General features: G+C 61.4%; 174 protein-coding genes, 2 tRNA genes, 1 rRNA gene, 1 pseudogene and 1 riboswitch. Of the genes and pseudogenes, 111 read left to right on the top strand and 67 right to left on the bottom strand.

Annotation, left to right across the window (positions count from 1 at the left end):
- Positions 1-38: 38 nt before the first annotated feature.
- From rrf to H620_RS0105625, 6 genes are all read left to right on the top strand, one after another.
- Positions 39-154 (top strand): 5S ribosomal RNA (gene rrf, locus H620_RS0105650).
- Positions 155-454: 300 nt separating this feature from the next.
- The gene (locus H620_RS0105645) at positions 455-2,098 is read left to right on the top strand and encodes an acetolactate synthase large subunit (protein ID WP_023379102.1); all 1,644 of its coding nucleotides are present in this window, start codon (positions 455-457) and stop codon (positions 2,096-2,098) included.
- Between the two features lie 143 nt (positions 2,099-2,241).
- Positions 2,242-2,796 carry a UPF0149 family protein gene (locus H620_RS0105640; RefSeq protein ID WP_023379103.1) on the top strand — a complete coding sequence of 185 codons (555 nt, stop codon included), beginning with the start codon at positions 2,242-2,244 and terminating at the stop codon, positions 2,794-2,796.
- Between the two features lie 167 nt (positions 2,797-2,963).
- Entirely contained in the window at positions 2,964-3,593 is a 630-nt protein-coding gene (locus H620_RS0105635; protein ID WP_027906914.1) for a glutathione S-transferase family protein, read from the top strand.
- 19 nt (positions 3,594-3,612) lie between these two features.
- On the top strand, positions 3,613-5,628 hold the full coding sequence (locus H620_RS0105630) for a pyridoxamine 5'-phosphate oxidase family protein (protein ID WP_023379105.1): 2,016 nt from the start codon (positions 3,613-3,615) through the stop codon (positions 5,626-5,628).
- 89 nt (positions 5,629-5,717) lie between these two features.
- Entirely contained in the window at positions 5,718-6,614 is an 897-nt protein-coding gene (locus tag H620_RS0105625; RefSeq protein ID WP_027906913.1) for a LysR family transcriptional regulator, read from the top strand.
- A gap of 25 nt (positions 6,615-6,639) precedes the next feature.
- Here H620_RS0105625 and H620_RS0105620 read toward each other — a convergent pair whose 3' ends face one another.
- From H620_RS0105620 to H620_RS0105570, 11 genes are all read right to left on the bottom strand, one after another.
- Positions 6,640-7,509, bottom strand: a complete 870-nt coding sequence (locus H620_RS0105620; RefSeq protein WP_027906912.1) for an aldose 1-epimerase — start codon at positions 7,507-7,509, stop codon at positions 6,640-6,642.
- A gap of 24 nt (positions 7,510-7,533) precedes the next feature.
- Positions 7,534-8,457 carry an EamA family transporter gene (locus H620_RS0105615; protein ID WP_027906911.1) on the bottom strand — a complete coding sequence of 308 codons (924 nt, stop codon included), beginning with the start codon at positions 8,455-8,457 and terminating at the stop codon, positions 7,534-7,536.
- 134 nt (positions 8,458-8,591) lie between these two features.
- The gene (locus tag H620_RS0105610; RefSeq protein WP_023379109.1) at positions 8,592-9,872 is read right to left on the bottom strand and encodes a TRAP transporter large permease; all 1,281 of its coding nucleotides are present in this window, start codon (positions 9,870-9,872) and stop codon (positions 8,592-8,594) included.
- Positions 9,873-10,400, bottom strand: a complete 528-nt coding sequence (locus tag H620_RS0105605) for a TRAP transporter small permease (protein WP_023379110.1) — start codon at positions 10,398-10,400, stop codon at positions 9,873-9,875.
- Between the two features lie 67 nt (positions 10,401-10,467).
- Positions 10,468-11,439 (bottom strand): TRAP transporter substrate-binding protein, encoded by a 972-nt coding sequence (locus H620_RS0105600; RefSeq protein WP_023379111.1) that lies wholly within the window; start codon positions 11,437-11,439, stop codon positions 10,468-10,470.
- Between the two features lie 66 nt (positions 11,440-11,505).
- On the bottom strand, positions 11,506-12,384 hold the full coding sequence (locus H620_RS0105595; RefSeq protein WP_023379112.1) for a glucurono-1,5-lactonase: 879 nt from the start codon (positions 12,382-12,384) through the stop codon (positions 11,506-11,508).
- Between the two features lie 26 nt (positions 12,385-12,410).
- Positions 12,411-13,217 carry an NAD-dependent epimerase/dehydratase family protein gene (locus H620_RS0105590; protein ID WP_023379113.1) on the bottom strand — a complete coding sequence of 269 codons (807 nt, stop codon included), beginning with the start codon at positions 13,215-13,217 and terminating at the stop codon, positions 12,411-12,413.
- Positions 13,218-13,325: 108 nt separating this feature from the next.
- Positions 13,326-14,567: an OprD family porin gene (locus tag H620_RS0105585; protein ID WP_023379114.1), complete on the bottom strand. Its 1,242-nt coding sequence runs from the start codon at positions 14,565-14,567 to the stop codon at positions 13,326-13,328.
- Between the two features lie 739 nt (positions 14,568-15,306).
- Entirely contained in the window at positions 15,307-16,554 is a 1,248-nt protein-coding gene (locus H620_RS0105580; RefSeq protein ID WP_023379115.1) for a ribonucleotide-diphosphate reductase subunit beta, read from the bottom strand.
- 522 nt (positions 16,555-17,076) lie between these two features.
- Complete coding sequence (locus tag H620_RS27570; RefSeq protein WP_256583383.1) at positions 17,077-17,208, bottom strand: hypothetical protein; 132 nt, start codon at positions 17,206-17,208, stop codon at positions 17,077-17,079.
- 137 nt (positions 17,209-17,345) lie between these two features.
- Positions 17,346-20,225 (bottom strand): ribonucleoside-diphosphate reductase subunit alpha, encoded by a 2,880-nt coding sequence (locus H620_RS0105570; protein WP_023379116.1) that lies wholly within the window; start codon positions 20,223-20,225, stop codon positions 17,346-17,348.
- A 754-nt stretch (positions 20,226-20,979) separates the two neighbouring features.
- On the opposite strand from H620_RS0105570, the gene H620_RS0105560 reads away from it, so the two are divergent.
- Both H620_RS0105560 and H620_RS0105555 read left to right on the top strand, forming a co-directional pair.
- Positions 20,980-21,678 carry a response regulator gene (locus H620_RS0105560; protein ID WP_023379117.1) on the top strand — a complete coding sequence of 233 codons (699 nt, stop codon included), beginning with the start codon at positions 20,980-20,982 and terminating at the stop codon, positions 21,676-21,678.
- Positions 21,675-23,282, top strand: a complete 1,608-nt coding sequence (locus tag H620_RS0105555; protein WP_027906909.1) for an ATP-binding protein — start codon at positions 21,675-21,677, stop codon at positions 23,280-23,282. The genes H620_RS0105560 and H620_RS0105555 overlap by 4 nt, the downstream gene beginning before the upstream one ends.
- A gap of 3 nt (positions 23,283-23,285) precedes the next feature.
- On the opposite strand, the gene H620_RS0105550 is transcribed toward H620_RS0105555, so the two are convergent.
- Positions 23,286-23,987, bottom strand: a complete 702-nt coding sequence (locus H620_RS0105550) for a 4'-phosphopantetheinyl transferase family protein (protein WP_023379119.1) — start codon at positions 23,985-23,987, stop codon at positions 23,286-23,288.
- Between the two features lie 232 nt (positions 23,988-24,219).
- Here H620_RS0105550 and H620_RS0105545 point away from each other — a divergent pair, with 232 nt between their 5' ends.
- Both H620_RS0105545 and H620_RS0105540 read left to right on the top strand, forming a co-directional pair.
- On the top strand, positions 24,220-24,705 hold the full coding sequence (locus H620_RS0105545) for an Hcp family type VI secretion system effector (protein ID WP_027906908.1): 486 nt from the start codon (positions 24,220-24,222) through the stop codon (positions 24,703-24,705).
- Complete coding sequence (locus H620_RS0105540; RefSeq protein WP_023379121.1) at positions 24,702-25,415, top strand: DUF4225 domain-containing protein; 714 nt, start codon at positions 24,702-24,704, stop codon at positions 25,413-25,415. Before H620_RS0105545 ends, H620_RS0105540 begins: the two co-directional genes overlap by 4 nt.
- 320 nt (positions 25,416-25,735) lie before the next feature.
- On the opposite strand, the gene H620_RS0105530 is transcribed toward H620_RS0105540, so the two are convergent.
- Positions 25,736-26,527 carry a dienelactone hydrolase family protein gene (locus H620_RS0105530; protein ID WP_023379123.1) on the bottom strand — a complete coding sequence of 264 codons (792 nt, stop codon included), beginning with the start codon at positions 26,525-26,527 and terminating at the stop codon, positions 25,736-25,738.
- Between the two features lie 129 nt (positions 26,528-26,656).
- Between H620_RS0105530 and H620_RS0105525 the strand changes: the two genes are divergently transcribed.
- From H620_RS0105525 to H620_RS26860, 5 genes are all read left to right on the top strand, one after another.
- Positions 26,657-27,262 carry an outer membrane protein gene (locus H620_RS0105525; RefSeq protein ID WP_023379125.1) on the top strand — a complete coding sequence of 202 codons (606 nt, stop codon included), beginning with the start codon at positions 26,657-26,659 and terminating at the stop codon, positions 27,260-27,262.
- A 144-nt stretch (positions 27,263-27,406) separates the two neighbouring features.
- On the top strand, positions 27,407-28,084 hold the full coding sequence (locus tag H620_RS0105520; RefSeq protein ID WP_027906906.1) for a response regulator: 678 nt from the start codon (positions 27,407-27,409) through the stop codon (positions 28,082-28,084).
- A complete protein-coding gene (locus H620_RS0105515; protein ID WP_023379129.1) occupies positions 28,081-29,427 on the top strand; it encodes an ATP-binding protein in 1,347 nt (448 codons plus the stop codon). The genes H620_RS0105520 and H620_RS0105515 overlap by 4 nt, the downstream gene beginning before the upstream one ends.
- Positions 29,428-29,743: 316 nt before the next feature.
- Positions 29,744-31,066, top strand: coding sequence for a dicarboxylate/amino acid:cation symporter (locus tag H620_RS0105510; RefSeq protein ID WP_023379130.1), 1,323 nt, complete (start codon positions 29,744-29,746; stop codon positions 31,064-31,066).
- Positions 31,067-31,295: 229 nt separating this feature from the next.
- Positions 31,296-31,913: a calcium-binding protein gene (locus tag H620_RS26860; protein WP_023379131.1), complete on the top strand. Its 618-nt coding sequence runs from the start codon at positions 31,296-31,298 to the stop codon at positions 31,911-31,913.
- A 47-nt stretch (positions 31,914-31,960) separates the two neighbouring features.
- Here H620_RS26860 and H620_RS0105500 read toward each other — a convergent pair whose 3' ends face one another.
- Together H620_RS0105500 and H620_RS0105495 are read right to left on the bottom strand one after the other, a co-directional pair.
- Complete coding sequence (locus H620_RS0105500; RefSeq protein WP_023379132.1) at positions 31,961-32,455, bottom strand: SprT family zinc-dependent metalloprotease; 495 nt, start codon at positions 32,453-32,455, stop codon at positions 31,961-31,963.
- Positions 32,456-32,582: 127 nt separating this feature from the next.
- The gene (locus H620_RS0105495; RefSeq protein ID WP_023379133.1) at positions 32,583-33,182 is read right to left on the bottom strand and encodes a Yip1 family protein; all 600 of its coding nucleotides are present in this window, start codon (positions 33,180-33,182) and stop codon (positions 32,583-32,585) included.
- A gap of 284 nt (positions 33,183-33,466) precedes the next feature.
- Here H620_RS0105495 and ttcA point away from each other — a divergent pair, with 284 nt between their 5' ends.
- Together ttcA and H620_RS0105485 are read left to right on the top strand one after the other, a co-directional pair.
- Positions 33,467-34,291 carry a tRNA 2-thiocytidine(32) synthetase TtcA gene (gene ttcA, locus H620_RS0105490; RefSeq protein ID WP_023379134.1) on the top strand — a complete coding sequence of 275 codons (825 nt, stop codon included), beginning with the start codon at positions 33,467-33,469 and terminating at the stop codon, positions 34,289-34,291.
- A 4-nt stretch (positions 34,292-34,295) separates the two neighbouring features.
- The gene (locus H620_RS0105485) at positions 34,296-34,967 is read left to right on the top strand and encodes a DNA-3-methyladenine glycosylase I (protein WP_023379136.1); all 672 of its coding nucleotides are present in this window, start codon (positions 34,296-34,298) and stop codon (positions 34,965-34,967) included.
- 32 nt (positions 34,968-34,999) lie between these two features.
- Here H620_RS0105485 and H620_RS0105480 read toward each other — a convergent pair whose 3' ends face one another.
- Genes H620_RS0105480 through arsC form a run of 3 tightly spaced genes read right to left on the bottom strand, consistent with a single transcriptional unit; the run spans position 35,000 to position 36,361 of the window.
- On the bottom strand, positions 35,000-35,413 hold the full coding sequence (locus H620_RS0105480) for a DUF2069 domain-containing protein (protein ID WP_023379138.1): 414 nt from the start codon (positions 35,411-35,413) through the stop codon (positions 35,000-35,002).
- Positions 35,406-36,011: an NAD(P)H:quinone oxidoreductase gene (wrbA, locus tag H620_RS0105475; RefSeq protein WP_023379139.1), complete on the bottom strand. Its 606-nt coding sequence runs from the start codon at positions 36,009-36,011 to the stop codon at positions 35,406-35,408. The genes H620_RS0105480 and wrbA overlap by 8 nt, the downstream gene beginning before the upstream one ends.
- The gene (gene arsC, locus H620_RS0105470; RefSeq protein WP_023379141.1) at positions 36,008-36,361 is read right to left on the bottom strand and encodes an arsenate reductase (glutaredoxin); all 354 of its coding nucleotides are present in this window, start codon (positions 36,359-36,361) and stop codon (positions 36,008-36,010) included. Before arsC ends, wrbA begins: the two co-directional genes overlap by 4 nt.
- Positions 36,362-36,446: 85 nt before the next feature.
- Between arsC and H620_RS0105465 the strand changes: the two genes are divergently transcribed.
- On the top strand, positions 36,447-36,911 hold the full coding sequence (locus tag H620_RS0105465) for a TlpA disulfide reductase family protein (RefSeq protein ID WP_023379143.1): 465 nt from the start codon (positions 36,447-36,449) through the stop codon (positions 36,909-36,911).
- Positions 36,912-36,967: 56 nt separating this feature from the next.
- Here H620_RS0105465 and H620_RS0105460 read toward each other — a convergent pair whose 3' ends face one another.
- From H620_RS0105460 to H620_RS0105445, 4 genes are all read right to left on the bottom strand, one after another.
- A complete protein-coding gene (locus H620_RS0105460) occupies positions 36,968-37,372 on the bottom strand; it encodes an META domain-containing protein (protein WP_023379145.1) in 405 nt (134 codons plus the stop codon).
- Positions 37,369-37,806: a hypothetical protein gene (locus H620_RS0105455; protein ID WP_023379147.1), complete on the bottom strand. Its 438-nt coding sequence runs from the start codon at positions 37,804-37,806 to the stop codon at positions 37,369-37,371. The genes H620_RS0105460 and H620_RS0105455 overlap by 4 nt, the downstream gene beginning before the upstream one ends.
- Positions 37,807-37,837: 31 nt before the next feature.
- Positions 37,838-38,827, bottom strand: coding sequence for a 2-hydroxyacid dehydrogenase (locus H620_RS0105450; protein WP_027906905.1), 990 nt, complete (start codon positions 38,825-38,827; stop codon positions 37,838-37,840).
- A gap of 299 nt (positions 38,828-39,126) precedes the next feature.
- Positions 39,127-41,883: a response regulator gene (locus H620_RS0105445; RefSeq protein ID WP_027906904.1), complete on the bottom strand. Its 2,757-nt coding sequence runs from the start codon at positions 41,881-41,883 to the stop codon at positions 39,127-39,129.
- 196 nt (positions 41,884-42,079) lie between these two features.
- On the opposite strand from H620_RS0105445, the gene H620_RS0105440 reads away from it, so the two are divergent.
- The 7 genes from H620_RS0105440 (at position 42,080) to H620_RS0105410 (ending at position 50,532) form a co-directional block, all read left to right on the top strand.
- Entirely contained in the window at positions 42,080-42,796 is a 717-nt protein-coding gene (locus tag H620_RS0105440) for a response regulator transcription factor (RefSeq protein ID WP_023379152.1), read from the top strand.
- Between the two features lie 3 nt (positions 42,797-42,799).
- Entirely contained in the window at positions 42,800-44,176 is a 1,377-nt protein-coding gene (locus H620_RS0105435; RefSeq protein ID WP_027906903.1) for a sensor histidine kinase, read from the top strand.
- 239 nt (positions 44,177-44,415) lie between these two features.
- Positions 44,416-45,315, top strand: a complete 900-nt coding sequence (gene cysM, locus H620_RS0105430; protein WP_027906902.1) for a cysteine synthase CysM — start codon at positions 44,416-44,418, stop codon at positions 45,313-45,315.
- A complete protein-coding gene (gene rlmD / locus H620_RS0105425; RefSeq protein WP_027906901.1) occupies positions 45,315-46,673 on the top strand; it encodes a 23S rRNA (uracil(1939)-C(5))-methyltransferase RlmD in 1,359 nt (452 codons plus the stop codon). The genes cysM and rlmD overlap by 1 nt, the downstream gene beginning before the upstream one ends.
- A 97-nt stretch (positions 46,674-46,770) precedes the next feature.
- The gene (gene relA / locus H620_RS0105420; RefSeq protein WP_023379156.1) at positions 46,771-49,008 is read left to right on the top strand and encodes a GTP diphosphokinase; all 2,238 of its coding nucleotides are present in this window, start codon (positions 46,771-46,773) and stop codon (positions 49,006-49,008) included.
- A 124-nt stretch (positions 49,009-49,132) separates the two neighbouring features.
- Positions 49,133-49,966, top strand: a complete 834-nt coding sequence (gene mazG, locus H620_RS0105415) for a nucleoside triphosphate pyrophosphohydrolase (protein ID WP_023379157.1) — start codon at positions 49,133-49,135, stop codon at positions 49,964-49,966.
- A gap of 26 nt (positions 49,967-49,992) precedes the next feature.
- Positions 49,993-50,532 (top strand): DUF2058 domain-containing protein, encoded by a 540-nt coding sequence (locus H620_RS0105410; RefSeq protein ID WP_023379158.1) that lies wholly within the window; start codon positions 49,993-49,995, stop codon positions 50,530-50,532.
- A gap of 43 nt (positions 50,533-50,575) precedes the next feature.
- Here the strand turns inward: H620_RS0105410 and H620_RS0105405 are convergent, their stop codons facing one another.
- From H620_RS0105405 to purM, 4 genes are all read right to left on the bottom strand, one after another.
- Positions 50,576-50,758, bottom strand: coding sequence for a hypothetical protein (locus H620_RS0105405; RefSeq protein WP_023379159.1), 183 nt, complete (start codon positions 50,756-50,758; stop codon positions 50,576-50,578).
- A 182-nt stretch (positions 50,759-50,940) separates the two neighbouring features.
- The gene (locus H620_RS0105400; RefSeq protein WP_023379160.1) at positions 50,941-51,651 is read right to left on the bottom strand and encodes a DUF3108 domain-containing protein; all 711 of its coding nucleotides are present in this window, start codon (positions 51,649-51,651) and stop codon (positions 50,941-50,943) included.
- An 8-nt stretch (positions 51,652-51,659) separates the two neighbouring features.
- Complete coding sequence (gene purN / locus H620_RS0105395; protein ID WP_027906900.1) at positions 51,660-52,313, bottom strand: phosphoribosylglycinamide formyltransferase; 654 nt, start codon at positions 52,311-52,313, stop codon at positions 51,660-51,662.
- The gene (purM, locus tag H620_RS0105390; RefSeq protein WP_023379162.1) at positions 52,313-53,371 is read right to left on the bottom strand and encodes a phosphoribosylformylglycinamidine cyclo-ligase; all 1,059 of its coding nucleotides are present in this window, start codon (positions 53,369-53,371) and stop codon (positions 52,313-52,315) included. Before purM ends, purN begins: the two co-directional genes overlap by 1 nt.
- A 349-nt stretch (positions 53,372-53,720) precedes the next feature.
- On the opposite strand from purM, the gene H620_RS0105385 reads away from it, so the two are divergent.
- The 19 genes from H620_RS0105385 to H620_RS0105295 all read left to right on the top strand — a co-directional run bounded on the left by H620_RS0105385 (position 53,721) and on the right by H620_RS0105295 (position 69,920).
- A complete protein-coding gene (locus H620_RS0105385) occupies positions 53,721-54,776 on the top strand; it encodes a DUF2066 domain-containing protein (protein ID WP_023379163.1) in 1,056 nt (351 codons plus the stop codon).
- A gap of 12 nt (positions 54,777-54,788) precedes the next feature.
- A complete protein-coding gene (locus H620_RS0105380; protein WP_023379164.1) occupies positions 54,789-55,862 on the top strand; it encodes an AI-2E family transporter in 1,074 nt (357 codons plus the stop codon).
- Between the two features lie 196 nt (positions 55,863-56,058).
- Positions 56,059-56,763: a DnaA regulatory inactivator Hda gene (gene hda / locus H620_RS0105375; RefSeq protein WP_023379165.1), complete on the top strand. Its 705-nt coding sequence runs from the start codon at positions 56,059-56,061 to the stop codon at positions 56,761-56,763.
- A 126-nt stretch (positions 56,764-56,889) separates the two neighbouring features.
- Complete coding sequence (locus H620_RS0105370) at positions 56,890-57,525, top strand: C40 family peptidase (protein ID WP_023379166.1); 636 nt, start codon at positions 56,890-56,892, stop codon at positions 57,523-57,525.
- A gap of 135 nt (positions 57,526-57,660) precedes the next feature.
- Complete coding sequence (locus H620_RS0105365; protein WP_023379167.1) at positions 57,661-58,194, top strand: C40 family peptidase; 534 nt, start codon at positions 57,661-57,663, stop codon at positions 58,192-58,194.
- 143 nt (positions 58,195-58,337) lie between these two features.
- Positions 58,338-58,555, top strand: a riboswitch (cobalamin riboswitch).
- A 123-nt stretch (positions 58,556-58,678) separates the two neighbouring features.
- Complete coding sequence (gene cobO, locus H620_RS0105360) at positions 58,679-59,290, top strand: cob(I)yrinic acid a,c-diamide adenosyltransferase (RefSeq protein WP_023379168.1); 612 nt, start codon at positions 58,679-58,681, stop codon at positions 59,288-59,290.
- The gene (locus H620_RS0105355; RefSeq protein WP_027906899.1) at positions 59,287-60,582 is read left to right on the top strand and encodes a cobyrinic acid a,c-diamide synthase CobB; all 1,296 of its coding nucleotides are present in this window, start codon (positions 59,287-59,289) and stop codon (positions 60,580-60,582) included. The genes cobO and H620_RS0105355 overlap by 4 nt, the downstream gene beginning before the upstream one ends.
- Entirely contained in the window at positions 60,579-61,226 is a 648-nt protein-coding gene (gene bluB / locus H620_RS0105350; RefSeq protein WP_023379170.1) for a 5,6-dimethylbenzimidazole synthase, read from the top strand. The genes H620_RS0105355 and bluB overlap by 4 nt, the downstream gene beginning before the upstream one ends.
- Positions 61,226-62,134, top strand: a complete 909-nt coding sequence (gene cbiB, locus H620_RS0105345) for an adenosylcobinamide-phosphate synthase CbiB (protein ID WP_027906898.1) — start codon at positions 61,226-61,228, stop codon at positions 62,132-62,134. Before bluB ends, cbiB begins: the two co-directional genes overlap by 1 nt.
- Positions 62,127-63,119, top strand: a complete 993-nt coding sequence (gene cobD / locus H620_RS0105340; protein WP_023379172.1) for a threonine-phosphate decarboxylase CobD — start codon at positions 62,127-62,129, stop codon at positions 63,117-63,119. Before cbiB ends, cobD begins: the two co-directional genes overlap by 8 nt.
- Positions 63,116-64,570 carry a cobyric acid synthase gene (locus tag H620_RS0105335; protein WP_023379173.1) on the top strand — a complete coding sequence of 485 codons (1,455 nt, stop codon included), beginning with the start codon at positions 63,116-63,118 and terminating at the stop codon, positions 64,568-64,570. Before cobD ends, H620_RS0105335 begins: the two co-directional genes overlap by 4 nt.
- A 1-nt stretch (position 64,571) precedes the next feature.
- Complete coding sequence (gene cobU / locus H620_RS0105330; protein ID WP_023379174.1) at positions 64,572-65,093, top strand: bifunctional adenosylcobinamide kinase/adenosylcobinamide-phosphate guanylyltransferase; 522 nt, start codon at positions 64,572-64,574, stop codon at positions 65,091-65,093.
- The gene (gene cobT, locus H620_RS0105325; RefSeq protein WP_023379175.1) at positions 65,090-66,145 is read left to right on the top strand and encodes a nicotinate-nucleotide--dimethylbenzimidazole phosphoribosyltransferase; all 1,056 of its coding nucleotides are present in this window, start codon (positions 65,090-65,092) and stop codon (positions 66,143-66,145) included. Before cobU ends, cobT begins: the two co-directional genes overlap by 4 nt.
- Complete coding sequence (locus H620_RS0105320) at positions 66,142-66,708, top strand: histidine phosphatase family protein (RefSeq protein WP_023379176.1); 567 nt, start codon at positions 66,142-66,144, stop codon at positions 66,706-66,708. The genes cobT and H620_RS0105320 overlap by 4 nt, the downstream gene beginning before the upstream one ends.
- A 1-nt stretch (position 66,709) precedes the next feature.
- Positions 66,710-67,444, top strand: a complete 735-nt coding sequence (locus tag H620_RS0105315) for an adenosylcobinamide-GDP ribazoletransferase (RefSeq protein WP_027906897.1) — start codon at positions 66,710-66,712, stop codon at positions 67,442-67,444.
- A gap of 88 nt (positions 67,445-67,532) precedes the next feature.
- On the top strand, positions 67,533-67,937 hold the full coding sequence (locus H620_RS0105310) for a MarR family winged helix-turn-helix transcriptional regulator (protein WP_023379178.1): 405 nt from the start codon (positions 67,533-67,535) through the stop codon (positions 67,935-67,937).
- 63 nt (positions 67,938-68,000) lie between these two features.
- Entirely contained in the window at positions 68,001-69,203 is a 1,203-nt protein-coding gene (locus H620_RS0105305; protein ID WP_023379180.1) for an MFS transporter, read from the top strand.
- Positions 69,200-69,322 carry a hypothetical protein gene (locus H620_RS27565; protein WP_023379182.1) on the top strand — a complete coding sequence of 41 codons (123 nt, stop codon included), beginning with the start codon at positions 69,200-69,202 and terminating at the stop codon, positions 69,320-69,322. Before H620_RS0105305 ends, H620_RS27565 begins: the two co-directional genes overlap by 4 nt.
- A 46-nt stretch (positions 69,323-69,368) precedes the next feature.
- Complete coding sequence (locus H620_RS0105295) at positions 69,369-69,920, top strand: glutathione peroxidase (RefSeq protein ID WP_027906896.1); 552 nt, start codon at positions 69,369-69,371, stop codon at positions 69,918-69,920.
- 152 nt (positions 69,921-70,072) lie between these two features.
- On the opposite strand, the gene H620_RS0105290 is transcribed toward H620_RS0105295, so the two are convergent.
- Positions 70,073-70,333: a DUF2798 domain-containing protein gene (locus H620_RS0105290; RefSeq protein ID WP_027906895.1), complete on the bottom strand. Its 261-nt coding sequence runs from the start codon at positions 70,331-70,333 to the stop codon at positions 70,073-70,075.
- Positions 70,334-70,450: 117 nt separating this feature from the next.
- Between H620_RS0105290 and H620_RS0105285 the strand changes: the two genes are divergently transcribed.
- The gene (locus H620_RS0105285) at positions 70,451-71,380 is read left to right on the top strand and encodes a LysR family transcriptional regulator (RefSeq protein ID WP_027906894.1); all 930 of its coding nucleotides are present in this window, start codon (positions 70,451-70,453) and stop codon (positions 71,378-71,380) included.
- Between the two features lie 45 nt (positions 71,381-71,425).
- Here H620_RS0105285 and H620_RS0105280 read toward each other — a convergent pair whose 3' ends face one another.
- The 3 genes from H620_RS0105280 to H620_RS0105270 form a co-directional block, all read right to left on the bottom strand.
- Positions 71,426-72,706 carry an OmpP1/FadL family transporter gene (locus tag H620_RS0105280; RefSeq protein ID WP_023379188.1) on the bottom strand — a complete coding sequence of 427 codons (1,281 nt, stop codon included), beginning with the start codon at positions 72,704-72,706 and terminating at the stop codon, positions 71,426-71,428.
- 146 nt (positions 72,707-72,852) lie between these two features.
- Complete coding sequence (locus tag H620_RS0105275; protein ID WP_023379189.1) at positions 72,853-73,335, bottom strand: hypothetical protein; 483 nt, start codon at positions 73,333-73,335, stop codon at positions 72,853-72,855.
- Positions 73,336-73,583: 248 nt separating this feature from the next.
- On the bottom strand, positions 73,584-73,808 hold the full coding sequence (locus H620_RS0105270; RefSeq protein WP_023379190.1) for a hypothetical protein: 225 nt from the start codon (positions 73,806-73,808) through the stop codon (positions 73,584-73,586).
- 949 nt (positions 73,809-74,757) lie between these two features.
- On the opposite strand from H620_RS0105270, the gene H620_RS0105265 reads away from it, so the two are divergent.
- Together H620_RS0105265 and H620_RS0105260 are read left to right on the top strand one after the other, a co-directional pair.
- Positions 74,758-75,177 carry a tetratricopeptide repeat protein gene (locus tag H620_RS0105265; protein ID WP_023379191.1) on the top strand — a complete coding sequence of 140 codons (420 nt, stop codon included), beginning with the start codon at positions 74,758-74,760 and terminating at the stop codon, positions 75,175-75,177.
- A 184-nt stretch (positions 75,178-75,361) separates the two neighbouring features.
- Complete coding sequence (locus H620_RS0105260; RefSeq protein WP_162144437.1) at positions 75,362-76,747, top strand: DNA recombination protein RmuC; 1,386 nt, start codon at positions 75,362-75,364, stop codon at positions 76,745-76,747.
- Here H620_RS0105260 and H620_RS0105255 read toward each other — a convergent pair.
- On the bottom strand, positions 76,719-80,195 hold the full coding sequence (locus tag H620_RS0105255) for a hybrid sensor histidine kinase/response regulator (protein WP_023379193.1): 3,477 nt from the start codon (positions 80,193-80,195) through the stop codon (positions 76,719-76,721). The genes H620_RS0105260 and H620_RS0105255 overlap by 29 nt on opposite strands.
- A 148-nt stretch (positions 80,196-80,343) precedes the next feature.
- Positions 80,344-81,522, bottom strand: coding sequence for an MFS transporter (locus H620_RS0105250; protein WP_023379194.1), 1,179 nt, complete (start codon positions 81,520-81,522; stop codon positions 80,344-80,346).
- Between the two features lie 222 nt (positions 81,523-81,744).
- On the opposite strand from H620_RS0105250, the gene H620_RS0105245 reads away from it, so the two are divergent.
- The 3 genes from H620_RS0105245 to H620_RS0105235 all read left to right on the top strand — a co-directional run bounded on the left by H620_RS0105245 (position 81,745) and on the right by H620_RS0105235 (position 84,741).
- A complete protein-coding gene (locus H620_RS0105245; protein ID WP_023379195.1) occupies positions 81,745-82,476 on the top strand; it encodes a GntR family transcriptional regulator in 732 nt (243 codons plus the stop codon).
- A gap of 128 nt (positions 82,477-82,604) precedes the next feature.
- Positions 82,605-83,879, top strand: coding sequence for an MFS transporter (locus H620_RS0105240; RefSeq protein ID WP_023379196.1), 1,275 nt, complete (start codon positions 82,605-82,607; stop codon positions 83,877-83,879).
- Between the two features lie 28 nt (positions 83,880-83,907).
- The gene (locus H620_RS0105235; protein ID WP_027906893.1) at positions 83,908-84,741 is read left to right on the top strand and encodes an amidohydrolase family protein; all 834 of its coding nucleotides are present in this window, start codon (positions 83,908-83,910) and stop codon (positions 84,739-84,741) included.
- Positions 84,742-84,804: 63 nt separating this feature from the next.
- On the opposite strand, the gene H620_RS27735 is transcribed toward H620_RS0105235, so the two are convergent.
- Together H620_RS27735 and H620_RS27730 are read right to left on the bottom strand one after the other, a co-directional pair.
- Positions 84,805-85,518 carry a methyl-accepting chemotaxis protein gene (locus H620_RS27735; RefSeq protein ID WP_371919413.1) on the bottom strand — a complete coding sequence of 238 codons (714 nt, stop codon included), beginning with the start codon at positions 85,516-85,518 and terminating at the stop codon, positions 84,805-84,807.
- 141 nt (positions 85,519-85,659) lie between these two features.
- A pseudogene (locus H620_RS27730) lies at positions 85,660-86,724 on the bottom strand (methyl-accepting chemotaxis protein); the annotation flags it as partial.
- Positions 86,725-86,990: 266 nt separating this feature from the next.
- On the opposite strand from H620_RS27730, the gene H620_RS0105225 reads away from it, so the two are divergent.
- Positions 86,991-88,868, top strand: a complete 1,878-nt coding sequence (locus H620_RS0105225; RefSeq protein WP_027906892.1) for a 1-acyl-sn-glycerol-3-phosphate acyltransferase — start codon at positions 86,991-86,993, stop codon at positions 88,866-88,868.
- 15 nt (positions 88,869-88,883) lie between these two features.
- Here H620_RS0105225 and sugE read toward each other — a convergent pair whose 3' ends face one another.
- The 3 genes from sugE to rdgC form a co-directional block, all read right to left on the bottom strand.
- The gene (gene sugE / locus H620_RS0105220) at positions 88,884-89,201 is read right to left on the bottom strand and encodes a quaternary ammonium compound efflux SMR transporter SugE (RefSeq protein WP_023379200.1); all 318 of its coding nucleotides are present in this window, start codon (positions 89,199-89,201) and stop codon (positions 88,884-88,886) included.
- Between the two features lie 205 nt (positions 89,202-89,406).
- Positions 89,407-90,372, bottom strand: coding sequence for a bile acid:sodium symporter family protein (locus tag H620_RS0105215; RefSeq protein ID WP_023379201.1), 966 nt, complete (start codon positions 90,370-90,372; stop codon positions 89,407-89,409).
- A 161-nt stretch (positions 90,373-90,533) separates the two neighbouring features.
- On the bottom strand, positions 90,534-91,454 hold the full coding sequence (gene rdgC / locus H620_RS0105210; protein WP_027906891.1) for a recombination-associated protein RdgC: 921 nt from the start codon (positions 91,452-91,454) through the stop codon (positions 90,534-90,536).
- A 217-nt stretch (positions 91,455-91,671) separates the two neighbouring features.
- Between rdgC and H620_RS0105205 the strand changes: the two genes are divergently transcribed.
- Both H620_RS0105205 and H620_RS0105200 read left to right on the top strand, forming a co-directional pair.
- A tRNA-Val gene (locus H620_RS0105205) sits at positions 91,672-91,747 on the top strand.
- 13 nt (positions 91,748-91,760) lie between these two features.
- Positions 91,761-91,837: transfer RNA gene (locus tag H620_RS0105200), tRNA-Asp, on the top strand.
- 153 nt (positions 91,838-91,990) lie between these two features.
- On the opposite strand, the gene map is transcribed toward H620_RS0105200, so the two are convergent.
- Positions 91,991-92,767 (bottom strand): type I methionyl aminopeptidase, encoded by a 777-nt coding sequence (gene map / locus H620_RS0105195; protein WP_023379203.1) that lies wholly within the window; start codon positions 92,765-92,767, stop codon positions 91,991-91,993.
- 281 nt (positions 92,768-93,048) lie between these two features.
- Here map and H620_RS0105190 point away from each other — a divergent pair, with 281 nt between their 5' ends.
- From H620_RS0105190 to H620_RS0105155, 8 genes are all read left to right on the top strand, one after another.
- On the top strand, positions 93,049-97,071 hold the full coding sequence (locus H620_RS0105190; protein ID WP_023379204.1) for a bifunctional nitrate reductase/sulfite reductase flavoprotein subunit alpha: 4,023 nt from the start codon (positions 93,049-93,051) through the stop codon (positions 97,069-97,071).
- 299 nt (positions 97,072-97,370) lie between these two features.
- A complete protein-coding gene (gene nirB, locus H620_RS0105185) occupies positions 97,371-99,923 on the top strand; it encodes a nitrite reductase large subunit NirB (protein WP_027906890.1) in 2,553 nt (850 codons plus the stop codon).
- Positions 99,923-100,285 (top strand): nitrite reductase small subunit NirD, encoded by a 363-nt coding sequence (gene nirD / locus H620_RS0105180; protein WP_023379206.1) that lies wholly within the window; start codon positions 99,923-99,925, stop codon positions 100,283-100,285. Before nirB ends, nirD begins: the two co-directional genes overlap by 1 nt.
- A gap of 69 nt (positions 100,286-100,354) precedes the next feature.
- On the top strand, positions 100,355-101,287 hold the full coding sequence (gene pcaQ, locus H620_RS0105175; protein WP_027906889.1) for a pca operon transcription factor PcaQ: 933 nt from the start codon (positions 100,355-100,357) through the stop codon (positions 101,285-101,287).
- Positions 101,288-101,631: 344 nt separating this feature from the next.
- Positions 101,632-102,378 carry a BamJ family beta-barrel-assembly machinery protein gene (gene bamJ / locus H620_RS0105170; RefSeq protein ID WP_023379209.1) on the top strand — a complete coding sequence of 249 codons (747 nt, stop codon included), beginning with the start codon at positions 101,632-101,634 and terminating at the stop codon, positions 102,376-102,378.
- Positions 102,379-102,651: 273 nt separating this feature from the next.
- Positions 102,652-103,092, top strand: coding sequence for a YkvA family protein (locus H620_RS0105165; protein ID WP_023379210.1), 441 nt, complete (start codon positions 102,652-102,654; stop codon positions 103,090-103,092).
- A gap of 100 nt (positions 103,093-103,192) precedes the next feature.
- On the top strand, positions 103,193-103,531 hold the full coding sequence (locus tag H620_RS0105160) for a helix-turn-helix domain-containing protein (RefSeq protein WP_023379211.1): 339 nt from the start codon (positions 103,193-103,195) through the stop codon (positions 103,529-103,531).
- Positions 103,528-103,896 carry a hypothetical protein gene (locus H620_RS0105155; protein ID WP_023379212.1) on the top strand — a complete coding sequence of 123 codons (369 nt, stop codon included), beginning with the start codon at positions 103,528-103,530 and terminating at the stop codon, positions 103,894-103,896. The genes H620_RS0105160 and H620_RS0105155 overlap by 4 nt, the downstream gene beginning before the upstream one ends.
- Here the strand turns inward: H620_RS0105155 and H620_RS0105150 are convergent.
- Positions 103,878-104,834 (bottom strand): EAL domain-containing protein, encoded by a 957-nt coding sequence (locus H620_RS0105150; protein WP_027906888.1) that lies wholly within the window; start codon positions 104,832-104,834, stop codon positions 103,878-103,880. The two genes, H620_RS0105155 and H620_RS0105150, sit on opposite strands and share 19 nt — an antisense overlap.
- A gap of 269 nt (positions 104,835-105,103) precedes the next feature.
- Between H620_RS0105150 and H620_RS0105145 the strand changes: the two genes are divergently transcribed.
- Genes H620_RS0105145 through H620_RS0105135 form a run of 3 tightly spaced genes read left to right on the top strand, consistent with a single transcriptional unit; the run spans position 105,104 to position 108,975 of the window.
- Entirely contained in the window at positions 105,104-106,606 is a 1,503-nt protein-coding gene (locus H620_RS0105145; RefSeq protein WP_238546533.1) for an OmpA family protein, read from the top strand.
- 14 nt (positions 106,607-106,620) lie between these two features.
- A complete protein-coding gene (locus H620_RS0105140; RefSeq protein WP_027906886.1) occupies positions 106,621-108,144 on the top strand; it encodes a hypothetical protein in 1,524 nt (507 codons plus the stop codon).
- Between the two features lie 15 nt (positions 108,145-108,159).
- A complete protein-coding gene (locus tag H620_RS0105135; protein ID WP_238546534.1) occupies positions 108,160-108,975 on the top strand; it encodes a hypothetical protein in 816 nt (271 codons plus the stop codon).
- Positions 108,976-109,059: 84 nt separating this feature from the next.
- On the opposite strand, the gene H620_RS0105130 is transcribed toward H620_RS0105135, so the two are convergent.
- A complete protein-coding gene (locus H620_RS0105130) occupies positions 109,060-111,141 on the bottom strand; it encodes a carboxy terminal-processing peptidase (RefSeq protein ID WP_023379217.1) in 2,082 nt (693 codons plus the stop codon).
- A gap of 143 nt (positions 111,142-111,284) precedes the next feature.
- On the opposite strand from H620_RS0105130, the gene H620_RS0105125 reads away from it, so the two are divergent.
- Entirely contained in the window at positions 111,285-112,247 is a 963-nt protein-coding gene (locus tag H620_RS0105125; protein WP_023379218.1) for an NAD(P)H-quinone oxidoreductase, read from the top strand.
- A 105-nt stretch (positions 112,248-112,352) separates the two neighbouring features.
- Here the strand turns inward: H620_RS0105125 and H620_RS0105120 are convergent, their stop codons facing one another.
- From H620_RS0105120 to H620_RS0105095, 6 genes are all read right to left on the bottom strand, one after another.
- Positions 112,353-113,006 (bottom strand): HAD family hydrolase, encoded by a 654-nt coding sequence (locus H620_RS0105120; RefSeq protein ID WP_023379219.1) that lies wholly within the window; start codon positions 113,004-113,006, stop codon positions 112,353-112,355.
- A 12-nt stretch (positions 113,007-113,018) separates the two neighbouring features.
- Entirely contained in the window at positions 113,019-114,008 is a 990-nt protein-coding gene (locus tag H620_RS0105115; protein WP_023379220.1) for an ABC transporter ATP-binding protein, read from the bottom strand.
- A 1-nt stretch (position 114,009) separates the two neighbouring features.
- Positions 114,010-114,804 (bottom strand): ABC transporter permease, encoded by a 795-nt coding sequence (locus H620_RS0105110; protein ID WP_023379222.1) that lies wholly within the window; start codon positions 114,802-114,804, stop codon positions 114,010-114,012.
- On the bottom strand, positions 114,794-115,633 hold the full coding sequence (locus H620_RS0105105) for an ABC transporter permease (RefSeq protein ID WP_023379223.1): 840 nt from the start codon (positions 115,631-115,633) through the stop codon (positions 114,794-114,796). The genes H620_RS0105110 and H620_RS0105105 overlap by 11 nt, the downstream gene beginning before the upstream one ends.
- A complete protein-coding gene (locus H620_RS0105100) occupies positions 115,630-116,436 on the bottom strand; it encodes an alkaline phosphatase family protein (protein WP_023379224.1) in 807 nt (268 codons plus the stop codon). Before H620_RS0105100 ends, H620_RS0105105 begins: the two co-directional genes overlap by 4 nt.
- 149 nt (positions 116,437-116,585) lie before the next feature.
- On the bottom strand, positions 116,586-117,644 hold the full coding sequence (locus H620_RS0105095; RefSeq protein WP_027906884.1) for an ABC transporter substrate-binding protein: 1,059 nt from the start codon (positions 117,642-117,644) through the stop codon (positions 116,586-116,588).
- A 328-nt stretch (positions 117,645-117,972) separates the two neighbouring features.
- Here H620_RS0105095 and phnR point away from each other — a divergent pair, with 328 nt between their 5' ends.
- Positions 117,973-118,686, top strand: coding sequence for a phosphonate utilization transcriptional regulator PhnR (gene phnR / locus H620_RS0105090; RefSeq protein WP_023379226.1), 714 nt, complete (start codon positions 117,973-117,975; stop codon positions 118,684-118,686).
- Between the two features lie 37 nt (positions 118,687-118,723).
- On the opposite strand, the gene H620_RS0105085 is transcribed toward phnR, so the two are convergent.
- The 7 genes from H620_RS0105085 to minC form a co-directional block, all read right to left on the bottom strand.
- Entirely contained in the window at positions 118,724-120,877 is a 2,154-nt protein-coding gene (locus H620_RS0105085) for a mechanosensitive ion channel family protein (protein ID WP_023379227.1), read from the bottom strand.
- A gap of 44 nt (positions 120,878-120,921) precedes the next feature.
- Complete coding sequence (locus tag H620_RS27150; protein ID WP_023379228.1) at positions 120,922-121,089, bottom strand: hypothetical protein; 168 nt, start codon at positions 121,087-121,089, stop codon at positions 120,922-120,924.
- 138 nt (positions 121,090-121,227) lie between these two features.
- A complete protein-coding gene (locus H620_RS0105075) occupies positions 121,228-122,517 on the bottom strand; it encodes a M18 family aminopeptidase (RefSeq protein WP_023379229.1) in 1,290 nt (429 codons plus the stop codon).
- A gap of 159 nt (positions 122,518-122,676) precedes the next feature.
- Complete coding sequence (locus H620_RS0105070; protein WP_019472567.1) at positions 122,677-123,312, bottom strand: RluA family pseudouridine synthase; 636 nt, start codon at positions 123,310-123,312, stop codon at positions 122,677-122,679.
- Positions 123,313-123,459: 147 nt separating this feature from the next.
- Positions 123,460-123,714 carry a cell division topological specificity factor MinE gene (gene minE, locus H620_RS0105065; RefSeq protein WP_003252572.1) on the bottom strand — a complete coding sequence of 85 codons (255 nt, stop codon included), beginning with the start codon at positions 123,712-123,714 and terminating at the stop codon, positions 123,460-123,462.
- 3 nt (positions 123,715-123,717) lie between these two features.
- Positions 123,718-124,530, bottom strand: a complete 813-nt coding sequence (gene minD / locus H620_RS0105060) for a septum site-determining protein MinD (protein ID WP_023379230.1) — start codon at positions 124,528-124,530, stop codon at positions 123,718-123,720.
- A gap of 97 nt (positions 124,531-124,627) precedes the next feature.
- Positions 124,628-125,386 carry a septum site-determining protein MinC gene (minC, locus tag H620_RS0105055; protein ID WP_027906883.1) on the bottom strand — a complete coding sequence of 253 codons (759 nt, stop codon included), beginning with the start codon at positions 125,384-125,386 and terminating at the stop codon, positions 124,628-124,630.
- A 111-nt stretch (positions 125,387-125,497) separates the two neighbouring features.
- On the opposite strand from minC, the gene H620_RS0105050 reads away from it, so the two are divergent.
- Both H620_RS0105050 and H620_RS0105045 read left to right on the top strand, forming a co-directional pair.
- On the top strand, positions 125,498-126,433 hold the full coding sequence (locus tag H620_RS0105050) for a lipid A biosynthesis lauroyl acyltransferase (RefSeq protein WP_023379232.1): 936 nt from the start codon (positions 125,498-125,500) through the stop codon (positions 126,431-126,433).
- A 53-nt stretch (positions 126,434-126,486) separates the two neighbouring features.
- Positions 126,487-127,629: a patatin-like phospholipase family protein gene (locus H620_RS0105045; RefSeq protein ID WP_023379233.1), complete on the top strand. Its 1,143-nt coding sequence runs from the start codon at positions 126,487-126,489 to the stop codon at positions 127,627-127,629.
- Between the two features lie 51 nt (positions 127,630-127,680).
- On the opposite strand, the gene H620_RS0105040 is transcribed toward H620_RS0105045, so the two are convergent.
- The gene (locus H620_RS0105040; RefSeq protein ID WP_023379234.1) at positions 127,681-128,490 is read right to left on the bottom strand and encodes an MlaA family lipoprotein; all 810 of its coding nucleotides are present in this window, start codon (positions 128,488-128,490) and stop codon (positions 127,681-127,683) included.
- Positions 128,483-129,781: an alpha/beta fold hydrolase family protein gene (locus tag H620_RS0105035; RefSeq protein WP_023379235.1), complete on the bottom strand. Its 1,299-nt coding sequence runs from the start codon at positions 129,779-129,781 to the stop codon at positions 128,483-128,485. The genes H620_RS0105040 and H620_RS0105035 overlap by 8 nt, the downstream gene beginning before the upstream one ends.
- 208 nt (positions 129,782-129,989) lie before the next feature.
- On the opposite strand from H620_RS0105035, the gene H620_RS0105030 reads away from it, so the two are divergent.
- Entirely contained in the window at positions 129,990-130,355 is a 366-nt protein-coding gene (locus H620_RS0105030) for a hypothetical protein (protein ID WP_023379236.1), read from the top strand.
- Positions 130,356-130,392: 37 nt separating this feature from the next.
- On the opposite strand, the gene H620_RS0105025 is transcribed toward H620_RS0105030, so the two are convergent.
- On the bottom strand, positions 130,393-131,958 hold the full coding sequence (locus H620_RS0105025) for a glycoside hydrolase family 17 protein (RefSeq protein WP_023379237.1): 1,566 nt from the start codon (positions 131,956-131,958) through the stop codon (positions 130,393-130,395).
- 197 nt (positions 131,959-132,155) lie between these two features.
- Between H620_RS0105025 and H620_RS0105020 the strand changes: the two genes are divergently transcribed.
- From H620_RS0105020 to H620_RS0105010, 3 genes are all read left to right on the top strand, one after another.
- Complete coding sequence (locus H620_RS0105020) at positions 132,156-133,016, top strand: glycine betaine ABC transporter substrate-binding protein (protein WP_027906882.1); 861 nt, start codon at positions 132,156-132,158, stop codon at positions 133,014-133,016.
- Positions 133,017-133,384: 368 nt separating this feature from the next.
- Positions 133,385-133,696 carry a DUF485 domain-containing protein gene (locus H620_RS0105015; RefSeq protein ID WP_023379239.1) on the top strand — a complete coding sequence of 104 codons (312 nt, stop codon included), beginning with the start codon at positions 133,385-133,387 and terminating at the stop codon, positions 133,694-133,696.
- Positions 133,693-135,357, top strand: a complete 1,665-nt coding sequence (locus H620_RS0105010; RefSeq protein WP_023379240.1) for a cation acetate symporter — start codon at positions 133,693-133,695, stop codon at positions 135,355-135,357. Before H620_RS0105015 ends, H620_RS0105010 begins: the two co-directional genes overlap by 4 nt.
- 67 nt (positions 135,358-135,424) lie before the next feature.
- Here H620_RS0105010 and H620_RS26275 read toward each other — a convergent pair whose 3' ends face one another.
- Positions 135,425-135,577, bottom strand: coding sequence for a DUF3309 family protein (locus H620_RS26275; RefSeq protein WP_003252624.1), 153 nt, complete (start codon positions 135,575-135,577; stop codon positions 135,425-135,427).
- A 236-nt stretch (positions 135,578-135,813) separates the two neighbouring features.
- On the opposite strand from H620_RS26275, the gene H620_RS0105000 reads away from it, so the two are divergent.
- Together H620_RS0105000 and csrA are read left to right on the top strand one after the other, a co-directional pair.
- Positions 135,814-136,623 carry an SDR family oxidoreductase gene (locus H620_RS0105000; protein ID WP_023379241.1) on the top strand — a complete coding sequence of 270 codons (810 nt, stop codon included), beginning with the start codon at positions 135,814-135,816 and terminating at the stop codon, positions 136,621-136,623.
- 128 nt (positions 136,624-136,751) lie between these two features.
- Entirely contained in the window at positions 136,752-136,940 is a 189-nt protein-coding gene (gene csrA / locus H620_RS0104995) for a carbon storage regulator CsrA (protein ID WP_023379242.1), read from the top strand.
- A 3-nt stretch (positions 136,941-136,943) separates the two neighbouring features.
- Here the strand turns inward: csrA and H620_RS0104990 are convergent, their stop codons facing one another.
- The 5 genes from H620_RS0104990 to mnmC all read right to left on the bottom strand — a co-directional run bounded on the left by H620_RS0104990 (position 136,944) and on the right by mnmC (position 144,418).
- On the bottom strand, positions 136,944-137,171 hold the full coding sequence (locus H620_RS0104990) for a YheU family protein (protein ID WP_023379243.1): 228 nt from the start codon (positions 137,169-137,171) through the stop codon (positions 136,944-136,946).
- A 100-nt stretch (positions 137,172-137,271) separates the two neighbouring features.
- A complete protein-coding gene (locus tag H620_RS0104985) occupies positions 137,272-138,444 on the bottom strand; it encodes an osmoprotectant NAGGN system M42 family peptidase (protein WP_023379244.1) in 1,173 nt (390 codons plus the stop codon).
- A 250-nt stretch (positions 138,445-138,694) separates the two neighbouring features.
- Positions 138,695-140,446, bottom strand: a complete 1,752-nt coding sequence (ngg, locus tag H620_RS0104980; protein ID WP_027906880.1) for an N-acetylglutaminylglutamine synthetase — start codon at positions 140,444-140,446, stop codon at positions 138,695-138,697.
- Between the two features lie 3 nt (positions 140,447-140,449).
- Positions 140,450-142,237, bottom strand: a complete 1,788-nt coding sequence (locus H620_RS0104975; protein WP_023379246.1) for an N-acetylglutaminylglutamine amidotransferase — start codon at positions 142,235-142,237, stop codon at positions 140,450-140,452.
- A gap of 213 nt (positions 142,238-142,450) precedes the next feature.
- Entirely contained in the window at positions 142,451-144,418 is a 1,968-nt protein-coding gene (gene mnmC / locus H620_RS0104970; RefSeq protein WP_027906879.1) for a bifunctional tRNA (5-methylaminomethyl-2-thiouridine)(34)-methyltransferase MnmC2/FAD-dependent 5-carboxymethylaminomethyl-2-thiouridine(34) oxidoreductase MnmC1, read from the bottom strand.
- A gap of 146 nt (positions 144,419-144,564) precedes the next feature.
- Between mnmC and pap the strand changes: the two genes are divergently transcribed.
- Together pap and H620_RS0104960 are read left to right on the top strand one after the other, a co-directional pair.
- A complete protein-coding gene (gene pap / locus H620_RS0104965; RefSeq protein ID WP_023379249.1) occupies positions 144,565-146,058 on the top strand; it encodes a polyphosphate:AMP phosphotransferase in 1,494 nt (497 codons plus the stop codon).
- 199 nt (positions 146,059-146,257) lie between these two features.
- Positions 146,258-147,220, top strand: a complete 963-nt coding sequence (locus H620_RS0104960; protein ID WP_023379250.1) for a DMT family transporter — start codon at positions 146,258-146,260, stop codon at positions 147,218-147,220.
- Between the two features lie 123 nt (positions 147,221-147,343).
- On the opposite strand, the gene H620_RS0104955 is transcribed toward H620_RS0104960, so the two are convergent.
- Entirely contained in the window at positions 147,344-148,738 is a 1,395-nt protein-coding gene (locus tag H620_RS0104955) for a class II fumarate hydratase (protein WP_023379251.1), read from the bottom strand.
- A gap of 153 nt (positions 148,739-148,891) precedes the next feature.
- Here H620_RS0104955 and H620_RS0104950 point away from each other — a divergent pair, with 153 nt between their 5' ends.
- From H620_RS0104950 to H620_RS0104920, 7 genes are all read left to right on the top strand, one after another.
- Positions 148,892-149,416, top strand: a complete 525-nt coding sequence (locus H620_RS0104950) for a DUF2059 domain-containing protein (protein WP_023379252.1) — start codon at positions 148,892-148,894, stop codon at positions 149,414-149,416.
- Between the two features lie 10 nt (positions 149,417-149,426).
- A complete protein-coding gene (locus tag H620_RS0104945) occupies positions 149,427-149,726 on the top strand; it encodes a BolA family protein (RefSeq protein ID WP_023379253.1) in 300 nt (99 codons plus the stop codon).
- A 187-nt stretch (positions 149,727-149,913) separates the two neighbouring features.
- A complete protein-coding gene (trhO, locus tag H620_RS0104940; protein ID WP_023379254.1) occupies positions 149,914-150,846 on the top strand; it encodes an oxygen-dependent tRNA uridine(34) hydroxylase TrhO in 933 nt (310 codons plus the stop codon).
- 3 nt (positions 150,847-150,849) lie between these two features.
- Positions 150,850-151,482, top strand: a complete 633-nt coding sequence (locus H620_RS0104935) for a DsbA family protein (protein WP_023379255.1) — start codon at positions 150,850-150,852, stop codon at positions 151,480-151,482.
- Entirely contained in the window at positions 151,475-153,307 is a 1,833-nt protein-coding gene (locus H620_RS0104930) for an ABC transporter ATP-binding protein (RefSeq protein WP_027906878.1), read from the top strand. Before H620_RS0104935 ends, H620_RS0104930 begins: the two co-directional genes overlap by 8 nt.
- A gap of 149 nt (positions 153,308-153,456) precedes the next feature.
- A complete protein-coding gene (locus H620_RS0104925) occupies positions 153,457-155,913 on the top strand; it encodes an EAL domain-containing protein (protein WP_027906877.1) in 2,457 nt (818 codons plus the stop codon).
- Positions 155,914-155,949: 36 nt separating this feature from the next.
- A complete protein-coding gene (locus H620_RS0104920) occupies positions 155,950-156,735 on the top strand; it encodes an iron-containing redox enzyme family protein (RefSeq protein WP_023379258.1) in 786 nt (261 codons plus the stop codon).
- A gap of 47 nt (positions 156,736-156,782) precedes the next feature.
- Here the strand turns inward: H620_RS0104920 and H620_RS0104915 are convergent, their stop codons facing one another.
- The 3 genes from H620_RS0104915 to ubiG all read right to left on the bottom strand — a co-directional run bounded on the left by H620_RS0104915 (position 156,783) and on the right by ubiG (position 159,052).
- The gene (locus H620_RS0104915; protein ID WP_023379259.1) at positions 156,783-157,523 is read right to left on the bottom strand and encodes a YciK family oxidoreductase; all 741 of its coding nucleotides are present in this window, start codon (positions 157,521-157,523) and stop codon (positions 156,783-156,785) included.
- A 156-nt stretch (positions 157,524-157,679) separates the two neighbouring features.
- Positions 157,680-158,351, bottom strand: coding sequence for an N-acetylmuramic acid 6-phosphate phosphatase MupP (gene mupP, locus H620_RS0104910; RefSeq protein ID WP_023379260.1), 672 nt, complete (start codon positions 158,349-158,351; stop codon positions 157,680-157,682).
- A 2-nt stretch (positions 158,352-158,353) separates the two neighbouring features.
- Complete coding sequence (ubiG, locus tag H620_RS0104905) at positions 158,354-159,052, bottom strand: bifunctional 2-polyprenyl-6-hydroxyphenol methylase/3-demethylubiquinol 3-O-methyltransferase UbiG (RefSeq protein WP_027906876.1); 699 nt, start codon at positions 159,050-159,052, stop codon at positions 158,354-158,356.
- 111 nt (positions 159,053-159,163) lie between these two features.
- Between ubiG and mtnA the strand changes: the two genes are divergently transcribed.
- The 7 genes from mtnA to rpsA all read left to right on the top strand — a co-directional run bounded on the left by mtnA (position 159,164) and on the right by rpsA (position 170,556).
- On the top strand, positions 159,164-160,240 hold the full coding sequence (gene mtnA, locus H620_RS0104900) for an S-methyl-5-thioribose-1-phosphate isomerase (RefSeq protein ID WP_027906875.1): 1,077 nt from the start codon (positions 159,164-159,166) through the stop codon (positions 160,238-160,240).
- A 404-nt stretch (positions 160,241-160,644) separates the two neighbouring features.
- Positions 160,645-163,416 carry a DNA gyrase subunit A gene (gene gyrA / locus H620_RS0104895; protein WP_023379263.1) on the top strand — a complete coding sequence of 924 codons (2,772 nt, stop codon included), beginning with the start codon at positions 160,645-160,647 and terminating at the stop codon, positions 163,414-163,416.
- A gap of 156 nt (positions 163,417-163,572) precedes the next feature.
- Entirely contained in the window at positions 163,573-164,658 is a 1,086-nt protein-coding gene (gene serC / locus H620_RS0104890) for a 3-phosphoserine/phosphohydroxythreonine transaminase (protein ID WP_023379264.1), read from the top strand.
- A complete protein-coding gene (gene pheA, locus H620_RS0104885) occupies positions 164,658-165,752 on the top strand; it encodes a prephenate dehydratase (protein WP_023379266.1) in 1,095 nt (364 codons plus the stop codon). The genes serC and pheA overlap by 1 nt, the downstream gene beginning before the upstream one ends.
- A 76-nt stretch (positions 165,753-165,828) precedes the next feature.
- Positions 165,829-168,069, top strand: coding sequence for a bifunctional prephenate dehydrogenase/3-phosphoshikimate 1-carboxyvinyltransferase (locus H620_RS0104880; protein WP_027906874.1), 2,241 nt, complete (start codon positions 165,829-165,831; stop codon positions 168,067-168,069).
- A complete protein-coding gene (gene cmk / locus H620_RS0104875; protein ID WP_027906873.1) occupies positions 168,066-168,752 on the top strand; it encodes a (d)CMP kinase in 687 nt (228 codons plus the stop codon). The genes H620_RS0104880 and cmk overlap by 4 nt, the downstream gene beginning before the upstream one ends.
- A 124-nt stretch (positions 168,753-168,876) precedes the next feature.
- A complete protein-coding gene (rpsA, locus tag H620_RS0104870; RefSeq protein WP_023379271.1) occupies positions 168,877-170,556 on the top strand; it encodes a 30S ribosomal protein S1 in 1,680 nt (559 codons plus the stop codon).
- A gap of 330 nt (positions 170,557-170,886) precedes the next feature.
- On the opposite strand, the gene H620_RS0104865 is transcribed toward rpsA, so the two are convergent.
- The gene (locus H620_RS0104865) at positions 170,887-171,342 is read right to left on the bottom strand and encodes an REP-associated tyrosine transposase (RefSeq protein ID WP_023379272.1); all 456 of its coding nucleotides are present in this window, start codon (positions 171,340-171,342) and stop codon (positions 170,887-170,889) included.
- A 562-nt stretch (positions 171,343-171,904) separates the two neighbouring features.
- On the opposite strand from H620_RS0104865, the gene ihfB reads away from it, so the two are divergent.
- From ihfB to H620_RS0104760, 21 genes are all read left to right on the top strand, one after another.
- On the top strand, positions 171,905-172,201 hold the full coding sequence (gene ihfB, locus H620_RS0104860; RefSeq protein ID WP_023379273.1) for an integration host factor subunit beta: 297 nt from the start codon (positions 171,905-171,907) through the stop codon (positions 172,199-172,201).
- Between the two features lie 19 nt (positions 172,202-172,220).
- Positions 172,221-172,484: a lipopolysaccharide assembly protein LapA domain-containing protein gene (locus H620_RS0104855; RefSeq protein WP_027906872.1), complete on the top strand. Its 264-nt coding sequence runs from the start codon at positions 172,221-172,223 to the stop codon at positions 172,482-172,484.
- Between the two features lie 102 nt (positions 172,485-172,586).
- Entirely contained in the window at positions 172,587-174,014 is a 1,428-nt protein-coding gene (locus H620_RS0104850; protein ID WP_027906871.1) for an MBL fold metallo-hydrolase RNA specificity domain-containing protein, read from the top strand.
- Positions 174,015-174,230: 216 nt separating this feature from the next.
- Positions 174,231-175,280, top strand: a complete 1,050-nt coding sequence (locus tag H620_RS0104845) for an LPS O-antigen chain length determinant protein WzzB (protein ID WP_027906870.1) — start codon at positions 174,231-174,233, stop codon at positions 175,278-175,280.
- 168 nt (positions 175,281-175,448) lie between these two features.
- The gene (locus tag H620_RS25550) at positions 175,449-176,801 is read left to right on the top strand and encodes a Wzz/FepE/Etk N-terminal domain-containing protein (RefSeq protein ID WP_049818713.1); all 1,353 of its coding nucleotides are present in this window, start codon (positions 175,449-175,451) and stop codon (positions 176,799-176,801) included.
- A 299-nt stretch (positions 176,802-177,100) separates the two neighbouring features.
- Positions 177,101-178,411 (top strand): UDP-N-acetyl-D-glucosamine 6-dehydrogenase, encoded by a 1,311-nt coding sequence (gene wbpA, locus H620_RS0104835; RefSeq protein ID WP_027906869.1) that lies wholly within the window; start codon positions 177,101-177,103, stop codon positions 178,409-178,411.
- 75 nt (positions 178,412-178,486) lie between these two features.
- Complete coding sequence (gene wbpB, locus H620_RS0104830; RefSeq protein ID WP_027906868.1) at positions 178,487-179,437, top strand: UDP-N-acetyl-2-amino-2-deoxy-D-glucuronate oxidase; 951 nt, start codon at positions 178,487-178,489, stop codon at positions 179,435-179,437.
- 72 nt (positions 179,438-179,509) lie between these two features.
- Positions 179,510-181,402, top strand: coding sequence for an acyltransferase family protein (locus tag H620_RS0104825; protein ID WP_027906867.1), 1,893 nt, complete (start codon positions 179,510-179,512; stop codon positions 181,400-181,402).
- A complete protein-coding gene (gene wbpD, locus H620_RS0104820) occupies positions 181,399-181,974 on the top strand; it encodes a UDP-2-acetamido-3-amino-2,3-dideoxy-D-glucuronate N-acetyltransferase (RefSeq protein ID WP_027906866.1) in 576 nt (191 codons plus the stop codon). The genes H620_RS0104825 and wbpD overlap by 4 nt, the downstream gene beginning before the upstream one ends.
- A 2-nt stretch (positions 181,975-181,976) precedes the next feature.
- Positions 181,977-183,059, top strand: coding sequence for a DegT/DnrJ/EryC1/StrS family aminotransferase (locus tag H620_RS0104815; protein WP_027906865.1), 1,083 nt, complete (start codon positions 181,977-181,979; stop codon positions 183,057-183,059).
- A 3-nt stretch (positions 183,060-183,062) separates the two neighbouring features.
- Positions 183,063-184,379: a polymerase gene (locus H620_RS0104810; protein ID WP_155950766.1), complete on the top strand. Its 1,317-nt coding sequence runs from the start codon at positions 183,063-183,065 to the stop codon at positions 184,377-184,379.
- On the top strand, positions 184,376-185,611 hold the full coding sequence (locus H620_RS0104805; RefSeq protein WP_027906863.1) for a lipopolysaccharide biosynthesis protein: 1,236 nt from the start codon (positions 184,376-184,378) through the stop codon (positions 185,609-185,611). Before H620_RS0104810 ends, H620_RS0104805 begins: the two co-directional genes overlap by 4 nt.
- On the top strand, positions 185,608-186,216 hold the full coding sequence (gene hisH / locus H620_RS0104800; protein ID WP_027906862.1) for an imidazole glycerol phosphate synthase subunit HisH: 609 nt from the start codon (positions 185,608-185,610) through the stop codon (positions 186,214-186,216). Before H620_RS0104805 ends, hisH begins: the two co-directional genes overlap by 4 nt.
- Entirely contained in the window at positions 186,216-186,971 is a 756-nt protein-coding gene (locus tag H620_RS0104795) for an AglZ/HisF2 family acetamidino modification protein (protein ID WP_027906861.1), read from the top strand. Before hisH ends, H620_RS0104795 begins: the two co-directional genes overlap by 1 nt.
- A 148-nt stretch (positions 186,972-187,119) precedes the next feature.
- Positions 187,120-188,253, top strand: a complete 1,134-nt coding sequence (locus H620_RS0104790; protein ID WP_027906860.1) for an N-acetyl sugar amidotransferase — start codon at positions 187,120-187,122, stop codon at positions 188,251-188,253.
- A gap of 14 nt (positions 188,254-188,267) precedes the next feature.
- Positions 188,268-189,377 (top strand): glycosyltransferase family 4 protein, encoded by a 1,110-nt coding sequence (locus H620_RS0104785; protein ID WP_027906859.1) that lies wholly within the window; start codon positions 188,268-188,270, stop codon positions 189,375-189,377.
- Positions 189,378-189,385: 8 nt separating this feature from the next.
- On the top strand, positions 189,386-190,450 hold the full coding sequence (gene wecB / locus H620_RS0104780) for a non-hydrolyzing UDP-N-acetylglucosamine 2-epimerase (RefSeq protein WP_027906858.1): 1,065 nt from the start codon (positions 189,386-189,388) through the stop codon (positions 190,448-190,450).
- 40 nt (positions 190,451-190,490) lie between these two features.
- Positions 190,491-191,732, top strand: coding sequence for a glycosyltransferase family 4 protein (locus H620_RS0104775; protein ID WP_081669638.1), 1,242 nt, complete (start codon positions 190,491-190,493; stop codon positions 191,730-191,732).
- Positions 191,729-192,685: an NAD-dependent epimerase/dehydratase family protein gene (locus tag H620_RS26270; RefSeq protein ID WP_244880944.1), complete on the top strand. Its 957-nt coding sequence runs from the start codon at positions 191,729-191,731 to the stop codon at positions 192,683-192,685. The genes H620_RS0104775 and H620_RS26270 overlap by 4 nt, the downstream gene beginning before the upstream one ends.
- A 55-nt stretch (positions 192,686-192,740) precedes the next feature.
- Positions 192,741-193,760 carry an MraY family glycosyltransferase gene (locus H620_RS0104765; protein WP_027906856.1) on the top strand — a complete coding sequence of 340 codons (1,020 nt, stop codon included), beginning with the start codon at positions 192,741-192,743 and terminating at the stop codon, positions 193,758-193,760.
- A gap of 98 nt (positions 193,761-193,858) precedes the next feature.
- On the top strand, positions 193,859-195,850 hold the full coding sequence (locus H620_RS0104760; RefSeq protein WP_027906855.1) for a polysaccharide biosynthesis protein: 1,992 nt from the start codon (positions 193,859-193,861) through the stop codon (positions 195,848-195,850).
- Positions 195,851-196,608 lie beyond the last annotated feature (758 nt).

Here is a 196,608-nt window from a genome sequence, read left to right as displayed (position 1 = left end):
GCCAAGAGTGTTTACACGACATTCTGGCAACAGAATTTCTTGACGACCATAGAGCATTGGAACCACCTGATCCCATCCCGAACTCAGCAGTGAAACGATGCATCGCCGATGGTAGTGTGGGGTTTCCCCATGTGAGAGTAGGTCATCGTCAAGATTCATTTCGCAAAACCCCTATCTGCGTGAGCAGGTAGGGGTTTTGTCTTTCTGGCGCATCATCACCCCCCGGGCCCGTTCGGCGCATAGACCTCCGTCTAATTGCTGTTAGTCCATTATTGCTGTTCATAAATCTCAAGGTGCGACATTATTAACCATCCAGTGACGTGACTTTCCCGCGCCTTGCCTACGTCAAGGCTTAGGTTCGGGGCACTCCTGGCCCCCGGATAGAGCGATGCCAGCGTACCGTGCTGCGCATTTCTGGACTTTCACCGTCCTATCACTTGAGGTTACAAGCAAGATGGCCAAGGCCGCCGATGTCGTTGTGCAATGCCTGGAAAACGAAGGTGTCGAGTATGTGTTCGGCATTCCCGGTGAGGAAAACCTCGACCTGCTGGAATCCCTGCGCAAGTCGAAGATCAAGCTGGTACTGACCCGCCACGAGCAGTCCGCGGGTTTCATGGCCGCCACCTATGGCCGCCTGACCGGCAAGACCGGCGTCAGCCTGTCGACCCTGGGCCCTGGTGCGACCAACCTGGTAACCGCCAGTGCGTACGCCTACCTGGGCGGCATGCCGATGATGATGATTACCGGCCAGAAGCCGATCAAGAAGTCCAAGCAGGGCCGCTTCCAGATCATCGACGTGTGCGGGATGATGGACCCCATCACTAAGTACACCCACCAGTTCGCCTCGGCCGACAACATCCCGGCGCGCATGCGAGAAGCTTTCCGTCTGGCCGAGGAAGAGAAGCCGGGCGCGGTGCACCTGGAACTGCCGGAAGACATCGCCGCCGAGCAGACCGATGCCCTGCCGATCCCGCGCAGCCTGCACCGTCGCCCGCTGGCCGAGCACGTGGCCATTGAAGCTGCCGTGGAGAAACTGCAGAAGGCCCGTAGCCCGATCCTGGTGATCGGCGCCGGCGCCAACCGCAAGATGACCGCCAAGGTCCTCAAGCAATTGATCGACAAGACCGGCATCCCATTCATCACCACCCAGATGGGTAAAGGTGTGGTCGACGAGCGCCACCCACGCTTCCTCGGCAACGCCGCGCTGTCGTCTGGTGACTTCGTTCACCGCGCCATCGAAGCCGCTGACCTGATCATCAACATCGGTCATGACGTCATCGAGAAGCCACCATTCTTCATGGTTCGTGGGGGTACCGAAGTCATCCACATCAGCTTCCGCTCCGCCGAAGTCGATGCCGTGTACTTCCCGCAAGTAGAAGTGATCGGCGACATCGCCAACGCGGTATGGCAGATCAGCGAAGCACTGAATGACACGTCGCACTGGGACTTCACCCGCCTGATGACCATCCGCGAAGCGAACGAATCGCAGATCGCCGAAGGCGCCGACGATAACCGCTTCCCGGTTTACCCGCAGCGCCTGGTCGCCGACATCCGTCGCGTGCTGCCGTCCGAAGGCATCGTTGCCCTGGACAACGGCATCTACAAGATCTGGTTCGCCCGCAACTACAAGGCGCACAAGCCCAACACCGTGCTGCTGGACAACGCCCTGGCGACCATGGGCGCTGGCCTGCCATCGGCCATGGCTTCGCACCTTGTGTACCCAGACCGTCCGGTGATTTCCGTGTGCGGCGACGGCGGCTTCATGATGAACAGCCAGGAGCTGGAAACCGCAGTACGTCTGGGCATGCACATCACCGTGGTGATCCTGCGTGACGACGGCTACGGCATGATCCGCTGGAAGCAGGCCAACATGGGCTTCACCGATTTCGGCCTGGATTATGGCAACCCGGACTTCGTCAAGTACGCCGAAGCCTACGGCGCCACCGGCCACCGCGTGGAAAGCGCCGAAGGCTTGCTGCCGCTGCTCGAGCACTGCATCAAGACCCCGGGTGTACACGTGATCGACTGCCCGGTCGATTACAGCGAGAACGACCGCATCCTCAACAGCGAGCTGCGTGAGCGCGCGCTGGCGGTCTAAGCTGTAACGCCCTCCATCGTCGGCAAGCCGGCTCCTGCCGGTACCCTGTGGTACCGACGGGGGTCGACTTGCCGGCGATTGCTTTTGAAGGGATACCCCATGTGCTAGGGTGCACGCAATTCGACTCCCCAGGACGTCCGCACATGCTTGCCCCGCTCAGCGACAAAGAACTCGCCCGCCTCGAAGACTTTTTGTACACCTACGGCAACGATTACTCGGTGCTGAACCTCGCCGAACTCAACGGCGTCCTCACTGCATTGGCCAGTTCTCCAGTCACGGTCACCCCCGAACAATGGTTGCCTGCCGTCGCCGGCGGCAAGGTGCCGAAATTCAAGAGCTCAGCCCTTGAAGAGGCGTACACCGCGCTGATGCTGCGTTATGCCCATCAGATAGCACAAGCCTTGGCTGACGACCTCGATCACTTCGAGCCATTGTTCGAAGAGCGCGAAGGCGAGCAGGGGCCCGGGGTCGACATGGAAGAGTGGTGCTTTGGCTATATGCGAGGTACCCAGGTCGCCGAATGGAGCGCACTGCCCCCCGAACAGGACCAGTTGCTCAAGGCCATCTCTCTGCATGGTTTGGAAGACGACTTCGAATTGCTCGACTCGATGAGCTTCGATGAGCGGCAGGCCTGCGTTCCAGGTGTCGTCCAGGCCGTGCGCGGACTGTATCGGTATCAGAAGCAGCAACGGCATTGAGGTCACCCATCCTGTCGTCAGCTTGCTGGCGACAGAATCGTGGATGCCGCGCGATTGTTTCGCAGCGCGAAATTATGGTTTCCCCACCACGCTGATTCTGCTGTCAGCCGAATCAGCGCAGCATGTGCTCCACCAGCCCATCCCGGTGCTGACCTGGAGCCATGCCAATGTCTACCCCGATCAAGCTCTACAACTTTCCCAAGTCCGGCCATGCCCACCGCATCGAACTGATGCTGTCCCTGCTCCAGCTCCCCACGGAGCTGGTGTTCGTCGATCTGGCCAAGGGGGCGCATAAGCAACCGGACTTCCTGGCCCTCAACCCCTTCGGCCAGGTGCCTGTGATCGAGGACAACGGCACGGTCATTGCCGATTCCAATGCCATCCTGGTGTACTTGGCCAAGGCCTATGGCGGCGAGCGCTGGCTGCCGGACGATCCGATCGGCGCAGCCCGTGTGCAGCGCTGGCTGTCGGTCGCTGCCGGGCCAGTGGCCTTTGGTCCAGCCGCGGCGCGCCTGGTGACGGTATTCGGCGCTTCGTTCAACACCGACGAAGTCATAGGCCGTGCCCACACCCTGCTCAAGGTGGTCGACGCCGAACTGGCCAAGTCGCCATTCCTGGTGGGTGATCACCCGACCATCGCAGACATCGCCAACTACTCTTACATCGCTCATGCCCCCGAGGGCAACGTCTCGCTTGAACCCTACCCGAACGTACGCGCCTGGATTGCTCGCGTCGAGGCACTGCCGGGCTTCGTGCCGATGCCACGTACGGCCATAGGCCTTCAAACCACCGTCTGAACCTTTGAGGAATGCCGCCATGCAAGAACGCACCGGATCGCCCTGGCACGCAGGTGAAAAGCGACTGCAGGAGCACGTTGGCGTTGCAGAACGCATGGAGGTATTCGGACAGAAGGTCATTCGAGACTACATGCCCGATCAACACCGCGCCTTTTACCAGCAACTGCCGTTCATGGTAATTGGAGCGGTGGACCCACAGGGCAACCCCTGGGCGACACTGCTCGAAGGCGCGGAAGGCTTCGTCAGTTCGCCCGACCCTCGGACATTGCTGATCAGCACGCCACCGGCCAGCGACGATCCAGCAGCGCCAGGCCTGGCCACAGGCGACGCCGTCGGCCTGCTTGGCATAGAACTGCATACCCGTCGACGCAACCGCATGAACGGGCTGATCCGCCAGGCTTCGGCCGAGCAACTGGAGGTGAGCGTCGAGCAGTCGTTCGGCAACTGCCCGCAGTACATCCAGCTGCGCAATTACGTACGCGTCGATGAGCCCGCCCAGCAACGCCGAGACTCGGCCGGGCTGGATGAGACGACCCGTGCCATGATCGAGAACGCCGACACCTTCTTTGTCGCCAGCTTCATCGATCATGAGGATGGGCGTCGCTCAGTGGATGTGTCCCATCGCGGTGGTCGCCCCGGCTTCGTTCGGGTCGAAGGCAATCGCCTGACCGTTCCCGACTACGCCGGCAACCTGCATTTCAACACCCTTGGCAATCTGGTCGAGAACCCGGTGGCGGGCCTGTTGTTCGTCGATTTCACCACGGGCAATGTGTTGCAGGTGTCCGGGCGCGCCGAAGTGATCCTGCAAAGCCCTTTGATCACGGCATTCGAAGGCGCCGAGCGCATCTGGACCCTGGAGGTGACGCATGTGGTGCTGCGGCCAGCGGCGTTGTCGCTACGTTGGGCATTTCAGGAATATGCGCCCACGAGCCTTGCGACTGGCACCTGGACCGAGGCCGAGCAGCGCATGCAACAGGTACAGCGCCAACGGCAATGGTTGAGCTGGCGAGTGGTCCGGATGGAGCAGGAAAGCCGCGACATTCGCTCGTTCTACCTTGCTCCAGGTGAGCCGGTGCCATTCGCGCCAGGGCAACACCTGCCCGTGCGTATCCCGCAGGGGGACGCTGCGCCATTGGTTCGTACCTACAGCTTGTCCTGCGCGCCCTCTGACGGTTTCGTGCGTATCAGTGTCAAAGCCCAGGGCCCGGCTTCCCGCCACCTGCATGAGCGAATCGCCGTCGGCGACCTGCTTGAGGTGCGTCTGCCGATGGGCAACTTTATCTTGAACAGCGAAAGTCAGCGGCCGATCGTGCTGGTTGCGGCAGGTGTGGGGATCACCCCGTTGATCGCCATGTTGCGTGCGCAGCTGGCCAGTCCCATGCCCCGGCGCATTCATCTGTTCCACGGCGCGCGCAGCCTTGCTGACCTGCCTTTCCAGCAGGAACTGGCCGGCTTGCGCCAGCAGGCAGGAGAGCTGCTGAGCGTGCATCGATCCCTGAGCCAGCCGGAGGCAGACGCCGTAGCAGGGCGCGACTACGAACATACCGGCCGCCTTGGCATCGAGCAGATCAAGGCAACGCTGGCGCTGGACGACTATGACTTCTACCTGTGTGGCCCAGCCAGTTTCACCCAGGACATCTACGACGGACTGCGCACGGTGAATGTGCCCGATGGCCGCATCCACGCAGAGGCCTTCGGTCCCTCGACGTTGCGTCGTCACACCGATGGCGATCGACCGGTGCTGCAACAACCGCCGGCAGCCAGTGAGCCGGTGCCGGTGTATTTCGCTGCGTCGGCCAAGGAGGCACGATGGACGCCGGGCGCTGGCAGCTTGCTGGAACTTGCCGAAGCACGAGGCTTGTCGCCTGATTTCAGTTGCCGAGGAGGCTCATGCGGGACCTGCAAGACCCGGCTGGTGAGTGGCCAGGTGCATTACCCGAACCCGCCAGCCGAAATGCCGGAAAGCGGTACGGTGCTGATCTGCTGTGCAGTACCGGCCCAGGCGCAGGAGCGCGGATTGGTTCTGGACCTTTGATACGAAGATGGGCGAACGTTGCAGGCGTTGGCTTGTCGGCGACCGGGCCGGTGCGGACAATACACAACCCACGATACTCAGGAGCCGGCATGGATCAGATTCACCTGATGAAGGTGTTCGTAGCCGTTGGCGAGCTGGAAAGCTTTGCCGCCGCGGCCCGTCATCTGGACATCTCGCCAGCGGCAGTCACCCGGGCTGTCAGTGCCCTGGAAGAACAGCTTGGGGTCAAGCTGTTGCTGCGCACTACCCGCAGCGTACGCCTTACCGAGGCCGGTAGCCGTTACCTGGAGGACACCCGGCACATCCTGGCCAGCATTCACGAAGCCAACGAAGCGGCAGCCGGCATCAACGCCACGCCCAGGGGCGAACTGGCGGTGACGGCGCCGATCCTGTTCGGCAAGAGGTTCGTCATGCCGTGCATCGTCCGCTACTTGCAGCAGTATCCCGAGGTGGATGTATCTGCGTACTTCCTGGACCGAATCGTGAACATGGTGGAGGAGGGCATGGATGTGGCGGTGCGCATCGGGCCACTGCCCGACTCCGGACTCAAGGCCCTGCGCGTCGGCAGGGTGCGCCGGATGCTGTGTGCATCGCCCGACTACCTGGCCCGGCATGGTGTGCCCCTGCACCCGTCGGATCTGCTGGAGCATTCCGTGATCGCCACCACCACCCTGTCGCCGAAGGCCGGCTGGCGTTTCGGCCTGACCGACGAGCCGACCATGGTGCGGATGAAGCCCCGACTGACGGTGACCAGCAACGATGGCGCGATTGCCGCGGCTGTCGGCGGTTTGGGTATCGCGCGGCTGTTGTCGTACCAGGTGGTCGAAGAAGTCGCCAGCGGAAAGTTGCAGGTGATTCTGGCCGAGTACGAAGAGGCGCCCTGGCCCATCCATGTGCTGCACCGCGAGAGCAAGTACGGCTCCTCGAAGGTCAGGACCTTCATCGACATGCTGGCGCAAACATTACGGGCGCAACACCTGGACTGAGACCACATGGCAAGGGAGGCGTCGTCTAAGACCCTCGGTAGCGCAAGCTGAAACCCAGACTCATCGCTTGCCCTTGCTGCAACAACCGCAACCCCGGCCGCCCCGGCAAGTGATGGGCATTGATCGGATGGCTGACCGGCTCGAAGCAGAAGAACGCCTGTCCCGGCGGGCAGTACAACAGAAAATGCTCGGTGCCACGGGCCCTGCATTCCAAACGATACCCCGCACCCGGCTGCTCGATGATGCAGTCTCCCGTCCATCCACTGAACGCATGATCGACCAGCGTCTCCGGCAGCAGTCCGGGGGCTTCAAAGTTCCAGTCCGGAGGTATTTCAGCCTGATACGACGGCAGCCGATCTGGCTCGGCCAGCCACACATGGCGCGCGGCAGCCTGTATCTGGGTGTCGGGATAGCGCGGGAAGTAGGGGTGCAGCCCCAACCCATACCAGGTAGCGACCTGGTCCAGGTGCGTCACGCGCAAGTCGAGTTTCAGGCACCCTTCGAGCAGATGTACATCCAGTGTCGCCCGGTACGCGAATGGCTGTTCACTGACGAGCGTCAGCCTTGCGTGGTGCTCGCGGTGAAGGTCCACATGCCAGGCCTGTTGCCAGGCACTGCCATGAATTGGGTAGGGGTCATGGGCGGTGTTGGGGGCCAGCGCCTGCCACCCGTCGGGCCGTGCGAAACCGCCTTCGGCAATTCGGTTGGACCAGGGCGCCAGCGGATAGCACGCCAGTTGCCGTGGTGTTCCGCTGGCCAGCGCGGCCGGGTCGGAGTGACGCAGCAGCGCCTGTCCGGTGGACTTGGCCTCCCAGTTGATCAGGCTGGCGCCCAGGTCGGGCGTGAGGCTCAGCCGGGTCAGGCGGTCCTGCAGGTGCAGCTCGGTTACAGCCATCAACGACTCCTTCAAGCGTGGAGATCAGCTTGCCTTGCGGTAGGTCAGCAACACGATCCCGCACACCACCACGGCACCGCCGACCAGTTGCAGCGCGCTTAGGCGCTGGTCGAGCAAGGCCCAGCCCAGCAGCAAGGTAGCGATCGGCTCTACGTTCATCACGGGTGCGTTCTGGGCCATGTTCAGCCGTGGCACACAGACGAACAGCAGGCTGAAGGCCAAGCCGTAAAGCACCACCAGGCTGGCCAGGGCCACCCAGCCGCCGATACTGCCCGGGAGCGACAACCCCGATGGCATCACACCGCTCACACCAGCGACCAGCATGCTGGAGAACACCACCAGCAAGGTCAGCAGGCTGCGTACTGGCCCGCGTACGCCGGCCAGTTTGTGATCGGTGATCCACAAACCGCAGGCGAAGGCGCATGCGGCGCAGAAGGCAAGGCCAACGCCCAGGGCCCAGTGCGGATTGGCATCGCTGCTGTCGTCCATTCGCGCGGGTACGTCCAGTGCCAATACCAGGCCGCATAGAATCAGCCCCATGAACAACACCGTTCGGCCGGTCGGGCGTGGGCCGCCCAGTGCCCAGGTGAGCAGTGCCAGTAACATCGGGAAGGTGTTGCCCACCAGTAACGCCAGGGCCACCGGAATACGTGCCACCGCCGAATACAGGCACAGGCTCTGGGTGGCGATCAGCAAACCGAGCAGCAACTGCCAGCCCCGCGTGCCAGCCGGCAGGCTCAGCCCTTGGCGTTGCCACACCAGCAGGCAGGCCAGTACCAGGAAGGTAATGCCGGAGCGGCAAAGGATTGCCAGCAACACACCGGTGCCGTCATCGAAAGCGATGCGCGCGGCGACGTGGTTGGCGGCGAACGAGCAGGCCAGCAACGCCAGCAGAGCGATCGCCAGCTTGCGGGGAAACAGGGTAGCAGCGCAGGAGGGGAAAGCCATGTGCAGGATCCATTTGCAAAGACGGGCTGTCTTGCGGTTTATCGCCGGCAAGCTGGCTCCTGCAGGTTCCACACTCACCCTGCAGACGCCGACTTACCGGCGATGGGCCACATCGTGGCCCCAAACAAGGCCACCTAAAGCACGACGCTAGGCAGCCACAACGAGATAGCCGGGATGTAAGTCACTGCTATCAGCACCAGGAACAGCGCCAGGTAGAACGGCAGCAACGCCTTCACCGTGGCCTCGATACTGACCTTGCCGATGGCCGACCCTACGAACAGCACGGCCCCCACTGGCGGCGTGATCAGGCCTATGCCTAGGTTCACCAGCATGATCATGCCGAAGTGCACCGGGTCCACACCGATACCCGTGATCACCGGCAGCAGGATCGGGGTGAGGATCAGGATCAGCGGTGCCATGTCCATCACGGTGCCCAACAGCAGCAGCATGAAGTTGATGCACATCAGGATCACATAGCGGTTGTCCGACAGGGTCAGGAACGCGGTGGTGATCTTCGACGGGATCTGCATCAGGGTCATCACGTAGCCGAAGCTGGCCGCGAAGCCGATCAGGATCATCACGATGGAGATGGTGCGTACCGTGCGATGCATCAGCTTGGGCAGGTCGCGCCACTTGTAGTCGCGGTAGATGAACATAGTCACGAAGAACGACCACACCACCGCCACGGCGGCCGATTCGGTTGCGGTGAACACCCCCGACAGGATGCCGCCGAGGATGATCACCATGGCCATCAGGCCCCAGAGCGCCTCACCGGCGATCTTCAGCGCCTGGCGCAGCGGAATCACCTCGCCCTTTGGGTAGTTGCGCTTCTTGGCGAAGATCAGGCACAGGCCCATCATCACTGCGCTCAGCAGCAACCCAGGCATGACGCCGGCCATGAACAGCGAGGCGATCGATACGGTGCCGCCGGCCGCCAGCGAGTACAGCACCGAGTTGTGGCTTGGCGGGGTCAGCAATGCCTGCACCGAGCCACTGACCGTGACGGCGGTGGAGAACTCGCGTGGGTAGCCCTTGCGTTCCATCTCCGGGATCAGCACCGAACCGACCGACGCGGTGTCGGCCACCGATGAGCCGGAGATGGCGCCGAAGAAGGTCGAGGCCGTGATGTTGACCAGTGACAGGCCACCGCGTACGAAGCCCACCAGCACCCCGGCGAAAGCCACCAGCCGGCGTGACATGCCACCCTCGGCCATGATCGCGCCGGCCAGCACGAAGAAGGGAATGGCCAGTAGCGAGAACTTGTTAACCCCGCTGGCGACCTGGATCATCATCGCTTGCAACGGGATGTCGATCCACCACGCACCGATCAGTGCCGCCATGCCTAGCGCGTAGGCCACCGGCATGCCCAGCAGAATCAGCAGGATGAAGCTGCCCAACAGAATGAACGCATCCATTTACACCGCTCCTTCGCTTTCTTCCACCAGGTCGAAGCGCACGACCTTGCGGTTGCTCTGATCGCCCAGCATGAGTTTTTCCAGCACGAAGATCAGGGTCAGCACACCTCCAACCGGGATCGGTGCATAGCTCATGCCTACCCGCACCGCAGGCAGAGAAGCCATGTACTGGTTCCAGGTGGTGATGCACAGCTGGGTGCCGTACCAGGTCATGAAGATGCACACCACGACCATCAGCAGCTGCACCAGTACGGCCACCGAGCGACGGGTTGGTGCGGGCAGACGGTCGGTGACCATTGCTACGGCCATGTGTGCGCCGGCCCGGTAACTGGCGGCGGCACCGACGAAGGTGAACAACACCATCAGCAGAATGGCCACAGGCTCCGGCCAACTGGAACCAGTGCCCAGGACGTAACGGGCGAAGATGCCCCAAGGGATGATCAGCGACATGGCCAGTACCGCCAGGCCCGCGATCCAGATGCAACTGCTGTACAACCTGTCATTCACACGCAGGAAAAGGTTTTTCATTGGCATCACCGAAGCTGCAGGGCGGCGAAAACCGCACTGCAGGGGTCATCTGGGAACGGAGCCGGCGTCACTGGACGTCGGCGATACGCTTCATCAGGTCGGCGTATTGCGCGCCGTACTTCTCGCGCACCGCAGCGGTGGCATCGTAGAACGGCTTCTTGTCGACGGCGATGAACTCGACACCGGCGGCCTTGAGCTTCTCTTCGCTGGCAATGGACTTGGCGTCCCATAGCGCACGCTCTTCCATTTGCGCTTCACGGGCGACCTTCTTGACCAGCGCCTGCTGCTCGGGGGTCAGCTTGTTCCAGGTGGTCTTGGACATCACCACCGGTTCCGGAAGGATCAGATGCCCGGTCAGGGTGTAGTACTTGGCGTTCTGGAAATGGTTGTGCTCAAGCAGGGTCGGCGGGTTGTTCTCGGCCCCGTCGATGACGCCCGTCTGCAAGGCGCTGAAGATTTCGCCGGTGTCCATCGCGATGCCATTGCCGCCCATGGCGTTCATCATATCGATGAACACCGGGTTGCCTTGCACGCGAATCTTCATGCCCTTGAGATCGTCGATGCTGCGCACCGGGTGCTTGGTGTAGAGGTTACGGGTCCCGCCGTCCATCCAGGCCAGGGCCACCAGGTTGAATTCGGAGTTGGTGATCTTGTCGAGAATCTCCTGGCCGATTTCGCCGTCGATGACTTTGCGCATGTGGTCGTGGTCGCGGAATACGAATGGCATGTTGAACACGTTCACGTCAGGCACTACCGGGCCGACGATCCCCAAGCTCACGCGGGTCATTTGCACGGCACCAATCTGTGCTTGCTCGATGACTTCCTTCTCGGAGCCCAGCACGCCGCCGGCGAACATCTTGAAGGTGATATCGCCATTGCTGGCCGCCTCGAGTTTCTTGCCCATGTTCTGTTCGGCGACCACGGTCGGGTAGCCGGCGGGGTGAATCTCGGCGAACTTGATGTCCAGCGCCGAAGCGGTGGAGGACAGGGTGAAAGTGAACGGGAGTACGGCAAGAAGCAGCTTGCGTTTGAACGTCATGATGAAACTCCGTGTTTTTTATTATCTGGTTTCGTACGTGTCGGTGTAGGTGCGGCAGGTGGCGGTTCAGCCCCGGTAGGCAGGTTCCTCCAGGCCTTGGACGCCAGGGTTCAAGGCAAACACTCCCCCAGCCAATGGCTGGTCGGAGAGGTCGATGCCCGGGGGGCGAATCGACGTGACGAACAGGGTGTCGAGGTGGGCCCCCCCGAAGGCGCACATCGCCGGTTTTTTCACCGGCACGCTCAATGAGCGGTCGAGACGGCCGTCAGGGCTGAAACGGTGGATCTGGCCGGCGTCGTTACCGCAGATCCAATAGCAGCCGTCTGCGTCGACAGCGGCGCCGTCGGGCCGACCGGGGTAGGCGCGCATGTCGACGAACAGACGCTGGTTGTGTGGGGTGCCGCTGTCGATGTCGTAGTCGAAGGCCCAGATCTTCTGCACGTTGGGGTGCGAGTCGGATAAGTACATGCGTGTGCCATCGGGGCTGAATGCCAGGCCGTTGGGCACGATCATGTCCTTGAGATGCACGTGCATCTGGCCTTCGCCATCATGGCGGTACAGGGCGCCGACATGGGCGCCTTGCTGCATGTCCATGAGCATGGTGCCGGCCCAGAAGCGGCCTTGGCGGTCGCAACGGCCATCGTTGAAGCGCATGCCTGCCTGGGCATGTTCGACGGCGCTCAGCAGGCGGCTGTCGAGGGTACCGTCCGACCTGCTTCGAAGCTGGAAGATGCCGGTCTGCATGCCAGCGATCCAACCCTGCTCGCCACGGGCGATGCAGGCGAGCATTTCCTCGCCTTGCCAGACGTCGTGGCTGCCGTCTCCCTGCCAGCGATGCAGCTGGCGGGCGGGAATGTCGACCCAGTACAGGGCTTGTTCGAGGGGGTGCCACACGGGGCTTTCGCCGGTGCCGTTGCGGGCGTCGACGATCAGTTCGCAGTTCATGGCCGTACCTCCTGGCGCGCCGTGGATCAGTTGAACGGTCCGGCCACGGTGAACGCACCGCCCTGGTAGACCATGCTTGGATCATCGGCGGCGGGCGCCGGCTCGGCTTCAACGGCTTCGCGAAAGACCTCGGAGGTATCCTTGGGCGCATAGCCCAGATGCGCGGCATGACGGTTGTCCCACCACACCGTGCGGTTGTTCGAAGCGCCATAGACGACGGTATGGCCGACGTCGGGAGTGGACAGGCCGCGCGCTATCAACTGGACCAGATCGTCGTAACTGAGCCAGGTGCAGAGCATCCGGCGGTTCTGCGGCTGCGGGAAGGACGAGCCGATACGAATGCTCACCGTTTCGATGCCATAACGGTCGAAGTAGAAGCTGGCGACGTCCTCGCCATAGCATTTGGATAGCCCATAGTAGCTGTCGGGGCGGCGCGGGGAGAGAGCGTCGATGCGCTCGTCCTGACGGTAGAACCCTATGGTGTGGTTTGAGCTGGCGAAGACGATGCGCTTGACCCCGTGCTTGCGCGCCGCTTCGTAGATATGGAATACCCCGCAGATGTTGGGGCCGAGGATGTCCTCGAAAGAATGTTCGGTGGACACGCCGCCGAAGTGGATGATCGCATCCACGCCTTCGACCAGCGCATGAACGGCGGCCTTGTCGGCCAGATCGCAGGTCACCACTTCTTCATGGGGGCCCGCGGGGGGAGCCATTGGCTCGATGTCGGAAAGGCGCAGGACCTCGGCGTAGCCTTGCAGGCGTTCGCGAAGGACCTTGCCCAGGCCGCCTGCCGCTCCGGTGAGCAGCAGGCGATTGAGGGGAGTAGGGGTCATGGCCGGCTCTTGTTGTTAGTTGTTGTAAGTTGTCGTATGACTTTGTTGATTATCGGTAGTGGTTTCCGCGGTTGTCAATGCTGCTGTGCGGCTCCCACTGCAATAGCGTCAAAGGAGCGACAATGGGTAGTTGAAGATCAACCGGTTCTCATCGAACTCGTTGTTGCTGTAGTCACGACGAATGCTTGAGTTACGCCATTTCACGCTCAAGTCCTTCAGAACCCCGCTCTGAATCACATACGCCAGTTCCGTCTCCCGTACCCATTCCTTGCCATCGGTCACGGCCCCGCTGTGCACGTCGCGCCCGCTGATGTACCGGTTCATCAGGGTCAAGCCAGGCACCCCGACGGTGACGAAGTTGAAGTCATGACGCAGCTGCCACGACCGCTCGTTGGCGTTATCGAAGCTGGAGTTGTAGCTGTCGTTGGCCAAGGTTCCGCCGCTGGTGCCATTGACCCGCATCCAGGTGTCGCCATCGACCTTCTGCAGACCGACCCAGAAGGTGTTGCCGCCATATTTGGCCGACAGCATCGCCGAGTAGGTATCGTTGTCCAGTTTCCCGGCGCGTTCTGAGCCGTCCTCGCCGCCGTGGAAGTAACCCAGGTTGGCACCTAGGGTCCAGTTGCCCACCGGCTGGCTGTGGCTCAGCTGCAGGTACTGCTGCTCGTAAACGTCCTTCAGCACCGCGTTCCACAGCCCTACCAGCGTACGGTCTTGGTTGAACTTGTATTCGCCACCGACGAAGTTGAAGCGGTCCGACACCCCGCCGCCGTAGCTCATGTCCTCCATGCTCGCATCGTTGCGCGGGCTGTTGCCGCGGAACTGGCCACCATAGAGTGTCAGCCCGGCGATTTCATTGGAGGTTACCTGGCCACCACGGAAGGTTTGCGGCAGCGAGCGGCCATCGTCCGAACGCAGAATAGGCAGTACTGGCATCCATTCACCGATCTTCAGTTCGGTCTTCGAGATACGCGCCTTGCCCGCCACTGCCAGACGCCCGAAATCATCTGCCGGCCGTCCGTCGTCATGGCGCGGCAGCAGTGCGGTGCCGTAGGTGCCGCCACCGCCATCGAGCTTCACCGACCACAGCCCCAGCACATCCACACCGAACCCTATTGGCCCTTCGGTGAACCCGGAGCGTGCGTCGAGGATGAAGCTCTGGGTCCATTCCTCGGCCTTGCTTTGCGGGTTGCTGGGGTTGGTGAAGTTGCGATTGATGTAGAAGTTGCGCAGGCCCAGGGTGGCCTTGGCGTCCTCAACGAAGCCTTCGGCCAGGCTGATACCGGGCAGGCTGGCCAGCAGGCCGGCGCCAAACAGGGCGAAGGGGAGGGTTCTTTGGCAGATTTTCATTGTTGTTGTGCTCCACAAAAGGGTGCGGCAGCCCGTCCACCGCACGCGCGCGAGCGGCCTACGGGGGGAAGATATGCAGGTGCGACGATGCCGGGGCGCTAGGTGCCCGTGGCCTGAGTACAGGGGAGGTATGAAATGCGAGGGTGGGGTGCAATGGGTGTCGACATGGGATCGTCCACAGATTGTTGTTTTTGTTATGTGTTGTCGTACAACTATGGCGATTATTAGCAAGCACGGACGGGTGTGTCAACGCTTCGCGATGGCCGTATTGCTGGGGATTTCGCTCTGATTTCGAGTGCCTGTGCGAGCAATGGCTCTAGCACGCTAATCCGATGACATCCTACGACTAAAGTGTGGTTTATCCATCACCCACCCACTTTCGGGTCCGGGTCGAGCTAGCGGGTGTAATGCCCGTCGAAGAAGCGCCCGGTCATCCGACCGAGTTCGTGGGCGCAAAAGCACACTTAGGATTCGAACCCGAGTGCCTGGAGGGGACGGTTGTGACGGGTGAAGAGGAGGGCTGGTGGAGATCAGTCTTGGCTGGCCTCCGGGCTCTCCATGGTTTGGAGCAGACGGGGCGCATGTGCCAAAGGCCTGCGAACGCTGGTTTCGTTAGGGCTGGGTGTCGGGAGCTATGGGGAGTTGGGTTTAAACAATCAGAAGCTCGCCAGAAAACAAGTGCGGAAGAGCGTTTCTCCAATTCGATAAAAAGGCTGCCCGAAGGCAGCCTTTGGGGGCATCAATCCCAGCTCAACGCACCACCCGTCTGGTACTCGATCACACGGGTTTCGAAGAAGTTCTTCTCTTTCTTCAAGTCCATGATCTCGCTCATCCAAGGGAACGGGTTGGTAGTCCCAGGATACTCTTCCTTCAGGCCAATCTGGGTCAGGCGACGGTTTGCGATGAACTTGAGGTAGTCCTCCATCATCGCGGCGTTCATGCCCAGTACGCCGCGTGGCATGGTGTCACGGGCGTATTCGATCTCCAGCTGGGTCCCTTGCAGGATCATCTGGGTGGCTTCTTCCTTCATCGCCGCATCCCACAGGTGCGGGTTCTCGATCTTGATCTGGTTGATCACGTCGATACCGAAGTTCAGGTGCATCGACTCGTCACGCAGGATGTACTGGAACTGCTCGGCAACGCCGGTCATCTTGTTGCGGCGGCCCATCGACAGGATCTGGGTGAAGCCGCAGTAGAAGAAGATGCCTTCCAGCACGCAGTAGTAGGCGATCAGGTTGCGCAGCAGCTCTTTGTCGGTTTCGACGGTACCGGTGTTGAATTCCGGATCGGAGATGGCGCGGGTGTACTTCAGGCCCCAGGCGGCTTTTTTAGCGACCGACGGGATCTCGTGGTACATGTTGAAGATCTCGCCTTCATCCATGCCCAGTGACTCGATGCAGTACTGGTAGGCGTGGGTGTGGATCGCCTCTTCGAACGCCTGGCGCAGGATGTACTGGCGGCACTCGGGGTTGGTGATCAGGCGGTACACGGCCAGGGCCAGGTTGTTGGCCACCAGCGAGTCAGCGGTGGAGAAGAAGCCGAGGTTGCGCATCACGATGCGGCGCTCGTCTTCAGTCAGGCCGTCCATGCTCTTCCACAGGGCGATGTCGGCGGTCATGTTGACCTCTTGCGGCATCCAGTGGTTGGCGCAGCCATCGAGGTACTTCTGCCAGGCCCAGTCGTACTTGAACGGAACCAGCTGGTTGAGGTCGGCGCGGCAGTTGATCATGCGCTTTTCGTCAACGCGAACGCGGGCGCTGGAGCCTTCCAGCTCGGCCAGGCCTTCGGCGATGTCGAGGTCGTTCAGGGCGGCCTTGGCGCGCTTGACTGCGTCGGAGTCGTCGGCGGTGGCTACTCGGGCTTCCTGGGCGGCGGCATCGCCGGCGCTGTCGAGCTTGTCCAGGGTGGCGGCAGCGGCCTGCGCAGGGGTGTTGCCTTTTGCGGCGACTTCGCCGTCTTCCTTGTCGAATTCGTCCCAGCTCAGCATGGTTTGGCTCCTGCTTGAGGGTCGCCCTCGGGCAACCGGTTGGATAGTAAGAATGTGATGCCTGACGCAAGGCCGTTACGGCGAATGGACAGCTCGAGAGGCTGACTCTCGTTACATCTGAGTGTGTTCTGGCTTGTACCTGGCCAGTCCTCGCAGAGGGGCCAGGACAATAGAATGGGCCCTTTTCAGAGGGGGCGCAGTATACCGGATTTCGCCTTCGATCGGGGTGCGTGTCGCGCGGGCGAGGGTAACTTTTTCGACCGGTTTTACGCGCATCCGTTCACGAAGCTCGTGTCGTTTTCTACGGTGAAAGAGTGTAGCGGCAAAAACAAACAAGCACTACATATTGTGCCTTATTATTTTTTCTGCACAGGATATTGGGTTGGCGCCACCGCTTGTAGAAGCGGCTTCATGTCGCGGAAGGGCTTGCTAAGCGGGCCCCCAATCGCATTGATGACGCCGAGATCAGGGGCGCGCCTCGCGACCCTTTCGCGATACAAGGCCGCTACCAAGAACACCGAGTCAACTGCGCTGCTTATGCAGCGTTTCGACGATATGCGTCTTGGGATGCCTGCGTGCTTCTTCGACCGACGTGAAGCGGCCGGTTTCAGCGTTGCGACCGATCTTGCGTATTGCCACTTGTTTCCGCGCCATGAGGATGTCCTTCTTGGAGAGGGGTCTGTCCCTTTTACCGAAGCGCCAGAGCGCAGGGCAAAGGGTGAGGTTTCTCCGTGACGCGGATACAAAAATGCCGCAAGGGGCACCCAAAGGCACCCCTGCGGCACTGAGCCTTACTGGCAGGCTTCGCAGTCAGGCTCGTCGATCGCGCAGGCCTTCGGCACTGGCGCAGGGCCGGCAGCCTGGACCGGGGTGCTGTCGCCACCGCTGGAAACGGCGTTGAGTTTGCCGGTGTTGATGGTCGACTTCTCGGTGCTGGTCGCGGCCAGGGCACGGAGGTAGTAGGTGGTTTTCAGACCACGGTACCAGGCCATGCGGTAGGTCACGTCCAGCTTCTTGCCCGAGGCGCCGGCGATGTACAGGTTCAGCGACTGAGCCTGGTCGATCCACTTCTGGCGACGCGAGGCGGCGTCGACGATCCACTTGGTCTCGACTTCGAACGCGGTGGCATAGAGGTCCTTGAGCTCCTGCGGGATACGCTCGATCTGCTGCACCGAACCGTCGTAGTACTTCAGGTCGTTGATCATGACCGAGTCCCACAGGCCGCGGGCCTTCAGGTCGCGCACCAGGTACGGGTTGATCACGGTGAATTCGCCCGACAGGTTCGATTTCACGTACAGGTTCTGGTAAGTCGGCTCGATCGACTGCGAAACGCCGGTGATGTTGGCGATGGTCGCGGTCGGCGCGATGGCCATGATGTTCGAGTTGCGAATACCTTTCTTGACGCGCTCACGCACCGGCGCCCAATCCAGCGACTCTTCCAGGTTGACGTCGATGTACTTGGCACCACGGGCCTCGATCAGGATCTGTTGCGAGTCCAGTGGCAGGATGCCTTTGGACCACAGCGAGCCCTGGAAGGTCTCGTAGGCACCGCGCTCGTCGGCCAGGTCGCAGGATGCTTGGATGGCGTAGTAGCTGACCGCTTCCATCGACTTGTCGGCGAACTCGACGGCAGCGTCCGAGCCGTAAGGAATGTGCTGCAGGTACAGCGCATCCTGGAAGCCCATGATGCCCAGGCCGACCGGACGGTGCTTGAAGTTCGAATTGCGCGCTTGCGGCACCGAGTAGTAGTTGATGTCGATCACGTTGTCGAGCATGCGCACGGCGGTCTTGACGGTACGCGCCAGTTTCGCGGTGTCCAGCTTGCCATCGACGATGTGGTTCGGCAGGTTGATCGAACCCAGGTTGCACACGGCGATTTCATCGGCGTTGGTGTTCAGGGTGATCTCGGTGCACAGGTTCGAGCTGTGGACCACGCCCACGTGCTGCTGCGGCGAACGCAGGTTGCACGGGTCTTTGAAGGTCAGCCACGGATGGCCGGTCTCGAACAGCATCGACAGCATCTTGCGCCACAGGTCTTTGGCCTGGATGGTCTTGAATACCTTGATCTTGTTGTACTCGGTCAGGGCTTCGTAGTACTCGTAACGCTCTTCGAAGGCCTTGCCGGTCAGGTCGTGCAGATCAGGCACTTCCGATGGCGAGAACAGGGTCCACTTGCCGTCGTCGAAGACGCGCTTCATGAACAGGTCGGGGATCCAGTTCGCGGTGTTCATGTCGTGGGTACGACGACGATCGTCACCGGTGTTCTTGCGCAGTTCGAGGAATTCCTCGATGTCCAGGTGCCAGGTTTCCAGGTAGGCACACACGGCACCCTTGCGCTTGCCGCCCTGGTTGACGGCAACGGCGGTGTCGTTGACCACTTTCAGGAACGGCACGACGCCCTGGGATTTGCCGTTGGTGCCTTTAATGTAGGAGCCCAGTGCCCGTACCGGAGTCCAGTCGTTGCCCAGGCCACCGGCGAATTTCGACAGCATGGCGTTGTCGTGGATCGCGTGGTAGATGCCCGACAGGTCGTCCGGGACGGTGGTCAGGTAGCAGCTGGACAGCTGCGGACGCAGGGTGCCGGCGTTGAACAGGGTCGGGGTCGAAGCCATGTAGTCGAACGACGAGAGCAGGTTGTAGAACTCGATCGCACGGGCTTCCTTGTCTTTCTCTTCCAGCGCCAGGCCCATGGCCACACGCATGAAGAACACCTGCGGCAGCTCGAAGCGCACGCCATCCTTGTGGATGAAGTAGCGGTCGTACAGGGTCTGCAGGCCCAGGTAGGTGAATTGCTGGTCACGCTCGTGGTCGATGGCCTTGCCCAGACGCTCCAGGTCATAGCCTTTCAGGGCCGGGTCCAGCAGCTCGAACTCGACGCCTTTCTCGACATAGGCCGGCAGGGCTTTGGCATACAGCTCGGCCATTTCGTGGTGGGTGGCGCTGTCGGCCACGCCCAGGAAGCCCAGGCCTTCGGCACGCAGGGTGTCCATCAACAGGCGGGCGGTGACGAACGAGTAGTTCGGCTCGCGCTCGACCAGGGTACGGGCGGTCATCACCAGGGCGGTGTTGACGTCCTTGATGGCCACGCCGTCGTACAGGTTCTTCAGGGTGTCGCGCTGGATCAGCTCACCATCGACTTCGGCCAGGCCTTCGCAGGCTTCGCTGATGATGGTGTTCAGACGGGCCATGTCCAGCGGTGCCAGGCTGCCATCGGCCAGGGTGATGCGGATGGACGGGTGCGGCTCGACCACGGCGTCGGTGTGGGCGCGGGTGGCACGCTCCTTGGCGCGTTGCTCGCGATAGATCACGTAGTCACGGGCAACTTTCTGCTCGCCAGCACGCATCAGGGCCAGTTCGACCTGGTCCTGGATTTCTTCGATGTGGATGGTGCCACCCGATGGCATGCGACGCTTGAACGTGGCGGTGACCTGCTCGGTCAGGCGCGCGACGGTGTCGTGGATGCGCGACGAGGCAGCGGCGGTGCCGCCTTCAACTGCGAGGAACGCCTTGGTGATGGCCACGGTGATCTTGTCGTCGGTGTAGGGGACGACAGTGCCGTTGCGCTTGATCACGCGCAGTTGGCCAGGGGCGGTGGCAGCCAGATCCTGGTTGGAATCGGCGGCCTGCGGCGCCTGGGCCTGCGGGTTCTCGCGAGTTGTCTCGGTTTGCATGGGTGGGTGTCTCCACAGTTTCTATATTGTTCAGGCGCCTTTTGGGCGCCCACCGTTCCGTCCGCTTGCTCGATGGCCCAGGGGGATGCGACGTGCACGCGCATCCGCCCGCTCGGGCGTACCGACTTCGGGACAGACTCAGGAATAAGGGGCAATAACCTGCCGCTCCCTGGCCGAAGTCAAAGGTTCTGGGCGTTGCCCAAAATCTGTTGCTGATGGATGTCAGGCTTGGCCTGCAACACCCATGCCCGAACAATGCCCTGCATGGGCTTGCCTCGGACGCCTCCGCAGGAGCGGTTTGGCTGCTGAAATCACCTGAAGTTCAGCCAGAAATTTCGCTTGAAATCCTGCGCCGACTTGTGTTTGTGATTTTGCGCGAACCCCAATATCTAGTGGTTCGCTGCGATGGGGATACAAGATAATGCGGTATCGGGGCCTTTGCAAGGATGGCGACTGTGGATAACTTGTGCGTACTTTGTGAGTGAATAGTGGGTATGCGCTGTAGGCCTTGTACCAAGAGGTTTGCACTATTTTTCTGCGTCTCGCTGCCCCCGGGCAGAATTTTGCGGGCGCGAACCCTATCACAAAAATCGGTTCAGTCGAGGGCCATTTCGGGTGAGGCTGGCAGTGTCGTGGAGCGGGCCGTAGTATCCGCAGCAAATGTGTCAGTTGTGCAGGCCTTTTCGCGGGTCAACCCGCACCCACAGGTCAAGCGCAGGCAGTCAATAAAGAACAACAACCAAGAGACCCGGCCATGGACCAGCCACCGAACCGCATCCTCATCGTCGAGGATGACCAGCGTCTTGCCGAGCTTACCGCCGAATACCTGCAGGCCAACGGCTTCGAGGTGGCGGTGGAGGGCGACGGCGGGCGCGCCGTGCGGCGTATCGTCGACAGCCAGCCAGACCTGGTGATTCTTGACCTGATGCTGCCAGGTGAGGATGGCCTGAGCATCTGCCGCCGGGTGCGCGGTCAGTATGCCGGTCCGATCCTCATGCTCACCGCCCGCAGCGACGAGCTCGACCAGGTCCAGGGCCTGGACCTGGGCGCTGACGATTATGTGTGCAAGCCGGTACGCCCACGCCTGTTGCTGGCGCGGATCCAGGCCCTGTTGCGGCGCAGCGAAGCGCCAGACAGCAAGCGTCCGGACCTGGCCTTCGGCGGGTTACGAATCGACAACCGACTGCGCGAAGCCTGGCTCAACGATCAACTGATCGACCTGACCGGCGCTGAATTCGATTTGCTCTGGTTGCTCGCCAGCAATGCCGGCCGGGTACTGTCCCGCGAACAGATCTCCACGTCCTTGCGTGGTGTCGGCTATGACGGTCAGGACCGCTCCATCGATGTGCGCATTTCCAAGATACGCCCCAAGATCGGTGACGACCCCATCCACCCGCGATTGATCAAGACCCTTCGCAGCAAGGGCTATCTGTTCGTCGGCGAGGGCCCATGAACAACTCGATCTTCCTGCGTATCTATGGCGGCATGCTTGCCGTGCTCGTGCTGGTGGCGGTGCTTGGTGTGCTTAGCCTGCACCTGGTCAACCAGGTGCGCGCCAGTCAGCACCGTGAGAACCTTGCCCAAGGTACCTTCAGCCTGATGGCCGATAACCTGGCCCAGCAGTCCGAGGTCGAGCGCAAGCGTTCGATAGTGATGTGGGAGCGTTTGCTGGGGGTGCCATTGTCGCTGCAACCGATGTCGGCGCGCACCTTGGATGGCGGCCAGCGGGCGCGCCTGTACCGTGGTCTGGTGGTGGTGGAGAAGACAGGGCCGCATGCCGCCCAGGTGTTGCGCAAGGTGGGTGGCGAAGAGCTGCTGCTGGTGGCGCAGGTCAGCCAGGTCAGCGAGCAATTGGCGCGGGCCACCCTGTACCTGCTGGCCGACGAGCTGGTGCGTTACCCGGTGACCGAGCAGCAACGGCGCCTGGCCGAAATCAAACAGAGCAAGGGGTTCGGCTTCGACATCGCCCTGCAGCGCCTGGAGCGGGTCGGACTGGACGACGACCAGCGGCGGCGGGTGGAGGAGGGCGATACGGTCATGGCGCTGGGCAAGGACGGCGACTCGATCCGGGTGTTCGCCGGCTTGGCGGGTTCGCCCTGGGTACTGGAGATTGGCCCGCTGTACCAGCTCAACCCCTACCCGCCACAGCTGCTGATCCTGATCACTTTCCTGGGCTTGTGCCTGATTGGCCTGGTGGTTTATCTGCTGGTACGACAGCTGGAGCGGCGCGTTTCAGGGCTGGAGATCGCCGCCACGCGCATCGCCCAAGGCAGCCTGGATACCCGCGTGCCGGCAGGTGACGCCGACTCGGTGGGGCGTCTGGCCGCTGCGTTCAACGGCATGGCCGAGCACCTGCAACGCTCGTTGAGCATGCAGCGAGAGCTGGTGCGGGCAGTCTCCCATGAGCTTCGCACCCCGGTGGCGCGCTTGCGTTTCGGCCTTGAGATGATCGAAAGCGCCAGCACCGAACAGGCCCGCGCCAAGCACCTGGCTGGCATGGACAGTGATATCCAGGACCTGGATAAACTGGTCGATGAGATGCTGACCTACGCCCGACTGGAGCAGGGCGCGCCAGCGCTGAAGTTCCAGCGGGTCGACCTGGATGCCTTGCTCGATCGGGTCATCGAAGAGTTGGCGCCGTTGCGCGCGGACGTGAGCGTAGTGCGCGGGGAGTGCCAGTGCGATGCCGAGCAACAGGCGTGGGTCGAGGCCGAGCCCCGCTACCTGCACCGTGCCTTGCAGAACCTGGTGGGCAATGCCCTGCGTCATGCCGGCTCGCAGGTGCACGTGAGCTACCAACTGGGTCAGCAGCGCTGCCGTATCGATGTGGAAGACGATGGGCCTGGCATTCCCGAAGGTTACTGGGACCGCATCTTCACCCCGTTCACCCGCCTGGACGACAGCCGCACCCGTGCCTCGGGCGGGCATGGCCTGGGGCTGTCGATCGTGCGGCGGATCATCTACTGGCATGGCGGACGAGCAACGGTAGGGCGCAGTGAAGCACTGGGCGGCGCATGCTTCAGCTTGAACTGGCCCCGCGAGCAAGCGCCGCTGTAGGCCTCAGACGCTGATCAGGCTGAGCAAGTGGCCTTCGTGCTGGCAGAACTGGCCCTCCAGCTCGATACCGTGGCGCCACTGGGCGGAGAGGTCGGTGAGCAGGCGCAGGCGGGCCGAGCCCTCCGAGGACCACTCCAGCAGTTCGGCGTGTTCGAAGTAGAAGCGCTGTCCGGTCAGGGGGTACAGGGCCTTGAACAGACTTTCCTTGAGCGAGAACGTCAGGGTGACGGTCAGGCTTAGCTGGCGCCGGTCCAGGCGCTCGAGCTCTGCTGGGGTCAGGATTTCGCCCATCAGGCGTTCGGCGCGCTCGTCGTCGAGCAGGCTCTCCTGATCCAGCCCCAGTCCCTGGCAACTGCCATCGGCAGCGACCACGGCGGCAGCCCAGCCCTTGCCGTGGGTGATCGAGCCGTGGATACCCGGGGGCCAGATCGGCGAGCGATCCTCGTGGGTGCCGGGCACATAGTCACGACCATCCAGGCGTTGCAGCGCGGCCCGGGCGCATACGCGTCCCGCCAGGTATTCGGCCTGGCGCTTGGCGACCGAGCGCTGAAGGCTGGCGCTTTGCGCGATGCCGGCACGCTGGAAGTCGTCGGCGGCCAGGCGCGCGGGGTCGAAGGCGCAACTGACCAGCACCGCGCCGGGGAGCGGGCTGGGGAGGGGCCAGTGGTACTGGAGCGGGGCGCAGCAGTTTGGAAGTGTGTTCATGGCGGTATTGTGCCAGTGCCGAAGGCTCTTCGGGAGTCGCCCAATCGCCCTGTGGCTGGCCATAACCTCTGAGACGCCGGCGAACCTGCCGTAGGGAAGTAGAGACTGTGCGCTCGAATGCACGGGTGAACTTTGCGTTTAAAACAACTGGAACGAAATTCAGACGCAGCCGACATACGGTCGGCTCTCGGTTACGTAGGCTTTGGTCATTCACCGTTCGGGAGATTCGTCCATGGCTGTCAACGGAAACATGAGCATCGTCGGTGAACGACAAGGCCTGATTTCGGCAGGTTGCAATTCGCAGCCGTCCATTGGTAACAAATGCCAGTCTTTGCATCAGGATGAAATCTTGGTGCTGGCTTACAGTCACGAGCTTGCCAATCCAGGCAGTACACAACGTGCCATCCATCGTCCAGTGATGATCACCAAGCTGGTTGACAAGGCCAGTCCCTTGTTGGCCCAAGCCGTGGACAGCCGCGAAGTGGTCCGCTGTGACATACACCTTTATCGCTTTCATCCAGCGGGTCATCAGGAAAGGTACTTTTCGGTAAAGCTGGAGGGCGCCGTGATCGTCGCCCAGAGTTTTGATGTCCCACACGCGATATTGATGTCCGATCAGGAGGCCGAAGAGCGGCTGCTCATCAGTTATCGCTCGATCAGTTGGATTCATCATACGGCTGGGACGACGGGGCATGCTGCCTGGGAAGAAACGCCATGAGTCGCCAGGACGATTTTGGCGAGCGTCTGGATCAAGCGTTTTGGGAGCTCAACACAGCTGCCTCCGGGCTGGTTGGCTACGGCTGCAGCGTCAGTGCGCGTTACCTGCAAGATCGCGGATTGCGTATGCAATTCAATCGGGAGTTGGCGTATTACGCGCGGCGGGTCCTGGACGATGTCATCCAGCGGCGCATCAGCCCGGAGGAGGGGCTTGAGCGCATTCAGGCGGAACAAAAGAGTTTGTTCTCGGAGGCCCATCGTGTTTTCACGCAGGTTGGTGGCATAGCCGGTGGTGTTTCGCAGGTAGCCACAGGTCTGACGAGTTGTATAGGCAGCCTCGGTGCAGCGTGCGTGTTCCATGGAGGGCCCTTGATCGCACATGGCGGAAACAATGTCTATGAGAATGCCTTGGGGTTGTATGAAGGGCGCACTGATGTAGTGGGGCCTGTCCGAGAAATATATCAGGATGCCGCCAAGTCAATGGGGTATGGCGAGCGCGAGGGGAACATTGCTTATTACAGTGCTGATCTCATTTTTTCTGGGCGGGCTTTGTGGCACAAGGTTCCTAGGAAAGGCGCTTGGCGTCTTTATAAATATTTGGATACCGACAAGGAGCGAAAGTACAGGCAGCTAGGAATCAAGGGGCTTTCACTTGAAATTGGCGCGTCTGTATTGACGTTTAAGCAACTCATGGAGGAGTACAGTAAATGAAGTTGGTTGGTTTTCTGGTCTTTGTCGTATGCGATGTGATTCTGAGGTTGATACTGAATAGGTCATTTTTCAGAGAGCTGGTCAGTGGATGGAAGGTGTTTTTTGCACTTGCTTATTGCTCAATCATGGGGTGTGTTTATAGGGAAGTGATGGGGGGGGAAGGGGTGTTTGGGTTTTCCCAAGAATCCCCTCACCCCGTCGAAGCTTGGACTGTCATTATCCTCTGCGGTGTCATGGTATTTTTCCATATATGGGCGTTCACTTCGAAATTGGACGATTAGGGGCCGCCCCCTGATGCGCTGGTTCGGCCCCAACAATCCTCAATCAAACGCCTTCTTGAAAAACGCCTGCATGTCCGCCCACGAGCTTTCGTCCGCCGCCTTGTTGTAGCCGATGTCCGGCCCGCCATGCTCACCATGGCTCATGCGGTCTGCGTCGGGGTTGGTGAAGCCGTGCTTGGCGCCTTGGATGGTGACGAATTCGTAACTGACCCCGGCCCTGTCCATTTCCTCCTTGAACGCCGTGACCTGTTGCTCGGTGACGATGCTGTCGGCCGCGCCGTGCTCGACCAGGATCTTGGCCCTGACCACGCCGGGCTTGGCTGGTGTCTGGGTGGCCAGCGGACCATGGAAACTCACCACCCCATCGAGTTTCTCCCCACGCCGTGCGGCGTCGAGCACCACCTTGCCGCCGAAGCAGTAGCCGATGGCGGCCAATTGGTGCTTGTTGGTGTTCGGCTGAATCTTCAGCAGTTCCAGACCCGCGTCGAAGCGCTTGATGGCACCCTCGGGGTCCTTCATCGCGGCCTCGAGGAAGGCCTTGGCCTCATCCGGATGCTCGGTGTGCTTGCCATCGCCATACATGTCGATGGCCAGCGCGTTGTAGCCCAAGGCAGCCAGGTCACGAGCCCGGCGCTTGGCGTAATCGTTCAGCCCCCACCACTCGTGCACCACCAGAATACCCGGGCGCTTGCCTTCGACGGCATCGTCATAGGCGTAGTAGCCAATCAGGCGATTGCCGTCGGTATCCTGGTAGGGGATCTCACGGGTCTGTACCGCCGCCTGGGCCACGGCGGCGCTGCACAACAGGGTCAAAGCCAGCAGGGCACGCATGCTCAGTACTCCTTGTTCAGCAAACGGTTCGTTCAGCCCTGGTTCAGCCAGGGTTCAGCCGCGGTTCAGGGCGCTCTGCTTACTCTAGCTTCCAGACAGAAACAGCGCACCCAACTGGAGTACGAATCCATGAAAACGCTCAATTCCCTGATTGCCGCCATGGCCGTTTGCGCCGCAGGTTTCACCGTGACCGCCCAGGCCGACGACAACTTCGCCAGCCTGACCTATGGCCAGACCAGCGACAAGGTCCGCAAGTCCGGCCTGCTGCAAAGCAACACCGACCACCTCAATGCCGACGGCATCATCGGCAAGGACGACACCTGGGGCGTGCGCCTGGGGCGGATCAACGACCAGGGCCGCTACTACATGACCTACGACAACGTCTCGGGTGACCACAGCGGTTACAAGCTTCGCCAGGAAAACCTGCTCGGCAGCTACGACCTGTTCCTCCCGGTGGGAGATACCACCAAGTTGTTCGGTGGCGCCAGCGCGGGCATGACCAAGCTCACGCAGGACTCCCCGGGTGCCCGTCGTGACACGGACTACGGCTACGCGGTCGGCTTGCAGGCCGGTGTGATCCAGGAGCTGACCGATAGGGCTTCGGTTGAACTGGGCTACCGTTATCTGCGTAGCAATGCCAGCACCGAAGTCGGCGACCATGGTGGGCCTAAGGATGGCACCCTGCGCCTGACCAGTAGCGCCCAGACGTACCTGTCGGCCAACTACAAGTTCTGAAGACCGTTGCATGTCGCATCACTGGTAATCTGTAGCAGCCTGATCGCCGGCAAGCCGGCTCCTGCAGGGACAGCACCGCCCTGGTAGGAGCCGGCTTGCCGGCGATAGGGGCGCTACAAGCAGCAAATGACAAGGAGAACCCCCATGAAACTGCTGGTGGTCGAGGACGAAGCGCTGCTGCGCCATCACCTGCACACCCGCCTGGGCGAGAGCGGCCATGTGGTCCAGGCCGTGGCCGATGCCGAAGAGGCGCTGTACCAAGCCGGGCAATACCACTTCGACCTGGCCATCGTCGACCTGGGCTTGCCGGGCATGAGCGGGCTTGAGTTGATCGGCCGGTTGCGCGGCCAGGACAAGACCTTCCCCATTCTCATCCTCACCGCGCGCGGCAACTGGCAGGACAAGGTCGAAGGCCTGGCCGCCGGTGCCGACGACTATCTGGTCAAGCCGTTTCAGTTCGAAGAGCTGGAGGCACGCCTGAACGCCTTGTTGCGTCGCTCCAGTGGTTTCACCCAATCCACCATTGCCGCCGGGCCGCTGGTGCTGGATCTCAACCGCAAGCAGGCCACCCTGGACGACAACACCTTGAGCCTGACGGCCTACGAGTACCGTATTCTCGAGTACCTCATGCGCCATCATCAGCAGGTGGTGGCCAAGGATCGGCTGATGGAGCAGCTCTACCCGGATGACGAAGAGCGCGACCCGAACGTTATAGAAGTGCTGGTCGGTCGCCTGCGTCGCAAGCTCGAGGGGGACCGTGGGTTCAAACCGATCGATACGGTACGCGGGCTGGGCTACCTGTTCACCGAGCGCTGCCGATGATTCGTTCACTGCGGGTGCGCCTGATGCTGGCAGCGGCATTGCTGGCACTGCTGTTCATGCTGGCGTTGCTACCGGCGCTGCAGAAGGCGTTCAGCCTGGCGCTGCAGGAATCCATCGAGCAGCGTCTGGCGTCGGATGTGACCACGCTGATTTCCGCGGCTCGCATCGAGCACGGCCAATTGCAGATGCCGACGCTGTTGCCGGACGAGCGCTACAACCTGCCGTACACCGGATTGCTGGGCTACATCTTCGACCGGAGCGGCCAGTTGGTCTGGCGCTCGCGCGCCACGGCCGACCAGAACATCAATTACCAACCGCGCTATGACGGGCGTGGCAACGAATTCGCGCGTATTCGCCAGCGCGATGGCGAGGAGTTTTTCGTCTACGACGTGGAAATCAAGTTGCTCGGCGGCCAGAGCGCGGCCTACAGCATTGTCGCCTTGCAGCCAGTGCGCGAGTACCAGCACACCCTCGATGGCCTACGCGAAAAGCTCTACCTGGGCTTCGGTGCGGCCTTGCTGGCCTTGCTCGGGTTGCTCTGGGCGGGTTTGACCTGGGGCCTGCGCTCGTTGCGCAGGCTCAGTCACGAGCTGGATGAGGTGGAGGCGGGCACGCGTGACGGGCTCAGCGCTGAGCATCCCCGCGAGCTGTTGCGCCTGACCGGGTCGCTCAACCGCTTGCTGCGCAGCGAGCGTGAGCAGCGCCAGCGCTACCGCGACTCACTGGGCGACCTGGCGCACAGCCTCAAGACTCCGCTGGCAGTCTTGCAAGGGGTGGGCGAAAGCCTCGGGCAGGGCAGTGGCGAGCGCGAGCAGGGGCGGGTCTTGCAAAGCCAGATCGAGCGCATGAGCCAGCAGATCGACTACCAGCTGCAACGCGCCAGCCTGCGCAAGAGTGGCCTGGTGCGCCACAAGGTCCTGCTGCGGCCGGTGCTCGACAGCCTGTGCAGCACGTTGGACAAGGTCTATCGGGACAAGCGTGTGCACGTTGACCTGGACCTTGCCGAGCAGGCGTTCGTGCCGATGGAACAGGGTGCCTTGCTGGAGTTGCTCGGTAACCTCTTGGAGAACGCCTACCGGCTATGCCTGGGCAACGTCCGCGTAAGCCTTCGGGAAGCCCCAGGGCAATTGGTGCTGTGCGTCGAGGACGATGGGCCCGGCGTACCGGCAGATCAGCACCAGCGCATTCTGCAGCGCGGAGAGCGGTTGGACCGCCAGCATCCGGGGCAAGGTATCGGGTTGGCGGTGGCCAAGGACATCATCGACAGCTATGACGCGCAGCTGAGCCTGGAGGCGTCGGCGCTGGGGGGCGCAGCGTTCCTGATCATCTTCCGGCTTGATTGAGCCGCTGGCAGTGCCGGCCCCATCGCCGGTGCGGGCGGATTCCCGCCAACCACCCTGTTCAAATTCCGCCATCGGGCGGAAATCCGCCAGGCCTTCCGGATTTTTCTGCCCTGCTCTTGGGCGTTTTCACCTCGTGAATACAGGGTTTGCACCCATCATGGGCATTTTGGCATCGCCCTTGCTATTGGACTTGTCAGAGGCCTGCCCAGGCAGCTCGAACACAACGACAAATCCCTCCGGGTGCAGGAGGGTTAGCGATTCAGGTGCCCCGACACCCTGGGAAGGGTGAAGCCGGCACACTTGAGGAAAATTAGCCATGACGACACGTCAGCCGCTGTACAAGTCCCTGTATGTCCAGGTGATCGTTGCCATCACCATCGGCATCCTGCTCGGCCATTTCTACCCCGAAACCGGCGTCGCCCTTAAGCCTTTGGGTGATGGTTTCGTCAAACTGATCAAGATGGTCATCGCGCCCATCATCTTCTGCACCGTGGTCAGCGGTATCGCCGGCATGCAGAGCATGAAGTCGGTCGGCAAGACCGGCGGCTACGCGCTGCTGTACTTTGAAATCGTTTCCACCATCGCCCTGATCATCGGCCTGGTAGTCGTCAACGTAGTCAAGCCGGGCGCAGGCATGCACGTCGACGTCAGCACCTTGAATGCCAGCAGCGTGGCCGCCTATGCCGCCGCCGGCGCGCAGCAGACGACGGTCGGCTTCTTGCTGAACATCATTCCGAACACCATCGTCGGCGCCTTCGCCAACGGCGATATTCTGCAAGTGCTGATGTTCTCGGTGCTGTTCGGCTTCGCCCTGCACCGCCTGGGCAGCTACGGCAAGCCGGTGCTGGACCTGATCGACCGCTTCGCCCATGTCATGTTCAACATCATCAACATGATCATGAAGCTGGCGCCGGTCGGTGCATTCGGCGCCATGGCCTTCACCATCGGTCAATACGGTGTGGGTTCGCTGGTACAGCTGGGCTACCTGATGGCCTGCTTCTACATCACCTGCCTGCTGTTCATCCTCATCGTGCTGGGCGGCATCTGCCGTGCCCACGGCTTCAGCATCCTCAAGCTGATTCGCTACATCCGTGAAGAGCTGCTGATCGTACTGGGTACTTCCTCTTCGGAGTCGGCCCTGCCACGCATGCTGGCCAAGATGGAGCGTCTGGGCGCCAAGAAGTCGGTAGTCGGCTTGGTCATCCCGACCGGTTATTCGTTCAACCTCGATGGCACCTCCATCTACTTGACCATGGCTGCGGTGTTCATCGCCCAGGCTACTGACACCACCATGGATATCACCCATCAGATCACCTTGCTGCTGGTGCTGCTGGTGGCTTCCAAAGGTGCCGCGGGCGTAACCGGATCGGGCTTCATCGTCCTGGCGGCCACCCTGTCGGCTGTTGGCCACCTGCCAGTTGCCGGCCTGGCGCTGATCCTCGGTATCGACCGCTTCATGTCCGAAGCCCGCGCCCTGACCAACCTGATCGGCAACGCCGTCGCCACCGTGGTCGTGGCAAAATGGGTCAAGGAAATGGACAACGACACCCTGGCCGCCGAACTGGCATCCGGCGGTGCGCCGCTGATCGACACTCGTCCGACCGACGACTTGGGTGTGGCTGAAGGCCCGGCCCGTTGATCGAGCGCTTGTAGTGTTGAAAAGCCCATCTTCGGATGGGCTTTTTTTGTTCTGTTTTTAGGGGGGAAATGTCCTACCCGAGAAGTGTGTTTTTCGCGCCTGTACGTCCGATTGGTTACCTGATGTCTGTCAGCCGTTGTTGCTAGATTCGACCTCACTGCAATGGCAACGCGAACGTTGTTTCGCATTACAGCAGGTTAAATTTTCGGCTTTACAGGAATTCAAGGTAATGACTCAATCCAATGATCTGAATAACCACACCGACAGTGTACTTGTCGGTGGCAAGGGCAATGACCGTCTGGTGGGCGGAGATGACGCCGACGTCATCCTCGGTAAAGGTGGCGACGATGAGCTGGAAGGTGGCGACGGTCCTGACGTCCTGCGTGGCGGCAAGGGTAGCGACGTGATCGACGGCGGCAAGGGCCACGATTACCTGCATGGCGGCAAGGATGACGATGTCCTGATCGGCGACACTGGCAACGATGTCATCTTCGGCGGCCAGGGCGATGATGCGATCGAAGGTGGGCCTGGCACCGATATTCTCAGTGGTGGCAGGGGGGCTGATCTGTTCGTGTTTGCCAAGCTGGTGGACATGGGCGTTGGCCAGAAGCGCGATATCATCACCGACTTCAACGGTGCCGAGGGTGATCGCGTCGATCTGCGAGGCTTGGCGCAATCCTCGGGGCTGGAGTCCCTGACCTACATTGGCAGCGAAGCGTTCACCGACAAAGGTCAGATCCGTTTCGAAAACGAAATACTGTCGGGCAGCATCCATGGCCCCCAGGTAGATTTCGAGATTCAATTGGTCGGTGTGAAGACCTTCACCGCTGACGATCTGCTGCTCTGATCGCAAGCCCCACGGCAACTGGACGAGACGTTTCGCTGCCGCCGGGGTCACTCGACGCGGGTTTCCCCGCTGTAGACCAGGATTTCCCGGCACCGCCGGCACAGATAACGCCGACCCTGGCGCACCAGCTTGTGCCGCTGGGCGGTGAACGGGAAATCACTCCCCGGGCACGGGCACCGATAGATGTACCGTGTTGCCACCCGCCGCTGCACTTCATAGTTATGGCACCGATGAGGGGGCAGTTCATACACCCCGCGCATGATCAACTGCCATTCCTCGCCATGGGCCTGGATCCGGTCCCCGAACAATTGATGAGCGACCAGGTGCGCCACTTCGTGCGCCACGGTCTGGCGCAGGAAGTCTTCCTGGTTCTCACGGTACAGTTGAAGGTTGAAGCGCAGCAGGTTCTCGTGCAGGTGGGCGACGCCAGCTTTCTGCCCGCGCAGCTTGAAACTGACTTCGGGGCGTGCAAAGGGGCGTTTGAAGAAGGCTTCGGCTTGCTGGTAACAGGTTTCGACGCGTTGTTTGAGCAGCTCTGGCATGGCGGGGTGGTTCTCCTGACCGGGCATTATGCCGCAAGCAAAAGCGGCTTGCCGAGCCGCCGGTCAGCAGACAGCCAAAGGCCGCCTTGCGGCGGCCCTTGGTTTGATGCCCCAGTGTTGGTTGGATCTAGTTGGTGTAAACGGGCCCCACGCCCAAGCCCCAGATGATGACCGTGGCGGCCATGATAGCCACCAGGACCACCAGCCCCACTGCCAATACCGAACTCGAGAACAGGAAGCCCTCGTCGGGCGGTATGTTCATGAAGGTCGGCAAGCCGACATACAACAAGTAGACGGTGTAGCAGATGGCCGCGGTGCCGATCAGCATGCCCAGCCACAGGTGCGGGTAGAGTGCCGCCAGGCCGCCGAGGAACAGGGGGGTCGCGGTGTAGGTGGCAAAGGCGATGCATTGCGCCATGGAAGGGTTGGCGTCGTAGGTGCGGGCCATCCAGTGAATGAAGGCGCCCATCACCGCCACCCCGGCGAGCATCGCCAGGTAGGACATGATGCTCATCCACAGCGCGCTTTCCATGGTCAGCATCACCGCCGGCCTGTCGCCGATGACCCAACCGACCTGGGTAGTGCCGATGAATGCCGATACGGCAGGGATCGCTGCCAGGATCAAAGTGTGTGTCAGGTACATGTGGCTGATGCTTTCTTCCTCGCCACGAATTTCCCGCCATTCCTGGTCGGGATGAGTAAACAGCCCAACAACGTGATGAATCATGCCGGTCACTCCTCTCAATGTTGCCAACCGCCCCCCAAATGGAGCGCAAGCGGCCTGAGGCCTGAACACCGATGCAAGCGGTAATGTGGCCTTAAGTCGCAGTATAGGAAGCCGTTCCACGCACAAAACCGACTTTTTAGAGCAAATTGCGCTGTCAAGACGGGTGTTGATTACCTTGGGGCCTTTATCGGAATTGCATGTCTTTCACTGGCTAAGCCCTACGCCCAGGCTCGGTTTGTGCGTAAAATAGCCGGCTTTTGTCACACCTCGCGGATCCAAGCGCTATGGGCACCCTCTCGGTCAACCAGAACAAACTGCAAAAACGCCTGCGTCGCCTCGCTGGCGAAGCCATCACCGACTACAACATGATCGAGGATGGCGACAAGGTCATGGTCTGCCTGTCCGGCGGCAAGGACAGCTACACCATGCTCGACGTTCTGTTGCACCTGCAGAAGGTGGCGCCGATCAAGTTCGAGATCGTCGCGGTGAACATGGACCAGAAGCAGCCAGGCTTCCCGGAGCACGTGTTGCCGGCCTACCTGAAGGCGCTGGGCGTCGAGTACCACATCGTCGAGAAGGACACCTACTCGGTGGTCAAGGAGTTGGTGCCAGAGGGCAAGACCACCTGCTCCCTGTGCTCGCGCCTGCGCCGTGGCACCCTGTACACCTTCGCTGACGAGATCGGCGCGACCAAGATGGCCCTGGGCCATCATCGCGACGATATCGTCGAAACCTTCTTCCTCAACATGTTCTTCAACGGCGCCCTCAAGGGCATGCCGCCCAAGCTGCGTGCCGACGATGGCCGCAATGTGGTGATACGCCCATTGGCCTATTGCAGCGAGAAGGACATCCAGGCCTACTCCGACATGAAGGCGTTCCCGATCATCCCGTGCAACCTGTGTGGTTCGCAGGAAAACCTGCAACGCCAGGTGGTCAAGGACATGCTGGTGGAATGGGAGCGCAAGCACCCTGGTCGTACCGAGAGCATCTTCCGTGCATTGCAGAACGTGGCGCCCTCGCAGCTGGCCGACCGCAACCTGTTCGACTTCACCAGCCTGAAGATCGACGAGAACGCCACCCCGCGCTTCCTCGACGTGCTGAACATCTGAGCCCATGCGCGACTACCAGTGGCTGCACACATACTGCCTGAACCGCTTCGGCTCGGCCCAGGCGCTGGAGACGTTCCTGCCACAGCCCAAGTCGCCGGAGCAGTTGCGTGACATCAGCGATGACCGCTACCTGTCGACCCTGGCCCTGCGGGTGTTCCGTGCTGGACTGAAGCACAGCCTGGTGGATGCCAAGTGGCCGGCTTTCGAGCAGGTGTTCTTTGGCTTCGACCCAGAGAAGGTCGTGCTGATGGGGGCCGAGCACTTGGAGCGGTTGATGCAGGACGAGCGCATCATCCGCCACCTGGGCAAGCTCAAGAGCGTGCCACGCAATGCGCAGATGATCCTGGACGTGCAGAAGGACAAGGGCAGCTTCGGTGCGTTCATCGCCGACTGGCCGGTAACCGACATCGTTGGTTTGTGGAAGTACCTGGCCAAGCATGGCAATCAGTTGGGCGGCCTTTCGGCGCCGCGTTTTCTGCGGATGGTGGGCAAGGATACGTTCATCCCCACCGAGGATATGTCAGCGGCATTGATTGCCCAGGGCATCATCGACAAGGCGCCGACCAGTCAGCGAGACCTGGCGTTGGTGCAGCAAGCGTTCAACCAGTGGCACGAAGAGAGCGGGCGGCCATTGTGCCAGCTGTCGGTGATGCTGGCGCATACCGTGAATCATTGAGGCTTTCGGGGCCGCACGGCGGCCCCTGAAATTCAGCTCCCTTCGCCAGCAAGGCGCCGCTCATGCTGGAACTTCCAGCGTACAAACAGCAGGCCGCTGACGAACAACCCCAGGCTCACCAGCACCTCGACCCAGCCAAACAGCGCTCGGGCTGGGTCGAACGCTGCCAGCACCCCTTTGATGAAATAGAGGTTCACCACGAAGCAGGTCCAGGCATGCGCCCGGGCACTGCCCTTCAGCATGCCCGGCAGCAGCAACAGCAGGGGAACCAGTTCGATGGCCAGAATCACCCCGACCCGCGCCCCGTGCAGGTTGGCGAAGAACAAATTGTTCACCGCCAACAGCGTGATCAGGCCAAGGAAAAACGCCAGGCTCAGCGCCCGCGTCAAGCGCAGGCGAGGCTCCAGCCAGGCCAGTGGCGGCAGAACCTTGGGTTTTTTAGCCACGCGCGGCCTCCAGGGCCTTGGCAGTGGTCGCCAGGCGTTGGCCAAGGGCTCGGCACAGGGCGATCTCGTGCTCGTCCAGTTCGCGCTTGCCATCGGCACCGGCATGGTGGCTGGCGCCATATGGCGTGCCGCCTCCGCGGGTCTCGAGCAGCGCCGACTCACTGTAGGGCAGGCCCATCACCAGCATGCCGTGGTGCATCAGCGGCAGCATCATCGACAACAGTGTGGTTTCCTGGCCGCCATGCAGGCTGGCGGTGGAGGTGAACACGCCGGCCGGTTTGCCGACCAGTTCTCCGCCCAGCCACAGGCTGCTGGTGCCGTCGAGGAAGTACTTCAGCGGTGCGGCCATGTTGCCGAAACGGGTCGGGCTGCCCAGCACCAGGCCGGCGCAATGGCGCAGATCGTCCAGGGTGGCGTACAGTGCGCCGCTGGCCGGGATGTCTGGGGCCACAGCCTCGCATTCGGTGGAGATCGCCGGTACGGTGCGCAGGCGCGCCTCCATGCCGGCCATTTCGACACCGCGCGCGACATGTCGGGCCATCTCGCTGGTCGAGCCATGACGGCTGTAATACAGCACCAGAACGTAGGGTTCACTCACGGCAGAATCTCCAGGACTTTCTCGGGTGGCCGGCCGACCACGGCCTTGTCACCGGCGACCAGAATCGGGCGCTCGATCAATTTCGGGTGCTGGACCATCGCGTCGATCAACTGGGCATCGGTGAGTGCCTGGTTGGCCAGGTCAAGGGCCTTGTACTCCTCCTCGCCAGTACGCAGCAATTGGCGCGGGGCGATGCCCAGCTTGCCCAGCAGTGCCTTGAGGGTAGCGGCATCCGGCGGTGTTTCCAGGTAGCGAACGATGGTTGGCGCGAAGCCTCGTGCTTCGAGCAGTTCCAAGGCGCCGCGGGATTTTGAGCAGCGCGGGTTATGATAGAGCGTCAAGTCAGTCATGTTGGTTCGCATCCAGCGGGGTGTGGCAGCTATTCTAACCGCAGCGACTGACCCATTTGCTTGAAACTTCGAGAAGGATTGACCCATGGCAAGGCGTTTGGCAGCAGTACTGGCCATCACCGCGAGCCTGTTGCTCGGTGGTTGCGGTGCCGACTACGGCGTGGACCAAAATGGCAAGATGGTGAAGGCCGAGCAGATCGACGGGCACTGGGTGGTGCTCAATTACTGGGCGGAGTGGTGTGGTCCGTGCCGGACCGAAATTCCAGAGCTCAACGCCGCGGCCAAGCAATGGGCGAGCGAGGGTATCAAGGTGGTGGGCGTCAACTTCGATGGCTTGCAGGGGCAGGACCTGAAGCAGGCCGCCGAGACGCTCGGCATCGCTTTCACCGTGCTGGCCCAGGACCCAGCCGAACGTTATGACCTGCCGCGTAGCGAGGCGTTGCCGGTGACCTACATCATCGACGACAAGGGCAAGGTGCGTGAGCAATTGATGGGCGAGCAGACCCTCGAAGGGTTGCAGGCCAAGATCAAGGCGCTCAAGGGCGCTTGATGCAGGCCAGTGCCCGCCCTATCGCCGGTTGGCTGGCGATAGGGCGGGTGTTGCCATCAACCTTCCTCAGGCCAGAAACGCAGCGGCTTGCCCTCGGCCGGCCAGAAACGCATCTGTTCGATGGGCGATACATCCCAGCGTTGCACCGTCTCCAGAGCCTGCAGGAAACGTTTTTCCTGCTCCATCAATGCGGGCGCGCATAGTTTGCGGGTCTTGCCGACCTTGCCAAAGCGCAGTTGCTGGCCATCGAGGGTATAGGGTGCGAACCAGTGGTTGCAGCCTGCGTTGCCATAGGCACGGCCGTCGCTGGCCAAGGTCAGGGTCAGGTGGCTGTAGTCGATCAGCGGGCGTTCACCGATCCACTCCAGCACATAACTGCGCTCCTGCTGCAGCTGCGAAGGTTCGGTGGCACAGCCGAGCAGGCCGGTGGCAATCAGCGCGCCGGTCAGCAGATTCTTCACTCGGCGCTCTCCTGGCAACGCGGGCACAGGTGCTTGTCGCCACGGCTGGCCCAACCCAGCTCTGCGATGCGGGCGCTGGCCGCCGGTTGACGGGCTTTCTTGCCCAGCTTGGCGTCCACGGCGAACTCGAAGTCCAGCACGGCGTCGCAGTGATCGCAGGCGACCTGCCAAGTGAGGATCTCCAGCTCATTGAACACCGGGCCGCTGGCCACGGCGACCCATTGGCCGCGCGGATTGATCAGGTGGCGCACGCTTTCCACGGTCAGGCGCATGGACAGGTCCTTGCTGCCTTTGAGGGTGACCAGCAGAACGTCATCCTTGTGCATCGAACCGCCGTTGCCAGTGACCTGGTAACGGCCCGGCACCAGGGCGCGGCATTCGATCAGGGTGTGTTGCGGATTGAAAAGGGTGTAGCGGAAATCGTGTTCGACCATGGGTCCTCCAGAAATGCCGCGTATCCTAGCATCAACCCGAGACCAGATTCTGCGGATTGCCTGCCGCCCAGCGGATGATATTTTCCAGGGTGGTCGCGGCGATGGCGTCCAGCGCTTCGCGGGTCAGAAACGCCTGGTGCGCGGTGACGATCACGTTAGGGAAGGTCAGCAAGCGTGCCAGCACATCGTCCTGCAGCGGCTGGTCGGAACGGTCTTCGAAGAACAGCTGTGCTTCCTCTTCATAGACATCAAGCCCCAGGTAGCCAAGCTGGCCGCGCTTGAGTGCGTCGATCAGCGCAGGGGTGTCGACCAGGGCGCCGCGACCGGTGTTGATCAGCATCGCGCCGGGTTGCAGTTGGGCGAGGCTTTGGGCATTGATCAGGTGTTTGGTTTGCTCCGTCAGCGGGCAGTGAAGGCTGATGATTCGCGCTTGTTTCAACAGATCGGGCAGCGCCATGTAGCGTGCGCCCAGAGCCTGCAGTTCGGGATTGGGGAAAGGGTCGTAGGCCAGCAGTTGGCAACCGAACCCGGCCATGATGCGGGCAAAGGCGGTGCCGATCTGTCCGGTGCCCACCACGCCGACGGTCTTGCCGTACAGGTCGAAGCCAGTCAGGCCATGCAGGGTGAAATCGCCTTCGCGGGTGCGGTTGTAGGCCCGGTGCAGGCGGCGGTTGAGCGCCAATACCAGGGCCACGGCATGCTCGGCCACGGCGTGTGGTGAATAGGCCGGTACCCTCACCACGGTCAGGCCCAGGCGTTGGGCGGCGGTCAGGTCGACATGGTTGTAGCCAGCCGAACGCAGGGCGATCAGGCGGGTGCCGCCAGCGGCCAGGCGCTCCAGTACCCGCGCGTCGAGTTCGTCGTTGATGAAGGCACAGACCACTTCGAAACCTTGTGCGAGCGGGGCGGTGTCGAGGGTCAGTCGGGCAGATTGGAAGTTCAGGTCCAGGGCCGTTTCAGCGGCGGCCTGGGTGAAGCTTTCCTGGTCGTAGTGCTGGCTGCTGAACAACAGTGCGCGCATGGTTGGCGTCCTTTGTGAGCGTTTGCTTGGTTTCTCGGGTGTTGGGTAGATTGAGCGCCGCCCACGCGGCGCATCGCGAGCAAGGCTCGCTCCTACGTTTGTTTAGGGCCAATTATGTCTGTGCCGGACGCGCGCGACCGCCTGGTTTGTACAATCCGAAAACGGTCGCGCGCAAAGCCCACAGGATTCATTGGCCTGAAACAAACGTAGGAGCGAGCCTTGCTCGCGATGCGCCGCGTGGGCGGCGCTCGCTCTCAAAAACGCCACAACCCCGTCGCCAAACCCCATCCCCGAACCACTCAGGCGCTGAGCCGCGCCTGGGCCGCCAGGCGGATGATCGCCCCATCCAGCTCGTCCAATGCCTGCTCCGCCTGTGGGTGGTCCTGCTTGAGCAGGGTCTCGCTGCGCTGGCACGCCGCCCGCAACTGCGGCACCCCGCAATAGCGCGAGGCGCCGTTGAGCCGGTGCACCTGTTCGATCAGCGCCAACTGATCCTCGGCCTCTCGCGCCGCGCGGATCGCTTCGCGGTCGTCTTCCAGCGAGGCTAGCAACATTGCCAGCATGTCGGCGGCAAGGTCGGGCTTGCCAGCCGCCAGGCGCAAACCTTCCTCGGGGTCCAGCACCGGCAGCTCCCGGTTCTCGTCCTGTTGCTCGTCCGGCCGCTCCCGCGGTGGTGTGCCCAGGCTCATGCCGGTCCACTTCATCACCACCTGGGCCAATTGGCGTTCGCTGATCGGCTTGGTCAGGTAGTCGTCCATGCCGCTGTGCAACAGGGCGCGCTTTTCGTTGGCCATGGCGTGGGCGGTGAGGGCGACGATGGGCAGCGGGTTGCCGCTCTGGGTGTTTTCCCACAGGCGGATCTGTTCGGTACAGGCGCGACCGTCCATGCCAGGCATCTGCACGTCCATCAGCACCAGGTCGAACGGTTCGGTCTGCACGGCCTGCACCGCGGTATAACCGTTGTCCACCGCCAGCACCTCGGCGCCAAGGCCTTCGAGCAGGGTTTTCACCAACAGCAGGTTGGCTGCGTTGTCGTCGACGCACAGGATTTTCGGCTGGCGATGGCCATTGCCCGCTGCTGTTTCACTCTGCGGGCGACGTGGCTGCACCAGCTCCAGCAGCAGCCGTCGCAGCTTGCGCGTGCAGGTTGGCTTGGACAGCAACTGGCCGTGGCCATTGGGCAGGTACGGGTGGTACAGCGCCTGCTCGGTGGTGGGGCACAGCACAACGCACTGGCACTGACAGCGCTCGAACGCTTGATGGTAATGGCCCAACTGCTCTGGCGAGAGGTTGCCCAGGTTGGCACCCAGCACGGCGAACTCGAATGGCTGGCCCGCCTGGTGGGCGGCCTGTACACCTTGCAACAACTGGTCGTAGGTGGCGAACAGGCTGACGCTCAATCCGCAATCTTCCAGCTGGTGCTCAAGCGCCTGGCGGGCCAGTTCGTGGCTGTCGACAATGGCGGCCCGGCGTCCCAGCAGCGGTTGCAGCGGCCGCTCTTCCATGTCGTCGTGGGCCTTGGGCAGGCTCAGGCTGATCCAGAATTGCGAGCCCTCGCCCGGAGTGCTGTCGACACCGATCTCGCCGCCCATCTGCTCGATCAGGCGCTTGGAAATCACCAGCCCAAGGCCGGTGCCTCCGGGTTGGCGTGCCAACGAGTTGTCGGCCTGGCTGAAGGCCTGGAACAGCGTGCGCACATCTTGCGGTGACAGGCCGATGCCGGTGTCCTGCACGCTGATGCGCAGTTGCGCGCTGTCCTCGTGCTCGTCCTCAAGCATGGCGCGTACGACGATGGTACCTTCGCGGGTGAACTTGATCGCATTGCTTACCAGATTGGTCAGAATCTGCTTGAGCCGCAGCGGGTCGCCGATCAGTGAGGTGGGCGTATCGCGGTAGATTAGGCTGAGCAGTTCGAGCTGCTTGGCATGGGCCGCCGGAGCGAGGATGGTCAACGTGTCCTGGACCAGGTCGCGCAGGTTGAAAGGAATGCTGTCGAGCACCAGCTTGCCAGCCTCGATCTTGGAGAAGTCGAGGATCTCGTTGATGATACCCAGCAGGTTGTCGGCTGATTTTTCGATGGTGCCCAGGTAATCCAGCTGGCGCGGGGACAGTTCACTCTTTTGCAACAGGTGGGTGAAACCGAGGATACCGTTGAGCGGCGTGCGGATTTCGTGGCTCATGTTGGCCAGGAACTCGGACTTGATGCGGCTGGCTTCGAGTGCTTCCTTGCGGGCCATGTCCAGCTCGATGTTCTGGATCTCGATGGTCTCGAGGTTCTGGCGCACGTCTTCGGTGGCCTGGTCGATGCTGTGCTGCAGTTCTTCGTGGGCGCTGTGCAGGGTCTCGGCCATGCGGTTGATGCCGTGCGCCAGCTCGTCCAGCTCGTGGCTGCCCATCGCCGGCAGGCGTTCGTCCAGGTGGCCGTCCTTGAGTTGGTTGACCGCATGCTTGATGCGCTCGATCGGGTTGTTGATGGTGCGGCTCATGCGCATCGCCAGCAGGCCGCTCAGGGCCAGGCAGGCGAGGATCAACAGCAGGCTGGTGAACAGGTTACGATAGCCGCGCAACAGGGTGCCGTCATGGGACAGCTCGATCTCGACCCAGCCCAGCAGGCGCTCGGCTTCGGCGGGCACGGCATCGGTGGCCAGGTCGCGGTGATGGCCGAATACTGGCATCAGGTAGCGGGTGGCGTCATTGCCGCTGCGTTGCAACAACTGGGTGCCAGTGCCACCGCTGGGCGCCTGATTGAGCATGCTTGGCCCAGCATGAGCCAGGCGCGTGCGGTCCGGAGCCAGGAACGCCACGGCGCGTACATCGGCTTGTTCCAGTGTCTGGGCAGCGATCCGTTCCAGTTGCGCAGGCGTGTCTCTGGCCAACGCTGGCGCGGCCAGCGGTGCCAGTTGTTCGGCGATCATCTTGCCGCGCTGGAGCAACTGGGAGCGCAACTCACTTTGCTGCAGCCAGGTGAAATAACTGCCCAGCACCAGGGCCATCAGGCTGGCGGGCAACAAGGCCAGCAGCAAGACCCGGCTTCTGATTCCCAAACGATCGAGCACACTTGCCTCCTGTCATGTGCCTGCATGCCGTCCCCAGAGGGACGGACCAAGGCGAAAAGTTACTCTGCCTGCCCGATGAATGCACTCATTAGCTTGGCTTTTCGTGCGCCGGCGCAGCGCGTTGGTCGTTGTTCGGTTGCCTTGCGGGGAGTCGATGCTCAATAATCGTCTAATTGAGAATGCATGACAGTTGCCAATGAATCCCGAAGCTATTCAATCATCCAGCATCCTCGCCATCGAGGATGACCCGGTATTAGGCGCCTACCTGCATGAAGAGCTGCAGCGCGGCGGCTTTCAGGTGACCTGGTGCCGTAACGGGCTGGAAGGTCTGGAAACTGCGGGTCGCCAGGCCTTCGACGTGGTGCTGATGGACATCCTGCTACCTGGGCTCAACGGTCTGGAAGCCTTGGCCCAGTTGCGCCGGCGCAGCACCACGCCGGTCATCCTGATGTCGGCACTGGGGGCCGAAGCCGACCGCATCAGCGGTTTTCAGCGCGGTGCCGACGACTACCTGCCCAAACCCTTCAGCATGGCCGAGCTACAGGTGCGCATCGAGGCGATCCTGCGCCGCGTGGCCCTGGAGCGTCGTCACCCGCCGCGCCAGGAGATGGCCGGAAGCGGGCTGCAGTTCGACGATAGCCGTAGCGATGTCAGCCTGGGCGGTCAGTGGGCCGGGCTTACCCCAAGTGAATACCGCCTGCTCGACCTGCTCAATCGCAACCAGGACGAGGTGCTCAGCAAGCCTTTCCTTTATCAGCAAGTGCTGCAGCGCGGTTACTCGCGCCATGACCGCAGCCTGGACATGCACGTGAGCCAGATCCGCCGCAAGCTCAAGGGCATTGGTTACCTGGAACGGCAAATTCGCACGGTCTGGGGCAAGGGATACGTGCTCAGCGTCGGTGAGATGGACTGAGCCATGCTCGACCGCCATTCGCTGTTCTGGAAGCTGGTCATCCTGTTGGTGGGTTTCTGTTTGCTGATGATTGGCCTGAGCTACACCTGGGGCCGTCACATGGAAACCCAGAACGCGTTTCTCTCAGAGCCCGCCCGCCAAACGCTGCGTGGCTATGCGTCGGAAGCCGAGCAGGCCTGGCGAAGCGCAGGCCGTGCCGGGCTGGACCTTTGGGTGGCGCAGATGCGGCAACGTGAGCAAGGTTGGATTGGCGTGCTCGACACGCGCCTGCAACCGCTGGACAGCGCCACCCTGACCCCCGATATCATGCAGCGCCTGACCCGCTTGCGCGGCGTCGACTGGCCCATGAGCCGGCGCAGTGTCGACCAGCCCTGGTTGCGCATCCCATTCCCCGGCGCGCCCGAGCAGGGCATGCTGGTGATCGAGCTGCCGGAGCGGCTGAACCCTGGCAAGTACCGCTTGCTGTGGCAGGTCGTGACCAACGGCATCATGCCTGGTCTGTTCACCCTGCTGTTGTGCGTGGGGCTTTATCGCATGCTGATCGTGCCGTTGAACCAGCTGCGCGAGCAGGCCAATGCCTGGCGCGCGGACCAGCTTGCGGCACGCCTGGACCCCCGCACCATCGCCCGTCACGATGAACTGGGCGAGCTGGCCCGTGCGTTCGACCAGATGGCCGAGCGCCTGCAAGGCACGGTGGTCTTGCAGCAACAGTTGCTGCGCGACCTGTCCCATGAAATGCGCACGCCACTGAGCCGCTTGCGGGTGGCTTGCGACGGTGAAACCGACCTGCAGCGCCTGCGGGAACGATTGGGGCGCGAAGTGGACTGCATGCAGCAGCTGGTCGAGGACACCCTGCAATTGGCCTGGCAGGACGCCGAGCGTGCCCCGATGAACCTGGAGCCGATCGAGGTTCAGGCACTGTGGGACCTGCTGGTGGAAAACGCTTGCTATGAAAGCGGTTGGGCCGCCGCCCGGATGCATTGCGAACTGCCCCGCAGTTGCTGGGTTCAGGGCAACCTCAATCATTTGGCCCAGGCCCTGGAAAACATGCTGCGCAATGCCATCCGCCACTCGCCGGAAAACGGCCAGGTGCGCCTGGGTGGCCAGCGCGAAGGCGGTCATTGGCGGCTGTGGCTGGAAGACGACGGCGGTGGTGTTGCCGAACAGGATCTGGAGCGGATCTTCGCGCCGTTTTCCCGGCTCGAGGGTTCCCGGCCCGGCGATGGCGGGTTCGGCCTGGGGTTGAGCATCGCCCGCAGTGCGATCCAGCGCCAGGGCGGCACTTTGTGGGCCGAGAACGGCAAGCGCGGGCTCAGGCTGTGCATGCGTTTGCCGGTGCAGGCGACAACCCCATCCCGACGGCTGGCGGAGTCGCATTGACCTCAATCCTCGTGCAGGGGCCGGCTTGCCGGCGATGAGGTCGAAACCGTCAGATGACCGTTGTTCCCACGGTGATCATGCTGACAGGTATAGAATGCCCCTACGGGTGAGCGGGTTCACCCGCGAAGCAATGCTGGGGTTATAGCTTGTAGCTATACCGACTACAGATTGCGTGATATGGCCAAGCCGGGTTTGCCGGTATGATAGGCGCCCCTGCCGTCCGGACTGTGAAATACGCCATGACCTTGCAGTACCCAACCATCGCCGATTGCGTCGGCAATACGCCTCTGGTTCGCCTGCAGCGCATCGCTGGCGAAACCAGCAATACCCTCCTGCTCAAGCTCGAAGGCAACAATCCCGCTGGCTCGGTCAAGGACCGTCCGGCCCTGTCGATGATCACCCGCGCCGAACTGCGCGGCCAGATCAAGCCAGGCGACACGCTGATCGAGGCGACCTCGGGCAACACCGGTATCGCCCTGGCCATGGCGGCAGCCATCAAGGGTTACAAGATGATCCTGATCATGCCGGACAATTCCACCGCCGAGCGCAAGGCCGCGATGACCGCCTATGGCGCCGAGCTGATCCTGGTGAGCAAGGAGGAGGGCATGGAAGGTGCCCGCGACCTCGCCGAGAAATTGCAGGCCGAAGGCCGCGGCCTGGTCCTGGACCAATTCGCCAACGGCGACAACCCTATCGCCCACTACACCAGCACCGGTCCGGAAATCTGGCAGCAGACCCAAGGCACCATCACCCATTTCGTCAGTTCGATGGGCACCACCGGTACCATCATGGGCTGCTCGCAGTACCTCAAGGAACAGAATCCGGCGGTGCAGATCATCGGTCTGCAACCGATGGAAGGTTCCGCCATTCCAGGCATTCGCCGCTGGCCTGAGGAGTACCTGCCGAAGATCTTCGATGCGACCCGCGTCGACCGTGTGGTGGACATGTCCCAGCAAGAAGCCGAGGAAACCACCCGCCGCCTTGCCCGTGAAGAGGGCATTTTCTGCGGCGTGTCATCCGGTGGTGCGGTCGCGGCCATGCTGCGCCTGTCCCGTGAGCTGGAAAACGCGGTGATGGTGGCGATCATCTGTGACCGCGGTGACCGTTACCTGTCCACCGGCCTGTTCGACGCAACCTGATGTCCAAGAAAAAAAGCAACAGCGGCCTGCGCTTCCAGCCGGCCGGCGGCAACCGTACCCCACAGGTTCCCGTGGGCAAGAAGCAGCGTCTGGACATCGAGCGCCTGGCCGGTGACGGCCGTGGCATCGCTTTCCATGACGGGCGGACCTGGTTCGTCAGTGGCGCCCTGGCCGGGGAAGCGGTCGAAGCGCGGGTACTCAATGCCCGCGGCAAGGTGGTCGAAGCACGTCTTGAACGTGTGCTGCAGGCCAGCCCGGAACGCCGGCAGGCGCCGTGCCGCCATTACGCACGCTGCGGTGGCTGCAACCTGCAACACCTGCCCCATGAGGCGCAGTTGGCGCTCAAGCAGCGCACCCTGGCCGAACAACTGCAACGGGTGGCCGGCGTGCAGCCCGAGCAATGGGCCGCGCCGCTGAGCGGACCGGAATTCGGCTACCGCCGTCGTGCGCGGGTGGCCGTGCGCTGGGACGTCAAGACGCGCCAGCTGGAAGTCGGATTCCGCGCCGAAGCCAGCCAGGACATCGTCGCCATCGACGACTGTGCGGTGCTGGTACAGCCTTTGCAGTCCATTGTGCGCCACCTGCCGACCGTACTGCGGTCGTTGAGCAAACCCCAGGCCATTGGCCATGTGGAGTTGTTCAGTGGCACCGCCGAGGCGCTGCTGGTACGCCATGTGGCACCGTTGCCAGCCGACGACCTGAGCCGTTTGCAGGCGTTCTGCGATGAGGCCAAGGCGCAGCTGTGGCTGCAGGGCGAAGGCGAGCCGGCGCCGGTGCAGGCCGCTACGACACTGGGGTTCGTCCTTGAGCCATGGCAGCTCGAGCTTGCCTGGCGGCCGGGGGACTTCGTGCAGGTCAATGCCCAGGTCAATACGGCGATGATCGAGCAGGCACTGGCCTGGCTGGCGCCGCAAGCTGACGAGCGGGTGCTTGACCTGTTCTGTGGCCTGGGCAACTTCGCCTTGCCACTGGCTCGGCAGGCGCGGGAAGTGGTGGCAGTGGAAGGTGTACAGGCCATGGTCGATCGGGCCGAGGCCAATGCCCGGAACAACAATGTGCATAACGCACGGTTTTTTCAGGCCGATTTATCGCAGCCTTTGGCAGGCGCCGGATGGGCCGCCGAAGGCTTTTCTGCGGTACTCTTGGATCCACCGCGTGACGGTGCCTACGAGGTCGTGCAAGACATCGCACGCCTCAAGGCACGGCGGCTGGTCTATGTTTCGTGCAATCCGGCCACGTTGGCGCGAGACGCCCAGGTGCTGGTCGGCCAGGGGTACCGGTTAAAAAGGGCCGGGATTCTCGACATGTTTCCTCAGACGGCGCATGTCGAGGCCATGGCGTTATTCGAAGTGGGTTAGCCAAGCTGGCCCCTTGGTGCGGCTTCCATGGAGTGGAAGGCGTACGGTGATAGCCAGTGCACCCGCGAGGTGCGCTGTATGGAAAGGTAGAAAAAAGATGGTACAGGTGAGAGTGCACCAGCCGGTCAACACTGACGGCAGTATCAATCTCGAAGCATGGCTGGATCATGTGGTGAGCGTCGATTCGGCGTTGGATCGCGTGGCGCTCAAGGAGGCCTGCGAGTTCGCCCAGGAAATCGAGAAGAAGGGCAACCCGGCCAAGCATTCCTGGGCCGACGGTACGTCCAGCTTCCAGGCCGGCCTGGAAATTGCCGAAATCCTTGCGGACCTCAAACTCGACCAGGACTCCCTGGTGGCGGCGGTCATCTACCGCTCGGTGCGTGAAGGCAAGGTTACCTTGGCCGAAGTCGGCCAGCGTTTTGGCCCGGTGGTGTCCAAGCTGATCGACGGTGTGTTGCGCATGGCGGCCATCAGCGCCAGCCTCAGCCCGCGCCAGTCGCTGGTGCTCGGCTCCCAGGCGCAGGTCGAGAACCTGCGCAAGATGCTGGTGGCCATGGTCGATGATGTGCGCGTGGCCCTGATCAAGCTGGCCGAGCGTACGTGCGCCATTCGTGCGGTGAAGTCCGCCGACGACGAAAAACGCCTGCGCGTGGCGCGTGAGGTGTTCGACATCTACGCGCCGCTGGCACATCGCCTGGGTATCGGTCACATCAAATGGGAGCTGGAGGACCTATCCTTCCGTTACCTCGAGCCCGACCAGTACAAGCAGATTGCCAAGCTCCTGCACGAGCGCCGGCTGGACCGCGAGCGCTTCATCAGCGACGTGATGAACCAACTGCAGAACGAGCTGCTCGCCACCGGCGTGAAGGCCGACATCAGCGGCCGGGCAAAACACATCTATTCGATCTGGCGCAAGATGCAGCGCAAGGGTCTGGAGTTCAGCCAGATCTACGACGTGCGCGCCGTGCGGGTGCTGGTACCGGAAGTTCGCGACTGCTACACCGCGCTGGGTATCGTCCATACCTTGTGGCGGCATATTCCCAAAGAGTTCGACGATTACATCGCCAACCCCAAGGAGAACGGCTACCGCTCGTTGCACACGGCGGTGATCGGCCCAGAAGGCAAGGTGCTGGAGGTACAGATCCGTACCCACGGCATGCACGAAGAAGCCGAGCTTGGGGTCTGCGCCCACTGGCGGTACAAGGGCACTGACGTCAAGTCCAGCTCCAACCATTACGAGGAGAAGATTTCCTGGCTGCGCCAGGTGCTCGAGTGGCATGAGGAGCTGGGCGACATCGGCGGCCTGGCCGAACAGCTGCGTGTCGACATCGAACCCGACCGGGTCTATGTATTCACCCCCGACGGCCACGCCATCGACCTGCCCAAGGGCGCCACGCCGCTGGACTTCGCCTACCGGGTGCACACCGAGATCGGTCATAACTGCCGTGGCGCCAAGATCAACGGCCGCATCGTGCCGCTCAACTACAGCCTGCAAACCGGCGAGCAGGTCGAGATCATCACCAGCAAGCATGGCAACCCAAGCCGTGACTGGTTGAACTCCAACCTGGGTTATGTGACCACTTCGCGGGCGCGGGCCAAGATCGTGCACTGGTTCAAGCTCCAGGCGCGGGACCAGAACGTGGCGGCGGGCAAGACCTTGCTCGAACGCGAGCTCAGTCGTCTGGGGCTGCCTCAGGTGGATTTCGAGCGCCTGGCCGAGAAGACCAACGTCAAGACTGCCGAAGACATGTTTGCCGCCCTTGGGGCCGGCGACCTGCGTCTGGCCCATTTGGTCAACGCTGCCCAGCAGTTGCTCGAACCCGAGCGCATCGAACAGATCGACCTGGTTTCGCGCAAGCCCGCTACCCGCAGTGGCAAGCGTGGCGACATCCAGATCCAGGGTGTCGGCAACCTGCTCACGCAGATGGCCGGGTGCTGCCAACCGCTGCCGGGCGATGCCATTGTCGGCTACATCACCCAGGGGCGTGGTGTGACCATCCACCGTCAGGACTGCGCGTCGGTGCTGCAGCTGGCCGGCCGTGAGCCGGAGCGGATGATCCAGGTCAGCTGGGGACCGATACCGGTGCAGACCTACCCGGTCGATATCGTCATCCGTGCCTACGACCGTCCGGGCCTGCTGCGGGATGTGTCGCAGGTGCTGCTCAACGAGAAGATCAACGTACTGGCGGTCAACACCCGCTCGAACAAGGAAGACAACACCGCATTGATGTCGCTGACCATCGAGATTCCTGGGTTGGATGCCCTGGGTCGCCTGTTGGGGCGGATCTCGCAGTTGCCGAACATCATCGAAACGCGGCGTAATCGAACCCCGTGAGACTCGAAGCAGGGGCCGCCATGCGGTCCCTTGCCGGCGACACGGCGCCTGCAGCCTTGGCGCTGCAGTTGTAGGCGCTGGCTTGCCAGCGATCGGGGCTTCGCCTGCGGCCAGGAAAACACCAATGACCTATACCCTCGACGACCTGCTGCACCTCATGGCCCGCCTGCGCGATCCGCAATACGGCTGCCCGTGGGACCTGAAGCAGAACTACGCCAGTATCGTCCCGCACACCCTCGAAGAGGCCTATGAAGTCGCCGACACCATCGAGCGAGGCGATTTCGAGCACCTGCAGGGTGAGCTGGGCGACCTGCTGTTCCAGGTGGTCTATTACAGCCAGCTGGCACGGGAGGAGGGGCGTTTCGAGTTCGATGGCGTGGTCGATGCCATCACCCGTAAGCTGATCCGCCGCCACCCCCACGTATTTCCCACCGGTGAGCTGTATGCGCCACTGGACACTCCCAGCCTGAGCGAGGCCCAGGTCAAGTCGCGCTGGGAGGAGATAAAGGCCGAGGAGCGCGCTGAAAAGAGCGAGCCGGAACAGTTGTCGTTGCTCGACGATGTGCCGGCTGCATTGCCAGCGTTGTCGCGGGCCGCCAAACTGCAGAAGCGTGCGGCCACCGTCGGTTTCGACTGGCCTGACGCCTTGCCGGTGCTGGACAAGGTCCGCGAGGAGCTGGATGAAGTCTTGCAGGCGATGGCTGACGGCGATGGCCAGGCCCTGGAGGACGAAGTCGGCGACCTGTTGTTCGCTGCCGTCAACCTGGCGCGCCACCTCAAGCAAGACCCGGAGAATGCCCTGCGTCGTGCCAACCGCAAGTTCGAGCGGCGTTTTCGCTTCATCGAGCAGGCATTGCGCGACAGTGGCCGGCCGATCGAAGATTGTAACCTTGATGAGTTGGACGCCCTGTGGGGCGAGGCCAAACGTCAGGAAAAGAACCTGCCCAGCTGCGGCTGAGCGGCTGCATAAGTGAGTGAACATCCATGAGTCTTTCCCTTCGCGATCAATTGCTCAAGGCCGGTCTGGTCAACCAGAAACAGGTCTCGCAGGCCAACAAGGCCGAAAAGAAACAAAAACGCCTGGAGCACAAGGGCCAGGTCGAAGTCGATGACAGCCAGCAGCGCATGGCCAAGGAAGCGATGGCCGAAAAAGCCAAGCGTGACCAGGAGCTGAACCGTCAACAGCAGGAAAAGGCCGAGCAAAAAGCCCGGGCCGCGCAGATCAAGCAGTTGATCGAAGCCACGCGCCTGCCCAAGCTCAACAGCGAGGACTACTACAACTTCGTCGACGATAAGAAGGTCAAGCGCATTGCCGTCAACGCCTTGATGCGCAGCAAGCTGAGCAATGGCTCGCTGGCGATCGTGTCGTTCGGCGGTGGTTACGAGGTGATCCCGCGGGAAGCGGCGGTGAAGATTCAGGAGCGCGATCCTGGCCGCATCCTGTTGCTGAACACCCACGTCGAGGAAGCGGACGAAGACGATCCGTACGCCGCCTACAAGATCCCTGACGATCTGATGTGGTAAACGAGAAACCCCGCCTTGGCGGGGTTTCTTTTTGAAGACCCTGTCATTGTGTGGGACGCTGGTTCTCGAGGTTTTCCAGTTCTGCACGATATTGATGGGCTTCGTGTTCATGGTGGAACATGCCAACCAGTTGGCCTTGCTGATACACGTCCCAGATCCGCACACCGGCGGCCAGGCCTTCGTGGGACATTTTCGATTCGTCGCGTTCGGTTACTTGGACTGTCATCGGTAAACTCCACTTTTCAGTTAGCTGCGGCACTGTGTCGCAGGCCTTCTTTATAGAGTTTGTTAGCAGGCTAAGTAAATAAAACGGGCGTGAAACAAGTTTCATGTAGCACGAAGGATCCCCGCACGCATGAAAAAGCCCCGCACGCAGGCGGGGCTTGAGGTGCTGCTCGCGATGGTGAATCAGTTACCCTTCACCGACTTGCCATCGACCGTGCCATCTTGCAGCACGATCACGTACTCCTTGCCATCGGTCTCGACTTGACGCAGTTGTACCAACAGGTAGTCCCAGTCCTTGGCGAACCACAGCTCGGTGATGCGCTTGCTCTGGCTCGGGTCGCGCACGCGCTCGACTTTCACCGCCTCGACCTGGCCGGTCTTGGTGGTGACTTTCTCGGTGCCCAGGACGCGGAAGTCGTAGGTGTCGATCTCGTCACCATCGACCACCTGGTAGGTCATGCTTTTCTTGCCGGCAGCCACATCATGCTGCAGGGCCAGCTGATAGGACGATTTGTCCAGCACGCCGCGGTTGAGCGGCAGGCTGATCGCATCGCCACGGTCGCTACCGGTGACTTTCTTGCTGTTCCAGTCGAACGTCAGGTCGACTTTCTTGGCCTTGCCCAGGCCGCCGCGTTCGAAGTGGTACTTCTGTGGTAGCAGGGTGTCGTTTTCCTGGCGCAGGGTGCTTTGCTCGGTCAGGCTGGCGATCATCATGGAGGCCTTGAAGTTAAGGTCCCAGGTACCGTTGGCATTCTTGACCAGACTGCGCTCGGCGGTGCCGCTCATAGGCAGTTGTTTCCAGTCTGCGGTGTAGCTTGCCGAGAACGGCTTCAGATCAGCTGCCTGGAGGGGCAGGGCGAGCACGGCGAGAGCCAAGAGCAGGGCGCGACGCATAAAATCTCCTAGGGTCGAATCAAGTGACCGCTGGCCGGCAGCGGCTGGCCATCCAGTAACGCACCCTGATCGCCCAGGCGCAAGCGACCTTCGGCGAACCAGTGCACCGCTAGTGGGTAGATCTGGTGTTCCTGGTGGTGAACCCGTTGGGCCAACGTCTCGACGGAGTCGTCGGAGGCAACCGGGACCACAGCCTGTACGACCAGAGGGCCGCCATCGAGTTCCTCGGTGACGAAGTGTACGCTGCAGCCATGCTCCGCGTCGCCTGCCTCCAGCGCCCGTTGGTGAGTGTGCAGGCCCTTGTACTTGGGCAGCAACGACGGGTGGATGTTGAGCAGGCGTCCCTGGTAGTGGCGCACGAAATCACCACTGAGGATGCGCATGAAGCCGGCCAGAACCACCAGGTCGGGTGCAAAGCTGTCGATGCGCGCCATCAGCGCCGCATCGAAGGCTTCACGGCCGTCGAAGCCCTTGTGGTCCAGTACCGCGGTGTCGATGCCAGCCGCCGCTGCGCGTTGCAGGCCGTAGGCATCGGCACGGTTGGAAATCACCGCGCCGATACGTACCGGGCTGCCGTCGATGCGGCTGCTGTCGATCAGGGCTTGCAGGTTGCTGCCGGAGCCCGACAGCAGTACCACGACATTGCAGGTCTTGCTCGGCATCAGTGTGCCTTGAGGTTCTGCAGCTCGACCTGGGCAGCGCCTTCGGCGGCTTCGGCGATTTTGCCGATTACCCAAGGTTGCTCGCCGGCCTTGCGCAGGACGTTCAGGGCATTCTCGACCTGGTCCTGAGCCACGCAGATGACCATGCCGACGCCGCAGTTCAGCACGCGGTGCATTTCGTGCTCATCGACGTTGCCTTTTTCCTGCAGGAAGTCGAACACTGCCGGACGCTGCCAGCTGGCCACGTCGATCACGGCCTGGGCGTTAGCCGGCAGTACGCGTGGGATGTTGTCCAGCAGGCCGCCGCCGGTGATGTGGGCCATGGCCTTGACCGCGCCGGTTTCCTTGATCAGCTGCAGCAGCGGCTTGACGTAGATGCGGGTCGGGGCCATCAGCAGGTCGGCCAGTGGCTTGCCGTCGAGCTGGGTGTTTTCGATGTCGGTGCCGGAGACTTCGAGGATCTTGCGGATCAGCGAGTAGCCGTTGGAGTGCGGGCCGGAGGACGGCAGGGCGATCAGCGCATCGCCAGTGGCGACCTTGGAGCCGTCGATGATTTCGGCTTTTTCCACCACGCCCACGCAGAAGCCGGCCAGGTCGTAGTCTTCGCCTTCGTACATGCCGGGCATTTCAGCGGTTTCGCCGCCGACCAGCGAGCAGCCGGCCAGTTCGCAGCCGGCACCGATGCCGGTGACCACGGTGGCGGCCACGTCGACGTTGAGCTTGCCGGTGGCATAGTAGTCGAGGAAGAACAGCGGTTCGGCGCCGCAGACCACCAGGTCGTTCACGCACATGGCGACCAGGTCCTGGCCGATGCTGTCGTGCTTGTTCAGGTTCAGCGCCAGGCGCAGTTTGGTGCCGACGCCATCGGTGCCGGAGACCAGAACCGGTTGCTTGTAACCGGCCGGGATCTCGCAGAGGGCGCCGAAGCCGCCCAGGCCACCCATGACTTCAGGACGTGCGGTGCGCTTGGCGACGCCCTTGATGCGTTCGACCAGTGCTTCGCCGGCGTCGATGTCTACACCGGCGTCTTTGTAGCTCAGGGAGGGTTGCTTGCTCATTGATCCAGGCCTTTAGGAGGGAGGGATTCTTAAAAACGACCGTGACGGCCAAGGCCGGCGAGCGTGCGGCGGCTACCTGAAACGTCAGTGGTCTGTGAAGGCGCGCGATTTTATCAGGGTTGCCCGGCAGCGGCCATCCTCAGGCCGACGGGCAGGGCCCTAATCCATGAAAAAACATCCTTTCATGGTCTGCGACTGGTTGCCAGGCGGGGCGCTGTATAAGGTATAGAAACGCCGTCGAGGTGAAACGGGCCGCACAGAGGGAGCATTTGTCGCCCTGTCGCGGTCACAGCCAGCACCCAAACTGACCCGGTGCCCCGTCATCTGGTCTTCTGGACAGGAATCCTCCATGCGTTCTTTCAATTTTCTGGCAGCCGGTTGCCTTGCATTGGCCAGCGCCATCGTGCAGGCCGAGACCGTTTCCGGGCTTTACCAGGTGCGTGAGCCCATCGAAGGGCAGGGCGCCGAAGCCCGCGCCCAGGCCACCGGCAAAGCCTTGGACACCCTGGTATTGCGCCTGACCGGCGACCCCAAGGCCGCGCAGAGTCCGGCGCTGGCCGGACTGCGCAAAGACCCGCAGCAAATCATCAACCAGGTCGCTACCGAGGCTGGCCCGCCCGAGTCGGTGCTGGTCGAGTTCGACCCCGGCAGTACCGAGCGCGCCCTGCGTCAGGCAGGTCTGGCCTTGTGGGGCAACAATCGCCCGTCGATCCTCGGTTGGTGGCTGAACGAAAGTGCCGAGGGCAGTAGTCTGGTCGGCGATGGCCAGTCCAGCGCGCAGCCTTTGCGTCGAGCTGCCCAGCACCGCGGGCTGCCGCTGCGCCTGCCGTTGGCCGACTTGCAGGAGCAACTGGTGGCCAACGGCAAGCAGTTGGAGGGCAAGGACCCGGCGCCCCTGCGCGAGGTCTCCGAGCGTTACGGCGCCGATGCCTTGCTGGCGGTGCACGCCCAGGAGGCCGACGGCAAGTGGCAGGGCAAATGGCAGCTATGGCTGGGTGACAAGCGCGAGCAAGGCAACGCCGAAGGCGCCGATCAGGCGGCCTTGGCCGATGCGGTCATGCTTGCAGTGAGCAACCGGTTGGCGCCGCGTTACGTGACCCGGCCGGGTGCCAGCGGTGCCTTGCAGGTCCAGGTGCAGGGCATGAACCTGCAGCGCTACGCTGAACTCAGTCGCGTGCTCGAGCCGTTCGGCCCGCGTCTGCAACTGGCTGATGGCAAGACGCTCACCTACCAGGTCACCGGCAACCCGGATCAACTGCGCGCCCAGCTGGGCTTGGCCAAGCTGCAGGAAGTGCCGGCCGACCCCGTACCGGCCACCCCCACAGCACCCGCGCCAGGGGCTGCCCCGGCGGCTGAGCAACCTGCAGCCCCCAAGCCGTTCGATGGCTTGCGTTTTCGTTGGTAAGGAGACCCGATTTTGACCGATGTACGCCGTTGGATCTGGCTGGGCATCGCCCTGCTGATCGCCGTGCTGCTGTATAGCCTGCACAACATTCTTTCACCGTTTCTGGTCGGCATACTGCTGGCCTACCTGGCCGACCCACTGGTCGACCGCCTGGAGCGCCTGGGGCTGTCGCGAACCTGGGGCGTGGTCGTGGTGTTCAGCCTGTTCACCCTCATTCTGCTGGCGCTGTTGCTGGTGCTGATACCGATGTTGGCCAAGCAGTTGGTGCGCCTTTACGAGTTGGCGCCGCAGATGCTCGATTGGTTGCAGCACGTGGCGTTGCCGTGGGTGCAAAGCCGTCTGGGCCTGGCCGAAGGGTTCTGGAAGTTCGACAAGATCAAGGCCGCCGTCAGCGCGCACATGGGCCAGACCACCGATATCGTCGGCATGCTGCTGTCCCAGGCCACGGCCTCCAGCCTGGCGTTGGTCGCCTGGCTGGCCAATCTGGTGCTGATTCCCGTGGTGGGCTTCTACTTGCTGCGCGACTGGGACCTGATGATGGCCAAGCTGCGCGGCCTGCTGCCGCGCCACCGGGAATCGCAGGTGGTAGGACTTGCGGGTGAGTGCCACGAAGTCCTGGGCGCTTTCGTCCGTGGCCAGTTGATGGTGATGCTGGCGCTGGGGGTGATCTACTCGGCCGGCCTGATGCTGGTGGGGCTGGAACTGGGCCTGCTGATCGGCATGCTGGCAGGGCTGGCGGCCATCGTGCCATACATGGGGTTCATCATCGGTATCGGCGCTGCGCTGGTGGCCGGGTTGTTCCAGTTCGGCGGCGACCTTTATCCGATGCTGGGCATCGTGGCGGTGTTCATGGTCGGGCAGGCGCTCGAAGGCATGGTATTGACCCCGTTGCTGGTAGGGGACCGGATCGGCCTGCACCCGGTGGCGGTGATCTTCGCCATCCTGGCGGGCGGCGAGCTGTTCGGTTTCACCGGTGTGTTGCTGGCCTTGCCAGTCGCCGCCGTGATCATGGTGCTGCTGCGCCATGTGCACGATCTGTATAAAGAGTCGGACATGTATGCCGGGGATGTCGACCCAAAGCTGTGATCCTTTCGAGCGGCAAGCGCGGGCATGGCAGGAGCCGGCTTGCCGGCGATAAAACGGGAAGCGTTGCTTTTGTAGCGCAACTCGTTGATTTTGCTTGGGCAATCCTGCTCGGTCATTGTGCCGCCCGCAAGGCGGGTATAGACTTTGCACACTGTTCACCAAAGGCCCCCTGTGGTCCTCTCGACCGCCCGCCAGCATGAAACCGATCCAGTTGCCCCTGGGTGTGCGTCTGCGCGATGACGCCACCTTCATCAACTACTATCCGGGCGCCAATGCCGCGGCGTTGGGCTATGTCGAGCGTCTGTGCGAAGCCGACGCCGGCTGGACCGAAAGCCTCATCTACCTGTGGGGCAAGCAAGGTGTGGGTCGCAGCCACCTGCTGCAGGCGGCCACCCATCGCTTCCAGCAGCGCGGTGAGCCCGCGGTCTACCTGCCCTTGGCGCAACTGCTCGACCGAGGCGTGGAACTGCTGGATTACCTGGCGCAGTACGAGCTGGTCTGCATCGACGACCTGCACGTTATCGCCGGCAAGGCGGACTGGGAAGAGTCCATGTTCCACCTGTTCAATCGGCTGCGCGATAGCGGTCGGCGCCTGTTGCTGGCGGCCTCCAGCTCACCGCGTGAGCTGCCTATCAAGTTGCCCGACCTCAAGTCGCGCCTGACATTGGCGCTGATCTTCCAGATGCGTGGGTTGTCCGACGAAGACAAGCTGCGAGCCCTGCAATTGCGGGCCTCGCGACGGGGGCTGCACCTGACCGACGAAGTTGGCCACTTCATCCTGACCCGTGGCACCCGAAGCATGAGCGCGCTGTTCGACCTGCTCGAACGTCTCGACCAAGCGTCGCTGCAAGCGCAGCGCAAACTGACCATTCCTTTCCTCAAGGAAACCCTCGGCTGGTAAGCCCCGAAATACGGGGCTTGCAGCAGCGTCACGGAAAAGTCACATCTTTTTCGATAAAATTTGCAAATGGTCCCGATAGAAGGCATAGTTTCCACCTTCTAAAGGATTACAGACACGGTCGTGCCCATGCTGAAGCGCTTCGCACCCCTCGTGCCACTCGCACTCGTGACCCTGCTTTTTGGCTGCGCGGCTCATGGCCCGGTTTCCCAGCCTCAGGATCACACCCCGGTCGCCTCGACGTCGGCGATCAACGCCAAGACTTCCACTTCGTCGGTATTCAGCGAAGAGGACCTGGCCACCGAAGATGACCTGGAGGCTTTCTCCAGCGGCAAGCCTTACCAATTGCCGGCCCTGGCCGACAGTATTCTCGAACGTGGCATGTCGTTGATCGGCACGCGCTACCGTTTCGGCGGTACCTCGGAGAAGTCGGGCTTCGACTGCAGCGGTTTCATCGGCTACCTGTTCCGCGAAGAGGCGGGTGTGACCTTGCCGCGCTCTACCCGCGAGATGATCAACGTCGACGCACCGAAAGTGGCGCGCAACAAGCTCAAGCCGGGCGATTTGCTGTTCTTCAGCACCAATGGCCGTGGTCGTGTCAGCCATGCTGGCATCTACCTGGGTGACAACCAGTTCATCCACTCCAGCAGCCGCCGCAGCGGTGGTGTGCGCATCGACAGCCTCGGTGATCGCTACTGGAGCAAGACCTTCATCGAAGCCAAGCGAGCCTTGGCGATGGCGCCGACCAATATCGCGCGCAACTGATGGCAAAATGATGTACCCTGCCGCGGCGGCGATGCTGAAAAGCTCGCCGCCGTGCGCATTTATAGAAAGCGTCTAATCTAATTTCTCAACTCTTTTGGGCTGCGGCCCTACGGTCTCAGACAGGAAGTTCTGGCCATGGCGATGATGGCGCGCTTCGCATTCCTTTCCCTGGTGGCTCTGCTTGCCGCCTGTTCCAGCCATGCTCCGGCACCGGCCCCTGTGGTTCAGCCACAGATCCCGTACGCCCAGCCTGACATTTCGCCGATTGCCGACGATGTGCTCATACGCGCCATCGGCCTGGTCGGTACCCCCTATCGCTGGGGCGGTAACACGCCGGATTCCGGCTTCGATTGCAGTGGCCTGATCGGCTATGTCTACCGCGATGCAGCGGGCATCAGCCTGCCGCGATCGACCCGCGAAATGATCGTCATGCGTGCGCCAACGGTGGACCTCAATGCGCTGCAGTCCGGGGACTTGGTGTTCTTCGCCACCGGTGGCGGCTCGCAAGTGAGCCATGCCGGGATCTACGTGGGCGAAGGCCGCTTCGTGCATGCGCCTTCCACAGGCGGCACGGTGCGCCTGGACTACCTGTCCAACAGCTACTGGGCCAAGGCCTACCTGCAGGCCAAGCGAGTCATTCCCCAAGGCCACCTGGCGCAGAACCGCTGATCAGCTGATCGCATCCCCGGCGAGCGCTGGCGCTTGCGGCGGTCACCGAGGTAAGTCGCCAGGCCACCGCCGCGCCGCGTCCTGGAGAATGACCCCGCTCGTTGAACGAGCGCTTCGATTGACGCTCCCGGCCCAACCCTCTAACCTTCGCGCGTGTTTCAGGTGTCCTGCCAGCCTCGACTGGGCAGGGTGAAACTGGGAAGCCGGTGGGCGTCGGAAGACGCGAGCCCGGCGCTGCCCCCGCAACGGTAGGTGAGACGCGGCCGCGCAGGGCCACTGGGTGAACGCCCGGGAAGGCGCGCAGGCCAGGGCCACAGGCCCGCTCACGAGCCCGGAGACCGGCCTGATACTGCCAACGGCATCACGGAGGGTGATGCGCGGTGCACCGTGACCAGAGCGGGTCATGGCCCCTGCGCGTCCTCCGTCTGCCTGCCTATCGACCTGCCGCCGCTTCTCGCGTGGCGTCAGCCTGCGGAGAACCCTCATGAGCGAAACCACCGAACGCGACGAACGTCATCTGGCGCGTATGCAGCGCAAGAAGGCGATCATCGACGAGCGCATCGCCAATTCCCCCAACGAATGCGGCCTGCTGCTGGTGCTGACCGGCAACGGCAAGGGCAAGAGCAGTTCGGCGTTCGGCATGCTCGCCCGTGCGTTGGGCCATGGCATGCAGTGTGGTGTGGTGCAGTTCATCAAGGGCCGCAACAGCACGGGAGAAGAGCTGTTCTTCCGCCGCTTCCCCGAGCAGGTGCGCTACCACGTCATGGGCGAGGGCTTCACTTGGGAAACCCAGGACCGTCAGCGCGATATCGCTGCTGCCGAAGCGGCCTGGGCGGTGTCGCGGCAGTTGCTGCAGGACCCTTCGGTGCAGTTCGTGGTGCTCGACGAACTGAACATCGCCCTCAAGCATGGCTATCTCGATCTCGACCAGGTGCTGGCCGATATCCAGGCTCGCCCGCCAATGCAGCATGTGATCGTCACCGGCCGCGCAGCCAAGCCCGAAATGATCGAGATGGCTGACACGGTTACCGAAATGGGCATGCTCAAGCATGCGTTCCAGGCCGGTATCCGTGCGCAGAAGGGCGTGGAACTGTGAACCAAGCGCGCCAATGCCCTGCGGTGTTGATCGCCGCACCTGCATCCGGACAAGGCAAGACCACCGTCACCGCTGCGCTGGCACGGCTGCATCGCAACCTTGGGCGCAAGGTACGAGTGTTCAAGTGTGGGCCGGACTTTCTCGACCCGATGATCCTCGAGCGGGCCAGTGGTGCGCCGGTCTACCAATTGGACCTGTGGATGATCGGTGCGCAGGAGAGCCGTCGCTTGCTATGGGAAGCCGCTGCCGAAGCCGACCTGATCCTGATCGAGGGCGTCATGGGCCTGTTCGATGGCACCCCTTCGAGCGCCGATCTGGCGCGTCATTTTGGTGTGCCGGTGTTGGCGGTGATCGACGGCACGGCCATGGCCCAGACCTTTGGAGCATTGGCCTTGGGCCTGGCGCGCTACCAGGCCGACCTGCCGTTCGCCGGCGTGCTGGCCAACCGCGTCGGCAGCCTGCGTCACGCCCAATTGCTCGAAGGCAGCCTGACCGAAGGCCTGCGCTGGTATGGCGGTTTGTCCCGCGAGCGTGGCATCGAGCTGCCCAGTCGTCACCTGGGGCTTGTCCAAGCCAGTGAACTGAATGACCTCGACGCCCGCCTGGATGCAGCTGCCGAAGCCTTGGGCGCCAGTTGCGACGCAGGCCTGCCACCGGCGGTCACTTTCGCCGCACCGGAGCCGCGTCTGCTGTCGTCGTCGTTGGCTGGCGTGCGCATCGGGGTGGCCCGGGACGAAGCGTTCGCCTTCACCTATGGTGCCAACCTCGACGTGCTGCGAAGCCTGGGCGCGCAGCTTGAGTTCTTCTCGCCCCTGCATGACCGTGAAATGCCCCTGGTCGATAGCCTGTACCTGCCGGGAGGCTACCCCGAACTGCACCACCATGCATTGGCTGCCAACACCTCGATGCTCGACGCCCTGCGTGCCCACCACGCGCAAGGCAAGCCCCTGCTGGCGGAGTGTGGCGGCATGCTGTACCTGCTCGACGCGTTGACCGACGTGGCGGGCGAGCGGGCCGAGTTGCTTGGCCTGCTGCCTGGCGAAGCGATCATGCAGAAACGCCTTGCCGCCTTGGCCTTGCAGGCTGTGGAACTGCCAGAGGGCACCTTGCGTGGGCACACATACCACCATTCCCTGACCATGACCGAGCTTGAGCCGATCGCCCGAGGACTCAGCCCCAATGGCGGGCGGGGCAATGAAGCGGTCTATCGCCTGGGGCGCCTGACGGCGTCCTACGTGCACTTCTACTTCCCCTCCAACCCCGAAGCGGCGGCGGCGCTGCTGCAGCCATGAGCGAACACGCCTACAGCGACGCAGAACGCGCCGCCATCTACCGGGTCATCGGCGAGCGTCGCGACATGCGCCATTTCGCCGGTGGCGACATAGCCCCCGAGGTACTTGGTCGGTTGTTGGCGGCCGCGCATCAGGCACCCAGCGTCGGCCTGATGCAGCCCTGGCGGTTCATCCGCATCAGCCAGCGCGAGCTGCGTGGTCGTATCCAGGCCCTGGTTGAACAGGAGCGAGTGCGCACCGCCGAGGCCCTTGGCGAACGCTCCGACGACTTCATGAAGCTCAAGGTCGAAGGGATCAGCGACTGTGCCGAGGTGTTGGTGGCGGCCTTGATGGACAACCGCGAGCCGCACATTTTCGGCCGACGCACCCTCCCGGAAATGGACCTGGCGTCCCTGGCCTGCGCCATTCAGAACCTGTGGCTGGCCGCACGTGCCGAAGGGCTGGGTATGGGCTGGGTATCGTTGTTCGAGCCGCAGGCCCTGGCAGACCTGCTGGGGATGCCGGCGGGCGCCAAGCCAGTGGCGGTGCTGTGCCTGGGACCGGTCACCGAGTTCTACCCGGCGCCGATGCTGGTGCTGGAAAACTGGGCCGAACAACGGCCCTTGAGCGAGATGCTGTACGAAAACCACTGGGGAGAGCGTTGATGAGCGTGGCCTTGCTGACCGTGGCCGGAGTGGCCCTGGACGCGTTGCTGGGCGAGCCGCGCCGGCGCCATCCACTGGTCGGCTTCGGCAAACTGGCGTCGCGTCTCGAGCAGCGGATGAATGCCGGTGGACGTGGCTGGCGCAGTCACGGCGTGAGTGCCTGGTTCCTGGCTGTGGTGCCGCTGACATTGCTGGCATTGCTGCTGTCATGGCTGCCCTGCATCGGCTGGCTGGTGGACGTGCTGGCGCTGTATTGCGCCGTGGGGCTGCGCAGCCTTGGCGAGCACGTGCTCCCGGTGGCCAATGCCCTGCGCCACGGCGACCTTGAAGAAGCGCGGCGCCGTGTCGGCTACCTGGTCAGCCGCGAAACCCGTGAGCTGGATGAGCCCGCCGTGGCGCGGGCGGCTACCGAGTCGGTGCTGGAGAACGGCAGCGATGCGGTGTTTGCCGCGCTGTTCTGGTTCGTCGTGGCGGGCGCTCCCGGTGTGGTGCTGTATCGCCTGAGCAACACGCTCGACGCCATGTGGGGCTATCGCAACGAGCGTTTCGAACGCTTCGGCTGGGCGGCGGCGCGCATCGACGATGCACTGAACTATATTCCCGCAAGGCTGGTGGCGCTGACCTACGCGCTGCTTGGCAAGACCCGCCTGGCGTGGGCCTGCTGGCGCAACCAGGGGCCCTTGTGGGACAGCCCCAATGCCGGGCCGGTGATGGCGGCGGGCGCCGGTGCGCTGGGCGTCGAGCTTGGTGGCCCGGCGGTGTACCACGGCGAACTGCACGAGCGACCTCGGCTGGGCGAAGGGCCGATGGCCGATGCCGAGGCCATCGAGCGCGGCTGGCGCCTGGTGCAGCGGGGTGTATGGCTGTGGCTGTTGGTAATCTGCCTGGGAGCTTACTTGAATGCTTGAACACGGTGGCCGTCTGCTGCGCGCGGTGCGGCAATACGGGATTGCCCGCGAGCAATGGCTCGACTTGTCCAGCGGCATCGCCCCATGGCCGTACCCGATCCCGCCGATTCCCGTGGACGCCTGGGCCCGTCTGCCTGAGGTCGAAGATGGCCTGGAAGCAGCAGCGCGAGCCTATTACGGCGCCAGCCAGTTGCTGGCCGTGGCAGGTTCCCAGGCGGCGATCCAGGCCTTGCCACTGCTGCGGCCATCGGGGCGGGTAGGGGTGTTGGCGCCATGTTACGCCGAGCACCCGCACGCCTGGCGACGGGCCGGGCATACGCTGGTCGAGCTGGATGCGTCCAGCGTCGAGTCCACGCTCGACAGCCTGGACGTGCTGGTGCTGGTCAACCCCAACAACCCCACGGGTCAGCGGATCAGTCGCGAGCGTTTGCTGGCGTGGCACGCCCGGCTGGCCAGGCGAGGCGGCTGGTTGCTGGTCGACGAAGCCTTCATGGACAACACGCCCGCATTCAGCGTGGTCGATTGCGCCGAGCGCGAAGGCCTGATCGTTCTACGCTCGTTCGGCAAGTTCTTCGGTCTGGCCGGCGTGCGCCTGGGCTTCGTGGCGGCCGAGCCGGTATTGCTGGCGCTGCTGGCAGACAGGCTTGGCCCCTGGACCGTCAGCGGGCCGACTCGGGTATTGGCACAGACCAGTTACGCCGACCACGCAGCGCATCAGGCCCAGATCGCCCGCTGCGCCGCTGCCAGCCAACGCCTTGCGGCGGTGCTCGAAGGCGTGGGCCTGGCGCCAAGCGGTGGCTGTGACCTGTTCCAGTACGTACGCTGCGAGCAGGCGGCGCAGTTGCATGAGTTTCTCGCCCGGCGCGGCATTCTGGTGCGTCTGTTCGACCAGCCGCCAGCCGTGCGCCTGGGCCTGCCCGCCACTGCGGCGGACGAGCAGCGTCTCGCCTTGGCCCTGGCGGACTACCACAAGGAAATGGCATGACCACCCTCATGGTGCAAGGCACCACCTCCGACGCTGGCAAAAGTACCCTGGTGACCGCCCTGTGCCGCTGGCTGCTGCGCCAGGGTATCGGTGTGGTGCCCTTCAAGCCACAGAACATGGCCCTCAACAGTGCGGTGACCGCCGACGGGGGGGAAATCGGCCGGGCCCAGGCGGTCCAGGCCCAAGCGTGCCGACTGGCGCCGCACACCGACATGAACCCGGTCCTGCTCAAGCCCAACAGCGATACCGGAGCCCAGGTGATCATCCACGGTCGAGCGGTCGCCAGCATGAATGCAGTGGCCTACCACGACTATAAGGCCATCGCCATGCAGGCGGTGCTGGCCTCTCACCAGCGCCTTAGCGCCACGTATCCCGTGGTGATGGTGGAGGGGGCTGGGTCGCCGGCAGAGATCAACCTGCGGGCTGGCGACATCGCCAACATGGGCTTCGCCGAAGCGGTCGACTGCCCGGTGATTCTGGTGGCCGATATCAACCGGGGCGGCGTGTTCGCCCACCTGGTCGGCACCCTGGAGCTGCTCTCTCCCAGCGAGCAGGCGCGGGTCAAAGGCTTCGTCATCAACCGTTTCCGCGGCGACATCGCCTTGTTACAGCCAGGGCTGGACTGGCTGCAAGCGCGCACCGGCAAACCGGTGCTGGGTGTACTGCCGTATGTCACCGACCTGCACCTGGAGGCCGAGGACGCGATCGACATGCGCCAGGCCGTGAAGGGCGAGCGCGTGCTCAAGGTGATCGTCCCGGTGCTGCCCCGTATCAGCAATCACACCGATTTCGACCCGCTGCGTCTGCACCCCCAGGTCGACCTGCAGTTCATTGGCCCAGGCCAGCCGATTCCTGCCGCCGACCTGATCATCCTGCCTGGCTCAAAGAGTGTTCGCGCTGATCTGGCGCAGTTGCGCGCACGCGGTTGGGACAGCGCCATCGCTCGTCACCTGCGTTATGGCGGCAAGCTGATCGGTATCTGTGGCGGTCTGCAGATGCTTGGCCGTGAGGTGCACGACCCGCTCGGCCTGGAGGGGCCGGCAGGCTCCAGCCCAGGGCTGGGGTTGCTGGACTACGCCACGGTGCTCGAAGCGGACAAACAACTGCGCAACGTCGCCGGTACCCTGAATCTGGAACAATCCGCGGTGGCCGGCTACGAAATCCATGCCGGTGTCACCCATGGCCCTGCGTTGGAGCATCCTGCCGTGCAACTGGCCGATGGCCGCAGCGATGGCGCGATCAGCGCCGACGGGCAGGTCCTCGCCACCTACCTGCACGGTCTGTTCGAAGGTAGTCAGTCGTGCGCTGCCTTACTGCGCTGGGCCGGTTTGCAGGACGTGCAGACCATCGACTACGAAGCCTTGCGCGAACGCGACATCGAGCGCCTGGCCGATCTGGTGGAAAAGCACCTCGATACCGCGCGTCTGCGCGGGCTGTGTGGAGTCGCCTGACATGCTCAACCTGATCCTCGGTGGCGCCCGCTCCGGCAAGAGTCGCCTGGCCGAACAGCTGGCCACCAACAGTGGCTTGCCAGTGACCTACATTGCCACCAGCCAGCCGCTGGATGGCGAGATGAGCGAACGGGTGCTTCTGCACCGCCAACGTCGGCCCGCCGAGTGGGGGCTAATTGAAGAACCTGTGGCGCTGGCCAGTGTGCTACGCGCCCACGCCAGGGAAGGGCATTGCCTGTTGGTCGATTGCCTGACCTTGTGGCTCACCAACTTGCTGATGCTTGAAAACGACCAACGCCTGGCCGAGGAGCGCGATGCCCTGCTCGAATGCCTTGAACAGTTACCAGGCATGGTCATCCTGGTCAGTAACGAAACCGGCCTGGGCGTGGTGCCCATGGGTGAATTGACCCGGCGTTACGTCGACCTGGCCGGCTGGCTGCACCAGGCCGTCGCCCAGCGTTGTCAGCGCGTGGTGCTGACCGTGGCAGGCCTGCCCCTCATGCTTAAAGGACCCGCACTATGAACCAGCAATGGTGGCGTGAAGCCTGCCAACCTCTTGATAACGCTGCCATGGACCAGGCCCGCGCACGCCAGCAGCAGCTGACCAAGCCTGCCGGCTCGCTCGGGCAGCTGGAAAGCTTGGCCATCCAACTGGCCGGCCTGCAGGGCCAGGAGCGCCCGACTCTGGAGCGGGTTGCGATCACGATCTTTGCCGGCGACCACGGTGTGGTCGAGGAAGGCATCTCGGCCTATCCGCAGGCCGTGACCGGGCAGATGCTGCGCAATTTCGTCGGTGGCGGCGCGGCGATCAGCGTGTTGGCGCGCCAACTGCAGGCCAGCTTGGAGGTAATCGACCTCGGCACTGTCGACACCCGGCTGGAACTACCGGGTGTGCGCCACCTGCGCCTGGGCGCGGGCACCGCGAACTTCGCCCGCCAGCCCTCGATGAGCGAAGAGCAGTTGCTGGCTGCGCTGCAAGCCGGACGAGACAGCGCCAAGCGGGCAGCCGACCAAGGCGCCCAGCTGTTCATCGGTGGCGAGATGGGCATTGGCAACACCACGGCTGCGGCTGCCCTGGCCAGCCATCTGCTGGACTGTCCGGCCCGCGAGCTCAGCGGCCCGGGCACTGGCCTGGACAGTGCCGGGGTGAGGCGCAAGGCCGAGGTGATCGAGCGCGCGCTGGCGCTGCATGGCCTGCGTGCCGACGACCCGTTGCAAGCGTTGGGTTGTGTGGGGGGATTCGAAATTGCCGCCCTGACCGGGGCGTACCTGGCCTGTGCTCAACACGGTATCGCGGTACTGGTCGACGGCTTCATCTGCAGCGTCGCTGCACTGGTCGCCGTGCGCTTGAACCCGCACTGCCGGCCATGGCTGTTGTTCGCCCATCAGGGCGCCGAGCCTGGTCACCTAGCGCTGATCGAAGCGCTGGAGGCCGAGCCATTGCTCGCCCTGGGCCTGCGTCTGGGTGAGGGCAGTGGTGCTGCTTTGGCCGTTCCGCTGCTGCGCCTGGCCTGCGCACTGCATGGGCAGATGGCCACCTTCGCCGAAGCTGCGGTGGCGGACCGTCCGGCATGATCCTCGACCTGCTGCGTCATGGTGAGACCGAACAGGGTGGCCTGCGCGGCAGCCTGGACGATGCCCTGACCGAAAAAGGCTGGGTGCAGATGAGCGCGGCCGTAGAGGCAGGTGGGCCGTGGCAGGTGCTGGTCAGCTCGCCCTTGCAACGTTGCGCCCGCTTCGCCGACGCATTGGGCGAGCGGCTGGGCTTGTCGGTACAGCGTGAAGCCGATTTGCGAGAGCTGCACTTCGGCGACTGGGAGGGACGCACCGCGGCGCAAATCATGCAGACCCAAGCCGATGAGCTTGGGCGTTTCTGGTCTGATCCCTATGCCTACACACCGCCTGGCGGGGAGCCGGTCGGCGCATTCGCCGAGCGGGTGGTCACGGCCATGGAGCGGCTGACGCGGCAGCATGCTGGCAAACGCGTGCTGCTGGTGACCCACGGCGGCGTGATGCGCCTGTTGCTGGCGCGAGCCCGTGGATTGCCCCGTGAGCAGTTATTGCAGGTCGAAGTTGGGCACGGCGCCATGGTGCGGTTGGTGTTGAATGAGGATGGTGTGTTGAGCGAGGCTGATTGAGATGGTGCCATTCTGGATCGCCTTGCAGTTTCTGAGCAGCTTGCCTGTACGGTTGCCGGGTATGCCGGCACCGCGAGACGTTGGTCGTTCGCTGCTGTGGTATCCGGTGGTAGGGGTGTTGTTTGGCCTGCTGTTGTGGTTGGCCAGCCATCTGTTGAGTGGCACGCCTGCGCACCTGCATGCCGCATTGTTGCTGACGCTTTGGGTGCTGCTCAGCGGTGCCTTGCACCTGGATGGCCTGGCCGACAGCGCCGATGCCTGGCTGGGTGGCTTCGGTGACCGTGAGCGCACCCTGCACATCATGAAGGATCCGCGCAGCGGACCGATTGCCGTCGTCACCCTGGTGCTGGTGCTGTTGTTGAAGTTCTGTGCGCTTTGGGTGCTGGTCGAGCGAGGCGCCGGCGCGGTGCTGGTGTTGGCGCCTTTGGTGGGCCGTAGCGCCATGCTCGGGTTGTTTCTGTCCACCCCTTACGTTCGGCCGGGAGGGCTTGGCCAGGCATTGGCCGAGCATCTGCCGCGTCGCGCCGGGGCCTGGGTATTGTCGGGTAGCTTGGTGCTGGGCCTGGCTCTGGTCGGCAGGTCGGCGATCTGGCCCTTGGTGGGCGCGTTGGTAGGCTTCTGGTGGTTGCGCCAGCTGATGTGTCGTCGATTGGGTGGGACCACCGGGGATACTGCCGGGGCGATGCTGGAATTGCTTGAGTTGGTGGTGTTGCTGGCCCTCGCGCTGACGAGGTGAATGCGTCATCGCCAGCATGCCGTCACCCGCAGCGGTCGGGTGCTGAAATTTCTTGCAACACGCTATAAGCGGGTATATACACGTAACCATGTTGACCAGTGAATGCATCTGCACGCACCTGCGCCGAGCCGCTCGCGGGGTGAGCCGACACTATGACGAGGCCCTTGCCGGCTTCGGCATCAATGTCGCCCAGTTTTCCCTACTGCGCCACCTTCAGCGGCTGGATCGTCCGAGTATCACCACGTTGGCCGAGGCCATGGGCCTTGAACGCAGTACCTTGGGTCGCAACCTGCGGGTGCTCGAGGCCGAAGGGTTGGTGGCCTTGGCTGACGGCGACGACCAGCGTAACCGTGTGGTGCTGTTGACCGACGAGGGTACGGCGCGGTTGCAGCTGGCCTATCCGGCCTGGCAGCAGGCGCAGCGACAGTTGGTGGAGCAACTGGGTGAGGGCGCGCGGGATGAGTTGGTACGTCTGCTGGAGCGGCTTGCCTGATCAACTACGATTTCAAGCGGGTATATACCCGTAAAACCTTGCGATGGGCTGGAGAAGAACAAAATGACTTCGTTGTGGCGAACCAGCGGGTGGGTATTGGGGGGCGCGGCGTTGATCCTCGCGCTGTCCTTGGGCGTGCGGCATGGTTTTGGCCTGTTCCTGGCGCCGATGAGTGCCGAATTCGGCTGGGGGCGTGAAGTATTCGCTTTCGCCATTGCCCTGCAGAACCTGATCTGGGGCTTGGCACAGCCGTTTGCCGGCGCTTTGGCCGATCGCTTGGGCGCGGCACGGGTGGTGTTGATCGGGGGCTTGCTCTATACCGCAGGGCTGATCCTGATGGGCATGGCCGACTCGCCCTGGTCGTTGTCGCTGAGTGCAGGCCTGCTGATCGGCATCGGCCTCTCCGGCACGTCGTTCTCGGTCATCCTGGGGGTGGTGGGGCGTGCCGTGCCGGCGGAAAAGCGCAGCATGGCCATGGGTATCGCCAGCGCGGCCGGCTCGTTCGGTCAGTTCGCCATGCTGCCTGGCACCCTAGGCCTGATCGAGTGGCTGGGCTGGTCTGCGGCCCTGCTGGTACTAGGGTTGCTGGTCGCACTGATCGTGCCGTTCGTTGGCTTGCTGAAGGACAAACCGTTGCCCAGCCATGGTGCCGAGCAGACCTTGGGCCAGGCCCTGCATGAAGCCTGCTCGCATTCCGGCTTCTGGTTGTTGGCGCTGGGCTTTTTCGTGTGTGGCTTCCAGGTGGTGTTCATCGGTGTCCACCTGCCAGCGTATCTGGTCGACCAGCACTTGGCGGCTACCACCGGTACCACGGTGCTGGCCCTGGTCGGGCTGTTCAATATCGTCGGTACCTATACCGCTGGGTGGCTGGGCGGACGCATGTCCAAGCCGCGTTTGCTCACCGGACTGTACTTGCTGCGTGCAGTGGTGATCGTGCTGTTCCTGTGGGCCCCAGTGACCCAGTTCAGCGCCTATCTGTTCGGCATCGCCATGGGCTTGCTGTGGCTGTCGACGGTGCCGCTGACCAACGGCACCGTTGCCACAGTGTTCGGGGTACGGAATCTGTCCATGCTCGGTGGCATCGTGTTCCTGTTCCACCAGTTGGGTGCCTTCCTGGGCGGTTGGCTGGGCGGCGTAGTGTACGACCGTACGGGTAGTTACGATCTGGTCTGGCAGATTTCCATCTTGCTCAGCCTGCTGGCTGCCGCACTCAACTGGCCAGTGCGTGAGCGACCGGTGGCCCGGTTGCAGGCGCAAGCGATATGAACGGCACCCTGCGCCGCGTGCTGCTGGCGGCGGCTGCGCTGCTGGTGCTGGCCTTGGTCTGGTGGGGTTGGCAGCAGGGGGGGCTGGCATTGATGCAGTTGGGCATGAGCCTGTGTTAAGCGCTACCCTGCAAGTTCAAGGACTGTCTTGCCGGAGAACGACATCATGCGCGTACCTTGGTTGACTCTGCCATTGTTGGCCCTGCTGGCCGCCACTCCCACTTGGGCCGCTGACTGCCCGGCGCTGTTGCAGGGCACTTTGCCCGAGCTGCGCGGTAAAGAGCAGGTCGACCTGTGCCAGCGCTTCGCCGGCAAACCCCTGGTGGTGGTGAACACCGCCAGCTACTGTGGTTTCGCCCCGCAATTCGAAGGGCTCGAAGCCGCCTACAAGGAGTACCACGAGCAGGGCCTGGAAATGCTCGGCGTGCCGTCCAACGACTTCAAACAGGAAGCCGGTGACAGCGAAGAGACTGCCAAGGTGTGCTACGCCAACTACGGCGTGACGTTCACCATGACCAAGGCCCAGCCGGTGCGTGGCGAGGACGCGATCCCGCTGTTCGCCGAACTGGCCAGCCAAAGCAGCGCGCCGAAATGGAATTTCTACAAGTACGTGATCGACCGCAAGGGTAAGGTGATCGGCAATTTCTCCAGCTTGACCAAGCCTGACGACCCAGCCTTCAGGGCCGCGATCGAAAAGGCCATCGCATCGCAGCCCTGATCTCGGGCGCTAGGGTCTGTATGAAACGTCTTGAGGCGAAGGTCAGGCAAGGCGAAAACAGCCTAGAAAGCGATGTTTACGGGTTGTAAATGAGCATTCCGAGGCTGTTTTCAGCGCAGCATCACCGAGTATCAAGGCTTTTCGTATAGAGCCTAGTGCGCGTGCACGGTGAGAGCCACCAGTCGCATCACCACCGGCCGGACCATCAACACGCAGACGAAGGCCACCGGCATGGCCAGCTGGTAGGCCTTCAGTACATTGTCCAGGTACTGCGGGTTAAAGCCAGTCGTGGCGGCGGTGATCACGAAGCACATCAGCAACGCCATGATCGACGACATGTAGAACGCAAAGGCATAGGGGGTTGCGCGTGGGTGCAGCTTCCTTCGGCTGCGCGGTTGGATCAGGTCGTTCATGCGAACTCCTTTCGATGAGAGTGGAGGCTCAGGTTAACAACTGCCCAAGGGCAGGCTGTAGACTGGCCTTGCTGAGTTCTTTATAAAGAGATTCTTACGAATCAGCAGAGCCCACACATGGATTTGCTCAACGCCATCCGTAGCTTCATCAAGGTGGTCGAGGCGGGCAGCATCGCCGCCGGCGCGCGTAACCTGGGCGTCAGCCCGGCGGCGGTCAGCCAGAACCTGGCGCGGTTGGAGCAGCACCTGCAGGTGCGATTGTTGAGTCGTACCACGCGCAGCATGGCACTGACCCCCGCGGGCAGTTTGTATTTCGAGCGGGTCAGGCATGTCGCACGCGATCTGGCGCTGGCTGAGTTGGCGGTGACGACGCCGGACAGCGAGCCGCAGGGGCGCTTGTGCATCGCCTCGACTTCGGCCTTCGGTCGTCATGTACTGGCGCCCCTGATTCCTGCCTTCAGTGCGCGCTATCCGCGGCTTTCGATAGAGTTGGTAACGACTGATCGGCGCGTGAACCATGCGCAAGAGGGTGTGGACGTGAGCGTGCGTATCGCCCCGCAACTGGAAGACCATTTGCTGGCACGGCATATCGCCCGGGTCCCGTTCATCTGTTGTGCCTCGCCTGGGTATCTGCAGCGCGCGGGGTTACCTTCAACGCCAGAGTCGTTGCGGGAACATCGGTGCCTGGTATTTCGCTACCCGGTCGATGGGCGCTTCTTGCGTTGGGGGTTCATCCGTGACGGGCTTCGTTTCGAGGCCGAATTCGGCACCGTGTTGATCAGCGACGATATCGATGCCCTGACCCAAATGGCCCTGAACGATGGTGGGATCACCCGGCTCGCCGAGTTCATCGTGCGGCCACACTTGGACGCTGGGGCGTTGGTTCCGCTGTTCGAGCAGGGGGAAGCGGGCCGGGCGTATGCCCAGACAGAGCCGATGGATGTCTATGTCTGCCTGGCTGACCGCTTTGCCATGACGCCCAAGGTGCGTGCGTTCATGGATTACCTGCAGGAGTGCCTGGGGGCTGACTGGCAGGTGAGTGCTTGAAGATCGGGGCTGCATAGCAGCCCCGATTCATGCAGCCGATGCGACTCAGAAGCGGTAGGTGAGGGAGGCACCGATACCGTGAGCGCTGTTCTCGTACTTAGCCTGGTAGCTGCCCTTCAAGGCACCTTCCGTCAGCGAGCTTGGTTGGTTGTTCACCTTGGTGTCCTCTTCCCACAGGTAGGAGTAGGCCACGTCGATGGTCATGTCGTCGGTCGGACTCCAGCCGGCACCAAGGCTGAAGACTTTGCGGTCGCCAGTCGGGATGCGCGGGGAGCGGTCATGATTGTTGGTAGGGGACTGGTCGACGGAGAAGCCTGCGCGCAGGGTCCATTCCTTGTTCACCTTGTAAGCAGCGCCAATGGCATGAGCCCAGGTGTCATGCCAATTCTGCTCTTCGGTGATGGTCTGGAGCGGGTACCCAGCAGGTGCGTCGTTCTTGACCGTGATGTTTTCCAGTCGGCTCCAGCGCGTCCAAGTGCTACCCGCGTACAGCGTCCAGTGGTCATCCAGTTCATGGGTGATCGAGAAGTCCACGGATTCTGGCGTCTTGATTTTCAGGCTGGCGTCGAACTTGCCGCTGAGGCCGAGCGCTGGAATTGGATAGGAAACACGGGTATCGCCTTCGAGCTTGTAGTCGACCATCGAGTGATAGGTCAGACCCAGGCGGGTGCGGTCGGTAGCCTGCACAAGCACGCCGATGTTGTAGCCGACGGCAGTGTCGTCGCCCTTGATCTTGACCTCGCCATCGGTGCCGGCTGGGCCCAGGAAGGCTTTGCTGCTCAGGTTCGAGCCCAGTTCACCCTTGATGCGGTTGATGGTCGGGCCGAAACCAACCGACACCTTGTCATTGAACGCATAGCTGACGGTTGGCTGGAAGGTGATCACCTCGACGTGGCTTTTCTTGCCCCAGTAGCGCGCAGCATCGTCGCTACCGTAGTCGGTGACCAGGCCAAACGGTACATAGACACCGAAGCCGACGCTCCAGTGGTCATCGATTGGCTTTACGTAATACCCCATCGGTACGCCAACCACAGGCACCATGTCGCCATCGGTTTCCCCCCCGTAGCTGCTACCTGGCCCTGAGATGTCGGTTTTTGCGATGACGGCGGCACCGCCCACGGTGATCTGCTCGCGTTTCAGGCGTGACATGCCGGCAGGGTTGCCGAACACGGTGCTGGCATCTTCGGCAGAAGAAGAGCGGCCAGCGAAACCTGTACCCATGCCACTGACGCTTTGTTCGTTGAGGGCAAAGCCGCTGGCGAACAGTTGGCTGGAAGCGAGAGCAACGGCTACGCCGAGGGAGGTTTTGAGCATTGCTTTTTTCATTATTAGAAACTCCTTGGTATCTCCGGGGCGGAAAGCTACCAACAATTCACGCGCCGCGCTATAGCCTCAATCACGGGAGATAGAGCGGTTTTGTAGGACAATCCGACCAAAATTCCGTTTTTTCCGGTAAATCTGTAAGGCCTTTCTCAGGAGGCTTGAGGCAATCTCTGATCTATGCAGGTGTGCCAAGCGTGAGTGAAGTCGCGCAGGCGACCTTGGGGGTGGAATATCTGCCGCCAGATGCGCGCCAACCCGAGCAGATCGTCAGCGGCTGGCAACGGCGTTGCCTGCTCTTCGATCAGCATCCAGGCGATGGCAGTGGAGTAACGCAGGTTGACCGTGAGTTCCAGGTGCGGACCACCCAGGAAGGCATGCTGGCTGGCCAGACCCCGTACCAGGCTGGCCAGTTCAGGATCACGCGCCAGGAACTGGTCCCAAAGGGCTTGGTGGCGGCTTTCGCCGATTCGGTACAGACCATGACCGCGTCGGTCATGCAGCGCCGAACCGAGCGCCGACTGGCTGGCGGCTATGCCCAGCAGCAAAGCCTCGGCACTGGCGCAATGACGGTTGAGGTAGACCAAGGTTGGTCGGATCACATACTGACACAATTCATTCGCCGCGATACCCATGATGCCCTCGAGCAATTAAGGGCCGACGGGCGCTGGAGCTTGGCAGCTGGTGGATGATCAGGCCCGCCGGAAGCGGCAAGTACCGCTCGAGTTGAAGTGTAGTGTGATAATCGTGGCGTAAAAGGCTGTTTTTAAATCGTTTGCTGCCTGAGGTCCTTTGCCATATGCCCTGTGGCAATTACAGCAAGAACGATCAGGCAGGCAAATGTCGCAATCATCGATGGGGTGAATACCGCAGTATTCGCCGCTCACGCGGTGAGCGACTGACGGGTCCGGGCGATTACCGCTTGCAGCGGTTCCGACGCGCTGTACTGCTCGGGGTACAGGCGCTCGGTGTGGCAGGCGACGCCATGTTCGTCCACCAGGGTGAAGCTGAAGCTGCCCTTGCGGGGGGCAACGATAAGGCACTTCAACGGCGAGAAGGCCTGGGAAAGGGTGCCAATGGCAGCCTGAATTTGAGGATGAGTATGCATATTGTTGGATGTTCCTGCTTTAAACACGGAAGTTAGGATCCGTGCATGATAGAAACGTTCCAGTGACGCCTTTATTAACGGACGAATGAACCTGACTGGAACAGGGCAGCCAGAGGGGCGCGATCAAAGGTTTGCGCTTGGGCTGACTGGTAGGTACTTCAGAAGGCAGGCAGCACACCGGGGCCAAGGTTCGAGGCCATCGGAGTGGAATCCTGATCAATCTGTCGCGTGATTCGTGCTTGGGCAGCCTTGGCTGGCGAGTGAATCATCGAGGGGGCCGGTCCTGGTTTCAGCAGCGATCACTCGGGAGAGGAAAGGCTGCAAGGACATTTTGGCCAGAATTGACTTTCAGCTTGGTACTAACGAGGCGCACCTTAACGTAAACGAGCACGCTTGGCAAGCGTTGCTGCTTTTCATCAGGCGAGCCGCACAGTATGGCGTTTCTTTTCCAGGCTGTGAAGGGGGGGAAAGTGCCAGCAATCTCCCCGGATGTCCTAATTTCGTGCAGGTCACTGCTGGTTTACGGTGCACTTGTTCACAATTGAGGCAGGCCTTGTAACAGCGTACTAACACCCCGGGAAGGCTTCGCCAATGCCTTGACTGACCCCTTAAGTCAATGAAAAAAAACACTAATTTTTGCTGGTGAAAAAATCGTCAGTTTGTTCGAAAGCCCCATTTCATAGGGGTTTGCGGGGTCTGTAATAGGGTTGTCCACCGAGTTATCCACAGGAATTGTGGATTGTCCCGAGCGCTTGCTCTAGGACGGGCGTGCCAGCAGTTTGTGGAACTGTCCGACAATTGTCGGGCAGTGAACGACCCACGGGTCACTTCTTCGAAACGTCAAGAAAAGAACACCGAAATTTTTTTTCAATACTCCATGAATCGACAGGTCATGGGGCAAAAAAAAGAGTAGAGTGGCGCGCCTTTCGAGCTGCCTTCTCCATGGGTCATGAAGTTTCGCGGTAAACACCTCGCCAGCACCGCTGACGCCACGTCAGTGCCTTCCCCAAAACGCTTTTCCCTGAAAGTGGCCCTCTGGCTGCTGGACAGCCCACGCCTGGGGCACAAGCCACAGGTCAAGCACCTGGCCGGACGCCTGCTCAAGCAACCGGCGCGCCAGGGCGTGGTCGTGGCGCAGAGCCGTCTGGGGCAGATGCTCTGCCGCGACTGCGGCAATGCCCGCGATCGGCGCATCGGCCATGAGTTGCTGCGCCAGGCGGCCCGGGCGGGCGACCGCCGTGCCCAACTGGAGTACGCCCGCTTGTGCCAGGCGAACGAGCCGGATCAGGCCCGGTACTGGTTGGAGCTCGCAGCAGGGCAGGGCTCGCAAGAGGCCCGTCGCCTGCTTCGGCAGTGGTTCCCGGATTGAGCCTGGCAGACGCCATGTTCAGCAGGCTGATAAGCTGCGCAGTAAGTGCACAAGACGGATCGGGGAAACCATGGCAGTGGATCTGACCAGCATTCTGCTGGGGTTGGTGTTGGGGGCGGTGCCGTGCCTGGGGTGGGTGATGCAACTGCAGCGGCGTCAGGGGGCCCGCCAGGGCGAGCAGGCCTTGCTGGAGGAACGCCTTGCCAGTGCGCGGCTAGCCCAGGAAGGTTTGCAGGCCCAGCTCGATGCCAGCCGTGACGAAATCAGCGATCTCAGCGAAGCCAACACCCTCAAGCAAACCCAGTTGGCCGCCCAGGGCCGTGAGCTCGAATTGCTGCAGATCGAGCGCGACAATGCCCGCGATGCGGCCCATGCCTGGAGCCTTGAGCGTGCCAATCGCGAAGCCGAGCTGCGCCGTCTGGAATCGCAGACGGCACGGCTGGAGGCCGAGCTGCGTGAGCAACAGGAAAGCCATCAGCAGCGTCTTGATGACCTGCAGGAAGCTCGCGATACCCTGCGGGCTCAGTTCGCCGACCTTGCCACCAAGATCTTCGACGAGCGTGAGCAGCGCTTCGCCCAGACCAGCCAGCAGCATCTGGGGCAGTTGCTCGACCCACTGAAAGAACGCATCCAGGCCTTCGAGAAACGTGTCGAGGAAAGCTACCAGCAGGAAGCCCGCGAGCGTTTCTCCCTGGGCAAGGAACTGGAGCGCTTGCAACAGCTCAACCTGCGCCTGTCCGACGAAGCCACCAACCTGACCCAGGCACTCAAAGGCCAGAAGACCCAGGGTAACTGGGGCGAGCTGATCCTGGAGCGGGTACTGGAGCACGCCGGCCTGGAGAAGGGACGCGAGTACCAGACCCAGGTCAGTCTGCGCAGTGCCGATGGCGAGCGTTTCCAGCCCGATGTGTTGATCATGCTGCCCGGCGATAAGCAGGTAGTGGTCGACGCAAAGGTCAGCCTCACGGCTTACCAGCAATTCGTCAGCGATACCGACAGCGAACGTGCCCAGGCCGCGCTCAAGCAGCACGTACAGTCGCTGCGTAGCCATGTAAAAGGCCTGTCGAGCAAGGATTACAACCGCCTCGAAGGCTTGCACAGCCTGGACTTCGTGCTGCTGTTCGTGCCGATCGAAGCAGCATTCTCGGCGGCCTTGCAGGCTGAGCCGAACCTGTTCCAGGAAGCCTTCGACCGGCAGATCGTGATCGTCAGCCCGACTACCTTGCTCGCCACGCTACGGGTGATCGACAGCCTGTGGAAGCAGGAACGTCAGGGCCAGAACGCTCGTGAAATCGCCGAGCGCGCCGGCTGGCTGTACGACAAGTTCGTGTTGTTCATCCAGGATCTGGACGAATTGGGCAACCGCCTGCAGCAGGTCGACAAGGCCTACGCGTCGGCGCGCAACAAACTCTGCGAAGGACGCGGCAACCTGGTCAGCCGTAGCGAACAGCTCAAGCTGCTCGGCGCCCGGGCCAGCAAGAGCCTGCCCGCCGATCTCCTTGAGCGAGCGCTGTCCGACGAAGCCCTGGCGGACGAGGTGCTTACTGAACCTGGCTCAGATGGCGGTTGAGCAGGGCTCGTAGTGCTGCCGGCTTGACCGGCTTGGCCAGGTAGTCGAGGCCGGCGGCATGCACTTGGGCGATGGTTTCGTTGCGCCCGTCGGCGCTGATCACGACCCCCGGCACTGGCTCGCCCAAGTGGGCGCGTAGCCAGCCCATCAGTTCGGTACCGGTTTCGCCATCGTCCAGGTGGTAGTCCACCAGCGCCAGGTGCGGGCGCATGCCCTTTGCCAGCAGCGCTTCGCATTCGGCGCGGTTGCGTGCCGTCCACACCTGGCAGCCCCAGCGGCTGAGCAGGCTGTTCATGCCGATCAGGATGCTGTCTTCGTTGTCGACGCACAGCACCTGCAACCCGGCCAGCGGCTGGCTGGCCTGTTCCGCAGGGGCCACGGGGGCCGCCACGGCCTGACGGGCGATCGGTACGCTGACACGAAACACCGTGCCCTTGCCAGGCCACGAGCGCACTTGCAGCGTGTGCCCGAGGACGCGACACAAGCCATCGGCGATCGCAAGCCCCAGTCCCAGACCCTTTTCGGCACGGGTCTGATGGCTGTCCAGGCGTTTGAACTCTTGGAAGATCACCTGCAACTTGTCGTCGGCGATACCCGGGCCGCGGTCCCAGACTTCCAGCCACAGGCGCTCGCCCTGACGCCTGACACCCAGCAGGATCGGGCTCTTGCCATAGCGCAGGGCGTTGGTCAGGAAGTTCTGCAGCACCCGGCGCAGCAGCCGCATGTCGCTGTCGACCCGCAGGCGGCTGCCGCGCAGGCGGAATTCCAACCCTTTTTCCGCGGCCAGTACCTTGAACTCGGCGCCCAGTGTGTCGAACAACTCGCTCAGGTAGAACGGCTTGGGGTCCGGGGTGATCTTGCCGTTTTCCAGGCGCGAGATGTCCAGCAGGTCGCTGATCAGCTCTTCGGCCGAGCGCAGCGAGCTGTCCATGTGCTGCACCAGTTGCTGTGCTTCTTCGTTCATGCCCTCGGCCTGCTGCGACAGGGCGGCGGAGAACAGTCGCGCGGCGTTGAGCGGTTGCATCAGGTCATGGCTGACCGCGGCCAGGAAGCGTGTTTTCGACTGGCTGACCGCTTCGGCCTGGCTCTTGGCTTCGCTCAGTGCCTGGTTCAGTTTGGAGAGTTCCTGGGTGCGCTCGGCGACCCGTTGCTCCAGCCCTTCGTTGGAATCGCGCAACGCCTGTTCGGCCTCGCGGAACGGGGTGATGTCGGTGAAGCTCATGACGAACCCGCCGCCGGGCATCGGGTTGCCAATCAGTTCGATCACCCGGCCGTTGGGGAACAATCGCTCCGAGGAGTGCGCTCGGCCCTGGCGCATCCAGTGCAGACGCCGGGCTACATGCACCTGTGCCTCACCCGGGCCGCACAGGCCACGTTCGGCGTTGTAGCGGATGATGTCGGCGATCGGCCGACCCACGCTGATCAGCCCGTCGGGGTAGTTGAACAGTTCCAGGTATCGGCGGTTCCAGGCCACCAGATGCAGGTTCTGGTCGACCACGCTGATGCCCTGGTTGATGTTTTCGATAGCCCCTTGCAGCAGAGCGCGGTTGAATTGCAACACCTCGCTGGCTTCGTCGGCGATGCGCACGACGTCCTCGAGTTGCATGTCACGGCCTTCGATGGCGGCCTTGACCACCGCCCGGGTCGAGGAGGTGCCCAGCACACCCGCCAACAGGCGTTCGGTGTGCTCGATCCAGTCACCGTCGGCGTTTTGGTTGGGGTTGAAGCCCTTGCCCTGGCGGTACGCGAAGCGGATGAAACTCTGCCGTGCACGCTCCTCGCCAACGAAGCGCGAGGCAAGGTTGAGCAGGTCGTCGATCTGCACCGCCAGCAGCGGCTTGCTGCTGGGGCGGGCGCTGGTCTGCTGGCCAATGAAGCGGCCGGCCTGCCAGTGTTCCGAGACTCGGGTGCGCGACAGCATCGACACCCAGACGAACAATGTGAAGTTGCCCGCCAGTGACAGCACTACGCCTTGGGTCAGCGGGGTGATCGGCAGGTTCAGCGGGTTGCCATGCAGCCAGGCCAGGCCTGGGAACAGCTCCAGCGACCAGCCGACGCTGTGAGCGGCAATGGGCAGTACCAGGGTGTAGAACCACAGGAAGATGCCTGCGGCCAGGCCGGCGAACACGCCACGGCGGTTGGCCTGCTTCCAGTACAGCGCGCCGAGCATGGCGGGGGTCAACTGGGTGACGGCGGCGAAGGCAATCTGGCCGATGGTCGCCAGGCTCGCCGTTGAGCCCAGCAAGCGGTAGCTGACATAGGCCAGCAGCAGGATGACCACGATGGTCACCCGGCGTACCGACAGCATCCAATGGCGGAACGCCTCGAACGGCCGCTCGGCGTTGGTGCGGCGCAGCAGCCAGGGCAGCAGCATGTCGTTGGAGACCATGGTCGACAGTGCCACGGCTTCGACGATGACCATGCCGGTAGCGGCCGATGCGCCACCGATGAACGCCAGCAGGGCCAGGCTCGGGTGGGCTTCGGCCAGTGGCAGGCTGATGACGAAGGAGTCGGAAATCACCGTGCCCGGCAGCAGCATCTGCCCGGCCAGCGCAATCGGCACCACGAACAGCGCCGCCAACGCCAGGTACATTGGGAACACCCAGCGCGCCAGGCGCATGTCCTGGGGCTCGATGTTCTCCACCACGGTCACATGGAACTGTCGCGGCAGGCAGATGATCGCCATCATCGCCACGGCGGTCTGCACCACCATGGACGGCCAGTTGATGGTCTCCTGCCAGTAGTCGCTCAGGTGTACCGACTCGCGCGCCTGGCTGAACAGGTCGTCGAAACCGTCGTACAGGTTGAACACCACGAACACGCCGACGGCGAGAAATGCCAGCAACTTGACCAGCGACTCGAAGGCAATCGCCAGCACCATGCCACGGTGGTGCTCGGTCACATCCAGACTGCGGGTACCGAAGACGATGGCGAACAGCGCCAGCACCAGCGATACCACCAGCGCGGTGTCCTGGACGCGGGTGCCGGTGGCGTCGGCGTTGGCGCCGATCAGCAGGTTGACGCCCAGCACGATGCCTTTGAGCTGCAGCGCGATATAGGGCAGCACGCCAACCAGGCAGATCAGCGCCACCACGACCGCCAGGCTCTGGGACTTGCCGTAGCGTGCGGCGATGAAGTCGGCGATCGAGGTGATGTTCTGCTGCTTGCTGATCAGCACCATCTTCTGCAGCACCCAGGGCGCGAAGATCAGCAGCAGCACCGGCCCCAGGTAGATCGGCAGGAACGCCCAGAGCTGCTCGGCGGCCTGGCCGACTGCGCCGAAGAAGGTCCAACTGGTGCAGTAGACGGCCAGCGACAAGCTGTACACCCACGCACGCAGCCGCGGCGGCAACGGTGTGCTGCGGCGGTCGCCATAGAAGGCGATAGCGAACATGATGGCCATGTAGGCCAGGGCGACCACAGCGATCAGCCCGCTGGACAACGACATGAAAACTCCAGAGCGAAAAAGGTAACGCAGTCCCGATCAACCAGTTTGGCACGCAGGTGCAGCTTCGTCAGTGCAGACGATGGTCGCAGCCCAGCATGATATCCCTGCAGGAGCGGGGTCGCTCGCGAGTGGGCCAGTCCAGCCAACATCAATGACGGCGGGTACCCAACCCGTAGAACACCCCCGCCAGTATCACCGACAACACCAGCAGGTAGAAGATCGCCCCCGGCCACAGATGCGTCAGGGCAAACCCCACCATTACAGGCCCCAGCGCCGCCCCCAGGTTCGACAGGTTCTGCGCGCCGTAATAGACCCCGCGCAGATGTTCGGGAGCGATCAGGTCGATGAACATGTACTCGGCCGGTATCACGATGATCTCGCCTAAAGTGAACACCAGCATCGCCAGGCACCAGGCCAGCACCGAGCCGGCCAGCGCGAACCCCAGCAGCCCAGCGACGAACAGCGCCATGCCGGCCAGCAGCCACGACATCAGGTTCTGGCGGCTGATGCGCCGACCGATCAGGTACTGCAGGGCGATCACCGTCACGGCGTTGGTGGTCACCAGGTAGCCAACCAGGCGTGCGGCCTGCTCAGCGCTCGTGGTCACCACCAGATACTGTGACAGGTAGGCGGTGAACTGGCCGAACACCACGGCGCTGAGCACGCCCCCCAAGGTGAAGTACACCAGGCGGCGGTCGCGTGCCAGGCCCATGGCTACCTGGGCGAACCCGCTGCGCTCCGGGCTTGGGTCTCGGGTCTGCAATCCACGGTCGCCCAGCTGCCAGTAGGCCAGGCTCATGCCCAGGCCAATCAGCGCCGAGGCCAGGAACGGCAGGTGATCGTCGAATTCCAGCAAGGCTACGCCGAGCAGCGGTCCTGCAGCGTAGCCCACATTGCTCAAGGTGTACTTGATGGCGAACACCTCGGCCCGCTCGTCCACCGGTAGCAGGGCACAGAAGCCAGCCTTGGCGGCGATGTCGACCACCGCCAAGGCTAGGTTGATCAGCACCAGGCACAGGAAGAACAGTGCGCTCGAGCGGCTGGCGATGGCGCCGATGAAGGCGAGGGCGAATACCAGGGTGCTGGCGGTGACTACCGTATGGTTGCGCAGGATATCGACCAGGTGCCCGCCGTAGAGGCTCAGCAGCGAAGCGACGATCAGCGCGCCACCGATCAGCAGGCCGATATGGCTGATCGACAGGTGGAAGGTGTGCGCCAGGTAGACCACCAGGTAGGGCAGGGTGAGGGCGCGGGCCACGGTCAGGGTGAAGGTGGTGCTGAGTAGCAGGCGTACGGCAGTGGGGTAGCGCTTGAGGGCGGCGAGCATTGCCACGTCCTTGTCAGGGTGAAGTTGCCGGTGCCTGAGCATAAGGGAGCCCAGGCGCTTGTGTCGCCTGTGTCTGCTGTTTCGTCGCCAGTTCACCTTCGCTGAGCAACGCTTCGGACTCGGGCCAGAGCTGACCGGTGGAGGATTGACATGCCAGCACCCACCGGGAATACTCTCGGAAAAATTCATATATATGTTTATATAACAAGACGAGAGCGACCCATGCACCCACTGTCCGGTGATGCTCGACTTCCCCGCTATCAACTGCTGCGCGACCACCTCGTGGAGCAGATCGCCAACAACCGCTGGCGTCCAGGCGAGGCTATTCCCACCGAAGCGGCGTTGTCGGCCGAGTTCGACATGTCTGTCGGCACTGTGCGCAAAGCCGTCGATGCGCTGGTGGCCGAAGGCGTGCTGGAACGCCAGCAGGGCCGGGGTACCTTCATCCGCCGCCCACAGTTCCAGTCCTCGCTGTTCCGATTCTTCCGCTTCGAAACCGTCAGTGGCGAACGGGTGATGCCGGAAAGCCGAATTCTGTCCATCGAGCCGGTCCTGGCGCCTTCCGCTGTGGCCCAAGCGCTTGGACTGCCGACCGAGGCCGAAGTCATCCGTATCATCCGTACCCGTCTGCTGGGGGCCCAGCCGGTGCTGGCCGAAGAAATCTGGTTGCCACGCCAGACCTTCCAGCCCTTGCTGGAGGTCGACCTCAACCAGAAGGGCCCGCTGCTTTACCCCATCTATGAGGCGCTATGCGGCCAGGTCGTCGCCTCCGCTGAAGAGACCCTGACCGCCGAAGCGGTCGATGCGGTGCATGCGCGCGTGCTGCAACTGCCGGTCGACAGCCCGGTAGTGGTGATCGAGCGCCTGGCCCGTGATTACGCCGGCAAACCTCTGGAGTGGCGCCGTTCACGCGGCCATGCGCAGCACTTCCGCTACCGCATCGACATTCGCTAAGCCGGTTTCATCCCGTTACCCGTCTGTGCCCTGGCGTCAGGGCGCAGTGGCTTCGCCTGCCCGGTCGACGCGTGCCAAGCGCTTCGGCGCGCCCGACCGTCACACACACGACTAGAAGGATAACAATCATGTTCAGCTGGTATCGCCAGATCACTTCACGGGAACGCAAGACGTTCTGGGCCTGTTTCGGTGGCTGGTCGCTCGATGCGCTGGAAGTGCAGATGTTCGGCCTGGCGATTCCCGCCCTGATCGCCGCGTTTTCCCTGACCAAGGGCGATGCCGGCCTGATCAGCGGCCTGACCCTGGTCACTTCGGCAATCGGTGGTTGGCTGGGCGGTACCCTGTCGGACCGCTATGGCCGCGTGCGTACCCTGCAGTGGATGATCCTCTGGTTCTCCTTCTTCACCTTCCTCTCGGCCTTCGTTACCGGCTTCTACCCGCTGCTGTTCGTCAAGGCCATGCAAGGCTTTGGCATTGGCGGTGAGTGGGCTGCCGGCGCGGTGCTGATGGCCGAGACCATCAACCCGAAATACCGCGGCAAGGTCATGGGCACCGTGCAAAGCGCCTGGGCCGTGGGCTGGGGGCTGGCGGTGGCGCTGTTCGCGCTGATCTATTCGCTGGTGCCGCAGGAATTCGCCTGGCGGGTGATGTTCTTCGTCGGGTTGCTGCCGTCGCTGCTGATCATTTGGGTGCGCCGCAACGTGCAAGAGCCGGACAGTTTCCAGCGCTTGCAGAAAGAGAAGGCCATCCCCGGCAGCTTCTTCACGTCCATGGCCGGTATCTTCCGCCCGGAACTGCTGCGCGTGACGCTGTTGGGTGGCCTGCTGGGCCTGGGTGCCCATGGTGGTTACCACGCCGTCATGACATGGCTGCCGACCTTCCTGAAGACCGAGCGCAACCTCTCGGTGCTGAACTCCGGCGGCTACCTGGCCGTGATCATCTTCGCCTTCTGGTGTGGCTGCGTCGTGAGTGGCCAGTTGATCGACCGTATTGGCCGTCGCAAGAACATCCTGCTGTTCGCGCTGTGCTGCGTACTGACCGTGCAGGCCTATGTGTTCTTCCCGCTGACCAATACCCAGATGCTGTTCCTCGGTTTCCCGCTGGGCTTCTTCGCAGCGGGTATTCCGGCCAGTCTGGGGTCGTTCTTCAACGAGCTGTACCCAGCTGATGTGCGCGGTGCCGGGGTGGGCTTCTGCTACAACTTCGGGCGTGTGCTGTCGGCGGTGTTCCCGTTCCTGGTCGGCCATATGAGCGAGTCCATGTCCTTGGGGTCGGCCATCGGTATCGATGCGGGCATCGCCTATGGCGTTGCCGTGATCGCCGCGCTGTGCCTGCCGGAAACCCGTGGCCGCACCCTCGAAGCCGAACCGGCACCGGCGCTGTCTGGCGCTGTGACCAAGTAATTTCGATCAACCCGTTTCGATGAGAGCCATGCCCGACGTTCCCGCTCCAACCCTGACCGCCATCGACAGCCATGCCCACGTGTTCAGCTGTGGGCTGAACCTGGCCAGCGAGCGGCGTTATGCGCCCAGTTATGACGCCCCCCTGGGCGATTACCTGAGCCAGCTTCAGCACCATGGTTTCAGCCATGGTGTGCTGGTCCAGCCCAGCTTCCTGGGCACCGACAACCGCTACCTGCTGAGCGCCCTGCAGACCGTCCCGGGGCAATTGCGAGGCGTGGTGATGCTTGACCGGGACGTCGAGCGCCAGACGCTCGATGACATGACTCGCCAGGGCGTGAGGGGTGTTCGCCTGAACCTGATGGGCCAGGCTCTGCCAGACCTGACGGATGCGCAATGGCGCCCGATGCTGGAACGCATTGGCGAGCAGGGCTGGCATCTGGAGCTACACCGGCCTGTGGCGGACCTGCCCAGGCTGGTCCGCGCCCTGGAGCCCTATGGCCTGGATATCGTCATCGATCACTTTGGTCGGCCCGATGCCCGTGGCGGTTTGGGCCAGCCAGGTTTCGCCGAGATGCTGACCCTGGGCGGCAAAGGCAAGGTCTGGGTGAAAGTGTCCGGTGTCTATCGGCTGGAAGGTTCGCCCGAGCAGAACCTGGCGTTCGCCCGCCGGGCGCTGGTTGCGCTTGAAGCGCACTATGGCGCCGAGCGTCTGATGTGGGGCAGTGACTGGCCGCATACCCAGCATGAGTCGGCGGTGAGCTTTACCACGGTGATAGAGCAGTTCGAGGCGCTGGGTTGTTCGACCGAGTTGCGTCGGGCGTTGTTGGTGGATACCGCTCGATCGCTGTTCGGGTTTGCGTGACCGGTGGGCTGTACTGGCCTTCGCGGGTTCACCCGCGAAGAGGCCAGAAGCCTTACACCCGCATCACAGCCGGAACCGGCTGATCATCTCCTGCAATTGCCCGCCCAACCGCGCCAACTCGACACTGGATGCCGATGTCTGCTGACTCGCTTCTGCCGTTTGCTCTGAAATGTCCCTTACCGTCACCACGCTACGGCTGATTTCTTCAGCCACTGCGCTCTGCTGCTCCGATGCCGCAGCAATCTGCTGGTTCATCGACTGGATTCCGGAAACCCGCTGGGTGATCCCTTCCAGCGCCAGACCTGCTTCGCGCACCAGTGCAACGCTGCTCGCGGTCAAGCTCTGGCTCTCTTGCATCAGCTCACTGACCGAGCGAGTGCCTTGCTCCAGGCTGCCGATCGCCGATTCGATCTCTTCGGTGGACGCCTGGGTGCGCTGGGCCAGGCTGCGCACTTCATCCGCCACAACCGCGAAGCCACGGCCAGCTTCACCAGCGCGGGCGGCCTCGATGGCGGCGTTGAGCGCCAGCAGGTTGGTCTGCTCGGCCACCGCCTTGATCACGTCCATCACCTTGCCGATGCGCTGGCTTTCGCTGCGCAGCGCATCCATGGCTTCACCGGTGGCCGCCACTTGGCTGGCCAGGCGATCTATCTGCACAACCGCGCGGCTCACCACGTGGTCGCCCTCACGGGCTTCCTGGTCGGTGGCGCTGGCGGCTTGCGAGGCTTCACCGGCATTGCGCGCCACTTCATGAACAGTGGCTGCCATTTCTTGCATGGCGGTGGCCACCTGGTCCGTTTCCACTTTCTGGTGAGTGGCGCCAGCGCTGGTTTGCTCGGTAATGGCCGACAATTGCTCGGTGGAACTGGCGATCTGCGAGATGCCGTCACGAACACGGGCAATGAGTTGGCGCAGGTTCCCGGTCATGGTCTTCAGGCTGTTCTGCAACTGGCCCAGTTCATCGCGGCGCTGGCTGGCCGGTTGCTCGCTGAGATCGCCCGCAGCCACTTGCTCCATGGCGCGCAGCACACGCTGCAGCGGCTGGCTGATCTGACGGGCGATGATGACCGCCGCCAAAGCACCCAACAGCAGGGCGAGGGCGGTGGTGACCAACTGCAAGGTCCTGGCGAACTGGCTGTCGTCTCTCACCGACGCCGCCTGGGCATCGAGCAGTTGGCCAATCACGCTGTTCAGGGTTTCGACGTTCTGGCCCATGGCGTTGCGGTAGTCCACCAGTTTGCTTACCTCGCCCCGGAAGGCTTCCACGGCCGCGGCGTAGGCATGTACCTGGCCGTTCAACTGTTCGAACTGCGGGCCAAAGCTGCCGTTGAACTTCGCCACCAGCCCTGGCAGATCATTCACGGTGGTAGCGATCTGCGCGTTCATCAACTGTTCGGTGTCGGCATTGGTGTTACCGGTATAGCCACGCACGTGGTAGCGCAGCAGGATCAGGTTTTCGCGGATCTGGTTGATCGCTTCGCTGCGCTCGAAACGCTGTTCGGCATCCGGCAGCGCACGCACCTGCTGGCGGATTTCTTCGATGCTGGCGAATGAGCGGGTGGCCAGCGCGCCCATTTCCTTCTGCGCTTCGCGCATCTTCTGATAGGACTGGAAGCTCAGCGACTGGTTGTGCGCATAGGCCTGCAAGGTTTGCTCGGCATCGTGCAGCCGCGAGAGATTGTCGCTCTTGACCAGGACGGCCCGCAATTTCGCCATCGGCGCCTGGAAAGCCTCCAGCGCGGCCTGCAACGCCTTGGCCTGGCTTTCCTCGCCATTGGCCATGGCATGGCGCAGGCGGGCCTCGCGCAAGTCGCCGAGCACATCGTTCAGGCGTGAGACATCGTTGACCACCTCGCTGCGGCGCACCAGGCTGCCGAGTCCGTTCCAGCTGATCAATGACTGGGCAAGGGTCAGGCACAGCACCAGGCCAAAACCAAGGAAGAGTTTACTGGCGATCTTCAGGTCGCCGAACCCGATAAACATAAACTGCTGCGCTCCTTTTCTTATGTGTTGGAGGAGACCGGAGGTCCATTCCCGCTACGAGATGTAGTCATCTATATGAATTATCGTCATATGTATCAAAATCTGAACCAGGAATGCATTAAATTTGCTGTCACATGGCCATCATTCTGTGATGAAGCGCCCAAATTCACGGCCTGGCTTGCCAACCCGAGGCTTTCCCGTGCAGATTTGTGGCCTGCCGCGTTGAACGTGCCTCCAATGACAAAAGCACTTCAGGAACATGGACGATGAGTCACCCCTCGCAATTCACCTTGCTCGGCAAACGGCGCTTCCTGCCGTTTTTCGTCACCCAGTTGCTGGGTGCTTTCAACGACAACCTGTTCAAGCAGTCATTGATCCTGGCGATCCTGTTCAAGCTCAGCCTCGGGGACGACGACCGCTCGATCTGGGTCAACCTGTGCGCGTTGCTGTTCATCCTGCCGTTCTTCCTGTTCTCGGCACTGGGCGGTCAGTTTGGCGAGAAATTCGCCAAGGACGCGTTGATCCGCGCGATCAAGCTGGCCGAGATCGGCATCATGGCGATCGGTGCGGTCGGCTTCGTCACCGATCACCTGGTGCTGATGTTGGTGGCGTTGTTCGGCATGGGGACCCACTCGGCGCTGTTCGGCCCGGTAAAGTATTCGATCCTGCCCCAGGCCCTGCGTGAAGAAGAGCTGGTGGGCGGTAACGGGCTGGTGGAGATGGGCACATTCCTGGCGATCCTCGCCGGCACCATCGGCGCTGGGGTGATGATGTCGACCGACAGCTATGCCGCGGTGGTGGCGGGCGGCGTGGTCGGTACCGCGGTGTTGGGTTACCTGGCCAGCCGCTGGATTCCGCGCGCCGCTGCCGCCTCCCCGCAGATGCCGCTGGACTGGAACATCTTCAAGCAGTCCTGGGCGATCCTGCGCCTGGGCCTGGGGCAGACGCCGGCGGTATCGCGCTCGATCGTCGGCAACTCCTGGTTCTGGTTCGTCGGCGCCATCTACCTGACCCAGATTCCGGCCTACGCCAAAGACTGGCTGCACGGAGACGGCACGGTCGTGACCCTGGTGCTGACCTTGTTCTCGGTGGGCATCGCCCTGGGTTCACTGCTGTGCGAGCGCCTCAGTGGGCGCAAGGTGGAGATCGGCCTGGTGCCGTTCGGCTCGTTCGGCCTGACCCTGTTCGGCCTGCTCTGGTGGTGGCATTCAGGGGATGTACCAGCCGCAGCCACCCCCCACGACTGGTTGACCTTGCTGGGCATGAGCCAAGCCTGGTGGATCATGCTGTCGATCGTCGGGCTTGGTGTGTTTGGTGGTTTCTACATCGTGCCGCTGTACGCATTGATCCAGGCCCGCACGGCCGAAGACCAGCGCGCTCGGGTCATCGCCGCCAACAACATCCTCAACGCCTTGTTCATGGTGGTTTCGGCGATTCTCACCATCCTCCTGCTGGGGCTGGCGGAGCTGACCATCCCGCAGCTGTTCCTGGTGGTGTCGTTGCTCAATGTCCTGGTAAACGCCTACATCTTCCGCATCGTGCCGGAATTCACCATGCGCTTCCTGATCTGGTTGCTCAGCCATTCCATGTACCGGGTGGAGCACCGTGACCTTGAGCGTATTCCTGACGAGGGCGCGGCGCTGTTGGTGTGCAACCATGTCTCGTTCGTCGACGCCTTGCTGCTGGGTGGGGCCATTCGCCGGCCAATACGGTTCGTCATGTACTACAAGATCTACAACCTACCGGTGCTCAACTTCGTGTTCCGCACCGCAGGCGCCATTCCCATTGCCGGGCGCGGCGAGGACGAGGTGATCTACGAGCGTGCCTTTGCCCGCATTGCCGAGTACCTGAAGGCGGGCGAGGTGGTGTGCATCTTCCCCGAGGGCAAGCTGACCGGTGACGGGGAGATCGACGTATTCAAAGGTGGCGTCAGCCGTATTCTCGATGAAACCCCGGTGCCGGTGATTCCCCTGGCACTGCAAGGGTTGTGGGGCAGCTTCTTCAGCCGTGATCCGGCCAAGGGCTTCTTCAAGCGCCTGTGGTCACGCGTGACCATCGTGGCTGGCGCCGCCATCCCGGTGGAGGCGGCGCAGCCGGAAGCCCTGCGTGAGCAGGTCAGTCGCTTGCGAGGGGAGGTTCGCTGAGGTGCAGGGGGAAGGTCAGCTGGCGCTGACCTTCAGGCCGACCAGGCCAGTGACGATCAGTGCCACGCTGGCCAGTCGCACCAGAGCCATGGATTCGCCGAACAGGATGATGCCAGCGATCACCGTGCCGACTGCGCCGACACCGGTCCAGATGGCGTAGGCGGTGCCCAGGGGCAGTTCCTTCATCGCAAGCCCCAGCAGACCGAGGCTGATGGCCATGGCCGCGACGGTGAGCACGGTGGGCAAGGGTTTGCTGAAGCCGTCGGTGTACTTGAGGCCGACCGCCCAGCCGACTTCGAACAAGCCGGCGAAGAACAGAATGATCCAGGACATGAGTGTGTCTCCATCGTTTGAAAGATGGGGCCGTCCCCGGAATGGTCACGCGGTGCGTCGTGAGGCCGTCCTCACAGTGGGCACTATAGTGCACATTTGCGCGGTTCCGGGCAAGCCTGTGCCGACGTGATCGCCCCCTGTCCGACTGCAGCAGACAACCTGTGTGAACGGGTTTACCCGCGAAGAGGTCGGCACAGGCACGCTGTCAATTCCCGGCCGGTTCAATGTCTCCAACCGCAGGCTTCGGCGCTTCCAGGCGGCGGAACCAGGTGGACAGCAACGCCCCGGAAATATTGTGCCAAACGCTGAACAACGCACTCGGCACTGCCGCCAGCGGGGAGAAGTGCGCCGCAGCCAACGCCGCGCCAAGCCCCGAGTTCTGCATGCCCACCTCCAGCGCCAGCGACTTGCGCTGGGCCAGTGGCAGTTTGCACAGCTTGCCGGTGAGGTAACCCAGCAGGTAGCCGAAGCTGTTGTGCAGTACCACCACCGCCATGATCAGCAGGCCGGACTCGGCAATCTTCGCCTGGCTGGCTGCCACCACGGCGCAGACGATCATCACGATGCTGATCACCGACACCAGCGGCAGTACCTGTACCGCCACTTGGACCCGCGCACCGAGCAGGCGCTGGGCCAGCACGCCGAGCACGATCGGCAGCATCACCAGCTGCAGAATCGACCAGAACATGTCCATGAAGGACACTGGCAACCAGGCCGAAGCCAAGAACCAGATCAGCGCCGGGGTGAGCAGTGGCGCGAGCAGGGTGGTTACCGCTGCGATCGCCACCGCCAAGGCAAGGTCGCCCTTGGACAGCCACACCATCACGTTCGAAGCCGTGCCACTGGGGCAGCAGCCAACCAGGATCACACCCACCGCGATTTCGGCGGGCAGGTGGAATAGCTGGCAAAGCAACCAGGCCATGCCTGGCATGATCACGAAATGCGCCACCACCCCGAGGGCAACGCGCCACGGCTGGCGAGCGAGGGCGGCGAAGTCGTCGAGCTTGAGCGTAAGGCCCATGCCGAACATCACCACACCCAGGAGCGGCACGATGGCCACTTTCAGCGCGATGAACCATTGTGGTTGCAGGAAGGCCAGGCAGGCGAACACCAGTACCCACAGGGCGAAGGTGTTGCCGACGAAGCGGCTGAGGGCGGCGAGTGCACGCATGGGCAGGTCCTTGTTCTGTTAAACGCTGTTTTTTGCAGGCCCTATCGCCGGCAAGCCGGCTCCTGCAGGTGTTGCGAACCCCTGCAGGAGCCGGCTTGCCGGCGATAGGGCCGCTACTGACCCAGACTGAATTCCCGGCCAGCACCGCCAGTCGATGCGACTCAGACCCCTTGTGGGATCTCCTCGCCACCCAGTGCCTCGAACAGCGCCGGCAAGAACTCGGTGAAGGTCATCATCATCAACGTGAAGCTGGCATCGAACTGTTGCTGGGCTTCGTCGCCACCGTCCTGTTCGGCCTGCTCTTGCAGCAACTCCTCGAACTTCAGGCGCTTGATCACCATCTTGTCGTCGAGCACGAACGACAATTTGTCCTGCCAGGCCAGGGCCAGTTGGGTAACCACCTTGCCGGTGCTCAGGTGCAGCTGGATTTCCTCACCGGTCAGGTCCTGACGCTTGCAGCGCACGATGCCACCGTCTTCGGCGGTGTCGCGCAGCTCGCACTCGTCCAGCACATAGAAGCCTTCGGCCGCCTGTTGCGACTTGACCCAGTCGGTCATCGTCGCGGTCGGCGCGATCTTCACGGTCGCCGGGCGAACCGGCAGCGAGCCCATGACTTCACGCAGGGTCGACAACAGGTCTTCGGCGCGCTTGGCACTGGCCGAGTTGACCAGAATCATGCCCAGGCGCGGGGCGATGGCGGCGAAGATCATCGAGCGACGGATGAACGCGCGTGGCAGGAACGCCTGGATGATGTCGTCCTTGATCTGGTCGCGCTCCTTTTTATAGACCTTGCGCATTTGCTCGGTCTCGATCTCTTCGACCTTTTCCTTCACCGCATCGTTGACCACGCTGCTAGGCAGGATGCGCTCTTCCTTGCGCGCGGCAATCAGCAGGAATTCGCCGCTGACGTGCACCAGCGGGGCATCCTCGCCCTTGCCGAACGGCGCGACGAAACCATAGGTGGTCAGCTCCTGGCTGGCGCAGGGGCGGGCCGGCTTGCTGGCCAGGGCAGCTTCCAGCGCTTCGGGCTCGAACGGGACATCCTGGGTCAAGCGGTAGGTCAGCAGGTTCTTGAACCACATGAGGGGGAATCTCTCCTTAGTGCATAAGGCGGGCATTATTCTCCGAGGGGTGGTCCCAGGCCAACCCTGTCATAGGGCCAGTAGCTATATAGAGAGAAGGAAAAGCCAGCTGCTGCTAGGTCTTTGAAAGGCCTGAAAATTTTTTTTAAAAAAGTCGAAAAAAGTGCTTGCCAGGGTGGGAGGTCATCCGTAGAATGCGCGCCACACCGAGACGAAAGGGTGATTAGCTCAGCCGGGAGAGCATCTGCCTTACAAGCAGAGGGTCGGCGGTTCGATCCCGTCATCACCCACCACTCGATGTATAGCGCAGCGGTAGTTCAGTCGGTTAGAATACCGGCCTGTCACGCCGGGGGTCGCGGGTTCGAGTCCCGTCCGCTGCGCCATATTCCAGCTTCCAGGGCCCACTGAACACCCGGAAGCCACAAAGAAAGCGACCTTAGGGTCGCTTTTTTTGTTTCTGCGCCGGCTGAATCGGCGTGGCGGAAGGTGTCGCCGCCGATTTGCCCCTATTGGACGGCATCGCCACCTCGCCAGTCTCAACGATTGCGCTCTTCCTCCCGTAGCGTCAGTACCTCGACGCCGTTTTCAGTCACCGCCACGGTATGCTCCCACTGCGCCGACAGCGTGTGGTCGCGGGTAATCACTGTCCAGCCATCGCGCAGCGTTCGTGTTCCCCGCCCGCCCTGGTTGATCATCGGCTCGATGGTGAACACCATCCCCGGTTGCAACTTCATGCCCATGCCGCGTTGGCCGTAGTGCAGCACTTCGGGCGCCTCATGCATCTGCTTGCCGATACCGTGCCCGCAATACTCGCGCACCACGCTGTAGCCCGCCGCCTCGGCGTGGGCCTGGATGGCGTGACCGACATCGCCCAGGGTGGCCCCGGGGCGTACCTGCCCGATGCCTTTCCACAATGCCTCATAGGTGGTGTCGACCAGGCGGCGGGCCTCGTCGCTTATGGCCCCGATGCTGTACATCTTCGATGAATCAGCGATGTAGCCACCCTGTTCGAGGGTGATATCGACATTAATGATCGAGCCTTCCTGGAGCACCTCCTCCGCCTTGGGCATGCCATGACACACCACATGGTCCACCGAGGTGTTGAGCGAGTAGGGGAAGCCGTACTGGCCTTTGCTGGCCGGGCGTGCCTTGAGGGTCTGGGTGATGAAGGCCTCGGCACGGTCGTTGATCTGCATCGTGGTAATGCCGGGGCGAATAAAACTGTCGAGGTCGGCGAACACCTGCGCCAACAGTTGGCCTGCGTTGCGCATCAGGTCGAGTTGGGCGGGCGTCTTGAGGATCACCTTGGACATGGGACAGGAAGCGGCTCTTGATGAAAAGTGCCCCAGCATAGCGCTGCGGGGCTTGATCACGCCACCGCGTGGTGCGCTGCCTGGCCGATACCGGCAGGCGCCGGCTTGCCGGCGATGGTGCCGGTCCAGCTGGCCCAAAACTTGCTCAGCCACTGCCTAGAGGGCCATCAACGTCGATGCCCCCCGACATTCCACGACAAAGGCGCCGTGTTGCCCCCCGCTTGCCAAGCAAGCTCGGGGCAGCCGGCGCCTTTTTCGTTTCTGCCTACAGGAGACTACCCATGACCCGCAGCGAAGTACGCAGTGTCTGCCCGTATTGCGGCGTCGGCTGCGGCATTGTGTTGAGCGTGGCCAATGGCAAGGTCGGCAAGGTCAGTGGCGACAAGCTGCACCCCAGCAATTTCGGTCGTCTGTGCACCAAGGGCCTCACCGCCCATGTGCCGCTGAACGCTGCCGGGCGTATGGAGGAGGCCTTCGTGCGCCAGCAGCGCAACCAGGAGCCAGCCCGCACCCCTCTGGACCTCGCCATCGAACAAGCCGCCGGGCGTCTGCGTGGCATCATCGACCAGCACGGCGCCGATGCCGTGGCACTGTACGTCTCTGGGCAAATGTCGCTGGAGGCCCAGTACCTGGCCAATAAATTGGCCAAGGGTTTCATCCGCACCCGCCATATCGAATCAAACTCGCGCCTGTGCATGGCCAGCGCCGGCAGCGGCTACAAGCTTTCGCTCGGCGCCGATGGCCCGCCCGGCAGTTACCAGGATTTCGAGCATGCCGAAGTGTTCCTGGTGATCGGCGCGAACATGGCCGACTGCCACCCGATTCTGTTCCTGCGCCTGCTTGACCGCGTCAAGGCCGGGGCCAAGCTGATCGTGGTCGACCCACGCCGCACGGCCACTGCCGACAAGGCCGACCTGTTCCTGCAAGTGCGTCCCGGCAGCGACATGGCGCTGCTCAATGGCCTGCTGCATCTGCTGCACCGCAATGGTCATACCGACCCGGATTTCATCGCCCGCCATACCGAGGGTTGGGACGAAATGCCCGATTTCCTCGAGGACTACAGCCCCGAGCGCGTTGCCGCCATCACCGGATTGGCGCAAGCCGATATTCGTCAGGCCGCCGAGTGGATCGGCTCGGCCGGGGAATGGATGAGTTGCTGGACCATGGGCCTGAACCAGAGTGTCCACGGCACCTGGCACAGCAATGCCCTGTGCAATCTGCACCTGGCCACTGGCGCCATCTGTCGTCCAGGCAGCGGGCCGTTCTCCTTGACCGGGCAGCCCAATGCCATGGGGGGGCGCGAGATGGGCTACATGGGGCCGGGCCTGCCGGGGCAGCGCTCGGCACTGGTGGATGCGGATCGGGCCTTTGTCGAGCACCAGTGGGGCCTGGCCCCAGGCAGCCTGCGCAGCGAAGGTGCAGAGGGTACCGTGGCATTGTTCGAGCAGATGAAGGCTGGCGAGGTGAAAGCCTGCTGGATCATCTGCAGTAACCCGGTGGCCAGTGTCGCCAATCGCCAGCAAGTCATCGAGGGCCTGCGCCAGGCTGAACTGGTCATCAGCCAGGATGCCTTTCTCGACACCGAGACCAACCGCTACGCCGACATTCTCCTGCCTGCCGCGCTCTGGGCCGAAGGCGAGGGTGTGATGATCAACAGCGAGCGCAACCTTACCCTCATGCCTCGCGCTGTCGAGCCGCCGGGGCAGAGCTTGCCCGACTGGCAACTCATCGCCCGGGTGGCCTGCGCCATGGGGTATGCCCATGCCTTCGACTACCGCGACGCCGAGTCGGTATACGAGGAGATCCGCCAGTTCTGGAACCCCACCACAGGCTACGACCTGCGGGGTATCGGCTACCCCGAACTGCGCCATAGCCCCCGCCAGTGGCCCTGCGCGCCAGGCGACGAGGGCGATCGCAGCCCAGTGCGCTACCTCAATGACGGTCGCAGCCAGCACCTGGTGAGCGACGCCGAAGGCCTGCGCCCCGCACTGGCTTTTCCTACCCCCAGCGGCAAGGCGCGTTTCTTCGCCAGGCCGTGGCTGCCGGCACCAGAGCTGCCGGATGCCGATTATCCCCTGGTGCTCAACACCGGGCGCGTGCAGCACCAGTGGCACACGCTGACCAAGACCGGCAAGGTGCCGGCGCTGAACAAGCTGGAGCCCGGCCCCTTCGTCGAGCTGCATCCGGAAGATGCCGAGCGCCTGGGCATTCGCGACAAGGACCCAGTGGCGATCCGCTCGCGCCGTGGCCAAGCCGTGTTGCCCGCACGGGTCAGTGACCGGGTCATGCCTGGCAATTGTTTCGCGCCGTTCCACTGGAACGATGTGTTCGGCGAGCACTTGGCAATCAATGCCGTGACCTGTGATGCGGTCGACCCCCTGTCGCTGCAGCCGGCCTTCAAGCATTGCGCGGTGGCCCTGGAGCGGGTCGCCGGTGAACGCATCGACGCCCTCGACCTGGGCGCCGCCACCCGCACTTCGGAGCCCGCCACCATGCCGACCGCCACGCTGTCCCGTCTGCTTGGCCTGGATGCGCTGCCTGCCCCGGTTCTGGCCGACGATGAGCGCCACTACTTGCAAGGTTTCCTGCTCGGCCTGGACCAGGCGCGCATTGAAGGGGTGCCGTGCCTGCCAGCCAACGCGCCGCTGGCGGCGGCCCAACGTCTGTTCGTCGATGGGCTGCTGGCGGGGCTTTACGCCCAGTCGGCGCCTGCGCAGGTCGATGTCCCCCGACACCAAGTGCTGTGGGCATCGCAGACCGGCAATGGTGAAGCCCTGGCCGAGCGTTGCGCTGGGCACTTGCGCAACGCCGGCCTGGCGGTGCAGTTGAACTGCATGGAGGCGGTCACCCCACGGCAGTTGCAGGGCGCTGCGAGCGTTGTGCTGATTGCCAGCACGTTCGGCGACGGTGATGCGCCCGATACCGGTACTGCGTTCTGGAATGCGTTGCAAGGCGAAGAGGGGGGGCATTGCGCCGATCTGCCCTATGCCGTGCTGGCCCTTGGAGACTCGAGCTACGACCAGTTCTGCGGGTTTGGCCGCAAGCTCGATCAGCGCCTTGCCGAGCTGGGCGGCCGACGCCTGTTGCCGCGTGTCGACTGCGAGCCGGATTTCGACGAAACCTTCGCCAACTGGCTCCAAGCCCTGCTGCCCGAGCTCGGGCCTGCCACCACGCTCGAACCAGCCAGGGAAGCCCTGCCGGCGCCGCTCTACAGCAAGCAACGACCATGGTCGGCGACCCTACTCGAAAACCGCGTGCTCAATGCCCCAGGAGCCAGCAAGGAAACCCGTCAGCTGGTATTCGACCTCGCTGGCAGTGGCTTCACCTACGAGGCCGGTGATGCCCTTGGGGTGTGGCCACGCAACTGCCCGGCATTGGTCGAAGAGCTCTTGGCGTTGATGCACCTCGATGGCCAGGCGTTGGTCGAACTCAACGGGAAGCCCGCCATGCCCTTGGTTGAGGCCCTGGCGCAGCACCTGGAGATCGCGCGGGTCACGCCGCAGCAGTTGCAGGTATTCGGTCGCCACCAGCCGGCCTTGCAGCGTCTGTTGCAACCGGAGCACAAGGCCGAATTGCAGGAGTGGCTGTGGGGCCGGCAGTTGGCCGATGTGCTGCGCGAGTATCCTCAGGACTTACCGCTGGCCAGCTGGCTTGAGTTGCTCAAACCACTGCAACCGCGCCTGTATTCGATCAGTTCAAGCCCGTCCGCTCACCCCGATCAGGTGCACCTGACCGTCTCGACCGTACGCTATGGTCAGCGCAAGGGCGTTTGCTCGGCTTTTCTCGCCGACCGCGCGGACACCTTGAAGGTGGCGATTTTCCCGCAGGTATCGAAGCACTTTCGCCTGCCGGAGGACGACAACGCGCCTGTGATCATGGTCGGCCCCGGTACCGGCATCGCACCGTTCCGGGCGTTTCTGGAAGAGCGTGAGGCTCGCGGTGCCTGTGGCGAAAACTGGCTGTTCTTCGGCGAGCAGTACGCCGCCAGTGATTTCTATTACAAGGAGCAACTGCTGGCCTGGGTGGCAGCCGGGCATCTGCATCTGGACACCGCGTTCTCCCGCGACCAGGCCGAAAAGATCTACGTGCAACAGCGTCTGCGTGAGCAAGGCGCGCAGGTGTGGCGCTGGCTTGAATCAGGGGCGTACTTCTATGTGTGTGGCGATGCCCAGCGTATGGCCAAGGATGTGGACGGCGCCCTGCGCGAGGTCGTGGCGGTGCATGGCCAGATGAGCAACGAGGCGGCGGAGGCTTACGTTGAAGCGTTGAGCAAGGCCAAGCGCTACCGGCGAGATGTGTATTGATTGCACCGGGATGGTGAGGGATGCACTTCGGTGGTGCGGTTTTCAATGCCTTATGGCCGGCAAGCCGGCGCCTGCGAAGACCGCACCGAACCTGTGGGCGCCGGCTTGACGGCGATGAATCCAGCGCAGTCACCCCATCGGCAGTGGTCCAGCAGCATTTGGCACACTCCCTGCTACATCCGTTTCACAACATGCCCCACTGATCAACGGCGATCAATCAGGGGCCCACCGTGATGAGTACAGGCAAAGGCGCCTGGAGCTTCGGCTCCAGGCGCTTTTTTTTTGATCGAGGATCGGCTATGAACGCAACAGCGAACGGCGGGCAACGAGAGCGAGTGGTGATTGTCGGCAACGGCATGGTCGGCCATCACTGCGTCGAGCAACTGATCGAACGTGGCGCCCTGGCGCGCTTCGAGGTGCGGGTGTTCGGCGAAGAGCGCCAGCGTGCATACGACCGTGTGCACCTGTCCGAGTACTTCGGCGGCAGCTGTGCCGAAACCCTGGCCCTGTGCGAACATGGGTTCTACGGCGACAACGGTGTGCACCTGCATCTGGGCGAGGCGGTGCTGCAGATCGACCGCGAACGCTGCGAAGTGGTCACCGCCGAAGGCCGTTACGGCTACGACCACCTGGTCCTGGCCACGGGCTCGTATCCCTTCGTGCCACCGATCGAAGGTTCCAGCGGCAATGCTCGACTGGTCTATCGCACCCTCGACGACCTGGACGCCATTCGAGCCGCCGCCAGCGGTGCCCGTAGTGGCGTGGTGGTGGGGGGCGGCCTGCTTGGCCTGGAAGCGGCCAATGCACTCAAGTCACTGGGCTTGGAAGCCCATGTTGTCGAGTTCGCCCCACGGTTGATGCCGGTGCAACTGGACGGCGAGGGCGGTGCTGCGCTCAAGGCACGGATCGAAGCGTTGGGCGTGGGCGTGCACCTGTCCCGTGCCACCCAGTCGATCAGCGCCGGCGAGGCTTATCGCTACCGGATGAACTTCGATGGTGGGGAACACCTGGAAACCGACCTGATCGTATTTTCTGCTGGTATCCGCCCGCAAGATGCCCTGGGGCGGGCCTGTGGCCTCGAGATCGCCCCACGCGGTGGGGTAGTGATCGACAGCCACTGCCGCACCAGCGACCCGCGCATCTTCGCCATCGGCGAGTGCGCTTCGTGGAATGGCAGCATCTTCGGTCTGGTTGCCCCCGGTTACAGCATGGCCCGTAATCTGGCGGCGCTGCTCACCGGTGAGGCGGCCGCCGAGTTCGGCGGTGCCGATATGTCGACCAAGCTCAAGCTGCTGGGGGTCGATGTCGGCTCCATCGGCGATGCCCACGGCGCCACCCCAGGGTCGCGCAGCTACCGCTTCATCGACGAGGCCACCGCCGCCTACCGCCGTCTGGTGGTCGATGCCAGTGGCAAGCGCGTGCTCGGCGCGGTGCTGGTTGGCGACAACAGTTACTACGACACCCTGTTGCAATACGCCCAGAACGGCATTGCCCTGCCAGCGGACCCCGCGGGCTTGATCCTGCCGCAAAGTGCCGGCGCCCCAGCGCTTGGGGCCGACGCCTTGCCTGACAGCGCGACGATCTGTTCCTGCCACAATGTCAGCAAGGGCGCGGTCTGCGCAGCCATCGACAGCGGCTGTAGCGACCTGGCTGCCCTCAAGGGTTGCACCAAGGCTGCGACCGGTTGTGGCGGCTGCGCGGCCCTGCTCAAGCAGGTCTTCGAGCATGAGTTGACTGCCCGTGGCGTCACCGTCGACAAGCGTCTGTGCGAGCACTTCGCCTACACCCGCCAGGAGCTTTACGGTCTGGTCCGCGTCGAAGGTATCCGCACCTTCAATGAGTTGCTCGAACGCCATGGCAAGGGCCATGTCGGCTGCGACATCTGCAAGCCGACGGTGGGCTCGATTCTCGCTTCCTGCTGGAACCAGCCGATCATGGACCCGGCCCTGGTGCCGCTGCAGGACACCAACGACACCTTCATGGCCAACATGCAGAAGAACGGCACCTACTCGGTGGTACCGCGCATCCCGGGCGGCGAGATCACCCCCGACAAGCTGATCGTGATTGGCCAGGTGGCGAAGAAATACGACCTCTACACCAAGATCACCGGCGGCCAGCGTATCGACCTGTTCGGTGCCCAGTTGCACGAACTGCCGCTGATCTGGGGCGAGCTGATCGACGCCGGCTTCGAGACCGGCCATGCCTACGGCAAGTCGACCCGTACGGTGAAGTCGTGCGTCGGCAGCACCTGGTGCCGGTATGGCGTGCAGGACAGTGTGGGCATGGCGCTGCGCCTGGAAGACCGCTACAAAGGCCTGCGATCGCCGCACAAGCTCAAGTTCGCAGTGTCCGGCTGCACCCGCGAATGCGCCGAAGCGCAGAGCAAGGACATCGGCGTGATCGCCACCGACAAGGGCTGGAACCTATACATCTGCGGCAACGGCGGCATGCGACCACGTCATGCCGAGCTGTTCGCCACCGACCTCGACGACGAGACATTGGTGCGCCTGATCGACCGCGTGCTGATGTTCTACATTCGCACCGCCGACAAGTTGCAGCGCACCTCGGTGTGGCGCGAAAGTCTGGAAGGCGGCCTGGACTACCTCAAGCAGGTGATTCTCGACGACAGCCTGGGGCTGGCCGCCGAGCTGGAGGCGCAGATGCAGCATGTGGTCGACCAGTATGAGTGCGAATGGGCCAACGCCCTGAACGACCCCGAAAAGCTCAAGCGCTTCCGTACCTTCGTCAACGACCAGCGGCCCGACCCGGACGTGCATTTCGTTCGTGAACGCGATCAGCGCCGGCCTGCCGCACCGTTGCATTTGATCCCCACCGCCGAGGAGGCTGTCTGATGAACCTGTCCAATGCTGCTGTCGCCAAGCAACCGAACTGGCAAACGGTCTGCCAGGCCAATGACCTGGTCGCCGATTCCGGCGTTGTGGTGTGGTTCGACGGAGCCCAGGTGGCGCTGTTCTATCTGCCAGGCCAGGTACAGACGTTGTACGCCGTGGACAACCGCGACCCACGTTCCGGGGCCAACATCATCGGCCGCGGACTGGTGGGTAGCCTGCAGGGGGAGTTGGTGGTGGCGGCACCGTTGTACAAGCAGCATTTCAGCTTGAAAAGCGGTAGATGCCTGGAAGACGACGACCAGCGGTTGCGGGTATGGCCGGCACGCTTGAACGGTGAGGCGGTGGAGTTGGCGGTGGCCTGACGGTCGATTGCTGGCTGCGCTGGGGCGTTCGCGGGTTATCTACGTTCGTCAATGCGGTAAGCTTGCCGCATGAACCTCGATACCCGCATCAAGTACCGCCACCTGCTGTGTTTCCTGGAGATTGCCCGTCAAGGCAGCCTGGCCAGGGCTGCCGACATTCTGGCCATCAGTCAGCCGGCGATCTCCAAAACCCTCAAGGAGCTCGAAGACCTGCTTGAAACGCGGTTGTTCGAACGTAGCCGCCAGGGCGTCGAACTGACACCGGCCGGCGCACGCTTCATGCGTTACGCAGGCCCCAGCGTGCAGGCGTTGCGCGATGGGGTTAGCAGCCTTCGCGGTGAGGCGCGGGCACCTTCGCAGGTGCGCATCGGCGTCTTGTCCACGGTCGAAGGGCTGTTGATGCCCGAAGTGCTGTGCCGGTTGCATCAGCGGCACGAGGCGCTGGTGATCAGCGTGGTTACCGGGGTCAGCGCGCAATTGCTGGGGCAATTGCACCTGGGCGAGCTGGAACTGGTGGTCGGGCGCATGACCGACAGCCCGCAGATCCAGGGCTTGTCGTTCGAGCATCTGTACAGCGAGTCGATGAGCCTGGTGGTGCGGCCCGGCCATCCGCTATTGGCTACAGCCCCGCTGGAGCGCTCGCAGGTCGGGCTTTATCCCTTGGTGTTGCCGCCGGCAGGCACGACCATCCGCCAGCACGCCGACAGCCTGTTCGTGCAATGCGGCATCCAGATGCCGGCCCAGCGCCTGGAAGCCCTGTCGCTGGCGCTGAGTCGGCGTTATCTGCTGGGTAGCGATGCGGTCTGGGTGGCACCGCGCGATGCGGTATTGCTTGACCTGCGCCGTGGCGAACTGGTCGAACTCGACCTGGGCGTGCGCGAGCCGGGCGGCTCGGTGGGCATCTGCCGTAATGCCGCCTTGCCGCAGAGCCTGCCGGGGCAGTGGGTATGCGAGGTGTTGCGAGAGGTGGCGGGGCAGTATCGGGAGTGTGAGTATCCCTGAGGCTTGCCGGGAGGTATTGAGCGTCATTGAGATCGAGCGCCGCCGGGGCGGCGCATCGCGAGCAACGCTCGCTCCTACGGTTATCCGGATGCACCAAACCCTCTTACAGATCCGATGACGAGCACTCTCGGAAACCCTGGAAACATATCGCCATAAAAATCCGGCAGAACCGGTGCAACGGGTCAATACTGGCCATTTACCGCACCCCCATGATGAAGATGTTTTTAATCACTGAACTTCCAAGGCCAAACCCGCTCTTATGCCGGTAGCCATTGGTCATGGCCGCCTGCTAAGCTCGCGGCTTTACCCTGATTGCCCTCATGGCGCATGAACAAGGAAATAGCATGAAACAGCATCGTCTGGCGGCTGCGGTTGCCCTGGTAGGCCTGGTACTGGCTGGCTGCGACCAGCAGGCCAGCACGCCCGAGCTGAAGACTCCGGCACAAAAAGCCTCCTACGGTATCGGCCTGAACATGGGCAAGAGCCTGGCTCAGGAAGGCATGGAAGACCTTGATTCGAAAGCCGTTGCCCTCGGCATCGAAGACGCCGTCGGCAAGAAAGAGCAGCGCATCAAGGACGAAGAGCTGGTAGAAGCCTTCACCGCGCTGCAGAAGCGCGCCGAAGAGCGCCTGGCCAAGGCCAGTGAAGAAGCTGCCTCCGCTGGCAAGAAATTCCTCGAAGAGAACGGCAAGAAGCCAGGCGTAATCACCACCGCTTCCGGCCTGCAGTACGAAGTGGTCAAGAAAGCCGATGGCCCGCAGCCCAAGCCGACCGATGTGGTTACTGTCCACTACGAAGGCAAGCTGATCGACGGCAAGGTGTTCGACAGCTCCGTCGAGCGTGGCAGCCCCATCGATCTGCCGGTCAGCGGCGTGATCCCAGGTTGGGTCGAAGGCTTGCAGCTGATGCACGTCGGCGAGAAGTACAAGCTGTTCATCCCGGCTGAGCTGGCTTACGGCGCACAGAGCCCGAGCCCGCTGATCCCGGCCAACTCGGTGCTGGTGTTCGACCTCGAACTGCTCGGCATCAAGGACCAGAACCAGCCGCAAGGCGAGGCTCCGGAAGCTCCGGCTGAAGAGCCTGCCAAGTAAGAGCCTTCGCGCTACGAACAACGCCCCGTCCTGACGGGGCGTTTTCGTTTGAGTGGGGGCGAACCTCGTGCCGGGTGAACGGTCCGAGCAAAGGCGAGGGAACGAAGTGGGATGCGTCTGACGCAAATCGTTTGCGGATCTGAAACGACTGTGTAAAAAACGCCCGATCTGAGTGCCGCCCTTGCCTCATGGGCACCTGACGTCGGAAACTTCGCCCTGTTCACAAGGTTATCCACAATAAATGTGGATAACCCATTCGCTGTTGGAGGCTCCATGAGCGCACCTTGGAATTTCGCCCGTTTCCTGCCCCTGGCCGAGCGCCTGCTCAGCCGTGGCCGGTTACCTGCGCTGCTGTTCGCCGTGGCCCGGAAGGGGCCGCGCCTGGGGCAATTGCGTGAGGACGTCAAACTCTTGCAGTCGCTGTGCCTGGCCTGGTGGCGCGGCGAGTATCGCGCTATCAGTCCCAGGGCTTTGGTCACGGTGGTGGCGGGGCTGCTGTACTTCGTCAGCCCTATCGATGCCATTCCGGACTGGCTGCTGGGCGTGGGTTTTCTCGACGACATCGCCGTGCTGGGCTGGGTGCTCAAGACCGTGGCCGATGAGCTGGCACGCTTCAAGGCCTGGCGTGACAGCCAGTCACCCGAGCGCCTGAGGGTGCTCGAACGCTTGCCAGATACCCCGCAAGCGCTGCGCCTAGAACGGAATAAGCACTGAAATCAACCTGATCTGCACAGACTCCCAAGCTTGGTAATATAATTGGCATAAGGATTATGCCTACGGATTACATGCCGTAATCCTACGTGAGGGGGTTGTAATGGGTATTCAGGTTATCAGCCGGGACGGTCAGCCCGAGTACGCAGTCGTTCCATGGGAGCAGTATCAGGCGCTGCTCAAGGCCGCCGGGCAGGCGCCAGCGGTCGCCAGCGTCGCAGCCAGCGAGGACGACAAACCGAGCGCCAGGCTGCCGGATTTCAGTGAGGTTGCCCAGTTGCGCCAGGCCAAGGGCCTGGCACCTGAGCAGTTGGCCCGTAATGTCGGCGTCAGTCCGGCGTATCTGGCCATGATCGAGTCGGGAGAGCGCCAGCCAGACGCTGCGATTCGCCGCGCTCTGGCCTGGCATCTGGGGGTGGCCGGCTGGAGCGAGCCATCATGAGTCAGGTCAGGATCAGCCGCCAGAATTGGGATCACCTGCTGAGCGAGCTTGACCTGGCCCGACGACAGCGCCACTTGCTCACCTACCGCGCCCTGATCGAGCGCCTGCAATTGCCCAGCCCGGCCATGCAGACACTGACCGCCGCGCTCGAGTACCTGGCCGTGCTGGATGCTCGCGCCGAGCAGCCGCTGCGCAGCTCGCTGGTGATCAGCCAGGGCGCCAGCCGACTGCCGCGTACCGGGTTCTTCGAATGCGTCGAGCGCCTGGGGCGGTTTTCCGGACCGGTAGATGGGATGGAGGCAGCCTCCTGGCATGCCTCGGAGGTGGTTCGGGTGTTCGAGTACGCTTACCCCGAAGAGGCGTGAGGTATCGGTACTGGCGCTATCGTCGGTACCGACATCACACTGCGATGAATCTGGCCGCAGGGTTTGCCATCCCCATCGAGCACCGCCAGTGTTTCAAGGTGGGCATGGCGGCGGAACGCATCGAGCATCTGCCCAACCGTCGCATTCAGGCTCACGCTGGGGCGTTCGCTCGGGCGCGTGTGCAAGGGCACCGGCAGGTTGTCCTTCATCCCAAACTCCAGCGGTCTCCCCAACAGATACCCCTGCACCAGGTCCACCCCCATCTCCATCAACACCGCCAGCTCTTCGGCCAGTTCTATACCCTCGGCGATCACCTGCGCCTTCGAGGCGCGGGCGATTTGCAGAATCGAACCGACGAATTCGCGCTTTAGCGGGTCGCAGTGGATACCGTCGATGAAATGGCGGTCGATCTTGACGTAGTCCGGGCGCAGTTCCGACCACAACCGCAGGCTCGAATAACCGGCCCCGAGGTCGTCCAGGGCAATGGAAAAGCCCATGTCGCGGTAATGGTGCAGTGCATTGAACAGCAGCTGGAAGTCATCGGTGGGCGTTTGCTCGGTCAACTCGATCACGACCCGGCTGGGCGACAGCCCCAGCTGTTCCAGCAGCTTGAGGGTACGGCCGGACGGGTAGTGCGGTTCAAGCAGTGACTCCGGCGAGATGTTCAGGAACAACTTGCCTTCAAGGTTCTGCTCGCTGAAGCGGCGGCAGGCGCTTTCCCGGCAGGTGGCTTCCAACTCGGTCAGGCGGCCTGCCTGGCGGGCGATGGTGAACAGGTTAAGGGGCGAATGCAGCGGGCTGTTGGACGGGCCACGGCTCAAGGCCTCGTGACCGAAAATGCGTCCATCGTTGGGGCTGATGATCGGCTGGAACAGGCTGTGAATACTGCGATGAGCCAAGATGGCGCTCAAGGCACTGAGCTGTTCGGCGACGGTCATGAAAAGTTCCTGAAAAGATTAAGGTCAGGCGTTGACGCGCCAGACTCTGTCATTTCACGACAGGACGATGTCCGTTTGATGACAGGGTGCGTCAATCTGCTATCAATGCAGAGCGCTGATCTGATTGGGTGATATTGAAATGCCATTGATTACTGTGATCCAATCCTCCGAATATTCATGTGTTACTTCATTTTTCGTTCAGGGACGAACGTGACCAGGCTACTTGCCTGCCAGTCGGCCCGAGCTCGTGAATCACTCAGGAGACTGGTTTGTCGCTTTCATCCTTTTCCCCTCGTCCGCCGCACCTGCGAGCTACCGTCCTGGCTGTGTCCGTTGTTTTAGGGATGAGCGGCTGTGCCAGCATCGAAGAGTTCTCCCATCGCCAAAGCCGGACGGTCAACTGCCTGGTCGGCGGTACGGTCGGTGCCCTGGCAGGTGCGGCTGCTGGCGCCCTGACCAACAAGGGGGATGGCGCGATTATTGGTGGGGCACTGGTAGGTGCCGCTGCCGGCTGCGGCGCCGCACTGGCCTACAAGGACCGTATCGATCGTCTACGCAAGCTGGCGGAGGAAGAACAGCTCACGCTTGAAGTGGAACCCCTCAACACGCCAGCGAGTAACCCCAAGGCGGCTCCACAGGAGGCCGGCTTCGTCGCCCAAGTGCAGGACCAGGGCATGTTCGCGGTGGGTAGTGCGCAACTGAGTGCCGACGGTGAACGGCAGGTGCGTAAGCTGGCGAGCGCTTTCACCGGGCAACGAGAAACCGCGATTCTGGTAGTTGGCCATACCGACGCCAGCGGCAGTGCCAGCTTCAATCAACAGCTATCCGAGCGACGGGCCCGGGCAGTAGCGAGCATCCTCGCCGAACAGGGGATTGCACCCCAGCGCATGTATTTCCAGGGCGCCGGTGCCTCCCGACCGGTGGCGGATAATAGTGACCCGCTGCAGCGTGGTAAGAACCGCCGCGTCGAGTTCGTCGAAGTCAACGACACTGCGACCTTGGTTAAACGCATCAATGCCGAGCAGAACAACCCCAAGTATCTTGCCCATGGCACTGCCACGGTAGCCAAGGCCCATGTCGCGCCACCCACTGCCAAGCGGGCTGCCGCCGTGAAGCCCCGCACAGAGGATGCGGGCAAGTCTGCCAGCGTTGCCAGCGCTGCACCCGCCACGTCCAAGATTGCGCCACATAAAGGCGTTGTGGTCGATTTTGGAGGTCAGGCCGTCTCTGATACCCAGTGGACGCTTGGACAGACCATCACCCCGAAATCAGGTGGTTTCGCGATTATTTCCCCTGCCTATGCCAGCAGCATTCCGGTCAGCAGCTGCGAGGCCGACCAGCCGCGGGAAAGTGGCAAGGTGTTCAATTTTGCCAGCGGTCAATCGCTCGACACTCACCCGACTACCGATTACCTGCCTGGTTACAACAACCGTGTTTGGGCCCAGACGGTCAACGGCCATCTGGTCACCATCTCTCCTGTATCGATCCTACGCGTCGACGCAGCCGTAGATCGGCAGCCGTTCATTCAGGTGGTTACGGACTACAACCAGGGCAATCGCAAGGCGCTGATCAAGGCCGATGCAGTGGCCAACACTTATGAAGGCGAGGACCGGGTGTTGTACAGGGTATTCCTCAAAGACCCGCAAGCACCGGTCTCTTGCATGGACGTCGTGTTCAGCAAGGGGAGTGCGCAAGCCACCGACGGCGCGTTGTTCTATCCGTTGCGCAATGGTGAAACCTATACCGCCCGGTTCGTACCGGTTCGCACCTGAGACAAGGAACCCACATGCAAGAAATGAGTTTCAACGCCTTGATGGCCCTGGCGTGGGCCAACAAGCTGATCAGCGCCGGCGTGTTGTCGGCATTGCTGACCGTCATCCTGATCAAGGTCTACTGGGAACAGGTTGCTTACTTCGCAATGCGTGTCTGGCACGGCCTGCCGTTTATTGGCACTGTCGCGCGCCTGGCCCGGGCCAGCACTACGGCCGACAACCGCAAGTGGCTGCTCAGTGAAACTACGCTGTGCAATGACTACTACGACTACTACCAGGAGGTTGGCGACAAGAACGCCGAGTACTACAACAAGTGCGAGGCGTATTTGGACGCTATAGGCGAAAGCGATCGTCGTGAGCGTCCACTATGGGTGTTGGTGCTGATTTTCCTGTTGATTCTGTTCGAGGCCGTGGGTTTTGCCTACGTGCTAGTGCCGTTCATTAACCAGAACTTGTCCAGCAATGACCAGACTTACCTGGGCTGGATGGCCGCCTTCCTGCTGTCGATCATCTCTGCTGGGTTCGCCGAGGCTGCTGGCCGAGCCATTCACCACAATAGTCTGGTGAACAAGGCCCGGCACTGGTGGGAAAGCGATCCTGATCGGGGCAGTCAAGCCCTCAAGCAGCTGCCTGGCATACGTATCAAGGACACATACAGCGACCTAAATGCGAAGGACTACAATCGCATTCTTGCTCGCCTTAACACTAACCATACAGTCACTCCCAAGCGTGGCTGGATAATTGGCTGTGCTTTGGTGGTCGTGATCATGGCCTGTGCGGCGTTCGGCATTCGTGCCTATCAGCTCAAGAGCATTGAGACCGAAATGGTCGGCAACCCCGATGTTTTCGCTCAACAGAGTTTCGAGAGCAACGCCAGCCCGTTCGAGCTACCCGATGAGTCGGCCAGCCTCAACCAGCAGGCAAGCGACAGCACTTTGACAGACAAGATGGACGCGATCCGCAGTGCCTCGCTGATCACCTTCGTGGTGCTTTCGGTGATCTATGTCGCCATCCAGGCAGTCAGTGTGTGGCTCGCTTCGATCTTCGGTTTTGCCGGCGTCGAGTCGAAGAAGGCCTGGGAGTATTCCCATTCCTTCAACAACGCCGCGGAACTGGAACGTTGGATGGAGAACCAGCGCATCAAGATCAGCGCCCATGCCGATCACAAGTTGCGCAAGCTGCAGATGAAACTGTCGCGCCGACCTACTACCGACCCGGATGTCGCTGTTGCCATCAACGGTGCGCAACACCGCGATTTCAATGCCTACGTGCGGCGTATGCAGGAGGACAACATCACCCATCGGGCGGTGGCCAGTGAGGCTCCGGTCGTCGCTGTAGCTGCACCTTCGGTGGCGGCTGAACATGCGCCTCAGCCGGAAGCTGCAGGGACTTCCCTCGATGCGCTGCGCAGTAAGGACCTGACGGCCTACACCGAAGAACAGTTGCGTATGGTATGCCAGAGTAAAGGCTACGATGTGGCCGCTGTGCTCGCGTTGCGCGCCGAACAGAAACTACTGAAAGATTTCGAAGGCGTGTAAATGAACTTCAAGACCTTGTGCGCCTTGCTGCTTTGCTTGCCTGCCATTGCGCAGGCAATTGAGCGCAACGATGTTCCTGATTGCTACGGCTACGCAAAGATCGACTCGTTTCGCCAGAAGGGATCCGGTCGTGAGCTGACAGTGATCATCGATCAGACCATTCCAATGCCTGAAGGCATCCAGAAGGCGGCTTGGGCGCAGATCAATCGGTTTGTCGGCCCAGGTGACAAGTTGCGACTCTACAGTTTCTCGGCTTTCGTGCCAGGGCAATACATGCAGCTGCGTTTTGCCGGTGAGCTGAACAAGCCTCTGGCGGGAAAGGTACGTGACGAAGTTGGCATGCAGTCCCTGCGTACGTTCGACAAGTGTGTTGCACAGCAACAGACATTCATGCAAAAGAAATTTGGTCAGGTGTTCGTGCAGACCTTGCGTGAGGCGACCGAAGATATCCCCCGCAGCGAGATTTTCCACTCGCTGCGTGAAATCGGTCATGACCTGGCGACCCGGCCGTCCGAGGAGCGTGTGATCCTGCTGCTGTCAGACATGCTGGAAAACAGTGACTTCGGCAGTTTCTACGCCAACAGCCGGATCCGCGATCTTGACCCGTCTGCTGAGTTGAAGCGGGTTGCCGAGCGGCACCTGTTCGCCGACTTGCAAGGCGCAAGGGTCTATGTCGCGGGTGCTGGACTGGTGACCAAAGGCGTCAAGCACAGTTACCGTTCAGGCAAGACCATGGAGCAGTTACAGCGTTTCTGGAGCGGTTATTTCGAAGGTTCAAATGCCTCCCTGGCGGCATTCGGCACACCCAGCCTGAATGTGGATTTGCAGTAGTCGGGTTGAGCAATGAAAAAGGGGGCCGAACATGAAGATGTTCGGCCCCCTTTTTCATTGCGGCCATGGGGTAGTAGGCATCACTCAGTGCTTGGCCACCGCCGAGCTCAGGCTCAGGTAGTCGAGCAGGATGCGACCGGTTTCGGACAGGTAGGCGTCATCTTCCGGCTTGGTGTTCTCCTCCTCGGCCGGCAGGGCGTCTTCATCCTCTTTCTTCAGCTCCTTGAGCGGTTCCTCACCCTTGGCCTTGCGGCGGATGTTCTCCAGCGCCAGTTGCTTGCCCTCGATCTCGTCGTGGCGGGCACGGCGTGTCTGCTCGTTGAGGCTGACGGTTTTCTCGTTCATCAGCTTCTGGGTCAGCGCCAGGCGGTCACGGATATAGGTGAACTCCGCATCCTTGGCGCTGCGTGCTTCATGCTGCGCCTTGAGCTGGGACAGGAACGGCTTGAACGGGTCGGCAGCAGGCCTGACCACCGGACGGATGGTGTCCCACGGCATAGCCTCGGGCAGGGCGCTCTCGCCGATTTCCTTGGTGTCGATGATCGACGGGTAGTCGATGTCCGGCAGCACGCCCTGGTGCTGGGTGCTCTGCCCGGAAACCCGGTAGAACTTGGCCAGGGTCAGCTTGAGCTCGCCATGGTTGAGCGGCTGGATGGTCTGTACGGTGCCTTTGCCGAAGGTCTGGCCGCCGATGATCAGCGCACGGTGGTAGTCCTGCATGGCGCCGGCGAAAATCTCCGAGGCCGAGGCCGACAGCCGGTTGACCAGCAGCGCCAGCGGGCCTTTGTAGAAGGCACCTGGGTTCTCGTCCTCGAGCACATCGACGCGGCCGTCACTGTTACGCACCAGCACGGTCGGGCCTTTCTCGATGAACAGGCTGGTCAGCTCGGTGGCTTCCTGCAACGAGCCACCGCCGTTGTTGCGCAGGTCGATGACCACGCCGTCGACTTTCTCTTTCTGCAGTTCGGTGAGCAGTTTCTTCACGTCGCGCGTGGTGCTCTTGTACTCGGGGTCGCCTGCGCGGTAGGCCTTGAAGTCCAGGTAGAACGCTGGGATCTCGATGATGCCCAGTTTGTACTCACGACCGTCCTGCTTGAGCTTGAGCACCGACTTCTTCGCCGCCTGCTCCTCGAGCTTGACCGCCTCGCGGGTGATCGAAACGATCTTGCTGGTCTGGTCGTTAGGCGCGTTGCTGGCCGGGATGATCTCCAGGCGCACCACCGAGCCTTTCGGGCCACGGATCAGCTTGACCACTTCGTCCAGGCGCCAGCCGACCACGTCGACCATTTCCTTGTTGCCCTGTGCTACGCCGATGATCTTGTCGGCCGGGGCCACCTGCTTGGTCTTGGCCGCGGGGCCAGCCGGTACCAAGCGCACGATCTTGACCTGGTCGTTGTCGCTTTGCAGCACCGCACCGATGCCTTCGAGCGACAGGCTCATGTTGATGTCGAAGTTCTCCGCGTTGTCCGGCGACAGGTAGTTGGTATGCGGGTCGTAGGACTGGGCGAACGTATTGATGTAGGCCTGGAAGATATCTTCGGCACGGGTCTGATCCAGACGCGCCAACTGGTTCTTGTAACGCTTGGTCAAGGTTTCCTGGATCTGCTTGGGATCCTTGCCGGCGATTTTCTGGCGCAGCACTTCGTCTTTCACGCGCTTGCGCCACAGGTCATCGAGCTCGGCCTGGTTCTTCAGCCACGGTGCATCCTTGCGATCGACCAGCAAGGATTCGTTGGCAGTGAAGTCCATCTTGTCGACACCTTTGGCCAGTTCGGCCAGGGCGAAGTCCAGACGCTGTTTCACGCGGTCCAGGTAACGCTTGTAGATGGTGAAGCCTGGGTCGAGGTTGCCGCTCTTGAGGAAATCGTCGAATTGCGTTTTCCATTTGTCGAATTCGGCAATATCGGCCGCGGTGAAGTAGCTGCGCGCAGGGTCCAGCAGCTTGATGTAGCTGTCATAGATGATGACCGAGCGGGCATCGTCCAGTGGCGGTTTGCTGTAATGGTGCCGCTTGAGCAGCTCCACCACGTTGAGGCTGGCGACGATTTCGTCGCGGTCCGGCTGCAGGCTGTCCCACTTGTTGGCGGCCGCCGCATTGCCGCCGAGCGTAAGGCTACCCAGGCCAATCATCAGGGCCAGGGCGGTGCTTGGAAGGAAATGCTTCATGCTGATTCGACGTGGAGGCAATTGATCACGCATAGTAGGCCGTCTTTTCCGTTCGCCGGTTCCATCAGAGCCGGACGCATACTGCAAAAAGCCTGGGAAATGCTTGCCCAGGCTCAGTCATATGATTCAACTATGGAGGCACTGTGAAGGCATTGCAAGGCGTTGACGGACATGTGGCCTGGGTCGAGGCGCAGCGCCCGACCTGTGACGCCGGTCAGGTACGTATTCGCGTGGCCGCTGCGGGGCTGAATCGAGCCGATTTGCTGCAAATGAAAGGTCTTTACCCGCCACCGCCAGGCGCCAGCCCCTACATGGGCCTGGAGTGCTCGGGTGTGATCGAGGAAGTGGGTGCCGGCGCCGACTGGCGCATCGGTGACCGGGTCTGCGCGCTGTTGGCCAGTGGTGCGATGGCCGAGGAAGTGGTGGTCGATGCCCGCCATGTGCTGCCGGTACCCGAGGGCCTGAGCCTGCATGAGGCGGCGGCCCTACCCGAGGTGTACGCCACGGCCTGGCTGAACATCTTCCAGCTCGGTGCGGCCAAGGCCGGTGAGAAGGTGCTGGTGCACGCCGGGGCCAGTGGTGTGGGTTCGGCGGCAATCCAGTTGGGCAAGGCGTTCGGCAACCCTGTCTGGGTCAGCGTTGGCTCCCAGGACCGCCTGGCCTATTGCCAGGCGCTGGGCGCTGCAGGTGGCGTCGTGCGCAACGCGAACCTGGAAGACCTGGAAGGCTTCGGGCCGTTCGATGTGATCCTCGACCCGGTGGGCGCCAGCTATGGGGAGTTGAACCAGAAGCTGCTGGCCCGCGATGGTCGATGGGTGATCATTGGCCTGATGGGCGGGCGCAAGGTCGAGTTCGACCTGGCATTGGTGCTGGGCAAGCGTCTGCAGATCACCGGTTCCACGCTGCGTAACCGGGACGATGGCTTCAAGGCCGAGCTGCTGCGTGAGCTGCAACAGCAGGTGTGGCCGCTGTTTGCCGAAAAACGGTTGTCGCCGCAACTGGTCGACACCTACCCCGTGGAGTTTGCCCAGGCGGCCTATGCCGAGCTTGAGAGCAACCAGGTATCGGGCAAGCTGGTCATGGTGATCGACCCAAGCCTGGCCTAAGCAGGCTCTGCCCTTTCGCGGGTAAGCCCGCTCCCACAGGATAAACTGCGGTCCCTGTGGGAGCGGGTTCCACCGCGAGGAAGCTGGTACAGCTCACCTGGCGCTTCAGGCCCAGCTCAGTACCGGCCAGCCATTGGTCTGGGCATGCTCCCGCAATACCGAGTCCGGGTTCACCACGTGCGGGTAGTCCACCTTCAGCAGCAGCGGCAAATCGTTGCGCGAGTCTGAATAGAACGTCGCTCCTTCAAGATTCTCCTGCTCCTGGTCCAGCCACTCCAGCAGCCGCGTGATCTTGCCCTCGCGGTAGGTCAGCACCCCATGGGTCTTGCCGGTATACACCCCGTTCACCGCCTCCAGTTCGATCGCCAGGTATTCGTCTACCCCCAGCCGCGCCGCAATCGGCCCGACCAGATGGGTGCCCGAGGCGGAGATGATGAGAATACGGTCGCCACGCTTGCGGTGCTCGGCAATGCAGCGGCACGCATCGCCGAAGATGATCGGCTCAATCACGTCCTCGACCCAAGGCTCGACCAGGTGCTCGACCTCTTCCAGGGTGCGTCCGGCAATCGGCTCCAGGCTGAAGGCCATGTAGTCCTCCATCGCCAGGTGGCCTTTGCCGTAAGCCTCCATCAGTTCATGGTCGCGCTTGAGGAACGACGTGCCGTCGACCCAGCCGAGGCGGGCCATCTGCTCGCTCCATAGCGACGCACAGTCGCCGTGGATGAGGGTTTCGTCCAGATCGAAAATTGCCAATGCCATAGCGGTAATCTCCTAGGCCACTTCGCGCAGCGCCGTGGGGTCGATCGACAGCGAAACACGCTGGCCGTCGGCATGCAGATCCGCCGACGAACGATTGAGCACGTCCACCACCAGCTCCACATCGCGTACCTGGACCCGGTAGCGGATCACATTGCCGAGCAGGCTGTGGCTGCGTACCTCGCCGTCCAGATCGCCATCTGTGCCCAGGGTGATGGACTCCGGACGGATCGCCAGGCGGCTGTTCACCGGGCGCTGCAGCAGGCGGCTGGCGCTGTCGGCGTCCAGCAGGTTGTAATTGCCAATGAAGCCGGCGGCGAACAGGTCCACCGGCGCGGTGTAGAGGGTCTCGGCATCGCCGCTCTGGACGATGCGCCCCTGGTTCATCAGGAAGATGCGGTCAGACATCGTCAACGCTTCCTCCTGGTCGTGAGTGACGAAAATCGTCGTCAGCCCCAGTTCACGCTGGATGGCGCGGATCTGCTCGCGCAGGTGCTTGCGGATGCGCGCATCGAGCGCCGACAGCGGTTCGTCCAGCAGCAACAGGCGCGGCCGGGTCACCAGCGAGCGGGCCAGGGCCACACGCTGGCACTGACCACCGGAAAGCTGGTGCGGGTAGCGCCCGGCGAAACTGCCCAGCTCCACCAGCTCCAGGGCTTCGCGCACCCGAGCCTGGCTTTCTTCGGCGCGGACCTTCTGGATACGCAGGCCGAAGGCGACATTCTGCTCCACGGTCATGTTGGGGAACAACGCATAGCTCTGGAACACCATGCCGATCCCGCGCTTCTGCGGGCTCAAGGGCACCAGGTCCTGGCCATCGAGCAGGATCTTGCCGCTGTCCACCGGGGTCAGCCCGGCAATGCAGCGCAGCAGGGTGGACTTACCGCATCCGGACGGACCGAGCAGGGTGACGAACTCGCCACGTTCGATCTGGCAGTCGATGTCGTGGAACACCGGGCTGCCGGCGTAGCTTTTGTGCAGTTTCTGTACGCTGACGAAGCTCATGTCAGGTTTTGTCCTTGTTCAGTCGGTTGGCGACCCAAGTCAGTACCAGCACGAAGGCGAAGTACGAGATCACCAGCGCGCTGTTGAAATGGCCGCTGCTGTTGCGCATGTTGTTCAGGTATACCTGCAAGGTCTCGTAGCGCGTGCCCACCAGCAGGTTGGCGAACACGAATTCGCCGAACAGGAACGAAAACGACAGCAGCAGCGCCACCATCAGGCCTTTGCGCAGGTTCGGCAGTACTACCAGGAACGCCGCCTGCCAGGTACTGGCACCCAGCAGTTGCGCGGCGTCCATCAGGTCGCGCAGGTTGATGGCCTGCAGGTTGTTGGTGATGGCCCGGTACATGAAGGGCAGGGCGATGGTGAAGTAGCAACCGATCAGGATCCACGGCGTGCCGACCATCGCCATCGGCCCGCTGCCATACAGCTGCAGCAGCCCCACCGAAGACACCACCGGCGGCACCGCGAACGGCAGCAGGATGAGGATGTTCATCAGCGCGTCGAGCTTGGGGAAGTGGTAATGCACCACGAACAGCAGCGGCAGGATCAGCACCACCGACAGCACCAGCGCACCGATGCACACCAGCAGCGACTGGCCGAAGGCGGCCAGGAAACGCGGTTCGCTCCACAGCGCCACGTACCACTTCAAGGTCAGGCCACTGGGCAGCAGGCTGGCCGACCAGCTGGTGGCCAGCGAGTAGAGCAGGGTGCCGGCCAGCGGCAGCAGCAGGATGAGAAACAGCAGGTACACCACGACGCGGTGGTAGAGGCTGCCGCGGGCAGATTCAGCGCGCATGGTAGCTCCTTTTCAGCAGCCATTGATGGACCACGGTCACAAGGGTCATCAGCCCCACCAGCACCATCGCCAGGGCACTGGCCAGGTTCGGGTCGAGGGTGATGTCACCGGCCACCAGCGCCGCGATGCGGATCGGCAGCACGTTGAAGTTGCCGGTGGTCAGGGCATAGACCGTGGCGTAGGCGCCCAGGGCGTTGGCCAGCAGAATGACGAAGGTGCCCAGCAGTGCCGGGGTCAGCACTGGCAGGCCGATGTGTCGCCAGTACTGCCAGGGGCTGGCGCCGAGCAACGCGGCCGATTCGCGCCAGTCCTCGCGCAGGGCGTCGAAGGCGGGGTAGAGCAGCAATACGCCCAGCGGGATCTGGAAGTAGGTGTACACCAGGATCAGGCCGCTCTTGGAATAGATGCTGAAGTCCTCGAGCAACCCGACCTGCTTGAGCAGCAGTGTCAGCGCACCGTTGAAGCCGAGCAGGATGATGAAGGCGAAGGCCAGGGGTACCCCGGCGAAGTTGCTGGTCATGTTGGCGAACGCGCTGACGAAGTCGCGCAGGCGCGAGTCCACCTGGCGCAGCGAGTAGGCACCGAGTGTAGCGACAACGATGCCGAACAGGCTCGACCAGAAGCTGATTTCCAGGCTGCGCTGCAATGCTTGCAGGTAGAACTTCGACGCGAACACTTTGCTGAAATTCTCCAGCCCCCAGCCGGCTTCCGATTGCACGCTGTTGAGGGCGACCCAGCCCAGCGGGGCGATCTGGAACACGATGAAGAACACGGCGAACGGCAGTAGGCAGAGCAGGGCCAGGTAACGACCGCGATGGCTGGCATTCACTTGAGAAGCTCCCGGCACACGGGTTTGTCGTGGGGGGCACCCAACAGTTCGCAGAGGGTTCCGCACAGCTCGGTCTGCAGCGGCTTGGCCGCCGGGTCGAGGCTGAAGGCTTCGCCGAAGACGAACAGCGGCACTTCGCGTTCCTCGGCCAGCAGGCCATTGTGCGAGCGGTCGTTGTTCATGCCGTGGTCGGCGGTGACCACGACCTGGTAGCCCTCTTCGAGCCAGCGTGGCAAGTAGTCGGCGAGCAGGATATCGGCCGAGCGGGCAGCGTTACGGTACTGGCTGCTGTCCAGGCCATGGCGGTGGCCGGCGTCGTCGATGTTCATCGGGTGCACCAGCAGGAAGTTGGGCGCATGGCGGCGGCGCAGGTACTCGGCGTCGGCCAGCAGGTGCGAGTCAGGGTAATGGTCGGCCCAGTAGAACAGGCCGTGCTGGATCGGCAGCTTCGGCGCATGGGTGTGGCGGTCGCGCAGCGGGTCGAACGGCGAACGGTTGTACAGCTCGCTTATCCAGTGGTAGGCCGCCGCCGCCGTGCCCAGTCCCGCCTCGCGGGCATAGTGGAACACACTGCGCTGGTTGGACAGCCGGTTGACATTGTTGTGCACGATGCCGCTCTCGATGGGCGGAACACCGGTGAGGATGCACTCGTACAACGGCCGCGACAGCGAGGGCAACTCGCATTCCACGCGGTACAGCGCGGCGCGGTCGGCTTCGACGTAGGCATGCAGGTGACCCATGGCATGGTAGGCCACCTGATGGTTGAGGCCGTCGAGCAAGACCAGTATGACGTTGTGGTTCATTCAACACTCCAGGCAAGGGACCGGGGAGGACCATGCCCTCCGATCGCCGCTCCCACAGGCTTCCCGTCGTCCGCTGGGGCGACGCAACGACCTGTGGGCGCGGCCGTGCGTCGCGACGGGCCGCATAGCGGCCCCAGACAGCGAGTGCCTCACTCCATCTCGATGATCACTTGTTCCTGCCACATCTGCGGCAGTTTCTTCGAAGTCGCCTCCCAGGCCTCGGCGTTCTTGATTGGCTGGGCCGCCTTGTACTGCTCGTTCGGCAGCAACTTGGCCTGCACATCTTCCGGCAGCTTCAGGTGCTCGGCACGGATCGGCCGTGCATGGCCCTTGGCCAGGTTGATCTGCCCGGCATCGCTGAAGATGTATTCACGCGCCAGCTTGGCGGCGTTGGGGTGCTTGGCGTACTTGTTGATGATCGTGGTGTAGCCGGAAATCACCGAGCCATCGGACGGGATCAGCACTTCGAAACGCTTGGGGTCGATCTGCTCGCGGTAGCTCAGACCATTGAAGTCCCATACCACGCCCACTTCCACCTCGCCCTTCTCCAGGGTCTGGATGGTCGGGTTGGCCAGCGACAGGCGTTTCTGCTGGGCCAGCTTGGTGAACAGTTGCAGGCCTGGGGCCAGATTGCTCTCGTCGCCTTTGTAGGCAATCGCCGCAGCCAGCACGCCGTTGGCCGCTTGGGCCGCGGTACCGACATCGCCGATGGCGACCTTGTACTTGCCTTTTTCCAGGTCATGCCAGGAGGTTGGGCGTTCGCCTTCCTTCACCAGGTCCTTGTTGATGATGAACGCGATGGTGCCGGTATAGGCCAGGGCCCAGTGGCCGTCCTTGTCCTTGGCCCACTCCGGTACCTGGTCCCAGGTGCTTGGTTTGTAGGGTTGGGTTACGCCCTTGGTGGCGGCGATGGGGCCGAAGGCGGCCCCGACGTCACCAATGTCGGCGCTGGCGTTGTCCTTTTCGGCTTCGAACTTGGCGATTTCCTGGGCCGAGCTCATGTCGGTGTCGCTGTGCTTGAGACCGTACTTGCTGGCCAGGTCTTCCCAGGTGCCTTTCCAGTTGGCCCAGGCATCGGGCATGCCCACGCTGTTGACGGTGCCTTCCTTGCGGGCGGCCTCTTCCAGGGCCTTGAGGTCCGCGGCCATGGCCGAGGTGCAAAACGCGATGGCCGAACCGAGCAGTGACGCCATGAAGAACTTTTTCATCCGAAGCTCCTTGGGTGAGTGCTTAAGCGATCGTTGTTATGAGTGAAACCTGTGCTTGAGGACCGTTGGTCTAGGTCAGCAAACCTTGAGCCAAGGTAGGCTGCTTGCGTGACAGTTTGATGTTGGGGAAGGCCGGTTTGGGCTGGCGTGGCTTCCTGGAACTACAGCGTAGACCAGATGGCGGCCCTGAATTTGCTGGCTTGGCCCGGATCTGGCAACGCGCTGTCAAAGCCTTTGTCACAGGATGTTCATCAGCCCTGCCTAGGCTTGCACTATTCTCCAGATGCCCTGTTATGGGGCTGGACTAGTCCAGATAGGTAACCATTTGATGCAGTCGACGCCACCGCGTGCGGTAACAGCCATCTGTCACGCCCTGCAGGAGCAGATCGAGCACGGCCTGCTGGCGCCGGGTGGCAAGCTGCCGGCGGAACGCAAGCTCAGCGAGGTGTTTGCCACCACCCGCATCACCCTGCGCGAGGCCTTGGTGCAGCTCGAAGCCCAGGGGCTGATCTACCGGGAAGAGCGGCGCGGCTGGTTCGTCGCCCCGGAACGACTGACCTACGACCTGATCGAACGCAGCCACTTCCACGCCATGGTGCGGGAGCAGGGCAGAGAGCCGCGAACCGAGTTGTTGTCGGCACGCTTGCAGCCCGCATCGGCCGCCATCTGCGCCCGCTTGCGCTTGCCAGCGTTGTCCAGTGTGGTGCGCATCTGCCGTTTGCGGCGCATCGATGGGCGTGCGGTGCTGTATGCCGAGCATTACCTCAACCCCAAGTACTTCCCCGATATCCTCGAGCAGGACCTGGCCCAGTCGCTCACTGAAATCTACGGGCGGGTATACGGGATCCGCTATGGGCAGGTCTGCTTCGAGATCTTGCCAACGGCCTTGCCAGTGGATGCGGCCAGCGCGCTGAAAGTGTCCGCGGGCAGCCCGGGGCTGCACATCACCCGGGTCAACAGTGACCAGCATGGGCACCTGATCGACTGTGACCTGGAGTATTGGCGCCACGATGCGATTCGCATTCGGGCGCAGGCGGGGTAGGCGGTGGCCCTTTCGCGGGTTTACCCGCGAACAGGCCCTAACTGGAAGCGCTGGCCTCGCTGACGCCACCCCCGCCTGCCGTCACCACCTGTACCGATAGCCGCGGCGTCGCCAGGTCCAGCCCCGCCTCGTCCAGTTGCCGTTTCAACGCCAGGTTGAATGCCCGCGACACTTCCCACTGCTTGATCGGCGCGGTCTTGAACCGCGCCCGTAGAATCGCCGAGCCAGACTCGAAGCTCTCGACACCCTGCAACTCCAGCGGCGACCAGATGTTACGGCGCATCAGCGGGTCGTTGCGCAGCTTCTGGCCTACCTCGCGGATCAAGCTGATGGCCTGGTCGATGTTCATGCTGTGGGGAATGGCCACACGGAAAATCGCATAGCCGAACTCCCGCGAGTAGTTCTTGATGCTCTTGATCTCACTGAAGGGAATGGTGTGCACGATGCCGTCGATGTCCCGTAGGCGCACGGTGCGGATGGTCAGGCCTTCCACGGTGCCCAGGTGCCCGCCGACGTCCACGTAGTCATCGATGGCCAGCGAGTCCTCGATGATGATGAACAACCCGGTGATCAGGTCGGCCACCAGCGATTGGGCGCCAAAACCGATGGCCAGGCCAATCACACCGGCACCGGCCAGCAGCGGGGTGACGTTCATGCCCATGTTGGCCAGGGCCACGATCACCGCGATGATGAAAATGGCCACGAACATCACGTTGCGGATCAGTGGCATCATGGTTTGTGCACGGGCGTTGGCCATGCCCCGGCGCGAGCGTACCAGCGCGTGGTGCACGGCGGTATCGGCCAGGATCCAGACCAGCCAGGCGGCAATCAGCGTACCGGCCAGGCCCAGCAAGCGCAGGCTGACCTCGTGGCCCTCGCCCTCGGCGAACCCGATCATCGACAGGCCCCACACCCGAAGGCCCAGCTCGATGAACAGCAGCCAGATGAACAGATGCACCAGGGCATAGCCGAAATTGCGCAGTCGCTCGGTGTAGACGGCCTGGCGTTTGTTGGCGCGTTTCGGGTTGGCCGCGTGGCGGCGCACCAGGCCGTTGAGCACCATGCATACCACCACCAGTACGGTGCACATCAGCGACTGGCGCAAGGCAGTGCTGGTGTCGCCGGCCGAGACGAAGGTGGCGAACAGCGAAATGGCCACCAGGATCAGCGCCGGGATGAACCAGAAGCTGCCGAGGATCTCGATGGTATCGCTGAGGGTGCGCCGGGTCAGGCGCCGGGACAGCGGTTGGTTACGGATCAGGTGGGCGATCGGGCGTCGGAAGCGCAGGATGAACAGCCCGGTGCACAATGCCGCGATCACGTTGGCCAAGGTCGCCAGGGCGTGGGCCAGGTGGCTGCCCAGGGCGGCGGTCAGGCGAGGGTCGCTCATCGCCTCGCCGAACGCGGCGAAACTGCCGATCAGCCACAGCGGGCGGAAGGCCTGGTGACGCAGGATGTGCAGCGCGCGGTGGCGGTGCGGGCCGTCGAGCAGCGAAAAGGCGATGACGCAGATGGCCGAGAAACAGGTGCCTACCACCAGTGCGTAGGCCAGGACCATGGCCATCGACTTGCCCAGCGAGGGGGGCAGGGCAAAGCTCAGGTAGACGGTGAAGATCAACGCGACCAGCCAAGGTCCGAGTTTGCGCAAGGCAAAACGCACCAGGTCCCAGGTGCGCGGGTGGTGGGGCAGTTCCTCGGTCAGGCCAAAGCGCACGCGCACGCGGTGGCCAATCCAGTTGAAGGCATAGGCCAGCAGGCTCCACACCGCGATGACGGCGGCAAAGCCAAACAGGATGGCGGGCCACTGGTGCACCGGCACCATCAGTGCCGTCAGCTCGGCCTGGGCCTGGTCGATCTCCTGGGACCAGCGATTGAACGGGCTGGCATCGCCGCTGAACTGCTTTTCCAGATCGTGCAGCGCACCGCCAATCAGCCCCAGCACGCCTTGTTCCACGGTGGGTTGCGACTGTTTCGTGGCATCGCGCAGTTTTTTCAGGTCGGCCAGCAGTTTGGCCCGCTGCTGGTCGTTCTCCAGGTTCTTGATGACCTCGTCCAGCGACTTGGCCAAAGGTTCGCTGGCTTCGGGTTGCGCGCTCGCGCTCGAACCCAGCAGGCCGGGAAGCCCAGCGGCCTGGACCGGGGTGATGAACAGAAACAGCAGGAAGGTCAGGCAACGCAGGAGGGCAGGCACCGGTAAATCTACCTCAGGTCAAACGATTGACCGAGTGTAGAGGTTTATGACGGCAGTTGCTCCAGGATCTTCCAGCAGGTGAGGCCGAAGATGCCAAGGGTGCCGATCCACATCATCAGTACACCGATGTTGCGCTCGCGCAGGCTGAAGCCGATGGTCAGCAGCATCAGGAACAGGAAGACAGGGACGAACAGGGACAGGAAGGGGGACATGGACAGCAATCCTTGTGCTTTGGGGCATGTCTTAAGCATAGCGGTTCAAGCGGGTTGGGGCTTGATCTTGAGCAGGTCCGGGCTGATCGCCGACAAGCCTCGTCCTGTGGGATCGTGCTTGCCGGCGATGTGTCTGGCTCAGGGCAATTCGCGGCTGCGGTAGAACGCCGTCAGTACCTTCACCAGGTGCGCCAGGTCATGGCTGCCGCACAGCTCGCGGATCGAGTGCATGGCGAAGGTCGGCAGGCCGATGTCGACCGTGCGTACACCCAGATGGCTGGCGGTGATGGGGCCGATGGTCGAACCACAACCCATGTCGCTGCGTACCACGAAACTTTGTACCGGTACTTCCTCGGCCATGCACAGGTGGCGGAAGAAGCCGGCGGTTTCGCTGTTGGTGGCGTAGCGCTGGTTGTTGTTGACCTTGATCACAGGGCCGGCATTGAGTTTCGGGCCATGGTTGCCATCGTGCTTGTCGGCATAGTTGGGGTGTACGCCATGGGCATTGTCGGCCGAGACCATCAGCGAGCGCTGGAGGGTGCGCACATAGTCGTCACCGTCGGGCAGCAGGCGCTGCAGGGTCTGCTCCAGCATCGGGCCGTCAGCGCCGCAGGCCGAGCACGAGCCAACTTCCTCGTGGTCGTTGCACACCAGTACGCAGGTTTCGTCGCTGTCGGCGGCCAGCAGGGCCTGCAGGCCGGCGTAGCACGACAGCAGGTTGTCCAGGCGGGCGCCGGCGATGAAGTCGCCGTTCAGGCCGACCAGTGCGGCGTCCTGGGTGTCGTAGAAGCTCAGTTCGTAATCCAGCACCACGTCGGCATTGAGGTCGTGCTCGCGGGCCAGCTGCTCGGTGAGTACGGCGCGGAAGTCGATACGCTCGTCGCCCGCCACCTGAGCCAGGATCGGCGGCAGTTCGTTCTGCGGGTTGATCGCCCAGCCCTCGTTGGCGGTGCGGTTCAGGTGGATCGCCAGGTTGGGGATGATCGCGATCGGCAACTTGAAGTCGATCAGTTGGCTTTCGACCTTGCCGTCGCGGCGGAAGGTGACCCGCCCAGCCAGCGACAGGTCGCGGTCGAACCACGGGGCCAGCAGGGCGCCGCCGTACACTTCGACGCCCAGTTGCAGGAAGCCCTGGCGCTGCAGCTCGGGCTGCGGCTTGACCCGCAGGCAAGGGCTGTCGGTATGGGCGCCGACCATGCGGATACCGCCCAGCAGGGGCGATTGCTTGCCCAGCTTGACGGCGATGATCGATGAGTCGTTGCGGGTTACGTAGTAGCGCCCACCAGGCACGGTGGCCCAGCTGTCGCGTTCGTCCAAGCGCTGGTAGCCGGCCGCCTCGAGGCGCTGGGCCAGGCTGGCGGTGGCGTGGAAGGGCGTCGGGGAGGCCTTGAGGAATTCGATCAGGCCGGCATTCAGGGAATCGCGCATAACTCACTCCAGACAGCAGTGGCGCGAGTTTAGCGCAGTTGGTCGGGAAAATGTGCCGGCCTCTTCGCGGGCAAGCCCACACAAGTTGACCTATGCCCTCAAGGCCAGTGGTGTTCCTGTGGGAGCGGGTTTACCCGCGAAGAACCCAGCACCGATGGATCAGAACGGCGCCGGACACTCGAACTTCAGGCGCTCGCCGGACACCGGGTGGGTAAAGCTCAGCATCGACGCATGCAGGCACAGCCGCTCATGGGCTGCCAGCGCCTCGGGGTTGGCGTACAGCCGATCCCCCAGCAGCGGATGGCCGATCGACAGCATGTGCACACGCAGCTGGTGCGAGCGCCCGGTGATCGGCGTCAGCTCGACCCGGCAATGATCACCGCAGCGCTCGACGATGCGCCAGAAGGTCAGGGCATGCTTGCCCTGCTCATGGTCGACCACGTGGCGCGGCTTGGTGGGCGGGTCGTAGCGCAGCGGCAGGTCGATGCTGCCGCTGTCCAGCGCCGGCTGGCCCCAGCACAGTGCGGTGTAGGCCTTCTCCGTCTCGCGGTCGTGAAACTGGCGAGACAACTCGCGATGGCTGTCGGCGTCGCGGGCGAGCAGGATGATGCCGGAAGTTTCCCAGTCGAGGCGATGAACGATCAGTGCATCCGGGTAGCCGTTTTCCTGCAGGCGGGTGATCAGGCAGTCCTTGTTGTCCTCGGCACGGCCTGGCACCGACAGCAGCAGGGTCGGTTTGTTGATCACCAGGATGGCGGCGTCTTCGTGAAGGATCTGGATGTTCGACAGCGGCATTGCGGGGTCTCTGTGAAAGCGGGGTAAACCATTGGGGCCACCTTGCGGCCCATCGCCAGCAAGCCGGCTCCTACCGGTTGGGTGTAGGAGCCGGCTTGCCGGCGATGGGCTGCAAAGCAGCCCCAATGATCACAACCCGATGCCGAATCAGCGATCCGGCAGGGTGATGTTCAGTTCCAGAATCGAGCAGCTACCCTGGTTTTCCAGCTCGATGTGCACATCGTCGTTGCCGATGTTCACATACTTGCGGATCACTTCGAGCAGTTCTTTCTGCAGGGCCGGCAGGTAATCCGGCTCGCTGCGCTGGCCGCGCTCATGCGCCACGATGATCTGTAGACGCTCTTTCGCTACCGACGCGCTGGTCTGTTTCTGTCTGCCACGAAAGAAGTCAAAAAGGTTCATGGTTTACTTGCCTCCAAACAGGCGCGCGAAGAATCCTTGCTTCGGCACTTCGATGAACCGCAGGGGCTTTTCTTTGCCCAGCAGGCGGTCGACGGTATCGCTATAAGCCTGGCCGGCATCGCTCTGGTCATCGAGGATGACCGGGATACCCTGGTTGGAAGCCTTGAGCACCGCCTGGGACTCGGGGATTACACCCTTGAGTTTGATCGCCAGGATCTCTTCGACGTCGGCGATGCTCAGCATTTCGCCTTTTTCCACGCGCTCGGGGTGATAGCGGGTGATCAGCAGGTGTTCCTTGATCGGCTCTTCACCGTTCTCGGAGCGGCGCGACTTGCTCGACAGGATGCCCAGCATGCGGTCGGAGTCACGTACCGAGGAAACCTCTGGGTTGGTCACCACGATGGCTTCGTCGGCGAAGTACATGGCCAGGTGCGCGCCTTTCTCGATACCGGCAGGCGAGTCGCAGATGACGAAGTCGAACTGCTCCTTGAGCTCCATCAGCACCTTTTCCACGCCTTCCTGAGTCAGCGCGTCCTTGTCACGGGTCTGGCTGGCAGCCAGCACGTACAGGTTCTCCAGGCGCTTGTCCTTGATCAGGGCCTGCTGCAGGTTGGCTTCGCCGTTTACCACGTTGACGAAGTCGTACACCACGCGGCGTTCGCAGCCCATGATCAGGTCGAGGTTACGCAGGCCCACGTCGAAGTCGACGATGACAGTCTTGTGGCCACGCAGTGCGAGGCCGGTACCGATGGCGGCGCTGGTAGTGGTCTTGCCCACTCCCCCCTTGCCGGAAGTAACCACGAGAATCTTGGCCAAGGTGTTTCACCCCTAAATAAGTCGGGACGCGGGTCCCTGCAAAATACAAAAAACGGCAACGCACAAAATGTTGCCTAAAAATGTCGGCAAGTATCCGTTAAAGACGGGTGATGTTCAACACGTCGCCAGACAGGCTGACCTGCACACCCGAGCCCCACAGCGGGTCGCGGCGCAGGTCTTCGCAAACCTTGTATTGGCCAGCGATCGAGACCATTTCGGCGGTCATTTGCTGGCAGAAGATACGCGCCTTGGTGTTGCCCTTGATACCTGCCAGGGCACGGCCGCGCATGGCGCCGTACACATGGATGTTGCCATCGGCGAGAAGTTCCGCACCTGGGCTGACCGAACCTGTGACCACCAGGTCGCCGCCCTGGGCGTAGATCTGCTGGCCGCCACGCACCGGCGAGGTGACGATGCGGGTCGGGCGCACCTCTGGCTCGGGCGGTGGCGGCGGGGCAGGGGCCGGCTCGGGCTTCTTCACTTCGGGCTCGGGCTCGAGCGGTCGCTCGCGGGCCCCGGACGGCGGCAGCACCGGCAGGTCGATGGCGATCGCCGCGGCGATGTCCTCGATACGGCTGGCACGAATCGCCAGGGTACGCAGGCCATGGTGGCGACAGATGCGCATCAACCCAGGCAGGTCGATCGCCCCTTCGTCGGCCGGCAGCTTGTCCAGCGCCAGCACCAGCGGCGTGTTGCTGAAGAAATTCGGGGCCTGAGCCACTTTCGCCGCCAGCTGGCGATCGAGGGCTTCGAGGTCGTTGCGCCCCAGTTCCAGCACAGTGATGGCGAGCATGCTGCCCTTGAGCTGGAACACGGTGGGGGTGTCGGGTGTGTGGTTTGGGCTCATGGTCTGCATAGACGGCTTGTTGCGAAAAAAGTGCCCTGACTTATAACGATAAGACCGGTTGGCCGCAACCGGCGGCGAACCGATGTAGAATGCGCGCTCTTTGTCTTGCCGGAAGCTTCAATGGAACGCCCGCGTTTTCGACCCTATTTCCTTCACCCGCGATTCTGGGGCCTGTGGCTGGGCCTGGGCCTGCTGTGGCTGGTGGTGCAGCTGCCCTACCGTGCCCTGTTGTGGCTTGGCAGTGCCCTGGGCGCGCTGATGTACCGGGTGGCCGGTGAGCGCCGGCGCATTGCCGCACGCAATCTGGAGCTGTGTTTCCCGGAGTTGTCGGACGACGAACGGCGGCGTCTGCTCAAGGCCAACTTCGCCTCCACCGGCATCGCATTCTTCGAAATGGCCATGAGTTGGTGGTGGCCGAAGGCCAGGCTGGCTCGCCTGGCGCACATCGAGGGGATCGAGCACTTGCAGGCAGCCCAGCAGGCGGGCCAGGGCGCGATCCTGATGGCCGTGCACTTCACCACCCTGGAAATCGGCGCCGCATTGCTCGGCCAGGCGCACACCATTGACGGCATGTACCGCGAGCACGGCAACCCGCTGTTCGACTATATCCAGCGTCGCGGTCGCGAGCGTCACAACCTCGATTCGCTGGCCGTGGAGCGTGAGGATGTGCGCGGGATGCTCAAGTTGCTGCGTTCGGGCCGGGCGATCTGGTACGCACCGGATCAGGACTACGGCGCCAAGCAGAGCCTGTTCGTGCCGCTGTTCGGCATTCCGGCGGCAACCGTGACCGCCACCACCAAGTTCGCCCGCCTGGGCAAGGCGCAGGTCATTCCCTTCACCCAGAAGCGTCTGGAAGATGGCAGCGGCTATCGTCTGGTGGTGCATCCACCGCTGGCCGATTTCCCTGGTGAAAGCGAAGAGGCGGATTGCCTGCGTATCAACCAGTGGGTCGAAAGCGTGCTGCGCGAGTGCCCCGAGCAGTACCTGTGGGCGCACCGACGCTTCAAGTCGCGCCCTGAAGGTGCGCCACGGCTGTACGACAAGAAAAAGCGCTGACCTCCCGTGTGGCCAGTTCCGGCGATTAAGGTCAGAACAGACAGGATGAATCGATGACCTCAACCACAGGCCTGATCCTTTCCGGCGGCGGTGCCCGTGCTGCCTATCAGGTCGGTGTGCTGGCCGGCATCGCCGAGCTGCTGCCACCCGGTGCGCCCAATCCGTTCCCGGTCATCGTCGGCACCTCGGCCGGCGCCATCAACGCCGTGACCTTGGCCAGTGGCGCCACCCGCTTCACCGAGGCGGTGCACCGGCTCACCGCATTCTGGCAGAACCTGCGCAGCCACCTGGTGCTGCGCAGCGACTGGCCTGGCGTCATCCGTCAGGCCAGCCGTTTTGTCGCGCACAACCTGATGGGGCTGGGAGGGCCGGTGCCGGTCGCGCTCCTGGACAACCGACCCCTGCATCGCCTGTTGCAGTCGCACTTGGACCTGGATGGCATCGGCCATGCCCTGGCCAGCGAACAGCTGCGCGCCGTGGCGGTCACCGCTTTCGGCTACGAGTCAGGGCAGGCGGTGACCTTCTACCAGGCCCGTAGCACCATCGAGTCGTGGTTGCGTCATCGACGCATCGGTGTGCCCACGCCCCTGACCATTGAGCATCTGCTCGCCAGCGCGTCTATCCCGTTGCTGTTCGCGCCGGTAAGGCTGGGGGACGAATACTTCGGTGATGGAGCGGTACGTCAGTCCGCCCCTATCAGCCCGGCCCTGCACCTGGGCGCCAGCCGGGTGCTGGTGGTGGGGGTCAGCGGCAACCCCCAGCGGCCGGCACCGCCCCTGCCGACCCAGCGCGTGTTCAGTGGCCAGCAGCCCAGCTTGGCGCAGATCGGCGGGCACATGCTCAACAGCACGTTCATCGACAGCCTGGAAGACGATATCGAGCTGCTCCAGCGCCTCAATTACCTGAGCCGCCTGTTGCCGGCCCACCTGGACGCGCGGCGCCTGGGCCTGGCGCCGATCGATGTGCTGGTGGTGGCGCCCAGCCAGCCGCTGGACGAGATCGCAGCGCGGCATCGGCGTGAACTGCCTGCGGCTTTGCGGCTGTTCCTGCGCGGGCCGGGCGCGACCCGGACCAGCGGAGCGGGGGTGTTGAGTTATCTGCTGTTCGAGGCCAGTTACTGCAGTGAACTGATCGAACTCGGGCGGCGGGATGCGCTGGCCAAGAGCAAGGAACTGCGCCAGTTCCTCAACCTCTGAGCCATCGCGGCCGGCTTGCCGGCGATCGGGCCGCACGCGGCCCCTGCTCTGTCACTCCGCTATCTGCAGCTTGCGCGCCTGGGTATACACATACCGCACCTTTTCGTACTCGAACGGCGAGTTCAGCTGGCCATAGCGGAATTGGGTGGTGTAGCGCTTGTCCACCACACGCAGTGCCAGGATTTCCGGGTGGTCCGTACTGGCCTCGGCAACGTTCAGGTAGTTGGCCGCCTGCTCGCCAACGTAGTCCACTACCTGCCCCGTGGTGTCGCGCAGGTTCGAAGGCCCGAGGATCGGCAGCATGATGTAAGGCCCGTCAGGCACGCCATAGAACCCCAGGGTCTGGCCGAAGTCTTCGCTCTGACGCGGCAGGCCCATCTTGGTTGCCGGGTCCCACAGCCCGCCGACGCCGATGATGGTGTTGAACATCAGCCGCGCGGTGATCTGCGCCGAGCGCTTGACCTTCAGCTGCAGCACGCTGTTGGCCAGGTTCGGCACATCACCCAGGTTGTTGAAAAAGTTGCTCACGCCGGTACGCACGAAGCTTGGGGTGACGTAGCGGTACCCGTCGACCAGCGGCAACAGCACCCATTGGTCGAAGCGGTAGTTGAAGTGGTAGATGCGCCGGTTGATCGACTCCAGCGGGTCATAGATGTTCAAGGCTTCCAGGGTCGAGCGCTCGAATTCGCGCTGATCGAGCCCAGGGTTGAATTTCAGTTCGCGCAGCGGGTCGAGGAAACCATCGGACTCGGGGGTCACGACCGGGTCGGCCTCGATCACGCTGGCGCGCGGCGCGCGCTCTGCCGCCAGGGTGTTGCCAGCAGCGAGGAGGGCGCAGACAAGCAGCAATTTCTTAACCACGGAAGAACTCCAGCATGGCGTCGCTGTTGACGCGGTAGTTGAGGTTGCCGCAATGGCCGCCATGGGGGTAAAGGGTCAGGCGATCACCGAACACCCTGCGCAGGAAACCGATATCGCCTGGGCCGAGGATGACATCGTCGGCATTGTGCATCACCGCGATCTTATCGTTGTTGCGCAGGTAGTCTTCCAGGGCATAGAGGCTGGCCTGGTCGATCAGTTGCAGGATGCTGCCGCCGTCGGTGCGTGCCCGCCACATGGGAATGACCTGCTCGGTCAGGTAGCAGTCGAAGTCGCATTGCAAGGCGCGCTTGAAGAACGGCGTCAGGCTGCTGCCCTCGGTGATCGGGAACTTCGGCGGAATGATCAGGCCACGGCGGTTGATCAGGTCGGAGGTGAAGGCGATGTCGGCTGCCGAGAAACGGAACGAGGTGCCGATCAGCATGGCCATCTGTTCGTTGGACAAGTGCTGGCGTGACTGCTGGAAGTCGTACAGCAGGGCATCGTTGAGGTCGATGTAGCCTTTTTCCTGGAAGTAGCGGGTGAGCTTTTTCAGCATCAGTTCATAGAATGTGGTGCTGCGGTTGATGCCTTTGACCTGGGTCTGCACCAGTTTGTCCAGGTTGTTGATCGAGGTATACAAGTTGACCGGCGGGTTGAGCAGCAGCACGCGCTTGAAGTTGAAGCTGCGGCGGGTTTCGTCGAGGTGGCTGACGAACGCTGCGTCCAGTGCACCGAGGCTGTAGCCGGTGAGGTAGAAGTCCTTCACTGGCAGGCGCGGGTGCTGCGCACGTACCGCCTGCATGACCCGGTACATGTCCTCGGCGTCCTCCTGGCTGACGCCCGGTGTGGCGAAGCGCGAGGCGGCGCTCATGAAGTCCCAGCTGGTGGGCGACGACAGTTGCACCACATGGAAGCCGGCTTGGTAGAACAACTTCTTCAAGTACTCGTTGATGCTGCTGGAGTAGGGCGCGCCGGTGCCGGCGATGATGAAGATCAGCGGCGCTTCGCGGTCCTGGCGGGCCAGGCGGTACTTGAGTTTCTTCACCGACCAGAAGTTGTCGGGCAAGGTGAATTCGCGCTCGGGGCGCAGGTTCAGGCTGTAATCGGCCTGGTTGATGTCATCGTCGCTGGGCAAGGCCGGGCGCTGCTCGGGCGGCGTGGTGGCGATGGTGGCCTCGAACGGGTTGGTCAAGGGGTAGCCGTAGCTCGCGGCGTCAATATCACGCGCCGACGCGGCCACAGCCATGAGCAGGCCGCAGAGCAGGGCGGCAAGGCGCAAAGGTCGAAGCATGTGTTCCCCCAGAAAAGCGCAAGGTAATTCGGTACGCAGGCTAGGACCACGTTATCCGGGGCAAAGTTGCCCGGTGCGGTGGTCTTTGTCGCCCCAGATGTTATGGCGATGCAGGTTCTGTGCACCTTAGCTGTCGGGATGTGATTTTGCCTTAGTCCTAGGCCTGGGCGATCATGAAGACCCTCGATTACCGCTATTGGAGAACTGGATGTCTCGTTCGTTGCCGGCCATTGTGCTGCTCACGGCGCTGGCCTTGTGGCTGGCTGCAAGCTACGGCGTGCGCTATGGGTTGATGGAAGACAGCCAATGGGTCGGGCTGTGCACGGCGCCTGGCGAGTACTGGCAGTGCCAGGCGCGCGCGTTGCTGGGGTTGGGGATCCATTACCAGCTACTGGCCTGGGCCGGGCTGGGCCTGGCGTTGCTCGCCCAGGTGGTGCCGGGCAGGGCGGGCTGGTGGTTGGCGGTGCTGGCACTGCTGTTCGGCATTCCGGCTTTGGTGTTGTATACCGCCAGCATGGCGGTGTTCGCCGTGGTTTTGGCCGGGTTGCGGTTGGTACGGCGGGGTAGGGATTGAGATGCGCAAGGGTTGAATGCCAAGGTGGGCTGCAGTTTCACGCCTTCCTAAGCCGCAGGCTGCGCCACAACGCGCCCACCATCAGCACACTCACCACCGCCCAGCTCCAGGCCTGCTGGTTTTCAAGCCCTTCCCTGAACAGCTGCGGCGCCACGCCAGCACCCACGATCAACGCCAGCAAGGCCGCTTCCGCCCGCGCCGTTGCCACTGGCCGCAGCAGGTACACCACCGCCGGCAAAGCCAGCGCGGCGGTGGGGAAACTGCGGTAGCGTGGGTCGAACACCATCGCCAGCATGCTGACCGCCGCTGCGAAACCTCCAGCGAGCAACAGCCATCCGGCGCGCGCCTGCAACCAGGCGAACAGCCGCGCTCGCCAGCCTTCGTGGCGCGTCAGCGCCAGCACACCGTGCACCAGCACCAGCAGGTTCAGCGCAGCCAGCAGTAAAGCCCACACCCATTCACCGGCAAACCGAGCATGGGTGCGCATCAGCTCGCCCCACAGCCCCAGGCAGGCTGCACCAAACGCAGCCAGTAGCGGCAGCAGAAAAGCCGCCTCAGGCGTCGCAGGGCGCCCGGCCAGCAGTAGCAGGGCCGCCATCAGCATCCCGCAAGCCAATAGCCACTGCGGCCAATAGGGCAGGTTGCTCACGGGCCCTTCCAGCACGCCTTTGTCCTGCCGGTCGGCGTCGTAAAGCCCCCAGTAACCTCCCACCGCGCCCTCGCTGGCGCGCTTCCAGGGCTGGTCGAAGGCCTCGATGAGGTTGTAATCCCAGCCGTTTGCCTCAGCCATGGCGACGAAACCGCGGATGAAGCGTGCTTCGTTGACCCGGCTGGGCACGGCGGTTTCCCGTTGGCGGCCTTCGCTGGGCCAGCCGGTTTCGCCTATCAGGATGTTCTTGGGGGCGAAGCGGTTGCCGAACACGCGGCGTACCTCGGCAACATGGGCCAGGGCATCGTCTATGCCGCGTGGGTCATCTTCCCAATAGGGCAGCAGGTGAATGGTCAGGAAGTCCACTGCAGGTGCCACCTGTGGATGCTGTAGCCAGAACTCCCAGACATCGGCGTAGGTCACCGGCACCTTGACCTGGGCCTTGACCTTGGCGATCAACCCCGCAAGCCGTTCACCGGTGACCTCCTTGCGCAGCAGCGCCTCGTTGCCGACGATCACCGCGCTGACCACATCGGGGTTGGCGTTGGCCGCCGCGATGAGCAAGTCCACCTCCTTTTCGGTGTCCACCGGATTGGCGTTGACCCAGGCCCCAAGCATCACCTTCAGGCCGTGTTTGCGGGCCAGTGCAGGAATGGCTTCAAGACCGGTCATGGAATAGGTGCGGATGCACTTGAATCGTTCAGCCAGCAGCGCCAGGTCGGCGTCCATCCGCGCCGGGCGCAGGCGAAATGGCTGGTCGAAAGGGGACTGGTCCTTGTCGAAAGGGGTGTACGAGGCGCACTGCAGCTTGTGCGTGGGGCTCGCCGCATCGGCCAGGTGCACCGGCTTGCCAAGCCCGTACCAGAGCGCCCCAAGCCCGATGAGGGCCAGCAGGCAGGCAAGCAGGTATACAGGCAGCGTCCAGCGGGCAGCAGTGGGCATCAGGCGGTCCATCGTCAGGCACAAAAGGATAGATAGTAGCCTGGCGCCAATGCTTTGGCATGCAAGGATCGCGCAGAGCGGTGCAGAGATATGGCGCTAATGGCGAAGTGCTGTCGCATATGGTTCGGGTAAAGGTCGCAGATGGAGCAGGGGTGCCTGTGTGGCAGGCAGATGATGCAATCTCCAAGACCTGACGAGGGAATGCTTTGATGGCTACTTTTACAAAAATGCGTCGTTTCCTGGGCGTGGGCACCGCCATGGTATTGGCCATGAGCGCGGCTCAGGCAATGGCCAAAGAAGTCAGCATCGGTTACGTGGATGGGTGGGCCGACAGCGTGGCTACAACCAACGTGGCCGCCGAAGTGATCAAGCAAAAACTCGGCTATGACGTGAAGCTGCAGGCCGTGGCCACTGGCATCATGTGGCAGGGCGTGGCCACCGGTAAGCTCGATGCCATGCTGTCGGCCTGGTTGCCGGTGACCCATGGCGAATACTGGGCCAAGAACAAGGACAACGTGGTCGACTATGGCCCGAACTTCAAGGATGCCAAGATCGGCCTGATCGTCCCCGAGTACGTCAAGGCGGTGAGCATTGGCGACCTCAAGACCGATACTTCCTTCAAGCAGAAAATCGTCGGCATCGACGCCGGCTCCGGTGTGATGCTCAAGACCGACCAGGCCATCAAGGACTACGACCTGACCGGTTACAAGTTGCAGGCCAGTTCGGGCGCGGCGATGACCGCGGAACTGGGCCGTGCCTATGCCAAGCAGCAGTCCATCGCCGTGACTGGTTGGGTGCCGCACTGGATGTTCGCCAAGTGGAAGCTGAAGTTCCTTGAAGATCCGAAAGGCGTCTACGGCGCTGCCGAGACCGTCAACAGCATTGGCAGCAAGGAACTGGCCACCAAGGCACCGGAAGTGGCGGAGTTCCTGAAGAAGTTCAGCTGGCAGTCCAAGGACGAGATCGGCGAGGTGATGCTGGCGATCCAGGAAGGGGCCAAGCCTGAGGCAGCGGCCAAGGATTGGGTCGCCAAGCACCCAGAGCGGGTCAAGGAGTGGACTGGCAAGTAATCACGGGTAGGGGGAGGTGCTTGCCGTTGATCCTTGAGCGCCTGTGAGATCGAGCGCCGCCCGCGCGGCGCATCGCGAGCAAAGCTCGCTCCTGCGTTTGTTTCGGGCCAATCGCTCGTGTGGGTCTGCGCGCAATGACAGACCTCCCTGGCCGTGAACCCACGTAGGAGCGAGCCTTGCTGGCGATGCGCCGCGCGGGCGGCGCTCTATCTACGTGCCTGTGCAAGACCCAAGACCAGCACAGCTTTTTTACGGATTCTGTAAAACACCGTTGCATCTAAGACTAAGGTCGTCTGGTTGGTGTCCAAAGGCAGCATAAAGTAAGGGTGTGGGTTCCATCCCCTATCTGTGCTGCTAGGACAAAAACAATGAACGACAGCATTTACCTCTCGATACAAAACAGCCCGCGGTTCAAGGAGCTGGTCACCAAACGCGAACGGTTTGCCTGGGTTCTCTCGGCAATCATGCTCGGCCTGTACTGCGCTTTCATCCTTCTGATCGCCTACGGTCCTCAGATTCTGGGCGCCAAGCTCAGCCCTGAGTCGTCGATCACCTGGGGCATTCCCCTGGGCGTCGGTCTGATCGTCTCGGCATTCGTCCTCACCGCCATCTACGTTCGCCGCGCCAACGGCGAGTTCGATGAGCTGAACAAGGCCATCCTGAAGGAGGCGCAACAATGATTCGCCACGCCAAAGCCTTGGCCGTACTGGCCTGCGGTGCTTTCGCACCCGCCGTGTGGGCTGCCGATGCCCTGACCGGCGAGGTGCAGAAACAGCCGCTGAACGTGTCGGCGATCGCCATGTTCGTGGCCTTCGTCGCTTTCACCCTGGGCATCACCTACTGGGCCTCCAAACGCAACAAGTCGGCGGCGGACTACTACGCTGCCGGCGGCAAGATCACAGGCTTCCAGAACGGCCTGGCGATCGCCGGCGACTACATGTCGGCAGCCTCGTTCCTGGGTATTTCCGCGCTGGTGTTCACCTCTGGCTACGATGGCCTGATCTACTCGATCGGTTTCCTCGTCGGCTGGCCGATCATCCTGTTCCTGATCGCCGAGCGGCTGCGTAACTTGGGCAAGTACACCTTTGCCGACGTGGCTTCTTACCGCCTCGGGCAGAAGGAGATCCGCACCCTGTCGGCATCCGGTTCGCTGGTGGTGGTGGCGTTCTACCTGATTGCGCAGATGGTCGGCGCGGGCAAGCTGATCGAGCTGCTGTTCGGCCTGGACTACCACGTCGCGGTCATCTTGGTGGGTATCCTGATGTGCCTGTACGTGCTGTTCGGCGGCATGCTGGCCACCACTTGGGTACAGATCATCAAGGCCGTGCTGCTGCTGTCCGGTGCCAGCTTCATGGCGCTGATGGTGATGAAGCACGTGGGCTTCGACTTCAACACCCTGTTCTCCGAAGCGATCAAGGTGCACAGCAAAGGCGAGGCGATCATGAGCCCTGGCGGCCTGGTCAAGGACCCGATCTCGGCGTTCTCCCTGGGCCTGGCGCTGATGTTCGGTACCGCTGGCCTGCCGCATATCCTGATGCGCTTCTTTACCGTCAGTGACGCCAAGGAAGCTCGCAAGAGCGTGCTGTATGCCACTGGCTTCATCGGTTACTTCTACATCCTGACCTTCATCATCGGCTTCGGCGCGATCCTGCTGGTCAGCACCAACCCAGACTTCAAGGACGCCGCTGGCGCCCTGATCGGCGGCAACAACATGGCGGCGGTGCACCTGGCCGATGCCGTGGGTGGCAGTGTGTTCCTCGGCTTCATCTCGGCGGTGGCCTTCGCCACCATCCTGGCGGTGGTCGCCGGCCTGACCCTGGCCGGTGCCTCGGCGGTGTCCCATGACCTTTACGCCAGCGTCTGGCGCAAGGGCAAGGCCAACGACAAGGACGAGATCCGCGTGTCGAAGATCACCACCATCGCCCTGGGCGTGCTGGCGATCGGTCTGGGTATTCTGTTCGAGAAGCAGAACATCGCCTTCATGGTCGGCCTGGCCTTCTCCATCGCCGCCAGCTGCAACTTCCCAGTGCTGCTGCTCTCGATGTACTGGAAGAAGCTGACCACCCGTGGCGCCATGATCGGCGGCTGGCTGGGGCTGGTCAGCGCGGTGACGCTGATGATCCTCGGCCCTACCATCTGGGTGCAGATCCTCGGCCACGAAAAACCGGTCTACCCGTACGAGTACCCGGCGCTGTTCTCGATGCTGATCGCCTTCGTCGGTATCTGGTTCTTCTCGGTCACCGACAAGTCCAAGGCCGCCGAAGACGAGCGTGCGCTGTTCTTCCCGCAGTTCGTTCGTTCGCAAACGGGCCTGGGGGCTTCTGGCGCTGTGTCCCACTAAACACTGAAGATGTAAAAAAACCGCGATACGGGGCGACCCGTATCGCGGTTTTTTCGTACCAGGCCGGCTAGATCATGCCCAGTAGCAATAGCACCAGCAGAATCACCAGCACCACGCCGATGATGCCGGAAGGGCCATAGCCCCAACTGCGCGAGTGTGGAAAGACCGGTAAGCCACCAATCAAGAGCAGGATCAGGATGATGATGAGGATCGTGGTCATAACGGAGTCCTTGGGTAGTTGAAGGGCAAGGGCCTCGGACTGCTGGCCTCTTGCTAATTCGGACTGGTGGGCGAGGGGAAAGATTCCATTTTTGTGTGTTCGGCCCCACGCACCCATCGTCGGCAGGCTGACTGCTGCGGGCGATGGGCCCCCATTCACTACCCTGATTAACCCTGCCTGCCACCCACGCCTTGATTAGACTCGTCTCATCACCTGTCAGAACAAGGCCTGCCACCATGCAAAACCGCATCATGATCACCGGCGCCGGTTCCGGCCTCGGCCGCGAGATCGCCCTGCGCTGGGCGCGCGAGGGCTGGCGCCTGGCGCTGGCCGACGTCAACGAAGCCGGCCTGCGCGAAACCCTCGAACTGTGCCGCGCGGTCGGTGGCGACGGCTTCGTGCAACGTTGCGACGTGCGCGACTACAGCCAGCTCACCGCCCTGGCCCAGGCTTGCGACGAGAAACTCGGCGGTATCGATGTCATCGTCAACAATGCCGGTGTCGCCTCGGGTGGCTTCTTCGCCGAGCTGTCGCTGGAGGACTGGGACTGGCAGATCGCGGTCAACCTGATGGGCGTGGTCAAGGGGTGCAAGGCATTCCTGCCGCTGCTCGAACGCAGCAGGGGGCGCATCATCAACATCGCCTCCATGGCTGCGTTGATGCAGGGGCCGGGCATGAGCAACTACAACGTGGCCAAGGCCGGTGTGTTAGCGCTTTCGGAGAGTCTGCTGGTCGAACTGCGCCAGGTCGAGGTGGCGGTTCATGTGGTATGTCCGTCGTTCTTCCAGACCAACCTGCTCGATTCTTTCCGTGGGCCGGACCCGGCCATGAAGGCCCAGGTCGGCAAGCTGCTGGAAGGCTCGCCGATCAGCGCCGCCCAGATTGCCGAGCATATCCATCGGCAGGTGGCAGCCGGGGAATTCCTGATCCTGCCTCACGAAGCGGGCCGCCAGGCCTGGCAACTCAAACGCCAGGCCCCGGAGCGGCTGTATGACGAGATGGCGGAAATGGCGGTGAAGATGCGAGCCAAGGCTCAAAGCCGCTGACCGTGAGGGTTGTCTGTAGGGCGATTTACCACATCGTGTAGGGTTGTTCTGAATTTCGGTCAAGGCGTTGAGTAGCCTAATGTGCCCGATGCAGTCTCCAGTTTTCCCTGTCGCTGGAGGATCGGAGCATGTTGGTCATTACGCGTGAAATCGGCGAGGTCATCACCATCGGTGACGACATTCGGATCAAGGTGGTGGAGGTACGGGACCACGTGGTGCGCATGGGCGTGGATGCACCGCGTGAAGTGGCGGTGCACCGCAGTGAGGTCTATAAGCGCATCAAGGCCGGCGAGCAACCCAAGCTGCACACGCTTTGACGGTCAGTCGAGCAATTCCCGTGGCACATCGTGGCGGGCCAGCAGCTGGCACTGCTGGCTCTCGGGATCGAAGAGAATGAACGCCTGCCCTTTGGCCAGCGCTTGGCGCACCCGCAGCACGCGGGTTTCCAGCGGGGTATCGTCACCGTTGTCGGTGCCGTCGCGGGTCACGAAGTCTTCGATCAGGCGGGTCAGTGTGTCGGCTTGCAGTTGGTCGTAGGGGATCAGCATGTCAGGTGCGTTTCCAGGAGCGTAGGTACGGACATGCTACGCGAAACCTCAGGAAGTGGGGGCCGCGGTGCGGCCCATCGCGACGCAAGGCCGCCCCACTTCAACCTTTGTTGCCGATCAGGCTGTCCACCGCGGGCACCCGGGTGTCGCTCTCCATTTGCGCATCGTGCTCCAGTTGGTGGCTGAAGCGCTCGAGCGAGGTATTGGCCGGCTGCGAGTCGCTGGCGAACACCGGCGGACTGAGCAGGTAGCCCGACAACAAGCGGCTGAGCGCGGCCAGGCTGTCGATATGGGTGCGCTCATAGCCGTGGGTGGCGTCACAGCCGAAGGCCACCAGCGCGGTGCGGATATCGTGCCCGGCGGTGACTGCCGAATGGGCGTCGCTGAAGTAGTAGCGGAACACATCGCGCCGCACCGGCAGGCATTGGTCTCCGGCCAGTTTCAGCAGATGGCGCGACAGATGGTAGTCGTAGGGACCGGAGGAGTCCTGCATGGCGACGCTTACCGCATGCTCGCTCGATGCCTGGCCGGGCGCGACTGGCGCGATGTCGATGCCGACGAATTCGCTCACGTCCCAGGGCAGGGCGGCGGCGGCGCCGGAGCCGGTTTCCTCAGTGATGGTGAACAGCGGATGGCAGTCGATCAGCGGCTGTCGTCCACTGTCGACCACCGCCTTGAGGGCGGTCAGCAAGGCCGCCACGCCGGCCTTGTCATCCAGGTGGCGGGCGCTGATATGGCCACTTTCGGTAAACTCCGGCAGTGGGTCGAAGGCAACGAAATCACCGATGGCCAGGCCCAGCGCCTCGCAGTCGGCCCGTGTGGCGCAATAGGCATCCAGACGCACCTCGACGTGTTCCCAGCTCACGGGCATCTGGTCGATGGCGGTGTTGAAGGCGTGACCGCTGGCCATCAGCGGCAGCACGCTGCCGCGGTAGACACCGGTGTCGGTGAACACACTGACCCGGCTGCCTTCGGCGAACCGGCTGGACCAGCAACCCACGGGCGCCAAGGCCAGGCGGCCGTTGTCCTGCAGTTGCCGCACGCTGGCGCCGATGGTGTCCAGATGCGCCGAGACGGCGCGGTCGGGGGAGTTCTGCCGGCCCTTGAGGGTGGCACGGATGGTGCCGCGTCGGGTCAGCTCGTAGGGGATGCCCAGTTCATCCAGGCGTTCGGCCACGTAGCGCACGATGGTGTCGGTGAATCCGGTGGGGCTGGGGATGGCAAGCATCTCCAGCAGCACACGCTTGAGGTAGTCCAGATCGGGTTCGGGCATGTGCACTCCTCTGATCGTTGTATGGGCCATGCCGGCTTCTTCACCGGTAAACCCGCTCCCACAGGTTCAGGGCAGGAGCGGAGAGGCCGGCACAGGCGCTGAAATTCATCCACTCAGGCTAGGCTCTGTACGAACAGCCTTGATACTCGGTGATGCTGCGTTGAAAACAGCCTCGCAATGCTCATTTACAACCCGTAAACGCCGCTTCCTCGGCTGTTTTCGCCTTGCCTGACCTTCGTCTCGAGACGTTTCATGAAGACCCTAATGGCCGGCTATGCGGAAACAGCAAGTCGACGAAGCGTTCGGCAGTGGGTTGCGGTTCATGGTTGGCCAGGCCAACCCGCTCGTTGGCCTCGATGATCACGTAGTCCGGCTGCGCGGCATCGCGCACCATAAGGTCAAGGCCAACCACCGGAATCTCCAGCGCGCGGGCAGCCCGCACGGCCGCATCGGCCAGCACCGGGTGCAGGCGTTCGGTCACATCCTCCAGGGTGCCGCCTGTGTGCAGGTTGGCGGTGCGACGCACAGCCAGGCGCTGGCCGGCAGGCAGCACACTGGCGTAGTCCAGGCCTGCGTCGCGCAAGGTGCGCTCGGTTTCATCGTCCATGGGAATACGGCTTTCGCCACCGGTAGCGGCCTGGCGACGGCGGCTCTGGGCGTCGATCAGCTGCTTGACGCTGTGCTTGCCGTCGCCGATCACCTGGGCCGGATGACGAATGGCCGCCGCGACCACTTCATGGCCAATCACTACGATGCGCAGGTCGTGGCCGGGGTGGAAGCTTTCCAGCAGCACGCGGCTGTCGAAGCGGCGGGCTTGGTCTACAGCCTGGCAAACCTCGTCGTAGGTGGTCAGGTTGACCGCCACCCCTTGGCCTTGCTCGCCATCGACCGGCTTGACCACCACCGCCCCATGCTCTTCGAGAAACGCCAGGTTGTCGTCGGCGTTGCCAGCCAGCTGCTGCACCGGCACCTGCAATCCGGCAGCGTGCAGCGCCTGGCGGGTGAGGCACTTGTCCTGGCAGAGGGTCATGCTCAGCGCGCTGGTGAGGTCGCTCAGCGACTCGCGACAACGCACCCGCCGCCCGCCCAGGCTAAGGGTGAACAGCCCATGGGCGGCATCGTCCACCTGCACCTCGATGCCGCGTCGGTAGGCTTCATCGACGATGATCCGGGCATAGGGGTTGAGCTCGGCCTCGGGGCCGGGGCCTAGGAACAGTTGCTGGTTGATGCCGTTCTTGCGTTTGACCGCGAAGGTTGGCAGGTTGCGGAACCCAAGCTTCTGGTAAAGGCGCTTGGCCTGACGGTTGTCGTGCAACACCGACAGGTCAAGGTAGGCCAGGCCACGGCTCATGAAGTGCTCGATCAGGTGACGCACCAGGACTTCGCCGACGCCTGGACGGCTGCACTGCGGGTCAACCGCCAGGCACCACAGGCTGCTGCCCAATTCCGGGTCGTCGAAGGCCTTGGCATGGTTCAGGCCCATCACGCTGCCAATCACCGCACCACTGTCTTCATCTTCGGCCAGCCAGTAGACCGGCCCGCCCAGGTGGCGCGGCGTCAGTCGCTCGGCCTGGATCGGCAGCATGCCTCGCGCCTGGTACAGGCCGTTGATGGCCTGCCAGTCAGTTTCGCTTTGCGCCCGGCGGATACGAAACCCGCGGAATACCCGCTGTGCCGGACGGTAGTCGGTAAACCACAGACGCAGGGTGTCGGAAGGGTCGAGGAACAGATGCTGCGGCGCCTGGGCCAGCACTTGCTGGGGCGCGGCCACGTACAACGCGATATCGCGCTCGCCGGGGCGCTCCTCCTGCAGCGCCTCGGCAAGGCTCGGGGCATCCGGGAAGGTGTGGCCGATCAGCAGGCGGCCCCAGCCGCAGTGCAGTGCCCGGGGCTGGTCGTGGGGTTCGCTGCCGTCACCGGCCAGGCGCGCCTGCAGGCGCTCATAGGACGGCGACTGGCCACGCAGCAGGCGCTGACCGTAAGCGATTTCGTGAGCTTTCATCGGTCAGATTCCTTGTTCGCTGAGCCACAGGTTCAGGGCTGCCAGTTGCCACAGCTTGGAGCCACGCAGCGGGGTCAGTTGGCCGTGAGGGTTACTCAGCAGGCGGTCGAGCATGGCAGGGTTGAACAGTCCACGGTCCTGGCTGGGGTCAGTCAGCAGTTCGCGCACCCAGTCCAAGGTCGCGCCTTGCAAATGCTTGAGGCCCGGTACGGGAAAGTAACCTTTCTTGCGGTCGATCACCTCATGGGGGATAACTCGCCGCGCGGCATGCTTGAGCACGTGCTTGCCGCCATCGGGCAGCTTGAAACGGGCCGGAATGCGCGCCGAAAGCTCGACCAGACGGTAATCCAGGAACGGCGTTCGGGCTTCCAGGCCCCAGGCCATGGTCATGTTGTCGACGCGCTTGACCGGGTCGTCCACCAGCATCACCGTGCTGTCCAGGCGCAGGGCCTTGTCGACGGCATCGGCGGCACCCGGCCGGGCGAAGTGTTCACGCACGTAGTCGCCGGCAACGTCGGTTTCCAGCAACCAGGGGGCCTGTACCGTGTCGCGATACTCGGCATGGCTGCGATCGAAGAACGCGTCGCGGTAGGCGCTGTAAGGATCCTGGGCGCCCTCCAGCTGCGGGTACCAATGGTAGCCGGCGAACAGCTCGTCGGCGCCCTGGCCGCTCTGCACGCCCTTGCAGTGCTTGGCCACTTCGCGCGACAGCAGGTAGAAAGCGATGCAGTCGTGGCTGACCATCGGTTCGCTCATGGCACGGAAGGCGGCCGGCAACTGCTCGATGATTTCCTGTTCGGCGATGCGCAGCTTGTGGTGTCGTGTGCCGTAGTGCTTGGCAATCAGGTCGGAGTACTGGAACTCGTCGCCGCGCTCGCCGCCTGCGTCCTCGAAACCGATGGAGAAGGTCGACAGGTCGTCCACGCCGACTTCACGCAGCAGGCCGACCAGCAGGCTGGAGTCGACCCCACCGGAAAGCAGCACTCCGACATCCACCGCGGCGCGTTGGCGAATGGCCACCGCCTCGCGGGTGGCATCGAGCACCCGGGTGGTCCAGCCTTCAAGGTCGAGCTCCCGCTCATTCAGGTTCGGCCCATAGTGCAGCTGCCACCAGGTCTGGCGCTCGACTTCGCCATGGCGGTCGATACGCATCCAGGTGCCCGGTTCCAGTTTCTGCACGTTGGCCAGCAGTGTGCGTGGCGCCGGCACCACGGCGTGGAAGTTCAGGTAGTGGTTGAGGGCGACCGGGTCGATCATCGGATCGATGTCGCCGCCCTTGAGCAGCGCAGGCAGCGTCGACGCGAAGCGCAGGCGCTCACCGTTGCGAGACAGGTACAGCGGCTTGACGCCCAGACGGTCGCGGGCCAGGAACAGGCGCTGCTGATCGCGCTCCCAGATAGCCAGGGCGAACATCCCGTTGAGCTTGGGCAGCAAGGCGGCGCCCCAGGCGTGATAGCCCTTGAGCAGCACCTCGGTGTCGCCGTCGGACCAGAAGGTGTAGCCCAGGTCCTGCAGCTCTTGGCGCAACTCGGGGAAGTTGTAGATGGCGCCGTTGAACGCCAGCGACAGCCCCAGGGTGTTGTCGACCATCGGCTGGGCCGAGCCATCGGACAGGTCCATGATCTTCAGCCGACGGTGGCCGAGGGCGATCGGGCCTTGGCTATGGAAACCCCAGGCATCGGGGCCTCGGGGCGCCAGGTGATGAGTGATGCGCTCTACCGCGGCCAGGTCGGCCGGGCGAGGGGCTTGGTCGAGGGGGGTGAAACGTAACTCTCCTGCTAATCCGCACATAGGTCCTTACCGGTTTTTCCGTTGGGGAATCAGTGCCCTGTGAAGGGCGTGTACCAGAAACTGACCGGAGGGGATTGTGAGAGTTTTAGAACGATCTGTTATATGCAGCCCGCTGCGCTTACACACCGCGCCAGAAGCGAGCCGTGCTCGCGATACGCCGCGCGGGTCGCGCCCGATCCCACAGACGCACCCCATCGATCGGCAACCCGCCCATCACGTTCCCCGAATCAACCGGCGCAACGCGAACCGATTCGGATGACAGGCCTGTGCCACTGCCTGTGGCACTGGCAATGGCTCACCGCTTGCCCAAGCCGCCACCAGTTCCCCGCAAAGCGGCGCGGTAATCAGCCCGCGCGACCCATGCCCGCTGTTCACGTACAGCCCTTCGACCCACGGACACGGCACGTCCGGCACCTGCCGCGCATCCTTGCCCAGCACCGCGTAGGCCTCGTTGAACGCCTGCGGCTCGGCCACAGGCCCGACGATCGGCAGGTAATCCGGGCTGGTACAGCGGAACGCGGCTCGCCCCTGCAGCTGCGCGGGGTCGAGGTCGGCGGTAGCCAGACGTTGGGCCAGATCCACGGAGATCTCATCCAACAGCGCCAGGTTGCCTTGGTGCTCGGCCAGGGTCGGCGCCAGGTCCTGGTTATGGAAATCGAAACTGGCGCCCAAGGTGTGTTCGTCGCTACGCGGCGGTGCCACGTAGCCCTCGGCACACACGACCGTGCGCAGCGCTCGGCTGCTGTCGGTCGCCGGCAGGCGAGTGATCTGCCCCCTGATACGCTTGAGCGGCAGCCCGGCGCAGGGCTCGAAGCGACGCACGTCAGCAGCACCGGCCAACACCACCACTGGCGCGCTGGCCAGCAGGCGTTCGCCATTCCAGGCCTGCCACAGGCCATTGGTCTTGCGCAGCTCGATCACCTCATGATGCGTCAACACGCGAATGCCGGGGTGCTGCAACTGTGCCTGGCACAGCGCGGGGGGGTGTACCCAACCGCCTTCCGGATAGAACAACCCGCCCGCTGGCAGCGCGACGCCGGCAACCGCCTCGGCTTCGGCGCGCTCAAGGCTGTGCAGCAGGCTGCTGTCGAAGGCGTCGGCGAGTTTCTGCTGGCGCTCGGCCTCCTTGGCGTCGAACGCCAATTGCAAAACCCCACAGCTGTCCCACGCCTCGCCGCGTTGCAGGCGCTCCAGTTGTCGCCGGGTGTAACCGAAGCCAGAGAGGATCATCTGCGACAGGGCGGTGCCGTGGGCGGACAGTTTCAGGTACAGCACCCCTTGGGGGTTTCCGGAAGCTTCCCGGGCCGCGGCATCGTGGCGTTCCAGCACCGTGACCTGCCAGCCGCGGGCGGCGAGGCTGGCGGCGCTGGCACTGCCGGCCAGCCCCGCGCCGATCACCAGCGCCTCGCGCGGGCCGTCGATAGCCGGTGGTCGGGCATACCAGGGTGGGGTTTGCGTGCTTGCCGCGAGGCCGCCGAATTCGCCGCTCATCACTTCCCATTTCTTGCCGATGCCGGGCACCTTCTTCATGGCGAAGCCCGCTTCCACCAGCCCACGGCGTACCCAGCCGGTGGTGGTGAAGGTGCCCAGCGTGGTACCTGGGTACGACAGCCGGGCCAGTTGCGCGAACAGCTCAGGGGTCCACATGTCGGGGTTCTTCGCCGGGGCGAAGCCATCCAGGAACCACACATCGACCTTGGCATCGAGCTGCGGCAGTTGCTCCAGCACGTCGCCGATCAACAAGGTGAGGGTGACCCGGCCATCGTCGAAGGTGAACGGCTGAAACCCCTGGTGCACCGCCACGTACTGCTTCAGGAACGGCTCGGTGCAGGCCGCCAGCTCCGGCCACAGGCGTACCGCGCGGGCCATGTCGGCAGGGGCGAGCGGGTACTTTTCGACACTGACGAAATGCAGGCGCGCCGTGACGGGGGCGTGCTGCCTGAACAACTGCCAGGCGCAGAAGAAATTCAGGCCGGTACCGAACCCCGTCTCACCGATCACCAGGCAGGCTTGAGGTTCCAGGTTGGCGAAGCGCTGACGCAGACGGTTCTGTTCGATGAACACGTGCACGGTTTCCTCGATGCCTTCGTTCTTCGAGAAATACACATCGTCGTACTGCCGCGAATGGGGGCGGCCCTGGTCGTCCCAGTCGATCTGGGCGTGCTGGAGGAGGGTGGACATGGTGGGCTCGGGTTGTCGCGAAGGGGGGGATTTTATGCCATCTGCCGGCGTTGCGCAGTCCTCGCCGGCAAGCACCTCGATAGAGCCAGTGCAGGTGGCGCAAATCCGCTAGTCTTGTCTATCCAATGCAAGGAGCCAGCGCAGCCATGTTCGAATCCGCGGAAATCGGTCACAGCATCGACAAGGAAACCTTCGAGGCCGAGGTACCGGCCCTGCGTGAAGCCTTGCTCGAAGCCCAGTACGAGCTCAAGCAGCAGGCGCGCTTTCCGGTGATCGTGCTGATCAACGGCATCGAAGGCGCCGGCAAGGGCGAGACGGTGAAGCTGCTGAACGAGTGGATGGACCCGCGCCTGATCGACGTGCTGACCTTCGACCAGCAGACCGACGAAGAGCTGGCCCGTCCACCGGCCTGGCGCTACTGGCGCGCCTTGCCGCCCAAGGGACGCATGGGCGTCTTCTTCGGCAACTGGTACAGCCAGATGCTTCAGGGGCGGGTCCATGGCTTGTTCAAGGATGCCGTGCTCGACCAGGCGATCACGGGTGCCGAGCGCCTGGAGCAGATGCTCTGCGATGAAGGCGCGCTGATCATCAAGTTCTGGTTCCACCTGTCCAAGAAACAGATGAAGGCCCGGCTCAAGGCGCTCAAGGACGACCCGCTGCACAGTTGGCGCATCAGCCCGCTGGACTGGCAGCAGTCGGAGACCTATGACCGCTTCGTTCGCTTTGGCGAGCGTGTGCTGCGCCGCACCAGCCGCGACTATGCGCCCTGGCATGTCATCGAAGGCGTCGACCCCTACTACCGCAGCCTGGCGGTGGGGCGCATCCTGCTCGACAGCCTGCAAGCGGCGCTGGCCATCAACCCCAAGGGCAAGCACCAGGGCAACGTGGCGCCGCTGGGGCGTAGCATCGACCAGCGCAGCCTGATCGGCGCCCTGGACCTGACCCGGCGGCTGGACAAGAGCGACTACCAGGAACAGCTGGTCACCGAGCAGGCACGCCTGGCCGGCCTGCTGCGGGACAAGCGCATGCGCCGGCATGCCCTGGTCGCGGTGTTCGAAGGAAACGATGCCGCCGGCAAGGGCGGGGCCATACGCCGCGTGGCTGCCGCGCTCGACCCCCGTCAGTACCGCATCGTGCCGATCGCCGCGCCCACCGAAGAAGAGCGCGCCCAGCCGTACCTGTGGCGCTTCTGGCGGCACATTCCGGCACGGGGGAAGTTCACCATCTTCGACCGGTCGTGGTATGGACGCGTGCTGGTGGAAAGGGTCGAAGGGTTCTGCACACCGGCCGACTGGATGCGCGCCTATGGCGAGATCAACGATTTCGAAGAGCAACTGGTCAATGCCGGCGTGGTGTTGGTCAAGTTCTGGCTGGCCATCGACCAGCAGACCCAGCTGGAGCGCTTCGAGGAGCGCGAGCAGATTCCGTTCAAGCGCTACAAGATCACCGAGGAGGACTGGCGCAACCGCGAGAAGTGGGGCGTCTACAGCGAAGCAGTGGGCGACATGGTCGACCGTACCAGCAGCGAGATCGCGCCGTGGACACTGGTGGAAGCCAATGACAAGCGCTGGGCACGAGTGAAGGTGTTGCGCACTCTCAATGACGCGTTGGAAGCTGCGTTCGCCAAAGACAAGAAATAGCGGAAAGGGGAGGTTGGCTGGGCGGGCCTCCTCGTGCAACCTGCTTCCTCAGGCGTCGTGGGGCATGGCTGGCCCATCCATCAAGCCATGCCTTGCAAGAATGACCTGATGAATTCTTTTCTCGCCACACGCCGCAGACTCAGGCCTGTAAACCCGTAGAATCCTACCTACCCCCACCACGGGCTCGTTCGAGGACACTATGCACACCACTTCCGGCCGCTGGGGCTATGGACTGTTCCTGGCCCTGTTGACGGCGCTGCTCTGGGGCATATTGCCGATCAAGTTGAAGCAGGTGCTGCAAGTGGTCGATCCGGTCACCGTCACCTGGTACCGCCTGCTGGTGTCGGGCGGGCTGCTGTTCGCCTGGCTGTCGGCCCAGCGGCGGCTACCCTCGTTCGGCAAGCTGGGGCGCAAGGGCAAGGGCCTGGTGGTGGTTGCCATCGGTGGCTTGATGGGCAACTACGTGCTCTACCTGATCGGCCTCAAGTTGCTCAGCCCCGGCACTGCGCAACTGGTGGTGCAGCTTGGGCCAGTGCTGTTGCTGGTGGCCAGCGTGTTCGTGTTCAAGGAGCGGTTCAGCCTGGGGCAGGGCATTGGTTTGCTGATTCTGCTGGCAGGCTTTGGCCTGTTCTTCAACCAGCGGCTGGAAGAGCTGCTGACCTCGCTGGGTGTCTACACCACTGGCGTACTGACCATCATCCTGGCCACCAGCATCTGGGTGTTCTATGCCTTGAGCCAGAAGCAGCTGCTGACGGTGTGGAATTCGCAGCAGGTGATGATGGTGATCTATCTGGGTTGCGCGGCGTTGCTCACCCCCTGGGTACACCCGCTGGAGGCGCTTGCGCTTTCGCCGGTGCAAGGCTGGCTGCTGCTGGCCTGCTGCCTGAATACCCTGGTGGCCTATGGCGCCTTTGCCGAGGCCTTGGCCCATTGGGAAGCGTCGAAGGTCAGTGCCACGCTGGCGCTGACCCCGTTGGTAACCTTCGTGGCGGTTGCGGCGGCGGCCTGGGTATGGCCGGACCATGTCCACGCCGAGGAGATCAATGGCCTGGGCTATGTGGGGGCGGTGACGGTGGTGATCGGTTCGGCGCTGGTGGCGTTGGGGCCGTCGCTGGTGGCCGGGTGGCGGGCAAGGAATGCACGCCTGGCTCAAGTTCGCTGAACATCGCCGCCCAGTCGGATTTTACAGTGCATTTCACGGCCCATGTGGCCCATGGGGAGTGGCCTTGCGTCGTGAAAGGGCCGCAGCGCGGCCCCGGCTTGCTCGACTGCGACGCACCCTGGGTTAGCCCTTGCCTCCGGGCGCCAACATGTTCTGCGGCCTGACCCATTCATCGAACTGTTCGTTGGTCAGGTACTTCAACTCCAGTGCCGCCTCACGCAAGGTCTTGCCCTCGGCGTAGGCCTTCTTGGCAATTTCCGCGGCCTTGTCATAGCCGATATGCGGGTTCAGCGCGGTCACCAGCATCAACCCTCGCTCCAGATGCGCGGCCATTTGCTCGGCATCCGGCTCGATCCCGGCCACGCAATGCGCCTGGAAGTTGCGACATCCGTCGGCCAGCAGTTCGATGGACTGCAGCAGGTTGTGGATGATCACCGGCTTGAACACGTTCAACTGCAGGTGACCTTGGCTGGCGGCGAAGCCGATGGCGGCATCATTGCCCAGCACCTGACAGGCCAGCATCGACAGCGCCTCGCACTGGGTCGGGTTGACCTTGCCAGGCATGATCGAACTCCCAGGCTCGTTGGCCGGCAGGCGCACTTCGGCCAGCCCTGCGCGCGGCCCGGAGCCCAGCAGGCGCAGGTCGTTGGCGATTTTCATCAGTGCCACCGCCAGGGTCTTGAGGGCGCCGGCCAGGCTGGTCAGGGGTTCGTGGCCGGCGAGGGCGGCGAACTTGTTCGGCGCGGTGACGAAGGGCAGGCCGGACAGTGCGGCCAGCTCGGCAGCCACGGCCTCGGCGAACCCGTGTGGGGCGTTCAGGCCTGTACCGACGGCCGTGCCGCCCTGGGCCAGTTCGCACACTGCCGGCAGCGTGGCGCGGATGGCGCGCTGGGCATAGTCGAGCTGGGCGACGAACGCCGACACTTCCTGGCCGAACGTGATCGGGGTGGCATCCATCATGTGCGTGCGGCCGGTCTTGACCAGCTTGTGGTGGCGCGCCGAGAGCTCGGCAAGGCCCGACGACAGTTCGGCAATCGCTGGCAGCAGGCGCTCCTGCACCGCTTGGGCGGCGGCGATGTGCATGGCAGTGGGGAAGCAGTCGTTGGAACTCTGCGAACGGTTGACGTGATCGTTGGGGTGGACCGGCGCCTTGCCGCCACGGCCCTTGCCGGCCAGCTCGTTGGCGCGCCCGGCGATCACTTCGTTGACGTTCATGTTGCTTTGCGTGCCGCTGCCGGTCTGCCAGACGACGAGTGGAAACTGGTCGTCGTGCTGGCCTGCGAGCACTTCGTCGGCGGCCTGCTCGATCAGGCGGGCGATGTCGGCGGGCAAGTCGCCGTTGCGGTCGTTGACCCGTGCCGCGGCTTTCTTGATCAGCGCCAGGGCGTGCAGCACCGCGAGCGGCATGCGTTCCTTGCCAATGGCAAAGTTGATCAGCGAGCGCTGGGTCTGCGCGCCCCAGTAGGCGTCGTCCGGAACTTCGACCGGGCCCAGGCTGTCTGTCTCGATACGGCTCATGCTGCGCTCACTCCTTTGTAGTCTGAAATCGCAGTTTAGGCCCTCATTCGGCAGAGCGGTTCCATCGCTCGTCGTGCCACTTGAGCACTTCGCCACCACAGCGCAGAATGCTCTACTCTGAGGTACCCGCCTCCCTTTCTTGAAGGAAATGCAATGACCCGTCTCCGTGTCCTCTGTGCCGCCGTTGCCCTGGCCTGCGCCAGCGGCCAGGTGCTCGCTGCCACCGCCAGCCACAACGCTGCCGCCGAGAAATTCCTGACCCTGGCCAACGCCGACAAGCTGGGCACTCCGGTGTACATGCAGGTCCAGCAGATGTTCGCCCAGCGCTTCGCCCAGACCAAGGCGCCTGCCTCCAAGCAGTCGGTGCTGGAAAGCTACCAGGCCAAGGCCAACGCCGCCCTGGACAGCGCCATTGGTTGGAACAAGCTCAAGCCGAAGATGGTCGACCTGTACACCCAGACCTTCACCGAGCAGGAGCTCAAGGACCTGGTCAAGTTCTACGAGTCGCCGCTTGGCAAGAAAGTGCTGCGCGAAATGCCCAAAGTCACCCAGCAGTCGGCCCAGTTGACCCAGCAGAGCCTGGAGCCTGCCGTGCCGGTGGTGAACAAGCTGCTCGACGACATGACCAAGGAACTGGACCCGAACGCTGGCAAGGCCGCGGCGCCGGCGAAGAAGTGAGTAACACCCGATGACCATGCAGGAACGTATCCACCAGCAACTGACAGCGCTGGCGCCGCAACACCTTGAAGTGCTCAACGAAAGCCACATGCACAGCCGTGGCCAGGAGACCCACTACAAGGCAGTCATCGTCAGCGAGCAGTTCGCCGGCCTGAACAGCGTCAAGCGCCACCAGAAGGTGTACGCCACCATGGGCGAGCTGATGAGCCAGATCCATGCACTGGCGATTCACACCTACACCGCCGAGGAATGGACCCAGGTTGGCGCCGCACCGGCCTCGCCAGTGTGCGCCGGTGGCGGCAAGCACTGATTCCTTTTTTTTGTTCTGGTAGAATCCGCGTCATCCCAAGGGGGCCGCTGCGCGGCCCATCGCCAGCAAGCCCGCGCCTACAGCCTGTAGGCGTCGGCTTGCCAGCGATGGGCTGCACGGCAGCCCCTTTGCTTTTGTAGAACCCGGTCCGCCCCTTACGAGGGCAACCACCTGGAGATTCAGATTCATGTCCCAAGCTATCGTCGTGGCGGCGCTGTACAAGTTCGTCACCCTGGAAGACTACGTCGAACTGCGCGAGCCGCTGCTAAAGACCATGCTCGACAACGGCGTGAAAGGTACCCTGCTGCTGGCCCACGAGGGCATCAACGGTACCGTTTCCGCCACCCGCGAAGGCATCGACGCGCTGCTCGCCTGGCTGCGCAACGACCCGCGCCTGGTCGATGTCGACCACAAAGAGTCCTACTGCGACGAGCAACCGTTCTACCGCACCAAGGTCAAGCTCAAGAAAGAGATCGTCACCCTCGGCGTGCCGGGCGTGGACCCCAACCAGAAGGTCGGCACCTACGTCGATCCGAAGGACTGGAACGCCCTGATCAGCGACCCGGAGGTGCTGCTGATCGACACCCGCAACGACTACGAAGTGGCCATCGGCACCTTCAAGGGCGCCATCGATCCGAAGACCGAAACCTTCCGCGAGTTCCCCGAGTACATCAAGGCCAACTTCGACCCGAGCAAGCACAAGAAGGTGGCGATGTTCTGCACCGGTGGCATCCGTTGCGAAAAAGCCTCCAGCTACATGCTCGGTGAAGGCTTCGAGGAGGTCTATCATCTTAAGGGCGGCATTCTGAAATACTTCGAGGAAGTGCCTCAGGAAGAAAGCCTCTGGGACGGCGACTGCTTCGTCTTCGACAACCGGGTCACGGTGCGCCATGACCTGAGTGAAGGCGAGTACGACCAGTGCCATGCCTGCCGCCACCCAATCAATGTGGAGGACCGTGCGTCCGAGCATTACTCGCCTGGTGTCAGCTGCCCACACTGCTGGGACACCCTGAGTGAGAAGACCCGGCGCAGCGCCATCGACCGGCAGAAGCAGATCGAGCTCGCCAAGGCGCGCAACCTGCCACATCCGATCGGTTACAACTACAAAGCCGAGGCTTGATACATGTCCGCACGCCTGCTCTATGTGATGGACCCGATGTGCTCCTGGTGCTGGGGCTTCGCACCCGTTGCTGAGGCCCTGATCGCCCAGGCGCGTGAGGCCGGTGTACCGACGCGTGTGGTGCCGGGCGGGTTGCGTACCGGCGGCAGTGCCTTGGACGCATCCACGCGTAAGTACATCCTCGAGCATTGGCAGGCGGTGGCGGATGCCACCGGGCAACCGTTTCGTTTCGACGGGGCGATGCCCGACGGTTTCGTCTATGACACCGAGCCGGCATGCCGCGCCCTGGTAACCGCCCGCGAGCTGGACGCCGAGCGCGTCTGGCCGCTGCTGGCGCTGATCCAGCGTTCTTTCTACGAGCAGGGTGTGGATGTCACCCGTGCCCCGCAACTGGTCGAGCTGGCCGAACAAGTGGGCTTCGACCGCGAGCGGTTTGCCCAGCACTTCGCCAGCCACGACGTCCGCGCCGCCACGGCAGCCGACTTCAGCTGGGTGCAGGATTTGGGTATCGCCGGTTTTCCGACCCTGCTGGCCGAGCGTAATGGGCAGTTGGCCTTGCTGACCAATGGCTACCAGCCGCTGGATCGCCTGCAACCCTTGCTTGGCCGCTGGCTAGGGCAGGCCGCCTGTGCTTGATCTGCCAGGGTCACCCGACCCTGTGCCGGGGAAACCCTCTTCCGTGGCCGATCGTCTGAGCTGGGCGGAAATTCGCCGCCTGGCCCTGCATCACAAGAAACAGCTGTGGTCCGCCAACCTGGTCGCCGTGTTGGCCGCGTGCTGCAGCGTGCCCATTCCGCTGCTGCTGCCATTGCTGGTGGACGAGGTGCTGCTCGGCCACGGTGATGCTGCATTGAAGTGGATGAACCACCTGCTGCCGACCGGCTGGCAAGTGGCCGCGGGCTACATCGGCCTGATGCTGGTGGCCACGCTGTGCCTGCGCCTGGCGGCTCTGGCGTTCAACGTTATCCAGGCCAAGCTGTTCGCCGGTTTGGCGAAGGACATCGTCTACCGCCTGCGCATCCGCCTGATCGAGCGCCTCAAGCGCATTTCCTTGAAAGAGTACGAAAGCCTCGGCAGCGGCACGGTGACCACTCACCTGGTCACCGACCTGGATACCCTCGACAAATTCGTCGGCGAGACCCTTAGCCGGTTCCTGGTCGCCATGCTCACCCTGACCGGCACCGCCGCCATCCTCATCTGGATGCACTGGAAGCTGGCCTTGCTGATTCTGTTGTTCAACCCGCTGGTGATCTACTTCACCGTGCAGTTGGGCAAGCGCGTCAAGCACCTGAAGAAGCTCGAAAACGACAGCACCTCGCGCTTTACCCAGGCCTTGGCCGAAACCCTCGACGCCATCCAGGAGATACGCGCCGGCAACCGCCAGGGCTACTTCCTGGGGCGCCTTGGCCTGCGGGCCCGGGAGGTGCGGGACTACGCCGTGGAGTCGCAATGGAAGAGCGATGCCAGTGGCCGTGCCAGTGGCCTGCTGTTCCAGTTCGGTATCGATATCTTCCGTGCCGCGGCCATGCTCACGGTGCTGTTCTCGGACTTGTCCATCGGCCAGATGCTGGCCGTGTTCAGCTACTTGTGGTTCATGATCGGGCCGGTGGAACAACTGCTGAACCTGCAGTACGCCTATTATGCGGCCGGTGGTGCGCTGAGCCGTGTCAACGAGCTGCTGGCACGTGACGACGAGCCGCAGTACCCGGCGGCCTGCGACCCGTTCGCCGGGCGCGAGACGGTGGGCATCGAAGTGCGAGACCTGCGCTTCGCCTACGCCGACGAGCCGGTGCTGGAACACCTCGACCTGGCCATTGCGCCGGGGGAGAAGGTGGCCATCGTGGGCGCCAGTGGCGGAGGCAAGAGCACGCTGGTGCAACTGCTGCTGGGGCTGTACAGCGCCCAGGCCGGCACCATTCGCTTCGGTGGCGCCAGCTTGCAGGAAATTGGCCTGGAAACCCTGCGCGAGAACGTTGCGGTGGTGCTGCAGCATCCGTCGCTGTTCAACGACACCGTACGCGCCAACCTGACCATGGGCCGCGAATGTACCGACGAGGCCTGCTGGCAGGCCCTGCGCGTGGCCCAGCTGGATGCGACCATCGCTGCTTTGCCGCAAGGCCTGGACAGCGTGGTCGGCCGTTCCGGGGTGCGCCTTTCCGGTGGCCAGCGTCAGCGCCTGGCCATCGCCCGTATGGTACTGGCCGAGCCCAAGGTGGTGATTCTCGACGAGGCCACCTCGGCCCTGGACGCTGCCACTGAATACAACTTGCACCAAGCCTTGTCGCACTTCCTGCGGGGCCGCACCACGTTGATCATCGCCCACCGCCTTTCGGCAGTGAAGCAGGCGGATCGGGTGCTGGTGTTCGATGGCGGGCACGTGGCCGAAGATGGCGGACACCAGCAGTTGATCGCCGAAGGCGGCCTGTACGCCAAGCTTTACGGGCATTTGCAGCAGACTTGACGAGCCGGTCGCCGGCTCGTCGGTCCGCCCGGAACCGCAAAATTTTCCCGATTACCGCCCTTAAAAACCCCGTCGTGCAGATGGCAAATGGCCTACGCTGTGCTTGTCTGGGTTGATCGACGCCTCATCTGCTCTGCGACAGGGATTACATGAAGGGAAAACGGACTCTCGAAGCGCCAAAGCTACTCGGTATCATTTGGCCCTTCATTGCTGTTGTGGTCTTCCAGGTGTTGCTGGGCAGTCTCAGCCTTTATGCGCTGTCGGCTGTGCGCGCCTACGTGGCTGGTGAAAGCCTGTGGTCCAAGGCCCAGAAAGACGCCATCTACTACCTCAACCTTTATGCCGACAACCGCGATGCGCAAACCTTCGAGCGCTACCGCGAGGCGATCAAGGTGCCCCAGGGCGATCACGAACTGCGCGTGGTGCTCGACCAGCCCAACCCGGACCTGGACGCGGCGCGCCGGGCTATCTTGCAGGGCGGCAACCATCCCGATGATGTCGACCGCATCATCTGGTTCTACCGCAACTTTCGCCAGATCAGCTACATGCAGCGGGCAATCGCCTACTGGGATATCGGCGATGCCCACCTGAACCAGCTGGATGTGCTGGCCACGGAGATGCGCGAAGGCTTCGCGTCGGCCAGGGTCAATGCGCGGCAGTTGGGCGAGTGGAAGGCACGCATCGTTGCCATCAATGAAGGCGTGACCCCAGCGGCCAAGGCATTCAGCGATGCCCTGGGCGAAGGCTCGCGCATGCTGTTGCGGGTGCTACTGATCACCAACCTGCTGACCGCGCTGTTCCTCATCAGCTTTGCCTGGCGCCGTTCGAGCAAGCTGTTGGCCCAGCGCCAGGCCTTCGCCAGCGCCCTGCAGGAAGAGAAAGAGCGGGCGCAGACTACCCTGCAGGCCATCGGCGATGCGGTGATCACCACCGATGTCGAGGGTTGCATTGGCTACATGAACCCCGCCGCCGAGCAACTGACCCACTGGCAGGCCGGCCAGGCCCATGGCTTGCCATTGTCGGCGCTGTTCAGCCTGGTGGACGAACAGGACGACCAGGAAAGCGCCTCCCTGGTCGAACAGGTGATCAGCGGCAACCTCAAGGGTGGCTCCGACCATTCCAGGCTGATCCAACGCCTGGATGGCAGCACGGTGTCCATCAACCTGGTCGGCTCACCCATCATCAACGAAGGGCAGGTGGCCGGCATCGTGCTGGTGCTGCACGACATGACCCAGGAGCGCCAGTACATCGCCAACCTGTCCTGGCAGGCGACCCACGATGCCCTGACGGGGCTGGCCAACCGCCGTGAATTCGAATATCGCCTGGAGCAGGTGCTCAACGACCTGGCGCGGCAGAATGGCCGGCACTCGCTGATGTTCCTCGACCTCGATCAGTTCAAGCTGGTCAACGACACCTGCGGCCACGCTGCCGGCGATGAGCTGCTGCGGCATATCTGTGCAGTGCTGCAGGCCTGCCTGCGCGAAAGCGATACCCTGGCTCGCCTGGGGGGCGACGAGTTCGGCGTGCTCTTGGAGAACTGTCCGGCCGAGCAGGCCGAGCGCATCGCCGAGCACCTGCGCCAAAGTGTGCAGAGCCTGCATTTTGTCTGGAAGGGGCGGCCTTTCGTCACCACCGTCAGCATTGGCCTGGTGCACATGGCCCAGGCCCCTGGCACCCTCGAGGCATCGCTGCGGGCTGCCGACATGGCCTGCTACATGGCCAAGGAAAAAGGCCGTAACCGGGTTCAGGTGTACCACGTCGATGACAGCGAACTGTCCATGCGGTTTGGCGAGATGGCCTGGATCCAGCGCCTGCATGTGGCCCTGGAGGAAAACCGCTTTTGCCTCTATGCCCAGGAAATCGCCGCGCTCAAGACCCTCGAAGGCCCGGGCCACATCGAGATCCTGTTGCGCCTGCACGATGAAGGCGGCCGTACCATCTTGCCTGACAGCTTCATCCCTGCGGCTGAACGCTATGGCTTGATGACCGCCCTGGACCGTTGGGTGGTGCGCAACGTGTTCCAGGTGATTCGCCAGTGCCTGGACGAAGGTCGCGAAGGGCCGTTGTCGATGTGCGCGATCAACCTTTCAGGCTCCAGCATCGGTGACGACAAGTTCCTGGAGTATTTGCAGAGGCTGTTCGCCGAGTATTCGATTCCTCCCCGGTTAATCTGTTTTGAAATAACCGAGACCAGCGCTATCGCCAATTTGGGTAGCGCTATTCGCTTCATCAATGAATTGAAAGGATTGGGCTGCAAATTCTCCCTCGACGACTTCTGCGCCGGAATGTCGTCATTCGCCTATTTGAAGCATTTGCCTGTAGACTTCCTGAAGATCGACGGAAGTTTCGTAAAAGATATGCTCGACGATCCGGTCAATCGTGCCATGGTCGAGGTGATCAACCACATTGGCCATGTGATGGGCAAACGCACCATTGCCGAGTTCGTCGAAACCCCGTTGATCGAACAGGCCTTGCAGGAGATCGGCGTGGATTACGCCCAGGGCTATTTGATCGAACGTCCGCAGGTATTCACCTGCGACAGTCTGCAACGCCAACGGATTGCCGCGAGACCCCTTTTGCACAGGGCGCCGGGAACGTTTCGCTGAAATGTCCCGATAATCACATGGATCAAGGAGCTGAACGTGATTGACTCATTCATACGTATCGGGCCACTGATGGACCCGGCCAGTTACCCGCAATGGGCTCAGCAACTGATTGAAGAGTGTCGTGAAAGCAAGCGCCGGGTGGTCGAGCATGAGTTCTATGAGCGCCTGCGCGATAACCAACTACGACCTGCCACGATTCGCCAGTACCTGATCGGTGGCTGGCCGGTGGTCGAGCAGTTTTCCCTGTACATGGCCCATAACCTCACCAAGACCCGCTATGCCCGCCATCCCGGCGAAGACATGGCGCGGCGTTGGCTGATGCGCAACATCCGGGTCGAGCTGCACCATGCCGACTATTGGGTGAATTGGTGCCAGGCCCATGGCATTCACCTGCACGAGTTGCAGGCACAGGAAGTGCCGCCAGAGCTGAATGGCCTGAATGACTGGTGCTGGCGTGTGTGTACCACCGAATCGCTGGCCATTGCCATGGCTGCGACCAACTACGCCATCGAAGGGGCGACCGGAGAATGGTCGGCGGTGGTCTGCTCGACCGACACCTATGCCGAGGGCTTCCCGCCAGAGCAGCGCAAGCGCGCCATGAAATGGCTGAAAATGCATGCTCAGTACGACGATGCCCACCCTTGGGAGGCGCTGGAGATCATCTGTACCCTGGCGGGTGAAAACCCGACATTGGGTCTGCGCACCGAGCTGCGCAGGGCGATCTGCAAGAGCTACGACTGCATGTACCTGTTCCTTGAGCGGTGCATGCAGCTCGAAGGGCGCCAGCAGGGGCGTCTGCGCCCGGCGTTGGTGGCCGGTTGAGTCTCGCGGATGGGGCCGTAAAGCGGCCCCATCCGTGACGAACGGGCTTACTGGGCGTCGAACGCCTGCCCATTGACCCCGGAGCTGTCCGGCCCCATCAGGTACAGGTACACCGGCATGATTTCTTCAGGCAGCGGGTTGTTCTGTGGGTTCTCGCTCGGGTACGCCTGTGCCCGCATCGCGGTGCGGGTAGCCCCAGGGTTGATGCTGTTGGAGCGCACCGGGGCAACGCCGTCGAGCTCGTCGGCCAGGGTTTGCATCAGCCCTTCGGTGGCGAACTTCGAAACACCATAGGCGCCCCAGTATGCCCGGCCCTTGCGCCCGACGCTGCTGGAGGTGAACACCACCGACGCGTCCTCGGACAGCTTGAGCAGCGGCAGCAGGGTGCTGGTGAGCATGAAGGTCGCGTTGACGTTGATGTGCATCACGCGCATGAAATTGTCACCCGACAGCTGCTCCAGCGGCGTGCGCGGGCCGATGATCGAGGCGTTGTTCAGCAAACCATCGAGGCGGCCGAACTGTTCCTCGATCATTGCCGCCAGCTCGTCGTACTGGTGGGGCAGGGCGGTTTCCAGGTTGAACGGGATCACCACCGGTTGCGGGTGGCCGGCCGCTTCGATCTGGTCATAGACCTCGTTGAGGTTGGCCTCGGTCTTGCCCAGCAGCAGCACGGTGGCGCCCAGGGCGGCATAGGCCTTGGCGGCAGCGGCGCCGATGCCGCGACCGGCACCCGTGACCAGAATGATACGGCCCTTGAGCAGGTCGGGGCGGGCGGTGTAGTCGAACATTGTTCTGTCCTTCGAGTTCGTGCGGGCGACCCGGCCCCCTTGTGGGGGCGGGTTTACCCGCGAATGCGTACGTTCAGGCGCCGTGGTCGTCCGGGCTGGCGCATTCGCGGGTAAACCCGCTCCTACAGGGACGGCGCCCGGCGCATCAGTCGGGTTTCAGCAACCGCACAGCGCGCTGTCGATCACTTTGCGCAGTTCCAGCGGGTGGTCCACCACCACGTCGGCACCCCAGTTGTTCGGGTTGTCTTCTGGATGAATATAGCCATAGCGAACTGCCGCCGTGCGGGTGCCGGCATCGCGGCCGGACTCGATGTCCCGCAAGTCGTCGCCGACGAACAGTACGCTGGCCGGGTCAAGGTTCAGCGTGGTGCAGGCCAGGATCAGCGGCTCGGGGTCGGGCTTGCTGTTTTTCACGTGGTCCGGGCAGATCAGCAAGGCCGAACGCTCGGCCAGGCCCAGCCGCTGCATGATCGGCTCGGCGAAACGCACCGGTTTGTTGGTGACCACGCCCCACAGCAGGTTGCCTTTCTCGATGTCGGCCAGCAGTTCGCCCATGCCGTCGAACAGCCTGCTGTGCACTGCGCAGTCGCGCTGGTAGCGCTCCAGGAATTCCAGGCGCAGGGCCTCGAAGCCCTCGGCGTCGGGGTCCATCGCAAAGGTGGCGGCGACCATGGCGCGGGCGCCACCGGAAATCACGTCACGGATGCGCTTGTCGTCGATGGCCGGCAGGTTACGCTCGGCCAGCATGGCCTGGCAGATGGCGATGAAGTCCGGCGCCGTGTCGAGCAGGGTGCCGTCCATGTCGAAGAGTACCGCTCGCAAACGCATGCTCATTCCTCGCGCAGGGTCTGGATCATGTAGTTGACGTCTACATCGCTGCTGAGCTTGTAATGCTTGGTCAGCGGGTTGTAGGTCAGGCCGATGATGTCCTTGACTTCAAGGCCGGCGGTGCGGCTCCAGGCGCCCAGTTCCGAAGGGCGGATGAATTTCTTGAAGTCGTGGGTGCCGCGCGGCAGCATCTTGAGGATGTACTCGGCGCCGACGATGGCCAGCAGGTATGCCTTCGGGTTGCGGTTGATGGTGGAGAAGAACACCTGGCCGCCGGGTTTGACCATGCGGTAGCAGGCGCGAATCACCGAGGAGGGGTCCGGCACGTGTTCGAGCATCTCCAGGCAGGTGACCACGTCGAATTGCCCGGGCATCTCTTCGGCCAGGGCTTCGGCGGTGATCTGCCGGTATTCGACCTGCACGCCGGATTCGAGCTGGTGCAGTTGGGCGACCGCCAGCGGGGCTTCGCCCATGTCGATGCCGGTGACGGTGGCGCCGCGCAGGGCCATCGCCTCGCTGAGGATGCCGCCGCCACAGCCCACGTCGAGCACTTTCTTGCCGGCCAGGCTGACGCGCTCGTCGATCCAGTTGACCCGCAGCGGGTTGATGTCGTGCAGCGGCTTGAACTCGCTTTCGCGGTCCCACCAGCGGTGCGCCAAGGCTTCAAACTTGGCGATTTCGGCGTGGTCGACGTTGCTCATGTGAACAGTCCTCTGAAACTTCGCTAGATTGCGCGGGAGTATACCCGAGCGCCCAGGGCTGAGGGTCGCTATAATCGCCCGCTTTTGACATCCGAACGACGGGGAGAGGCGATGCGCGAGCGACTTTTGGCGGCGGAGAAGGTGACCGGGATCCGCTGGCAGGACGGCGCCCTGCACCTGCTCGACCAGCGTTTGCTGCCATCGCAAGAGCGCTGGCTGGCCTGCGACAATGTCTCACAGGTGGTGGAAGCGATTCGGGATATGACCGTGCGCGGCGCTGCCGCCATCGGCATTGCCGCGGCTTTCGGCCTGGTTCTGGCGCTGCGCGAGCGCCTGGCGGCGGGCGGCGACTGGGAAACCGACCTGGAAGAGGATTTCCTCAACCTGGCCGAGGCGCGCCCGACCGCCGCCAACCTGTTCTGGTCGCTCAACCGCATGCGCGAGCGCCTGCTGCGCTTGCGCCCCGAAGAAGACGTGCTGGCGGCGCTGGAGGCCGAGGCGGTGGCCATTCACGAGAGTGATCGCGAGGCCAACCTGACCATGGCCCAGCACGGCATCGAGCTGATCCGTCGTCATCAGGGCAACGAGCAGACACTGCTCACCTACGGTAATGCCGGCGCCCTGGCCAGTGGCGGCTTCGGTACCGCGCTGGGGGTGATCCGCGCAGGGTTCCTGGAGGGTATGGTCGAGCGGGTCTACGCCGGCGAGACCCGCCCGTGGTTGCAGGGCTCGCGGCTGACCGCCTGGGAGCTGGCCCGCGAGAGTATTCCCGTCACCCTGTGCGCCGATTCGGCCTTGGCCCACCTGATGAAAAGCAAGGGCATTACCTGGGTAGTGGTCGGTGCCGACTGCATCGCTGCCAACGGTGACGTGGCCAGCAAGATCGGCACTTATCAGCTGGCAGTCAGCGCCATGCACCATGGTGTGCGCTTCATGGTGGTGGCACCGAGCACCAGCATCGACCTGAACCTGGCGACCGGCGAGGACATTCCGCTGGAAGAGCGTGATGCCGACGAGTTGCTGGATTACGCCGGTACCCGGGTCGCGCCGGATGTGGAAGTGTTCAATCCGGTGTTCGATGTGACTCCAGCGGATCTGATCGATGTAATCGTGACCGAGAAAGGTGTCGTCGAACGACCGGACACCGCCAAGCTGGCGCAATTGATGTGTCGCAAGCGTTTGCACTGACCGGGGTGTAGGGCGGGGGCGTCTTTGGGGTCGAGCGCTGCCCGCGCGGGGCATCGCGAGCAAGGCTCGCTCCTACGGTTGTTTCGAGGCAATGAGTTACTGGCCTGAAACAGGTGTAGGAGCGAGCCTTGCTCGCGATGCCCCGCGCGGGCGGCGCTCGATCGCCCAGGCGATACACCGCTCACGTCAGGCCACCTGCCACATCTCCCCACTGCCACTGCCTTTGTGGTAACATCCGGCAGTTTCCAAGACCGCCCATGACGGCGGCCTTCATTGCGCAAGTCCATGGCTCAACTCATTGATTTGTCGTAAGTCGTCGCACCCTTATGCGCTGCGGCGGCGAGCTTCGTTCGGCCCTTGAAGGAGGCTGCGAAGTTTCACCAGAAAAAGGAATCAGGCTTCTCATGGGCGAACTGGCCAAAGAAATCCTCCCGGTCAATATCGAAGACGAACTGAGACAGTCTTACCTCGACTACGCGATGAGCGTGATTGTCGGGCGAGCGCTGCCCGATGCGCGTGACGGCTTGAAGCCCGTGCATCGCCGCGTTCTCTTTGCGATGAGCGAGCTGGGCAACGACTGGAACAAGCCGTACAAGAAATCCGCCCGTGTGGTCGGTGACGTGATCGGTAAGTACCACCCGCACGGCGATACCGCGGTCTACGACACAATCGTGCGTATGGCTCAGCCATTCTCGCTGCGCTACCTGCTGGTCGACGGCCAGGGCAACTTCGGTTCGGTGGACGGCGACAACGCCGCGGCCATGCGATACACCGAAGTGCGCATGGCCAAGCTGGCCCACGAGCTGCTGGCCGACCTGCACAAGGAAACCGTCGACTGGGTGCCCAACTACGACGGCACCGAGCAGATCCCGGCGGTCATGCCTACCCGTATTCCCAACCTGCTGGTCAACGGTTCCAGCGGTATTGCCGTGGGCATGGCGACCAACATCCCGCCGCACAACCTGGGTGAGGTCATCGACGGCTGCCTGGCGCTGATCGACAACCCGGACGTCACCGTCGACGAGCTGATGCAGTACATCCCGGGCCCCGACTTCCCCACTGCCGGCCTGATCAACGGTCGTCAGGGCATCATCGAGGCCTACCGCACCGGCCGTGGCCGTATCTACATGCGCGCCCGCTCCGAGATCGAAGACATCGACAAGGTCGGTGGTCGCCAGCAGATCGTGATCACCGAGCTGCCTTACCAGCTGAACAAGGCGCGCCTGATCGAGAAGATCGCCGAGCTGGTCAAAGAGAAGAAGATCGAGGGCATCACCGAGTTGCGTGACGAGTCCGACAAGGACGGCATGCGCATCGTCATCGAGCTGCGTCGCGGCGAGGTGCCGGAGGTGGTGCTGAACAATCTGTATCAGCAGACCCAGCTGCAGGCCGTGTTTGGCATCAACGTCGTTGCGTTGGTCGATGGCCGTCCGCGCCTGCTCAACCTCAAGGACCTGCTCGAAGCTTTCGTCCGTCACCGCCGTGAAGTGGTGACCCGTCGTACCGTGTTCGAGCTGCGCAAGGCCCGTGAGCGCGGCCACATCCTCGAAGGCCAGGCGGTCGCGCTGTCCAACATCGACCCGGTCATCGCCCTGATCAAGGCTTCGCCGACGCCGTCGGAAGCCAAGGAAGCGCTGATTTCCAAGGCTTGGGAATCCAGCGCCGTCCAACTGATGGTCGAGCGCGCCGGAGCCGACTCCTGCCGCCCAGAAGACCTGCCGGAGCAATACGGCCTGCGTGACGGCAAGTATTACCTGTCGCCGGAACAGGCCCAGGCCATCCTGGACCTGCGTCTGCACCGCCTGACCGGCCTGGAACACGAGAAGCTGCTGGCTGAGTACCAGGAGATCCTGGAACAGATCGGCGAGCTGATCCGTATCCTCAACAGCGCCCAGCGCCTGATGGAAGTGATCCGCGAAGAGCTCGAAGCCATCCGCGCCGAATACGGCGATGCCCGTCGCACCGAAATCCTCGATGCCCGCCACGACCTCAACTACGGCGACATGATCCCGGAAGAAGAGCGCGTGGTGACCATTTCCCACGGCGGCTACGCCAAGACTCAGCCGCTGTCGGCCTACCAGGCCCAGCGCCGTGGTGGCAAGGGCAAGTCGGCCACCGGCGTGAAGGACGAGGACTACATCGAGCACCTGCTGGTCGCCAACAGCCATGCCACGCTGCTGCTGTTCTCCAGCAAGGGCAAGGTCTACTGGCTCAAGACCTACGACATCCCAGAGGCGTCCCGTGCCGCCCGCGGCCGTCCGCTGGTCAACCTGCTGCCGCTGGAAGAGGGTGAGCGCATCACCGCCATGCTGCAGATCGACCTGGAAGCACTGCAGCAGAGCGCTGGCGCCGAGGAAGAGCTGGAGGACGGGGAAGACACCGTGCTCGAAGGCGAAGTGATCGAGGCCGAGGAAGTCGACGAAGAAGACGGCGACACCCCGGAATGGGTCGCCGAACCGACCGGCGCCTACATCTTCATGGCTACCGCTTCCGGTACCGTCAAAAAGACCCCGCTGGTGCAGTTCGCCCGTCCGCGCTCCAACGGCCTGATCGCCTTGAAGCTCAAGGAAGGTGACACCCTGATCGCTGCGGCCATCACCGACGGCGCCAAGGAAGTCATGATGTTCTCCGACGCGGGCAAGGTGATCCGCTTCGCCGAAAGCGTGGTGCGTGAAATGGGCCGTAACGCCCGTGGTGTACGCGGCATGAAGCTGGGCAAGGGGCAGCGGATCATCTCCATGCTGATTCCTGAGTCCGGCGCCCAGATTCTCACCGCTTCCGAGCGTGGCTTCGGCAAGCGCACCCCGCTGTCCAAGTTCCCGCGTCGCGGCCGTGGTGGCCAGGGTGTCATCGCCATGGGGACCAAAGGCCGCAATGGCCTGCTGATCGGCGCCATCCAGGTGCAGGAAGGCGAAGAGATCATGCTGATCTCCGACCAGGGCACGCTGGTGCGCACACGGGTTGGCGAAGTCTCCAGCCTGGGTCGTAACACCCAGGGCGTGACGTTGATCAAGCTGGCCAACGACGAGACGCTGGTGGGCCTGGAACGGATCCAGGAACCGTCCGAGGAAGAAGTCGATGAGATCATCGAGTCGGACGAGGAGGGTGTCGAAGCGGCTGTGCCGGATGCGGCAGACGATGACACTGCGGGTGCCGAAGAGGCACCGCAGGAATAAGCAAGCGCAAAACCCGAGCGGGGCGACCAAGGTCGCCCCGTTTGACTGATTAAGCTGGGCAATTGGGGCGCAGAGCAGCCCTGATACAGGCGTCACAATGTCGACTGGTCGGCATCGAATTACGATTTTGTTCTATTTGGCAGAGCGAGAGTGGATGTGAGCAAACGAGCCTTTAACTTCTGCGCAGGCCCTGCCGCGCTTCCGGACGCGGTCCTGCAGCGCGCCCAGGCTGAAATGCTGGACTGGAATGGCAAGGGCCTGTCGGTGATGGAGATGAGCCATCGCAGCGACGACTACGTGGCCATCGCCGAAAAGGCCGAGCAGGACCTGCGTGACCTGCTGTCCGTCCCCTCCAACTACAAGGTGCTGTTCCTGCAAGGCGGTGCGAGCCAGCAGTTCGCCGAGATCCCGCTGAACCTGCTGCCGGAAAGCGGTACCGCCGACTACATCGAAACCGGCATCTGGTCGAAAAAGGCCATCGAGGAAGCCCGTCGCTTCGGTAACGTCAACGTGGCTGCCAGCGCCAAGCCCTACGATTACCTGGCCATTCCTGGTCAGAACGAGTGGAAGCTGACCAAGAACGCGGCCTACGTCCACTACGCGTCCAACGAGACCATCGGCGGCCTGCAGTTCGACTGGGTGCCCGAGACGGGCGACGTCCCGCTGGTGGTCGACATGTCGTCCGACATCCTCTCCCGCCCGATCGACGTCTCGCAGTACGGCCTGATCTACGCCGGCGCGCAGAAAAACATCGGCCCGAGCGGCCTGGTCGTGGTCATCGTCCGTGAAGACCTGCTGGGCCATGCCCGTAGCATTTGCCCGACCATGCTCGACTACAAGATCGCGGCCGACAACGGCTCGATGTACAACACCCCGGCCACCTACTCCTGGTACCTCTCGGGCCTGGTCTTCGAGTGGCTCAAGGAGCAGGGCGGCGTCGAGGCCATGGAGCAGCGCAACCGCGCGAAGAAAGACCGCCTGTACGGCTTCATCGACGCGAGCGAGTTCTACACCAACCCGATCAGCCACAACGCCCGTTCGTGGATGAACGTGCCGTTCCGCCTGGCCGACGAGCGCCTGGACAAAGCCTTCCTGGCCGGTGCAGACGCCCGTGGCCTGCTCAACCTCAAGGGCCACCGTTCGGTGGGCGGCATGCGCGCCTCGATCTACAACGCCCTGGGCCTGGAGGCGGTAGAAGCGCTGGTGACCTACATGGCCGAATTCGAGAAGGAGCACGGCTGATGTCCGATCAAGAGCTCAAGGCGCTGCGGGTACGCATCGACAGCCTCGACGAGAAGATCCTCGAGCTGATCAGCGAGCGTGCCCGGTGCGCCCAGGAAGTGGCCAAGGTCAAGACCGCCTCGCTTGCCGAAGGCGAAAAGCCAGTGTTCTATCGCCCCGAGCGTGAGGCCGCCGTGCTCAAGCGCGTGATGGAGCGCAACAAGGGCCCACTGGACAACGAAGAGATGGCGCGCCTGTTCCGCGAAATCATGTCGTCCTGCCTGGCCCTGGAAGAGCCTCTGAAGGTCGCCTACCTGGGCCCTGAGGGTACCTTCACCCAGGCTGCGGCGATGAAGCACTTCGGTCATGCCGTGGTCAGTCGCCCGATGGCGGCCATCGACGAAGTCTTCCGCGAGGTGGCGGCCGGTGCCGTCAACTTCGGCGTGGTGCCGGTGGAGAACTCTACCGAAGGTGCAGTCAGCCACACCCTGGACAGCTTCCTCGAGCACGACATGGTGATCTGCGGTGAAGTCGAGCTGCGTATCCACCACCACTTGCTGGTGGGCGAGAACACCAAGACCGACAGCATCACCCGCATCTACTCCCATGCCCAATCGCTGGCCCAGTGCCGCAAGTGGCTCGATGCGCATTACCCGAATGTCGAGCGCGTGGCGGTGTCCAGCAACGCCGAGGCCGCCAAGCGAGTCAAGGGTGAGTGGAATTCCGCGGCCATCGCCGGCGACATGGCGGCGAACCTGTACGGTTTGACCCGCCTGGCCGAGAAGATCGAAGACCGTCCGGACAACTCCACGCGCTTCTTGATGATCGGCAACCAGGAAGTGCCGCCGACCGGCGACGACAAGACCTCGATCATCGTCTCGATGAGCAACAAGCCGGGTGCGCTGCACGAGCTGCTGGTGCCATTCCACGAGAACGGCATCGACCTGACCCGCATCGAGACCCGTCCCTCGCGCAGCGGCAAGTGGACCTACGTGTTCTTCATCGACTTCGTTGGCCACCACCGCGACCCGCTGATCAAGGCGGTGCTGGAGAAAATCAGCCAGGAGGCCGTTGCGCTCAAGGTCCTGGGGTCGTATCCGAAGGCGGTGCTTTGATCGAAGATTGCCGGGGCTGCAAAGCAGCCCCTGCGGTCTCACAGACTGTCCTGATTTCTGAACAGGGTTCGCACCAGTGGTAAAAGCAGTAACAACCAAACCCGCGCCAATCATCAACCGCCTGGTCGTGGTCGGCCTCGGCCTGATCGGCGGCTCCTTCGCCAAGGGCCTGCGTGAGAGCGGCCTGTGCCGCGAAGTGGTCGGCGTCGACCTGGATGCCCCGTCGCGCAAGCAGGCCGTGGCCCTGGGCGTGGTCGACCGTTGCGAAGAAGACCTCGCCGCCGCCTGTGTCGGCGCCGATGTCATCCAACTGGCCGTGCCGATCCTGGCCATGGAAAAACTACTCGCCCGCCTGGCTCAGCTCGACCTGGGCAAAGCGGTCATCACTGATGTCGGCAGCGCCAAAGGCAATGTCGTACGCGCTGCCCGTGCCGTCTTCGGTGAGCGCCTGGCGAACTTCGTGCCGGGCCATCCGATCGCCGGTTCCGAGCAAAGCGGGGTAGAGGCCTCCAACGCGGCCTTGTTCCGCCGGCACAAAGTCATCCTCACGCCATTGCCGGAAACCGACCCTGCCGCCCTGGCGCTGGTCGATCGCCTGTGGCGTGCGCTGGACGCCGATGTCGAGCACATGCAGGTCGAGCGCCACGACGAAGTCCTGGCCGCCACCAGTCATTTGCCGCACCTGCTGGCCTTCGGCCTGGTCGATTCCCTGGCCAAGCGCAATGAAAACCTTGAGATCTTCCGGTACGCTGCGGGTGGTTTCCGCGATTTCACGAGAATCGCCGGAAGCGACCCGACCATGTGGCACGACATCTTCCTCGCCAACCGCGAAGCCGTCCTGCGCACCCTGGATACTTTTCGCAGCGACCTCGACGCCTTGCGCGACGCGGTCGATGCTGGGGACGGGCACCAGCTGCTGGGTGTGTTCACCCGCGCACGCGTTGCCCGCGAGCATTTCAGTAAAATCCTGGCCCGCCGGGCCTATGTGGACGCTATGAACGCCAACGATCTGATTTTCCTGGCCCAACCTGGTGGCCGCCTGTCCGGACGGATCCGCGTTCCGGGCGACAAGTCGATTTCCCACCGTTCGATCATGCTCGGTTCGCTGGCCGAGGGCACGACCGAGGTCGAAGGCTTCCTCGAAGGCGAGGACGCGCTGGCGACCCTGCAGGCCTTCCGTGACATGGGTGTGGTCATCGAAGGCCCGAACCATGGTCGTGTGACCATTCATGGTGTCGGCCTGCACGGCCTCAAGCCGCCACCTGGCCCGCTGTATGTCGGCAACTCCGGCACGTCGATGCGCCTGCTGTCCGGCCTGCTGGCGGCGCAGCCATTCGACACCACCATGACCGGCGATGCCTCGCTGTCCAAGCGCCCGATGAACCGCGTGGCCAATCCGCTGCGCGAAATGGGTGCGGTGGTCGAGACCGGTCCTGAAGGGCGTCCGCCGCTGACCATCCGTGGTGGCCACAAGCTCAAGGCCCTGACCTATACCCTGCCGATGGCCAGTGCCCAGGTTAAATCCTGCCTGCTGCTGGCGGGCCTGTACGCCGAAGGCAAGACCACCGTCACCGAGCCTGCGCCGACCCGTGACCATACCGAACGCATGCTGCGCGGCTTCGGCTACTCAGTGGAAAGCAATGGCCCGGTCGCGTCCTTGCAGTCCGGTGGCAAGCTCACCGCGACGCGCATCGAAGTGCCGGCAGACATTTCCTCCGCAGCCTTCTTCCTGGTGGCCGCCTCGATCGCCGAAGGCTCCGAGCTGGTGCTCGAACACGTCGGCATCAACCCGACCCGCACGGGCGTCATCGACATCCTGCGGCTGATGGGCGGCGACATCACCCTGGAAAACCAGCGTGAAGTTGGCGGTGAGCCGGTGGCCGACCTGCGCGTGCGCGGCGCCAAGCTCAAGGGCATCGACATTCCCGAAGAACTGGTGCCGCTGGCCATCGACGAGTTCCCCGTGCTGTTCGTCGCCGCGGCCTGTGCCGAAGGCCGTACCGTGCTGCGTGGCGCCGAAGAGCTGCGGGTGAAGGAGTCCGACCGCATCCAGGTGATGGCCGATGGCCTGATCACCCTGGGCATCCAGTGCGAACCGACCCCGGACGGCATCATCATCGATGGCGGCCAGCTCGGCGGCGGCGAAGTCCACGGTCACGGCGACCACCGCATCGCCATGGCATTCAGCGTCGCCTCGCTGCGAGCCAGCGCGCCGATCCGCATCCACGACTGTGCCAACGTCGCCACCTCGTTCCCCAACTTCCTGGCGCTGTGCGCCGAAGTCGGTATTCGCGTTGCCGAAGAGGGTAAGTCGTGAGTTCGCCGGCACCGGTCATCACCATCGACGGGCCAAGCGGCTCGGGCAAGGGCACGGTGGCTGGCTTGCTGGCCCGTGAGCTGGGTTGGAGGCTGCTGGACTCCGGCGCGCTGTACCGCTTGCTGGCATTCAATGCCACCAACCATGGTGTCGACCTCACCAACGAAGAGCTGCTCAAGGCCTTGGCCGCCCATCTGGATGTGCAGTTCATCGCTGCCGAGCCCGGTAAGCTACAACAGATCATTCTCGAAGGTGAGGACGTCAGTCACGTCATCCGCACCGAGACGGTCGGCGCCGGCGCCTCCATGGTCGCTTCGCTGCCAGCGGTGCGCGAGGCGCTGTTGCAGCGCCAGCGCGCGTTCCGTGAAGCACCGGGGTTGATCGCCGACGGTCGCGACATGGGCACGGTGGTGTTTCCAGACGCGCCGCTCAAGGTCTTCCTCACTGCCAGCGCGGAGGAGCGCGCGCGCCGCCGCTACCTGCAGTTGAAGGCCAAGAATGAAGATGTTAGTCTGTCGAGTCTGCTAGATGAGATACGTGCGCGTGATGAGCGTGACACCCAGCGCGCAGTGGCCCCGCTGAAACCAGCGGCCGATGCCATACAGCTGGACTCTACCGAGTTGTCCATCGAGCAGGTGTTGCAACGTATCAGGAGCGAGATCGCCCAGCGCGACCTTCTCTGATCGCCAGGAAGGCAGGCAGGGGCACCAGTCAACGTCCTGCCCGCTTTCCTTTACTTAAACGAAACCCACATTGTCTGGAATGTGGCTCTGGGCGTATGTTTCGCCCGAATCTACAGGAATTAAAATGAGCGAAAGCTTTGCAGAACTCTTTGAAGAAAGCCTGAAAACCCTCAATCTTCAGCCGGGTGCCATCATCTCCGGTATCGTTGTCGACATCGACGGCGACTGGGTTACCGTACACGCTGGTCTGAAGTCCGAGGGCGTCATCCCGCTCGAGCAGTTCTACAACGAAGCTGGCGAGCTGACCATCAAGGTCGGTGACGAAGTTCACGTTGCGCTGGACGCGGTCGAAGACGGCTTTGGCGAAACCAAGCTGTCCCGTGAAAAAGCCAAGCGCGCCGAGTGCTGGATTGTTCTGGAAGCAGCTTTCGCCGCCGAAGAAGTGGTCAAGGGCGTTATCAACGGTAAGGTTAAGGGCGGCTTCACTGTCGACGTTAACGGCATCCGTGCGTTCCTGCCGGGCTCCCTGGTTGATGTCCGCCCTGTGCGCGACACCACCCACCTGGAAGGCAAAGAGCTGGAATTCAAGGTCATCAAACTGGACCAGAAGCGCAACAACGTTGTTGTTTCGCGTCGCAGCGTCCTGGAAGCCGAGAACAGCGCCGAGCGCGAAGCCCTGCTGGAGACCCTGCAGGAAGGCCAACAGGTCAAGGGTATCGTCAAGAACCTCACCGACTACGGCGCCTTCGTGGACCTGGGCGGTATCGACGGCCTGCTGCACATCACCGACATGGCTTGGAAGCGTATCAAGCACCCGTCGGAAATCGTCAACGTTGGTGACGAAGTCGACGTTCGCGTCCTGAAGTTCGACCGTGAGCGCAACCGCGTTTCGCTGGGTCTGAAGCAAATGGGCGAAGATCCGTGGGTAGCTATCACCGCTCGTTACCCAGAAGGTACTCGCGTAACTGCTCGCGTTACCAACCTGACCGACTACGGCTGCTTCGCTGAGCTGGAAGAAGGCGTTGAAGGTCTGGTACACGTTTCCGAAATGGACTGGACCAACAAGAACATCCACCCGTCGAAAGTCGTTCAGGTTGGCGACGAAGTGGAAGTCATGGTTCTGGACATCGACGAAGAGCGTCGTCGTATCTCCCTGGGCATCAAGCAGTGCAAATCGAACCCATGGGAAGATTTCTCCGGCCAGTTCAACAAGGGTGACAAGATCACCGGTACCATCAAGTCGATCACTGACTTCGGTATCTTCATCGGTCTGGAAGGCGGCATCGACGGTCTGGTTCACCTGTCCGACATCTCCTGGAACGAAACTGGCGAAGAAGCCGTGCGTCGTTTCAAGAAGGGCGACGAGCTGGAAACCGTCATCCTGTCGGTTGACCCAGAGCGTGAGCGCATCTCCCTGGGCATCAAGCAGCTGGAAGACGATCCGTTCTCCAACTTCGTTGCTGTCAACGACAAGGGCGCTATCGTCAAGGGCATCGTGAAAGAAGTTGACGCCAAAGGCGCCATCGTCACCCTGGCCGACGACATCGAAGCTACTCTGAAGGCTTCCGAAATCAGCCGTGACCGCGTTGAAGACGCGCGTAACGTTCTGAAGGAAGGCGAAGAGATCGAAGCCAAGATCATCAGCGTTGACCGCAAGTCCCGCGTCATCAGCCTGTCCATCAAGTCGAAGGACGACGCTGAAGAGCGCGAAGCTATCCAGAGCCTGAAAAACACCGCTCCGGAAGCTGCTGCCGACACCACCATGGCTGCGCTGCTGCGCGAAGCTATGGCCAAGCAGAACTAAGTTCTGTTTGATCGGTAAAAAAGGGGTGGCCTTCGGGTCGCCCTTTTTTTTCGCTTGAGTTTTGTGGTGTGGCGTAGATCCAGCGCCGCCCGCGCGGCGCATCGCGAGCAAGGCTCGCTCCCACGTTTGTTTTCGGCCAATTATGCCTGTGGCATACGCGCGCGACCGCTTTGGCGCACGGCACGATATCGAGTCGGACAAACAAGGCGGTCGCGCGCGCCTTTCACAGGCGTTACTGGCCGTAAACAAACGTAGGAGCGAGCCTTGCTCGCGATGCGCCGCGCGGGCGGCGCTCGATCTACCAGGCGCTGCATCCCGGCAGCCATGCACTCATAACCACACCGCATCCCAATGTGGATAATCGCCGACCCTGGCAACCAATCCAGCCCTGATCGGATTGGCGACGATATACCTGGCTATCTTCAAGACATCGTCATCACGACGCAGGGCTCGGTCGTGATATCCCGCTTGCCAGACCGGCGTGGCCTTTAACCCTGCCTTGCGCAATGCGTGACTGGTTCGGGATTTGAAGCGTTGCATCAGTGCGCTAAGCGTCACATCCCTTAACTCAAGCAACCAATGCACATGGTCAGGCATCACGACCCAGGCTAGCGATCGACAATATTGCTTATGTTCGACATGGCGAAGGTTGTGAATGACCAGGCGCGCAAAACGGAAGTTGAAGAACAGCGGGTGACGTTGATGCGTGACGGTGGTCAGCATATAGAGCCTGCCTGGCTCAGAGTGTCTTGCTCGGCGAAGCATGCAGCCATGAGGTTTGGGCACTGGTTTCTTCCTTGAACGATTTTGTGCCCGTTGAGCGTAGCCAAGCGCATTTAACCCCGGAATGGTTAAAGATTCTCAGTATGTTAAATACTGGTACTGGGTGCAGGGGGGGCGTGAGTGCCGTGGTCGCAATGTTTGAATTTTGTGGTGGGGCGTAAATCGAGCGCCGCCCGCGCGGCGCATCGCGAGCAAGGCTCGCTCCTACGTTTGTTTTTGGCCAATAATGCCTGTGGCACACGCGCGCGACCGCCTTGTTCGTACGGCTGGATATCGCGTCGAGCACCAGGGCGAGGGCGGTCGCGCGCATTTCTCACTGGCATAACTGGCCCGTAACAAACGTAGGAGCGAGCCTTGCTCGCGATGCGCCGCGCGGGCGGCGCTCGATCTCAAAACCACTACACCCCTTTCGCCATACGCCTCTGCGCCACCCCAAAGCACATTCCCTCCCACGCCCATTCTTGAATTTTTTTATTAAGTCAAGAACCACCCTGTTCAAATCCCTCCCAGCGTGCTACAAACTGATTAAGCAATGATCTAGCTGCTTGATAACGAAGGGAAAAATATGACGAAGTCGGAGCTGATCGAACGTATTGTCACCCATCAAGGGCTGCTCTCGTCCAAGGACGTCGAGCTGGCAATCAAGACCATGCTTGAACAGATGTCCCAATGCCTGGCCACTGGCGATCGCATCGAGATCCGTGGTTTTGGCAGTTTTTCCTTGCACTATCGCGCCCCCCGGGTAGGTCGTAATCCCAAGACCGGTCAGTCGGTGGAGCTCGAAGGCAAGTTCGTTCCGCATTTCAAACCGGGCAAGGAGCTGCGTGATCGGGTCAATGAAGAAGACCACGCACACACCTGAATGATCAAGGAGCAGTCTGATGCGTAACCTCAAGCGCGCCGTGGCGGCGTTGTTCGTGCTGCTGTTGGCGGCTGTGGTGCTGTTCTTCGTGCTGGAGAACCAGCAGACCGTCTCCCTCGTGCTGTTCGGGTGGTCGGCACCCGCGATGCCGGTTGCGGTGCTGGTGCTGGCAGCCTTGGTGGTCGGCCTGGCGATCGGCCCGTTGCTCGGCGCTTACGGCGTGATGCGCAGCAAGCGCAAGATTCGCGCATCGGCCCGGCAAGCCGCCTTGAACGGTAATTGAGGATTTTTCCGACCCCAAATCCGCCACCACCCTCTGTCAACGCGCCTCACGACATGAAGTAATACGCCACTTCATTTTTGATTCAGGCGAGTGTGAAGCAGCATGGAATTCCCCGTTCTTTCTCACCACGGTGGTACCCGAGGCGTAACCGGTTCCTGTCATCAGCTGCATCTCGACGCGACGACCAGCCTTTTGGTCGATTGCGGCCTGGAGCAGGGCGCCGATGCATCACCTGGTGCTGAGGCGGCGGCACTCGCCTTCGACATCCAGGGTATTCAGGCCCTGGTCATCACCCACGTTCATCTCGATCACGTAGGTCGCATTCCTGCCTTGCTCGCCGCAGGTTTTCGCGGCCCCATCCTGTGCAGCGAGCCTTCGGCCAAGTTGCTGCCACTGGTGCTGGAAGACGCCTACAAGTTGAGCATCAGCAGCCAGCCTGCCCATGTCGCGCGTTACCTGGAGTTTCTTGAACGCTTGATCGTCCCGGTGCCCTTCGGGCAGTGGCACGTAATCGTCGATCAACCGGACCTCAGTTGCCGCATTCGCCTGCAGCGCGCTGGGCATCTGCTGGGGTCTGCTTATGTCGAATGCGACATCGAAAGGCAAGGGATCAACACCCGTGTGGTCTTCTCCGGTGACCTGGGTGCGCCATGTAACCCGCTGCTACGCCCAGTCGAGCCGCCCGAGCGTGCGGACATGCTGATACTGGAAAGCACCTATGGCGACCGCCTGCATCCCGGGCGCAGTGATCGACTGCAGCAGCTGGAGGCTGCCATCGACCGCGCCCTGGCGGACAACGGCACGATTCTGATCCCGGCATTCAGCCTTGGTCGTACGCAAGAGCTGCTGTACGAAATCGAAGATATTCTGCACCGCAAGGCATTGCTGTCTGGCCCGCACAAGCGTGAGGGGCACGACCCGCTCGACTGGTCGCAGCTGCCGATCATCCTCGACTCGCCCTTGGCGCAGCGCATCACCAAAGCCTATCGGCAGTTGCATGAGTACTGGAATGCCGACGCCCGCGCGCGCTTGGGCGAGGGGCGTGATCCATTGGGGTTCAACCAGTTGATCAGTGTCGATACCCATGCCCGGCACCAGCAGGTGGTCAACTACCTCAAGAGCACCGGCCGCCCTGCGATAGTCATTGCCGGCAACGGCATGTGCTCTGGCGGGCGGATCGTCAACTACCTCAAGGCCATGCTCGGTGATCCGCGGCATGAGGTGATGTTCGTGGGGTACCAGGCCAAAGGCACGCCCGGGGCGGTGATTCAGGCCAGTGAAGGGGCAGAGGGGTTTGTCCAGATTGATCTGGATGGAGATATGTACGACATCCGCGCCAAAGTCATTACGTTGAGTGGCTATTCGGGGCATGCCGATCAGGCGGGTCTAGTGGCGTTCGCATCGGGGTGCTCAGCGCGGCGGGTGGTATTGGTGCATGGGGAGCAGCAGGCCAAGCAGGTGCTTGCTGGGGTTTTGCGGGAGCAGTTCGCAAAGCTGGAAAAAGAGGTGTGCGTCACAATTGCGCGATGACCATTGGGCGGGTAGCGTGGTGTCCGTCGGCTGCTGAGGAACTTCTGCGGGTGAGGTCCCTCTATTATTGATTGATGTTTAAGGTGAAGAGCGTGGTGAGCATGTTGGCAAAATGCCGCTACGCTTGCTCTGAGAGGTCGCCGTGGCGGTTTGCGGGCTGAGGGGCGGCTTCGAGAGACGAATGCAATCAGACGGACCCAAGGAAAAATAGAATAAATGCGCAATGAACGTGAGCGCCTGAGTGGTAGTGACGAGATTGATCTGGTTGAGGTTGTTCAGGGGGTTTGGCGCCAGAAGCTTTGGGTAGTGTTGATTGCGTTGCCGGTGATCGCGTTGGGGTTGGGCTATGTGATGCTGGTTTCGCCTGTTTATGAGGCGAAGCTCTATGTCCAGCCGCCTTCTCAGAATGAGATCGCGCAGCTTAATTACGGCCGCGGTGGCGATACAGGGCTTCCCCCGCTCAGCGCCAAGGACGCCTACGATGTTTATCTCAAGGCCTTGCAGTCCGAAGCAGTGAGGAACAAATTTTTCCGCACTGAATTCTTGCCGATGCTGACGGAGGAGGAGCGCGCTGGCTCGCGGGATGCCTTGTACAGTCGGTTCAATAGCATGCTTAAGGTGGCTCAAGCTGCGAAGGACATGCCCAATCGCTACGTGATCACGGCAAATCTCGAAGATCCGCGTGGTGCAGCTACCTGGGTTTCAAGGTACGCCGAAATGGCATCACAGCGAGCGAAAGCTGAGATGCTCAAGGGAACTCAGAGTGACATTTCAATCATGGCAGATAATCTGGAACGGCGGATCCAGGCAGATCAGGCTAGCGCTGGCAAAGAACGAGTCGATCGAATCGCCCAATTGAAAGAGGCTTTGCGAATCGCCAAATCCATAGGGTTGGAGAAGCCTCCGATCATTTCAGGGACGCTATCCAGTGAAGTTTCTGCTGGCATGGGCGGCTCGCTCACCTATATGCGCGGGGCCAAGGCACTGGAGGCGGAAATCGCTAACCTTGAAGCCCGATCCTCGAATGATCCATTCATCGAAGGGTTGCGCGAAAAGCAAGAACGGCTGAATTTTCTTCGCAGTCTGAAAATCGACCCTTCGTCGGTTGCCATGTATCAACAGGATGGGGGGGTCGAGCAGCCGGATAAGCCTATTAAGCCTCGAAAAGCCGTTATCATGCTGCTTTCTACGTTGATGGGGCTGGGGCTTGGTGTTTTGGTGGCTATTGGTCGTGACCTTTGGCTCCGACGGACCGGGCAAGTCTGAGGGAACTTATCCAGCCAGAAAGGATCGCAGGCCGTTGTCGTCTATTGCGTTAGGTGTAACAATGCCATATTCGTTGCCGATGACATGGAAAGCTGTAAGAGCGAGCACGACGCGCTGATCAGATCTGCCTGTCTAGGTGAAACCACCGTTTGAACACAGGCAAAGAATGTGAACAGTGTCACCCGAGTCCACTCCACTGCAGCCCCTAGCGAAATCGATCTTTTCAAGCTTGTTCACAGTGTTTGGCGCCGGCGAGTGCTCGTCATTGGCATGGCGCTGTTGGGGGCTCTCATCGGTGTGAGTTATGCCTATCTCGTTACACCCGTCTATGAAGCGTCCACCATATTGCGTCCGGTTGCTATCAATCAGCTGGACGCTCTGAACCGCTCAAACATTTATTCGTTGCCACCCGCTGAAGCCCTGAAAAGGGTTGGGGCGACATTTGATTCCTATAATGCTCGGCTGGACTTTTTCCGATCCAGGCCCGATTTGATCGATGCTTTCCAAAATGAAGGGGAAAGCCTTGAGCAGGCATTCGAGGACTTCAACAGAGGTGCCCTCACCTTGATGCAGCCGGACCCGAAGAAGGCTGACCTTCTGAGCGCCTACGTCGGGTTGAAGATGCGCTACGAGAAGGGTGTTGATGGTGCGGGTATCCTGAATGATTTCGTTGATTTCGCGATCGAGCGAGAGCGTGTTCAATTATCAAAAGATTTTCAGCTGATTCTGGCCAACCGCATGGCCGAGACAGAGATGCAATTGAACGCGGCAGTTTCAGAGTATCAAGCAGGTAAGGAAGGCCGGATTGCCCGCCTTGAAGAGGCCGATGCAATCAAGCGAGCGGAGCTGAACGATGAGCTCAAGGCATTACGTGTTCAATTGAAGTTGCGTCGGGAGGCGCGTCTGGCGCAGCTTGAAGAGGCCATCAGCATTGCTCGAAGCCTAGGGTTAAAAAAGCCTTCCACGCCTTCTTTGATGGCAGATGGGGCAGTGGGTGGCGGAAATATCATTCGTACCGAGGTCAGCAGTCAGCAGACGCCGTTGTACTTCTTGGGAACTGACGTGCTTGAAGCTGAGCGCAACACCTTACGAAAACGAACATCGGATGATTTCGTGGAGCCGCGAATTGCCCAGATCCGAAAAGAACTGGTGATGCTGTCGACCAATCGCAAAGTGCAGATGCTCAGAGCCAGGGAAAACGAAGCAGCGTTCCTTGAGGGTATCGAGGCGCTCCGCGTCGAGCGCGCGCGCTTGCAGGCTATCGACACCAAGCTGGACGGTCTGCATTTGGTGAGTATTGACCAGCGCGCAGTGGAATCGAGTAAGCCTGTGAAGCCGCGAAAAGGCGTGATCGTTCTTGTTGCGCTCATCGCTGGTCTGGTGCTTGGAGCGTTCATTGCGCTAGTGCGAGGTGCTTTCAAGGATCATCTGCGGCAGATGCGAGTTCTAGAGATTGAAGGCTCTGTTCAGCGCGTTTCAGCAGGGGAGGAGGGGGCTGTCAACGGCGCTCGCCTTGCCTAGGTCCGCACCTAGCTTCAGGTAGGGCGCGTGATGTTAATTTGATGCTATTTCGGCTATCCGAGAACTCTGGAAAACTCTGATGGATCGCCAATGGCGAACCCCCTATGATTAAGGCGCCTTTCATTGTTGGCAGCCGCCAGGCAGTACCCCAAGCGAAATGGGCAAGCGCTTTTTTCGTTAATGCGACAGCAAGTTTTCGTGGAATGGATTCACTCGACTGACGAATGAATCGATGAAGGTTCAATAATCGCTATGCAGTCCTGGAAACGGGCAGGTAAATTCAAGGTGAGTTGGAAAGCATGACAGATATGAATGCGGTGGTAGAGAAGTTCAAAAGCCGGCAGGCCTTGATTGGTATCGTGGGCCTCGGTTATGTCGGGCTGCCACTGATGCTGCGTTATAACGCCATCGGTTTCAATGTCCTGGGTATCGACATTGATGACACCAAGGTCAAGAAGTTGAATCTTGGCGAGAGTTATATCGAGCACATTCCCGCCGCCAGCATCGCCAAAGCTCGTGAGTCCGGCTTCGAGGCTACTGTCGATTTCAAGCGTGCCAGTGAATGTGACGCGCTGATTCTGTGTGTACCTACGCCGCTCAACAAGTATCGCGAGCCGGACATGAGCTTCGTGATCAACACCACCGATGCGCTCAAGCCCTACCTGCGCGCCGGCCAGGTGGTCTCGCTGGAGAGTACGACTTACCCCGGCACCACCGAAGAAGAGTTGCTGCCTCGAGTGCAGGAAGGCGGCTTGGTGGTGGGTGAAAATATTTTCCTGGTCTATTCACCTGAACGCGAAGACCCGGGCAACCCGAATTTCGAGACCCGTACCATTCCCAAAGTCATTGGTGGCCACACGCCGAAGTGCCTCGATGTGGGTATTGCCCTGTACGAGCAAGCAATTGATCAGGTAGTTCCAGTTAGCTCCACCAAGGCTGCCGAGATGACCAAGCTGCTGGAAAACATCCACCGCGCAGTCAACATTGGTCTGGTCAACGAGATGAAAATCGTCGCTGACCGTATGGGCATCGATATCTTCGAAGTGGTTGATGCCGCAGCGACCAAACCGTTCGGTTTCACACCGTACTACCCAGGCCCAGGTCTGGGTGGCCACTGCATCCCGATCGACCCCTTTTATCTGACCTGGAAGGCTCGCGAATACGGCCTGCATACACGTTTCATCGAATTGTCCGGTGAAGTCAACCAAGCGATGCCTGAGTACGTACTGGGCAAATTGATGGATGGCCTGAACGAGACCGGCAAAGCGCTCAAAGGCAGCCGAGTTTTGGTCTTGGGCATCGCCTACAAGAAGAACGTCGATGACATGCGTGAGTCGCCGTCGGTTGAGATCATGGAATTGATCGAGGCAAAAGGTGGCGTGGTTGCCTACAGCGACCCGCACGTACCGGTCTTCCCGAAAATGCGTGAGCATCATTTCGAGCTGAGCAGCGAGCCACTCACCGCCGAGAACCTGGCTAGCTTCGATGCTGTGGTGCTTGCCACCGACCACGACAAGTTCGATTACGCTCTGATCGAATCCAAGGCCAAGTTGATCGTGGATAGCCGCGGCAAGTACCGTACGCCGACCGCTCACATCATCAAGGCCTGATTGGCGTCGCCAGCAAATTGATCCGTCTGGGCTTCGAGTTGCCAGACGGATCCATTCGTTTTCAAAGGAAGCCTCATGAAAAACTTTGCTCTCATTGGTGCTGCGGGTTACATCGCTCCCCGCCACATGCGCGCCATCAAGGACACCGGCAACCGCTTGGTTTCCGCGTACGATATCAATGACTCGGTAGGCATCATCGACAGTATCTCGCCGCAGAGCGAGTTCTTCACCGAGTTCGAGTTCTTCCTCGACCACGCCCATGGCTTGAAGCGCAACCCGGCTACCGCCCTGGACTACGTTGCGATCTGCTCGCCCAACTACTTGCACCACCCGCACATTGCCGCAGGCCTGCGCTTGGGCTGTGACGTAATTTGCGAAAAACCGCTGGTCCCGACCCCGCAGCAACTGGACGAGCTGGCCTTGGTCGAGCAGGAAACCGGCAAGCGCCTGTACAACATCCTGCAGCTGCGCCATCACCAGGCAATCCTTGCCCTGAAGGACAAGGTTGCCCATGAAAACAACCCGCACAAGTATGAAGTCGACCTGACCTACATCACGTCGCGCGGCAAGTGGTACCTGCAAAGCTGGAAGGGTGACCCTCGCAAGTCGTTTGGCGTGGCCACCAACATCGGCGTGCACTTCTACGACATGCTGCACTTCATCTTCGGCAAGCTGCAGCGCAACGTTGTGCACTTCACCTCCGAGCACAAGGCCGCCGGCTACCTGGAATACGAGAAAGCACGCGTACGCTGGTTCCTGTCGGTTGATGCCAATGACCTGCCAGAGTCGGTGAAGGGCAAGAAGCCGACTTACCGTTCGATCACCGTCAATGGTGAGGAAATGGAGTTCTCCGAAGGCTTCACCGATCTGCACACCACCAGCTATGAAGAGATCCTTGCGGGCCGTGGTTACGGTATCGAGGATGCGCGCCACTGTGTGGAAACGGTCAACACCATCCGTAGCGCCCCCACCGTGGTGGCAGCGGACAACGAAGGTCACCCGTTCGTGCAGGCGCTTTCGCGCTGAATGAGGGGAAGAAAACGGGTGGCGTTCCCCGTCGCCCGTTATTTATTGTTTTCTGCAGGGTCGCAAATTCGCGTGTCGAACGATAATTCCAATAGGCTAGGTGGAGTGCCTGCCACTGAAGCACAACACGGCATCAGGCTCGATGTACAGGGATTGCGTGCGATCGCGGTACTGGCGGTGCTGGCTTACCATACCAACAGTGGTTGGATGAAGGCTGGCTTTGTCGGTGTTGATGTCTTCTTCGTCATCTCAGGTTTCATCATTACCGCGTTATTGACCGAGCGCGCTATAAAGGTTGAACTTGGCGCTTTCTATTTGAGCCGAATTAAGCGAATTTTGCCCGCTTACTTTGTCATGCTAACAATCGTCTGCATGGTTTCGGCGATATTGTTCCTACCCGATGACTTTGAGTTTTTCCGAAATAGCCTCAAGTCGGCGAGCCTGTTTTTCAGTAATCATTATTTTGCTGACTTCGGCAGTTATTTCGCGCCAAAGGCTGATGAGTTGCCGCTGCTGCATACTTGGTCGTTGGCCATCGAGATGCAGTTCTATCTGTTCTTCCCATTACTGGTCATTTGCTTGCCTAAGGGCTTGCGGTTGCCTGTCTTCACCATTTTGGCCCTTGGTTTGTTTGCCTGGAGTGGATTCCGCACATTGGAAGACAAACACGACTTCCTGTATTTCTCGCTCATTGCCCGTATACCGGAGTTCATGGTTGGTGCCGTCGTTGCACTGGTGATGTGCAATCGGCGCTTGAATCCACAGGTGTCCTCTGCGCTAGGTGTCTTGGGGGCGATACTGCTTGCACTGTCGTTCACTATGATCGAAAGGCAAGCGTTTCCGGGGTTCTGGTCGATTCTGCCCTGTCTGGGAGCAGGCCTGGTTATCGCTGCTCGACGCGGCCCGGTCAGCGCTCTCCTTTCCACACCGCTAATGGTTTGGATTGGCGGAATTTCCTATTCCCTCTACCTTTGGCATTGGCCAGTGCTGGCGCTCGTGCGCTATTACACAGGCCAGTATGAATTGACTAGCGCAGGTCTACTGGTGTTCGCCTGCTGTTCGCTAGCGTTGGCGTGGCTGTCGTACCGTTACGTAGAGATACCAGTCAGATCCTCTCCCATGACGCTTCGGCAGGTGCCGAGGTGGGTATTGGCGGGAAGTGCAGTGTTGCTAGTCGCTTGGGGTGGGCGGCAGATTAATGGATCGCTGGTTTCACCATTACCGTTGGAACTGACGCGGTATGCCGCGTCAGAGTCGATTTGCCATGGAATTCAGGTGGGTGAGTGCAAGCGCGGGGCGGCTGATGCACCTGCCTCGGTCCTTGTAATTGGCGACAGCCATGCCGCTCAGTTGAACTACTTTTTCGATGTTGCTGGCAATGAGCAGGGAATCGCTTACCGGGTGCTCACAGGCAGCAGCTGTGTCCCGATTCCAGGTTTTGATGTGCAGCGCCTTCCGGGCTGGGCACAGAAGCCGTGCCGTGCGCAGATGACTGCAGTCGCCCAGATAATGCCGCAAATGAAAAAGTTGATCGTTGCAGGCATGTGGCAGTATCAGATGCAGAGTCCCGTTTTTGTGGAGGCTTTGCGCGATTTTTTGCAGAGTGCTGCCGATGCTGGCAAACAGATCGTCGTGCTAGCCCAGATTCCAATGTTCGAGTCCAATGTACAGAGAGTGCGCCGGTTCACCGAAATCGGGCTAGCTGCGCCGTTGGCATTTAATCGCGAATGGTCTGAAGCCAATCGCCAGGTCGAAGCCATCGCAAAGGGTATTCCTGGTGTGCAGTACTTGGACTTCTCTACAAGCAGCTTCTTTGCTGCTGCTCCTTATCAGGATGGTCAGCTCATCTACCGAGATAGCCACCACCTGAACGAGCTCGGAGCTCGTCGGTATGGATATTTCGCGGCAGGAGCGTTGCAGCGTGCGTTCGATCAACCTCAATCCAGTGTGAGTCTCAAGCCATGAATTACTATCAGCACCCAAGCGCAATCGTGGACGAGGGCGCGCAGATTGGTAACGATTCCAGAGTCTGGCACTTTGTGCACGTGTGCGCCGGTGCTCGAATTGGCGCCGGTGTTTCCCTCGGGCAGAACGTGTTCGTGGGTAACAAAGTCGTCATTGGGGATCGCTGCAAGGTTCAGAACAATGTCTCGGTTTACGACAACGTGACTCTGGAGGAGGGCGTGTTCTGTGGGCCTAGCATGGTGTTTACCAACGTCTACAATCCCCGCTCTCTGATTGAACGCAAGGATCAGTATCGCAATACCTTGGTCAAGCGGGGAGCGACTCTGGGTGCAAACTGCACCATCGTTTGCGGTGTGACAATTGGCGAGTACGCTTTTGTGGGGGCCGGTGCAGTGATCAACAAGGACGTACCGGCTTATGCCCTGATGGTCGGAGTTCCGGCTCGGCAGATCGGGTGGATGAGCGAGTTTGGTGAGCAACTGCAACTGGATGAGAAGGGCGAGGCCATTTGCTCACATACTGGCGCACGCTACATTTTGATCGAAAGTACACTGAATAAGGTGGATGCTTGACCATGATTGAATTCATTGACCTGAAAAGCCAGCAAGCGCGAATCAAAGACAAAATTGACGCCGGTATACAGCGCGTGCTGAGCCACGGCCAGTACATTCTTGGCCCAGAAGTAGCCGAGTTGGAGGATCGATTGGCGGCATTTGTCGGCGCGAAGTATTGCATCACCTGTGCAAACGGCACGGATGCCCTGCAGATTGCTCAGATGGCGCTTGGGATCGGCCCGGGGGACGAAGTCATCACGCCAGGCTTCACCTATATCGCCACTGCTGAGACCGTCGCGCTGCTGGGTGCCAAGCCGATTTACGTCGATATTGATCCCCGCACTTATAATCTTGATCCGCAATTGCTGGAAGCGGCAATCACCCCGCGCACTAAAGCGATTATTCCCGTGTCGTTGTATGGTCAGTGCGCTGACTTTGATGCAATCAATGCCATTGCTGCAAAGTACGGAATACCGGTCATTGAAGACGCGGCACAGAGCTTTGGTGCGTCCTACAAAGGTAAGCGCTCTTGCAACCTCACTACTATTTCCTGCACCAGTTTCTTCCCGAGCAAACCATTGGGTTGCTATGGGGATGGTGGCGCTATCTTTACAAACGATGATGAGTTGGCCACGGCCCTTCGCCAGATCGCTCGTCATGGACAAGATCGTCGCTATCATCACATTCGAGTAGGTGTAAATAGTCGCCTTGATACGCTGCAAGCGGCAATTTTATTGCCAAAACTTGATATATTTGAAGAGGAAATTACACTCCGGCAGAAGGTGGCGGGGTGGTATGATGTCGCCTTGAAGCTTGCTGGTGTTAATAGCACCCCCTTTATCGAGGAGGGTAATGTAAGTGCATATGCCCAATACACAGTGAGGGTTGATGATCGGGACGCACTTCAAGCTAAGCTGAAAGATGCCGGTATTCCAACAGCTGTGCACTATCCCATTCCATTGAACAAGCAACCAGCAGTAGCGAATGAGCAGTCGGTGCTGCCGGTTGGTGACAGGGTTGCCACTCAGGTTATGAGTTTGCCAATGCATGCTTATTTGGATTCGGCTGCCATTGATACTATCTGTGCTGTATTGACGAGCTAACGGATGTACATACTTACCCGAGTTGATAGGTCGATCCTGCAGAACACTCTATTGTTCTTTGCCTACTTTTGCGTTATTACATGGGTGAACAATAGTTATATCTTTTCTCTGTATGAGTATATGGGGGCGGCGGAGAAAACGGTCGACTTTGGTTTTTTTGTATATTTAGTATTTTTAGCGCTTATCTGCGCTCTGCTATGCGGTAGAGAGGTGCGTCGGCCGGGTGATCTGCTCGTGACCTTGCTGGTGGTGATTCTCGTTCCTCACGCTTTGGTGTTGACGGGAGGTAATGCATTCTCACCTTCTGCCAATCCCTGGTCGGGTGTAGCCTTGGCCGTCGCATTAGGGATTCTAACAATTGGGGTCGCCAACAAGCTCAGATTTCGTCCTGTGGAGATCACACAGCAAAAAAATCAGGGGCGGCGGGTCTTGTTGCTGTTGGCATGGATAAACTTGTTAGTGCTGGCGTTTATTTGTGCAAAGAGCGCTAATTACTTTTCATTTGATTTTTCGGGGCAGTACTTTCGACGTGCTATCGCTAGAGAGGTATTCGCAGCCGGATCGTCTAACGGTTATCTGTCGTCAATCGGTACCCAGGCATTCTTTCCTGTGTTGTTTGCATGGGGGGTGTACAAGAGGAAGTGGTTTTACCTAGCTTTAGGGCTCGCAAATGTTTTGGTGCTGTGGGGCGCGTTTGGTCAGAAGTATCCATTCATAGTGTTAGCTCTTATTTACGCCTTGATGGCTTACTTTAGGCGTTTTGGTCAAGTCAAGGTTGCTTTGATTGTGGGCGCCTTGCTTGGTTTATTGCTCATGGGGGTTATTGAGCAAGAGGTGTTGGGTTATTCGTACTTAAATGATTACCTATTGCGTCGGGCATTTATTGTGCCCTCGACCCTACTGGGCGCCGTTGATCAATTCGTTTCGCTGTTTGGGCCTAATTACTATAGGGATACTTTATTGGGTGTCTTGTTCGGAGAAGGTAAAGCAGAAACGCTGACATTCAGACTGGGTAGTGAGATTTTCGAAAATCCGGAGATGAACGCTAACGTCAACTTTTTTGCGATCGCCTACATGCAAATGGGTTATTTGGGTGTTATGGTTGAGTCGCTGTTTGTCGCATCAATCGTCGTGCTTATGAACTTCTTGTTTTCTAGGTACGGTGCATTTTTAGCGGTCCCGGTCTCACTGTTGTTTGCTACGAAAATCTTAGAACAATCCTTGTTGACCGTGCTGCTGGGTTCAGGGGTTTGCATGATGGTGCTATTTCTGGTCTTCATATCCTTGCCACTCAGTATTTTCGGGAGGACAAGGACATGAGTGCAGCATTCTTCAGTCGCGTCGCTCGGGTGCTTGTAGGAACCATTGGTGCGCAAGCAATAACCATCGGCGTAATGCTTTTGCTGGTCCGACTGTACACGCCTACAGAAATTGGCGCGTTCAGTGTCTGGTTTTCCTTCGCAACTATATTCGCTGTAGTTGTTACAGGGCGTTATGAGTTGGCGATCTTCTCGACACGTCTTGAGAAAGATTTTCAAGCAGTTGTGAAATTAGTGATCAATTTGACGTTGATAACTTCCCTCGTAATTGCCGTGGGGGTTGCCTTGGCCGGGCACTTCATAAGCCCACTTCCTGAGGTGGTCAGTGATTATTGGCTAGCTTTGGCAATAGTTTCGCTCGGTTTAGGAGCAAATAAGCTGGTCCTGTCATTGTTGACCTACCAGCAGTCGTTCAACCGTCTTGGTGTTGCGAGGATAAGCTTAGCAGCTAGTATTGCTGTGGGGCAGGTCGCGGCTTTTTACGCAGTGGGAGGGATTTCCGGGCTTGTTTATGGGCAACTCATCGGTGTGGTTGTAGCCACTGTCTTGGCTGCGCTTTGGGTGGGGCGGCCGCTGATCATTGCATGTGCCACTACTCCTTGGCGAGCGGTGAGGGCTGTGGCAATTCAGTACCTCAACTTTCCAAAGTTTTCGCTTCCTGCCGACCTTGTCAATACCGTTGCCAGCCAGATGCCGGTGATCTTGCTCGCGTCGAAATTTGGTGGGGAAAGCGCAGGCTGGTTTGCATTGACCTTGAAAGTCATGGGCGCACCGATCTCGTTGCTCGCAGCTTCTGTGCTCGATGTCTTCAAGGAGCAAGCGGCGCGGGACTACCGTGAGTCGGGGGACTGCCGTACTATCTTCTTTAAGACCTTCAAGCTTCTGGCTCTTTTGGCCTTAGCGCCATTTGTAGCGCTATGGGGCTTTGGCGAATGGGCATTTGGATTTATTTTTGGTGAGGCTTGGACGGAGTCAGGACGTTACGCAGTGCTGATGATTCCGTTATTCTACATGCGTTTTGTGGTGAGCCCGCTGAGCTACACCATCTATATTGCACAGCGGCAAAACCTCGACTTGATCTGGCAGCTTGGCCTCCTTGGCCTCACAATAGCCTGCTTCACCTTGCCGGGCACAGTGGACTCGGTGTTGTGGTGCTATTCCATCGGGTATGCAGTCATGTATTTCATCTATTTCTGGATGGCCTTCCATAGCGCCAAGGGAGATGCCCAATGATCATCGTTGTTGATTACGGTGTAGGCAATATTGCTTCTGTCTTGAATATGCTGAAACGCGTTGGTGCTAAAGCCAAAGCATCTAATAATCGAGAAGAAATAGAACAGGCTGAAAAGTTGATATTGCCAGGTGTAGGGGCATTCGATGCTGGGATGCAGACCCTTCGTCGTAGTGGGTTGATCGATGTGTTGAACGAGCAGGCGTTGGTAAAGCGCAAGCCGGTGATGGGAGTCTGCCTCGGAAGTCAGATGCTTGGGAAAGGATCCGAGGAGGGTACGGAGTCGGGGCTGGGCTGGATTGACATGGATATTGTGCGATTCGAAAAGCGTGAAGAACGTAAGGTTCCACACATGGGCTGGAACGAAGTTATTCCCCATGGCAATCACCCAATACTCACAGGAATTGATGAGAAAAGCCGTTTCTATTTTGTTCATAGTTATTACATGGTTCCGTTGCAAAAAGAAAATATGTTGTTGAGCGCGAACTATGGGCAGCTGTTTACTGCTGCGGTAGTTAAAGATAATATCTTCGGTTTCCAGTTTCATCCGGAAAAGAGCCACAAATTTGGAATGCAGCTTTTCAAGAACTTTGTGGAGCTTGTTTAATGATTAGAAGGCGCGTAATTCCGTGTTTGTTGCTCAAGGCTCGGGGTCTCGTCAAGACTGTAAAATTTAAAGATCCGAAATACGTCGGTGATCCGATTAATGCGGTTAGAATCTTTAATGAAAAAGAAGTCGATGAGCTGGTGTTGCTCGATATAGACGCCTCTAGGAACAATAGTGAGCCGAATTATGAGTTGATCGCCGAAGTGGCTGGTGAGTGCTTCATGCCGATTTGTTATGGTGGCGGCATCAAGACGCTTGAACACGCGGAGAAACTCTTCGCCTTGGGAATCGAAAAAATTTCGATAAACACCGCTGCCTTGGCTGATCTTTCTGTTATTCGGCAGGTTGCCCAGAAGTTTGGTTCACAGAGCGTGGTCGGTTCGATTGACTGTCGGAAAGGCTTCTGGGGTGGCTATTCGGTATATTCCGAGAGCGGCACGAAAGATATGAAGCGCACTCCAGTTGAGTGGGCTCAACTGCTTGAGAAGGCCGGTGTAGGTGAAATCTTCTTAAACTCGGTTGATCGGGATGGTACCCAGAAGGGGTTTGATGTGGCCCTAGTGGAAAGCGTTGTGTCACAGGTTCACGTCCCAGTCATCGCCTGTGGCGGTGCGGGGTCGACCGAAGACCTAGTTGACCTTTTCGAGCGTACGAGTGTTTCTGCAGTTGCTGCCGGAAGCCTGTTCGTGTTCCACGGGAAGCATCGGGCGGTATTGATTAGTTATCCCGATTTGAACAAATTGAACGCTTGCTAAAAACAATCGGGATCATTTATTAGTGCAGCGGGTCGGTATTGTTGCTTTCGAACGCTACAGTATGTCCAGTGCTAATACTTGTAAAATATGCTGACCTGCAGCCCATTTTGATTGGGTGGGGTCGAAGTGACGTTTTCAGGAGGTTGTAGTGGTGAAGGTATGTTCGCGCTGTGTCATGGATACATCTGACTCTGAAATTGTGTTCGATGAGGCGGGAGTGTGCAATCACTGCCACAAGTTTGACAATGTGCAGTCTTTGCAGTTGTTTTCCGACAGCAGTGGCGAGCAGCGCCTGCAAAAAATTGTCGATCAGATCAAGAAAGACGGTGCGGGTAAGGATTACGACTGCATTATTGGTCTGAGCGGCGGAGTAGACAGCTCTTACTTGGCTGTGAAAGTCAAGGATCTCGGATTGCGACCGCTGGTGGTGCACGTCGATGCTGGCTGGAACAGCGAGCTTGCTGTGAGTAATATCGAGAAAATCATCAAGCACTGTGGGTACGACCTGCATACCCATGTGATGAACTGGGAGGAAGTCCGCGACTTACAGTTAGCCTACATGAAGGCAGCAGTGGCTAACCAAGATGTTCCACAGGATCATGCTTTTTTCGCTAGTATGTATCACTTTGCTGTAAAAAATAAAATCAAGTATATTCTAAGTGGCGGAAATCTAGCGACAGAAGCAGTGTTTCCGGATACTTGGCACGGTAGCGCCATGGATGCTATCAATCTTAGGGCCATCCATAAGAAATATGGTGAGCGCCCTCTGCGAGATTACAAGACCATCAGCTTTCTTGAGTACTATTTCTGGTATCCTTTTGTAAAGGGGATGAGAACGGTCCGTCCGTTGAATTACATGAACTATGACAAGGCGCAGGCTGAAGCATATTTGCAGGAAACTATTGGCTATCGTTCTTATGCGCGCAAGCATGGTGAGTCCATTTTTACCAAACTTTTTCAGAATTACTATTTGCCTGAGAAGTTTGGCTATGACAAGCGCAAGTTACATTATTCCAGTATGATTCTTTCTGGTCAAATGACGCGTGAGCAGGCTCAGCAAAAGCTTGCGGAGCCCCTATATGACACTGCTGAATTGCAACTGGATATTGCGTACTTCTGCAAGAAGATGAGGATTACCCAGGCGCAGTTCGATGCATTGATGGCTGCTCCGATTCATGATTACTCCGATTTTTCCAATTGGGACTCCAGGCAGCAATTTGCTAAGAAGCTTCAAGTTATGGTTCAGCGGTTGCTGGGTCGCCGCATTAATGTCTATTCTTGAGTGAGGCTACGACCATGGCCAAAGTTGCACACCTGACATCGGTACATACGCGTTACGATATTCGTATTTTCCGAAAGCAATGCAGTACCCTCGCTCATGCAGGGCATGAGGTATATCTGGTTGTTGCCGATGGTAAGGGCAACGAGTTCAAAGATGGGGTGAACATTATTGACGTTGGTCGTTTGGTCGGCCGAATTAACCGTATCTTCAAAACAACCCGCAACGTCTATAGTCGGGCTCTAGCGCTCGGTGCAGATGTCTATCATCTCCACGATCCGGAATTGATTCCTGTTGGACTAAGGTTGAAGAAGCTAGGTAAACGGGTCATTTTCGACTCTCATGAAGACGTGCCCAAGCAACTGCTGAGTAAACCTTATTTGCAGCCGATGGCAAGGCGAGTCGTGGCAGCGCTCTTCTCTCTTTACGAACGTTATGCCTGTCCTAAGCTTGATGCCATTCTTACTGCCACTCCACATATTCGCGATAAGTTTAAGCGTCTTAATAATAATGTTTTGGATATTAACAATTTTCCGATGCTGGGTGAGCTCGATGCTATGGTGCCGTGGAATAAAAAAAAATCGGAGGTCTGCTACGTAGGTGGCATTACTTCCATCCGAGGTATTCGCGAGGTAGTCAAAAGCCTTGAGCAGCTGAAATCGTCTGCGCGATTGAACCTAGTAGGCAGCTTTTCCGAGCCGACCGTAGAGCGGGAAGTCAAAACACTTGCTGGTTGGAAGGACGTCAATGAGCATGGCCAATTGGACCGCGGGGAGGTTCGTGAAGTGTTGGGCGCCTCAGTCGCCGGATTGGTGACCTTTCACCCTTTACCTAACCATATTGATGCTCAGCCCAACAAAATGTTCGAATACATGTCCTCCGGGATTCCGGTAATTGCATCTGACTTCCCGTTGTGGAGGGAAATCATTGAGGGCAGCAAGTGTGGATTGTGCGTTGATCCGCTTGACCCTTCGGCGATAGCGGAAGCTATAGACTATCTAGTGAACAATCCGGATGTGGCTGCGGACTTTGGGCGCAACGGCCAGCGAGCAGTTAATGAGCGTTATAATTGGGACCTGGAAGGGCGCAAGCTTCTGCGATTCTATTCCGATTTTCTAAATAAGTGAGAATTTTAATGAAAGTCCTGACCATCATCGGTGCCCGTCCACAGTTCATTAAAGCAAGCGTTGTCTCCAAAGCGATTCTTACGCAACCTACCTTGTCGGAAGTCATTGTTCATACCGGTCAGCATTTTGATGCAAACATGTCGGATATTTTCTTTGATCAATTAGGTATTCCAAAGCCAAATTATCAGTTGGATATCAATGGCGGCACCCATGGGCAAATGACAGGCCGCATGCTCATGGAAATCGAGAACGTGGTCCTTAAGGAGAAACCTGATCGAGTTATGGTGTATGGTGATACCAACTCGACTCTTGCTGGTGCCTTGGCTGCGGCCAAGCTAAATATCCCTACAGCGCATATCGAAGCAGGGCTGCGTAGCTTCAACATGCGCATGCCGGAAGAGATCAACCGAATTCTCACCGACCAGGTCAGTGATATTCTTTTTTGTCCCACTCAGGTTGCCATTGACAACCTCATGAATGAGGGTTTCGATAGAAAGCCAGTGAAGGTCCTCAAAGTGGGCGACGTGATGCAGGACAGTGCGCTGTTTTTTGCTCAGCGTGCCACGTCGCCTGCCGGCTTGGATCCGGAGCAAGGTTTTATTCTTGCTACATTGCATCGTGCTGAGAATACGGATGATCCGGCTCGGTTGACCGCGATCGTTGAGGCGTTGAATGAAATCCATAGAAATATCGGCAGCGTTGTTCTCCCGCTGCATCCTCGTACGCGTGGGGTTATCGAGCGCTTAGGCCTTAAGCTTGAGGCCCGCATCATCGACCCTGTCGGATATCTGGAAATGATCTGGCTTTTGCAGCGCTGTGGCTTGGTTCTTACTGACAGCGGCGGTGTGCAGAAAGAGGCATTCTTCTTTAGCAAGCCTTGCGTGACCATGCGTGACCAGACTGAATGGGTTGAGTTGGTCTCCTGCGGAGCCAACATCCTGGCCGGGGCTAGCCGCGAAAAAATTGTTGATTCAGTGCGTGTGAGCCTAGGTAAGACAATTCAGGATGATGGCCAGTTGTATGGCGGTGGGCAGGCATCCCAAAGTATCGCTGATTATTTGGCAAAACTGTGACGCTTGATATTCTGCCCATAGAAAAGGTTTATCCAGTTTCATGAATGTCTGGTATGTGCATCCTTACGCAGGTGGTCCTGGGGTTGGTCGTTATTGGCGGCCCTATTACTTTTCGAAGTTCTGGAATCAATCTGGGCATCGGTCGGTGATTATTTCGGCTGGTTATCACCATTTGCTGGAGCCGGACGAGCAGCGTTCCGGTAGCTCGACGGTCAATGGTGCGGAATATGCTTTTGTGCCGACTCTTCGATATCAGGGAAATGGCATGGGGCGCATGCTCTCTATGCTCATATTCTCACTGATCTTGATGCCGTTCTGCATATTTCAGGCGTTTAAGCGAGGCCGTCCTGATGCAATTATCTATTCCTCACCCCACCCTTTTGGCGTGGTCAGTTGCTGGTTAGCGGCCCGCCTATTGAATGCGAATTTCATTTTTGAGGTGCGTGACATCTGGCCCTTGAGTCTGATTGAGTTGGGCGGCCTCAGCGCGACCAATCCATTGGTGCGGATAACAGGTTGGATTGAGCGCTTCGCTTACGCCCGGTCAGACAAGGTGGTCAGTCTCCTGCCATGTGCTGAAGAGCATATGGCAGAAAAAGGGCTCGACGCCGGTAAATTCCTGTGGATACCAAATGGTGTCGACATTAGCGACAGCCAACCTGGAGTTGAAGTGGTTGACAGCCCGTTGCTTAAGCATGTGAAGACGCTGCGTGAACAGGGCGTCTTCGTCGTCATCTATGCTGGGGCTCACGGTGAACCAAACGCACTGGAGGGGCTGGTTCGTTCTGCGAACTTCCTTAAGCTTGCTGAAGCCAATGTTCGGCTGATTCTTGTGGGCAAAGGAGAGAAGAAGGAACAGCTTAAAGCTATTGCAAAAGAGGAGGCCAGCGGCTTGGTCGATTTTTTTGACCAACAGCCCAAGGAGGCGGTCATGGCCGCTCTCAAATTTGCTTCCGCCGGTTATATTTCCTTAAAGTCCGAACCCATCTTCCGATTCGGCGTAAGCCCTAATAAGCTTTGGGACTATATGTTAGTGGGGTTGCCAGTCATCTTCGCTTGTCGGGCCGGAAACGATCCTGTTGGAGACTATCGATGTGGAGTTTCAACGGATCCGGACTCGGCCAAAGATATCGCGGAGGCAATCTCCAGCCTTGCGAGTTTGAGTGAAGGCCAGCGTCTGGAGATGGGGGGTAATGGTCACGATGCAGTGCTTGCGCATTACACCTATGAGCAATTGGCGCAGAAACTGCTGAATCGAATTTTGAGCGGGCGCTCACTATGAAGACTGTGATGGTAACTGGTGCGTCCGGCTTTGTTGGTGCCGCGCTATGCCGCGAGCTTGTACAAGCGGGTTATTCAGTGGTGGGTGTAGTAAGGAAGGTGGTTGAAAAAATTCCTTTGGTCACATACCTCGAAACTGATCTTGTGGATACTGGTGCGTTTATCGATCACTTCCCGCTTGTCGAGTGCGTCATTCATCTTGCCGGTCGTGCCCATGTTTTGGACGAGAGGGCGGAAGAACCACTGACAGCGTTCCGTGAAGCTAATCGAGATGCGACAATACGTTTGGCCAGGCGTGCGTTAAATGCTGGTGTGAAACGTTTCGTATTCATCAGCTCTATCGGGGTGAATGGAAATAGTACGCAGGGTAGGCCCTTCACGGAAAGCTCACCGCCGAAGCCACATGCCGATTATGCGGTGTCGAAACTTGAGGCGGAGCGTGAGCTTCATGCCTTACTGAAGGGTGAATCGATGGAGCTAGTGATAGTCCGTCCTCCGCTGATCTATGCAGCAAATGCTCCTGGCAATTTTTCGCGACTATTGACACTTGTTTCTAATGGTATGCCGTTACCACTGGCTAGTGTTCACAATGCGCGTAGTCTCGTTTCGCTGCAGAATGTTCTGTCATTTCTGAAGTTGTGTATCGAGCATCCTGCGGCTGCGGGCGAGTTGTTTCTCGTTGCCGACGGGCAGGATGTATCGACGCCTGAGATGGTTAGATCTATGGCGGAAGGGATGGGGAAACGATTTTCCGTGGTGCCTTTTCCGGTATCTTTTCTGAGGCTGGGACTGGCAGCGCTTGGCAAGTCTTCGTTGTATGAGCAGCTGTGCGGATCTCTGCAGGTTGACGCAGCTAAGGCTCGACGTTTACTTGGGTGGTCTCCAGAAGAGTCTACTCGGAGCGGGCTGGAGAAGGCGGGGCGGGATTTCAGGTTTCTTCGAAAAAATCGCTAATAATTCGTCACAGGCATAAGGTCCGTACCGTATTCAAATTAAGGTTGCCGTTCACATGAAGATTTGGTTGATTGCCTGCTTGGTGGTCTTGCTGCTCTCCTATTTCGCAACATGGGCGTTAAAGCGGTACGCTTTGGCGAAAAAACTGATGGACGTGCCCAACGCCCGCAGTTCTCATAGTCAGCCGACGCCTAGGGGGGGAGGTGTTGCCATTGTGGTGGCGTTTCTGACTGGATTGTTGTGGATGGTGGTGGCTGATCGAGTCGACAGCGACTGGGGTTGGGCAATCCTAGGGGCCGGCGCCGGTATTGCCTTGCTGGGTTTTCTCGACGATCACGGTCATATCGCTGCACGTTGGCGTCTTCTGGGCCATTTCTTTGCTGCCATATGGATACTAATCTGGGGCGGCGGTTTACCTCCCATGGTGGTTTCTGGTCATGTTTTCGATATGAGCTGGGCGGGCCACCTGCTTGCAATGTTTTATTTGGTATGGATGCTTAATCTCTATAACTTTATGGATGGTATCGATGGTATCGCCAGTGTCGAGGCGATAGGAGTATGTGCTGGTGGGGCCTTGATCTACTACCTCACAGGGAATGGGGAGCTAATTGGCCCTCCGCTGCTGCTCGCTTTTGCGACGGCAGGGTTTCTTATCTGGAACTTTCCTCCAGCCAAAATATTTATGGGCGATGCGGGAAGTGGATTCCTGGGAGTCACTATTGCCGCGTTGTCGATACAGGCTGGGTGGGCAGCCCCAGCTCTTCTTTGGTCATGGTTGATTCTACTGGGTGTCTTCGTTGTAGACGCGACGTACACCCTGATACGTCGCATGGTCAGGGGCGAAAAAGTCTATGAGGCACATCGCAGTCACGGTTATCAGTTCGCCTCTCGACGATACGGCCGACATCTGCCTGTCACACTCGGTGTGTTGGCTATCAACACCTTATGGTTGCTGCCGTTAGCAGTGGTGGTTGCCTTGGGCTGGGTGGATGGTTTCCTAGGTACCTTGTTGGCATATGTGCCGCTTTGCATGCTTGCAGTTGGGTATAAAGCAGGCGCTCTGGAAAAAACCTGACTCTGACTGGGTAAGGCGTTTGCTGTAGGATGACTGCGAAAGGCCGCTGGCAATATTGCCGCGCTGGCATGATTGTTTAGGTGAGGTTGAGTCGGACGATGGATAATTTGAGATCACGGATGTTGTCATTACCGCGCCGCTACAAAAGGGCGATACAGGTAATTACCGACGTTGTCTTGGTCTGGTTTGCAATGTGGATGGCCTTTGTCGTTCGGCTTGGCATTGAAGAAATGAGCCCGGTCTTGAGTCACCTATGGTTGTTCGCGGCTGCCCCTGTGGTTGCCATTCCCATTTTCATCCGTTTCGGTATGTATCGCGCCGTGATGCGTTACTTTGGTAACGATGCATTAATTGTGATCTTCAAAGCAGTGAGCTTGTCTGCGCTCATCCTGTCCTTGATCGTTTATTGGTACAGCAATCATAAAATTGTGGTGCCGCGCTCCATCATCTTTAACTACTGGTGGCTGAGCCTGATCCTGCTTGGAGGGCTTCGTTTGGTTATGCGCCAGTACTTCCTAGGGGATTGGTTCGCGACTACCCAGCATGTGCCTTTCACTAATCGAGATAATGGGCTACCGAAAGTCGCAATTTATGGCGCCGGTGCCGCGGGTAATCAATTAGCAGTAGCTTTGCGCATGGGGCGGGCGATGCAACCGGTGGCCTTCATCGATGATGATGAAGGTTTAGAGGGAAGAGTCATTTCTGGTCTGCAGGTTTACCGGGGCAGCGACATTCAGCGGTTAATAGACATGACTGAGGTCGAAGAGATTTTGCTGGCAATACCATCTGCCAGCCGTGCTAGGCGCAGAGAAGTGCTGAGTTATCTTGAAAACTTCCCTCTGCATGTGCGAAGCGTCCCTGGTTTCATGGACTTGGCGAGCGGTCGTGTCAAAGTGGATGATATTCAGGAAGTTGATATTGCTGATCTGCTGGGCCGGGATGCCGTGCCTGCACAGGATGATTTATTAGCTCGTTGTATCACTGGGCAAGTGGTGATGGTTACCGGTGCTGGAGGCTCAATTGGTTCGGAACTCTGCCGGCAGATACTGACTCTACAACCAACCACTTTGCTTCTGTTTGAGCATAGTGAATTTAATTTGTATAGCATCTTGGGTGAACTTGAGCAGAGAGTTGTACGTGAGGCGTTGCCGGTCCGAGTACTACCATTCCTAGGGTCGGTGCGTAACCAAAAACAGCTATATGAATTGATGTGCATGTGGCGAGTTAATACGGTTTATCATGCTGCTGCGTATAAGCATGTCCCTATGGTGGAGCATAATATTGCAGAAGGTATTTTAAACAACGTAATAGGTACTCTTTGCACCGCGCAGGCCTCGTTGCAGGCGAGTGTTGAGAACTTCGTTCTTATCTCTACAGACAAAGCTGTAAGGCCCACAAATGTTATGGGCAGTACCAAGCGATTGTCTGAACTGGTTTTGCAAGCGTTGAGTCGTGAGGTTGCGCCAGTGCTGTATGGTGACGCAGCTAATGTGGCAAGTGTCAATAAGACGCGCTTTACAATGGTGAGATTTGGTAATGTTCTAGGTTCTTCAGGATCTGTAATTCCACTTTTCCATAAACAGATTAAAGCAGGTGGGCCGCTCACCGTAACGCATCCAAAGATTACGCGGTACTTTATGACTATTCCTGAGGCTGCACAGTTAGTCATTCAGGCAGGCTCTATGGGGCAGGGTGGGGACGTTTTTGTTCTCGATATGGGGGAGCCAGTGATGATTGCCAAGCTTGCCGAGAAGATGGTTCATTTGTCTGGCTTGAGCATCAAATCGGAGAAGAATCCCCATGGTGATATTGCAATTGAATACACGGGGCTTCGTCCAGGCGAGAAGCTTTATGAAGAACTTCTCATTGGTGATAATGTCGTTGCGACACTACATCCTATGATCATGAGTGCGGATGAAGACTTTTTGACCTGGGATTTACTTAAGGTAAAACTTGGCAGCTTGCTCAATGCACTGGAGTGTGAAGACTTCAGTCGCGTCAGGCAAATATTGCGAGAAACAGTAAGCGGCTATAACCCTGATGGGGATATTGTGGATTGGGTGTATCAGAAGCGTCGAATTGAGAGTTAGAGGATTGTGCGCATAACTCATGGGGATTTATGGCGAGGGAGAGAATAAGTGGCCACTACCTGTAGGGTAGTGGCTTCTTGCTGTTATTGTTGGGGAAAGTGCGCGTCCTGATTTTGCTTGAGGAATGACTCTAAATTTAAATTATTGCGGATGATAGAGGCTTCTTTAATTGTAGTTATAAAGGGTTTTGTGTTGGGCTTTGTATAGAGGCGAAGCGTTAGTTGTGAAATACTATTTTCAAGCTCTGCGCCATTGGTGAAGTCCAATTTGTTGATTGCTACGATATTATCGCGGTCTGCTTTCAAGGTCGGATATTAACTGGAAGCGCGCTTTCCATTTTCTCCGTCCAGGACTATTCCGAGTTGTGAGTCTTGTGTGGTATGCAGAACAAGTTCGATCAATTCGGATGTGGTTGCAGTTCTTTTTATATTAAGGTCGACTCTTGCCACACCTGCTTGTGCGCTCTCTCCGCTGGAAGGGATGCTTCTCTGATGTTGTTGGGAGTTAATTATTCTGAATAGACGCGGTCGCAGATGGCTCAATGAGGTCCATTTTGGTAGATTCTATTATTTTTAATTGTTTTGTGTGTGTCTTGACTCGCCCGTTGCTGTGAGTGGATCCATCACGCTGAGTGGTTTTTTGTTAACTGGGAGTATTAATATCGTAAGCGCTCCATGAACCCCACATTCAAAGCGCTTACCTGATCCCCGATGCTGTGCTCCCGATTTCTTTCTGGAGCTCGCCGACCATGATGCGAC

Source organism: Pseudomonas taiwanensis DSM 21245 (genome assembly GCF_000425785.1).
GTDB lineage: Bacteria > Pseudomonadota > Gammaproteobacteria > Pseudomonadales > Pseudomonadaceae > Aquipseudomonas > Aquipseudomonas taiwanensis.
The sequence above is the reverse complement of the archived record's forward strand: the minus strand, read 5'-3'. Positions and strand labels throughout refer to the sequence as shown.

Bases quoted from the DNA above. Each gene is read 5' to 3' on its own strand.
- H620_RS0105645 (WP_023379102.1), top strand. From the start codon at position 455: ATGGCCAAGGCCGCCGATGTCGTTGTGCAATGCCTGGAAAACGAAGGT.
- H620_RS0105640 (WP_023379103.1), top strand. From the start codon at position 2,242: ATGCTTGCCCCGCTCAGCGACAAAGAACTCGCCCGCCTCGAAGACTTT.
- H620_RS0105635 (WP_027906914.1), top strand. From the start codon at position 2,964: ATGTCTACCCCGATCAAGCTCTACAACTTTCCCAAGTCCGGCCATGCC.
- H620_RS0105630 (WP_023379105.1), top strand. From the start codon at position 3,613: ATGCAAGAACGCACCGGATCGCCCTGGCACGCAGGTGAAAAGCGACTG.
- H620_RS0105625 (WP_027906913.1), top strand. From the start codon at position 5,718: ATGGATCAGATTCACCTGATGAAGGTGTTCGTAGCCGTTGGCGAGCTG.
- H620_RS0105620 (WP_027906912.1), bottom strand. From the start codon at position 7,509: ATGGCTGTAACCGAGCTGCACCTGCAGGACCGCCTGACCCGGCTGAGC.
- H620_RS0105615 (WP_027906911.1), bottom strand. From the start codon at position 8,457: ATGGCTTTCCCCTCCTGCGCTGCTACCCTGTTTCCCCGCAAGCTGGCG.
- H620_RS0105610 (WP_023379109.1), bottom strand. From the start codon at position 9,872: ATGGATGCGTTCATTCTGTTGGGCAGCTTCATCCTGCTGATTCTGCTG.
- H620_RS0105605 (WP_023379110.1), bottom strand. From the start codon at position 10,400: ATGAAAAACCTTTTCCTGCGTGTGAATGACAGGTTGTACAGCAGTTGC.
- H620_RS0105600 (WP_023379111.1), bottom strand. From the start codon at position 11,439: ATGACGTTCAAACGCAAGCTGCTTCTTGCCGTACTCCCGTTCACTTTC.
- H620_RS0105595 (WP_023379112.1), bottom strand. From the start codon at position 12,384: ATGAACTGCGAACTGATCGTCGACGCCCGCAACGGCACCGGCGAAAGC.
- H620_RS0105590 (WP_023379113.1), bottom strand. From the start codon at position 13,217: ATGACCCCTACTCCCCTCAATCGCCTGCTGCTCACCGGAGCGGCAGGC.
- H620_RS0105585 (WP_023379114.1), bottom strand. From the start codon at position 14,567: ATGAAAATCTGCCAAAGAACCCTCCCCTTCGCCCTGTTTGGCGCCGGC.
- H620_RS0105580 (WP_023379115.1), bottom strand. From the start codon at position 16,554: ATGCTGAGCTGGGACGAATTCGACAAGGAAGACGGCGAAGTCGCCGCA.
- H620_RS27570 (WP_256583383.1), bottom strand. From the start codon at position 17,208: ATGGCGCGGAAACAAGTGGCAATACGCAAGATCGGTCGCAACGCTGAA.
- H620_RS0105570 (WP_023379116.1), bottom strand. From the start codon at position 20,225: ATGCAAACCGAGACAACTCGCGAGAACCCGCAGGCCCAGGCGCCGCAG.
- H620_RS0105560 (WP_023379117.1), top strand. From the start codon at position 20,980: ATGGACCAGCCACCGAACCGCATCCTCATCGTCGAGGATGACCAGCGT.
- H620_RS0105555 (WP_027906909.1), top strand. From the start codon at position 21,675: ATGAACAACTCGATCTTCCTGCGTATCTATGGCGGCATGCTTGCCGTG.
- H620_RS0105550 (WP_023379119.1), bottom strand. From the start codon at position 23,987: ATGAACACACTTCCAAACTGCTGCGCCCCGCTCCAGTACCACTGGCCC.
- H620_RS0105545 (WP_027906908.1), top strand. From the start codon at position 24,220: ATGGCTGTCAACGGAAACATGAGCATCGTCGGTGAACGACAAGGCCTG.
- H620_RS0105540 (WP_023379121.1), top strand. From the start codon at position 24,702: ATGAGTCGCCAGGACGATTTTGGCGAGCGTCTGGATCAAGCGTTTTGG.
- H620_RS0105530 (WP_023379123.1), bottom strand. From the start codon at position 26,527: ATGCGTGCCCTGCTGGCTTTGACCCTGTTGTGCAGCGCCGCCGTGGCC.
- H620_RS0105525 (WP_023379125.1), top strand. From the start codon at position 26,657: ATGAAAACGCTCAATTCCCTGATTGCCGCCATGGCCGTTTGCGCCGCA.
- H620_RS0105520 (WP_027906906.1), top strand. From the start codon at position 27,407: ATGAAACTGCTGGTGGTCGAGGACGAAGCGCTGCTGCGCCATCACCTG.
- H620_RS0105515 (WP_023379129.1), top strand. From the start codon at position 28,081: ATGATTCGTTCACTGCGGGTGCGCCTGATGCTGGCAGCGGCATTGCTG.
- H620_RS0105510 (WP_023379130.1), top strand. From the start codon at position 29,744: ATGACGACACGTCAGCCGCTGTACAAGTCCCTGTATGTCCAGGTGATC.
- H620_RS26860 (WP_023379131.1), top strand. From the start codon at position 31,296: ATGACTCAATCCAATGATCTGAATAACCACACCGACAGTGTACTTGTC.
- H620_RS0105500 (WP_023379132.1), bottom strand. From the start codon at position 32,455: ATGCCAGAGCTGCTCAAACAACGCGTCGAAACCTGTTACCAGCAAGCC.
- H620_RS0105495 (WP_023379133.1), bottom strand. From the start codon at position 33,182: ATGATTCATCACGTTGTTGGGCTGTTTACTCATCCCGACCAGGAATGG.
- ttcA (WP_023379134.1), top strand. From the start codon at position 33,467: ATGGGCACCCTCTCGGTCAACCAGAACAAACTGCAAAAACGCCTGCGT.
- H620_RS0105485 (WP_023379136.1), top strand. From the start codon at position 34,296: ATGCGCGACTACCAGTGGCTGCACACATACTGCCTGAACCGCTTCGGC.
- arsC (WP_023379141.1), bottom strand. From the start codon at position 36,361: ATGACTGACTTGACGCTCTATCATAACCCGCGCTGCTCAAAATCCCGC.
- H620_RS0105465 (WP_023379143.1), top strand. From the start codon at position 36,447: ATGGCAAGGCGTTTGGCAGCAGTACTGGCCATCACCGCGAGCCTGTTG.
- H620_RS0105455 (WP_023379147.1), bottom strand. From the start codon at position 37,806: ATGGTCGAACACGATTTCCGCTACACCCTTTTCAATCCGCAACACACC.
- H620_RS0105450 (WP_027906905.1), bottom strand. From the start codon at position 38,827: ATGCGCGCACTGTTGTTCAGCAGCCAGCACTACGACCAGGAAAGCTTC.
- H620_RS0105440 (WP_023379152.1), top strand. From the start codon at position 42,080: ATGAATCCCGAAGCTATTCAATCATCCAGCATCCTCGCCATCGAGGAT.
- H620_RS0105435 (WP_027906903.1), top strand. From the start codon at position 42,800: ATGCTCGACCGCCATTCGCTGTTCTGGAAGCTGGTCATCCTGTTGGTG.
- cysM (WP_027906902.1), top strand. From the start codon at position 44,416: ATGACCTTGCAGTACCCAACCATCGCCGATTGCGTCGGCAATACGCCT.
- rlmD (WP_027906901.1), top strand. From the start codon at position 45,315: ATGTCCAAGAAAAAAAGCAACAGCGGCCTGCGCTTCCAGCCGGCCGGC.
- relA (WP_023379156.1), top strand. From the start codon at position 46,771: ATGGTACAGGTGAGAGTGCACCAGCCGGTCAACACTGACGGCAGTATC.
- mazG (WP_023379157.1), top strand. From the start codon at position 49,133: ATGACCTATACCCTCGACGACCTGCTGCACCTCATGGCCCGCCTGCGC.
- H620_RS0105410 (WP_023379158.1), top strand. From the start codon at position 49,993: ATGAGTCTTTCCCTTCGCGATCAATTGCTCAAGGCCGGTCTGGTCAAC.
- H620_RS0105405 (WP_023379159.1), bottom strand. From the start codon at position 50,758: ATGACAGTCCAAGTAACCGAACGCGACGAATCGAAAATGTCCCACGAA.
- H620_RS0105400 (WP_023379160.1), bottom strand. From the start codon at position 51,651: ATGCGTCGCGCCCTGCTCTTGGCTCTCGCCGTGCTCGCCCTGCCCCTC.
- purN (WP_027906900.1), bottom strand. From the start codon at position 52,313: ATGCCGAGCAAGACCTGCAATGTCGTGGTACTGCTGTCGGGCTCCGGC.
- purM (WP_023379162.1), bottom strand. From the start codon at position 53,371: ATGAGCAAGCAACCCTCCCTGAGCTACAAAGACGCCGGTGTAGACATC.
- H620_RS0105385 (WP_023379163.1), top strand. From the start codon at position 53,721: ATGCGTTCTTTCAATTTTCTGGCAGCCGGTTGCCTTGCATTGGCCAGC.
- hda (WP_023379165.1), top strand. From the start codon at position 56,059: ATGAAACCGATCCAGTTGCCCCTGGGTGTGCGTCTGCGCGATGACGCC.
- H620_RS0105370 (WP_023379166.1), top strand. From the start codon at position 56,890: ATGCTGAAGCGCTTCGCACCCCTCGTGCCACTCGCACTCGTGACCCTG.
- H620_RS0105365 (WP_023379167.1), top strand. From the start codon at position 57,661: ATGGCGATGATGGCGCGCTTCGCATTCCTTTCCCTGGTGGCTCTGCTT.
- cobO (WP_023379168.1), top strand. From the start codon at position 58,679: ATGAGCGAAACCACCGAACGCGACGAACGTCATCTGGCGCGTATGCAG.
- bluB (WP_023379170.1), top strand. From the start codon at position 60,579: ATGAGCGAACACGCCTACAGCGACGCAGAACGCGCCGCCATCTACCGG.
- cbiB (WP_027906898.1), top strand. From the start codon at position 61,226: ATGAGCGTGGCCTTGCTGACCGTGGCCGGAGTGGCCCTGGACGCGTTG.
- cobD (WP_023379172.1), top strand. From the start codon at position 62,127: ATGCTTGAACACGGTGGCCGTCTGCTGCGCGCGGTGCGGCAATACGGG.
- H620_RS0105335 (WP_023379173.1), top strand. From the start codon at position 63,116: ATGACCACCCTCATGGTGCAAGGCACCACCTCCGACGCTGGCAAAAGT.
- cobU (WP_023379174.1), top strand. From the start codon at position 64,572: ATGCTCAACCTGATCCTCGGTGGCGCCCGCTCCGGCAAGAGTCGCCTG.
- cobT (WP_023379175.1), top strand. From the start codon at position 65,090: ATGAACCAGCAATGGTGGCGTGAAGCCTGCCAACCTCTTGATAACGCT.
- H620_RS0105320 (WP_023379176.1), top strand. From the start codon at position 66,142: ATGATCCTCGACCTGCTGCGTCATGGTGAGACCGAACAGGGTGGCCTG.
- H620_RS0105315 (WP_027906897.1), top strand. From the start codon at position 66,710: ATGGTGCCATTCTGGATCGCCTTGCAGTTTCTGAGCAGCTTGCCTGTA.
- H620_RS0105310 (WP_023379178.1), top strand. From the start codon at position 67,533: ATGTTGACCAGTGAATGCATCTGCACGCACCTGCGCCGAGCCGCTCGC.
- H620_RS0105305 (WP_023379180.1), top strand. From the start codon at position 68,001: ATGACTTCGTTGTGGCGAACCAGCGGGTGGGTATTGGGGGGCGCGGCG.
- H620_RS27565 (WP_023379182.1), top strand. From the start codon at position 69,200: ATGAACGGCACCCTGCGCCGCGTGCTGCTGGCGGCGGCTGCGCTGCTG.
- H620_RS0105295 (WP_027906896.1), top strand. From the start codon at position 69,369: ATGCGCGTACCTTGGTTGACTCTGCCATTGTTGGCCCTGCTGGCCGCC.
- H620_RS0105290 (WP_027906895.1), bottom strand. From the start codon at position 70,333: ATGAACGACCTGATCCAACCGCGCAGCCGAAGGAAGCTGCACCCACGC.
- H620_RS0105285 (WP_027906894.1), top strand. From the start codon at position 70,451: ATGGATTTGCTCAACGCCATCCGTAGCTTCATCAAGGTGGTCGAGGCG.
- H620_RS0105280 (WP_023379188.1), bottom strand. From the start codon at position 72,706: ATGAAAAAAGCAATGCTCAAAACCTCCCTCGGCGTAGCCGTTGCTCTC.
- H620_RS0105275 (WP_023379189.1), bottom strand. From the start codon at position 73,335: ATGGGTATCGCGGCGAATGAATTGTGTCAGTATGTGATCCGACCAACC.
- H620_RS0105270 (WP_023379190.1), bottom strand. From the start codon at position 73,808: ATGCATACTCATCCTCAAATTCAGGCTGCCATTGGCACCCTTTCCCAG.
- H620_RS0105265 (WP_023379191.1), top strand. From the start codon at position 74,758: ATGAAGTTTCGCGGTAAACACCTCGCCAGCACCGCTGACGCCACGTCA.
- H620_RS0105255 (WP_023379193.1), bottom strand. From the start codon at position 80,195: ATGTCGTTGTCCAGCGGGCTGATCGCTGTGGTCGCCCTGGCCTACATG.
- H620_RS0105250 (WP_023379194.1), bottom strand. From the start codon at position 81,522: ATGCTCGCCGCCCTCAAGCGCTACCCCACTGCCGTACGCCTGCTACTC.
- H620_RS0105245 (WP_023379195.1), top strand. From the start codon at position 81,745: ATGCACCCACTGTCCGGTGATGCTCGACTTCCCCGCTATCAACTGCTG.
- H620_RS0105240 (WP_023379196.1), top strand. From the start codon at position 82,605: ATGTTCAGCTGGTATCGCCAGATCACTTCACGGGAACGCAAGACGTTC.
- H620_RS0105235 (WP_027906893.1), top strand. From the start codon at position 83,908: ATGCCCGACGTTCCCGCTCCAACCCTGACCGCCATCGACAGCCATGCC.
- H620_RS27735 (WP_371919413.1), bottom strand. From the start codon at position 85,518: ATGCAAGAAATGGCAGCCACTGTTCATGAAGTGGCGCGCAATGCCGGT.
- H620_RS0105225 (WP_027906892.1), top strand. From the start codon at position 86,991: ATGAGTCACCCCTCGCAATTCACCTTGCTCGGCAAACGGCGCTTCCTG.
- sugE (WP_023379200.1), bottom strand. From the start codon at position 89,201: ATGTCCTGGATCATTCTGTTCTTCGCCGGCTTGTTCGAAGTCGGCTGG.
- H620_RS0105215 (WP_023379201.1), bottom strand. From the start codon at position 90,372: ATGCGTGCACTCGCCGCCCTCAGCCGCTTCGTCGGCAACACCTTCGCC.
- rdgC (WP_027906891.1), bottom strand. From the start codon at position 91,454: ATGTGGTTCAAGAACCTGCTGACCTACCGCTTGACCCAGGATGTCCCG.
- map (WP_023379203.1), bottom strand. From the start codon at position 92,767: ATGTCCAAGGTGATCCTCAAGACGCCCGCCCAACTCGACCTGATGCGC.
- H620_RS0105190 (WP_023379204.1), top strand. From the start codon at position 93,049: ATGACCCGCAGCGAAGTACGCAGTGTCTGCCCGTATTGCGGCGTCGGC.
- nirB (WP_027906890.1), top strand. From the start codon at position 97,371: ATGAACGCAACAGCGAACGGCGGGCAACGAGAGCGAGTGGTGATTGTC.
- nirD (WP_023379206.1), top strand. From the start codon at position 99,923: ATGAACCTGTCCAATGCTGCTGTCGCCAAGCAACCGAACTGGCAAACG.
- pcaQ (WP_027906889.1), top strand. From the start codon at position 100,355: ATGAACCTCGATACCCGCATCAAGTACCGCCACCTGCTGTGTTTCCTG.
- bamJ (WP_023379209.1), top strand. From the start codon at position 101,632: ATGAAACAGCATCGTCTGGCGGCTGCGGTTGCCCTGGTAGGCCTGGTA.
- H620_RS0105165 (WP_023379210.1), top strand. From the start codon at position 102,652: ATGAGCGCACCTTGGAATTTCGCCCGTTTCCTGCCCCTGGCCGAGCGC.
- H620_RS0105160 (WP_023379211.1), top strand. From the start codon at position 103,193: ATGGGTATTCAGGTTATCAGCCGGGACGGTCAGCCCGAGTACGCAGTC.
- H620_RS0105155 (WP_023379212.1), top strand. From the start codon at position 103,528: ATGAGTCAGGTCAGGATCAGCCGCCAGAATTGGGATCACCTGCTGAGC.
- H620_RS0105150 (WP_027906888.1), bottom strand. From the start codon at position 104,834: ATGACCGTCGCCGAACAGCTCAGTGCCTTGAGCGCCATCTTGGCTCAT.
- H620_RS0105140 (WP_027906886.1), top strand. From the start codon at position 106,621: ATGCAAGAAATGAGTTTCAACGCCTTGATGGCCCTGGCGTGGGCCAAC.
- H620_RS0105130 (WP_023379217.1), bottom strand. From the start codon at position 111,141: ATGAAGCATTTCCTTCCAAGCACCGCCCTGGCCCTGATGATTGGCCTG.
- H620_RS0105120 (WP_023379219.1), bottom strand. From the start codon at position 113,006: ATGGCATTGGCAATTTTCGATCTGGACGAAACCCTCATCCACGGCGAC.
- H620_RS0105115 (WP_023379220.1), bottom strand. From the start codon at position 114,008: ATGAGCTTCGTCAGCGTACAGAAACTGCACAAAAGCTACGCCGGCAGC.
- H620_RS0105110 (WP_023379222.1), bottom strand. From the start codon at position 114,804: ATGCGCGCTGAATCTGCCCGCGGCAGCCTCTACCACCGCGTCGTGGTG.
- H620_RS0105100 (WP_023379224.1), bottom strand. From the start codon at position 116,436: ATGAACCACAACGTCATACTGGTCTTGCTCGACGGCCTCAACCATCAG.
- H620_RS0105095 (WP_027906884.1), bottom strand. From the start codon at position 117,644: ATGAAAAAGTTCTTCATGGCGTCACTGCTCGGTTCGGCCATCGCGTTT.
- phnR (WP_023379226.1), top strand. From the start codon at position 117,973: ATGCAGTCGACGCCACCGCGTGCGGTAACAGCCATCTGTCACGCCCTG.
- H620_RS27150 (WP_023379228.1), bottom strand. From the start codon at position 121,089: ATGTCCCCCTTCCTGTCCCTGTTCGTCCCTGTCTTCCTGTTCCTGATG.
- H620_RS0105075 (WP_023379229.1), bottom strand. From the start codon at position 122,517: ATGCGCGATTCCCTGAATGCCGGCCTGATCGAATTCCTCAAGGCCTCC.
- H620_RS0105070 (WP_019472567.1), bottom strand. From the start codon at position 123,312: ATGCCGCTGTCGAACATCCAGATCCTTCACGAAGACGCCGCCATCCTG.
- minE (WP_003252572.1), bottom strand. From the start codon at position 123,714: ATGAACCTTTTTGACTTCTTTCGTGGCAGACAGAAACAGACCAGCGCG.
- minC (WP_027906883.1), bottom strand. From the start codon at position 125,386: ATGCAGACCATGAGCCCAAACCACACACCCGACACCCCCACCGTGTTC.
- H620_RS0105050 (WP_023379232.1), top strand. From the start codon at position 125,498: ATGGAACGCCCGCGTTTTCGACCCTATTTCCTTCACCCGCGATTCTGG.
- H620_RS0105045 (WP_023379233.1), top strand. From the start codon at position 126,487: ATGACCTCAACCACAGGCCTGATCCTTTCCGGCGGCGGTGCCCGTGCT.
- H620_RS0105035 (WP_023379235.1), bottom strand. From the start codon at position 129,781: ATGCTTCGACCTTTGCGCCTTGCCGCCCTGCTCTGCGGCCTGCTCATG.
- H620_RS0105030 (WP_023379236.1), top strand. From the start codon at position 129,990: ATGTCTCGTTCGTTGCCGGCCATTGTGCTGCTCACGGCGCTGGCCTTG.
- H620_RS0105025 (WP_023379237.1), bottom strand. From the start codon at position 131,958: ATGGACCGCCTGATGCCCACTGCTGCCCGCTGGACGCTGCCTGTATAC.
- H620_RS0105020 (WP_027906882.1), top strand. From the start codon at position 132,156: ATGGCTACTTTTACAAAAATGCGTCGTTTCCTGGGCGTGGGCACCGCC.
- H620_RS0105015 (WP_023379239.1), top strand. From the start codon at position 133,385: ATGAACGACAGCATTTACCTCTCGATACAAAACAGCCCGCGGTTCAAG.
- H620_RS0105010 (WP_023379240.1), top strand. From the start codon at position 133,693: ATGATTCGCCACGCCAAAGCCTTGGCCGTACTGGCCTGCGGTGCTTTC.
- H620_RS26275 (WP_003252624.1), bottom strand. From the start codon at position 135,577: ATGACCACGATCCTCATCATCATCCTGATCCTGCTCTTGATTGGTGGC.
- H620_RS0105000 (WP_023379241.1), top strand. From the start codon at position 135,814: ATGCAAAACCGCATCATGATCACCGGCGCCGGTTCCGGCCTCGGCCGC.
- csrA (WP_023379242.1), top strand. From the start codon at position 136,752: ATGTTGGTCATTACGCGTGAAATCGGCGAGGTCATCACCATCGGTGAC.
- H620_RS0104990 (WP_023379243.1), bottom strand. From the start codon at position 137,171: ATGCTGATCCCCTACGACCAACTGCAAGCCGACACACTGACCCGCCTG.
- H620_RS0104985 (WP_023379244.1), bottom strand. From the start codon at position 138,444: ATGCCCGAACCCGATCTGGACTACCTCAAGCGTGTGCTGCTGGAGATG.
- ngg (WP_027906880.1), bottom strand. From the start codon at position 140,446: ATGAAAGCTCACGAAATCGCTTACGGTCAGCGCCTGCTGCGTGGCCAG.
- H620_RS0104975 (WP_023379246.1), bottom strand. From the start codon at position 142,237: ATGTGCGGATTAGCAGGAGAGTTACGTTTCACCCCCCTCGACCAAGCC.
- mnmC (WP_027906879.1), bottom strand. From the start codon at position 144,418: ATGTCCACCCTCCTCCAGCACGCCCAGATCGACTGGGACGACCAGGGC.
- pap (WP_023379249.1), top strand. From the start codon at position 144,565: ATGTTCGAATCCGCGGAAATCGGTCACAGCATCGACAAGGAAACCTTC.
- H620_RS0104960 (WP_023379250.1), top strand. From the start codon at position 146,258: ATGCACACCACTTCCGGCCGCTGGGGCTATGGACTGTTCCTGGCCCTG.
- H620_RS0104955 (WP_023379251.1), bottom strand. From the start codon at position 148,738: ATGAGCCGTATCGAGACAGACAGCCTGGGCCCGGTCGAAGTTCCGGAC.
- H620_RS0104950 (WP_023379252.1), top strand. From the start codon at position 148,892: ATGACCCGTCTCCGTGTCCTCTGTGCCGCCGTTGCCCTGGCCTGCGCC.
- H620_RS0104945 (WP_023379253.1), top strand. From the start codon at position 149,427: ATGACCATGCAGGAACGTATCCACCAGCAACTGACAGCGCTGGCGCCG.
- trhO (WP_023379254.1), top strand. From the start codon at position 149,914: ATGTCCCAAGCTATCGTCGTGGCGGCGCTGTACAAGTTCGTCACCCTG.
- H620_RS0104935 (WP_023379255.1), top strand. From the start codon at position 150,850: ATGTCCGCACGCCTGCTCTATGTGATGGACCCGATGTGCTCCTGGTGC.
- H620_RS0104925 (WP_027906877.1), top strand. From the start codon at position 153,457: ATGAAGGGAAAACGGACTCTCGAAGCGCCAAAGCTACTCGGTATCATT.
- H620_RS0104915 (WP_023379259.1), bottom strand. From the start codon at position 157,523: ATGTTCGACTACACCGCCCGCCCCGACCTGCTCAAGGGCCGTATCATT.
- mupP (WP_023379260.1), bottom strand. From the start codon at position 158,351: ATGCGTTTGCGAGCGGTACTCTTCGACATGGACGGCACCCTGCTCGAC.
- ubiG (WP_027906876.1), bottom strand. From the start codon at position 159,052: ATGAGCAACGTCGACCACGCCGAAATCGCCAAGTTTGAAGCCTTGGCG.
- mtnA (WP_027906875.1), top strand. From the start codon at position 159,164: ATGCGCGAGCGACTTTTGGCGGCGGAGAAGGTGACCGGGATCCGCTGG.
- gyrA (WP_023379263.1), top strand. From the start codon at position 160,645: ATGGGCGAACTGGCCAAAGAAATCCTCCCGGTCAATATCGAAGACGAA.
- pheA (WP_023379266.1), top strand. From the start codon at position 164,658: ATGTCCGATCAAGAGCTCAAGGCGCTGCGGGTACGCATCGACAGCCTC.
- rpsA (WP_023379271.1), top strand. From the start codon at position 168,877: ATGAGCGAAAGCTTTGCAGAACTCTTTGAAGAAAGCCTGAAAACCCTC.
- ihfB (WP_023379273.1), top strand. From the start codon at position 171,905: ATGACGAAGTCGGAGCTGATCGAACGTATTGTCACCCATCAAGGGCTG.
- H620_RS0104855 (WP_027906872.1), top strand. From the start codon at position 172,221: ATGCGTAACCTCAAGCGCGCCGTGGCGGCGTTGTTCGTGCTGCTGTTG.
- H620_RS0104850 (WP_027906871.1), top strand. From the start codon at position 172,587: ATGGAATTCCCCGTTCTTTCTCACCACGGTGGTACCCGAGGCGTAACC.
- H620_RS0104845 (WP_027906870.1), top strand. From the start codon at position 174,231: ATGCGCAATGAACGTGAGCGCCTGAGTGGTAGTGACGAGATTGATCTG.
- wbpA (WP_027906869.1), top strand. From the start codon at position 177,101: ATGACAGATATGAATGCGGTGGTAGAGAAGTTCAAAAGCCGGCAGGCC.
- wbpB (WP_027906868.1), top strand. From the start codon at position 178,487: ATGAAAAACTTTGCTCTCATTGGTGCTGCGGGTTACATCGCTCCCCGC.
- wbpD (WP_027906866.1), top strand. From the start codon at position 181,399: ATGAATTACTATCAGCACCCAAGCGCAATCGTGGACGAGGGCGCGCAG.
- H620_RS0104815 (WP_027906865.1), top strand. From the start codon at position 181,977: ATGATTGAATTCATTGACCTGAAAAGCCAGCAAGCGCGAATCAAAGAC.
- H620_RS0104810 (WP_155950766.1), top strand. From the start codon at position 183,063: ATGTACATACTTACCCGAGTTGATAGGTCGATCCTGCAGAACACTCTA.
- H620_RS0104805 (WP_027906863.1), top strand. From the start codon at position 184,376: ATGAGTGCAGCATTCTTCAGTCGCGTCGCTCGGGTGCTTGTAGGAACC.
- hisH (WP_027906862.1), top strand. From the start codon at position 185,608: ATGATCATCGTTGTTGATTACGGTGTAGGCAATATTGCTTCTGTCTTG.
- H620_RS0104795 (WP_027906861.1), top strand. From the start codon at position 186,216: ATGATTAGAAGGCGCGTAATTCCGTGTTTGTTGCTCAAGGCTCGGGGT.
- H620_RS0104785 (WP_027906859.1), top strand. From the start codon at position 188,268: ATGGCCAAAGTTGCACACCTGACATCGGTACATACGCGTTACGATATT.
- wecB (WP_027906858.1), top strand. From the start codon at position 189,386: ATGAAAGTCCTGACCATCATCGGTGCCCGTCCACAGTTCATTAAAGCA.
- H620_RS0104775 (WP_081669638.1), top strand. From the start codon at position 190,491: ATGAATGTCTGGTATGTGCATCCTTACGCAGGTGGTCCTGGGGTTGGT.
- H620_RS26270 (WP_244880944.1), top strand. From the start codon at position 191,729: ATGAAGACTGTGATGGTAACTGGTGCGTCCGGCTTTGTTGGTGCCGCG.
- H620_RS0104765 (WP_027906856.1), top strand. From the start codon at position 192,741: ATGAAGATTTGGTTGATTGCCTGCTTGGTGGTCTTGCTGCTCTCCTAT.
- H620_RS0104760 (WP_027906855.1), top strand. From the start codon at position 193,859: ATGGATAATTTGAGATCACGGATGTTGTCATTACCGCGCCGCTACAAA.